This is a genomic window from Pseudomonas sp. 7SR1 (assembly GCF_900156465.1).
GTDB lineage: Bacteria > Pseudomonadota > Gammaproteobacteria > Pseudomonadales > Pseudomonadaceae > Aquipseudomonas.
The window spans coordinates 5,141,676-5,372,361 of sequence record NZ_LT707064.1; the positions used below are offsets into that span (position 1 = coordinate 5,141,676).

Sequence of the window (230,686 nt, forward strand, 5' to 3'; positions counted from 1 at the left end):
GGACCGCGACTTCAAGGCCACCACTTTCGAACCACCCCTGGGCAGTGGGCCTTATCGCATCACCCAGGTGCAGCCGGGCCGCCAACTGGTGTTCGAACGGGTGAAGGACTATTGGGGCAAGGACCTGCCGGTCAATCGCGGCAAGTACAACTACGACCGGATGGAAGTGGAGTTCTATCGTGACAGCGACGTGGCCTTCGAAGCCTTCAAGGCTGGAGAGTTCGATATCTACATCGAGCACCAGGCCAAGAATTGGGCCAACGGCTATGACTTCCCGGCGGTCAAGCGTGGCGACGTGATCAAGGCGCAGATTCCCCACCGGATCCCGACCCAGACCCAGGGCCTGTTCATGAATACCCGACGGGGCACCTTTGCCGACGCCAGGGTGCGTGAAGCACTGGGGTTGATGTTCGATTTCGAGTGGACCAACCGCACGCTGTTCAGCGGCGCCTACAAGCGCACCCTCAGTTACTACCCCAACAGCGAGTTCTCCGCCAGCGGCCTTCCGGTGGGGCACGAATGGCTGTTGCTCAAGCCCTACCGCGAACAACTGCCCCCCCGGCTGTTCACCGAACCGTTCAGCCTGCCTCAGACCGACGGTCGCGGCATCCCCCGGGACACCCTGCGCAGGGCCCTGGCGCTGCTCAAGGAAGCCGGCTGGACACTCAACGGCCAACGCCTGCTCAATGCCGACAGCCAGCCCCTGCGCTTTGAAATCCTGTTGGTCAATCCGAACCTGGAGCGCATCCTGCAGCCTTACGTGGGGAACCTTGCCAGCATCGGCATCCAGGCTCGCCTGCGCACAGTGGACCGTGCCCAGTACAAGCAGCGCCTGGACCAGTTCGACTTCGACATGATCCTCCTGACCCTGGGCCAGACCCTCAGCCCCGGCCTGGAGCAATGGCAGTATTTCCATTCCAGCCAGGCTTCGGTCAAAGGCAGTAAGAACTATGCCGGGATCGCCAACCCGGTGGTGGACCATCTGCTGGAAAAACTGCTGGCGGCCCGGACCCGGGACGAGCAGGTCGCCGCCGGCAAGGCCCTCGACCGGGTGCTGCTGTGGCAGCACTATTGCATTCCCAACTGGTATCTCAACTACCATCGCCTGGCCTACCATGACCGGTTCGCCTTCGTCACCACGCCGCCCTACACCCTGGGCCTGAGCGCGTGGTGGCTGAAATCTTCGGAGAAAGATCAATGAAGCCTTTGCGCGCCCTGCTCCTGCAGGCCGGTGGCCTGATGTTCGCCGGGCTGGCCTGCGCCGCCCCGCAGCACGCCTTGACCCTGTACAACGAACCGCCGAAATACCCGGCCGATTTCAAGCATTTCGACTACGTCAACCCCGACGCCCCCAAGGGCGGGATCTTCCGCCAGGGCGGATTTGGCGGCTTCGACAGCCTCAACCCGTTCATCAGCAAAGGCGTGCCGGCCGATGACATCGGCCTGATCTACGACACCCTGGCCAAGCAAGGCCTGGACGAACCCTTCACTGAGTACGGCCTGATCGCCGGGAAGATCGAGAAAGCCCCGGACAACGCCTGGGTACGCTTCTACCTGCGCCCCGAGGCCCGCTTCAATGACGGCCACCCGGTGCGTGCCGAAGACGTGGTCTTCAGCTTCCAGACCCTGACCAAAGACGGCGCGCCGATGTTCCGGGGCTACTACAACGACGTGGCCGAAGTGATCGCCGAAGACCCGCTCAAGGTGCTGTTCAAGTTCAAGCACACCAATAATCGCGAACTGCCGCTGATCCTCGGGCAATTGCCGGTATTGCCCAAGCATTGGTGGGCCGAACGCGACTTCAACAAGGGCAACCTGGAAATTCCCCTGGGCAGTGGCCCTTATCGGGTCGCCGAAGTGAAGGCCGGCCGTTCGATCCGCTATGAGCGGGTGAAGGACTACTGGGGCAAGGACCTGCCGGTCAACCGGGGCTTCTACAATTTCGATGTGCTGAGCACCGACTACTACCGCGACAACACCGTCGCGGTGGAGGCCCTGAAAGCCGGGCAGTTCGACTTCTGGCTGGAAATGACCGCCAAGAACTGGGCCAATGCCTACAACATCCCGGCCGTGACCGAAGGCCGGCTGATCAAGGAACAGATCCCCAACGGCAATCCCACCGGTATGCAAGGCTTTGTCTACAACCTGCGCCGCCCGGTGTTCCAGGATGTGCGAGTGCGCAAGGCCCTGAGCCTGCTGCTGGACTTCGAGTGGACCAACAAGCAGCTGTTCAACGGTGCCTATGCCCGCACCCGCAGCTATTTCGAGAACTCGGAAATGGCCGCCACCGGCCTGCCCAGCGAAGACGAACTGAAGATCCTCGAACCCCTGCGCGGCAAGATCCCCGAGCAGGTCTTCACCGAGGCGTTCCAGCCTTCGATGTGCGACGGCAGCGGCATGATCCGCGACCAGCAGCGCAAGGCCTACCAACTGCTGCAGGAAGCTGGCTGGCGCATCGTCGACGACAGGATGGTCGACGCCCAGGGCAAGCCGGTGGTGCTGGAATTCCTGCTGGCCCAGACCGAGTTCGAGCGGGTGCTGCTGCCGTTCAAGCGCAACCTGAGCGACCTGGGCATCGAACTGGTGATTCGCCGGGTGGATGTGTCCCAGTACATCAACCGCGTCCGCTCCCGGGATTTCGACCTGGTGGTGGGCAGCTTCCCCCAGTCCAGCTCGCCGGGCAACGAGCAGCGCGAGTTCTGGATGTCGGCCGCCGCCGACAAGCCCGGCAGCCGCAACACCATGGGCCTGAAGGACCCGGCGGTGGACCAGCTGGTGGAACAGTTGATCAACGCCGATTCACGCAAGAGCCTGGTGGCCCATGCCAGGGCGCTGGACCGGGTGCTGCAATGGGGCTACTACGTGATTCCCAACTGGCACATCAAGACCTGGCGCGTGGCCTACTGGAATCACATCGGCCATCCGAAGGTCACGCCGACCTATGACATCGGCACCACCACCTGGTGGGTCAAGCCGGACACCAAGCCTGCCGAAGAAGTGGAACACGTGATAGAAAAACAGAACAACGCTGCCTCGGCGAGCGTGGAGTAACCCGATGCTGGCTTATATCTTGCGGCGGCTGCTGCTGATCATTCCGACCCTGTTCGGCATCCTGCTCATCAACTTCGTCATCATCCAGGCCGCGCCCGGGGGGCCGGTGGAGCAGATGATCGCCAAGCTCGAAGGTTTCGAGGGCGCCACCAGCCGCATCGCCGGCGGCGGTGCCGAAGTGTCGGTGGCCGGCTCCAGCTACCGTGGCGCCCAGGGGCTGGACCCGGCGCTGATCAAGGAAATCGAGCGCATGTACGGCTTCGACAAGTCGGCCCCCGAACGCCTGTGGATCATGATCAAGAACTACGCGCGCCTGGACTTCGGCGACAGCTTCTTTCGCGACGCCAAGGTCATCGACCTGATCAAGGAGAAACTGCCGGTCTCCATCTCCCTCGGGCTATGGAGCACGCTGATCATGTACCTGGTCTCGATCCCCCTGGGGATCGCCAAGGCCACGCGACACGGCAGCCACTTCGATGTATGGACCAGTTCGGCGATCATCATCGGCTATGCGATCCCCTCGTTCCTGTTCGCCATCCTGCTGATCGTGGTGTTCGCCGGCGGCAGTTACTTCGACTGGTTCCCGCTGCGGGGGCTGACATCCAACAACTTCGACCAGTTGAGCATGGGTGGCAAGATCCTCGACTACTTCTGGCACCTGGCCTTGCCGGTGACCGCCCTGGTGATCGGCAACTTCGCCACCATGACCCTGCTGACCAAGAACAGTTTCCTGGACGAAATCAACAAGCAGTACGTGGTCACTGCCAAGGCCAAGGGCCTGACGCGCAATCGCGTGCTCTACGGTCATGTGTTCCGCAATGCCATGCTGCTGGTGATCGCCGGCTTCCCGTCGGCGTTCATCGGGATCTTCTTCACCGGTTCCTTGCTGGTGGAAGTGATCTTTTCCCTCGACGGCCTCGGCTTGATGAGCTTCGAGGCCGCGATCAACCGCGACTATCCGGTGGTCTTTGGCACGTTGTTCATCTTCACCCTGCTGGGGCTGGTGGTGAAGTTGATCGGCGACCTGACCTACACCTTTGTCGATCCGCGCATCGACTTCGAAAGCCGGGAGCATTGAGATGAACCTGTCCCCTCTCAATCGCCGTCGCTTCGAACTGTTCAAGGCCAACAAGCGTGGCTGGTGGTCGCTCTGGCTGTTCATGGCCCTGTTCGTCCTGAGCCTGGGCGCCGAGCTGATCGCCAACGACAAGCCGCTGGTGGTGCATTACGACGGTGGCTGGTACTTCCCGGCCCTCAAGCGCTACCCGGAAACCACCTTCGGCGGCGAGTTCCCGCTGGAGGCCAACTACAAGAGTCCCTACATCCGCGAGCTGCTGGCGGCCAAGGACGCCTGGGTGCTGTGGGCACCGATTCCGTTCAGCTACCAGAGCATCAACTACGACCTGAAGGTCCCGGCTCCTGCCCCTCCTTCGTCGGTCAACTGGCTGGGCACCGACGACCAGGGCCGCGACGTGCTGGCCCGAGTGATCTACGGTTTCCGGATCTCGGTGCTGTTCGCCCTGACCCTGACCCTGCTCAGTTCGATCATCGGCGTGATCGCCGGCGCCCTGCAGGGGTTCTACGGCGGCTGGGTCGACCTGGCCGGCCAGCGCTTCCTGGAAATCTGGTCCGGGCTGCCGGTGCTTTACCTGCTGATCATCCTGGCCAGCTTCGTCCAGCCCAATTTCTGGTGGTTGCTGGGGATCATGCTGCTGTTTTCCTGGATGAGCCTGGTGGATGTCGTGCGCGCCGAGTTCCTCCGTGGCCGCAACCTGGAATACGTGCGTGCCGCCCGGGCCCTGGGCATGCAGAACGGTGCGATCATGTTCCGCCATATCCTGCCCAATGCCATGGTCTCGACCATGACGTTCATGCCGTTCATCCTCACCGGCGCCATCGGCACCCTCACTGCCCTGGACTTCCTCGGTTTCGGCCTGCCGGCGGGCGCACCCTCCCTGGGCGAACTGGTGGCCCAGGGCAAATCCAACCTCCAGGCCCCCTGGCTGGGCATCAGTGCGTTCGCCGTGCTGGCGATCATGCTGAGCCTGCTGGTGTTCATCGGCGAGTCCGCTCGCGATGCCTTCGATCCGAGGAAGTGATATGAACCAGGACAACCTGATCGAAGTGCGCGACCTGGCGGTGGAATTCATCGCCGGCCACCACCATCAACGGGTGGTCGAAGGCGTCAGCTTCGACATCAAGCGCGGTGAAACCCTGGCCCTGGTAGGTGAAAGCGGCTCGGGCAAGTCGGTCACCGCCCATTCGATCCTGCGGTTGCTGCCCTACCCGCTGGCCCATCATCCCACCGGGACCATCCAGTACGCCGGGCAGGATCTGTTGAGCCTGAAAGAGAAGACCATCCGTCATATCCGTGGCAACCGGATCGCGATGATCTTCCAGGAACCGATGACGTCCCTCAACCCGTTGCACTCCATCGGCAAGCAGATCAACGAAGTGCTCGGCATCCACAAGGGCCTGACCGGCAAGGTGGCGACCCGCCGGACCCTCGAGCTGCTGGAGCTGGTGGGGATTCCCGAACCCCACAAGCGCCTCAAGGCCCTGCCTCACGAGCTGTCCGGCGGCCAGCGCCAGCGGGTGATGATCGCCATGGCCCTGGCCAACGAGCCGGAACTGCTGATCGCCGACGAACCGACTACCGCCCTGGACGTCACTGTCCAGCTCAAGATCCTCGACCTGCTCAAGCAATTGCAGGCACGATTGGGCATGTCGCTGCTGCTGATCAGCCACGATTTGAACCTGGTGCGAAGAATTGCGCATCGCGTATGTGTCATGCAGCGCGGTTGCATCGTCGAACAGGCATCGTGCGAAGAATTGTTCCGCGCACCGCAGCATCCGTACACTCGGGAACTGCTGGCCGCAGAGCCCAGCGGCAACCCGGCGGCCAACGTCGCCGGTCCGCCGTTGCTGCAGGTCGAGGACCTCAAGGTCTGGTTCCCGGTCAAGAAAGGCTTGTTCAAGCGGACCGTGGACTACATCAAGGCCGTGGACGGGATCCGCTTCAGCCTGCCCCAGGGCCAGACCCTGGGCATCGTGGGCGAAAGCGGTTCGGGCAAATCCACCCTGGGGCTGGCGATCCTGCGGTTGATCGCCAGCCAGGGCGGGATCCGGTTCGAGGGCAAGCAGCTCGACAGCCTGTCCCAACAACAGGTCCGGCCGCTGCGACGGGAGATGCAAGTGGTCTTCCAGGACCCGTTCGGCAGCCTGAGCCCGCGCATGTGTGTGGGCCAGATCGTCGGCGAAGGCCTGCGGATCCACAAGATCGGTACCGAAGCCGAGCAGGAACAGGCGATAATCGCCGCACTGGAGGAGGTAGGCCTGGACCCGGAAACCCGGAACCGCTACCCCCATGAATTTTCCGGAGGGCAGCGGCAGCGTATCGCCATTGCCCGGGCCCTGGTGCTCAAGCCGGCGTTGATTCTGCTGGACGAGCCGACGTCGGCCCTGGACCGCACCGTGCAACGCCAGGTGGTGGAGCTGTTGCGGTCGCTGCAAAGCAAGTACAACCTGACGTATCTGTTTATCAGCCATGATCTGGCTGTCGTCAAAGCGCTGAGCCACCAACTGATGGTGGTCAAGCATGGCCAAGTGGTCGAACAAGGTGATGCCCGCAGCCTATTCGCTGCGCCGCAACACCCCTATACACAGCAGTTGATGGAGGCCGCCTTCCTGGCCCCGACAACTGCCGAATAACCTGAAAGAGGAGCAACACATGGGTTTTCTCGCCGGTAAGCGCGTACTGATCGTCGGTGTCGCCAGCAAGCTGTCCATCGCATCCGGCATCGCCGCCGCCATGCATCGCGAGGGCGCTGAGCTTGCCTTCACTTATCAGAACGACAAACTCAAGGGTCGTGTCGAAGAGTTCGCGCAAGGCTGGGGTTCGAGCCCTGAGCTGTGCTTCCCATGCGACGTGGCCAGCGATGAAGAAATCGCCAAGGTCTTCGAGGAGCTGAGCAAGAAGTGGGACGGCCTGGACTGCATCGTGCACTCCGTGGGCTTCGCCCCAGGCGACCAGCTGGACGGCGACTTCACCGAAGCCACCACCCGCGAAGGTTTCCGCATTGCCCACGACATCAGTGCCTACAGCTTCGTCGCCCTGGCCAAGGCCGGCCGCGAAATGATGAAAGGCCGCAACGGCAGCCTGCTGACCCTGTCCTACCTGGGCGCCGAGCGCACCATGCCGAACTACAACGTCATGGGTATGGCCAAGGCTTCCCTGGAAGCCGGCGTGCGTTACCTGGCCGGTTCCCTGGGCCCGGAAGGCACCCGCGTCAACGCCGTTTCGGCCGGCCCGATCCGCACCCTCGCCGCTTCCGGCATCAAGAACTTCCGCAAGATGCTGGCCGCCAACGAAGCGCAGACCCCGCTGCGTCGCAACGTCACCATCGAAGAAGTCGGCAACGCCGGCGCCTTCCTGTGCTCGGACCTGGCGTCGGGCATCAGCGGTGAAATCATGTACGTGGACGGCGGCTTCAACACCACCGCCATGGGCAACATCGAAGAGTAATCTTCACCGCGCATGAAAAACGCCGCTCGTCCTGCAAAGGGCGAGCGGCGTTTTTCGTTCTGGCGACCCGCTGCGCCAGCGCGTGCGGCGTGCGGCGTGCGGCGTGCGGCGTGCGGCGTGCGGCGTGCGATGGCCATCATCGCGTCAATCAAAGATCACATTGCCATCAAATGGCCTTGCAAAACGACAATGGCCGACTAGATTCAGAATTGTCTTCCCAAGCGCAACCCGCCGCAGCGGGTCCCACCGAAAACGAGACTGCCTATCGACCCGAGAACCAGCCGACGACGCTTTTAAACATTGACACGGAATGAGTCAAAACACACAAGAGGGATGCTTGATGAAGCACAGCCGGTGGTATCGTGCGCTCTCGAAAAAAGGACCCGCCAAGCCGTTCTGGCTATCCTTGTTCTGCTTCTGTGGCCTGGTGATTGCCAGCTTCCTGTTGTTCGAACAACAGATCCAGGCATTCCTGACCCACCTGCAGTTGTACCTGCCCTCGACCTCCTCGCAAAAGCTCAACCTGGCCCTGTTGCTGATCGCCCTGCTGGCCCTGGACGTGGTGCTGCCGGTGCCTTCGAGCCTGGTGGCGCTGCTGGCCGTGGCAAGCCTGGGCAGCCTTGGCGGCTACCTGGTGATTTTCGTCGGCCTGTGCCTGGGGGCCGGCTTGGGGTATGCCTTGGGAGCCGGCTATTTCCGGCTGTTGTCCGGGCGACTGGGCCTGCACCAGCGCCAGCCGGGACAACTGGGGTACCGGTTGGGCACGCTGTCGCTGGTCTGCCTGCGGGGTGTGCCGGTGCTGGCGGAAACCTCGGTGGTGGCAGCGGGCATGCAGCGCTACCCGCTGCGTGCCTTCGTACCGGTGGTCGTGCTGGCCAATGCCGGCCTGGCCCTGGCCTACGCCGCCATCGGTAGGTTCCTTGTCGAACAGAACGCCCTCCTGGTGACAATCCTGGCCAGCATGGTCCTGCCCGGCTTGTTCATCGCCGGCTACAGCCTGCTCAAGACCTTTCGCAAGCGCGACGCGCAGCAGCCCCTGCACGGGCGCTTCGAGGTCAGCTACGACTATCCGGTGGTGTTCACCGATCACCTGTTCGATCCGTCCAATCCCTGTTTGCATCAGCAGCTCAGCGCCCGTCAAGACAAGCCGGTGAAGGTGCTGGTGTTCGCCGATGAACAGTTGCTGCGCAGCAATCCGGCACTGCAGGAACAGATCGATGCCTATTTTGTCCGCCATCCCGCGGACCTGCGCCTGCTGGCAGCGCCCATTGCGGTTCCGGCCGGTGAGTCGAGCAAGGATGCACAGGTGTTGCAGCAGCTCTACACCAACATGCTGCACCACGGGCTGGATCGGCATTGCCATGTGCTGGCACTGGGAGGCGGGGCAGTACTGGATGCGGTTGGGTATGCCTGCGCCACCTTCCACCGCGGCATTCGCCTGGTCCGCGTCCCCAGCACCGTCCTCGCCCAGAACGACGCCGGGATCGGCGTGAAGAACGGCATCAATGCCTTCGGCCAGAAAAACCTGCTGGGGGCGTTCTACCCCGCCACCGCCGTGATCAACGATTTCCAGTTGCTGGGCAGCCTGGGCCGGCGCGACCAGATCGCCGGGTTGGCCGAGGCGGTCAAGGTGGCGCTGATCAAGGACGCGGCGTTTTTCCAATGGATGGAGCAACAGGCCGACGCCCTCGCCCACTTCGATCACGAGGCCAGCCGGCACGCCATCCGCCGCTGTGCCGAGTTGCACCTGGCCCACATCACCAGCGCCGGCGATCCCTTCGAACGCGGTAACGGTCGCCCCTTGGACTATGGCCACTGGGCCGCCCACAAGCTGGAAAATCTCAGCCAGCATCGGTTGCGCCATGGCGAAGCGGTGGCGGTGGGCATCGCCCTGGATGGCCTCTACGCCAACTTGCTGGGCCTGCTGAGCGATGCCGACGCCGAACGTATCGTGGGCCTGCTGCTCAGGCTCGGCTTCAGCCTGAACCCACCGGAACTGAGCCTGAAGGATCCCCAAGGCCGCCCGCTGCTGTTGCTGGGCCTGGAAGAGTTCCGTCAGCACCTGGGCGGCGAGCTGTCCATTCCCATGCTCTGCCGCATCGGAGAATCGCTGGATGTGCATGAGATCGACGCCACGCGGATGGAGCAGGCGCTACGGCGGCTGTCCGGTCTCGCCGATCCGGTCCCGGCATTGAGCGAGGGTTGGGTACGATGAGCCAGGCATCGCCGGACCTGAAAACCTGGATGACCCTGGGCCGGGTTTCCAACCTGCCCACGGTGTGGACCAATACCCTGGCCGCCGCCCTGCTGGCCAGCAGCGCCGGGGCCCTGGCGCCACCGTCTGGGGCGGTGTGGGTCTTGCTGCTGGCGGCCTTGTCGATGCTGTACCTGGCCGGCATGTTGTTGAATGACTTGCTGGACGCCGACTGGGACCTGCGACACCACAACCCGCGCCCCATCACCCTCGGGCTGGTCAGCCGCCAGCAGGTCGGGCTCGCCTGCGCCCTGTTGCTGGGGCTGGCCGCCGTTGCCGTGCTGGGCCTGAGCCGGCTGATCGACCAGCCATACTGGTTGCTGGGCGGCGCCCTCCTGCTGCTGGCCTGTATCCTGGGCTACAACCTGCTGCACAAGAAATACGCCCACAGTGTCTGGCTGATGGGGGCCTGTCGCTCGGCACTCTACCTCACGGCGGCCGCCAGCCTGGCGGTGCCGCCGGAGCCCATCTGGCTCTGCGCCGTGTTGCTGGGGGTGTATATCAGCGGCCTGACTTACCTGGCCCGCCAGGAACACCGCAACCAGTTGCTCAGCCGCCTGCCGCTGATCCTGATGCTGAGCCCGCTGACCCTGGCGATCCACAACGATAATCCCTGGTTCTGGCCCGTGCTGCTGCTCTGGCTTGGCTGGCTGGGCTGGCATTACCGACGTCATCTGGCCGACCCTCGGCAACGGCGGGTCCGCACGTTCATCGGCGCCGGGCTGGCGGCCTTGCCACTGTTCGATGCCCTGGTACTGGCGGTGGCCGACCAGCCACTGGGCAGCCTGTCATGTGTCCTGGTGTTTTTGCTGCTTCCCCACTTCCAGCGCTGGATCAAACCGACATGAACAAGGACATTGCCGGGCCTTCATCGACGGCTCTTGAAATGCGCCGGGACAGTCTGGAGCAACAGCGCCAGACCTTGCTCCAGCACCTCGACGAGGCCGGCCTGCAGTGGTGGCACCAGGCACTGGAACAGCTTGCGCAACGCCCGGATGCCACGAGCGCGGCTCTGTTGAGCAGCCAGTGCAAGCGAGGCCTCAAGGAAGACATATGGACCCACGGTACCGGCTGGAGCCATGTGCAACTGGCGCGGGCGCTGTTGCTGGCCGAGGTCCTGGAGCGGCAACCCGCCACCGGCCAGTTGCCCTTGCTGCGCCAGTTGTTCCTGTGGGGCGACGATCAGGAAAAGATCGCCCTGCTCAAGGCCCTCGACTGGCTCGACAGCCAGGGGGTGTGCGTAGAGCTTGCGCTGCAAGCCGGGCGTACCAGCAACAGCCAGGTGTTCGCCGCCCTTGCCCTGGACACCCTCTATCCTTCGCGCCACTACGACGACCGGGCCTTCCATCAACTGGTACTCAAGGCACTGGGCATGGGGCTCGATGTACGTCGCCTGCTTGGCCTGAAGCAACGCCAGAGTGTCGCCCTCAATCAACTGGCCCTCGATTTGCTGGCCGAACAGCTCGCGGCCGGGCGTACGGTATCGGCCGGCCTGCCCCTGGCGATTGCCTTCGACTTGCTCAGCCCGGCGCAGCGCCAGCGCCTGGAAGGCCTGGCCCGACAGCAACGCTTGCCGCCGCAATGGCGTGAACACCTGACCGGCCCCTAGCGAACCTCCGTTCAACGATCCCCTGCTCTATTGATGAGGATGCATCATGCCTAAATATTTCGACCCGCATATCCATATGGTCAGCCGCACCACGGACGACTATCAGAACATGGCGGCTGCCGGCATAACCGGCGTCATCGAGCCCGCGTTCTGGCAAGGCCAGGCCAGGACCAGCGTCGGCAGCTTCATCGACTATTTCGACACGCTGTTGGGGTGGGAACGCTTTCGCGCCAGCATGTTCGGCATCCACCACTTCTGCACCATCGGCCTGAACCCCAAGGAGGCCAACGACCTCTCGGTGGCCAATGAGGTGCTGGAGATCCTGCCACGCTACCTGGTAAAGGACGGCGTGGTGGCGGTGGGCGAGATCGGCTATGACGACATTACCCCCGAAGAAGACCGTTTCCTGGCCGCCCAGTTGGAACTGGCCAAGCAGTTCAACCTGCCGGTGCTGGTCCATACCCCCCACCGGGACAAGATCGGCGGCACCAAGCGCACCCTGGCGGTGATTCGCGAGATCGGCATCGCCGAACACCTGGTGATCATCGACCACCTCAACGAGCTGACCTTGCCCCTGGTGCTGGACACGGACTGCTGGCGCGGCCATTCCATCTACCCCAACACCAAGATGTCGGAGCAGCGCATGGTCGCGTTGCTCCAGCAGTACGGCACGGAAAAGATGGTGGTCAACAGCGCCGCCGACTGGGGCATCAGCGACCCGCTCAAGGTGCCCAAGACCGGCGAGGCGATGCTCGCGGCCGGCTTCAGCGAGGCCCAGGTGGAACAGGTGCTGTTCCATAACCCGGTGGATTTCTTTGCCCAGAGCGGGCAACTGGACAAGACCCTGGTCGGTACCCCGCTGCCCATCGACCAGCGCAAGCAATGGCAGGACAACTCGACCCTGCGGGGCCAGGAACCGGTGGTCAAATGAAGATCGAGACCGGTTGGCATGCCGCGCAGATCGGTTATTGCAGCAACGTGCACCCCACACCGGACCTGGCCAGCCTGCGTGCGTCCATCGCGGAGCATTTCCAGGGCGTTCGCAGGCTGCGCGGGCTCGACGAACAGGACAGCGGCCTGTGGATCAGCGCCCTCGCCGCGCGAGAACTGCAGCAGGCGTCGGCGCGCCGGGACTTCCTCCACCTGCTGCGACACAACGGGTTGCGCCTGACCTCCCTCAACGGCTTTCCCTACGGCCAGTTTCATCAGGGCGCAGTGAAAGCCGAGGTCTACCAGCCCCACTGGGCCGATCCGCGGCGACTGGAATACAGCGTGAATCTGGCACGGATCCTCGCCCAGGCGCTGCCACCTGACTGTTCCCAAGGTGTCATCTCCACCGTGCCCCTGGGCTACGCCGCCCACTGGAACGGGAATTTGCAGCAGCGTGCCGAGCATCAGCTGCGCCAGCTCACGGCTTCCCTCGCCAGGCTCCACCTGGAGACGGGCAAGAAGATCGTGTTCTGCCTGGAGATGGAGCCGGACTGTGTGCTGGAAAACACCGGGCAGGCCATCGCCTTCTTCCATCGGCTGCAGGCCAGGGACCCCCACCACGACCATCTGGCGCTGTGTTTCGACGTGTGCCACCAGGCCGTGGTCTTCGAGGACTGCTACCAGTCTCTGGACCGGTTGCGTCAGGCCCGGGTGCCCGTCGGCAAGATCCAGCTGTCCAATGCCTTGATCTGTCGCCTGCCCCAGGCCCTCGATCGGCGCAAACAGGTGCTCGACGCCTTGGGGGGCTTCGCCGAAACCACCTATCTGCACCAGGTGAAGGCCCAGGATGAGCAAGCGCGTCTAAGGGCCTGGGCCGACCTGCCCATTGCCCTCGGCGATTGCGCAGACCCTCGGCAGCAGCAACATGCCGAACTGAGGATCCATTTCCACATCCCGCTGTTCAGCGAACACTTGCTGTTGCCGGAGCTCAGCGGCAGCCAGAACGCCCTGTCGCGAACCTTCGACTACCTTGCCGACCATGGGGATTTTCGTCCGGTCCTCGAGGTGGAGACCTACAGTTGGGGCGTGCTGCCTGCCCAACTGCGACCCACCACCGCCCAGGCCCAGCTCCAGGGCATCGCCAGGGAACTGCATTGGGTCGAAGAGCAATTGCGCCACCGGCAGTTGCTGCATTCCCAGGCCCGGGAGGTGTACGCCAATGCACGCTGAGCGCCCTCGTCAACCGCTGCTGCTGATCAATGTGGTAGGGCTGACGCCGGCGCTGCTCGGCGCGGCGACGCCGCACATCAATGCCCTGTTGCAGAAGGCCAGGATGGCCTACCTGCAACCGGTCTTCCCGGCCGTCACCTCTACGGTGCAGGCCTCGATCCTGACCGGGCAGGCACCGTCGGAGCACGGCATCGTCGGTAACGGCTGGTATTTTCGCGACCAGGCCGAAGTGCGGTTCTGGCTGCAACCCAACACCCTGGTCCAGGGCGAGAAAATCTGGCAGACGCTGCAGCGCCAGTTGCCCGGGTTTCGCTGCAGCCAGTTGTTCTGGTGGTACAACATGTACGCGCAGGTGGACGCCGCCATCACCCCCCGTCCGCACTACCCCGCCGACGGCCGCAAACTGTTCGGCCTGTACTCCTCGCCGGCGAGCCTGCATGAGCGGATCGAACAGCAGATCGGCCAGTTTCCGTTCCAAAGTTTCTGGGGGCCGGCGGCCGGCATCGCCTCGAGCCGCTGGATCGTCGATTGCGCCATCGCCGAATTCGGGATCAACCGGCCCGACCTGCAATTGATCTACCTGCCGCACCTGGACTACAGCCTGCAACGCCTCGGCCCCGACGATCCGTCCATCGTCGATGAAGTCCGCGCCATCGACCACGAAGTGGGTCGCCTGCTGGCGTTTGCCCAGGCACAAGGCGCGGCGGTGATGCTGCTCTCCGAATACGGGATCGAAGCCGTCCACCAGTCGGTGTCCATCAACCGCCTGTTGCGCTCGCAGGGCCTGTTGCAGGTGCGCCAGTCCCTGAGCTGGGAACTGCTCGACCCGGGCGCCAGCGCGGCCTTTGCCGTGGCCGATCACCAGGTCGCACACATCTACGTCAAGCAGCCTCGGGACATACCACGGGTCAAGGCATTGCTGCAGCGGCAAGCGGGCATCGAGCAGGTGCTCGATAAGGACGAGCAACGGACCTGGCATCTGCATCACCCGCGCAGCGGCGAGCTGGTCGCTGTCGCCTCGGCGGACTACTGGTTCGATTACTACTACTGGCTCGACGACCGCAAGGCACCGGATTTCGCCCGCACCGTGGACATCCATCGCAAGCCCGGCTACGACCCGCTGGAGCTGTTCATCGACCCCACCATTCGTTTTCCCAGGCTGAAGGTGGCGCGCCGCCTGTTGCAGAAAAAACTCGGATTTCGCTACTACATGGACCTGATTCCGCTGGACACCGGGCTGATTCGCGGCAGCCATGGCCGGCTGCCCACCAGCGAGGAAACCGGCCCGCTGCTCATCACCAATTGTGATCTGCCGTTACCCCAGCACCTTGCGGCCACGGCGGTGAAGCAACTGCTCCTGGAACACTTCCTGGGGCGCTCTCCTACCGACACGGCCAATGCCAAGGAGCTTCCATGCGGCGAGCCATTTCCATAACCGTTCTCAGTGCCCTGGCCGGTTTGGCCCAGGCACAGGACAACGACAGCTTTAATTGCAGCGACTTCCTCACCTACGGGACAGACGTTGACGCGACGCGTAAAGCGTTCAAACAAAGCCCCGAGGCCATGGCCTGGAACTGGTTCGTCTGCCTGAACCAATCCGACGCCCGGGGTTACAACCGTCAATGGGAGTCGTTCAAGCCCTCCGACCAGGTCTATCTGGCCAACGGCGCCAACCCCGGTTCGTACGACAGTCGCATGCGGCTGCCGGACGAGGTGATCAGGCAAGCCAACGCCCTGGGTCTGAACTCGAACCGAGTGCTGCACAACCTCAATGCCACCCAGCAGGTCGACGGCCTGAGTCTGGAAATGGGTGGTGCCGCCGTGCCTGACACACAAAAAGGTCACGTCGTGCGTTTTCAACTGCTGATGGGCCAGGACACCTACAACTACATCGTCAAGAACAATGTCTACAACATGAACGGTCAGGATGCCCTGTCGAGCAGCCTGAACTTTCCGGCTACAGCCTGGGAGTTGAAAGCCGCCTGGCTGTGGATCGGTGCGGACATGGCCTACAAGAAGAGGCTGGAAAGCGACGGCTACTATGTCGCCCAGGCCTATTACCCGGTGGGCACCGGCTACAGGGTCGGCTATGCGGCGTTGAGCGGCTTGCACGTGGTCAACAAGCTGACCTCCAGCTGGGTCTGGACCACCTTCGAAAACGTCAACAACTCCAAGTACACCGTGACCAAGGGCCAGCCATCGGCGCCGATGAAAAACCAAACCGGGCCGACATCGGCTGCGATACCGGTCAATACACAATTCCAGGCCAGTCAACCAGGACTCTCGAAGTACGAGCTGATCGGGGTGGAATACCAACGCATTACCCAGGTCCTGGCGAACTCGCAATTGGAATCGGCGTTCCAGGACACATCGTCCTGCCTGGCCTGCCACGACACCGCCGCCTACTCGAAGAACAGCGGTTATTTCAATTTCGCCATCCCGACCCAGGGCGGGCTCACCTACCCCACCACGCCGCTGTCGGAGAAGGACTTCACCGGCTACAACAAACTGGATTTTGTCTGGTCGCTCAAACGCGCCCAGTGGCAACGCTAAGGAGAGCACGACATGAGCGTACTGAATTTCCCCCGCATCTACCTCAACGGCGAGATGTTCTGGAACCCGCCAACGGCCAATAACAACGACAAGTTCCCGCTGTATGACGCGGTGAAGATGGACATCAATTGGCCGTTCGTGAAGCACTTCGGCATTGACCAGCACAACGCCCCCGACAGACTGATGCCATGGACCGTCTCCACGCAGTACATGGCTCACATGCCGACCTATGTGCAGCAGGTACCAGGCAATGTCGATCTGAACCATGACCCGTACATGCCGGCCGAATGGGATCTGTTCGGCGATAACGGTTGCGGCCTGGTGAACTACGGGAAAACAACGTCGACCGTCATCGGCGGCGAACTGCAGCCCAATACTTACATCGACCATGATCCGCTGGTGGGCGCGCCCTACCAGTTGCTCGGCAGCCCCCTGGGCAGCTCCACCCCCACTGCGGCGCGCTTCGTGGATATCAGTCCATGGCAGAACACGTTCACCGCATTGTATTTCGACAAACTGGTGCTGGGGGGTACGTCCTGCGGCCTGACCCTCAACCGCAAGTACCGGATGATGGACCGTTTCCTGAACTTCGGTTGGGGAGCCCTGGGTGGCCTGGTGAACGTCAGCACCACCTGGCAGACCTGCTTCCCCAAGGAGAACCTGGAATGGGTAATCGGCAAATCGTCCCTGCTGGCCAACCTCCAGCAGCAGATGGAGCAGCAAGGGGCACAGGGCCTGATGTTCCGCTTTTGCGTCTACCTGACCTGCTACGACAGGAACGGCATATTCAATGATTACCCGCAGAGCGTGAACACCCGCTCCAACGACCCGAACGTCATGGCGAAAGTGCGTGACCTGTACAACAAAGGCTTGAAAAACGTCAACGAGATTTTCTTCAACCCCGCCTACAGCCGCACCTCGGCAGTCCTGGGGCTGTGGTTCGCCAACGAATACCCCACCGCCCCTGCCGGGCTGCGCCTGGTGCCCGATCAGGAGGTGTCGATGAGCAAAGCACATTCCCAGGAGACCAAAAAAGTCAAGTTGGGGGTGATTTCGGCACAGATTAACGACTACACCCTGTCACTTGACCTGGGCAATACCTTTCCGAGCTATCCCGTGGATGACACGGCTGATATCCCCGTCCCGGAAAAATTCAATGCCGGTACCTACCACCTGGGCGCCGAAAAGGATGGAAAATTCAAGCCGGCGGTCATCTTGAGCTTCGCGCAATACCAGCAGGCTGCCTTCAACCAGCGCTCGGGTATCCTCGATATTCCCCTCGATGACTATACCAAGGGCATATTGGAATCCGGTCCGCTGATTCTGCGTCAGTTGGGCCTGTACAGCGCTCCCCAGACCGTCGCCGCCACCCAGCAGACATGGACCGCCGAAGTGATCGAGAGCGGCGGCTTCATCGACGTCGGTGACCGCAAGACGCTGAGCATCATGGTGCAGAAAAACGGCCAGCCGGCTGCCAACACCACGTTGTATGTGGCGGAGTACGGCAATCCCTACATGGTGACCACCAGCAACTATTACCTGGCGTTCAGTAACGCGGTCGACTTCACGCTGTTCTACGACAACCCGCCGGACCGCACCCAGAACACCGCCTGTCTGCCGCAGTTCACCGACGTGCCCCCGGTCGCACTCTATCGCAGCACCGGTAGCGGTCGCGGGCTGACCGACCTGCAGGACGTGTCTCAACCCGTAGGCAATCCGGTTGCTTATCAGAACTTTCTCAAGGTTTCCGGTACACCGATAGCCGTCGACCTGCGCCCCTGCCTGGTCTTTGAAAACCCCCAAACTGGCACCGGTACACTGCAGGACAATAAGGCCAGCGTCAGTTATTCCTACGCCATTATCACCACCAACGCCCAAGGCATCGCCCAGGTAGGCTGCCGGGCTGTGGCGCCGGGTTTCCCTACCTTGCGCTTCTTCGTGCAGGAGAATGGCAAAAAACCGGTCATTCCCTTCAGCTTTCCACTCACCCAGGCCTTCGTCGATTTCCTCGCGCCAATACGGGTGCTGCCCGTGGACATGCCGTTGCAACAGGAATTCGTCGACACCTGGAACGCCATCTACGAGGACACGGATGCCCCGGAACAACTGTGGAACACGTTCATCTATCCCAAGATCCTGCAAACCTTCTATTACCTGTACCCCATCATGAACAAGTTCATGCCGCTCAATTCCCGGACGCGCGTGGAGGGCGCCGTTGACCAATTGATCCTGCTGATCAGCAAGGATTACCAGGACCACAGCACCCTTGCGATGCCCATCACCCGGGACATGTCCCAGAGCCGTCGCGCCATATTGGAGCTGTGGGCCAAGCGTCTGGTGAAACTCAATTACCCCCCCAGGAAACTCAGCATGAGTGACTACAACGGCCTCTGACGAGTTCACCGAGGATCACCGGGTGGCGAACCCGCCACCCGGCACTTCACAGGAGTGTCGATATGAAAGCCAGCCTCTTGAGCCGACTGTTGTTACTGATCCTGTTGTTCAGTCCGGGGCTTTTTGCCCAACAGGACAGCAGCGCCGTGTACTTCACCATGGGGGTCCACAACAACGAGGGCTGCAACGAACAGAACGGCAACTGCATCGCCAGGCGCGCGCCGGGCGATCCTTCCGATCCATTCTTCCCCGCGTTCTGGATCAGCGACTGGACCATGTACCGGGTGATGCACAACTACGAGAAGAACCCGCCGCCCTATAGCGATCCGCCCAGCACCCTTGCCCCGGCGGACTACACCGTATCGCGAGGCACCAGCTATTACGACACGACGTACATTCCGGCCGATGGCGACGGCTTCGGTGCGATGATGGAGCACTACGAGAAATACTGCCTGCCGATCTTCCCGATCAAGAACAACAACTACACCTGCTCGTTCGTGTCCCTGGGCAACAAGGCGTACTTCCTGACCTACCCGCAGGACCGCCCCAGCGACATGCCGGCCTGCTGCATGTTTTCACCGATGAACCATCCGCCCCGGCAAGACTTCATCAAGCACTTGCCCTACAGCGCCGAGCGCAGCAAGCACCTCGATGGCAGCGTCCAGGCCTACGCCGTGGACGTTGACTCTCCCCAGGGCCCCATCCTTTTCGGTTACGCCTTCTACAGGAAAATGACCGGGCAGCCGCCCTATCGGCATCCGCAGTCATTCTATTTCTCCGGTGACGCCAAGGTCGCCGATGCGCCCATCGTCAGCCAGAACTACACCAACTTCCGCATCGCCAGGCCAGACCCGGCCCAGACCTGGGCCCAGGTGGCAGCGATGTGCCCGTCAAACCCGCCGCCCTGCCAGTTATTCGAGCCGCCAGCGTCCCGGAGCAACGGCCAGAAAGCCCAATGGAACAAGCTCATGCAGCGCAAACCCTGATCAAGGACGAAGCATTATCATGAACACTTCTCTTGGTTTTACCGCGATGCTACTGAGTGTCGTCAGCCTGCCTGCGCTCGCCCTGGCACCGTCCCAGCAGGACACGCCGAAGCCGACCACGACCCTCAATTGCCAGCCCCCCAACACCGCGCCTGCCGCCAATGCCAGCCAGGATCTGTTCGATCAATACAGCTGGCAGATGTTCATCGCCTTGAACTGGCCGGCACAGGACGGCCAGCGTGGCGACCCCAATTGCAACAAGCAACCCGGGGACCCCGGCTACACAGTCTGGCAGACCTACAAGAGCGTGGAAGAAATCTTCCTGCCCCAGGGTACCGACCCCGGCCCGTGGAACAGCCCGCAGCGGGCAAAGAGCCTGGCCATCATCAACATTGCCGCGCTGAAGAACAGCTCGCTGGTGAACGCCGTGGACCAGGCCGTCGGTGGCTGGCTGATCGACCAGGCAGGCAACCCCACCTACTACGATATCTCGGCCAACGAAACGTCCTATGACTACATCGTCGACAACCAGTACTACAACGCCGATGTGGTCTCCAAGGCCAGCAACATCGCCTTTCCCAACGGGGTCATCGAGGTCAAGTCGAGCTGGCGCATCCTCACGTCCAGCGACAACGCCAGCCGCTACCTGACCCAGTTTGCCCGCGTCGCGACGTTCGACGACCAGGGCCGCCGCACCGGTGTCACCGAGGCGTACCTGGGCCTGGTGGGGCTGCACATCATTACCAAGGCCAACGGGTACCCGCAGTGGATCTGGTCGACCTTCGAGCAGGTCGACAACGTACCGCCCAAGGCACTGGTGAACGGCAAGTGGATCGATCAACCGGCCGCAGGCACGGCCTATTCCTACTTCAACGCCGCGGCGCCCGTTACCAGCCTCAACCAGTCGCCCTGCGACTGGCAGACCCAGGGTACGCACCTGGTCTGCGTGCCCAAGGCCGGCACGACGTTCCAGACCCCGAACCCATTGAACCGGGTCACCCCGATTGCCGATGTGACCAACGGCGTCAACGCCAATTACCAGTCCGATCCTGGCCTGCAAAAAAGCGTGCTCAAGTACTACCAGCTCATCACTACCCAGCGCCCGCTGATGCCCGACAACCCCAGTAATCCCCTGGGCCAGCCGACACCGTCGCTTTCGGCCAACGTGACCATGGAAAGCTATATCCAGCCCAACAGCAGCTGCATGAATTGCCACTCCATGGCGACACCGGTCAGGAGCCCCTACAAATCCGATTTTTCCTATCTGTTCAAATTCGCCAGTTCGCCTGTCATCAAATCCATCAAGGACGAGGAATAGATCATGAGCATCCTGAACGGACCCCGACTGAATTTCTGGGGCGGCATCCGCACCGATGTCAGCCTGCCGAACAACTCTCCCACCATTCCCTACAACGGCAACGAGGAGTGGCCGCTGTTCGACCTGACCACTTCGACCCTGGCGCCAGGGGCCCAGTCCTATACCGACGAGCAGTTGAACGACATGATCAACGCCCCCAACGGCACCTACTACACCGCCGGCGGCTGGAATCACTACGGGCAGCACGTCGTCGACATGCAGAACGCCCTGATCAGTTCCCAAGGCGCGCCAGGCGGCATCAGCACCACCGGCGATCTGGTGGGCCAGCCGGTCTACCTGCTCGGTTCGGTGGACCCGGTGACCGGCCAAGGGCCGGTGTCTGGCCCGATGATGGTGGACCTGGATCCCTCCGGAACGACGACCACGCAGATCTTCGTTGGTGGCCTGCAGATCGGCGGCAACAGTGACATCCAACTGCTGATCCACAGCAATACCGTGTGCAGCAGTCTCGACGTGGCGGTTCGTGTACTGCTCCCCAAATCCATGGACGCACCGGGCTCCTTCCACGCCAGCGGCACCTTCCAGCTGACCTTTCCCTTGAGCAGCATCGTCAGTTGGAACCAGAACAGCGCCGGGTTGCGCTCGATCATCCAGGCGCCGGGGGCGACGGGCATCGTCCTGCGTTTCGTCATGTTCGAGATGTGCCCGACGATGACCACCGAACAACTGGACGCCGATTATGCCGCCGGCAAATACACACCCAACCCGAGCATCGGCCGGGTCATCGGCACATTGGCCCCGGCCTTCGCCGATGAGCCGCTGAACTGTCAGCCGGGCCGGCAACTGGTCAACCAGGCGACCGGGGGCACCGGCTACGCCGAACTGGGGGAGAAAAACGGTTACCTGAGCATCGACATGGTGAACGTCATCCCCAAGGAAACCTTCCGGGCTGTCCGGGACGACATCACCAGCCCCATAGGGCCCAACGCCGACTACGGCCCCGTCACCTTCACCGCCGGCACCACCACCCTGGCGACCCTTGAACCGACCAGCCGCTTCCTGTCCGACTACTACGTCTATGGCGGTATCGTCGACCTGCCCATGACCTTCGATCAGCAGCAGGCCGTGCAAACCAGCGCCCTGGCGATCAATGCGCCCGGCAAGGTCGCCACCACAACGCTGCAAGCCACCGAATCGACCTATCGGGTCTACGCCGACCAGCGCAACGTCTATCTGGATGACTACCCCAACGGACTGTCGATCACCCTGCAAGTCCGCTACCTGGGCGGCCCGGTGACCAGCACCACCGAAATCGGCCTGCAAGCGGGACCTTCTGCGGTGTATACCGATCCGCAATATTGGGACTTCCTCGACTTCCCCGCCTCGCTCACCTTGGACAGCGGCCAGTTGTCGGTCAGTTTTCCCGTCACCCTCAAACCGGACAGCGCCGCCCAGGCGGGCTTCGTCGCACTGACCTACACGGCCAACGGCAGTGCGGCCAGTGCCTACTTCACCAACATGCGCAAATACGCCCAGACCGATTTCGGCATCCCCACGGGCACCACCATCACCTGGCCGCTGATGTATCCCAACGTCCTGCGTTTCCATTACCTGGCCTTCCCCGCGATGTCGCGCTACGTCCCGTTGAACCAGCCCGACGCAATCATGGGCGCGAAGAATGCCATTCTCGCCCGGACCTCGGACGCCTACAAAGGCACCACATTGTTCATGCCCGTGGTGCGTTCCATGTCGCCCTGCCAGCGGGCGCTGCTGCGGGCCTACCTCACCGGGGAACCGTGGCAAGCGCCGCAGTGATCACGCCCCTTGCCCCATGGAGAGAGCCCCCATGCCCATCCAGATCCCGGCGCAGCCCAACGAAACCCTGCGCCCCAGCACCCTCATCGCCGAGGGCCTGCTGAACCCTCGCGGCGTCTGCGTGCAGGTCGATGGCAGCCTGCTGCTGGCCGAGGCCGGTTCCGGCCTGCCGCAGCAGACCTTCAGCGGTCGCATCACGCGCTGGCGTCCCGATCCCCATGTACCCGGTGCCTATCTGCCGCCGGAGGTCGTGGCAGACGGCTTGCGCGCCATGAACATGCAGGCGCGCATGTTGCGCGATGAAATCATGGGCCTGTCGGATATCGCCTGCGGCGAGGGACGCTGCCTGGCCAGCCAGACCGACTACGTCGACGGATCAAGGCTGCTGGACCTGCAATACACGCCGCCCGAACCGGTGTTTCACAGCCGCGGCAATCTGAACGCGCTGTGTTACCACCCCTCTCGCCACAGTTGGCTGGCCGTCAAACCCGATACCAACCAGTTGGTGGAGTTCGTCATCGGACAGGACGAACGCGTGTTGGTCCAGTTGCCCGAACTGGCGCAAGGCCAGGAAGCCGTACCGGTGACCCTGGTGTACGAACCGGCGACGGAGGCCGTGCTGATCAGCCTGTTTTCCGGCGAACTGCGAGGCGACCCAAGCCGCAGAGGCATCGACTTCGCCGACAAGGCCGGCCAGGTCATTCGGGTCCACCCCGACAGCGGGCAGATCGAACGGCTGATCAGCGGCTTGCAACTGCCCACGGGCGTGGCGCTCTGCCCGAGAGGGAACGTGTTGGTGCTGGAGCTCTGCGACAGCCTGCAGCAACCCCTGCTGCCCGACTGGAACGGCGAGGTCCGGCATGGTGGCTTCACCCGGTTCTCGGGCCGGCTGTTGAGCTGCAATCTGCAGACAGCCCAGGTCGATGTGCTGGCCCGGAATCTCGATACCCCGTCCAACCTGTGTGTGGTGCAGCACGCCGTGCTGGTAAGCGAAGGCATGGGCCTGATCGGAAGACCGTTGCCCACGCCAGACCATCAGATCGTCCCACTCAGTGGCAGGCTTCGCCGGGTATCGCTCTGATCGACCGCGCGGCGGGGCATTCCTGTCCCCGCCGCCGTCGATGCCCTGGAATGGAAAACGCTTCCAAGGCAGGCTCGTCTACCATCCCCGGCCGCTACCGTGAACAGGCAGCCAGGCTGCGGTCAGCCGGAACAGGATACGAATCGAGTCATGGCGCCCATCGCGTGAAGACGAAGTCATGGTTCTGCACGCGCGCCTGGTGACAGGCGAAGCAGGTCTGGTGCTGTGCTTCATCGGCGGGCTTGCCGTTGATGAAGCGACCGAACCCCCAGCCACCGGTCGATGCGTACTTGCTGGAGTCCTTGACCATGACCTGGACGGTGGTGGCCGCGCCGGGAATGGACGCCGGTTCGAACTCCGGCGACTGGACGTGTTTCCAGGCCAGCTTGACCAGCACCGTGCCGTCGGGGAATGGCAGCGTAGACGCCTGGTAGGCCTTGATCGCCAGGTCATTGCCCAATACGGCCCGGAGCTCGTCCAAGGGCGCGGCCTCCTGTGCCGGCGCCACGAGCGCCCATTGGCGGTAGCCGTCGGGCAGCTTGACGCCGTAGATGGGTGAGACATCGCCGCCGCCCGTGTCGCCCAAGGCGACGCCGGCGAAGGTGGCCATGGCGGCAGTCAGCAAGGTCAGGTATCGGATTTTCATCATCGATCTCCTTGTACCCCACTCACAGATGATCGGCATCGATCACCGCCTGGGCGAAAGCCTGCGGGGCCTCCTGCGGCAGGTTGTGGCCGATGCCACCGCTGATCAGGCGATACTCGTACTTGCCGGTGAAGCGCTTGGCATAGGCCTCGGCAGGCGGATGCGGTGCCCCGTTGGCATCGCCTTCGAGGGTGATGGTCGGCACGCCGATGGACGGGAACGTCGCCAGTTTCTTCTCCAGCGCATCGTAGCGGGCTTCGCCCTTGACCAGGCCCAGGCGCCAGCGATAGTTGAAAATGGTGATGGCGGCATGGTCGGGGTTCTGCAAAGCGGCGGCGCTTCGGTCGTAGGTGGCGTCATCGAAGTTCCACTTGGGCGAGGCCAGTTTCCAGATCAGCTTGGCGAAGTCATGGGTATTCTTCTCATAGCCCAGACGACCACGCTCCGTCGCGAAGTAGAACTGATACCACCACTGCAACTCGGCGGCCGGCGGCAGCGGCGCCTTGCCCGCCGCCTGGCTGCCGATCAGGTAACCACTGACGGCGACCAGCGCCTTCACCCGCTCCGGCCTTAGCGCCGCGACGATGTCGGCCGTGCGTGCGCCCCAGTCATAGCCGCCGAGCACCGCCTGCTTGATGTTCAGCGCGTCCATGAAGTCGATCAGATCCTTGGCGAGGGCAGCGGGTTGACCGTTACGCACGGTCCTGGCCGAAAGAAAACGCGTATCGCCATAACCCCGGGCATACGGAATCAGCACCCGATAGCCCTTCTCCGCCAGCGCCGGCGCCACGTCGGCGTAACTGTGGATGTCGTAGGGCCAGCCGTGCAGCAGGATCACCACCGGCCCGTCCGCAGGCCCGACTTCGGCATAGGAGACATCCAGCAGGCCCGCCTTGACATGCTTCAGGGGACCGAACGAAGTGTGGCTGCCCGGGGTAATGGCGCCGATGGTGCTGGCCGGTACTTCGGCGGCGCTCGCCTGCGCCGAGGCAGCGCCCAGTTGCAGCAAGGCAATCGCCAGGACAGACGGCGCGAGCAGACGCCGAAGGCGCGGTGAAAAGGTTGGGGTCGACAGAGTCGTGGCCATGGTGAATCTCCCGTGGGGACGGCAAGTAGCGGTTCGAAATGTGAGATCGGTTGGAAGCGGTTCGCCAACGGATTTACCCGAGGCAAGACGGCCCTGCGCTGTCTCGATGAGATCATTTGATGCCGGGGAGGTGTCTCGGATGTGTCACGGCGGCCCGTTTAAGCAACAGTCCGTATCGATGCGGGGTTTTGTTACATAGAGATACAAAAGCGATCGAGGCGCTTCCAGGGCTGTTGCAGCCCTGGGTATCGCACGGCAGGTCTATCGGTTAGCGCCGGCCTGCTCTCTCACACGGGCCAACACCACCTGCAGGGGGTGCAGCACCGTTGTGCCCTCCTGGCGCTTGACCTGGCTACGACAGGAATAACCATCGGCGACGACACGTCCCGTCTGGTTGAACCGTTGGATGAGCGGTTTCCAGGACTGTCCGTAGATCGTGTCCGAAGTCCTGGCATTGCGTGCTTCGTGGCCGTAGGTTCCGGACATGCCGCAGCAACCGCTGGCCGGGACGTGAAGGGTCAGCCCCACGCCTTCGAAAATCTTCTGCCACAACGTGACGCTGCCTGGCTCGTTGGTTTTTTCCGTGCAGTGAGGCAGGAACTGATACGGCTCATCGGCCTTCGTGACATCAAGCTGTGGCAGCACATCGGCAAGCCACTCCTGGGCGAGCAGCACCCGGGGCGCTAGGCCGGCCGCCGTCTTGGTGTACTCCTGTCGATAGACCAGGGTCATCGCCGGATCGAGGCCCACCAATGCAATCCGGTACTGCTGCAGGCTCGACAACGTCTGCCCGTTGAAGCGGGCGGCCTTCTCGAAAGCCTTGAGGAAACCCTGCACCTGCAGCGGCTTTCCATTGGGCGCATACGGTGCCAGGTAGACCTTGTAGCCGAGCCGAGCGATGAGCTCCACCCAGTCCACCAGCAACGGCGTTTCGAAAAAACGCGTGAAGGCATCCTGGACGAGAATCACGCTTTTGCCCCGCTGCGCCTCTGACAGCGCGGCCAGGCGTTCGGGAGTCGCCACTTCCACGCCCCAGTCGCGGCAAGCGGAGGCGAAGTCCACCAGGCTGAGCAGCGGACTGTCCACCATCCCGGCGGCCCGTTCGAGTACCCAGCGAACCGGCCGTGCGCCCATGACGAAATTGTAGAGGCGCGGCATCCTGGCGATATGGGGCACCGTATATTCCAGGGACCCGATCAGGTAGTCCTTGAGGGGGCGCAGATAGCGGCTGTGGTAGAGCTCGAGGAAACGCGAACGAAACTCCGGCACGTTCACCTTGACCGGGCATTGGCCCGCGCATGACTTGCAGGCCAGGCACCCGGCCATTGCCTCATAGACTTCGTGGGAAAAATCCCGCTGCCCCATTTTCTGCGCCAGGCTGTTGATAGCGCGACGGGCCATGCTCCAGGGGGCGGCGGCCCGCAGCCGGTCGCTCGCAGCCAGGACATCGACACCCTCCAGCTCCTGCCGCCTCAGCCATTCGCGTATCAACGATGCCCGGCCTTTCGGAGAATGGACTCGATTGCGCGTGGCTTTCCACGACGGGCACATGGCGTCATCGGGGTCGAAGTTGTAGCAGGCGCCGTTGCCGTTGCAATGCACCGCCGCGTCATAGCTTTTCCAGACGCGCTCATCGATGGTCCGATCCAGCTCGCCGCGCAACGTCACTTCGTCAACCCGAGTCAGGCGCGCGCCGGGAACCGTCGCCGGCGTGGCGATCTTGCCTGGGTTGAGTTGGTTGTTGGGGTCGAAAGCCGCCTTGAGCGCCTGCAAGGCCGGGTACAGGTCACCGAAATAGTCCGGCACATACTGCGACCTCAAGCCCTTGCCATGTTCGCCCCACAGCAACCCGCCATATTTCTGGGTCAGGGCCGCGACGGCATCGGAGACAGGCCGGACCAGGGCCGCCTGGGCAGGGTCCTTCATGTCCAGGATCGGGCGCACATGCAGCACGCCGGCATCGACGTGGCCGAACATTCCGTACTGCAAGCCATGGCTGTCCAGCAGGGCCCGAAACTCGAGGATGAAATCCGCGAGATTTTCGGGAGGCACAGCGGTGTCTTCGACAAACGGCTGCGGCCTGGCCTCGCCCTTGACGTTGCCCAACAGGCCCACCGCGCGCTTGCGCATCGCATAGACCCGCTTGAGCGCATCGGCACCGATGGCCAGCGTATGGCCCAGGCGCACCACCGAGGTATCGCGCTGCAAATGCTGCACGAATTCGTGGACCCGCTGCTGGAGCGCCTCTTCGTCGTCTGCGCTGAATTCAATGAGGTTGATCCCCAGCGTCGGCCTGGCGGGGTCTTCAGGGAAATACTCGGCGACGCCGTGCCAGACGATATCGTTCATCGCCAGCATCAGCACCTTGGAATCCACGGTCTCGATGGACAGCGGCTTCATCGCCATCAGTGCCTTGGCGTCTCGCAAGGCGTCCATGAATCCGGCATAGCGCACGTTCACCAGGATGGAATGCCTGGGGATGGGCAGGACGTTGAGTTTTGCCTCGACGATAAAGCCCAGGGAGCCTTCGGAACCGCAAAGCACGCTGTTGAGATTGAAGCGCCCGTCGGCTTCACGCAGGTGAGCCAGGTCATAGCCCGTCAGGCAGCGATTGAGTTTCGGAAAGGTGGTCTCGATCAGTTCGGCCTGGGTAGCGACGATGTCCAGGGCGCATTGGTAGACCTGCGCGACCCGATCGCCGCGACCGGCCAGCGCAGACAGTTGCGCCCCATCCATGGGCGAACTGGTGAAGCAGGCGCCCCCCAGCAACACCGTCGACAATTCAAGGACATGATCGCGGGTCTTGCCGTAGGTGCAACTGCCCTGGCCGCTGGCATCGGTATTGATCATGCCTCCGACGGTGGCGCGATTCGATGTCGAGAGCTCCGGCGCGAAGAACAACCCATGGGGCTTGAGCGCCGCATTCAACTGATCCTTGACCACGCCACTCTGCACCCTGACCCAACGCTCCTCGACGTTGATCTCCAGGATGCCGTTCAGATGACGGGACAGGTCCACCACCACCCCATCGGTCAGCGACTGGCCGTTGGTGCCCGTCCCTCCCCCGCGAGGCGTGAGCACCACCTGGCTGTGCTCGGCCTGGCCGGCCAACCGCGACAATAGCTGCACATCCTGCACGTCGAGGGGAAACACTGCCGCCTGGGGCAGGCGCTGGTAGATGGAATTGTCGGTGGCCAGGACCGTCCGGTCGCCAAGGTCGCGGGCGATCTCGCCGCGAAACCCCGCAGCCTGGAGCGCGTTCAAAAAAGCGTCATAAGTCGCTTCCTGGGCAGAGGAAGGCGCTAACCGGGCAATCATGTTGGGATTCCTGCAGGCTAAAAGCTAATCTATGCATTCTTATTACGCATGCTCAGGACAAGCCAAGCTGAACAGGCGCATGTGATTTCGCTGATTCTTGCGGCTATTGGTCCTTGAGACAAACGTAATTCCTGCTGGTTTTGCATGAGCGTTATGAATGAACCCGAGAAGATTGACGCCTTCGATGTCGCTGTTGATCGCCTTCGAAGCAGCCGCCCGTCATGGCAGCTTCACCAAGGCCGCCGACGAGCTGGCATTGACCCAGAGCGCTGTCAGTCGCCAGGTGCAGACCCTGGAGGCGCAACTTGAAATCGAATTGTTCAGGCGCGAGGGTCGGAAGATCGAATTGACGGCGGCCGGGGCCCTGTACCAGCACGAACTGACGGCGGCACTGGGTCGCATTCGAAGCGCTACATTGCAGGCCATTTCGTACAGCAGCAACGACGGCCCCCTGAACCTGGCGGTGCTGCCGACCCTGGGTTCGAAATGGCTGCTGCCACGCATGCATGAGTTCTATGCCCGGCATCCCGGGATACTGGTCCACATCCACTCCCGGATCATCCGCGAGGATGTCCAGGCATCCACCCAGGACATGAACGCGATCATCTGCGCCGGTCACGGCGAGTGGCCCGGCTACATCGCCCATGAACTGTTCCCGGAAAGACTGGTGGTGGTCGCCAGCCCCACGGCACTGCCCGAATATCGCACCCTGTCCCCCAAGGACATCACCGGACAGGTACTGTTGAACGTCGTATCGAGGCCCAGCGTCTGGCCGGACTGGTTCGACGCCCATGGCCTGGACCACCGGCACATGAGGTCCGGCCCCGGCTTCGAGCTCACGGCGCACCTGATCCAGGCGGTGTCCGCAGGCATCGGCATCGGCTTGATCCCCCACATCCTGGTGCAGGACGAATTGAAGCGCGGCGAACTGGTCGCCCTGTCCGAACCGATGGAAAGCGGGCGCAGCTACTTCCTCGCCTACCCGTCCCGCTACCAGCACCTGCCCTCGCTGAAGGCCTTCAGCCAGTGGCTGTTGTCACTACCGCTCCCCGATCAATGAGCCCTGGCGGTCGTGCAAAAAAAAATGGACCTCTTTTCAGAGGTCCATTTTTTTCACGGCCAGGTACGAGAAACGAGATTCACCTGGTCAGGGAATCTCAAGCGTCTCAGTTCCAGGGACGGTCTCCATGTTCGTCCTTGATGCGGGTCGGCAGGCCCATCACGTCCAGCGCCTTGAGGAAAGCCTCGGCGGGCAACTCCTCGACGTTGACCATGCGCTGCACGTCCCATTCGCCACGGGCAACCAGCAAGGCGGCAGCCACTGGCGGTACGCCGGCGGTATAGGAAATGCCCTGGCTATCGGTTTCCGCATAGGCTTCTTCGTGATCGGCCACGTTGTAGATGAACACTTCGCGCGGCTTGCCATCCTTGGTGCCCTTGACCAGGTCGCCGATGCAGGTCTTGCCGGTGTAGCCGGGCGCGAGGGAGCTCGGATCAGGCAGCACGGCCTTGACTACCTTGAGCGGCACGACCTCCAGCCCTTCGGCGGTCTTGACCGGTTGTTCCGAGAGCAGGCCGAGGTTCCTGAGCACGGTGAACACGTTGATGTAGTGCTCGCCGAAGCTCATCCAGAACCGCACGTTGGGCACGCCGAGGTTCTTGGACAGGGAATGCACTTCATCGTGACCGGTCAGGTAGAGATTCTGCGTCCCCACGACCGGCAGGTCGTCGGTACGCTTGACCTCGAACATGGTGTTGCTGGTCCACTCACTGTTCTGCCAGCTCCACACTTGTCCGGTGAATTCGCGGAAATTGATTTCCGGATCGAAATTGGTAGCGAAATACTTGCCATGGGAACCGGCATTGACGTCGAGAATATCGATCGAGTCGATCCGGTCGAAATACTGTTGTTGCGCCAGTGCCGCGTAGGCGTTGACCACACCCGGGTCGAAACCCACGCCGAGAATGGCCGTGATGTTCTTCTGCTGGCATTCTTCGAGGTGCTTCCACTCGTAGTTGCCGTACCAGGGCGGCGTCTCGCAGATCTTGCCCGGTTCTTCGTGAATGGCGGTGTCCAGGTAGGCCACGCCGGTATCGATGCAGGCGCGCAGCACCGACATGTTGAGAAAAGCGGAGCCGACGTTGATGACGATCTGCGATTCGGTCTCGCGGATCAGCGCCTTGGTCGCCTCGATGTCCAGGGCGTCCAGGGCGAAAGCCTTGATTTCAGCGGGTTGTTTGAGGCTACCCTTGGCCTTGACGCTGTCGATGATGGCCTGGCATTTGGAGATGTTGCGCGACGCGATAGCAATACGACCGAGTTCATCGTTGTGCTGCGCGCACTTGTGGGCCACCACCTTGGCGACACCTCCTGCACCAATGATAAGAACGTTCTTCTTCAATTTTCTCAATTCTCCTTTGCGCCAGTTACGAGAGGCTGGACAGATAGTCTTCGAACCCAAATTCACGAACCACCTCGACACTACCGTCGAGTTGTTTCACTACGATGGATGGCATTTTCAAACCGTTGAACCAGTTTTTCTTGACCATGGTGTAACCCGCCGCGTCGATGAACGACAGTCGATCGCCGATGGCCAGCGGACGATCGAATTGGTATTCGCCGAAGATGTCTCCGGCCAGGCACGACTTGCCGCATACCATGTAGGTGTGCTCGCCCTCGCTGGGCGCCAGCTTGGCGTTCAGGCGATAGATCAGCAGATCGAGCATGTGGGCTTCGATGGAGCTGTCCACCACGGCCAGGTGCTTGCCGTTGTAGAGGGTGTCGAGCACGGTGACTTCCAGCGAAGCGCTCTGGGTGATCGCCGCCTCGCCCGGTTCCAGGTAGACCTGCACTCCATACTTCTCGGAGAACGCCTTGAGGCGTGCGCAGAATGCGTCCAGGGCATAACCCTCGCCGGTGAAATGGATACCGCCGCCCAGGCTGACCCACTCGACCTTATGCAACAGATGACCGAAGCGTTCCTCGATAGTGCCCAGCATCTGGTCGAACAGGCCGAAATCGCCGTTCTCGCAGTTGTTGTGGAACATGAAGCCGCTGATCTGCTCGATCACCGCCTCGACCTTGACCGGGTCCCACTCGCCCAGGCGACTGAACGGACGGGCCGGGTCGGCCAGCAGGTAGTCGGAGCTGCTCACTTGCGGGTTGACCCGCAGGCCGCGCACCTTGCCTGCGCAAGCCTGGGCGTGACGCTGCAGCTGGCTGATGGAGTTGAAGATGATCTTGTCGCAATTCTCGATCATCTCCTCGACCTCGTCGTCGGCCCAGGCCACGCTGTAGGCATGGGTCTCGCCAGCGAATTTCTGGCGACCGAGCTTGAGCTCGTACAGCGACGAGGAGGTGGTGCCGTCCATGTACTGCTGCATCAGGTCGAACACCGACCAGGTGGCGAAGCACTTGAGCGCCAGCAGGGCCTTGGCCCCGGACTGCTCGCGCACGTAGGCAATCTTCTGCATGTTCGCCAGCAGTTTTTGCTTGTCGATGAGGTAGTACGGTGTCTTGATCATTTCGAGGCCCCCGGCAAGGCCAGCCAAAAAAGGATGCGCATTGTGCCTTCACTGGCCACAGATCGAAAGTGCAGCTTGCCGGATCGATTCGAAACACCCGCCAGGCGCCTGTCGCGCAAGCCCTCGCCAGAGCGCTCCCAGGCCCTGCGGGCGGTTTTTGGCAAAAAAATGCCACTCATCGAGTGGCCTTTACCGTGACACAAGCCAGAACGGTGATTCGTCCCTGGGCATTCACGCCGCCCTAGGTCTCGACGGCACTCATCCCCACGGGCGCCGTTTCCTGCCAGTCATCGGCCTGGCGCCCCAACTGCCAGCCCAGGTAGCCCCATAGCAGCGCGCACGCGGCGCCAATCACCGCCACCAGTGCGGCGCCCTGCCCCAGCATGTCCAGAAGGCTCTTGGCCCAGCCGCTCACGGCGTCGCCGCCACGATAGACCACGGTGTCGATGAAGTTCTTGGCCTTGTACTTGCTCTCGGCATCCAGGGGCGCGAAGAGCATTTCCCTCCCCGGCCGGACGAATGCGTACTCGCCGATCCGTCGCACGATCATCAACGTCGCCAGCAGCGCGAACCCGGGCGCCAGCGCCAGCCCCAGGAAGCCGACGCACATGATCAACGGCACGACCGCCAGCAACGTACGCACCCCCAGCCTGGGCGCGATACGCCCGCTGATGAACAACTGGGACACAAGTGCACCGGCCTGCACAATGATGTCGATGGTGCCGAAGACACGAACCTGCGCCTCACGATCCGGAAAATGCTCGTTCACCAGGCGCGCCTGTTCGAAATAGAGAAAGGTGCTGACCGTCGCCAGCAGCACCACGAACCCGGCGATCCCCAGCAGGTAAGGCGAGCGGAGCACGGCGCTCAGGCCGCTGAACGGATTGCCCCCCAAGGGCTGCCGGGGGCTCTGGGTCGGCGCGGCGCCTGGTCGCCCGGCCCCACCGGTCTCACGCCATCTCATCAGCGTCCGCTTCAGCACCAGCGTGGCGCCGAGCAACAGGGCCGCGATCAGCATCAACCCCGAAGCGCCCACCAGGCCGATGAGCGCCGCGCTCAGTGCCGGCCCCAGCAGGCCGCCGATGCTGGCCCCCGCCGCGATGAAAGCGAACAGGCGCTTGGCCTGGCCGCTGTCGAACACATCGGCCATCAGGCTCCAGGCCACGGATACGACGAACAGGTTGTAGACCGATATCCAGACGTAAAAGACCCGGGCCAGCCAGACGCTGTCCGGGGCGAACTGGAAGAACTCGACGAACAGCAAAAGGTTGATACCGAAGAAGCCATACACCCAGTCGATCAGGCGCAAGCGCGCAACCCGCGCGCTCAACCAGGCGAACAACGGAACGGCCGCCAGCATCACCAGGAAGGTCGCGGTGAACAGCCATTGCAGATTCTCCACACCGGCGGTGATCCCCATCGACTCACGGATCGGCCGCAGCATGAAATAACCGGCGAACAGGCAAAGGAACAGCAGGAAACCGCACAGCGCCGGACGCAGCTCATCGTCGCGGGCATTGATGGCGAGGCTCAGCCGGTGCAGATGTCGGTGCAGATAGTTTGGCGCACTCATGAAAGCTCCAAAGGTAACAGGCCAGAGAAACAGGCACGGGGCGTACTCCCCGTGCCCGGGGTCGCTTCACGGATAGCTGACCCCCGTGAGCCGCTCGGACAGCGTCCAGAGCCGGTCGGCGTCCGCCGTCCGCGTAGCCGCTGCCGGCACCTTGGCGAACCCCAGCGGACCGCGTTTTTCTTCATCGCCCACCGGACCGTAGTAGGCCCCGCCGACAGCCTCGCGGGCCGTGGCCGCATACAGCGTGGGCAAGGCTCCCTGCGCAGCGGAGTGGTATTTGTCCCGGTCCTCGGCCCAGCGCTGGCCGAACTCGCTGTTCAAGCCAGGGCCGCGCGCGATCAGTTCGGTGACCGCCACGCCGGGATGCGCCGCGATGCTGCGAATGCCCCAACCCTCGGCCTCGCTGCGCCGCTGCAAGGCAAAGGCCCAATGCAGGATGGCGAGTTTGGATTGCGCATAGGCCGCATAGGGCTGGTACGCCTGCTCGGACTGCAGGTCGTCGAAGTTCATCGCCCCGCGACCGGCGGCAATACTTGAAAGGCTCACCACCCGGGCGTCCTGGCTTTGCCGCAACAAGGGCACCAGCAGGCCGGTCAGGGCGAAGTGTCCCAGGTAGTTGGTTGCCAGCTGCATTTCAAAACCGTCGGCCGACGTACCTCGCTCGGGAGGCGCCATGATGGCGGCGTTATTGATCAACACATCGAGGCGCGGCAAGCGCTGATTGAGCTTTTGCGCCAGCTCGCGCACCGAGGACAGATTGGCCAGGTCCACGGACTCGAACTGCACCCTGGCGTCGGGCACCGCTTGCCGGATCCGCGCGATGGCCTCCGCGCCCCGCTCCGGGTTGCGCGCGGCGATGATGACTTCGGCACCGGCACGCGCGAGCGCCAGCGCATCCTCGTAGCCCATGCCGCTGGTGCCGCCGGTGACCAGGATGATCCGACCATCCTGGGAGGGCATGTCCTGCGTCGACCATTGCGGTTTCGGCGCGGCAGTATCAGCCGCTTCGATGCTCACCGCACCGAGCAACGTGACGCCGACGGTAAGCCCTCGGGCCAGTTTCACGAGTCGGCCCACAGGGCCCGTTGCAGATGTTGTCGTATTCCACATGATTGGAGATCTCTGTTCGAAGGATGAACTGCACCCGCACACGCTCACTGAAGCGTGCAGGCCTCGGTCAGTTGCAGGAAGCTGACCTGCTCTGTGCTGCCCTGGGTGTTCACGTAGGTCATATGGGCGCGCACGACCTCGCACGTTCGCGAGGGGGGTACCTCGATGCGAACGACCTTGGCGATATCCAGGGGCATGCCGTATTCATAGGCCGGGGCCCGCGTCTGTTCCTTGGCGAACAGTGACGGGCTGCCCAGGGGGACGACGGCCAGCAGACCGATGATGGAAACGGTTCGAATGTTCATGGTGCTCTCCACGACTGTCCTTTACCGGGATGGTGGTAGCACTCTAGGGAGTAGAGACTGACGTCAGGGTGACTGCTGACTGACAGGAAGATGTCAAACGCCGGGGTTCGCCGCAGCAGGCTCTTTACGAAGAGCCTCGAGCCTAAGGTCAGGCAAGGGGATAACGGCCGAGCAAGCGCAGTGGGCTGGCGTGCATGAGCATTACAGCGCGGTTTTCAACGCGGCATCAACGGGTATCAAGGCTTACAGCGCCTAGACCGAATCGTGGGGCAAGGCCTGGCTCATCAGGGAAAACCCGAAGGTATTGAAGCCGTCCTTGCTATGGGCGAACACGCGTCCACCGTGCATGGACGCCACCGCCCGCACGATGGAGAGGCCCAGGCCATGATGCGCATCGCTTCGCGCCCTGGCGGCGTCGGCGCGATAGAAACGCTCGAACAGATGTTCCAGGTGCACGGTGTCGATGGGATCGCCCGCGTTGGAAACGCTCACCTCTACCTGTATCCCCTGGCTCACCAGGTTCACCGTGATAGTGCTGGCCGGCACTGCGTAGCGCGCGGCGTTCTGCAACAGGTTGGCCAGGGAGCGGTGGAACAGCCGTCGGTCGATGCGCGCACGCATATCGCCCGTGACCACCACGTTCAACTGCCGGTCGAGCAGGACCGGCTCCAGGTACTCAACGGTCTTGCTCGCCTCCTCGTACAACGAGACATCGCTGAGCTCGGTCGCCCGCTGCCCGCTTTCGGCGCCGGCCAGGAACAACATGTCGTTGACCAGGGTGGCCATGCGCTCCAGCTCTTCGAGGTTGGACTGCAACAGATCCTGGAGCTCACCGACGTCGCGCCCGTGGGCCAGGGCGACCTGGGTCTGCCCGATCAGGTTGGTCAAAGGCGTGCGCAGTTCGTGGGCCACATTGGCGTTGAACCCTTCGAGCTGGCACCAGGCGGCTTCCTGGCGAGCCAGGGCACCGTTGAACGACACCGCCAGCTCCTGCAATTCGCCCGGCAATGCCTCGGTGTCCAGCCGCTGCTTCGAATCCCCCGGCGGCAGGCTGTTGGCCTGCCTGCTCAGGCGCCTCACCGGCCCCAGGCCGAAACGGGCGATCCAGTAGCCAAGCAGCGCCACCAGCACAACGCCCACGGCTGAAATCAGGATCAGGATCTTGGTGAAGTGTCCCAGGGTCTTCATGAACGGCGTCGAATCCAGCCCCACGATAAAGCGCAGTTCCGGACGGCTGCCCAGGGCGGGAATAGTCTTGACCAGCAACATCATCGGGCGAGCCCGATCCGGTATTTCCAGGGTGGAGAAGCCTTCCGGACGCTTCGACCAGTCCTGGCCATCCGGCATCTGCCCGCCGTAGCTGTAGGCCGGATTATCCACCACCACCCAGTAGCGCACCCGTTCATCGGCAGGCGTCAGGCCATCCAGCTTTTGTCGCAGGCCGACCCAGAACGCCGGCGAGTCGTATTTGGCGAGCACCGGATCGAGCACGGAATGGCGCAGGATCAGCTCGTTCTGCATCTGCTCGTTGAGCGACTGCTTCAACGAACAACGCAGCAGCGTTGCGCTGACCGAGGTGATCAGCATGGCGGCCAGGGCAAACATCAGGGCCAGCCGCCGGGCAATCGATCGCTTCATCATCGCTGTCCGACCTGCCGGCCATCGCTGTCGCGACTCTCCAGCACGTAGCCCATGCCACGGACAGTGTGCAGCAGCTTGCGCGGATACGGCGCGTCGACCTTGGCCCGGACGCGCTTGATCGCGACCTCGACCACATTGGCGTCACTGTCGAAGTTCATGTCCCAGACCTGCTCGGCAATCATCAGCTTCGACAGGATCTCGCCCTGATGCCGCGCCAACAGGCTCAGCAGGCAGAACTCCTTGGCCGTCAGGTCCAGGCGCAGCCCGCCCCTGGTCACCTTGCGCGCCTGCAGGTCGACCTCCAGGTCATCGATGCGCAGATGCGTCAGGTCGGCGGTGTCGCCGGCGCGACGCCGTATCAGGGCCTGGACCCGTGCCACCAGCTCGGCGAACGAAAAGGGTTTGCCCAGGTAATCGTCCGCCCCCTCTCGCAGGCCGCGCACCCGGTCATCCACCGTGCCCCGGGCCGACAGCATGATGACCGGGGTGTTCTTGTGCAGGCGCAAGCCTTGCAGCACGTCGTAGCCGTCCTTGCCGGGCAGCATCACATCGAGGATCACCACGTCGTAATCCAGCTCCAGCGCATAGTGCAGGCCATCGATGCCGTTGTTCGCCACATCGACGATATAGCCCAGTTCGCTCAAGCCACGATGCACATAGGAAGAAGTCTTTTCTTCGTCCTCGACGATGAGCAGGCGCATCAGGTACTCCTCTGGAAGCGGGACAGGCAGGCGACCACAGCCTGCATCAAGCCATTCCCCAGTCTAGATAACGAAAGTGTCCGGAGGCTGACCGCTTCCTGACATTCCTGTCAGAAAGGCTCGATGGCCGTATGGCTTGTCCCCCGCCTCAATCGTCGTTGAAAGGCGCATGCGGGTTTCGCTCTCCGGGCGGACCGGGCCGCTCAAGGGCGCGACAGGTCGAGGCGAAACCTTGCCCAGCCAGTTGCCCCTGCACAAAGGCAAAAGCCTCGTTCAGCGAGCCATGCAGCACCCCATCGTGCCCCAACCCGTCATAGAGCCGCCAGGAAACCTGGTTGCCGGCGGCACATAACGCCGCTGCGACCGCGTACTGGCGCAGCGGCGCAATCGTCCGGTCAGCCTGGCCAGTGGCGATCAGCACGGGGAATGGAATCGCTGCCTGTGGCATATCCGTCGTTGGCATGCGCAGCGCATCCAAGGCTTCGGGGGTGACGGTCAGAAGCTGTGACACGGAGTCGACCCGCAGCTCGCGTGATTTGAGGGCGATTTCACGGGTGCAGCCCCGCCGGGCAACCTCGAGCAGTTCAAGGCCTTTGGGCGTCAGCAGGTCTTCGATCCGCGGTGCGTTTTCCCGCAGGCCACCGGAGGCCAGCGACAAAAAGATCGTGTTGGATTGGCGCGCCGGCAACGCCACGGGACCGTCGGGAAAGGTGCTGTTCGGGGCCGTGAGCACCGCGCCGAGGATATTGAGCTGCGGCGCGTAGGTCTCGGCGAGTATCGCCGCGCCCAGCGCCGCGCCGCCGCCCTGGGACTGCCCGGCCAGGAACACGCGATCGGAAATCACCTGGGGGCCGATTGCCCGCGCCGCCCGGATGGCATCCAGGATCGAACGGCCTTCCGCCTGCCAGAACGTATAGGGATGGGGCCCCGGTCCGCCCAAGCCCTGATAGTCCGTCGCGACAACCGCGAAGCCACGCTCCAGCCAGCGATTGACATAGGCTGCGTCGCGCTCGCGCAATCCGGTCCAGGAAGGGGCGCAGCGGTCGGCGATTCCCAGCGTGCCGTGTGCCCAGGCCAACAGCGGCCAACCTTCGGACGGCGGTGCAACGTCCGGGAGGAACAGCACCCCGCTCACGGGGACCTGCCCCGAGTGCCAGCGTTGGTCGGTGGAGGTGTAGAGGATGCGCATCGCTTGCGAGGCGGCCGGCATCGTTTCCTGCAATGCCAGCGGCTCTTTTTTCAGAACGACACCGGGCAGCGCGGGCATTGCATCGGACCACCGATAGAACGGGGAAAGCGTCATGTCGCCTGCCGAAGGACCGGTCACAAGCCTGCCGTCGGTGGCGGCCGTCACCGCCAGGCTGGCCAGAAACACCGGCGCAAGCCGCGCGGCCATGGCGAAGGTTCGAAAAACCAGCATTGGACATTCACCTGACAATCAAGGAAAAGCCAGCGCCTCGCGCAACGCGGCGCCCTGGGTACGGATCACCTGTCGCACCACCGGTGCCACTTCATTGAAACGGATGAACCCGTGGGGCATGTTCGCAAGCACATCCAAGTGTGTCGCCACACCGCAGCGCCGCAGCTTGTCCGCGAGTTCCTGGTTCTCGTCGAGTAACGGGTCCAGCGCTCCGACCACCAGGCGCACGGGTGCAAGGCCCGCCAGGTCAGCCAGGATCGGCTGCACTCGCCAGTCGCGTTCGTCATGGGCCAGGTAGCTCGCCCAATAGGCACTCATGGTTTCGGCCGAAAGGTTCTGCCCGCCGTATCCGCCGAATCGTCGCCACGAATCGGAGGTGACGTTCCTGGAGTAGCTGCCGTAGAACAGGACCAGCTGTCGCAACGCGTCCACTCCCGCGTCGCGCAGGGCAATGGCGGCGCCCAGGGCCAGGTTGGCGCCGGCGGAATCCCCCGCCAGTACATACCCGCGTACCGGACAATCGGTGACAGCGTTCAGGCGGATGACCCGGCTCACGATGGAGACCACCTCGTTGAACGCCACAGGAAACCGGTATTCCGGCGACAGCGCATAATCGATGGACAGCACCGCCAGGCCGCTGTCGCGCACGAACTGGCGTAAAGGTGCGTCCCAGCCGTTGAGCGATCCATGCCGAAACCCTCCGCCGTGACAGTAGAACATCAGCGTCGGCGTCTCTTCGGCCTGCGGCCAATACAGCTTGCACGCCACCCGGCGACGGTTGACGCAGAACCCCAGCGTGCGCTCATAGGACAGCGGCACGCTGCCCTGGGTCGCCCAGGCGTTGATCCGCTCCAGTTGGGCCCGGACGCTTTGCACATCCCCGTGAACGACAGGAAGCAGGTCCAGTTCATGCAGGGTCGTCGCGACGGCAGCCAGATCGGGATGTACCTGGGGGTCAGCGGCCGCCGACGGGCTTGCACGGCTCATGGCGTGCCCCTTGGCACGGTGGCCTGCCGACCATCCGCGATGACGCAATGCCCGGGAGGATTGCCCCCCTGCAGGACCGCCATCGCGCACCGGGCAGCGATCAGATTGGTGCGATTGAGCCCTTCCACCGTGGAGGCCGCTACGTGCGGCGTCGCCACTACGTTGGCAAGCTGGATCAATTGTTCGCTGACGGCGGCAAGCGCCGGGTCCGACTCGCTTTCAAAAACATCGAGCCCCGCCCCCGCTATCAGGTCCTGTTGCAAGGCCAGCAACAAGTCCGCATCCCGCACCAACCCACCGCGTGCGGCATTGATCAGCACCGCGGAACGTTTCATCGACGCCAACGCCTGGCTGTCGATCATGCCCTGGGTCTGTGGGGTGAGCGGGGCGTGGAGCGTAATGAAATCGCTTTGCTTGAACAGGGTCTGCAGATCGACGAAACGACAACCCTGGCCGCTGCTTTCCAGTGCCTCATCCGGGTGAGGGATATGGATCAGGGTCGTGACGTCGAACCCGGACAGGCGCTGCACCACCGCCCTGCCGATCCGCCCCAGTCCCACCACTCCGACGGTCTTGCCGTACAGATCGCTTCCCAGGGGAATCGTCCAGTCGCCGCCGGCCAGGCCCGCCTGGCATTGCTTGAGCCTGCGACAGACGGCAAGCATCAGCCCCACGGTATGATCGGCGACACTGGCGTCGTTTCCGCCAGGTGCGATGGTCGCCACCTTTCCCGTGGCGACCACCGCCGCCGTATCGACACGCTCATACCCCACGCCTCGGCGAGCGATGACTTTCAGGCGCGGGAGTGAAGCCAACAGGTCGGCCGTCACGTTCGCATGCCCGACAATCCAGCCATCCGCTTCATTGAGCAGCTCGATCAATTGGCGTTCGTTCCAATGCCCCTCTGTTTGCCCGTGGGCAGGCTCGGCGATGACGACCTCGCAGTCGTTCGCCTGCAGGAAGGCGATGGCTGCGGGATCAAAAAAGCGTTGGGTGATCACTACTCTATGGCGAGGTTTCATCAGGGATTTCTCGATCGCTCAGTCGATGGTCAAAATGCGTAGTCCAGGTACACGCGCGCTTCCGATCCGCTGACCACGTTATCCGGCTGGGCGGATACGAGGGCGACAAAATCCTCGTTGATCCGATAGTCGATATAGATCACGCCCACTGAAAGTCCGGAGTATTCCTTTTCATCGAATCGGTAATAGACGCGATACTCCTTTTGCCGCTCGCGCACATCGGTGCGTTGGCCGCTGAGGGGATTGCCGGCGTCGAACTCGCCTTGCTTGTAGATGGCCATGGCCTTGAAGCCGTCCAGCGAAGCGCCGAACAACGAAAGGCCGGAGAGGTCGTATTCGGCACCGACCTGCCAGGTCCTTTCACCATCGTTATTGAAGTCATTGCCGGAGCGCGTCCAGGCATCCATCCTGCCGTCGACGTTGTCCGCATGATCGAAGTAGGCATAGCCCAATTGCCCGTTGCTCAACCGGGCTTTGGTTTCAGAAAAGGACACTCCCAGGCGTACCTTATCGAGCAGCAGCCCCAGGTTGATGTTCAGCCAACTGGCCTTGTCATCGTAGGCCGCCTGGCCTGCCGACCAGTCACGCTCCCATATTGGCCCGGCCTTTTCGAATCGATAGTACTGGGTGTCCAGCACGACCCCGGCGCGCTTGCCAAGCGGTGCCTGCAAGGTCAGGCCATAACGGGTATTTTCATTGAAGTCCCGTGACACACCGTGATCGTAGCTCAGCTCGATGGCCTTCAAATCGTATTTGACGCCGTAGGTGTACAGGTCCTTTATTTCCTCCCCCGTCTGGCTCAGCAAGTGCTCGAATTCTTCCCGGTCCCGGGGCGAGCTCCTGTTGATGTACGCAGCTTCGAACCCCAGCGTTCCCGGCAGTGGGCCAATCCCCATGTCGGTGAAATTCAGATGGGTACGGGCGCCCTGGTAGGAGCCTGGAACGATCCGCGTATCGAGGCTCACCAGGGTGCCGGCATCGAAGCGGCCTCGCCCGATCTGGGCGTCGGCATTCCATCCGTCCCCCACATGGCGCGCCTTCAGATAACCTTGCCCGAGCTTCGCGAAGCCGCCATTGGTTCCATCGGTGTCGTCGAACAGATCCCGGCCGTTGTCTTTCGAGTCGAGCATCGCCACAGCGTAGAGAGAGGCATCGAAGCCCACGATTCCGGTCCAATAGTTGGAGTTGTAATCAACGATCGCCCCGACTCCGGTCCCGCCCAGTTCATTGCCATCCGGAAATCCACCGAAACGGTCTTCGATCAAGTCGTTGGATATGCGCGTATTGATATAGACAGAACGAAGATAAGCGTTCAACTTGCCTTCATGCTGAAACCGGTCCGGATAACTGATGGCGGCTGCCAGGCAACTATCCGATATAACAACCATTGAACAAAAAGCCACAGCGACGGCGTTAATCGAGTTCATCGACCACCTCATCTATTATTTTTATTGTTGACGTGCGGGCGCGAGCAGCGCCCTTTTAACTTCGGTGCAGCGAACTGTGCAAACTGAAAGTTACTTAGATGATCGCCCGTGTAATGATGGCCGTTACTATCAATACAAGACTGCTGCCGATTGCCCAGAGCAAGCAATATCGTTGCATATCGCCCATATCACGCTTGATGATCCCGCTGATGAGATAAACCGCCGCGACCAGGGGGCTCAGTGCATGAACCGGTTGCCCCAGAACAGAGGCGCGGGCAATGTGCATCGGGGCGATCCCGTATTCGGCGCCGGCCGCCCCCAGTACCGGCAGGATGCCGAAGAAGAACGCGTCATTGGACAGCAGGAAGTTAAGCGGCAAGGCCAATAGCGCAGTCAGGATGCTGAAGTACTGGCCGCCCCCCTCGGGAATCATTTGCACGATTTTCTCGGACATCCCGTCGACCATTCCCGTGCCGGACAAGATGCCGGTAAAGACCCCGGAAGCGAATATCAACGCAATGACCGTCAGCACGCTTTCGGCGTGAGCTGCGATCCGGGCCTTCTGTTCGGCCAGTCGCGGGTAATTGATCAGCAATGCCAGGCAGAAGCCCACCATCATTACCAGCGGCAAGGGGGCCAACCCGGTACCCATGGCGTACATGAGCAAGGCGGTCAATGCCAGATTGATCCAGAACAGCCTGGGCCTTTGTGTCTCGGCCCGGACTTCAGGCAACGGCACCTGGTCCAGCGCCGGCCCGGCCTCCTTCTGCGCGGGTGTCCAGCCCAGGCGACGCCGCTCCCTATGGCCGATCCAGAACGCGACCAGGAAGGCATAGGCAAGCCCCACCAGCATGGCGGGCACCAGCCCGAGGAACATTTCCCCTACGTCGACGTGAAGCGCACTGGCGGCACGGGCGACCGGCCCACCCCAGGGAATCAGGTTCACCACGGTATTGGTCAACAGAAGCATCAACGCCAGGATGAGCGGATTCATCCCCAGGCGCAGATACAGAGGCAGGAACGCTGTCGTGACAATCAGAACAGTCGTCGCGCCATCGCCGTCGAACGAAATGACGGCGGCCAGCAAGGCCGTACCCAACACCACTCGAAGCGGATCGTTTCCGACATGACGCAGGATGCGTCGTACAGCGGGCTCGAAGAGCCCGGCGTCGAACATGATCGCGAAATACAGGATGGCGAACATCAACATCAGTGCGGTGGGCGCGACCTGTTTCACCCCATCCATCACCATTGCACCCAGCTGCGGCCCTGCCCCACTCGCCAATCCGAAAGCCACCGGAATCAGTACCAGCGCCGTAACCGCGGAGAGCCGCTTGCTTATGATCAACGCCATAAACGTAACGACCATTGCGAAACCTAGCCAAGCCATGCGTGCACCTTCTTATTTTTATAATGGAGTAGAAATCAATGTGAACAAGCAACTTCTTAACAAAATCTACATAGGCGGGAATACGCTGTAAATCTTGATTTTTTTTGTCAATGTCTGTCGTTTCCGAACTCATCCAAAAGTGCTGGAGGCCTCGTCTGATCAGGGATTGGCCGATCGTCGATCGAATCATCGGACTGTTCATCCGCGACTGCGAATGACCTCGTGAAATGAAAAAACGGATACGGGCGCAGGAAAAATGCCGCCGGGATGAACATTGACGAAATCGTCAAATAAACAGTAAATATGAACGCATATTTATCAACCTGAACGAATCCGTCATGCCAGACCAAGAAGACCTATACCTATCGGCGCAAGAGTCGGCAGCCATGCTCAGGGTCAGCCTCCCTACGCTGTACGCCTATGTCAGCCGCAAGAACATCCGCTCCATCAAGATCCCGGGTTCCCCGAAGCGTCGCTATTGGGCCGAAGACATCCAGCGCCTGGTCAAGCACCCGACGGGGGCGAAGCCTTCGGTGAAACGTTCGCCGCCTGCGGACAGCGCCATCACCCTCATCACCGATGATGGGCTTTTCTATCGAGGGCACGACGTCACCGAGCTGGCCGACCACGCAACGGTCGAAGAGGTTGCCGGCCTGATGTGGCAGGTGCCTTCGGCCTTCGGTGCTTCGCTGCCGCGTGTTCCGAAAGACAGCGGCAAGTTGCTGAAAATCTACGAACACCTGTCCGCGCCGGAAAAGGCCATCGCACTGTTTCCGCTGGTACAGCGAGAGAACCCCAAGGCCTTCGATCTTTCCACCGAAAGCTATGCCCGCACCGGCGCGGATGTGGTGAGGTGGTTCGCCGCCCTGGTGGTGGGCGCGACCGAGCCGAGCACGCAGCCGCTGCATGAATTCATCACCCAGGCTTGCGGTGTCCGGCCGGCACTCGCCGACCTGATTCGGCGTCTGCTGATTCTCAGCATCGATCACGAGCTGGACCACACCACCCATAGCGTTCGCGTCGCCGCCACGACAGGCGCCACGCCCTACTACGCCGTGATCGCGGGACTCGCGGCAGCCAGGGGCCACAAGATCGCGTATGGCAGGAATGAAGCGGCCAGCAGAATGATCGAGGAGATCTGCACGGCGACGGATCCCACCCAGCCCATTTTGCAACGCTACAGCCAGGACGGACGTATTCCGGGGTTCGGTCCGAATGTGCATTCCATCAACGATCCGCGGGCCAGCAACCTGATGCAGGCGTTGACCGAGGCATTCGCTGGCGACGGCGAGTTCGCCAAATTGCAGAAGGCTTTTTCGGTGGCTGCCGAGCTGGTGGCGTACCCACCGGAGTTCATTCTCCTGGTGAGCTTCATCGGCAGGAAGTTTGGGTTGCATGGGCAGGAAATCGCACTGGCAGGGGTCGGTCGGTTGATTGGCTGGATTGCCCATGCCAGCGAGCAATACAACCAACACCTCGATGCCCGCCCCCGCGCGCGGTACACCGGGACCCTGCCAGGAACCTCCCGACAGGGCCACGCCTGATCCCTGCATCCCGGCGAGGGCTCCCTGCCTGCCGGGCCTGTAGTTGCGTAAGGTTTGACGTACCGCCCGGAACTATCGGGCCATCGCCGCAAACAGGTCCTCGAACCGCGCCTGATGCTCAAGCCCGGCCACGAAATCCAATACCGTCGCCTGTGCCGATGCCTCGATATGGGGGGCTGCCATGCGCCTGAATTTGCGTTCGAAGTCGTGATCGGTCATGGGCGTCTCCACGGAGCCGGGCCCGGTGATCATCTCGCTGACGACGGTCTCGCCCGACCTCAGCGTGACGACGAGACGGTTGGCCAGATGCCGGGGAAACAGCGCCGTAAGCCCGGGATCTTCCACCACGATGATCTTGTCCATCAGGCCGATCACCGCTGGGTCATGGATCTTCTGCTCGGCATAGGAGCCGATGGTGATGTCGCCATCCATCAATGCCCGGGCGACGTTGTAGGGCAAGCTATGGTCGGCGGTCTCCCGGGTCCTGGGCAGCCACTTTTCCGGGGTATCGGCCAGCACCCGGCGGTTGAATTCCGAGGTTTCGATGGTGATGGCGGCGATCTCTTCAAGACCGGCGATACGCTTGCGTATATCGAGCGCCGCCCAGACGGCGGTATGCAGTTCACCGTTGGTTGGAAATGTCTTGGTCAGCGAGCGCCGTATGGCGTAGTCGCCGTTTTCAGGCGAACCGAAACGATCCAGGTCCAGCTCGAACGGCCCGCAAACCAGCTTGAAAAAGCCCATGTCGCCTTCAAAGACCGGCGACGGCCCGGTCATGCCATGGCGCGCCAGTTGAGCGGCAAAAATGGCGTTGCGTGACGCGTTGGCCGCCGAGCAGCCTTTCCAGTCCGATAATGTGCCGCTGCGGACCTGGCGCATAGCCAAATGGCCGCTCAGCGCGATATTGATCGCCTGTTCAGTCTGGTCCACGTCCAGCCTCATCAGGCTGGAGGCCGCAGCAGCCATGGCGACGTTGATGTAATTGACGTGGTCCCAGCCGCGCTTGTTCAGGCTGGCCGCATCCTGCAGCCGCATCTGGATTTCATACGCCAGCACGATGGCCGATATCAACCGGCCCCCACCCGCCCCCTCGGCTTGCGCCACGGCCAGGCAGGCCGGGATGTTGTCGCTGGGATGCCCGGGCTCCAGGCCCATGTATCCGTCGTTGTAATCCAGAAAGCGCACCATGGCGCCGTTCACGAACCCGGCGATTTCGGCCGTTGTCCGCAGGCTTGTGCCAAACACGCTGGAGGTCCCGCCGCGATGACACTCGGCATAACGGATGGCGGCATTGATGGGCGGCGCTCCATAGGCGCCCAGTATGCATGCCAGGCTGTCGATGAAACGCTGGCGCACAATCGCGACGATGGTGTCGGGCAGACGCTGTTGCGCAAACCCATGGGCGTAGCGCGCCAGTCGCCGGGCAATGGTCGAATCTTGCATACTCACCTCTTGTTCCAGTTCGAGCGCTCGGTTTCCAGGCTCTGTACGAGACGTCGCGCCGACTTTTCTCGTACATGCCTGGCGATCGATGACGGACGATTTCAGTTCATCACGACGTCGAGCAACCGCACGTACTGCTGACCCGCATGCATGTCACGCTCGACCATTCCGCCTTGCGGCGTAGCGCGGGGGAAGGAGATCTTGACCATTTCCAGATTGGGCACCGGGATGTATTTCACCCGTTCGGGATCGGTGCCATATAGCCGGGCAAACTGCTCCGGCGAGAGCGCGTCGCTACGGGAATAACGTTCAAAGTTCTCCCGGCCATTGAAGAAGATATCGAAGGTAATCCAGAACGGTCCGGCTTGTTTCGATCGAACATGACGGCAGACATCGCGCAACTTAACCACGATTCAACTCCTTCGCAGCTGGCGCCGCCTCGGAAAGGTCAATCCACTTGATACGTACCAGCTCCATTGGGTCCTCAAGCTGCACGACGTGATTGAGCTTGAATTCAAAAATCCGGCCGCGAGGGATATCCGCGGGCGTGAACGCGAATCCATAGGAAGGCAGTTCCTTGCCCATGACACTTGGATAATGAAAAAAGTACGGATTGCAGGCCTGCGCGATGGTATCTGCAAGTTGCTGGGTTGCAGCCGTGGCCACGAATAACATGCCGATCTCGGGAGGTGGCAAGGTTCCCGCGGGCGGCTTCATCCCGGTGACCGCATTCCAACCGTACATGCGCAGGGATATATGAAACTCACCCAACTCGTCGGCGGGAATGGACTGGCGGGTACGGGCATAGAGCGCTTCGAGCAGGCGATCGTGGAAACCATCGATGTCCTTGAGTACGTCCGGGTCCTGGATACCCACCAGCATGATGGTCTGATAGGCACCCGCGGCGGCGCCTTCCAGCTTCATGGTGTAGGGCATCGGCTCCCAGCGCGATCCTTCGACCCTGACGGCGCGTCCGTTCAGATCGGCATAACGTGCGTCTGCGACATTCAGGATGCCCCCCGGCTCCAGCAAGCGAAACGGATCGCTGTTTTCGTAGAGCATATGCGCGGAGACACTGTGGGGTGTGCACAGATTGTCCTGGCTGAGAGGTTCCACATTGAACCCGTCGGCATCCACGCTCAGCAGTATCCCGGAGCCCAGCGTCGGATTGACGGCGCACTGCACGCCACATTCGCCTGTCTTGCCGGCATGCCAGGACGGCCCCCAGGGCGCACCCTTCCAGATCGGATAGCAGGCAATGACGGCGGTGTCGGTGGATCGGCCGGCCAGTATGATGTCCGCGCCGCCATCAAGCGCCGCGAGGAACGGCTCGACCCCCAACGCGGCGACAATGTGCTCGCAGGCATCGACCGTTGCATCCTCCAGTTCACCGTGTGGCGCAAGAGGCTTGATCCGCCCTTGGGCATTCAGTCGCTTGATGGTGTCTTTCTCTTGCTCACAATAGATAAGAGCAACTTTCGGTGTCACCCCGAGTTCACCGGCAACTTCAATGACGATATCCCGCGTCCAGTTCAGATTGAGATCGCCACCGGCTTGCCCGGAAGTACCGATAATAATCGGCACGCCAGAGGATGCCTGGGCTTTCATCAATATACTCAGGTCGCGTTTTACCGAACCGCGATTATTCTTTGATTTGCCAAGTGCAAGATAAGCTGCGCCACTGTCGGTCGACCCCGCATCCGAAGCAATGACTTGCGCACCGGCCGCCAGCCCATAGGCAATTTCTTCTTCGCGCACACCTGCCCCCAAAGAACCACAGGGAACAATGACTTTTACGCAACCTTCGAATAGCCGCCCCATAGAAGCCTCTTTTGTATTTATTTGTGGGCCGATCATAAAGCCTGGAATCAGGCTGACAAGTGGACAGTTTTTATCCATATATCTTTACTGGTAAGTTGGGCATTCTTATTGTTCACAGCAAAGATCAATGACCGGTCATGAGGCATATGAGCATCAATCGCGAGCGTTCCTTACTGCCCGAAGACCTGCGTGTCTTCCTCACCGTTATCCGCAAGAACGGCTTCGGCCACGCGGCGCAGGAACTGGGTTATTCGCCTGCGTATGTGAGCAAGCGGATGGCGGTCCTGGAGACGACACTGGGGACCAGGCTGTTGCATCGCACGACCCGCCGGGTCGCGTTGACCGACGAAGGCGAACGTGTCCGCATCTGGGCCACGCGGTTTCTGGGGGACATGGAGGATTTCATCAGCGAGCTGACCGACGCCCGGCAGCAATTGCAGGGAAGCTTGCACATCTGCAGCTCCTTCGGCTTTGGCCGCAACCATGTCGCCCCTGCGATCCCCGCCCTTTCGCGAATGTACCCGCGCATGGAGATCCGCCTCGACGTGTTCGATCGCCTGGTGGACATCGTCAATGAAGGCTTCGACATGGAAATCAGCGTAGGCGACAACCTGCCCGACCAGCTCCTGCATAAAAAACTGGCCAGTCATCGCAGGGTGCTCTGTGCCGCCCCCGACTACCTCCAGCGCCGCGATGTCCCGACGTCTCTGGATGACCTGGCCGGGCACGACTGCCTGGTGCTCAAGGAACGTAACAACCCCTTCGGCATCTGGAACCTGACGAAGGATGGCGTCGAAACATCGATCCGGGTCAGCGGGCCACTTTCATCGAACAATGGCGAGATCGTGTCGCGCTGGGCCTTGAGTGGCGCAGGCATCATCCTGCGGTCGCTGTGGGACGTGAAACCCATGCTGGAGAGCGGGCAACTGGTGCAGGTGCTGCCCGACCATTTCCAGAGCGCCAATGTCTGGGCCACCTACCCGACACGGCTAAGCCAGTCGGCGAAGCTGAGGGTCTGCATCGAGTTCTTCGAGGCGCATTTCGACGATCTATCCCTGGTTTGAGCATCCGGCAGTCGCCGCCCGATGCCCGTGAAAAGACTCAGCCCAGCCAGGGATGGGCGGCGTGATACCGCGCTTCGAAATCCCGGATCTGCACCGCTCGCCGCAAGGTACTGCCGATGGCATCCAGGCCCAGCAGCAAGGCCTGTTTGCGCAGTTCGTCGATGGCGAAGCCGATACTCGACCCGTCGCTCAATCGAATCTGCTGGTTGGGCAAGTCGACGGTAAGCGTGGCGCTCGCCCCGTCGCTCACGACCCGCCCCAGCGCCTGCAACTGCGTTTGGCAGAGCTGTATCACGAGCACGCCATTGCGCAGGCAGTTGTCGTGGAAGATACCCGCGAAGCTCGTACCGATCAGGGCACGGATCCCCAGTTGCCTGAGTCCCCATACCGCATGCTCACGACTTGAACCACACCCGAAGTTGGGCCCGGTCACCAGGAAACGGGCACCGCTCCAGGCAGGCTGGTTGAGGACGAAGTCTGGATTGGGCTCGCCGGATTCCAGGAAACGCAGGTCGAAGAACACGCCTTTATCCAGTCCATTGCGGTCGATGCCCTTGAGGAACTGCTTGGGCATGATCACGTCGGTATCGACGTTAGAGGCAAGGATGGGGGCGGCCTTTCCGGTCACGCTGTCAAAGGGTTGCATGGTTCAGGCCTCCTCGGTCAACAGGCGTACGTCCGTCAGGCGGCCCCGGATAGCCGCGGCGGCGACCATCGCAGGACTCATGAGGTGAGTGCGAGCACCCGCTCCCTGGCGCCCCTCGAAATTGCGATTGGTACTGGATGCGCAGCGATCCCCCGGAGCGAGGACGTCATCGTTCATCGCAAGGCACATGGAGCACCCGGACTGACGCCACTCGAAACCGGCATCGAGGAAGACCCTGGCCAACCCTTCCCGCTCCGCCTGGGCACGCACCTGCGTCGAGCCGGGAACGATCATCGCTCGTACCGTCGCAGCGACTTTCCGGCCTTTCACCACGCGAGCGACGTCGCGCAAGTCTTCAATGCGCGCATTGGTGCACGAGCCGATGAACGCATGGCTGATCGTCACGTCACTCAACGCCATGCCCGGCTCCAGGCCCATGTAGGCCAGGGCGCGCTGCATGCCCTGGCGCAGGATCGGATCGGCGACGGCCTTGGGGTCTGGCACGGTCCCACCGACGGGCAACGCCTGGTCCGGACTGGTTCCCCAGGTCACCATCGGCTCCAGGGCGCTGACGTCCAACCGGACTTCATTGTCGAACACCGCGCCTTCATCGGTGAACAGTTCGCGCCACTTCTCTAGAGCGGCATCCCACAGCTCACCCTGAGGGACACGTGGCCTGCCCTTGAGATAGGCATGGACCTTCTCGTCGGGCGCCATGAATGCGCCCCTTGCCCCGGCCTCTACGGCCATGTTGCAGATGGTCATCCGCGCTTCCACGCTCAAGGCATCGATGACAGGGCCGACGAACTCGATGGCGTAACCGGTGGCTCCCGCCGCACCGACTTTCTCGATCAGGGCCATGATGACGTCCTTCGCGGTAACGCCCGCCCCCAACCGCCCGGTGACCATGACACGCAGGGTCTTGAGCCGCTTGTAGACCAGCGTCTGCGTCGCCAGAAGATGTTCGATCTCGGAAGTGCCGATACCGAAGCCGAAGGCCCCCAGGGCCCCGTAGGTGGTGGTATGGCTGTCGCCAGCGGCCACCACCATCCCCGGCAGGATGAAGCCCTGTTCCGGCGCCACCACATGCTCGATGCCCTGGCGTTTATCCAGCACGTCGAACAGCTCGATGCCGAAGTCGCGGCAGTTCTTTTCGAAATAGGAGACCTGCAAGGCACCGCCCGAATCGGGCATGGTGGCGATACGATCGGGGGCGGTCGGGTTGACATGGTCGACCACCGCCAGCGTCGCACCCGGACGCCACACACTGCGCCCGGCGTCACGAAGCCCGCTGAAGGCTTGCGGGCTTGTGTACTCGTTGGCCACTTGCCGGTCGACGTAGAGCAAGACATGCCCCTCATCGTCCAGGGTACAGACGGTATGGCTGTCGATATGTTTCTGATAAAGCGTGCGAGGGCCGGTCATGGTGGTGGGCTCTTCTGTCATGCGGGATCGGAGTTGATCCCCAGCATAGGCCCAATGAAATCCCCATCAATGGCCTCGCAGTAATGGTGCGGAACACGATTCGTGAATAATGGGCCGCGTCGATCTCGGAGCCGGCATGCCCACTCAGCCTGTTCTACTGGAGCGGTAACGGATTGGCCCATCGATGACAGCCCCCAGGAGCAAGGGTCCTTGGAGCGGCCACTGTCGTGGCCTGAGGCTTTTCTGTTGAATAGCCCCATGCTTAGCCCCGTCCATCCCTGGCGGGGCTTGAGCAACACATACTCGCTTTGGGTAGATTGCACCCGTGCACATTGCGGGCCGTATTCAAGCTTCAGGCAAAGGAAAGTCAGCCCCACGGGAAACGCGTTCCCAAGTGCGAAACTCGGTCTGCATGGCCGAGAGTTTACCCATTGCGACATCAACGGCCCGGTTCCCCAGCAACAGACGCTGGGGGGGCTGCGCCGCGGTGACCGCCGAGTAGATCGCCGCAGCCGCGCGAGCCGGGTCGCCTTCCTGCCGGCCTATGGAAGCGTCATAGGCGCGACGCGCCTGCCCGGCGGTGGCATCGTAATCGGCGATGGACTCGCTGACCTGGGTGGCCGAACCGGCCCATTCGGTGCGAAACGCACTGGGCTCGACCGTCATGACACCGATACCCAACGGCTCGACCTCGGCACGCAAGGTTTCCGACAACCCCTCCAGTGCGAACTTGCTCGCGCAGTAATAACCCACTGCTGGAAAGCCGGCCAGGCCCCCGATGGAGGTCAGGTTTACAATCATGCCTCGGCCTCGCTGGCGCATGCCGGGAAGTACGGCGTGGATCATGTTGGCGGAGCCAAAGAAATTGACCTCGAACAGCCGCCGCGCCGACTGCGGGTCAGTCTCCTCGACGGCGGCGAAATAGCCGATGCCGGCGTTGTTGACCAGCACATCCACCGATCCGAACAGGCGCTCGGCTTGCGCCACGACGGCCTTGGCCTGCTCGGCATCGGTGACATCCAGCGGCAGTATCAGGGCCTCGCCAAGGTCGGCAAGATCCCGTACCTGCTCGGCGTTGCGAGCGGTGACGATCACACGCTCGCCGCGTTCCAGCAGATGAGTTGCGATGAATCGGCCGAAACCGGTGGAACAACCGGTCACCAGCCACGAGTGCTGCTTGCTCATGGTCCGTATCTCCTGTGAATGGTCGGGTTTCAGGATCCAGCCGGATCGGGCTGCTGCCCGAAGGCGCGGATCTCGGGGACCTCGCTGCAGAGCGAGTCGAGCTCTTTCATGAAGGCCTTCACATAGGGCGTCTGCATATGGCCGTCGAAGTCGGCGGGCGAGCGCCAGTCTTCGTAGACGAACCAGCGCTCGGCGGAATCGGCGGCCCGGTAGATCTCGTAACGAACGCAGCCAGGTTCCTGCCGGGTGGGGCCGACCAACGCCAGGAGGCGTTGGCCCAGCACCTCGCCCTGCCCAGGCCGAGCGTTGAAGAAAGCCACATTGGTCAACATGCTCATGATGTTCTCCTGTATGACAGTGGATCGATCAACCCGCGGTGACGGTCATGCCGCCGTCGGCCATGACCACCGAACCGACGATGAAACTTGCGCGGTCCGAGGCGAGAAAAGCGACGACTTCAGCGATTTCCTCTGGCTGCGCGGCACGACCGATGGGCGCGGCCTCGCCATGCTGGGCCAGGAAACCCGGGCCGTCTTCGACCACGTCGTTGAGGATGTTGGTCACCACGTCGCCGACGCCCACCGCGTTGACACGAATGCCATGCTCGATCGCTTCCAGGGCCAGGGTGCGGGTCAGCTGGGCCAAGGCACCTTTCGAGGCGGTATAGGCGGCAATGGTCGGGAAGGCGAAATAGGAGGCATAGGACGCGATGTTGACGATGGCGCCAGCCTTGTTGGGCATCATTGCCTTGACCGCTTCGCGGCAATGCAGGAAGGCCGCAGTGGCGTTGACCGCCTGGATGCGCTCCCAGTCTTCACGGGTCATGTCGATGACCAGTTTGTTGATGATGATCCCGGCGTTATTGACCAGGATGTCCAGCCGGCCGAACTGCTCGACGGCCAGCCCGACCGCGCGCTCGGCCGCGCCATCTTCGGTAATGTCGGCCACCAGCGGCACCAGTCCGGGACGGGCCAGCGCCTCGACGGCGGGGTTTCGGTCCTCGGCGACGACCTTGGCGCCACGGGCATGCAGCAGTAACGCGATAGCCTTGCCGATGCCGCTGGCGGCACCGGTGACCAGCGCGACCTTGCCTTCGACTTCGTTGGGAAAATGCTGCTTGATATCGCTCATGATTGCTCTCCTGCGTTGCGAGCCGAGGAGACATTCATCGGCTCGGCGCCTGTGAGGCGCTGTCGTTATCGACGGCTTCACTGTCTCGCAACGGGCCGATCCAGGCTTTTGCAGGCTTGCCGAGGCTGTCGGGATCTTGCGCCGAGGTGAACGACGCAGCCTCGCGGCCATCGATCGCAGTGGCTTGTCGGAAAAATCCGGATAACATTCAAGAAAACGTTCGAGCGATTAGAAATGATTTCAGACCCAGGCACGCCAACCCTCGACCAGCTTCGGGTATTCCTGACCGTGGTGGACGTCGGCAGCTTCGCCGGTGCCGCCCGCAAGCTGCATCGGGCCACGTCGGTGGTGAGCTACTCCATCGCCAACCTGGAAATGCAGCTCGGCGTAAGCCTGTTCGACCGCAAGACCACCCGCAAACCCCAGTTGACCGATGCCGGGCGCACGGTACTGGCCGAGGCGCGCACCATCTACAACGGTATCGACGGCCTGCGGGCCAAGGTGCGTGGATTGCTCCATGGGCTGGAAGCCGAGGTGCATCTGGTCCTCGATGTGATGCTGCCCAGCGAGCGTGTGGTGGACGCGCTCAAGGCCTTTCGCGAGCGCTTCCCGACCGTGTCGCTGCACTTGCACGTCGAGGCCTTGTGCGCGGTGACGCAACGGGTGCTGGACCGCACGGCCACGTTGGGCGTGAGCGGCCCCTTGACCCATAACCTCGACGGCATCGAACGCATCGGCGTGGGCAAGGTGGCTTTGATTCCGGTCGCCGCTCCCGACCATCCCTTGGCCCAATCGGCCCCCCATGCGCCGGGTGCCGGGCGCGCCCATGTGCAATTGGTCCTCACCGACCGCTCCAGCCTGACCAAGGACCAGGAGTTCGCGGTCATCGGCACCCGCACCTGGCGACTGGCCGACCTGGGGGCCAAGCACACGCTGCTGCGCGAAGGCATCGGCTGGGGCAACATGCCCATCGACAGGGTGAGCGACGACCTGGCCAGCGGCCGGCTGGTGCACCTCGACCTGCCCGACTGCCAAGGCGGCGATTATGGCTTTGACGTCGTCTACCGCACCGACATGCCCCCGGGCCCCGCGGCCAGCTGGCTGATCGAGCGCTTCAAGGCACAGGCGACCGATCTCTGATCGTTCGAGAAAATCGAACCTGAACGTCGAAAGCAACTGGCTTTTCATGACGGTGGTGCCGTGAGACAAATGCTCCAGGCCTGCCGTCCGGCACGCCCCGCCTTCGCCTTGAGACGAGTGATGACCATGATGACTGCCGAGCGGCTGCTGCACCTGCATTTCGAGTTGTTTGTGGATGACCATGAGCGCTGGAAGAACCTGATCGCCGATGACCTGGTATGGGAGCTGCCGTTTGCCCCTGCCCTCGGCCATCCGGCGCGGCTCGAGGGGCGCGATCAGGTATTGGGCCATGTCGGCTGGTTCGTCGGCGCGGTGCAGGACTTTCTCTTTTACGACCTTCGTATCCAACCGAGTACGAACCCTCTGGAGGCCGTCGCGCAAGTCAAGGCCAAGGGAACGATCAAGCCCACCGGACGCCTTTATGAACAGGATTACGTGTTGTTCGTACGGGTGGAAAACGGCAAGCTGGCGTTCATCCGCGAATACTTCGACCCTGTACGGGCCGCCCTCGCCCTCGACGCCCCCATACCGGCCCTGGCGAACTGAGTCGACGGACACTCTTGCTCCGGCAGGCCATTGCTGCGTTACCCTATCGGTGCCGCCCTTGTCCGAGAGTGTCGCCCATGGAGCCTTTTGTGCACCCGCCTGAAGATACCGACCTGGCCGCCAGCGATGCCCAGCGCATCATGGCCGAGTCCATGCCGCAACATTTGCCGGGAACGGCGCAGGCACTGCCATCGCATCCGGCCATGCAGGATGTGGTGGTGCAGCTGTTCAGCCATCACAGCATCGTCGAGCCGATACTGGTGCCCGCCGTTGTGGAGCCGCTGCTGGTGTGGGTACTGGCGGGGCGGGCCAGGGTCGAGGAGCGCGCGCTCGGCGGCGCGTGGGAAGCCGCCCTCGTGGAGGCCGGCGACTTCTTCCTCACCAATACCCGCGATCCCTACGAAATGCGCTGGCAGACAGTGGAATGCGACACCTTCGAAGTGATGCACCTGTACCTGGGCCTGTCGCTGATCGATCAAGCTGCCCGCGATGTCCTGGGGGACCATCCCGATCCGGTGAGTTTCCTGGACATCTCCGGGGCCCGGGATGAGCGGGTGGACTTCATCCTCGATCAGTTGCGCATCGAACTCACCGAGCAACGCCAGCCCAGCCCGTTGTTCGTCCACAGCCTGGCCCAGGCCCTGGCCGTGCACCTGATCCGTCGATACCGCGATCCGCACGGCGACAACCGACGCAGCGGCGCCTTGCAAGCTTACAAGTTGCGTCGCGTCCTGGCGGTCATGAACGAGGGCCTGGCCGAAGACTTCAACCTCGCGCAACTGGCCCGGATCGCCGAATTGAGCGAGTACCACTTCAGCCGGGTCTTCAAGCGCGCGACGGGACTGTCGCCCTCGCAGTACTTCATCCGCCTGCGGATGAGTCGGGCCCGGCAACTGCTGCTCGAAACCGATCGCAGCATCATCGATATCGGGCTGGAGGTGGGCTATTGCAGCCCGAGCCATTTCTCCCAGGTCTTCCGGCGCGAGGTGGGGGTCACGCCCAGCACTTACCGCCAGGCATGAGCGGCCCTACAGGTTCTGCGGCTTGAAGCGCTCGCTCAGGTCGAGCATCGGGCCCGCTACGCGAAAACGACCCTGCCCATAGTAATGCAAGGTGGCCGGCTCGCTCACCGTGGCAGCGACGTGCCCCTTCACCACTTCCCAGATGAACAGACCGTACTCGTCGATCTGGCGATCATCGGCCAGGCGACATTCGAAACTGGCATAACATTCCTGGATCAACGGCGCCTGTACATGGTGGGCCGGCGCCGCGGTCAGCCCGTACGCCTCGAACTTGTCCAGCGAATGCCCCGAGCTGTTGCCCACCGCGACGACCGCATCGACCATGTCCGCGGTGGGCACGTTGATCACGCATTCGCGGCTGCGGCGGATCAGTTCGTAACTGTGGTTGCCGGCCCAGATGTAACAGCCGAAAAGCGCGGGACTGAATTGCATCATCATGTGCCAACCCATGGTCATGATGTTGGTTTCGCCCCGCCAGACGGATGTGACCAGCACGATGGGGCCGGTCTCGAGATGACGACGGGTCTCGACCACGGGAAAGTCGGTCTTTTCATAACGCTGCATGGCAATGTCCTCCGATGGAAACCGGAGGCCAGCTTCTCGCACTTGCGAGCGGCGGTCTGTCGGAAGACTGTCGAGGGTGTCGGGAAATTGCGCATGAAAAAACCGGGCGTCTGCCCGGTTCGATTCATTGCCGCCACGGACCTATCGACTGGCGTCGAGTACCAGCTTGCCACGTATGTGCCGCTCCTTGCTCTGGCGCAGCGCGTCTTCGGCCTGGGACAAGGGCAGCACCCGGACCTCGATCACCAGCTCACCGGATTCGAACAACGAGGCAATGTGCTGGAGCTGCGCACCGTCGGAGCGCGTGGCGAAATGCTTGCCGCAGGCCCCGGCGGCTTCGGCCAGGCCGGCGTCGGGCGGGCTCACCGGGGAGACCAATACACCGCCCGGCTTGAGCACCGACCAGGAACGCACCTGGGTATCGCCACCGACCAGATCCAGCACCACATCGACCCGGTCGACGACAGACTCGAATGGAGCCTGGTTGTAATCGATCACCTGCGCGGCACCCAGTGCTTGCAAGTAGTCATGGTTGTACGCCGAGGCGGTGGCGATAACGGTGGCGCCGGCCATACGCGCCATCTGCACCGCCATGCTGCCGACACCGCCCGCCGCGCCGTGGATCAGCACGCGCTGGCCGGCCTTGATCCGTGCATGCTCATGAAGGGCCTGCCAGGCAGTCAACGCGACCGCCGGAACACCACTGGCTTGCAACGCCGTCAGGCGATTGGGCCGATGCGCAAGACGCTCCGCGCTGGCGACCACCTCGGTGGCATACCCGCCAACGATATTGATGAAACCGAACACCTCGTCGCCGACAGCCAGGCCACTGACGTTTTCCCCTACTGCCGCGACGCGACCGGCCACCTCGACGCCTGGCGTATAGGGCAACTGCAGTGGAATGAACGCCTTCATGGCACCGGAAAGGACCTTCCAATCGACCGGGTTCACGCCGCTGCCGGCCACTTCGATCAACACCTCACCCTGGCCTGGAACCGGCGAGGCCAACTCCTCGAACGACAAACCTTCAACCGGGCCGTACTGTGCTACGCGAATCGCTTTCATCTCTCACCTCGTAAAAAAGGAAATGGCGAGCCGGCGGCAGGCCGGCCCAGGGTCAGGCGCGGCGCGCATCCAGGCTGAAGCGGCCGGCGCCAAAGGCAACTACCTGCAACAGGCCACCGGCCATGGCGATGTTCTTGAAGAAGTGGATGAACTGATTCTGGTCGCCAAGCTGGTTATGGAACGCCAGCGCGGTGGCGACGCTGAACAGGGCCAGACCGGCCGCGACCAGGCGTGTGCGGTAGCCCAGGATCAGGGCAACACCGCCGACCACTTCCACCAGGATGGCGATTGCCAGGGCCAGGCTCGGGAACGGTAGGCCGACCGATTCGATATAAGCGACCATGCCCGCCGATGCGCCGATCTTGGAGACGCCGGAGAGCAGGAAGATGGCGCTCAGCAAGATGCGCCCGGCGAATGCAGCGGATGAAGACAACGAGGCGGCAGGGCCGAAAGCGGTGTTGGTGACGGTGCTGGACGATACGTTGGGGTGAGTCATGGTGGTTTCCTCTTGAAGGGCTCACCACCTTGGTGAGCCGCAATGAGGTGAATTCTGCACGCAACTCACTTACCTAAAAAGCCAGCTAATTTCGATAAAATCGTTCTATTAAATAGAAAAGCCGAGCGTCGGTTGAAGTATTGGAAAATACCCATGAACCGGTTGCCCTTGCGGTTCGTTTCCAGTCGGAGCCGATTGTTCGTCGCCATTGAATTCACCTGGCAACTTCACACGGTTTATCTCCTGCTCCCAAACCAGAACAATGCCCTCCATCCCCGCCAGGCACGCCGCCCCGTCCAGAGCGGAGCCTGTGACTCATCAGCCCCGCAACTGCGCAAGGGACTCCCCATGACCATAGAGAATTCGTCGACGTTGCGCTCCGCCCTGGCCGCCGTGAACCTGCGGGCCGACCGCTTCGAACCTTATCTGTACGCCCTGCTGCGCACGGTATTCGCCATCGTCCTGTTCACCCACGGAGTGCCGAAGGCGCTGCGCACGTCCCACGGGTCGATGGCCGATCCCATGGCCGGGTCGATCAACCTCATCCAGAACGTCATGGGCCTGCCCTTCGCTGCGCAGCTCGCGTTTCTGGTCATGCTGTTGGAAACCGTTGGCGCCCTGATGCTGGCGGTGGGGCTCGCCACGAGGCTGGTGGCCCTGCTGATCGCAATCCAGATGCTTGCCATCAGCTATGCGCTCGGACCGACCTGGCCCTGGATAGACCGGGGCATCGAGTTTCCGGTATTGATGGGTTTCCTGGCGCTCTACATCGTTGCGCGTGGTGGCGGCGCGCACTCAGTGGACACACGCCTGGGGGCCGGCTGAGGTGGCGCGAGCGGCGTCGCGCTCCTCAGTCAGGCATTTCAAGGCCGGTGTGCAATCATGCGATCCACTTGCGATCACCGGTAAAGCAAATGGTCAGCCACCGCGTCGCGTCGGCCTGACCCAACCTGGCAGAGATCTGCTCACGGATCGCGTCCAGTTGCCCTACGGTTTGCAACCGGTAATCCGCCGGGAGCACGATGTGGATCTCGATAAAGCGCGCCCGCCCGTGCTTCTGGACATAGGACACGTAGTCCTCGAAGCCGTGTTCCACCGTGGCCGCGTCCATCACCTGGCGCACCGTATCGTCAAGGTGATCCGGTGCGATACCCAATACATCGCGCAAAGCCGGGCGCAGGATCTTGAAGGCCGGTGCCAGCATGCTCAGCGCCAGCAGGATCAGGATCAACGGGTCGACATACATCGCCCACTGCCCGTAACCCTGGGACTTGAGCAACAGAGCGACCAGGAAACTGACCAGCAGGCCCACCGAAAGCATCGCGTCGACCAGCCAACTGATGTTGTCGAACTGGATCAGCGATGACTTGAGCGTTCGATTGCGGTAGCGAACGTAGAAGAAATAGCCGAACTCGACGACGGTGAACACCGCGGCATAGATGATCACCATGCCCAGCTCGATTTCACGGCCACCGTTGATGATGCCGGACACGCCATTGAGGAAGGCATAGATGGCGATCAGCAGCAGGAAACTGCCTTCGATCAGCAGGACCATGGGCTCCAGATGCCAGAATCCGAACTGGAAGCGGTGGTTGCTTTCCTTGGCGATCAACCTGGCCGTGATCAGCATCAGTACCTTGATGAAGGTAGCGACCAACGAGAAAAAACCATCGAACAGGATGGATTGGGCGCCCGTTATGAAACCGGTGCAGATCCCGGCAATCGCCACGGCGAACATCAGGAAAGTGGATTGTTTGAGCAGCGACTGCTCACCTCGGTTACTCACGTAGCTTACCTCTGACAACATTCGAATCGATGCACAGCACGATCGATTTCCGGGCGACAGTCTACTTCATCGCGCTGGCAAGGAGCCTTTGAAGACGCCCACCTTCGGCATTTTAGGAATCGTCCTATGCCGGGCCGACACTCGAATCGAGGGCCGGAGGGCATGGCCGTCGCACGTGTCAGGCCCGCCAGCGCGTGCCCCATGCCAGGCTCCCGAGGCCACGCTTTCGGAATCGTCTGATACCCGTGCGGCTCGCGCCTCGCTAGGTTGGCTGGATGAAATTGAAGAACTACCTTCACCAGATCAACCCCCTCCTCTCCACTCCCAATGCCGCCCGACGCCTGCTGCGCATCTTTGGCGTGGTGCTGCTCGTGGGCATACTCAGTGGTGTCTACAGTTTTCTGCTGCTGACGTTCAATGCCGAGGTATCGCGCAGGCGCAGCCACATGAGCAGCGCCATCGCCGAGGCCCATACGTTCTTCACGACCCGTGGGGCATTGCTGGAGAGCCTGAGCCTGTCGGCCATCCGCAAGCCCGAGGGGGTGAAGCCACAGGTGTCGCCCGAGGAGATCCACCTGCTGCTGGGCAACGCACAAGGCAAGCAATGGAGCATCTGGTTGACCGAGCGGGTCAGGGACTACCTGACCAGCAGACAAGTGAACCTGCTCTATGTCAGCAGCGGCAACGATGTGCGAGTGAAGCGGCTTTACACGGCGACCCCTGCCGTGGGCGATTTTCCCTCGGCGATGCTGGACCGCTTGCAAGCGTTGAAAGGTGACAACAGGGCCTCGGTCAATGAGCTCTGGCTGACCAATCAGTCGAGCAGTCATTCGCAGCTGTACATGTTCATTCGTCTCGATCGGCGCGACCTCGACTCCGGCTGGCTGGGCTTGGAAATGGACGGTCGCGAGGTGTCCCACGCCCTGGACGACAGGAGCGCCGGGCAATTCATGATGTTCAATCCCGACGGCATGCTGGTATTCAGCAACAGCCAGCCGGCGCAACTCAGCCAGAACCTGTTGCAGGTGCAACGGCAGAATTTCTTCGGCTTCGTCGGCGATGCCTGGCTACCCGACCACCTGGTCATGCGCAAGCAGCTCAAGTCCTCCGACTGGCAGCTGGTGTACTCCATCGACTTGCGAGACGTCCTCCTGGCGCTATGGCCCCGCCTCGTGGGTGCCCTGCTGTTCTGCCTGTTCAGCATCAGCCTGGTGTGGATACTGATTCGCCGCCTCGAACATCGCTTCATCGCGCCGACCATCAGCCGCATCCAGGCCCTGGTGGAAAGCGAGCTGTTCAGCAGCGATGTGATCCAGACGGCCCCTGTGGCCCTGTGCGTGCTGCGCCGCGCCAATGGCCAGGTGGTCCTGGAGAACACCCTGTCGCAGCAGTGGCTGGGGCAAAGCGGCGAACGCGAGCGCCTGAGCCCTCGATGGATCTACCGGGCCTTCGACGCCATGGACCCGCAGGTCACCGACTACTTCGAGGCGGCCGACGGACGCCACCTGTACCTGAGTTGCGCCCCCACCCGCTACAAGGGCGAAGACGTGCTGCTTTGCGCGTTCAGCGATATCAGCACCCGCACGCAGATCGAAGAAGCCCTGGAGCAGGCACGACAGCTGGCCGACGCCGCCAATGAAGCCAAGACCCTGTTCCTGGCGACGATGAGCCATGAGATCCGCACCCCGTTGTACGGCGTGCTCGGGACACTGGAATTGCTGGCGCGAACCGAACTGGATGCCCAGCAGACCGACTACCTTCGCACCATCGAGAGCTCTTCGGCGACATTGCTGCAATTGATCTGCGATGTCCTGGACGTCTCCAAGATCGAGGCAGGGCAACTGGCCCTGGAGCTCACCGAGTTCAGCGTGCTGGACCTGATTCACGAGGCGACCCAGGGCTATGCGGCCGCGGCCCATGGCAAAGGGCTGGACTTGTATGCCGTCATCGATCCGAAGGTACCTGAGCGGGTCATCGGCGACGTCTCGAGAATCCGTCAGATCCTCTACAACCTGTTGAACAATGCAGTCAAATTCACCGATGCAGGCCGAATCGTACTGCGAGTCAAGCTGGCTGGGCGGGACGGTGAGCGGGTCAGCCTGTTCTGGCAGGTTTCCGACACGGGCAAGGGAATAACCCAGGAAGACCAGTCGCGCATTTTCGAACCCTTCTACCAGACCCGCGGCCACACCAACGTGATCGCCGGTACCGGGTTGGGCCTGCCCATCTGCCAGCGTCTCACGCATCTGATGAATGGCAGTATCCGCGTGGTCAGCGAGCCCGGGCTGGGCAGCAGTTTTTCCCTGACCCTCTCGCTCGAACAGCCCATGGCGCCCGCGCCGGCGAGCAGCGTCCCGCCTCTGCTGCCGAAAGTGGTCTTCGTGGTTTCCCCCATCCGTGAACTGGCCGAGACCATGAGTGGCTGGTTGCGTCGCTGGGGCGCACGTGCGCAACTCGATCGTCCTGCCCCGGGCGCTCCCACCCAGGGAGCAGTGCTGCTCGAGCTGCACCCGGGTTCCTTCGAACAACGCCTGGCCCCGCAATGGACCGGGTCGCTGGTGATGGCGACCGGCGACGGCTATAACGACCCCCAGCAGGCTGCCGACGGCTGGGTGGTGAACATCAATCACCTGAACGCGATCCACCAGGCCGTCAGCCGCGCCCAGGGCCTGTGCGCCATCGAACCGGCGCATGACATCTGGCCGCGGCACCTGAAAAAACTGCATCTGCATATCCTGGTGGTGGAAGACAACGTCATCAACCAGTTGATCCTGCATGACCAATTGCAGGAACTGGGTTGCACGGCGGAACTGGCCGGAAACGGTGAAGAAGCGTTGGCGATGTGGCGCCGGGGTCGGTTCGATGTCGTGCTGAGCGACGTCAACATGCCCCGCATAAACGGCTATGAACTGGCTCGCGAGCTACGCCGCCTTGGCTGCGAAGTACCGATCATCGGCGCTACCGCCAATGCCATGCGCGGCGAAGAAGCACTGTGCCTGGCCGCAGGCATGAACCACTGCCTGGTCAAGCCTTTCACCCTGCAGGCCCTGCATAACCAACTGGCGCCCTACGAAAGAACCCCCTCATGAAACCCATCAGCGTACTGGTCGTCGAAGACCACCCATTCCAGCAGGTGTATCTGCAGAACCTCTTCAGCGAGCTGGGGGATTTCGACCTGCAATTCGCCCAGGAAGGCAGCGCGGCGCTGGATTGCCTGAAAAAGCGTGATTTCGATCTGGTCCTGACCGATCTGTTGATGCCCGGCATGGACGGCATCCAGTTCATCCAGGGACTGGCCGCCTCCGGCGCCCGGCCCGCGCTGGCGATCATGAGTGTGGCGTCCAGACGAATGCTCACGAGCGCAAGCCTGGCCGCCCGTAACCTGGGCGTCAAAGTCATAGGGCTGATATCCAAGCCGGTCAAGCTCGCCGCACTGCGCAATCTCACCGATCAACTGGGCGGCCTGCGCCAGGCTGACCTGCCCCTTCCCGGCCCGCAGATCGACCACCTGGCCATCAGCAATGCACTGGAGAGCGGCGAGTTGCGCGCCTGGTTCCAACCCAAGAAGTCCCTGGCCAACGGGCGGATCGTGGCCGCCGAAGCGTTGGTGCGCTGGGTTCATCCCGAGCATGGGCTTCTGCTGCCCGGGGTTTTCCTGCCGGCACTCAAGGCGTTCGACCTGGAAGAATGCCTGCTCTGGCACATCCTGGAGCAAGCGATCGTCGCTCAGAACCAATGGTGCAGCCAGGGCTATGCCATCCCGGTGTCGATCAACCTGCCCACGCATCTGCTCAACAGCCCGGACCTGGCGGACCGGATCCTCGCGTTCGTCCTCGAGCACCAGGGTGTTCCGGCGATGATCTGCTTCGAGTTGATGGAGTGCTCCATGCCCGAAGACATCAGCAACTTCTACGCCGGTGCATGCCGGTTGCGCATGAAGGGGTTTGGCCTTTCCCAGGACGACTTCGGCCAGGGCTACAGCTCGTATATGAACCTGGTCTCGACACCGTTCACCGAGTTGAAGATCGATCGGGCGCTGGTGCACGGCTGTACCACCAATGAAGAACTGACCCAGGCCCTGACCAGCATCGTCGCGCTCGGCCGCCAGCTGGGCCTGACGGTCGTGGCCGAAGGGGTTGAAACGGCGCAGGAGCTGGCGCTATTGCGTAGAATCAACTGCACCCAGGTGCAGGGTTTCCTGATCTCCCATGCCGTGTCGTCCAGCGAGTTCCAGCAATTGCTGACTCAGGATGGGCCGGCCTTGGTCGACTGACGACTGGAAATCCATTTTCATTTTGTCCAAGGTCGCGCGGTGCGCAACGTTTCCAAGCGTCCTTCAAAGGTTGGCCCAATGACCCATTCCGATGATCTTCTACAGAAACTGACCAGCAGCTCCTTGAAGATGAACAAAGGGCTGATCGTGCTGGGCGGTCTGGCGTCGCTATTGATCGGTCTCAGTGCCTGGGGCTTGAACCGAATGATCGAGGAGCAGCGCGACACCGTTCGGTTTCACTTCGCCAGGCTGATGGAAAACATCGGCGAACAGGACGCCTTCCTCGATGCGATTGCCCGGCAAAGCGCCAAAGGCCTGCCGCTGGATACCGGGCAGTTCCGGATGTTTGTCGAAGAGCCGTTGCCGGATGAAGGCGATGGCATCTACAAAGGCCAGGAACTGTCTTTCTCCCTGCCCTTCAGCGTGAAGATCAACCCGGCCACCATCGAGCCGGAGGAACGCCACCGGGTCTTCGGCCTGGGTGCCCATTTGGCCAGCTACTACAGCGCCTTCTGGTCGGCGTCGTATTACCAGTCGCCGCAGGTGTTCCTGTTCAACATGCCGGACAACTTCGATATCGCCGTGCCCGCTGCCGGCCGCCTGCGCGGCGTCGGCCAGATCCAGGGCGGCACCTACCAGCAGGTCATGAACCAGATATTGCAACGGCTGCATGAGGACAACCCTCGGCCTGCGGACAGTCGCGTGCACTGGGTGCGCTACAGCGCCGAAACGGACAACAGCGCCCCGCCGACCGTCCTGGCCTACATCAACATCGACATGCCGGCCACCCAGCTGGGTATCCGGGGTGCCAGCCCCTGGGTGGTGGTGGCTTCGCTGCTGAACCTGAACCAGCTCAACGAGATCGAGCGCATCATGGAGTGGTCGATCTACGATCGCTTCAGCCTGGTAGCCCCCAACGGTGCCCTGCTGGTAGGCGCCGAAAAGCCTGGGCAAGACCTCAAGGACGGGCTCAACTTTCGTCTCGATGGCCTGGTGTTCAAGATTTCCAGCGACGGGCAACAGCCCTGGACAGCCGTCTATGTGGTCGGCTTCAAGAGCTTCATCGACTATGCCTGGTGGCCCTTGCTGGGCATGTTGACGCTGATGCTCGCGAGCATCGGCGGTGGCTGGGCTTTCAACCGGTGGTACAAGACTCGCGTGGTCTTGCCCGCCCATGAGGCCCACCAGAGCATCGCCGAAAGCGAGGCCTTCAGTCGCGCGATCATCGACAGCGCTCCCACCGGCCTGTGCGTGATACGTCGCAGCGATCACAAGATCCTCCTGCAGAACCAGCGTCTTCAACAGTGGCAGCCAAGTGACAAACTGATCGCCGCACTCGAGCAGAGGCAACTGCTCACCCGTGCAGGCCAGACGGAGCTGCAGATCGACGGTCGCCATCTGCAGGTGGGTTTCGTCGGGGCTCGCTATCACGGGCAGGAGGTCTGGATCTGCGCATTCAACGACGTGACCCGCCACATCGAGGATGCCGCGGCGCTGGAACAGGCACTGCACGCCGCCGATTCCGCCAATGCGGCAAAAACCCGTTTCCTGGCGACCATGAGCCATGAGATTCGCACGCCTTTATACGGCGTACTGGGCACGCTGGAACTCCTGGGCCTGACTGACCTGGCCCCCCGCCAGCAGGAATACCTGCGCACGATCCAGCGCTCGTCGGCCACCTTGTTCCAACTGATCAGCGACGTACTGGATGTATCGAAGATCGAAGCCGGGCAGATGACCATCGAGGCCCAGGACTTCTGCCCGCTGGAACTGACCGAAGAGACCCTGCGGGCCTACAGCGCTTTCGCCCAGGCCAAGGGCTTGCAGCTTTACGCCTGTATCGACCCCGCCGTTCCCGACCAGGTGCGGGGCGATCCGCTGCGGATCCGCCAGATCCTCAACAACCTGGTGAGCAACGCGATCAAGTTCACCGACAACGGACGCGTCGTACTGAGGTTGCGAGTCCTGGACAAGAATGCCGACGTCGCCAGCCTGCTGTGGCAGGTCAGCGACTCCGGCATCGGCATCTCCCAAGCGCAACAGGCCCAGCTGTTCGACCCTTTCTACCAGGTTCGCGATGCGTCCAGCGAAGCGGGCGCCGGCCTGGGCCTGGCGATCTGCCGATGGTTATGCGAACTGATGGCCGGCGAGCTGAAAGTGGTGAGCGAACCCGGGCTCGGCAGCAGTTTTTCATTGCAACTCAAGCTTGCCTGCGGCCAAGGCCATCTGGGCGACTGCCCGCAATTCGATCCGCACACCCCGCCCGTCTATGTACAGGCACCCACGCCTGAACTGGCGCAGCATGTCTGCAACTGGCTCGAACGACTAGGCCAGGAAACCCGTATCGTCAACCCGGAACAGCCGCCGTGCGCATCATCGCTGTTGCTCGATGTACTGCCCTCGTCCCAGGAGTCCTCCTGGACTGGCCCGCGGATAATCGCCAGGGCCGCCGGTCCCAACCCGCCGGAGTACACCCGCGCCGGTTGGACCGTGGATGCGTACGACATCCGGGCGATGGCATGGGCAATACGTTTCGCCCAGCAGGGCACCGACTCACGGACATTCCCATCGACCATGGAGCCGCCACGACACCTGGACCTGAACATCCTGGTGGCCGAGGACAACCCGATCAACCGGGCGATCATCAAGGAGCAACTGCAGGCGCTGGGCTGCTCGGTAGTCGCCACGGCGAATGGCGAGCAGGCCCTGCATCAATGGTTGCCCGGCTCATTCGACCTGGTGCTGACCGATGTGAACATGCCGGTAATGAACGGCTATGAACTGGCCCAGGCACTGCGCAGGAACGAGCCGGACCTGCCGATCATCGGCGTGACCGCCAATGCCCTGCGCGACGAGGGAGAGCGCTGCGCTGCGGTCGGCATGAATGCCTGGCTGGTAAAGCCGCTCAACCTGCACATGCTGCGAACACAGCTGTTGAAACACTGCAAGCTCGCCGAGCCGCTCCCCTTCAGCCCGGCACCGCCTGCGGCCGACACGGTGCACAATGCCGACCGGCCACAGCTGTCGCCGAAAATGCGGGACCTGTTCCTCAGCACGATGCAGCAGGATATCGACACGCTCAATGCCACGCTCCAAGGCAACGACACCGCCGCGGTAGCCCGGCAACTGCACAGCATGGCCGGGGCATTGGGCGCCGTGCAGGCGGCCGACCTGGCGCAAACCTGCATCGACCTGGAGAACCGGTTGGAGGGCCGGCACATGACACCTGACCTGGCCAGCGACATCGAGGCTATGCTTGGGCGATTGAGAGCGATGCTCGACGCACTGGCATGACGGTATGACTCAATAACGTATTAGGGATAGCCAACATGGCCACACTCAACGTCGTGATCGCGGATGATCACCCCATCGTATTGCTGGGCGTGCGTGAGCTGATAGAACGCGACGACCGCTTCCGGATCGTCGGTGAGGCGGTCTGTTCGAATGGACTGATAGAGCTTCTCAAACACCAGCCGGTCGACCTGGTGATCACGGACTTCAACATGCCGGCCGACTCACCCTACGGTGACGGACTCAAACTGGTGGAGTACCTGCGACGGCACTTCCCGGAGGTGAAAATCCTCCTGCTGACGATGATCTCCAACCCGCTGATCCTGACACGGCTCCATGAACTGGGCGTGGTCGGTGTCATCCAGAAGAACCAGTTACAGGACGACATCCAGCTTGCGCTCACGGCCATCGCCCAGGGACGCCCTTTCAAGAGTGCAAGGCCCCTGGCCCATAGCGTGAGGGAGCAGAACGTCGCGCTGGATGAACGGCTGTCGAGGCTATCGCCCAAGGAGTTCGAGATTCTGCGCCTGTTCGTCTCGGGGCTGAGCGTCACTGCCATCGCAAAAAGCCAGTCCAGGAGCGCGAAGACCGTCAGCACCCAGAAAATCGCCGCCATGCGTAAACTTGAAGTTTCCAGCGACCAGGATCTGCTGACGTATTGCCTGGAGAACAATATCTTCAGTTGAACAACTCTCTTCGCGCCTACTTGTCATTTCTATAACTTTCAACTTTCGCGCGCCCTCCTCCAACATTCATACATTGACGGTCTGTGCATGAGGCGCAGGCCCGTTCATCGCTCTAAACGCTCCGCCCATAATTAGCCCATTGACATCAATCAGAATTGTCTGATGGCCCGTACCCCGGCAAAAAACTAAATTGGCCCGGCGTTTAGAACGCAACTTATCTCCGACATATGGATATTTAAATGAAGAACATATCGCTGACACTGCTGACACTTTCAATGCTCGCCGCCGCGGGTCAATCGTTTGCAGCTGATCCGGTAACGCCCACCCTGGCCGGCAGTGGCACTATCAATTTCAGCGGCATCATCAACAACGACGCCTGCTCCATCGAAAGTGCCGGCCTGAATAAAACCATCTCGGTGCCCATGGGTGAAGTGTCCATCAAGGACATGGGCACAGCTGCAGCACCCATCGGCAGCGGCAAGCTGAGCGCGGAAAACTTCGACATGAAGATCAACTGCAACGCCGGCACCAAGGTTGCGATGATTTTCGAACCGACCAAAGGCGCGGGCTCGGGCATCGTGACCGGCACCAAGGTCCTCAAGCTGACTGACGGTGTAGGCGCAGCCAAGAACATCGGTATCGCCCTGCTGAACGCCAATGGCGACCAGATCGACCTGAGCTCCCCAACTGCCGCCAGAATCGAAAACACCCTGCAGGACGGCAGCGCGACCCTGAAGTTCTCCGCTGCCTACGTCACCACTGCCGATCCGAAGACCGCCGTGGCCGGTCGCGGCGACGCCACCCTGCCGTTCACCCTGCAATACGAGTAAGGGCCGGACGGGGCTGATACTGCGCGGGACTTCAGGGTCCCGCCTTTTCTCAATTTCAGGCATCCAGTCATGTTCAACCGACACTTCCTATCGTTGTGCGTGGGTTTGCACTGCGCACTGCTCGCAGCACAGGCAAGCGCCGGCATCTCGCTGAGCGCGACCCGCCTGGTGTTCGACGCCGAGCACAAAGAGGTCAGCATCAAGGTACGTAACAATGGTGACGACCTGCTGATTCAATCCTGGATCGACGGCGAGACCGAGAAAGCGCCAGTCCCTTTTGCCGTGACACCGCCGCTGGCAAGGATCATGGCCAAGGAACAGCAACTGCTGCGGATTATCTATGAGGGCACCGGCATGCCAACCGATAAGGAATCGGTGGTATGGCTCAATGTCCAGGAAATCCCCCAGGCCGCCAAGACGCCGAACACGTTGCAACTGGCGGTACGCCAGCGCATCAAGGTGTTCTTCCGCCCTGTCGGCCTTGCGTCAGAAGCGTATCTGGCGCCTGAACAACTGTCGTGGCGACTGGGCGAGCAGCAAGGTCATGCGACATTGACGATAAGCAACCCGAGTCTCTATCACGTTTCATTGTCGGAAGTGGCCGTTCGTTCAGGCTCCAGCACTGAACACCCGGTGGACTCCATGATGATTGCGCCCGGCGAGACCAAAACGCTCCCTCTTAAACAGGCCACACATTCGAACTATTCGAGCGTCAACTTTTCAAGCATCAACGATTACGGTGCGCAAGTTCGCTATGCAGCGACTTTCACCGGTGCATCGGCCGTCAATGGAAAAGCAGTGCAATAACGATCGCCGCACTCACAGCAGTTCCCGACGCTCTCCGATTTCAATAACGAACCTTAACTTCTGTCGTCCGTAGCGATATAGGGCTGGGCATGTCTTTATTCCCACGCAGCAACTCCAACTCCCCGACAAAAACGACGTCGTCCATTAACTTTGGTCTTAACGCGTTATACCTGGCGATGTTGGCAGGCCTGACCCAGCTCGCAGAAGCTGGCGACCCGGCAGTTCAAGAACCCCTTCAAGTCAGCCAGTTCAATACCTCATTCCTGCAAGGCGCAGCGTCCTCCGTGGACCTGGATCTGCTGCTCTCGGCCAACAGCGTTTTGCCAGGAAATTATCGGGTGGACGTCTACAGCAACGACGTGCTGGTCGGCCGTCGAGATATCGATTTTCGGCGCGTTGAGAAAAGCGCAAAAGTGGAAGCCTGCCTGACCCTGGAAACCTTGCAGCAACTGGGGATCAACCTGAGCCGGCCCGAAGTGGCGGACCGCCTCAAAAACGCTGCGCCGGACGCCTGCCATGATCTGCCGGCCTTGATCGACCAGGCGACCGTCAACTACGACCCCAGTCGCCTGCGACTGTCGATCAGCATTCCGCAGATCGCCATGCAACGAGGCATGCGTGGTTATGTCGACCCCGCGCTGTGGGACGCGGGAGTGCCCGTTGGGTTCATCAACTATCAGTTGAGCAGCAATCGCAACAGCACCGACAGCGCCACGACGATTTCCAACAACCTGGGTCTGCGCAACGGCATCAACCTCGGCGGCTGGAGGCTGCGCAACGAATCCAACTTCAACAGCCAGACTGGCCGGCCGAATACGTTCACCAGCAACCGTAGCTATGTGCAACATGACGTCACGGCCCTGAAGGGACAGTTCAGCGCGGGGGACATTTTTTCCGACTCGCAGTTGTTCGACAGCGTCCGCTACCGCGGGCTGATGCTGAGCTCCGACGAGGGCATGCGCGCCGACAGCGAACGTGGCTACGCACCGGTCATCAGAGGCGTTGCGCAAAGCAACGCCACCGTGGAGATTCGCCAGAACGATTACATCCTGTACAGCACCAACGTGCCGCCTGGTCCTTTCGAGATCAGCGATATCTACCCCAGCGGCTCCAACGGTGACCTCCAGGTGACGATCATCGAAGCGGACGGCCGCCGACGTGAAACCATCCAGGCCTTCTCCAGCCTGCCGATCATGGTGCGCCAGGGGCAGGTCAACTACAGCGTCTCGGCGGGCCAGTACAAGAGCAACACCGAAGGCCTGGCATCGCCGCAGATGCTCAGCAGTACCTTGGCCTACGGCCTGAGCAGCAACACGACCGGCATCGTCGGCGTACAGGCAACCGATAATTTCAGGGCCTTGTCCATGGGCCTGGGTCGCAATACGCCCTGGGGGGCCGTGTCGTTCGACCTGACCCATTCGTCCAGCCAGTCCCACGGCCAGACGACACAAGGCAACAGCCTGCGGATGCTGTACGCCAAGACTTTCAGTGGCACCAACACCAACTTCACCCTCGCTGCCTACCGTTACTCGACCGAGGGTTACCGCACGCTGACCGAACATATCGAGGATCAGAGCTACGCCGAACAGCGTCGCGGCAACTCCAAGACCCGCACGGACCTGACCGTGAGCCAGAGCCTGGGCCGCAACCAGCAGTTCGGAAGCCTTTACCTGAACGCTACCGACCAGCGTTACTGGGGACGAGGCGGATCCCAGAGTGTGTCCGCCGGCTACAGCAACAACTGGGGTGACCTGACCTACAACCTCGGCGTGATCCACACCCAGGACGTGGGAAGTTTCGGCCCCTCGAACAACGACACACAGATGAACCTGTCGCTGTCGTTTCCCCTCGGTTCCAAACCACGGGCACCCCGGGCGTATTTCTCGACCACCAGCCAGAAATCCGGCGACAGCACTCAACTGGGGGTGAACGGCTACCTATCGGAAAACAGCGACACCTATTATTCCGTACAGGCAGGCAACAGCAGCACCAGCGGCAATTCGGGATCGGCGAGCATCAGTACCCGACAGCCCTTCGTGGACATCAATGCGGGCTACAGCCAGGGTCGCGGCTACACCTCGCAGAACCTGAACCTCGCCGGTTCGGTGGTAGCCCACGCGGGAGGGATCAACCTCGGGCAGACCCTGGGTGAAACCTTTGCACTGGCCGAGGTGCCAGACGTACCCGGCGGCGTCAAGATCAGCAGTTTCAGCGGAACCAAAACCGGCCGCAACGGCTTTGCGGTCATCCCCAACACCCATCCCTACCGGGTGAACTGGATCAGCCTCGACACTCGTGATCTGGGCGCCGATGTCGAGATCGAGAATGCCACCCAACAAGTCGTGCCTCGACGCGGCGCCGCCGTACTGGTGCGCTACGCCTCGCAAACCGGTCGGCGGGTCCAGTTCGAACTGTTCGATGCCATGCACAAGCATCTGCCGTTCGGCACGGTGCTGGAAGACTCAAGCGGCAAGCAGATCGCGATGGCCGATCCTTCCGGCAAGGCCCTGGCCCTGGTGCAGGACCCGAGCGCCACGCTCACCATCAAATGGGCGGACAAGCAATGCCAGGCGAGTTACTCCCTGCCCGAGCGCGACAAGGCTCTGAACTACGAGCGGGTCAGGCTCGAATGCAGGCCCTGACGGTGCGCCTCATGGCGCCGTCAGCGTCACCAGCCAGGTGCCATCGAGCACGGGCTTTCCGGCCGCGTCCACCAGGGCGTAGCGCTGATTGTAATAAGGCTCGTCCGTGCCGCTGTCCGCGATCAGGCGTGCCGAGACGCCGGGTGTCTGGTTGCCCTGGCCGCCCATGTGTGTGACATCGAGAGTAGCGCCGCGGGCCGCACGCGGGCATTCGACGAGTTCGATCGCGACGCCGGGGTTCATGTCCGTTCGGCACCCTGGCTCGACGATGCTCCCGGTGAAACGGATAACGCCTTCGGTCAACGCCGGTTCGGCCTGGCACGCCCCGTTCAGGGCCACCCACAGCGACACGCCCATCACTACCTCTTTAACGCCCATAGCGACTGCTCCTTGGCTTGAGTCATCAAGGTCTATGTCGTCAGCGGCAGAGGGATCTTGAGTGTTGTGAAAGAGCTCGGGACCACCGTCCAAGCGATTCCGGCCCCAGCGCAGGCGTGTCCACCCGATCGGTTCGGTGCTGCGGACGTGGCGTATAGGAATCTTCCGATTCCAAAAGCCGGCGACGGATCTTATCGTCGAATTCCAATATCCCTGTCCCAGCCTCCGTCAACCTTCCGACTTCAAATCGATCCCCGCGCAGCGCCGCACCCACCCAGAGCAGGTCTTGAATGACACCAGGAAAAATCATAGTACCCATCGTTTTCCTCGCCTTGACGGGCCAGGGAGCAGAGGCAGCCTGTTCCTTTGTGAAAGGACACGGCCTGACCACCATGCAATTCGATTTTCCGCCGACGATATCGGTGCCCCGGGATGCCCCAAATGGAACGGTCCTTTATGAAACGCCAACAAAAACCTTGCAAGGCGTAAACAGTTCCTACACGTGCCCCTCGGGGTATACCTATGGCATCAAAAACAGCCTTGGGACAACGACACCCGGCAACAACATATTCCCGATAGGCAATACAGGCATCGCCTGGCAGTGGATACGCGTCGAAATCAACAACACCGCGGCACGCGGCTACCCCAACATTGATAACGGCCCCTCCGGCACCTGGGGGTGGAATGGTTCCCAGCACGCGCTACGCCTGATAAAGATCGCCGACACCCAGGGCGAGCTGCTGAAGCTTCCTTCGGGGATATATGGCTATTACTACTTCGACAGCATCACGCCCCTGGCGATGAGCGTGACCAGCAGCACCTCCATCGTTGCCCAATCCTGCGACACGCCAGACGTGACCGTGGACATGGGCAAACACAAGCTCAGTTCATTTGCGGAATATGGTTCGCAATCCGCCCCGGTCAGTTTCAATATAAGGGTCAACAACTGCCCCAAGGGCATCAACAAGATTACCTACACACTCGCCCCGACCCCGAACAGTCCCGCATGGAATGCCAGCCTGGGTATCGTCAACCTCAACAATACGTCCACCGCCAAGGGCCTGGGACTGCAACTGCTTGGCAACGACCAGCAACCATTGGAACTCAACAAAAGCTATGTCCTTGGCGAGTCCCCCGCCGCGGGCGGAACCTTCAGCATCCCCCTGACAGCGCGGTATTTGCGCGTCCTGCCCTCGGGAAGCAGCGGGATACTCGATCCTGGCCTGAGCGCAGGAACCGCGAATGCAGACGTCTGGTTCATCATGAATTACCTGTGACGGACGCCCGCTTTCGATGAGATGCCTGAGCCCCGCTCATCCGTGGCCAGCTGGATTGCCTGCCATGCCAGTTGTCCAGAAACCCTGGCGCATCAATGGTACTGGGCTAGAGTCAACGCTTTGCGATGCTCTAAAGGACTGGAAACATGGCCACCACCTACAGCGCCCCTGGGACGATGATCGTCGATATCGCGGGACATGCGGATAATGCCCAGGACGTGGTGATACAGCCCGATGGCTCGATTATGATCGCCGGCTTCAGCCAGTACAGCGACGACCTGGACGAGGGCATGGACTTTTCGCTCACCCGCCTTCTTGCCGACGGCAGTCTGGACAAGGACTACGGCAACGCCGGCCGACAGGTGATCCACAAGCAGATCCCTCTCGAAAAGACATACACGCTTCAGGTCCAGGCCGACGGTGCGGTGGTGACTGCCCACGAAGGGCATGACGATACCGCCATCGTCCAGCGCTGGGGGCCGGACGGCAAAGCCGACCTCACCTTCAACAGCAATGCCGCGGCCAGCCTGCCCAGCGGGTTTGGTTCAGCCCCCCTGGTACAGGCCAAGGCCGACGGGGGCGTGCTGGTCAGTGCGCTGGAAGGTCACACTCTGAAAGTGGCCCAGCTGAATGCCGACGGCACCCGGGACATGGCGTTTGGCACGCAAGGCACCTTGACGCTGCAAGCCGACGGCACGTTCGAGTTCATGCAAGGCCTGACCCCGATGGCAGATGGAGGCCTGCTGGTCCAGGGCGCGCCCGGCTTCCAGAACAGCTTGCTCAAGTACACGGCCGATGGGGAATTGGATACCGACTTTGGCGAGGGCGGCATCGCGTCGCTGTCCTTTCTCGGCAGCTACCGTGGCGACGTGGCCATACAGGACGACGGCAAGATCCTGGTGGCCAGCACCAGCACCTTCAAGGATTTTGCCGTGACCCGGCTCAACGCCGATGGCAGCCTGGACCTCAGTTTCGGCAACCAGGGGACGGTCAGCGTCGACCTGCCCGGCGACTCGGCCCTGGCCAGCGAAATCACTTTGCTGGACGATGGCAGGATCCTGCTGGCCGGACACGCCTACGCCAACCATGGCAGTGACTTTGCTGCGGTTCGCCTGAATGCCGATGGCAGCCTTGACACGACGTTCGGCAGCACGGATGGCACCGCCAGACTGGTGGGCTCCTCTGGCGAGGATAAGCTGCAAGGCCTGGAAACCGATGAGATCCTGCGTGGCCTGGCGGGAGACGATCTGCTGCAGGGCAATCTCGGCCGTGACCTGCTTTCCGGTGGCGCGGGAAGCGACGTATTGCGCTATGCCAGCGTGGCCGACAGCTTCCGCTGCGCCGACAGTAGCGGCAGCGATCGCCTGCTCGACTTCAATCCCGACGAAGACCGTATCGATCTCAGTGCCCTGGGCTTCACCGGCATCGGCAATGGATACGACGGGACGCTGGCGATCCGAAACAATGCCGACGACACACGCACTTACCTGAAGAGCTTCGAGGCCAATGGCGACGGACAACGTTTCGAACTGGTGATCGACGGCAACGTTTCCTCCCGGCTCAACGAGAGCAACCTGCTGTTCAGTGCGGCGGACAACAGCGCGCCGGCCAGCGCCGATACTGGCGCGAAGTCCGCTGAGGTGCCCCCGCCGGGGCATGTGGAACTGACGTTGATAGGCACAGGTCCGAACTTGCATACGGACGTGGTCTGATCGGGTCACGGGCCAACCGTAGCTGGCGCCACTGCTCGCCGGGCAAGGCGTGACACGGTTCGCCCTTCAGCCCCCACTCGCCCCTCTCCTGAGGCTTTGCGGTGCAATGGGTCGGCCAATCATGGGCTCATGTCCGGTTTCGTCCAGGTACGCCTTGGCGCGCCGCCCCTGTCTCGCGGCCCCTCAGGCAGCCGTTAAGTGGCAAAATCCCCTATCAAGAACTTTCCGGAGACCCCAATGCTTCGTGTGTTTGAACGAAGACTCGACCCCTTCCCACCCGATGAAGCCCCACCGCCCCCGGTCGGTCTGGTCCGTTTCCTGTGGGCCTGCACCCGAGGCGCTCGCGGCTATATCCTCGCTTTTGCACTGCTCAGCGCCGGCGTATCGATTTATGAAGCCTGGCTGTTTTCCTTCCTGGGCCAGGTCGTGGACCTGCTCTCGACCTGGCAGGCTGGCGGCGAGGCGCAAGCACAGGAAAGCCGGGTGCTGTGGGGTATCGGCATGGTCTTGCTCGCCAGCATCGCACTGGTGGCGCTGCGCACGATGGTGCAGCACCAGGTATTGGCGATCAATCTGCCGTTGCGGCTGCGCTGGGACTTCCATCGCCTCATGCTGCGCCAGAGCCTTTCGTTCTTTTCCGATGAATTCTCCGGCCGGGTGACCACCAAGGTGATGCAGACGGCACTCGCCGTGCGCGAGGTCCTGTTCACCGTCATTGAAATCGCCCCCGGGATCGGCGTGTACTTCATCGCGATCATCGCACTGGCGGGCGGCTTCGCCCTGAAACTGATATTGCCGTTCATTGCCTGGATCGTATTGTTCGGCCTGGCCATGCTGTACTTCGTGCCGCGCCTGGGGCAAGTCGGCCAGGAACAGGCCCATGCGCGCTCGTCGATGACCGGGCGCATCTCGGACGCCTACACCAACATCACCACGGTGAAGCTGTTCTCTCACTCCAAGCGTGAGGCGCATTTCGCCCGCGCCGCCATGGAAGATTTCAAGCTCACCGGCTTTCGCCAGATGCGCCTGGTCAGCCAGTTCGAGATCGTCAACCAGGCCCTGGTGGTCGCGTTGATCCTTGGCGCCGGCGGCTATGCCTTGTGGTTGTGGCACCAGGGCGAAGTCGGCACCGGGGCCGTGGCGGCGATCACCGCCATGGCGCTGCGCATCAACGGTATGTCGCACTGGATCATGTGGCAGATGACCTCGCTGTTCGAGAGCATCGGCACCGTGCAGGATGGCATGGAGACACTGACCCGCGGCCCCAAGGTGGTGGATGCGCCCGATGCCGGCGTGCTGGTCCCCAAGGGCGGCGCGGTGACGTTCGATAATGTCAGCTTCAACTACAACGGTGAGCGCCAGGTGCTCGATGGTCTGAGCCTGCATATCCGCCCGGGCGAAAAGATCGGCCTGGTGGGCCGTTCCGGTGCCGGCAAGTCGACGCTGATCAATCTGCTGCTGCGGTTCTACGACGTCGACAGCGGAGAGATCCGCATCGATGGCCAGAACATCGCCAGGGTGACGCAAGACAGCCTGCGCAGCGCCATCGGCATGGTCACCCAGGACACCTCCCTGCTGCACCGCTCCATCCGCGACAACATCGCCTACGGTCGCCCGGAGGCCACCGATGAACAGATCCGTGCGGCGGCAGCCAACGCCCAGGCCGATGGGTTCATCCGTCAACTGAGCGACCGGCAAGGCCATAGCGGCTATGACACCCTGGTGGGTGAACGCGGCATCAAGCTGTCGGGGGGCCAGCGCCAACGTATCGCGATCGCCCGGGTGATGCTCAAGAACGCACCGATCCTGTTGCTTGACGAGGCCACCAGTGCCCTGGATTCGGAAGTCGAAGTCGCCATCCAGGAGAGCCTCGATGAAATGATGGAGGGCAAGACCGTCATCGCCATCGCCCATCGACTCTCGACGATCGCGGCCATGGACCGGCTGATCGTCATGGATGAGGGGCGCATCATCGAACAAGGCACCCATGCCGAACTGCTGGCGAAAAACGGCACTTACGCACGGCTGTGGCACCACCAGAGCGGTGGATTCCTGGGTGAGGACCAGGGCGTGGCCGAGGCGGTGGAGTAACCGCGCCTGTCGCGGGCCGATTGCATCGACAAGCCAGGCCCGTGAAGCGATGAACCGCAACTTTGCGGCGCAGGCAGGAAGAAACGGACAGGCCGGCTCGGCGGGTGCGCATGAACGACAACGAATGCGCCCGGGCCGGCACCCGCTCCTGTCACCGCAGCCGTGCCTTCCAAACCGGAGGCCTGCCAAGTAATCTGAAGTTCTCCGATCGAAGACGTTGGCCCGCTCATGGCTTGCCCGCCCGATGACACCACCCGCCGCACTCGCGATACCGTCCTGCGCTATCACCTGGCCTGGAAACATCGGGACCTGGAGGCGATCATGGCGCTGTACCATCCCGATGTGCAGTACAACGACTTCTTCCAGAACCGCACCATGGGCCTGGCGCAATTGCGCGTGTATGTGACAGGCACCCTGCCCCGGCAGCCGGATGAATACCTGGAGCACACCGATCGCATCCGGGCCGACGGCAGCACAGCCTTCATCCAGTACCAGACCGCACTGCAGGGCAGCGGCCAGCGGGTGGTTTTCCGCTCCAGCGAAGCCATCACCGTGCGGGACGGGCTGATCTGGCGGGTCAATGAATACGCCTCGCTGGTGCATGAACACCCGCAAGCCAATGCCAACCGGGCGCCGGCCATCAGCAAGCTGGGGTTGTCGGCCCGGCAGTTGACCTACATGGCCCGGGACCTGGACGAGTACTTCCAGCGCCAGCAACCCTTCCTCGATCCGGAGCTGGACCTGCAGACGGTGGCGGCAGCGACGGGTTACAGCCGCAACCAGATGTCATACCTGCTCAACCAGGTGCTGGGCCAGAGTTTCTACCGCTACGTGAACCAGGCCCGGGTGCAGTATCTGCTGCGCCGCCTGGCCGAAGAAGGTGAAGCGATGCCCATGGATGACCTCGCTGCCGATGCCGGCTTCAACTCCACCTCATCCTTCTACAAGACCTTCCGCGCCCATACCGGCTGTACTCCCAAAGCCTGGCTGAAGCTGCATTGCACGCGTACCCGCAGATAAGACAGCCGAAGAAGTCGTTGCCTAAACTCGTGCCTGAATCGGTAAGCGGGGTATGGCATGGGCGACTGGCGCGGTGTGAGTTTGTGGATGGAGCAACTCGAGGAGCCACTGGAGCCGAGGCCGGCATTGGCCGAAGATCTCCAGGCAGACGTGGCTATCATCGGCGCGGGCTACACCGGACTCTGGACCGCCTACTACCTCAAGCGCCAGGCTCCCCACCTGAATATCGTGATCGTCGAAGCCCAGATCGCGGGCTTCGGTGCCTCCGGCCGCAACGGAGGCTGGTTGATGGGGAACCTGCAGGGTGAGGACCGCCTGCTGGGCGCACTCTCGCCGACGGCCCGGGCAGAAGGTTTCGAGCTGCTGCACGGCATACCGGATGAAGTGGCGCAGGTCTGCCAACGGGAAGCGATCGACTGTGACCTGCGCAAGGGCGGCGTACTGTATTGCGCGGCCCGCTACCCCGAACAAGAACGCCGCCTGCGCGAACAACTGGATGGCTATCGGGCCCTGGGCCTGGATGACGCGGACTATCGCTGGCTGGACCGCGAGGAGCTGGATGCCCAACTGAAAGTGGCCTCTGCCTACGGCGGCCTGTATTCGCCCCACTGCGCCACCGTCCAGCCAGCCAAGCTGGTTCGTGGATTGGCGCGAGCCGTGGAAAAGCTCGGGGTGCGGCTTTTCGAACAAAGCCCGGTATCGAGCTGGAAGCCCGGAGAACTGTCGACCGCCCAGGGGAAGGTCCGCGCCGACTGGATAGTGCCGGCACTGGAAGGTTACTCCAGTGAACTTGCGCCCTTGGGCAAGCACCTTGTCGCTGCGCAAAGCCTGATCGTCGCCACCGAGCCGCTGTCGCCAGACCTTTGGGCGCGAATTGGCCTCAGCCATGGGCAGGCTTTCAGCGAGAACAGCCGCCAAGTGACCTATGGCCAGCGTACCCGGGACAACCGCCTGGTATTCGGTGCCCGCGGCGGCTACCGCTTCGGCGGCAGACTGCGTCAGGACTTCAACCTCAGCGGTGCCGAACGCGACCTGCGCCGGCAACTGTTCGGTGACCTGTTCCCGGAACTGCGCCAGGTACGACTGACCCATGCCTGGGGAGGCAACCTGGGAATCGCCCGGCGTTTTCAGCCCCACATGCTGGTGGACCGCCGCCAGCAAGTGGCGCTCTCGGGCGGCTATGGCGGCGAAGGGGTCGGCGCCAGCAATCTGGGCGGACGCACCCTGGCCGAGCTGATCCTCGGTCGTGAAAGTGTGCTCACCCGCCAGCCATGGGTCCTGGCCGAGCGCTCCATTGCCTCGCTGCCGCGATGGGAGCCCGAGCCTCTGCGCTGGCTTGGCTACAACGCGATCATTCGCAGTTTTGTGCTGGAAGACCGGCTACTGGCCAACCTTGAAACCCCACGGTGGCGGCGAAAAATGGCTGAAGGCCTGGCGTCCACCATGGAAAGCCTGATGCACAGTAAGGAGCCCTTCGCATGACCATCGAACACTTCCCAGACACCGCAGCACTGCCCTTGGGCCAGGCCCATCCGGTCGCAGTGCCGTTGGGTGAACCGGTAGCCCACGTATCCAGCAACGCAGTGGAACGCACCGACGGCGTCGAGGCCGGGGTGTGGGAATGCACACCCGGCCGTTGGCGCCGGCAAATCGTGCAACAGGAGTTCTGCCACTTTATCCAGGGACGTTGCACCTTCACGCCGGATGAAGGCACGCCCATCGATATCCAGGCCGGCGACGCGTTGATGTTCCCCGCGAACACAACGGGCATCTGGGACGTACAAGAGACCGTTCGCAAAAGCTACGTACTGATTTTCTGACTGCCCCTTCCATAACGCTTAGAACAAAGGTTGAGGTATCTGTATGTTGAAAATGATCGCTCCATTGCTACTGGTCAGCGCCGCCGCACAAGCGGCGGATACCGTAAGGATCTACAACTGGAGCAGCTACATCGCCCCGGATACCTTGCAAGCGTTCACGGCCAGCACCGGACATCCCACTCAGTATGACCTGTACGACAGCAACGAAATGCTCGATGCCAAGTTGATGGCGGGGCACTCGGGCTACGACGTGGTGTTTCCGTCCAACCACTTCATGGCACACCAGATTACCGCGGGTGCGCTGAAGGTCCTGGATCGCAGCCGCTTACCCAACTGGAACAATCTCAACCCGACACTGATGAAGGCCCTGGAAGCCAACGACCCCGGCAACCGCCACGGTTTTCCCTACCTATGGGGCAGTACCGGCATCGGTTATAACGTCGACAAAGTCAAAGCCGTACTTGGCGACACGCCCGTGGATTCCTGGGACCTGGTGTTCAAGCCGCAAAACATGAAAAAGCTGGCGCAGTGCGGGGTGGCGTTCCTGGATAACGGGCCGGAAATCCTGCCGATCGCCTTGAATTACCTCGGCCTGCCGCACCACAGCCAGCAGAAAGCCGACTACGCCAAGGCCCAGGCCTTGCTGATGAGCGTGCGGCCTTACATCAGCTACTTCCACAGTTCCAAGTACACCGGCGACCTGGCCAATGGCGATGTCTGCGTGGTGGTGGGCTTTTCCGGTGACGTGATGCAGGCCGCTTCGCGCGCAGAGGAAGCTGGAAACGGCCAGAAGATTGCCTACGTGATTCCCAAGGAAGGCTCGCCCATGTGGTTCGACATGGTCGCCATGCCCGCCGATGCGCCGAACGAAGCAGCCGGATACGCTTTCTTGAATTACCTGCTGGACCCAAAAGTGATGGCCAACATCAGCAACCACGTGCACTACGCTAACGGTAACGCCGCAGCCGAGTCCCTGGTAACCCCGGCCATCAGGGAAAACCCGATGGTCTACCCGCCGCAAAGCGTGATGCAGAAACTCTTTGTACTCCAATCCGTACCGCTGCAGGTCGACCGCATGCGCACCCGCATCTGGAGCACGGTTAAAAACGGCGGTTAGTTCCGGGTCGGCAACCCAGGGACAACACTGCGACAGCGACAGGTCGGATGTTTCGGTCCGGCCTCCATTCGCGTACAGAGCCTAGTCCTGCGGAACATCGAGGGGGATATCGAGGATGAACGTTGCGCCGTGTCCGGCCCCCTCGCTGTGCACGGTCAAGCGGCCGCCCATTTCCTGCGCGGCGAGGGCGCAGCTGTGCAGGCCGAAACCATGGCCGTCCGGGCGCGTCGTGAAGCCATGGGAGAAGATCCGCGGCAGGTGCTCCGGCGCAATCCCATTGCCGTTGTCGGATACCGTGATACGCAAGGTCGGTCCCTCGGTGAGGCCGGCACTGAAGGTGATGCACGGCTTGCGATCGAGCACGCCGCCCAACGCCTGCCTGGCATTGCTGATCAGGTTCACCAGGATCAGCAATACCCGGTGTCGGTCCAGGGACAGCAGGGGCAGGTCGGCAATCTCCTTGACCACCGCCACCTCCTGGCGCGACCGTGACCCGGCACTCATGCGCAAGGCGTCGTCGATCAGCTGCGAGACAGGCACTGTCTCGACGATACTGACGGCAACGGCATAGGACTGCTGGGCAGCGACAATGGTTTTGATATGGTCGATGCCCTTGGTGAGCTGCCCCAGCTCCTCGATGATGCCCTGCTGCTCCACTGTCACCACGTCCGCCAACCTGATCAGGTACTCGGGCAGCAACTTTCCCTTTTGGTCCCGGGTGAGGAAATCGCCCAGGTCATCGATGTGTTCGTTCATCATCTGGGCCACCCTGGCCAATCCCTGGGCCTTGGAGGCGCGCATCTGGCTGCTGACCAGTTCCGCCGAAACGTTCACGCTGTTGAGGACATTGCCGACGTTGTGCAGCACCGTCGTGGCGATCTCGGCCATGCCTGCCTGGCGAGACTTCGCATTCAGTTCGGTCTGCACCTGGCTCATGCGCAGCGCCGCACGGACGCGGGCCTTGAGCTCCAGGGGCGAGAAAGGCTTGGCGATATAGTCGTCGGCACCACTCTCCAGGCCGGAGACGCAGGCCTCGGCGCCGCCGCGGGCAGTCAGCAGGATCACGGGGATATGGGCGAACCCGGCGCTGGCCTTGATCCTGGCCGTCAGGCCAAAGCCGTCGAGCTCCGGCATCATCACGTCCGAGAGCACCACATCGATCGGTCGGCGCTGCAGTATCGCCCAGGCCTGTTCGCCATTGGCCGCAGTGACGATGAGGTAGTCATCGCGCAACAGTTCATGGAGGTAGCCAAGCATTTCCGGGCTGTCATCCACCACCAGCACCCTGGACTGCAAGGCGCCCTCCGGACGTTGCCCATCACCTGCGCCTTGCGCTGAAGCCCGGGCGTCGCCACTGCCATGACGACCGTCGTCGAAAAGCAGGTGGCGCTGCTCGGACGTGACCGGGGTGGTGGGCGACGGCAGCTCCTGCATGGCGCTGGCTTCGCTCGACACGCTGTCAGACTCGGCCCCCCGCGCAAATCGGACAAAGAAGCAAGAACCCCGTCCTGGCTCACTGTCGACGCCCACCTCGCCTCCCATCAGCTCGGCGAGATCCTTGACCAGGGCGAGACCGATGCCTGTGCCGCTGTAATGCCGTGTGGCGGAATTATCGATCTGGGAAAAACGCTGGAACAGCAGTGGCAGCTTGTCCGGCGCAATGCCGATGCCCGAGTCATGCACCGCGAATTCGAATCGGTCGTCATCGAGAGCGCTTACCGCCAGATGCACGGTGCCGCCGGCGGGCGTGAACTTGATGGCATTGCTCACCAGATTGAGCAGGATTTTCTCCAGGTGTCGGGGGTCAAGGAACACCGTGCCGAGGGCAGGATCGATGTGACAGGTCAAGGTGCAGCCCTTGCCCTTGGCCACCATGGCGGCATCCTCGGCCAGCACCCCTACCATCCTGTTCAGGTCGATGGCCTCCGGACAACATTCGAACTTGCCCGCTTCGGCCTTGGAGAAATCGAGGATATCGTTCACTCGATTCATCAGGCGCAGCGCGTTGCGTTGGGCGCGCTCGATCTGCACACGCCAGTCCGCCGGCGGGCTGCTCGCCGCCGAGAGCTCTTCCAAGGGAGCGAGAATCAGGGTCAGGGGGGTGCGCAGTTCGTGGCTGACCGTGGCCACGAAATCGCTCTTCGCCTGGTTGGCCGTCTCGGCCTGGTTGCGCGCCTGAATCAGTTCGACGGCCTGGGCCTCCAGCAACTCGGTCTGCCGATGCAGGGTGTCGGTCCGCTCGGCGACCATTCTCTCCAGCGAGGCCTGGACCTGCTGTCGCTCGGCTTCGGCCTCGGCTTCCAGTACCCGAATGCGCAAGGCGTTCTCCTGGAATACCCGGACGGCGCGGGTCATGATCCCGATTTCATCGCCGCGTTCGGCGCTGGCGATCTCGGCATTCAGGTCACCGGCGGCCAGCCGGCGCATCACCGAGGCCAGGGCCACGATGGGCTGCGCGACGAACCGTGAGGTGCTCCAGGCGATAGCGCCGGCCAGCAGGATGGCGACGGTACCGGCGATGATTGTCGCAAGCATGCCGCGATCCTTGTGGACCTGGGCGTCCGACCGCGCCTGCCCGGCGAAGCGCGCAACCAGCAGGCCGGCGCTCCGTGCCTCGTTGCGAACCTGGTCGCGCGCATCGCTCAAGGCATTGCTCGCCTGGTGGAACCTGGCGAATGCCGCCCGGTAGCCGGCAATCTGGTCGCTGACCGTCAGCGGCGTCGCGTTGCCTTGCAGCCCCACGGAAGACGGGAGCACCCGCGAAAGACGGGAAAGTTCGTCCAGGATGAGGCCGACGGAACTGGCGACCTCGGCCGATGGCGACAGGCGAAACGACAAGGTCTGTGCCTCCAGGGTGGCAACACGCTCGGCGAAACGCTTGGACAACGCGGCTGCATTTTGCAGCAAGCCGGTGGCGGCCTGGATATCGCTGGCGTCGTGGGCAACCTGCTGGTCCGTTTCGCCCAGCATGGCTTCGAGGCGCCCGGTCGCCTCCCCGACGGCAGCGAGATGCCCCAAGGCCTCGCCTCCCCGGAGCCTGGGCGCATCGCCAAGCCGCTCGAGCGCCAGGCCGGCCGCGGCGACCGCCGCCGCCAGTTGCTCCAGTGCCTGTGCCTGCTGCGGCGTTCCCATCAGCTCACGCAATTGCTCGACCACCGGCGGGAGTGCGGCGCAGGCATTGCGCGCCGCCGTGGCGGCCGCCCCATCACCGGTCGCCAGCAGCCTGGCCACATTGGCGGTGATGATCCGTTCGCCGTTGCGCAGGATATCCAGGATGCGGTGCGAGTCTTCGATGTCGCTCATCCGTGCTGCGTGATCGGCGGCACGGGTCCCAAGGGTCTTCAGGCCGTCGGCGATACCCCGCTCGACGAGGATCGTCACCTCTCGCATCCGGCCGTAGTGGGCCGTCATGTTCTCCGTTTCGCCATCCATGGTCAGGGTGGCCGCCCGCAACGCCGCGATCGCCGTGGCGAGCCGCTCCAGACTGCCCTTGAGCGATTGCGCCTCAGCCACCGGAATGGCGCCGAGGGCGGCGATAGCCTTTGCCACCATGCCTTCGGCCTGGGACAGGCTTTCCTGGTCGCGAGTGGCGATGAAGTTTTCCACCCGCCCGGCGGCTCCGTTGACCGACGCCAGAATTTGCGCCGAATGGCTGGTCGAATCCACCGCCCGCACCATGCCTCGAAGGCCGTAGAGGTTCACCAGCGACACCGTCAGCATCAGGAACACCAGTGCGGCGACCGCCAGGCCGATCCTGACGGCGATGGGCCTGTCCGTGGCTGATTTGAATGTGAACATGGCGCCTCGCCTCCTCGCCCGCCCCTACTGCTTCGCGGCCTCCGGCAAAGGCGCTGGCGGCGCCGTCCTGTCGAGGGCCGCGTCGATCATCGCCGCAACGGAGGCCTGGCTATAGGAAGGGTTGGCGGCGCCGCCCACCGGCATGGTGGCGAGCCAGGTGTCCAGGTCCTTCGCATCGATACGGACCAGCGGCACCTCGACGAACTTCGGCACCTGCTTGCCCGCCAGGATCTGCTGGGCCACCCAGAAACCCACCTGGGAAACGCTCGGGGAAGCGGAGACCGAGACCGTCTCGTAGCCATTGGCATCGCGCTCCTGTTTCCACAGGGCGAGTTCGTCCTGGCGGTTGCCCATCACGATGATCGGCAAGGGCCGTCCCGCCGCCTTGAACGCCATGGCCGCTCCATAGCCGTCGCCCCCCTGGGTCGCGACGGCATCGATGTCGGGCAGCGACGGCAGCGCCAGCGCCACCTCCTTGCGTGCGACGGAAGCCGTCCAGTTGCCGTACACGGTCTTGGCGAATGTCAGGCCCGGATAGTCGCTGGCAGCCTTGTGAATGCCGTCGCTGATGTTCTTGTCGGTGGCATCACCGGCAATGCCGCGGATCTCCAGCAGCGTTCCGTTGCCCTTGAGACGCTGGGCGATGTAATCGATTTCCACGCGGCCCATGGCGGACCAGTCGTAGTCCACGGTATAGACGCAGCGTTCGGTGACCAGACTGGCCATGACCACCACCACGATGCCGGCGTTGCAGGCATCGCGGATCACCCCGTTGAGTGCCGTGTCGGACGCGGCCAGGATGACAATAGCGTTGACGCCCTGGACGATCATGTCCTGGATATGGGCCGCCTGCTCCGACGCCGAGTTGTTGGCGCTGACCACTGGCGCTTCCCGGATCAAGCCCTCCTTTTGCGCCTGGACCGCAACTTCCTGCCAGTTGCGCACCATCACCTTGCGGAAATCACTGCCCGCATAGGAGTTGCTGAAGGCAATGCTGTAGCTGGCGGTAGGGCCGCCGGCGATGCCAGCTTCGCCTGCCTGGGCTGGATGGGCGGCAAGCATCGCCAGCCCGGCCAGGCTACCGGCGAAGCGCCCCATGATCTCCTGGAACGGCTTAGTGTTCATGCGGTTCTCCATTACGCTTGGGATTCGTGCCCGAATCATCGAGGTGTTCGCTGATCGGGTCGCCGAGGGCAGTGTTGATACGGATGAAACGATCGAGTCCAGGCAATACCACCAACCGTTCGCTGGGGCGCCTGGAAAGGAAAATCGACGGGGTCAAACGGTCGCCCGATAAGGCGTCATGGGAAGAACCGAACACATACAGACTCCTTTCCCTGGTGGCTGATACCTGAAACCGATGGATTGCTGCAATGGCGATGAGCATAGCCCCAACACGCCCGCTTCGCCCGCAGCCGGGGAGGACTTCAGCCAACGGAGCGATACGCTCGTGACACCTGGGCGACTGAGGGGGCCTACCTTTCGGGCGGCCTGGGGAAAGCATCCGGCGGCCCGGTTGCCAATGGCTATCCAGGCGTTGTCGGCACCGGCATCCCCTCCATCCAGGAGATGCTCTATCATGAGCGAACGTTCATGTCATGCCTATCTGCCGACTCGCCGGGACACTGTATTCATGAGAGACCTGCCGCCGACCGCGACACTGCGCGCCTTTGAAGTCGCCACCCGACACACGACCTTTACCTCTGCCGCCAATGAGCTGCACGTCACGCAAAGCGCGGTCAGTCACCAGCTCAAGCATCTCGAAGCGCTATGGGGGTTGCCGTTGTTTGAGCGCGGCAAGTCATTGAGCCTCACCGCAGCGGGTGCCACGCTGGCGCCCATCGTGCGGGAGTTCTTCATGAGCCTCGAAGCAACCCTGGCCGATCTGCGGGAGCAAAAAGGCAGGGTCCGGCTCGAAGTCAGCACCACGTACTCCTTCGCCCTGAAATGGCTACTGCCCCGCTTGCCGGGACTTTCTCGCCAGCATCCCGAGTTGCTGGTGTCCCTGGACACCACGGACAAGATCATCCATTTCTCCAGTGCCCAGGCGGATGTCGCGATCCGGCTCGGCAAAGGCACTTACCCGGGCCTGTATTCGGAATTCCTGTTCGGCGAGCAGGTGTTTCCGGTGGCGAGCCCCGATCTGCTGCAGCGCTTCGGGACACCGCGCAGCCCTGCCGAGCTGTTGCACTACCCGCTGCTGACCCGTGATGGCGCCGAGCTGGTACCGAAATGGGAAGCCTGGTTCGAAAAGGTCGGGCTGGAATTCCTGCCGCTCAAGGAAAGCGTCCGGTTCGGGGACACCAACATGACGGTCGAGGCCGCTTTGCTCGGCCAGGGCGTCGCCCTGGTGCGCAGCGGACATGTTGAAAACGAAATGAGCGATGGCCGCCTGGTGCGGCTGTTCGATGTGCCGTTCCCCTCGCCACTGGCCTACTACTTCGTTTGCCCGAAAGGCACCGAATCGCAACCCCACATCATCAGCTTTCGCCAATGGCTGCTCGGTGAGGCGCTGAAATTCCAACGGGCCCATGGATGATGCATGAGAATTCATTCATGAAACGATGAGGAGACTTCGCTGTAGTTCCCGCAGACGGGCTGCCTAGAATGGTGCATGCCTATCCATATCACCTTGCTGGTTCTCTTCGCCGCGCTCCTGCATGCCAGCTGGAACGCGCTGCTGCGTGGCGGTGCCGACCGACTATGGTCGATGACGATCATGTGCGTCGCCATCGCTTCGGTCAGCCTGGTCTGCGCAGCGTGCATGGCGCCACCGGCGGCGGCCAGTTGGGGCTATGGGGTGCTGTCGGCACTGCTGCATATCGGCTACAACCTGTTTCTGGTGCGCAGCTATCGGGTTGGTGATCTGGGGCAGGTCTATCCGATCTCTCGAGGATCGTCCCCGGCGTTGATCACCCTGGGCGCCGCTGCCTTTGCCGGCGAAAGCATCGCCCCCGAGGCATTGCTGGGTATCGCCCTGGTATCGGGCGCAATCATTTCCCTGGCCTTGCGGGGGCGCAGCCTGTCGGTGCCCAGCCTTCCCTATGCGCTGGGAACGGGCTGTTTCATCGCGGCCTACAGCGTAACCGACGGCATCGGCACCCGTCTTTCCGGCGCGCCGCTCGCCTACACCGTGTGGATGTGTGCCCTGTGGGGCTTGCTGATGCCTGCGGTGTACATCGGCTTGCGTGGTGCCCGCAGCCTGTTCTCCATCAGGCCCGGCATGGGCGCCGCCCTGGTGGGCGGAGTGGTCTCCTTGCTGGCCTATGCAATAGTCATCTACGCCATGAACGAAGCCCCCATGGGCGCGGTATCGGCATTGCGCGAAACCAGCGTGCTGTTCGCCGCGCTGATCGGCTACGTGTTCCTTGGCGAGACGCTGACTGCCCGGCGGGTGCTGGCGTGCGCAGTGATCGTCAGCGGCATCCTCTTGATCGGCTGACACAACCGGTTTTCCTGACGCTATAGGAGGTACTTACGATGAACAACGTCTCCCAGGCACCGTTGATGCTGATAACCGGCGGCGGTCGTGGAGTGGGCGCCGCCACCGCGCGGCTGGCCGCCGCGCGGGGTTATGACGTCGCGATCAGCTATGTTGCCAACCAGGCTTCGGCACTGGCGGTGGTGGCGGATGTGCAGGCATTAGGGCGCCGGGCTCTGGCCGTGAGGGCCGACAGCGCGGACCCCGGCCAGGTGGCCGACTTGTTCACGGCCATCGACCGCTCGTTCGGCCGCCTCGATGTGCTGGTCAATAACGCCGGGGTCCTGTCCGTTCAGTCGCGCCTGGAGGATCTGGGCTTCGAGCGCATGCAGCGCATCTTCGCGGTCAACTCAATCGGCCCGATGCTCTGCGCCCAGCAGGCAGTGAAGCGCATGGCCTACCGGCACAATGGTGCGGGCGGCGTGGTGATCAATGTCTCCTCGGCATCGGCGCGCCTCGGCAGCCCCAACGAATATGTCGACTACGCGGCATCCAAGGGAGCCCTGGAAACCTTCACCATCGGGTTGGCCAAGGAGGTCGCCCGGGAAGGCATACGCGTCAACGGCATCCGCCCCGGGCACATCTACACCGAAATGCACGCCAGCGGCGGCGAGCCGGGACGTGTCGATCGCGTCAAGGACACGATTCCCATGGGCCGCGGTGGCCAGCCGGAGGAAGTGGCGCGGGCCATCCTGTGGTTGGCCAGCGCGGAGGCATCGTTCGTTACCGGTACGTTCCTGGATGTGACCGGGGGGAAATGAGCGGGTAGGCCGGATCCGTCCGTCCCGCCAGGGCACTACCCACCCCGGAATTCTCCGGCCGATTGACTGAGCGGCGCTGTCGGACGGGTCAGGTGGATTTGAACGGATCAGGCCCCTGGCGGTGGCAGATTAAAAGCTGCCCACTCCCCGGAACATCCATTGTTCGACGCGCCTCGAAGTGACGCCGTCCCTGAACCCATAACCTGATAGCCACCCTGGAGGAGATGGCTATGACGCACCCCCGTTTTTTTGGACAGACCGTACTGACCTGCACGTTCATCCTGGCAATGATTGGTTGGGGAATCGGTTTCTATGGGCCGCCGATCTACATGCAAGCGGTCATGGATCGCACGGGTTGGCCAATCGCCCAGGTCTCGACTGCCGTCACCCTGCACTTGCTCAGCGGTACGATTGTCATCGCCAACCTGCCGAAGCTTTACGCACGATTCACAATCCCCGGCATCACCCTGCTGGGCAGCATCGTCCTGGGCATCGGCGTGAATATCTGGGCTCATGCCAACCAGCCCTGGGTACTGTATGCCGGTGCCGTCTGCTCGGGTATGGGCTGGGTCACGTTGGGTGCCGTTGCCGTCAATACCCTGATCGCTCCCTGGTACGTCAAGGAAAGACCCAGGGCGTTGGGCAAGGCTTACAACGGCGCCAGCATGGGTGGCGTGATCTTTTCGCCGTTGTGGGTGCTGCTGATCGAACGTTTCGGCTTTGCCACGGCAGCGTGGATGATCAGCACCATCGCCGTACTGCTCGTCGGTGTCTTCGCCTTCCTGGTGTTCAACAAGAGCCCACAAAGCCTGGGGCAACATCCCGATAACGCAGACCGGCCGGAACCTGTATCGATCGATGCCAGTGCAACCCCTTGGACCCTCCTGCAGACGTTCAGGTCGGCCAGTTTCCGCAGTCTGGCAGTCGGCATGTCCCTGGGGCTTTTCGCCCAGATCGGCCTGATCGCGCACTTGTATTCGATCCTGGCGGGACGCATGGGAGCCCATGACGCCTCCTTCGCCATGGGTCTGGCCACCGCCAGTGCGATGGGCGGGCGATACGTCGCCGCACGCCTCATGAGCCGAGGCATGAACCGCCGCCAGTTGGCCTGCCTCGGCTATGCCATCCAGATGCTGGGCACGCTGCTGCTTGCAGTCCTGGACCTTTATCCCATGGTGGTCTGGATAGCCGTGGTACTCATCGGCTCGGGCATTGGCAATGCCACCTCCCTGCCCCCCTTGATCGCACAAACCGAATTCAGCCGCGAACAAACAGCCAGGGTGATCGCTCTGATGGTCGCGATCAGCCAGGCCACCTACGCCTTCGCCCCGGCATTTTTCGGCGTGCTGCGCTGCGCCTTCACCGATCCCGGTCACGCGATCCGAGCCGTGGTAACAGCCGCGGTCGTGGTGCAGGTGCTGGCCATTTTTTCGTTCTATCGGGGAGTATCCATTCGCCCTTTCAAGAAAGTCGTTTCCTGATCTGTCGCATTCGAAGATTCAAGTACGACAGGCTCTGGATCGCATTGACTGCTGCAAGGTCATACGGTCATGGCTAACAGAACGGAGTAATCGCCCTTATGACTTCGAACCTTGCAGCGCTTTATAACGCCTACATCGCCTGCCTGAATGCACAGGACTGGGAAAACCTGGGCCACTTCGTGCACCCGGATGTGGTTCACAACGCAAGGCCACTAGGCTTGCACGGCTATCGCAGCATGCTGGAAGCCGACTATCGGAACATTCCCGACTTGCGCTTTGAAATCCAACTGCTGGTGGTCGACCCACCCCGGCTGGCAGCTCGCCTGGCATTCAATTGCACGCCGACCGGAGAGTTCCTGGGCCTTGCGGTCAACGGGACACGGATCTGCTTCGCGGAAAACGTTTTCTACACGTTCGAGGACGGCAGGATCCGTGAGGTCTGGTCGGTCATCGACAAGGTCGCGATCGAAGCCCAGCTTCCATCGGCGTAGCGGATACTCAAGGCCGCAGGTCGGTTGAGCATCGACCTGAGCAACCACCTCGATTTCCCGAGCCCTAGATCATCGGTGAGCTGCTCACCACCCGCAGCGCCAGCCCCTCGAACGCATCCAGCGTGATGGTGAATTCGCCTTCGGGCGTCAGGTCGCCTTCGACCCGTTCATTGATGATGTCGACCACCGGCCCGGGTGCGATATTGGGCAGGTGCAGGGTCTCAGTGATCGGGGTCGAACCGAAGTTCAGCGCGGTGATCTGCGTCCCTTTTCCAGCCGGCAGTTCGTGAACCATGATCAGCAGTCCTGGGTGCTCGACGTCCGGAATCAGTATCTGGCGACTGGCGGCGATGTCATAGGCACGGCGCGCAGCGAGGATCCTGCGCAGCTGCGAGACGAACGAATCCGGATCTTTCAACTGGCCTGGCAAGCTGCCGTACAGGGTCTTCGGACGTGGCATCTGACCGGCCGACAGTGTCGCATCAGGGTTGAGGTCCACAAGGTCGTAGGCACCGCGGTGAATCCAACGCGTGTCGCCGTCGCCCATCAGATGCTCGACCTGTTCGGCGGGCAACGGCAACGCGCCCACCAGGTCCCAGCCAGACAATGCGAATACACCAGGCTGCATCGCGTTATACATCACCAGCAGCAGATGAACCTGGCGAATCTGCTGGATATCTGCCGTCGTAATGGTGTCGAGATCGCGAATTCCCAGCGCCGCCGTGATGATGCTCGCCGTGGTGCAGGACACACCGTTGGTGACGAACTTCAGATTGTAGGGCGCATGCTCTCCAGCGAGGCGTTCGTACATCTGCTCGCGGATGTGCTCACGCAGGATGTTGCCGGGGAAGGTCTGCCCCTGATAGAGGTAAGTATCGTGCGCGTGCAGGGTCCAGAAATGCACCAGTTCCAGGGTCAACTCATCATGATTCTGCAGCGCATGAATCAGCGAGCCCGGATCGATGCCGAAGGTGTGCATCTGGCGCAGCATCAATCGCAGGAACTCCGTGTCGCCTGTCAGCAAGGCATGCTGGTAGGCGGGTCGGGTGATGAAATCGTAGGACAGATCCGCCCCTCCGTGGGACATGGCGGCGATGTCGTCTACGGTCAGGTTCAGTTCCTGGAAACTGAATCCGCCGGCCTTGCGAATCGCTCCAGCGAGCAACTGGTTTGCGGTGATCGATAGCGGATGGCTTTCGGACCAGGCGGACCCCTCGAGCTTGCGCTCCACGCCGAGAAATCCGTTGGCGTCCAGACGCAGGATTTTCGCCCCCGAGACATCGATGGCATGCAGCGCGTCGCCGATGATCATCTGTTGAGCGGCAAAGGTCGGATCCAGCCAGTTCAGTGAAGGTTGCCCTTCCTTGAAGTAATGCAGATAGACCCAACGCCGGGGCTTGCCGTCGACCCCCATCACCACCGGGGTCGCACTCCAATCGGTTTCCTTGACGCCCGGTTCGAAGAAGATCACCCGTTGCAACTGTCCGACGATGTAATGCTTGTCTCGCAGAACGTCCACCTGCTGCGGGGTGAGGTTCTGCGCATCGCGTCCCTGGGCAATGTCGGGCAGCAGCGGCCAGTCCTCCTCACGGATTTCCACCATGTGGTAGAGCCCCGGGTAATCCTCATACGCCATCTCGGCCAGACGAAAATCCGCACCCTTACCGGTATGAGACGGGATGACATCCTCGATGACGACCGCATTGTGCGCGGCGGCCATCCGGGTCAATGCTTGCAACTGCGCCTCGGTGCCCAATTGCGGGTCGATGTCGAAACTGATGCGGTCAAAATTGCCGTCGATCGTAGGTGTGTAGTCAGTGCCCGAAAGGCCACCGGACCTTTTCAAAGGGCCATTGTGAATGCCCTGGATACCGATTTTCGACAGCGCATGCCATAAGGTCTCATCCCCCAGCGCTTCAAGCACAGTGCCATTTTCGCGGGTAACGATGGAAGCCGGATACGCGGTGAACCACACCGAAGCCAATGCCGAGGCGTCGCGAGGCCGGGTATGCGCATAAGGCTGCTGCCACAATCGACCCTGACCCGAGTAGAGCCTGGCGCGCTTCCTCGCTGCATTGAGCATCGATTGCTCGATCAGCCAGTCGACATGGTTTTTCTCAGCTGCCGTCATGGACACCATCACCTCCGTCAAGAAAACCGCAGGCGCCAGCTCTTCAACCGAGGCGCCGCTCGTTTCCATATGAGGCCGCTACGGGACATTCGTTGCATCGAATCAGGAGAAAGCCTGCCAGACGCAATCGGCCAGGTCGGAGCGAAGCTCGATCGGCTTGAAAGTGCGGGCTTCGGACAAAACACCAGGACGATGCCTTGCTGGGGGTGATTGCACTGCAACCTCCCATATCCCTTCGCAGCGGACGCGCAGCGTTCAGCTCGGCAGCTCTCGACGCGGCATCACTCTGCAACCAGCAGCCTCTTCACCTCGGCGACAATCGAGTCTATGTCGAATGGCTTGGGCAGCACCGCATCGAACAGGTCCGATCGCGTCATGCCCAGGTGCGCCTGGGCACCGCTCATCAAGATGATGGGCAGCCCATTGACGGACGGCAAGGCTCGCACGGCCGTGGCGAACTCAAGACCATCCATGACCGGCATCATGAAGTCAGTAATGATCAGGGCTGGACGTTCTCTTTCCAGCACTTCGAGTCCTTTTTGACCATTGCTGGCCGTTACCACCATGAAGCCCTCGTCCTCTAGCGCAAAACTGAGGATGTCAGCGATCAGATACTCGTCGTCGACGACCAGGATGGTGGTCATGTCAATTCAACCCGCTCAAAGACTTATGATATTGAACCAGGCAATGACTCAGCTGAGACTGAAGGTTCATTTCTCAAAGCCTTTTCAAGGAAAACATCTTGATCCCGGATGACCACCTCGAATCGCGACGGGTCATAAGAGCTGTCTCGTACCTTAAGAATGGAGAGCGTCCTTCTTAGTTCAGAGCGATCCTCGAGGAAGCGCATGAGCATCAGGTTGTCGACGATGCTGGACAGGTCCGAGTTCGGTGAGCTGACCTCGGAGCCGAATAGGTCACGCATCTCCCAGGAGGCGAACACCGTAACGCCCCTGGCCCTGAGCTCGTTCATGAGCGCGCTGTAGAAATCCGTAATCCGCGCGGGGTTGGTCGAAGTCCTTGTCATGCCGCTCAGGCTATCGATGAACAGGCGCTTGATACCCTTTTCCTTCACGATGTCCAGCAGTCGTGCGCCGAGTCCGTCCAGCAGGCCTTCGGTGGTGGGCTGCCAGGCAATGCTCAATGCTCCGCTTTTTTCCATGCCTTCGATATCGATACCCAGGGAGAGGCCTTTGAGGCGCAGTCGCTGCGGGCTTTCATAGAATCCAAAATGCAAGCCAGGGGCGTCTGCCGTCGACTGGGCGAGGAATTTGAGACCCAGCGTCGTCTTCCCGATCCCGGAAGGACCAATGACCAGGGACACACTGGAGCTGTACAAGCCTCCGCCCAATATGTCATCCAGAGAGTCGATCCCGCTGGCGATACGCGTCATGTTGGCACTGTCCGGGGCGGAAGGACGACTGTACAGGCTTTCCAGGCGCGGATAGACAACCAGGCCGTCATCGTTGATTTCACATTCGTGAAGACCGGTCAGCGCGCTGCTGCCGCGGGTCTTGCGCAGCTGGATACGCCGTACCGAGCGCGTCCCGAACAGCTCCTCTCCCATTTCGATGACACCATCGACCATCGTGTGCTCGGGGCTGCCGTCGTCAAGCCGTGAACTGGTAAGGAACAATACGGTGCAACCGGCAAAAGCGGCATGCCCCTGCAGCTCCGAGATGAATTTCTTGGTATCGATAGGCGAATCGGCCTTGGAACGCGCATTGAGCAGACCATCGACCACCATCACGGTCGCCTTTTGTCGGCTGATCTCGCGTCTGAGCAGCTTCACGACTTCATCCAGGCCTTCGTTTTCCAACGTATCGAATGCGCTGACAAACTGGATTTCGGCGCCGACCTTGGATGCGTCGAAAAAACTCAGCGTAGAAAGAAACTGGAAAAGTCGATCATGTGATTCGGCCAACAGCGTGGCGACTAAAACCCGGCCGCCACTGCGGGCGTGATGGAATCCAAGCTGGTTCGCCAGGATCGTCTTGCCTGACCCTGGGCGTCCCTGGATTATGTATGAAGCACCCGCGACCAACCCTCCCTGGAGCAGCGCGTCGAGTCCTTCGATTCCGCTTTCAAGGCGTTTTAGCTTTTCCACAATGCGACCCTGATCTGAAAAAACAGGCTGTTCAAGCCCAATGAAGGGGATGCTAACGCCATTTCCGCTTCGGAGCCATTCAGGTCGAGCGTAAAGTTGGATTGGGGATCGCTCGCCTTGAGCCGATACGCCCTCACGGACACCGCCTGGCCGATGCCCGCCGTTTCTTCAATCAGTGCTCAGAACAAGGCATCCAATAACCGGTAATAGCCGATTCCGGCCGCCAGATACAACCGCTGCAACCCGTGAAATGGAATTCGACGCAGCGGCATGACCGGGAACGGGAACGCCTGGGTCGCCCCCGACAGCTTCGCGGCCAGGTGCTTGCCTAACGCCGTGGACAGGGCGATGCCGCGACCGTTGTAACCAAGCAGGACGCACAGCCCCGGCGCCGGCTCATGGACATGCGGAAGAAAACTCTGGGTCAGCGCCACCCGACCACTCCACCGATACTCGACAGGCACCTGCGCCGCTTGCGGAAACAGCGCCGCCAGGGAACGCTCCAGGTGCGCCCAGTCGCGGGGCTGGGATGGCTCCGAAAACGGCCCACGTCCTCCCAGGAGCAAACGCCCCTGGGCATCCAGCTTGAAGTACAGCAGCAAGCGTCGAGAGTCCGAACAGACCTCGCCACCGGGCAGGATGCTCTTGCGGATCGCCGATGGCAGCGGACGGGTCGCAATGATGAAGCTGTTGGCTGCAACGACAGTCTGGCGCAAGCCGGGCCACAGGTCGTCGGTATAGCCATCCGTGGCCAATAGCACCCGTTGCGCACTGACCCTGGCCCCTTGCACGGTGGACAACGTCCAGCCCGACGGCTGTCGCTGCAACCGCGTGACACGGCTGTGGCCGTGGATCATCGCGCCCTGCCCCAATGCGGCCTTTGCCAGGCCACGGGCGTAACTCAGCGGATGCAAGCTGCCGGCCCGCGGATCAACCCAGCCACCCAGATAGTTGTCGGTACCGATGCGTTGGCTGACGGCAGTCCGGTCCAGCAGCTCCACCTGGACTCCACGGCGTTGCCACTGCCCGGCGCGCTGCTCGATGACTTTCATCGCGGCGGACGAACAAGCGGGTTGAATCCAGCCTTTCTGGGTCGCATCACAGTCGATTGCATACCGGCGGACCAACGAAAACACTTCGTCGGCGGCGCAACCGGCTACATCGAGCATCGCTTCGGCACGGGCCGCACCGAATTTGGCGTGCAATTGATCGGGATCGAACTTCAGCCCGGGAATCACCTGGCCGCCGTTGCGTCCCGAAGCCCCCCAGCCGGGCTCCCCGGCATCCAGCACACAGACATCGACCCCCGCCTCGGCCAATCGCAAGGCCGTGACCAAACCGGTGTAGCCGGCCCCCACGATGGCGATATCCACCTGTTTGTCTTCAGCCAGCGCCGGCGTTTGCACCGCCGGCGCAGCAGTCGCGGCCCAGAGCGAGGCCGGCAGTTGCGGTGCGAAAGGGGCATTCATGCCTGCACCTGCGCGCTGTGGTCGAGCAACCGGCGAAGAAAATCCTGGGTGCGTGGGTGGGTCGGGGTGCTCAATACTTCTCGGGCCGGCCCTGACTCGACGATCTTGCCGCCGTGAAGGAAGCAGACCTTGTCGGCCACGTCCCGAGCGAACGCCATTTCGTGTGTCACCACGATCATGGTCATGCCCTCGTTGGCCAGGTTGCGCATCACCGTCAACACCTCGCCCACCAGCTCTGGATCCAGGGCCGAGGTCGGTTCGTCGAAGAGAATCGCCTGGGGGTTCATCGCCAGTGCCCGGGCAATGGCGACACGTTGCTGCTGCCCACCGGACAGTTCGTCCGGGTAGGCATTCATCCGATGGGACAAGCCGACCTTATCCATCAGCGCCTCGGCATTTCTGCGGGCGACCTGAGGTTTTTCCTTCTTCACGTAGATGGGCCCCTCCATGACATTTTCCAGGGCCGTACGGTGCGGGAACAGGTTGAAACGCTGGAAAACCATCGCCACCCGGGTGCGAATGTCGTGGATGCTCCTGGCGTTGCGATCAACCCGTTCTTGGCTGACCAGAACGTCGCCCTGGTCATAACTCTCCAGGCCGTTGATACAACGCAGCAACGTAGACTTTCCCGACCCCGATGGGCCGATCAGGCACACCACTTCACCGCTCTTGACCTGCAAGTCGATGCCTTCGAGGACCGGCACGCTGCCGTAACGCTTGTGAATGCCCTTGATCTCGATCATGACGTTCTCCGGGTGCTGAAGCGTGCTTCCAGACGACGCAGCGCAAAGGACAGCGGCAGGCTCATCGCCAGGTAGAGCAATGCCACCAGGGTGTAGACCGTCATGTTCTCGAAGGTCGAAGAAGCGATCAATTGCCCCGCACGCGTCATCTCGGCCACGGTGATAGTGGAGACCAGCGACGAGTCCTTGAGCATCATGACCAGGGTGTTGCCGTAGGGCGGCAAGGCAATGCGCAATGCCTGGGGCAGCACCACTCGCCGCATCACCATCGCACCGCGCATGCCCAGGGATTCGGCCGCCTCGATCTGCCCTTGCTGGATCGCCTGGATACCGGCCCGGAAGTTCTCGGCCTGATACGCCGAATAAGCGATCCCCAGGCCAATGATGCCGGCCTGCATTGCAGTCAGCTGGATGCCGAATTCCGGCAGGACGAAATAGATATAGAACAGCTGCACAATGATCGGCAGCCCGCGGATGACGTTCACCACGCTGATGGCGAACAAGGCGATCGCCCTTATCCTGGAAACCATCATCAGGGCCAGGACCAACCCGATCAGCGAGCTGAGTACAAACGACCCGGCCGTCACCTGAAGAGTGACCACCGCCCCTTTGAGCAGGATTGGAAGGAAGTCCAAGGCATTCTGGAGAAACATAAGGCTACCCACGAAACAATGAGTGGACCCGCCCGCCGTTGCGGGCGGTCGACAAAACCGTCAGTTGAGCTTCCACTTCCTGATGATCTGGTCGAGGGAACCATCGGCCTTGATAGCGGCGATGCCTTTGTTGACCTGCGCAAGCTTCGCACTGTCTCCCTTGCGCATGATCAGGCAGACATCCCCCATCACCACGGGCTGATAGCTCTGGACCAGATGCACCTTGTTCTGCGTGCCTTGAGCCAACTGGTAGGCGACCACCGGACGATCGGCAAAGCCTGCCTTGATCCGACCAAGCGCCAGGTCGCGCATCAGGTCGGGAATCGAGTCGTAGCCACGCACTTCCTTGAAGACACCGCGCTTGTTCAGCTCATCGATGAACACCGTGCCGACCTGGGCGCCGACCACCTCACCGGCAAAATCCTCCATGCGGGTGTACGGGGTCTGGTCGTCGGCCTTGACGATCAGACCCTCGCCATAGCTGAAGACCGGGTCGGAATACTGCACCACCTTTTCCCGCGCCGGCGTGCGAAGCATGGCGGCGGAAATCAGGTCGATCTTGTTTGAAGTCAGGGAGGGAATCAGCGAAGCGAAGGTGGTCTGCTGGATCTCCACCTCGAAGCCGCCAGCCTTGGCCACTGCCTGCGCGGCGTCGACCATCATGCCCTGGATACTCTGGCTCTTGACGTCGAGGAAGGTGAAGGGAATACCCGTCGCGGTTGCGCCAACCTTGTAGACGGGTTCGGCGGCGACGCTGGCCGAAGCGATGCCGCAGGCCAGAGCGACAACGAGCGTGAGTGCACGAAAGCGAGTAAGCATGGCGTATCTCCCAATGGACGCTTTTATTTGTCTTAAGTCCGGTAAGGGTGCCCCAGGTGTATGGCAGGAGGCTCAAAATGAATATAAACGATTTACTTGAATCGTAAAGAGATTTATAAGTATCGAATATCGATACGCATGAAGCAAAAACAAGGAATTCCACATGAGCGAAACCCCTCACCCTCTGTTCAATCAGTCACTGGAGAAAGGCCTGGCGGTGCTGCGAGCCTTCAACGCATCCCGGCGCACGATGAATCTGGCGGATATCGCGCAAGCGGCGGATATCAATAAAAGCTCCGCGCAACGCATGATCCACACCCTTGAAGAGCTTGGTTACGTGCGCAAGCATCCGCAGACCAAACGCTTCCAGCTGACCCCGAAGGTCATGGAGATCGGCTACAACTACCTGGCCGCCGATACGCTGGTCGACGTGGCCAACCCGTTCCTTGCCGAGCTGGCCCAGGCTACCGGGGAGACGACCAACCTGACCGAACCCGACGGACTGGACATGGTGTACGTGGCACGCTTCGTGGCACCGAAATTCATCCCGATCCACATGCCCATCGGCAGCCGGATACCAATGTACTGCACCGGTTCCGGACGGGCCTTGCTGAGCGCCCTGCCCGACGACGAACTCACTGCCGTACTGCACGCCAGCGAGCGCAAACGCCATACCCAGTACACCCTGACCGCGGTCGACGACATCATCGAGCAGATCGAGACCACGCGGCGCAGAGGCTACGCCACGAACAAGGAAGAGTTGTTCCTGGGCGACATGTCCATCGCTGCGCCAATCATCGGCAGCCAGGGCCTGCCGGTAGCGGCCGTGCATGTGGTGGTGCCCAGCAGCCGCTGGACCATGGAGGAAGCCGAGCGCAAGCTGGCACCCGCGGTCATCGAATGTGCACGGGCGATTCGTTCGTCGATACGGACCCTTTAGCAGATTGCTCCAGTGGACAGACACCCTGTCCCTTGCACAAATCCAATTATTACCACCGTCGCTTAGAGGGTGGACTGCGCATACAGGATAGGGTGATTGAGCCCTGGGCTAGTTCAACTGGGAGCCCTTCCAACGAAACACGCCGGGGCAGGTAGCAGTATTTGAACGAGAACAGCACCAACGGTTTGATGGTGCAACTTACCTATCACTCCGGTTGCCGCCAAGGCTCGTGAGTGACTCACACAGAAACATCAAACCGAAGCCTTCAGATCCACCCCCAGCGCCCGGGCAAAGGCCTTGACCAAGGGGCTGCGTACAGTGTTGTGACGCAGTATCAGACTGAACGGCGTGACGATGTTGATCAGGTCTGGACATACTGCGCGAAACTCTCCCCGCGCCACCATCGATGCGGCGTAATGCTGGGGCAGGAACCCGAGGAAACGCCCCGTCTTGATCAGCAGCGCCACGGCTTCCACTTGGGTGGCTGAGGCGGAGAAGCTGTCGTAGTGCGCAAACTTCAGTTTGTCGCGATGAATCGCGTAGCGATGGTTGACGCATTCGTACTCCTTGAGCACATGTGCGCCAATGTCCTCGTCCGCCATGGAGAACAGCGGGTGGCCAAGTGCGCAATAGACCTGCGAACGTTCTTCATAGAGTTCGTAGTAATCGAACTCTTCGCGTTTTTGATAAATCGGTACGATTCCCGCTACCAACCGCCCTTCGACGACACCTCTTTCGACTTCATCGAGTTGTGAAGCATGAAGTTGAAACCGGACTTTGGGCGACTGTTCATTCATTTGCCTGAGCGCAGCAACTAACGGGGAGTTATCATCCGAGATAGTATTATCAATAACCCCCACACCAAGATCACCAACAAGTTCGTTCTGCGCTGAACTAAGTCGGTCACGGAAGTTGTCGACCGAGGCAAATAAGTCTATCGATGCCTGATACACCAGACGCCCTTCTTCCGTCAGGTGAAAGCCCTCGCGCCCACGCGTACAAAGGCGCATCCCGATACGGATTTCCAAGTCGGAAATCTGTTTGCTGATGGCTGCCAGCCCCACGTTCAGCTCATTTTGTGCGGCACTAAAGCCTCCCGCCTCGACCACCGCCTTGAACACTTTGAGCAATTTGAAGTCCAGCCCGCTGAGGGCCAACGGTGCCCTTTGCGGGGTTCTTGGCGGCGGGTTTCCGGAATTGGAAAGTGGGGTTTCCATAATGCTTATTTACCTCTGGCGCTCTATTCAACAACCTGTGCCCAACAACAAGAACAAGCTGGCCCAATAATAATGAACACAGAAAACCAAGCTTGGCAACCGCCAATAAATTCCGAACATCAGCGCCAAAACGCTGGTCGCGAAACATCAAAAGCTGACAGTTCGATCAGCGCTCGCACCGATGCAACTGCCCTCTTGAAAACTGCTCTGGCCTGACTTCGCTCGCTGATTTTCGTAGCGACGTCGTGGCCTGGAGTACCCGTTTCAGTTCGCGAAACCGACGAGGAAAACAACAATGTCTCAAACCACCGACCGACTCTGGGGAGCTCGCTTCAAATGCGGCCCTTCCGAAGCCTTGGCGGCCCTGTCCCGTTGCCCTGAGCGCTACTTCCGGCTCACCCCGTACGACCTCGCCGGCTCCAAGGCCCATGCCCGGGAATTGCAGCGCGCCGGACTGCTGAACGAGCAAGAAACCCTGACCATGCTCGACGCCCTGGAACGCATCGGCGCGGACTATCGCGCCGGCAGCATCGCCCCGACCCTGGATGATGAAGACGTCCACACCTTCATCGAGCGCCTGCTGACCGAACGGCTTGGCGCCTTGGGTGGCAAGCTGCGGGCCGGTCGTTCGCGCAACGACCAGACCGCCAACGATCTGCGGCTGTTCCTGCGTGACCACGTACGCACCGTGGCCGTTGAAGTGCTGGCCCTGCAGCAGGCGTTGGTGGAACAGGCCGAGCAACACATCGAAAGCATCTGCCCCGGCTTCACCCATCTGCAGCAGGCGCAACCGATCGTGTTTGCTCACCACCTGCTGGCCCACGCCCAGTCGATGCTGCGCGACGTACAACGGTTGGTGGACTGGGACGCACGGACGTCGCTGTCGCCACTCGGTGCGGCGGCCATGGCGGGCTCGGCGATCGCTCGCCTACCTCAGCAATCGGCAAAGGAAATGGGCTACAGCGGCGTTTGCGAAAACTCCATCGACGCCGTGGCCAGCCGCGATCACGTCGCCGAGTTCCTGTTCATCGCCAGCATGCTCGGCATCAATATCTCGCGCCTTGCCGAAGAGTTCTGCCTGTGGTCATCGCGGCAATTTCGCTGGGTCGCACTGGACGATGCCTACGCCACCGGCAGCTCGATCATGCCCCAGAAGAAGAATCCGGACATCGCCGAACTGGCGCGAGGCAAGGCCGGTCGCCTGATCGGCAACCTGACCGGCCTGCTCTCCACGCTCAAATCCCTGCCCCTGTCCTACAACCGCGACCTGAGCGAAGACAAGAACGGTGTGCTCGACAGCGTCGACACGCTGCTACTGGTATTGCCCGCCATGGCGGGAATGGTGGCGACCATGAAAGTCAATGTCGAGGAGTTGCGCCGCCAGGCACCGCTGGGCTTCACCCTCGCCACCGAAGTTGCCGATTGGCTGGCGGTGCGCGGCGTACCGTTCAAGGAAGCTCACGAAATCACCGGTGCTCTGGTCCAGGCGTGCGAGAAACACGACATCGAACTGTGGGAGGCCTCCCCCGCTCTGCTGGCGGAAGTCGATCCTCGCCTCACCCCGGAGGTACGCGAAAGCCTGACCCTCGAAGCCGCCATCGCTGCCCGCAATGGCTGGGGTGGGACCGCGCCACAACAGGTACGCGAACAGATCGGACGCTTGAAAGCCGCCCTCGCCACCCAGCAGCAATGGACCGAGGACTATCAGGGCTTGCGCCTCTGAGCAACACACCGGACCTGTGGGAGCGAGCTTGCTCCCACAGCGATAGCGCTGCAACCGAGTACGGAGAAACAACATGAGCCAGACACAGGCAGAACGACTCCAGGCGGAGCGCAAGCTGGCGGAAAACCAGTTCGACATCACCCAGTACGATCATGTGCCCCGGCGCTACTACGGGCGTATCTTCTTCGCCACGCTGATCGTCATCGCCCTTGTTGGCCTGGTGCGTGCCTTCGCCGAAGGCAAGATCGAATGGTCGTACATCGGCCAGTTCCTGACCTCCGAGGCGATCATGTGGGGCTTGCTCAACACCATCGTCATGGCGGTATTGGCCATGGCGCTGGGCATCGTGTTCGGCGTGATCACCGCGATCATGCGCATGTCGGCCAACCCGATCCTGCGCTATGTGGCCGTGACCTACACCTGGCTGTTTCGCGGCACGCCGTTGATCCTGCAACTGCTCCTGTGGTTCAACCTGGCGCTGATCTTCCCCACCATCGGCATTCCCGGCCTGTTCGAAATGGACACCGTGAGCCTGATGACTCCGTTCGCGGCGGCCTTGCTGGGCTTGAGCATCAACCAGGGTGCCTACACCGCCGAAGTGGTGCGCGCCGGCCTGCTGTCGGTGGACACCGGGCAATATGAGGCTGCCAAATCGATCGGCATGCCACGCCTGCAAGCGCTGCGCCGGATCATCCTGCCCCAGGCCATGCGGATCATTATTCCGCCGGTAGGCAACGAGTTCATCGGCATGGTGAAGATGACCTCGCTGGCGAGCGTGATCCAATACTCGGAATTGCTCTACAACGCCCAGAACATCTACTACGCCAACGCCCGCGTGATGGAGCTGCTGATCGTTGCCGGCATCTGGTACCTGGCCACCGTCACCGTCCTGTCCTTTGGTCAGAGTCGCCTGGAGCGTCGTTTCGCCCGCGGCGCCGGCAAGCGTTCCTGAGGAGTTCCACATGAGAAGCATCGTCAAGGCCGTGAGCCTGAATAAATATTACGACCAGTTCCACGCGCTCAAGGACATCGACATCGAAGTCGAGCAAGGCGAAGTGCTGTGCATCATCGGCCCGTCCGGATCGGGAAAAAGCACCTTGCTGCGCTGCGTCAACCAGTTGGAAAAAATCGACAAGGGCGGCCTGTGGGTCGACGGCGAACTGGTGGGCTACCGGATCGTCGGCAACAAGTTGCACGAACTCAACGAAACCCAGATCGCCCGCCAGCGGCTGTCCACCGGCATGGTGTTTCAACGGTTCAACCTGTTCCCTCACATGACCGTGTTGCAGAACATCATCGAAGGACCGTGCCAGGTACTCAAGCGCTCCCCCAAAGAAGCGAATGAGGAGGCCCTGGAATTGCTCGCCCGTGTCGGCCTGGCGGACAAATGCAACAGCTACCCGATCGAGCTTTCGGGCGGCCAGCAGCAACGTGTGGCCATCGCTCGTGCATTGGCCATGCGTCCCAAGCTGATGCTGTTCGATGAACCCACTTCGGCACTCGACCCGGAACTGGTCGGTGAGGTGCTGTCGGTGATGCGCGATCTTGCGCAGACCGGCATGACCATGATCGTCGTCACCCATGAACTGGGCTTCGCTCGCGAAGTTTCCAATCGCATGGTGTTCATGGACGACGGGCAGATCGTGGAGGCTGGAAGCCCCGAAGAAATACTAATAAGTCCACAGAACCCTCGCACCCAAAGCTTCATTTCTGCCGTTCGAACCTAAGCGTCCGTTGACGCTCACAACACTCATAAGAGAACGACCATGAAGAACTTCTTTATCCCCGCAGTACTCGCTGGCGTCATGGCTTGCGGCTTCACCTTCGCGGCCGAATTGCCGGCAAGCATCAAGGCCAAGGGCGAAATCGTCGTGGCGATCATGCCGAACTACCCGCCGATGGACTTCAAGGACCCGGCCACCAACACCCTCACCGGCTTTGACTATGACCTGGGCAACGCCCTGGCCGAGCGCCTGGGTGTGAAGATCAAGTGGCAGGAAACAGGCTTTGAACAAATGATCAACGCCCTGACCACCGACCGCGTCGACATGGTGCTGTCGGGCATGACCGACACCGCCGAACGCCAGGCCAGCGTGACCTTCATCGACTACTTCACCAGTGGTCCGCAGTTCTACACCTTGCAGAAAAACAAGGACACCAACGAAATTCTCGACCTGTGCGGCAAGAAAGTCGGCACCAGCCGCCGCACCACCTTTCCAGCGGAAATCGCCGAGTGGAGCAAGGCCAACTGTGAGGCCGCCGGCAAGCCGGGGATCAACGTGGTCGGCACCGAAGGCTCGGCCGATGCCCGGGCGCAACTGCGCCAGAGCCGCATCGATGCAGCCATGCAGGGCAGCGAAACCCTGCCTTACCTCAAGACCCAGGAAAAGGACATGTACAAGACCGTGGGCCTGCCGATCTCCGAGCAGTACACCGGCATGGGCGTGAGCAAGAAGAAACCTGAGCTCAGCGAAGCGGTGAAGGTCGCGCTGCAAAGCATGATCGATGACGGCAGCTACCAGGCGATCCTGAAGAAGTGGGATCTGGAACTGGGAGCGATCAAGACCGCGACCATCAACGCCGGGAAGTGATCGCACAGGCCATTTGATTCCGATGTGGCTGCGGGCTTGCTTGTGAGTGTTCCAACGTCAATGTTGCTTCACTCGACGCCATCGCGAGCAAGCCCCGCCACAAAGGGTCTGGTGTCTACGAATAAAGATGGAGCACTACCGATGCCCTCCTCACCCACCTGGCCCGCGCCGCACAAGGCTTGCCTGGCCCTGGCCTTCGACCTCGATGGCCCGACCGGTGATGCCATGCTCAACGGCTCGATCTGGCGTAAGCCCGAGTACTTCGGGTTCGGCGGCTATGGCCCTTACCGTGCACTACCGCGCCTGCTCGATGTGCTCGACGAATTCCGGATCCCGACGACATTCTTCGTCCCCGCCTGGGTCGTGGAGAACTGGCCGAGACAATGCCAGGCGATTGTCGAGCGTGGGCATGAGGTGGCTTATCACGGCTACAAACACGAATCCTTTTATGCCCTGACACTGGATCGGCAAAAGGAAGTCATGCAGATCTGCCGCGAGGTGTTCTGGAAACACCTGCACATCCGCGCAGAAGGCTTCCGCACGCCGTCCGGCGACTGGCGCGCCGAGACCCCGGCCATGCTGGTGGAAGCCGGGGTGATCTATTCCAGCAGCATGCGCGGCGACGACCGACCGTACCTGATGGAGGTAGCGGGTTTCGATACGCCGCTGGTGGAAATTCCAGGCCGATGGGAAATGGACGATTACGCGTCCCTCGCCTACACCCGCGCGCCGAACTTTCCTTCCGGGTTGGACCGTACGGCCAGTTACGCGCTGACCCTGGACAACTGGTGCCGCGAATATGACGGCGCGATGGACGAAGGGTTGTGCCTGACCACCCTCTTGCACCCGAAAATCATCGGTAAGCCGGGACGCCTCCTGCTGCTGGAAAAGCTTTTCGAACACATGCGTCGGCGCGATGACGTGTGGTTCGCCACCTGCCGCGACGTCGCCCACTTCTGGTTGAAGGAGCACCGCCATGGCTGATTCCATCTGGCCGGAAGGCTATCGCTGCGCTGTGGTACTGACCGTCGATTACAACGACATCCATGGCATCCTCACACAAGCCCCGGAAGTGGCCGGGCGTGACAAGACCTTATCGGTATGGCGCTACGGTACCCAACGCGGCGTGGCGCGCTTGCTCGGCCTGTTCAAGGAACTCGGGGTCTGCAGCAGTTGGTTCGTCCCCGGCATCATGGCCGAGGAAAACCCAGCGCTCATCCAGACGATCCAGGACGACGGTCATGAGATCGCCTGCGCCGGCTACCGTCATCAGGATTACGATGCGCTAGACCTGGACGCCCAGGGCGCCGATGTCGTCAGGGGCTGCGAGACCCTGGCCAGGCTGACCGGCAAGCGCCCGGTCGGCTTTCGAATCCCGGCAGGCAATGGTGCGCCGGGATTCATCGGCGCATTGAAGGACCAAGGCATCCGCTGGTCCTCGTCGTGGCGCGGCGACGACTTGCCATTCGCTCACCCGACTGCGCCCGGTGTCATTGAAGTGCCGCTGCATTATGAGCTGGAAGACGAGCCTTACTTCGCCTTCAACTTGAGCCCGGCGGTGCCACCGGGACAATCACGGATCGCCTCCTACAGCCACACCCTGGGCAACCTGCAAATGGATTTCGCCGGGTTTCACCGTTTTGGCCTGTGCTATGTACTTCGCCTGCACCCGGAAATCATCGCCACGCCGGGACGGATAGGCGTGTTGCGCGAGTTGATCGAGGGCATTCAACGGCACGACGACGTGTGGATCGCCACCGGCGCCGAGGTCGCGCAATGGTGGGCAAACAGCGCAGCGCCGGCGGCCGAGGATCATCCCGCCTCGGTATACGAGCGCCATTACCGGGATTACGTCTGATGAGCGAACGTTTGCAACGGTTGGCGCAATTCTGTGTCGATCTGCGGTTTGAAGATCTCTCGCCTGGGTTGATAGCCCAAACCAAGCGACACATTGTCGATACGTTCGGCGCAACCCTGGTCGGCGCCGAGAGTGAGATCGCCAAACAGGCACATAAAGTATTCGCCGGTGACGCGGGCGAGGTTCCGGTTTGGGGAACCGCTCTGCAGGTCGGCGCGGGCCCGGCGGCGATGTTGAACGGCATCGCCGCCCATGCGCTGGAGCTGGACGATACCGGTGGTTGCGATCACTCCGGGGCCGTCGTGCTGCCAGCGGCGATGGCGGCGGTTTCGCTGCGCGCACGGCCCGTGAGTGGTCGTGAATTCATCAGCGCCGTCGTGATCGGTTATGAGGTTGGCCGTCGAGTCCTCGAAGCCTGCGGCGGCTATAGTGCCCACAATGGCGCCGGCTGGCACTCCACCGCGACCTGCGGGGTGTTCGGCGCAGCCGCCGCCAGTGCGCGCATCCTGGGTCTGGATACCCGGCAAACCCTGGCCGCACTGGGCATTGCCGGCAGCTTCAGCGGTGGCCTGTGGGCCTTCATTCACGATGGCTCGCACAGCAAGAAACTGCACAGCGGGCGCGCCGCAGAAGGGGGTCTGCTGGCTGCGCGGTTCACCCAACAAGGCATCAGCGGGCCGACGCAGTTATTCGATGACGTCTGGGGCGGTTTTCTGAACACCCTTGCCCCAGCGACTTCAAGACCCGAAGCCCTCGATGCAGAGCTCGGCGTGAACTGGAAGCTCGCCCGCTGCTCGATCAAACCCTATGCCTCCTGTCGCGGCACCCATTCGGCCATCGACGCCCTCGGCCAGCTGTTGGAGCAGTTGAAGGTATCCGTTGACCAGGTCGAAAACCTGCACGTCGGGTTGAGCGGTTTTCTTCACGGCATGTGTGGCGGCCGGGATATCGCCCACCTCGCGGCCGCACAAATGAGCCTGCCGTATGCCCTCGCCGCGCGGTTGGTGCATGGGCATTGCCAACTGCACGCTTATGACGATCGGCAACGCAACGATCCTTTGGTGACTCAGTGCATGTCGCGCATCCAGCTTGAAGTGGACCCGCGACTGGATGAGGATGGCGAGCCTGTGGTGACCCTGCGGACCGTGGACGGTCGGCAGGCAAGCCTGTGTGTGGAAGTGCCCTTGGGAGCGCCGGGCAATCCACTTGCCGATGAGGCCCTGGATGAGAAGTTCTTCAGTTTGACGACGCGGGTAATGCCCCAGGAACGGGCTGCGGAACTACTGAAGCAACTGCGACGCATGGAAGACCTGGAATCGATACGTACGCTGGAACGGTGGCTGGGGTGATCAGGGTATCGACGGCTCGGGCGTCATCGCGGTGCACGCCAACAATCTGAATAAGGACATTTGCACCTCGTGGCCACTTACTCCCTCGTCATTCGACGCTTGATGATCGTTTCGCTGACCATTGTGGTGAGCCGCGCCATCACCAGCCCGTTGCTTACGCTGTTTCTGAGCAACAAGCTGGGCCTCAATCAACAAGATGTCGGCTTGCTGCTGGGCATCGCGGTGTTCATCGCCACCCTGCTGGCCTTGTACGGTGGCTACATCATCGACCGCCTGGAGAAGCGCCGGCTGCTGATCCTGGCGATGCTCTCCAGCGCCGTGGGTTTCGTCCTGCTGACCTTTGCCGAAAACCTTTACCTGACTACCTTGACCGTGGTGATCACCGAGACCGCGTCAGCCCTGTTTCTGATCGGCTCCAAAGCGATCCTCAGCGAAAACCTGCCCATCGGCCAGCGCGCCAAAGCGTTTTCCCTGCGCTACACCCTGACCAACATCGGCTACGCCACCGGTCCCATGCTCGGCGTGGTGATTGCGGGGGTCTACCCGATTGCGCCATTCCTGATCGCCGCAGGCATCGCGTTCTTCAGCGTCTTTCTGATGATGGGAATCCCCAGCGATGGAACGCCGACAGCGGCCCTTGGCCCACCGCCCAGCTTTCTCAAGACGTTGAAGACCCTGAAGAACGACCGCACGCTGATCATGTTCACCTGCGGCTGCCTGCTCAGCACCGTGGTGCACGGGCGCTTCACGCTCTATCTGTCGCAATACCTGCTGGTCACTCACGACGCCAAGCGTGCACTGGAGATCATGGCCGCCCTGCTCGCCTGCAACGCAATCACGGTGATTGTGCTGCAATACCAGATCGGCCGGTTCCTCGACCGCGAGAAGCTGCGCTACTGGATCGCTGCGGGCACCAGCCTGTTCATGCTTGGCCTGATCGGATTCAGCCTGGCGGACGACATGCTGAGTTGGTGCGTGGCGATGTTCATTTTCACGCTCGGTGAAATGATCATCTACCCGGCCGAATTTCTCTTCGTCGATACCCTGGCCCCGGAAGAACTGCGCGGCAGCTACTACGGCGCCCAGAACCTGGCCGCCCTGGGCGGCGCCCTGAGCCCGGTGATCTGCGGGTACCTGCTGATACAAACCCCGGCACCGACGATGTTCTATGCCTTGAGCGCCTTGACTGCGATGGGCGGGCTGCTGTGTTTCATGAGCGGGCGTCGGGTAGCGGCCGTGCAGAAGTGATTCATGGAACGGCATTCTTGCTGTAAGACGGCTCGGCGGCGTGAGCAACGCCAGGTTCCGGAACATCGGATCCATGACTGACGATCAGGGCAGCGACCAGTGATCAATAGTTTAGAAATCTCTGAACTATCTTTTTGTGCTTCCCTATTTTTTCCGCCAACCGCCCCTCCCTACTATTGATGGCAACAAAGGAGCCTTCCATAGAGATCCGGCCCGAAGATTGCCTTTCCTGATTGTCACTGCCGTTCGTTGTGCGTTTCGGTTAGCGCCGCAACGTCGCCGTGTCAATCATGCGAAGGAAACTTTGGAGCAGATCGATGAAGTTGGAAATATTCCGAACGTTGTGGGGCTACACCGCAAGCAAGGCACAAGCGCTCGACGAGTTGCTTGAAGCCGGGTTCGATGGCATGGAAGCCCGCCTGCCCATGACCGCCAGCGAACGTGCCGAGTTCGCAGCCTTTCTACGCATCAACAAAGTCAGTTATATCAGCACCGTCTTCAGCGCCTACGACGTTCTGCCGGAGCAGTCGGCAACTCCCGACGAACACCTTCTGGACCTCGACAAGAAACTCGGTTGGGCGGCTGAGTTGGCACCGCGCTTCATCAATCTGCTGGCTGGCAACGATCGCTGGCCCCTGGCACAGCAAGTCGACTTCTTTGGCCGCGCGATGGACCTCGCGCGCAAGCATGGCCAGGTGTGCGCCTTCGAAACCCATCGCGCTCGCTCGTTATTCAATCCCTGGGTCACCCTCGAGTTGATTCGTCAACTGCCGGACCTGCGCTTCACCAGCGACATCAGTCATTGGGTCGTCACCTGCGAGCGCCTGCTCAACGATTCGGAAGACGATCTCAGCACCTTCGTCGAACGCGTTCACCATATTCAAGCCCGAGTCGGATACGACCAGGGACCGCAAGTGCCCCACCCCGCCGCTCCCGAGTACAGCCAAGCGCTTGCCTTCCATCAACAACATTGGGAGGCCATCTGGCGATCCCAGGAAAAACGCGGGTATCAGGTCAGCACGCTGACACCGGAGTTCGGCGCCGACGGCTACCTGCATCACCTGCCCTTCACCAACGTGCCGGTGGCTGATCTGTGGTCGCTGAACGTGTGGATGGCAAACACCGAGCGCGAGCATTTTCGGCGTTTCGCCTGCACCTCAACCCGATAAGGAGCGCCCACTCATGCCTGACAAAACGCCAACGACTGCCAACTTCAGCCGCATTCCGGTGGTGGATATCGCCGGGCTGTACAGCGACGACCTCACCCAGCGACAGGCGGTGGCCGAAGAACTGGGTAACGCCGCCCGCGCAGTCGGTTTCCTGTACATCAAGAACCACGGCATCGAGTCGTCACTGATCGACGGCTTGCGTCAAGCGGCGAAGAACCTGTTTGCCCAATCGCTTGAATACAAAATGCAGCATTACATCGGCACTTCACGCAGCCACAAGGGTTTTGTGCCTGAAGGTGAAGAGGTCTATGCCAAAGGCAAACCCGATCACAAGGAAGCTTTCGATATCGGTTTCGAAGTGAGCGAAGACGATCCGCTGGTGATTGCCGGCACGCCACTGATCGGGGCCAACGAATGGCCGGACCTGCCAGGTTTCCGTCCCGCCGTCGAAGCCTACTACGCCGCGGTGTTTGCATTAGGTCGGCGCTTGTTCAAGGGGTTCGCGCTCGCTTTGGGCCTGGAGGAGGACTATTTCGAGGCAATGGTGACTCGCCCACCGTCGAAACTGCGGCTGATCCACTACCCATTTGACCTGGCGGCTCAAGACGCGCCCGGCATTGGTGCGCATACCGACTACGAATGCTTCACCATTTTGCTTGCCGACAAGCCAGGCCTCGAGGTGATGAACGATCAGGGGCAATGGATTGATGCGCCGCCCATGGACGGTACGTTTGTGGTCAACATCGGCGACATGCTGGAGGTCATGACCGCGGGCACATTCGTTGCTACGGCTCACCGAGTGCGAACCGTCAGCGAAGAGCGCTACTCGTTCCCACTCTTCTATGCCTGCGACTTCCATACGCAAATCAAGCCACTGCCGCAGTTTCTTGAAGGCGGTAAGGATTACGAGGAAATCACCATCGGTGAGCACATGTTTGGCCAAGCGTTGCAAACCTATCAATACCTGCGCCGCAAAGTCGAACGCGGCGAACTCAAACTGTATGAGCGCGCACGCAAGCCTTCGAGCTTCGGTCACTTGAAGAACCAGACGCAGGAAGCGTCCTGATGCCCCCCGACCGTTCCAAGACAACCCTGTTTCAAACCAGTCCAATCCTACTTTTTCGACGTGGAGTCACCGATGATGCGCAATCCAATGAATATTGCTGTCCGCTTGTCCCTGCTGGCCTTCGCGATCCTCGGTGCGGCAGGAGCCCACGCAGCCACGACGGTGACACCCGGCGTCCTCAAGGTCGGCATGGAAATCACCTATCCGCCCTTCGAATCTTACGACGAACAAAAGAATGTCGTCGGCTCCGACCCCGAACTGGCGCGATTACTCGCCAAACATCTGGACCTCAAGGCCGACTTCGTTGACACCAAATTTCCCAACCTGCTTCTGAGCCTGAACGCCGGTCACTATGACGCGATCATCTCGGGCATGTACATCACCCCCCAACGGCAGACTCAGGCGCAAACCATCCCATACGCCAAGACCGGCGCAGCGATCATGGTGCTCAAGGACAGCCCGCTGAAACCGAAAGTACCGCAAGACCTCTGCGGCCTGAAAGTCGGCCTGGAAAAAGGCACCACTTGGGTCACGCAATTCAACAAACTCTCGACCGATTACTGCGTCCCGAATAACAAGGGCGTGGTCATGGTCAGCGAATTCCCGTCCGCCCCTGAAGTGACCCAGGCGCTGCTCTCCGGCAACGTGCAGGCTCAGGTGGAGATCGACGGCGCCGCCGGCATGATCGCAGAACGCACCAAAGGCCGGGTTGTGATCAGCACCGATCACTCGATCTATCAACAGACGCTGGGGATCTACGTCAAAAAGGACAACGACGCGCTCTATCAGGCGCTGCTCAAGGCTTTTGACGCGACGAAAGCGTCGGGTGAATACGCCGCCCTGTTGAAGAAATACAACCTGGAAGAACCGACTAACTGACTCAATGCAGCCCTGTGGGAGCGAGGCCGCTCCCACAGTCGGCGGCGTTCGCTTGACTGCCCGGCATAGGTGAAGCCTCCGTCGACGCCAGCAGTTGGAGGTACACATGCAATTTGAATGGCCCTACTTCTTTTCTCTGTTTTCGGTCTCGGACTTCTGGAAAGCCTGCATTACGGTGGTGGAACTCAGCACGCTGGCCTGGTTCATCGGCATGCTGCTGGGCTTCCTGCTGGCGTCGGCCAAGCTTTCGGCCACGCGTTGGATCAGCGTGCCGGCGTCGGTTTATATCTGGTTCTTTCGCAGCGTGCCGCTGCTCGTACTGGTGGTGTTCGTCTATAACCTGCCGCAGATGTTCCCGGTCACCCGTGGCGTACTGTCCAACCCGTTCTATTCCGGCCTGTTCGCGCTGGTGGTGACCGAGGCGGCGTACATGTCGGAAATTCATCGGGGCGGCTTGATATCCGTTGCCAAAGGCCAGAAAGAAGCCGGCCGTGCACTGGGCATCGGCCTGATCGGTCTGCAGCGCCTGATCGTGATCCCGCAGGCGTTCCGCATTTCCCTGCCGACCCTGATCAATGAATACATCACAGTGGTGAAGCTGACCTCGCTGGTCTCGGTGATTTCCTTGACCGAACTGTTGACCGTGGGCCAGCGCCTTTACGCGCAAAACTTCCTGGTCATGGAAACCCTGTCGGCTGTGGCGGTGTATTACGTGCTGATCGTGACCGTGCTCGGCTGGCTGTTTCATTGGCTGGAGCAACACCTGGAGCTCAACAACCGCAAACCACAGACGCTGGATGACATCAGCCTGCGGCGTCTTCGCGCGGTACGGGCGGTGACCTCTCCGGCAGACGCTCGTACAGCGCCAGGGCCTGGTTCGGCACCCGCCCTGCAGCTGGTTGACATTCACAAGCGCTACGGCCAGCACGTCGTGCTCAAGGGCATCAACCTTGATGTCAACGTGGGCCAGGTGATCTCCATTATCGGTCCGTCGGGATCGGGGAAAACCTCACTGATTCGGACCATCAACGCCTTGGAAAACATCGACCAGGGCGAGATCATTCTATTCGGCGAAAGCTATATCAACGCCGGTGACAACACCAACACGCACCCAGTACGCCGTGGGATACAGCGCATCGGCATGGTGTTCCAGAGCTTCAACCTGTTTCCCCATCGCACCATTCTCGACAATGTCACCCTCGCCCCGCGTTATCACGGCCGCGACAAGTCCATCAGCGAGCAGCGCGCCTACGCTCTGCTGGACAAAGTAGGGTTGCTGGCTCACGCGCAAAAGTATCCGCATCAGTTGTCAGGCGGTCAGCAACAACGGGTGGCAATCGCCCGCGCATTGGCGATGGATCCCCACATCATGCTGTTCGATGAACCTACTTCAGCCCTTGACCCGGAACTGGTCGGCGATGTGCTCAAGGTGATCAGCGACCTGGCAAAAGAAGGCATGACCATGTTGATCGTGACCCATGAAATGGACTTCGCCATGTCAATTTCCGACAGGGTGGTTTTCATGGAGGACGGCCTGGTCAAACTGGATGCGGAGCCTGGGATGATCCGAGCTGACCAGTGCGGCGAGAGAATCAGGAAATTCATGAGGGTTTGAACTCGGTGTGATTGGCTCCTGGCACTCGAGATGGAAAATTCGTCAAGCACGCCGATTCCCACCCACGTTATGCGTTGCGAAGCTGCTGGCGAGTCATTCTGATGAGGACTCATCCGGATCTCGGATCATTGGCCCCGATGGCAAACCGTATGCGCACGCGACAACCACCTGCCTGATCTTCGATCATCCCGCAATCACACAGGGGATCTCTCATGGCCAAGACCGAGACCGATCCTGGCCCACCCGTTATCCGCGTAAAACTGCGACGCCAAGGCCTTTGCGCCGACACTGTCTGACAATATCGCTGCGACTTGATCAATGGTGAACCATGAAATATGCATCCTTCAGAACCGATCGCATCGATCTCTATTGGTCACATTGGCCGGATAATGTCACGCCTGGCGAGGAAATTGTCCGTGGGTTCGAGGCTGATCTGTTCCCGGCTTCGCATGCGTTGGGATTGGGTATCGTCACTTGGTCGCCACTCGGCGCAGGCATGCTGACCGGTAAGTACCGCAAGGGCGAGAAAGGACGCGCCGAGGGCCTCGGTGGCAAGGTGTTCCAGGCAGAGAATAGCGAGCAGCGCACACCGGTCCTCGACACGGTGATCGCCATCGCCAACGAACTGGGCGTCAGCCCCGGTCAGATCGCCATCGCCTGGTCCGGCACGCACGGGTCGTTGCCCATCATCGGCCCGCGCTCGGTTGAGCAGTTGGCCGACAACCTCGCAGCCCTGTCGGTTGAACTGTCAGCCGAGCAGATTCATCGGCTCGACACCGTTAGCAGTTTGTCTGCTTCGATGCCAGCAAGGACAGCGGCCCCTTGGGCTCGCGCAGCAGCGCAGATCGTGGCTTGAACGTGGGTGGGTGATGCAAGCCGACGACAAGAAAGCCAGACTCAACTGTATGCATCACCTGCCCTGCCCCCCTTATCGCCTGACATGTTCCTGTCAGCCTCCCGTCACCCTGACGTCAGATCGTTGCGCCTAAAGTAATGCCAGGATTGCTCCTGCGGCGCCATCGTGAACCTGCGGGAGCGAGCCTGCCCGCTCCCGCAGGAACCTGGCTTAACCAGAGATTCCGCCCCCTTGGTTGCTTTTTGCCGGAGCTCTTGTCATCAGCCGGAAGGAGAAACGCAAATGAACCACCCTGACGGGCACGACAGCGCACTTGATCAATTCATCTGGCCATCGCCAGACGGTATCCTGGACCGGAAGGACCTGTTGCTTCGCCTGCGCGCCGAACAGCGGTTCATGGCCGCACAGGACCCTGCATGCAGGCTCGATCAACAAGACTACCTGCTTTCCCTGATCGATTCGGTATCAGCACGGGCCGACGGTGCCGCGCAACGCTCAGGTTTCGATGCCAGGCGAATGCGTAGCGTCATCACCGAAGCGGCCATGAGAAGCCATTGGGGCAAGCCCTCAGGCGGTCGCCGAACCCAGGGCATCGCCGCACATTACGATGCGCAGACTTGCATGGCCGCGGTACTCGATGTCGAGCTGAGCGACGAGGGGCGCTTGATTGTGCATGACACGGTGTTTGTCGCTGACCTGGGCACTGTAGAAAAACCCGGTCGCCTACGCGCCCAGCTGGAAGGCGCATGCATGATGGGGGTCGCACTCGTGGCATCTTCTGAATTTGGTGTGACGGCGGCGGATCTGTGCCCGACGATCGCCCAACGCTCCCGCTGGCCACTCGTCTCATGGCTGCCAGGGCACATCGCGGTACATTTGATCAACCCAACGGGTGCGCTCCAGGCCTGCCAGCCCAGCCAGCTGAGCTATGTCCCCATCGTCCGGGCCTTGTGCGATGCGATTCGCAAAGCCTCGGACAAGCGTACCAGCGATTTGCCGCTCAAAAGCCAGTCGCTCGAAAGAGTGGGCGGACGTTAAATCCACTGACGGGCTTCAAATCAAACCCGGCACCAGGGCTTTCAGCGTCGCCGCCACACCAGTGGTGCACTGCCATTTGGCAATCCGATAGCCACGAAAGCAGGGTAGATTATCTCTTCCAGACAAGTGAGGTTGCGCGCCATGCCTTCAACTCCCTGTGTCCCGTCCAGCCTCCGTGGGCAACGCGGCGCGAACCTGTTCGTGGAAGTACTGCGCAGGGAAGGCGTTCGCCACGTCTTCGGCAATCCGGGAACAACGGAACTGCCTTTGCTCGATGCACTCTTGGGCGTCTGCGACATGCACTACGTGCTCGGCCTCCAGGAGGCCTGCGTCGTGGCGATGGCCGACGGTTATGCGCAGGCATCCGGCCGCCCCGGTTTCGTGAATCTCCATACAGCAGGAGGCCTTGGCAATGCAATGGGCGCCATCCTGAACGCAAAGATGGCGAATACGCCGCTGGTGATCACCGCGGGCCAACAGGATACCCGCCATGGCGTGACCGACCCGCTGCTTCATGGTGATCTGGTCAGCCTGGCCCGACCGAGCGTCAAATGGGCGGAGGAAATCCAGCACCCCGAGCATATCCCGATGCTGCTGCGTCGCGCTCTTCAGGACTGCCGCACGGGGCCGACCGGCCCGGTTTTCCTTTCGCTGCCGATCAACGTGATGGAGCAGCACACCGATGCCGATGCTGGCCAGCCGTCGCGAATCGAACGAGGTGTGGTGACCGCGGCGATTGACCCGTTGGCTGAGGACTTAGCGACGGTTGCTCCGGGCCGTCTGGCGATTATCGTCGGGGAGGAGGTCTTCCAGTCGAATGCGCAAGTGGAAGCGGTGAGACTCGCCGAAGCACTCGGCGCGCCGGTCTTCGGGCCATCCTGGCCCGGGCATATCCCCTTCCCCACCGCTCATCCTCAATGGCGCGGAGCCTTGTCGCCCAAAGCTGCCGATATCCGCGAAACGTTCGCTGACTTCGATGCGGTCTTGCTTCTCGGCGGTCATTCGCTGATCAGCTACCAATACTCGCAAGGCCCGGCGATTCCCCCTCATTGCCGTCTCATTCAATTGACCGGCGATGGCCACCAACTGGGTAGAGTGCATGGAACGACACTGGGATTGATAGGCGACATAAAGCTGTCGTTGCAGTTGTTGCTGCCGTTACTGGATCAGATGCTGGCCCCACACAGCCAGGCCATCGCGACGCTGCGAAATGTCGCCGCGCACGAGCGCAGTACCCGCCGAATCGAAGTGGCCGAGCGCGCGAAGCGCGAATTCCATACGCCCGTGACAACGCCTTTCGTTGCGGCCCATGAAGCTGTCCGGGCAATCGGCCCTGATGTGTGGATCGTCGACGAAGCGCCGGTCACCATCGCTCATGTGCGTGCTTGCCTGGATTCGCACTCGGCCCGCCAGTACCTGTTTACACGCAGCGCCATCCTTGGATGGGGCATGCCGGCGGCTGTCGGTACATCCCTTGGCCTGGACCGCGCCCCGGTGGTCTGCCTGGTCGGCGATGGCTCGGCGATGTACTCCCCCCAAGCGCTTTGGACAGCGGCACACGAGCGTTTGCCCGTCACCTTTGTGGTCATGAACAATGGCGAATACAACATCCTGAAAAACTACGCGCGTAGCCAGGCGCACTACCGAAGTGCCGGTACGAACCAGTTCATCGGCATGGACATCCGGGACCCGGCCATCGACTTCCAGGCCCTCGCCTCCTCCCTGGGGGTCGCTTCGCGCAGGGTCGAGCGCGCCGGCGATATCGCTGAAGCGGTCGAGGATGGCATTCGCTCAGGCCGTCCCAACCTCATCGAATTACCGATCATGGCTTGAAGCTAACGGCCGTTCACCTTTGGCGCGGCCCCATGAAAACTGCAGCCCTGCATCAGCGACCGCGATCGACATCATGGATGTTGAGCTTGCACCGGGCCTTCGCAGCTATCACCTTATCTATTCACGCCAGCCTTCCTCATGGGACGATCAAAAGCCCACGCCCTATCGTGTTCGGATAACCGTCAGCGTGTCCGTATGAATCGGGCCTTGTATTCCTTCGAAAACTGCTCACAAGCCTTGCCAAGCTCATCTGAGCTTTCATCGGTTGATCTTGATCAGGTTGAAGAGGTGCAATTATTCCCAATCTGTAGACGTTCGATCCACCAAGCTTCGTGGTTGCCTTGGTCAGCACAATAGCTGTAGCTTTGATCTTCAATAAGCGAGGATATGTCATTGGACGACTCTGAACATCTGAAACAACTGTGCGCTCGTTTCAACTCTGGAGAATGTCTGAGCTTTACGTTTTTCTGGGGGCACCAGCGTAGTAAAACTGGCGTCACGGCTTCGTGCTTCAGCCAATGGTTCGAGGCCGGGTTCATTGTCGACGGGCAACATTACCCGACAGCCGAACACTACATGATGGCCGAGAAAGCGGCCTTGTTCGACGATCAGGATATTCGTGCGCAGGTGCTCCAAACGCCTACTCCAAATGCCGCCAAAGCGCTTGGCCGCAACGTGCGCGGGTTCAATGATAAGGTTTGGCTGCAACACCGATACGACATCGTCGTTCGAGCGAACCAGGCCAAGTTCTCCCAGAATCCGCAGTTGAACGATTTTCTTCTACAAACCGGTTCGCGGGTTATTGTCGAAGCCAGCCCGGTTGATAACATCTGGGGTATAGGGCTCGCACAGGACAGCGCGGATGCGAACAATCCGAATCTGTGGAAAGGCTTGAATCTGCTGGGATTTGCGCTGATGCAGGTGCGGGACGGGACTGATATGCCTGCTCCAAGGTAGTGTCCTGACCTTGCTCACGAAAAGCGCAAAAGCCTTGGCGAACGACAGGGCTTATTGCATGCGACCTTATCAAGAAAGCGCGTCAACCAACAGAAGCTGAGTCGCCCGAATTTTTGTCGACACCTTCAGGCGGCTGCTTCTGGCCGTTTTCTGCCTGTCGCCACCGGCAGAAATCGGCCAGAAGCGGTCATTCTGATTCATCTAGAAAATCAGAGGCGATTCAGGCCGAGCTGTACCCGTCCTTTAACTACCTGCCCAGAAGTTCGCTTGAGGTAAGGACTAAATCGTGTTGCTGCCCTCAACGAATGTGCCGCCGACGTGCAACTGCTCAATGATTCTGAAGGCCAAGAGGCCATAGACTACTTCAGGTTTGGTGTCATTTCGGACGTACCGGATGTGCGTTACGACATGTGCGGTGCCGAAGCGTCGATTCGCCTCCGATGTTCCTTCGAGTACGCTTGCAACGATATCGGCCTCAATCAATGGCTCGTGATTACATGCCCCCTGCGGCGGTAGACACTCGCAGATCGGCTCATGCTGCTCACCAACTTCTAGGCGCAGTTGCAGGAGATTATGCCGAGGCCCGGTAATACGTGAAGCGGCAAGGTACTCTCCGAGGCGGACGAAATGCATGTAATTTGCCTCTACTGTTTGGTTAAAGGATGCACTCTAGCCCTTCTTGAGGGACTCAATCAGGCCTGTCGAATAGAGCTGAATCGGTCCTTCTTCTGTAGACGCTTTCAAAGGACCGCTCCTTGGCGGAATTCTGCCTGCAAGGCAGCAGCCGACCATAGTGGTCTGTTGGCAATGAAAGGGACCGGCAATGAAGGGGCCAGATTTATTTACTGGAAATACTGTCCACTTTTTTATGAGGTTCGCCACTCCTTGGCTTGGCGCGGTTGAACCGCCGACGTTGGGAACACCCGCTGTGCCTGTAAGTCTACCTGTAACCAATCATTGGTAAGGTACAGCGCAATGGATAAGACAATTACCGTGGATCAACTGGCGACCACTGACCTCAGATCAATCAACGAGATATGGCTCGGCGGGACTCATACCCAGCTATGCCTCTGGCGTGGCGCACAAGTCTTCACCCACGAAATGCTCAGCGAAGGCACCCACGATCAGAATGTCCAACGCCTGTGCCTGCAGTTGGTCAACCCTGACGATCAGGCCGCAGTGGCCCATGTTGAGCGGATCGCGCGCGAACGACTGACAAAGATGGGCAAGGAAGGCGAGTTTTATCCGGCTGAGGAAGCGGACACCCATCAATAGTCGCTCTGCAGCGGTGATAAAAAGAGGAATATCGGCCAGTCATTAAGGTCCTCAGTACGTCACTTGAGGATCTGGCGCTACACATCTCGGCGATATCCCTTATTGGGCCATTCGATCAGAGGCGAGAATCTCCGCAAGAAAATCGATGAACACATTGATGCGGCTGGAGCCGCGGTGATTGGGCAAATACAGCGCATTGATGCAGCTGCTCGCACTGCCCGGATTGACTTCGTAATGCTCCAGCAACCGTGTCAGTCGACCTGCGGCGACGTCATCGCGCACCAGCCAGTCGGCCAGCAGAGCCACCCCGCCGCCCGCGATTGCGGCCTCGCGCAAGATGTCGGCGTTGTTGCTTTGCAACCGGCCATGCACGTTGAGCTGAAGGGGTTGCTCGTCGCCCTGAAACGTCCAGTGATGATGCGATCCACCGTAATCGAAGCGCAGGCACTGGTGCCCCAGCAAGTCATTAGGATGACTCAGCGCCGCGTGACGGCCCAGGTAATCCGGGCTGGCGACGACCCAGCGCTGGAAGCCCCCTACCCGTTTGCTGACGATGTCCTCGCTGACCACCGACGAGCCGAGGCGCACGGACACATCGATCTGCTCGCTCAACAGGTCACCAACCTGATCGCTCAATGACACGCTGATTTCCAGTCCCGGATGACGGTCGAGCAGTCGGCCCAGATGTGGCGCGATGATTCGCCGGCCAAACTCGACGGGGACACTGATCCGCAGGCGCCCTTGCGCCTCGCTGCCGCGGTCGGCGACCACGGCATCGGCTTCATCGATGGCCTCCAGAATAGCCACGGCTTTTTCAAAATAGGCTTGCCCGGCGACGGTCACGCTGGTGTTGCGGGTCGTGCGGTTAAGCAGGCTGGCGCCCAGCTCGCTTTCCAGGCCCGCCACCTGGCGTGTCACCGAAGAGGTGGAGATTCCAAGTTTGCGCGCCGCAGAGGAATAACCGCCGCAACGCACGGTTTCAACAAACATCTTCAACGCCAGCAATTTGTCCATCAGCGGAGTCCGGTCGAAAGGGAACGGAGCTGATTGTGCATGACCGTTCGCCCGCCGTCTTGCAGGACTGTGCTTCGCCGCGCTCCTCGATGCCTGTTGGTCAGACATCTGCCTTGCGACTCATGAATATCACCAGGGCCAAGGCAGGCAGCAACGCGATCGCCACCGCAGAGAGGCTCCAGCCGAAATGCTCATAGAGCGGGCTGGCCACCAGCGATCCCAAGGCGCCGCCGACGAAGATGCTGGTCATGTACACGGCATTCAATCGAGCCCGGCTGTGCGGGTCGATGGAATACACCTCGCGTTGGCCCAGCACCATGTTCAGTTGCACGGCAAAATCCAGCAGCACCGCGCACACGACAAGCCAGATGTAACCACTGCCGGGCAGCGCTGCAATCAACAAGGAGACCGGAGCCAACAGCAGCGCAACGAGTGTCCCGCGACGGCCATGACCTGCATCGGCCAAGCGTCCGGCAATGGGCGCGGCCACGGCACCGACGGCGCCTACCAGCGCAAAGATCGCGATCTGCACCTGGCTGAAACCGTGGTGGCGCATCAGCTCGATGGGCGCCAGGGTCCAGAACAGGCTGAAGCTGGCGAACAACAATCCCTGATACAACGAACGTTGGCGCAGGACCGAATGGCGCCGGGCCAGCGCAAACACCGAGCCGATCAATGCGGCATAAGTCGCCCGATGCGTCGGTACGCGACGCGGCAGCGCAATGGCGGTGATCAGGGCGATAACAGCCATCAGCGCCGCCGCACTGAAGAAGACACCGCGCCAGCCGAACACGTCCACCAACAGGCTCGACAGCGGACGCGACAGCAGGATGCCCAGCAACAGGCCGCTCATGATGTTGCCCACCACCCGGCCTCGTGTTGCTTCCGGAGCCAGGTGTGCGGCCAGGGGCACCAGGATCTGCACCGCTACCGATGTGAGGCCGATCAGCAGCGACAAGACGAGGAATATCGACGGCGAGTGCGTCAGCCCGGCACACAACAGGGTAACGCCCGACGCGAGGGTGAGGCCCACCACCAGGCGCCGGTTCTCCGCAAGGTCAGCCAATGGCACCAGCAGCAATAAACCCAGGGCGTAGCCCAATTGCGTCAGCGACACGATCAGGCTCGCATTGGTGCTGGACAGGCCAATTTGCGGCGCGATCAATTCGACAATCGGCTGAGCGTAATAAAGATTGGCCACGACCGCGCCGCAGCAGAACGCCAGGAACGCGACCATCAGGCCGGAAAGTGAAGCGTGTTGTTCGGCCTTGGCCGTCGCGGCGGGATTGCCCATGAACATGATGACACCTCGGTAGGTTTGGGGAAGTGATCGTCAGGCTAAGGGCAGCGGTCTGCCCGGAGAACCCATTGATCGGGCAATGAAGTGATGCGCGACACGCAACGCCAGCGGTGTTGCGGTTGGCGCAACAGGCTTTTGCGTGATCCGCTGATACTCCGGCGCATGGGCCTTCTCTACCCTTGGGCACTCGGCGCAGGACTCTCCATCGGCGCCCTTTTCCGGTTGATCAAGGAGACGTCAATGACCTCGAATCCATCCTCAATGTCCAGCGCGCGTGCCTCAGGCTTGGGATGCCCATGATCGGCATTTCCATGAGGTCCAGACCGTTTTGGATCGGCGCCGCGGTCCTGGCTTCGATAGGTGCGATCGCTGCTACCCTGCTGATGTGGCGTCCGGCGATTGCACCTATCGAGCGGCCGCGAACCTTCGATTCGGCGCAGTTGCAACGCGGCGCGCGCGTCGTCGAAGCAGGCGACTGCGCGGTATGCCACACGAGACCCGGCGGCCCTTACCTGGCAGGGGGACTGCCGCTGGTGACGCCGTTTGGCACGCTCTACAGCACGAACATCACACCCGATCCGCAGACTGGCATTGGTCAGTGGTCGCTGCCGGCGTTCGAGCGGGCGATGCGTGAAGGGATCGCCCGCGATGGGCACTTCCTGTATCCGGCCTTCCCGTACGTGCATTACCGGCGCATGACGGCAGGCGATATAGAAGACGCCTATGCGTACTTGATGAGTGGCCCTGCCGTGCACGCTCCAGCCCGGCAAAACCGCATGAGCTTCCCGATGAACCTCCGGCCGCTAGTGGCGTTCTGGAATTTACTGTTCCTGCAGGGCGAGCCACTGACTCCCGTGGCGCAGCAATCCGATGCATGGAATCGCGGGCGCTACCTGGTCGAAGGCCCCGGCCACTGCGCAGGCTGTCATTCTCCGCTGAACCTGATCGGCGCCGAGACGTCCGGCGCAAGCCTGGCCGGCGGTACCGTGGATGGTTGGGAAGCGCCTTCGCTGCTGGGCATGGGCCGTCGTGCAAATGCCTGGCGCTACGATCAGTTGGTGAGCTACCTGCGAGGAGAAGTGGTGGACGGCCATGGAACTGCCGCCGGCCCGATGCGCCCGGTCAGTCTCGGCCTGGCGCGCTTGCCAGTCGGCGACGCACAGGCGATCGCCGAGTACCTGCTGAGCTTGCCCGCCAGAACGGTCACCACCGAGGTCCCAGCCGCAGATGCTAATGCCGGGGCCTCCGATCAGACCATTGGCGCCCTGCTGTTCGCCAGCGCCTGTGCCGGCTGCCATGGGCCAGCTGCACCGATGCGTGAAATCGACGAGCGTCCTTCGCTGGACCGTACGTCATCGTTGCAAGCCCCGAACCCGCGCAATTTCCTGAAAACCGTGTTCGAAGGCGTCCCGGCAACGCCGGGCATGCCGGGACCGATGATGCCGCCGTTTGCCGCCAGCCTCGACAACGATCAACTCATCGCACTCGCTTCGTACCTGCGCCGACAAGCCAGACCCGACCAACCCTGGACAGACCTTTCTTCAACCCTTGAAGCGATACGTCAGGAGACGAAATGACTCAAGTCACGCTTAACGTCAACGGCTCGGCCCGGACATTGGACCTCGAACCTGACATGCCGCTGCTCTACGCGCTGCGTAATCATCTGGGGCTCAACGGCGCCAAGTACGGGTGTGGCTTGGGGCAGTGTGGCGCCTGCACGGTCATCGTCGATGACAAGCCTGTATTTTCCTGCGTGACACCCTGCGCCGGACTTGAAGGCAAGCGGGTTCGAACGGTGGAAAGTCTTGGTACCGCCGAACAACCCGGTCCTTTGCAAAAGGCATTTATCGACAAACAGGCGGCCCAATGCGGCTATTGCATCGCCGGTATGTTGATGCGCGCGCAGTCACTGCTGGAGAGCAACCCGCAGCCGGATGAACAGACCATTCGTGAGTACATGGCCGGCAACCTGTGTCGATGCGGCACCCACTTGCGAATCATCGACGCGATCAGCCTTGCCGCCAGGCAAAACGGGAGCGCGCCATGACAGTGGTCAACGAGGTCAATCACAGCCGTCGCGCATTCTTGCGTGGGGGCGCCTTGCTGATGGCGTTTACCCTGGTACCGGTGCCGCGACGTGCGTGGGCGGACACCGAAGTCGACACGCTGGGCACGGTGGTATTGGCACCGGATCTGCCCGGCAGCCTGCGCACCAATCCCTATCTTGATGCCTGGATCCGCGTCGGTCATGAAGGCATCACCGTCTATACCGGCAAGGTTGAATTGGGCACTGGGGTCAAGACTGCCTTGCTGCAAATTGCCGCTGAACGCCTGGAGGTTTCTCCATCAGCGATCAACCTGCTCACCGCCGACACGGCGCTGACGCCCAACGAAGGTTACACCGCTGGCAGCCACAGTATTTTCGACAGCGGGACCGCGCTGTTCAACGCAGCGGCGCAGGTACGTGGGCTGCTGCTGGAGTCGGCTGGACGTAGCTGGGCGGTTGCGCCAGCACTGTTGACGACCCGGGAGGGCATCATTCACGGTCCCAACGGACAACGAATGGCCTACGCCGACGCTGTCAAAAACGTCGATCTGCACCGGTATGCACAGTCCGATTCGCCAGCACTGCCCGCGGCGCCATTCAAGTTGATCGGCCATTCGCTGCAACGGCTGGATATTCCGGCAAAAGTCAGTGGTGGCGCCGCGTTTGTCCAGGACATCCGCCTGCCGGGCATGCTGCACGCTCGGGTGATTCGCCCACCCCGCCCTGGCTGCACACTACAGGCCCTTGATGCAGCATCGATAGAGGCGCTGTCCGGGGTTGTGCAGGTGATTCGCGACGGCAATTATCTTGCGGTGGTCGCGCGGGATGAATGGCAAGCGATCAAAGCGATGCGCAGCGGATACGAAACGGCGCGCTGGAGCGGTGGCCAGGCAATCCCCGAATCCGCGGACATTCATGCATTACTCAAACGCCTTCCTTCACGCCCCTACCCGATCAGCCATGAAGGCACTGCCCAGGGTGCGACCGACAACAGCTATCAGGCCCGCGTGACCAAGCAATACCTGATGCATGGCTCCATTGGCCCGTCCTGCGCCGTGGCCTGGTTCAAGGACGGCACCCTCACCGTCTGGACCCACACCCAGGGCGTGTATCCCCTGCGGGCCGGGATCGCCGAAATGGTGCAGCTACCCCCCGAACGCGTTCGCTGTATCCACACCGAAGGGTCCGGTTGTTATGGCCATAACGGCGCGGACGATGCGGCAGCCGACGCGGCGTTGATTGCCATGCGCATACCCGGCACACCGGTCCGGGTCCAATGGATGCGCGAGCAGGAAAATCTCTGGGAGCCCTACAGCTCGGCGATGGTAACCGAAGTCAAAGCCAACCTGAACGCCCAAGGTCGGTTGCAGGACTGGAACTATGAACTGTGGACGACGCCGCACAACGAACGCATCGTCAACGCCGGCCGGCTGCTGCCGGCGCGATTGCTGGCTCGACCGTTCGCCTCCGCACCTTCGGTGCCCATCGCTCAACCTGAAGGCGATGGCGATCGCAACGCCGTGCCGCTGTACACGCTGGCCTCTACACGCATCAACATGAACTTTGTCACCCAGATGCCCTTTCGCACTTCGGCCATGCGTTCACTGGGTGCGCACATCAACATTTTTGCGATCGAAGCGTGCATGGATGAGCTTGCGTCCAGGGCCAGGGTCGATCCGATAGCCTTGCGCCTGGCTCATCTGGAAGATCCCCGGGCGCGGGCCGTGGTGGAGCGGGTTCGCGACGGCATTGGCTGGCAGCAAAAAAGCAATGAGCCTGGCGCAGGCATCGGCTTTGCCTTTGCCCGGTACAAAAACATCATGGGTTACTGCGCAATCGCGGTAAGACTGCAGGTACATCCGCTGACCGGTGAAATACAGATCGAGCATGTGGTCACGGCGGTGGACGTCGGACAGATCGTCAATCCCGATGGCCTGCGCAATCAGGTGGAGGGCGGGATCGTCCAGTCCACCAGTTGGACGCTGTATGAACAGGTCGCCTATGACGCCGGGGGTATACGCAGCTACGACTGGAGTGGTTACCCGATCCTGCGCTTTTCGCAGGTGCCCAGGAAGGTCGATGTTTATCTACTCGACCAACCGGGACAACCGTTTCTCGGCGCCGCCGAAATCGTCCAGGGTCCCATGGCCGCCGCCATCGGCAACGCCGTGGCGAACGCCACCGGCCGACGCTGGTTGAACCTGCCCCTGACCCGCTCGGAGCAGCCGTCCTGACCCGCATTGCGTTGCGTTTCACGCAATGCAGTGTTGGGCGTTCCTCGGATTATCAAGCGCCCGCCCGCCGATTAACTTAAAGCCATCCGGTGCCTGACCCAACGTCCGCCGCAACCCTGCTTTCTGTACCGCTATTGGAGAACACCCCATGACGCAGCACCTGTTCCAACCCATCGCATTGGGCCCCTACACACTCCCTCACCGCGTGGCGATGGCGCCTTTGACACGCTCTCGCGCCGGGCAACCGGGCGACGTGCCAACGGCCATGAACGCCGAGTATTACCGCCAGCGTGCGAGCGCCGCGTTGATCATTACCGAAGCAACGCAAATTTCCCGGCAAGGCCAAGGCTATGCCTGGACACCGGGCATCTACAACGCTGAACAGGTGCAAGCCTGGCGTGCAGTCAGCACCCAGGTGCATGAGAGCGGCGGCCTGATCTTCATGCAGCTCTGGCATGTGGGCCGCGTGTCCCACCCGAGCTTTCAGCCTGACAACGCGCGCCCGGTTGCCCCGAGCGCGTTACCCGTGCCGGGCAAGACGTTCATCGTCGACGCGGATGGCAACGGTGTCTGGAGCGATGTACCGGTGCCGCGTGCTCTGCAGGCTCCAGAGATCACCGACATCATCGACGACTACCGCCGCGCCGCGCGCAATGCACTGGACTCTGGAATGGACGGCGTGGAAATTCATGCGGGCAATGGTTATCTGCTGGACCAGTTCATCAACAGTAACAGTAACCAGCGCGAGGATGCTTACGGTGGAAGCCTGGAAAACCGTGCACGGCTGTTATTGGAAGTGGTCGCCGCCGTAGTCGACGAAGTGGGCGCAGAGCGCGTAGGCGTACGCTTGACGCCGATGGGACGGTTCATGGGCATGGGCGATGAGACACCGCAGGCGACATTCGGCTACATCGTGCGCTCGTTGAACCAATGGACGCTGGCCTATCTGCACCTCGTCGAGCCCGCCGTGGTTGGCACCGTCAAGGACGAGCACTTCGATCCGCGATGGGATGAAATCATCGGTCAATTACGTGCGGCATGGGACGGCGTGTTGATGATCGCCGGTGGCTACGATCCCAAGACGGCGGAACAGGCCTTGATCGACGGCCGCGCGGACATCATTGCGTTCGGCAGAGCCTTCCTGGCAAACCCGGATCTGCCCCGGCGAATTCGTGAAGGGTTACCGCTCAATGCACCAGACCCGAGCACCTTCTTCGGTGGCGATCAGCGTGGCTACGTGGATTATCCGACTCATCCCTGAGCTGGGCTTAACGCAGTTGACCGGTCCGAAAGGCGGCCGGCGCGGATTGTTTGGGATTATCACTCCACATAACGCAGCCAAAGATGAATCCGACCCGAGACCGCCTGAGCGACTGCAAAAATGCGTGCTTGTAGTTTTTCAACGCTCGTGTTGTAGAGCGCGCAAAAGTCTTTCGCAACGAGATTGGCCAGAGATAGATCAGGCGGCTCAGCACGAATGAAGCCGATGTAAGAGGCACCTACGCCCATTAGCTCATAGCCATGCGCTTCTGAAAAATGACGCGCAACCGCAAAATTTTTCGCAGGGTCTAAATCGGAAGTGAAATAGCCGTTGGGAAAAGCAGCGAGTGCCTGGTAAGACTCCTGAACGGGTACCAAAGCGCTGACATTGGCTGGTCGATTATCGATACAGGTTTTTCCTGATAACCAATCCACTCCTGCAGGGCCTGCTCATCAAGCGTCAAACCATGAGCACAAGCATCTTCGAAAGACGTAGCTGCTACCAGGTTCGTGAAATTGCGAAAGCAAATTGCGAACTCCGCTTTCGTGATCGAATAACCTACATATTCATCGTTCTCAAAACATTCTTGAGGCAGCCCCGCGATGTCCTCCTCGGTGGCGTCATCCATTCCTGAATTACTGCGAGCATGGCCCGACGTGTATCAAGCCTGGTGCAGATCATCGAGCGAGAACAGAGGTTTAAAGCCTGGGTGCGACTCAGCAATCTTACGACGAGCCTCGGTCAGATCGTCAAAGCTGGTAATCCCGCTCACACCGTACTCATCGCAGGTCCCTACAGACGGGTTCTCACGCATGCCATTACCGCGAAATTCGATATCCATAAAGCGTGGCTTGCTCCATGTTGTTACTGAATTGAGGGAGTAATCCTAAGCGCTCCCAGATCATCATAGAAACAAGCTACAACAGGACCCGTAGCATGCAACACACACTGCATGTGGCCGCTGCCAATTCCTGCCGCAAGTTCAATCAAAGCGCCACTGGCGTAGAGATACCAAAGCTGAACACTCATAGGACAACATCAGCCCTCTCATACATCGGGCAACCGCAAGCGATCTACTTCGTCAAAGAGATTACAAAAGACGTCCACCAGGGAAGGGTCGAACTGGGTACCGGCCTGATCGGTGATGAAACGCCTCGAGCGCTCGACATCCCAGGCCTGTTTGTAGGCTCGAGGCATTCTTATGGCGTCATACACATCGCATATCGACACAATCCTTGCCGATAACGGAATTTCCTTGCCCCGCAACCCCTTGGGATAGCCGGTACCGTCCCAACGTTCGTGATGCGCCAGGGCAATTTCCGCTGCGAGATCCGTCAAGGGAGAACCGTCCGGGTCATGCAGGATTTCATAACCGATGCGGGCATGTTCCTGCATGACTTCCCTTTCCTGCGGCGTCAACGCTCCCGGTTTCTGCAGAATCGCATCGGCAATGCCGATTTTCCCGATATCGTGCATCGGAGCCGCCATTTTCAGGAGTTCGCACCATTGAGAAGGCATGCCGATTGCCTTGGCCAACAAAGCGGAGGACTCGCCGATACGAACAATGTGTTGCCCCGTGTCATCATCGCGATAGCTGGCTGCTCGACTCAAGCTGCTGCTGATCGCCTTGTAGCTGGAAGCCAGTTGGACCGTGCGCAACTCGACTTTGCGCTCAAGCTCGGCATTGACATCGCGTAGCAGCTTCGCCGCCTGCGCCAGCTCCAGGCAATTGCGTACCCGCAGTAGCACCTCAGGCAGGTCAATGGGCTTGGAGATGAAGTCGTTGGCGCCTTTTTCCAGGCCTTTTCGTCTGTTCTGCTGGTCATTCAAGGCCGTTACGATGATGACCGGTGACTCGGTGCGGTCCCGCTTATTGAGACGATCGAGGATCTCAAAGCCGTCAGGCGCGGGCATATCCAGGTCCAGCAACACCAGGTCCCAGGCGTTCGAAAGCAGCCAATCCAGTCCTTGGGCCGAGTCGTTGAAGGTGGTGATGTTGCGCAGGCCCACGGCTCGCAGGCATGAATCCAGAAGCCGGAGGTTGGTGGGCACATCGTCGATAATGACGATCCTGCTTTCAGCATTTACTTTGGTGAACATGCATCTGCCCTCTTCGCAGCGAGCGTCAATACGAGGTGACGGATACTCTGGCTATCCAACGGAGAGGGCACGATGGCCTGGCACGCCAATCGGTCGACCGAAGCGTGATCATCGGCCGCACGAACCACGATGATCGACATCTGCGCCTCGCCGATCCTCGTGCGTAAACCGCGAAAAAAAGTATCCAGCACAGGCACACGGTCCGCGGTGGCGACGATCAATACGCTGACTGTCGTGGTTTCGAGCACGAGGCTGGCATCAGGCAACGTATCGACGCGTTGCAACTCGAAATCACCGGCCAACGCCTCCCGAACCACCTGGGCATCCCGGGGGTTGTCGCTCACCAACAGCACGCGTGGCAAGCCAATCGCTGACGCTGTGCAATCGCTTGCCGGCGCTGGAAAATCCGAAGAGCACATGTCGATCCAGAAGGTGGTTCCCACGCCGACCTGGCTTTCAAAGCCCATGGTGCCATGCATCAGGACCGCCAGGTCCCGGCACAACGCCAAGCCAATGCCGGTGCCCTGGATGGAAGAGTTCTCCTTACCCAAGCGCTGGAAGGGCCGGAAAAGCTCTTGCTGCACATCCGGGGAAATGCCCATCCCGGTATCCGTCACGTAAAGACGCAACCGGGCTCCCGTCTCGACAACCATGGCCCCCAGCGTGATATTGCCACCGGGTCGGTTGTACTTGATTGCGTTGGACAACAGATTGATCAGGACCTGCTTGAGGCGACGCTTGTCCGCCCAGACATGCCATGTATCCGGAGGAGCCTTGATGTGCAAGGTCTGGCCGTGCGCAGAGACCTGCTGCAAAACCATGTCAGCGCAGTTGGATAGCAGGCTTGCCACAGGCACCGGCTTGAGATCCAGCAGTGGCTTCTCAGCCTGCAGGCTGGAGAGATCAAGCAGATCGTCCACCAATTGCATGAGGTGTTCACTGGCCTTGATGATTTCCTGCAGGTTGGCTGTCTGTTGCGACGCGTCGTCAGGCGGTTGCATGAGCCCCAGTTGGGCAAACCCGTAGATGGCATTCAATGGGGTTCGCAACTCATGGCTCATGCTGGAGATGAACTTGGATTTGGCCGTACTGGCCGCCTCTGCCTCCAGGGTTTTCTCCCGCAGATCCAACTGAGTCTGCTTGAGCGTCGTGATGTCGACACACGCCACGACCACGACACTGGACTCATCGAGCCGCGAGGGCTCCAGAGTGCGGCCTCGGCAAAGGATCCAGATCAACTTGCCATGCACGTCCCTGATGCGGAATTCCGCTTCCGGCGCCACGCTGGCACTGCCCCTGGCCTCTTCCAGGAACTGCGTGAAGGTCTGCCGATCTTCAACGGGAATGTTCTGCAGCAGGGTCTCCATCGGCACTTCATTGGCGGCAAAACCGAAACGCTGGCACAAGGCACCCTTGAGGATGAAACGGTGCCGCTGGGGGTAATACTCCCACAGCCCTTCGGCGAAGCTCTCCATGACCAACTCAAGACGCTGCTGCGTGGCGTTGCGAACGGACTCTGCCTGGGCCAACTGCCTGCCCATTCCCAGTGCCTGGTTGGACATTGACCACAGTTCGGTGATATCGGAAGGGCTTGCCGCCGGTTGCCAGTGGCCCCGACCGATCTCCCGCATCATTTGGGAGACCCCTTGGACCGGTGTGCTCAATTGGCGGCTGAGATCACGCGTGCGCCACCACATGAAGGCAAAGAACAAGGTGTAGAACAGCACCAGCCCCGCGACCAACAGATAACCCACTTCGCGGTAATGACTGGCGAGCAGATTGGTTTCGTGCATGACTGCCGCTTCGTCCACCACCGCCAGCAGGAACCAGCCGGTGGAGGGAATCTCGTCCCAGGCGACCAGGTGAGGCCGTCCATTCAACGTCAGCGCAACGATACCTTGTGAATGGTCGGGCAAGTTCTTGTTGAGGCTGGCAAGGTCCGGATGACGAGCGAGGTTCAAATCCGGCGATTGCAAGCGCTCGCGATCGACAGGTTCTCCAGCGGGCTGGTTCTCGACGTGCAGGGAAAAATCACGTTGGCCTGCCTTGGGGACGGCCATGACATCGAGCTTGTCGTTGACCAGCATCAGGTAGCCATCCCACGGCATCTGCAACTGCTCGATTCGCTTCAAGATGCCGTCGACCGTGACATCGACGCCGGCCACGCCCTCAAGAAAGTCGCCTCTGTAGACCGGCGCGATGGCAGACATCATCCATCCCTGGCCGGCAGGGTCCAGGTAGACATCCGTCCAGACGACTTTTCTCTCCGGGTTGTGCTGGGCATCGGCCAGGTAATAAAAGTTGTACTGGGGGATGTCCATATCATGGGGATACTGTTCGAGCGTATTGAACCAGGGATAAATCCGGTTATAGCTGTCCCAACTATTGAAATAGATGCTGGCAATCAACGGATCCCCATCCTTCAACTGCTTCATCATGAAATCCTGGTTTGCCAGGAGAGAAACCTTGTAGAGATCCTGTTTTTGCGGCGCAGTGACATTCGAATAGAACGAGGCGGACGCTCCGTCGTTTACCGCGCTGTAACGGACACCGTCGGCACTCAATGAAAGCGATGCCGCCGTGAGATTCTGGTTTTCGGTGAGTTCATGCTCGGTGGACTTGGCATAAAGGCCGATCGCCTTGTGGATCTGCTCCAACTGTCCCTGCACCAACAATGCATTCTGCTGAACCGATACCTGGATGTCTCGTGTCGCACTCTGATGCAGATATTCGATCTGGGAATTGCGTATGGACTGGTTCGTGATGAAATAAGTCGTGATCAGCACGCCTTCCACCAGGACAAGTGGCAACAGGCTGGTACTGGCAAACGCCCGCCAGATCCATCTGCGAAGGCTGACCCTCTGTGTTGAAGCTGCTTGCATAGGCACGCTCGTTGCGTCGGCGGCACACACTGATATCATAATGACACCATTGTGGTCGCATCCCTGGTTTCTGTCCAACAGGACTCTCGTCCTTTCGTCTGCCTGCCCACCCCATCCGGCAAGTACACCAGCATCGATCAAAAGCCCGTGTGCAACCTTATGACCATAGTCGAACACCCGATTTTGGTCGCAAGACTTAAGCTATGCTCTAGATCGGATCACTAGAGGACGGGGCGAATGGACTCAGCCATGGCGATTGCAACACCGTCCACGCAGGATGCCGAGGATGTGGGGGTCCTGTTGCTGGATGCACAGGGGGCGCTGCTGATCATGGATGACAGCGCCAGCCAGCTGCTGGGCCTAAGCGAGAGCGTCGCCGCCCTGATGCCCTCGCCCGGGCTTTTTTCCCTCAGACCGCTGACATTTGACCAGCACCTGACCCATGCGCGACTCAAGGGGAACTGGTATTTCCAGAGTACGTCGGCCAACGGCGACACGCTGAGCGTGACCCTTGACTACAAGGCCCGACAATCCACCTATCTGGTGAAAGTCCGCCGCGCCGAACCCGTTCACGTTGCCGAACAGGATTACCGCCTGGCGTTCCATTCTGCCGGCACCGGCCTGGCGTTGTTGCGAATGAGCGGTGAGTGGATCGCCGCCAACCGAAGGCTATGCCAGATGCTTGGCTACACCGAAGAAGAACTTCGTGCCACCTCCTTCCAGCGTCTGACGCACCCGGACGACGCCGATATCAGCAAGGATGAATTGCAAAGGCTCATCCAGGGGCACCGCACCAGCCTGACCCTGGAAAAACGCTACATCCGTAAAGATGGCAGCACGCTGTGGGCACGCCTGACCCTGGGCATCGCCCGTAACGCTGATGCCCAAGCGCTTTACTTCGTATCGCAGCTGGAAGACATCAGTGAGCACCTCGCCTTGCGCCAGGCATTGTTCAATAACGAACAGAAGTACCTCTCGCTGGCCCAAAGCTCACAAAACATCATCCTTCGCTACAATCGGCTGGGACAGCAGATCTATGCCAATCCCGAGCTTGAACGCGCCCGAGGTTTTCCCAACACTCACATCACCGAACGCGTCTCGACGCCCAATCAGCTCGATGAGTACTTTCGCACGCAGGTAGAGCTCACGTTATCGACCGGCGTAGCGAACACGTTCCTGCTGGAAAACAAGGACACGCATTCCCGTCGATCCATGGATTTCCTGTGCAACCTGACCCCGGAGCATGACGAAACAGGGGAGCTGTGTGGGGTGCTGGTCACCGCCCAGGACATCAGCGCATTACGCCGCCAGGAACGCGCCGAGAATGCGCGCTCCGCCATTTTCCAGAAGATGGTCACCCACGACACGCTCCTTGAGGTGCTGCCCCTGCTCGGCGCCTACCTGGATATTCTGACCCCCGAGTTGCACAACGCCATGGCGTTCAAGGCTGTACCTGGCGACGATTCCGCTGGCACGCCTCCTACGGATACGTCCTCGATCGTAAGCTGCCTGGCCGACGATCTTGATCGACGTCCCGAGCTGTTCGGGCACCACCACTTCATTGCTGACTTGAAAAGCGATGCCCTGGGCCTCGCGTTCAGCCGGCCCGCCTTGAAGGCAGGCTATCGAGGTTGCTGGGTTGAGCCGGTGATCAACAAGACCGGCGGCACCATGGGCGTCATCCTGTTGTTCGTCGTTGGCGACATCCAACTGAGCGAGCAGGACCGCAAACATGCACGAATGGCCAGTCATATCGCTGCCATCGCCTGGGAGCGCTGCTCGGCCCACAGCCACCTGGCGCAGAGCGAACGCCGTTACCGCGAAGTCTTCGACCATTCGCAAGACATGCTTTGCCTGCTCGCCGTGGATGCCGAGCAGCAACTCAGTTGCCTGGAGGCCAATCCAAAGCTGTGCGAAATGCTCGGCAAAAATCATTCGGACATGATCGGCCAGTCGTTGGGCCAGTGCCTGGAAAAAGAAGCCGCAAGCATTGTCGAGGCGATCTGCCTGCACTGCATCGCCGTGGGAGCCCCCATCGAGCTGGATGCCCACCTGCCCTGCGGCCAGCGCTCACTCGTCGTCCACTTCAACCTGGTCCCCGTAGCCGATTCAAATGGGCGCTTGCATCGCCTGGTGTGCATCGCTCGCAACATTACCGACATCCTGGAGGCCCAGCGCAACGAACTGGCCCGGCAGCAGGAGATCGGCACGCTGGTCGAGAACTCTCCGGATGGTATTGCACGACTGAGTCGAACCGGAGAATTGCTGTTCGTCAATCCCGCCCTGGAAGCCTGGCTGGATCGCCCGCAAATCGACTTGCTGCGCAAGGATCTGCTCGAGATCCTGCCGAAGAACCTGCAAAGCCAGTTATTCCATGCAGCCGTGATCGAGGCCGTGGAAAAGGGCCAGCCCCTGGAGCATGAATTTGTGCTCACCGAGCAGCATCGACTGCAGCGCGTCTATCACATCAGTCTCGTACCCGAGCAGGACATCCAGGGAAAGATCGCCACCGTGCTGGCAGTCGTTCGCGACATATCGCAGTTGCGCCTGGCTGAAATGCGCCTGGCATCGCTCAACAAGCAACTGCGCCAGTTGATGTCCAGTCGGGAAAGTGCGCGGGAAGAGGAGCGCAAGCTCATTGCGCAGGAAATCCACGATGAGCTCGGACAACATCTGACGGCAATACGCATGGGCACTTCGCTGCTGCGCTTCCAGTACGGCGAGCAATTGCCCCAGCTCAGCGAACAAGTGGCACGCCTGCTGCAACTGATCGACCAAACGGTGCAGGTGGTCAGGAACATTTCCACCAGCCTGCGCCCCTCCATCCTCAACATGGGCATCGTCGCGTCATTGGAATGGCTGACCGACACGTTCAAGCAGCAATGGGGCATCGACTGCAACCTGCAGGTTCCTGCGCAAAAAATCCATCTGGACGATGCCAGCGCAACCGCTGCATTTCGGATCGCCCAGGAGTCGCTGACCAATATCGCCCGACACGCCGAAGCCACTCGGGTCGATATCACGTTCGAGCAAGGCGAGAACGGCTGGTCACTGGAGATCACCGACAACGGCAAAGGCTTCGAGCAACGCGAACAATCAACCCGGACCCTCGGCTTGCTGGGAATGCGCGAACGCGGCCTGACCCTGGGAGGCACTACCACCATATCCAGCAGCCCGGGCAGCGGTACCACTGTCCAACTGCGCGTACCTGATTCAAGGAGTCACGACTCATGATCCGTTTAATGGTGGCCGACGATCACACGATCATGCGCGAAGGCCTCAAGCAATTGTTCGCGCTGGTAAAGGACATCTGCGTGGTGGCGGAAGCGGAGAACGGAGCCCAGGTCCTGGAGCTGTTGCGCCATACCGAGATCGATGTGCTCCTGCTCGACATGACCATGCCCGGTTCGAGTGGCGAGGATCTGATCAGCCGTATCCATGCCCATTACCCCAAACTGCCGATGCTCATCCTGAGCATGCACAATGAAGCCCACATCGCCCAACGTGCCCTGCGTGCCGGCGCCTCGGGCTACATGACCAAGGACCGCGACCCGGAAGCGCTGTTGGCCGCGATCCGCAAGGTGAGCACCGGCGCACGTTACCTCGACCCACAACTGGCCGAGCAGATCGCACTGCAAAGCAGTGGCGTGACACCCGAGAACGCCTCGCAGAGCCTGACCTCGCGTGAGTTCCAGATCCTGCGCATGCTGGCCCAAGGACTGAGCGTCAACCAGATCGCCGAACAGCTGGTGATCAGCAACAAGACCGTCAGCACCCACAAGACTCGGCTGATGGAAAAGATGTGCTTTGCCACCAGCACCGACCTGGTGCGCTACGCCTTGAATGAAGGGCTGGTCTGAACACCTTGATCAGGGCTGATGGCCGCGGACGCCAAGGATGGCCGAAGCGATCTGTTCCAGGGGCAGCTCGCGCTCGACCGCGCCCAGCTTGAACGCCTCGCGCGGCATTCCATACACCACACAAGACTCTTCGTCCTGGCCCAGGGTCCTGGCGCCGGCATCGCGCATTTCCTTGAGGCCACGAGCGCCATCGTCCCCCATGCCTGTCATGATGATGCCCAGGGCGTTGCTACCTGCGCTGCGTGCGACCGAACGGAAGAGTACATCCACCGAAGGTCGATGCCGGCTGACGGGAGGCCCCTGGACAATATCCACCTGGTACTGGGCACCGCTGCGCTTGACCAGCATGTGAGTGCCTCCCGGCGCAATCAGCGCACGCCCGGGGATGATGCGGTCGCCCTGTACCGCCTCGCGGACCTCGATCTCGCAAACATGATCGAGGCGTTCGGCGAAGGCGGCGGTAAACTTCTCCGGCATGTGCTGCACCACGACAATGCCTGGACAGACCCGCGACAGCCCCTGGAGAACCTGTTCCAGGGCCTGGGTGCCGCCGGTGGAAGTACCGATGGCCACGATGCTTTCAGTCGTGCGCGCCATGGCCACGGCCCCAGGGGACAGGATAGCGTCAGCACTGAGCCGAGGCGGTACGTCGGCAGGCGTCCGTGCACCCACCCTGCGCCGCAGGTTGGCCTTCGCTGCGCCCCTGACGGCCTGGACCAGTTCATCCGCACTCTCAGTCAGGAACTGTCGCAGGTTGGACTGTGGCTTGGTGACGATACTGACTGCACCGGCCGCCAATGCCTGCAAGGTGGTCTTGGCGCCCTTCTCTGTGAGCGTCGAACAGATCACCACCGGCGTAGGCTTCTGCGCCATCAGCTTTTTCAGGAAGGTAATACCGTCCATTCGTGGCATCTCGACGTCCAATACGATGACATCAGGCCATTGCCTGTTCATCTTCTCCATGGCGTACACCGGATCGACGGCAACGTCGATAACCTGTATCCCGCTGGCCTGGTTCAAGGTCGCACTCAACACCTGGCGCACCACTGCGGAATCATCAATGATCAAGACCTTGATAGCCGTCATCTGAGATTACTCTTGGGCGATTCGAATACCTTGCGTACCGAGTCGGCATGATGGAGTTGGAGGCGTCCGCTGCCCACATCGAACACCAGGTGGCGATACCCTCGGCCACCTACGTGATAGGCCCGGCACTGCAATCCATGGTCCTGGATCAAGCGCCTGGCGGCATTGACGTTCTGCTGGCCGATCCCGGTAGCGTCACCGCGCTCTACTCCGGGAAACATGTCGGCCCCGCCGAAAAGACTCACTTCGAACTGCTCGGGCCGGGCCCCCGCCCGATGGATGCATTCGAGCAACAGCACCAAGGCATCCGTAGCGTAACGGCCGTTCAGGTGTCCGGCGCCGCGGCCGCCCCGACGAGGCAACATGAAATGACACATGCCGCCCAACAAGCGGTGCGGGTGCCAGAACACCAGGGCCACACAGGACCCCAGCACCGTACACAAGCGCATCTGGCGTCCTCCGAACGCCACGTCGCCGGGCTGCAGGAAATACTCGATCACCTGAACCATCTCAAGCGTCCGGCTTGCGGTAGATCGAGGGTTTGACCAGGTGCAATTCGTCGCTGATGCCATTCAGGCTTTCCGAGTGACTCACGATGAAATAACCCCCTGGCCGCAGATGCTTGCTCAAGCGCTTGACCACCTCGGACTTGGTCTGGTTATCGAAATAGATCATCACATTGCGCAGGAAGATCAAGTCGAACTGCCCCACCGAAGGCAGTGGGTTGTTCAAGTTGATCGACGTGAAGGTAATCCGTGACGCCAACGCGCGGTCGACCATGAAGATGCCATTGTTGCTGCCCACGCCCTTCAGGCAGTACTTGTTCAGCAGCGGCTCGGGAATACCGCGGATACCATCCAGTGGGTAGCGTCCGCTCCGGGCTTTTTCCAGTACCCGGCTGCTGATATCGGAAGCGAGGATCTCCCATGGCCGGGTGCCCAGACTGTCAGCCAGCACCATGGCCAGGGTGTAGGGTTCTTCCCCCGTGGAGCAGGCACCACTCCAGATGCGCACCGGGCCATTGCCACGCAGCTCGGCGAGCACCACGTTGCGCAGAAAATCGAAATGCTTGGGTTCTCGAAAAAAATAGGTCTCGTTGGTGGTCAGCAGGTCCACCGCCATTTGCAACTCGGCCTGGTCCTTCATCAGCAAACGGTAATAGCTGCCGTAGGTGGTCAAGTTGAAAAACTGCAGGCGCTTGGCCAAACGGCCGCTGACCAGCTGCTTCTTGGCAACGGACAGGCTGATTCCGGCAATCTCGTGAATCATCGCCCGAAACTGCTGGAACTCGTTGTCTGATAGGACGGCATTCATGCTTTCAACCCGCCTTCATCGATGCTCGAAGCAAGGAGTGCCGACCAGTCATTGCGACTGAGCAGATGCTCGATGTCCAGCAACAACACAAAACGATCACTGAGCTTGCCGACCCCCACTACGAATTCAGGACTAAGGCGTCCCTGGAGCGCCGGCGCCGGCTCGATCTGTTCGGCCGGGATCTCCAGCACTTCGCTGACGGCGTCCACGATGATGCCCACCAGGCCGGCGCCACTGCTGCCGTGGATCTCCAGCATGACGATGCAGGTGCGCGGATTTTCCAAGGTCTGGGCCCCGCCGAAACACAGGCCGAGATCCAGCACCGCAATGGCCGCCCCGCGCAGATTGATGATGCCGCGAACCTTCTGCGGCGCCATCGGCAACGGGGTGATCGGACCGTATTCGACAATCTCCCGGACGCATGGGGTACCGACCGCAAACATCTCCTGGCCGACGCTGAAGGTCAGGTACTGCTGGGCTGCCGTCCCTTGGGCCGATGGGCGCGACGCAGATATGGACATGGTTCACTCCTCGGGGCCCACCGCAGGCGGCAGCCCCCTCTCAAGACAACGTAGGCACGCCTGAGCACGACGGCTCAATGCAATTGGCTGGCGATCTCACGGACACACAGCACCTGGTCGATCTGAAGCACAGTCAGGAACGCCCCTCGTACCTTGACCATCCCTCGAATGAAGTCTTCACGGATCCGGTTTCCGATCGCCGGCGCGGCCTTGACGTCCGCCAGTTCGATTTCGATCACCTCGCTCACCGAGTCGACGACAATGCCCAGTACGTGGGGTTCGCCTTCCTGGGTCAGTTCCAGGATAACGATGCAGGTCCTGCTGCCTCGCTGCGTGGCGCCCTTGCTGAAGCGCGCCTGCAGATCGATCACCGGGACCACCGAACCGCGGAGATTGATCACCCCGCGGATGAAATCGGGCATCATCGGTACGCTCGTCACCTGGCCGTATTCGATGATCTCGCGCACGCACAAGGTATCGATTGCATAGACCTCCCTGGCGGACACGAACGTCAGCAATTGCAGGAGTTCGCTGTCGCACGGACTCTGCGGCACGTACTCGAAATGGCTCAAGGCTGCAGCGTCCATGTCTCAACTCCCGAAGCGAATGAAACCGCCTTCCTGGGCATGCTCGCTGCTTTGCAGGCCGCCCAGACCGGTAGCAGAGGCCCGTGGTACGGCAGACACCGCCACCCGCCCCTGCAAGGTGAAAAAGCCCATCAACTCCTGTAGCTGTTCGGCCTGGCTGCTCATTTCCTCGGCGGTGGCGGCCAGCTCTTCGGAGGCCGAGGCGTTTTGCTGAGTGATCTGGCTCATCTGCGACATGGCGGTATTGATCTGCTCGGAGCCGATGGATTGCTCTTCGGATGCCGCCGCGATCTCCTGGACCAGATCGGAGGTCTTGGTGATCGAGGGCACGATCTCATCCAGCAGGTTGCCGGCCCGTTCAGCCAGGGCAACACTGCTTTTGGCCACCTGGCCGATTTCCTGCGCCGCGACCTGGCTGCGTTCGGCGAGCTTGCGCACCTCAGCGGCGACAACCGCGAAGCCCTTGCCATGCTCGCCGGCACGGGCCGCTTCGATGGCCGCGTTGAGCGCCAGCAGATTGGTCTGATAGGCAATCGAATCGACGATCCCGATCTTCTCCGCGATGGTTTTCATGGCCGAGACGGTGTCCTTGACGGCCTGCCCACCCTCGCTCGCTTCCTTGCTCGCCTTGCCGGCCATGCCATCGGTCACTTTGGCGTTCTCGGTGTTCTGCGAGATCGACGCCGACATCTGTTCCATCGACGCTGACGTTTCTTCGACCGACGCCGCCTGCACCGAAGCCGATTGGCTGATGCTCTGGGCCGTGGCGGAGATCTCTTCCGAAGCGCTGGACAGCGAATCGGCGGAACTGCGAACCTCGCCAATGATCTGCGAGAGTTTGCTCACCGTTTCGTTGACCGCATTCTTCAGGTCTTGCAGGCTGCCCTGGTAATCACCCTTGACGCTGCGGGTCAGGTCACCACCGGACAGGGCCATCATGACCTCCATCGCCTCGCTGAGGGGCGCGACGATCGAGTCCAGCGTGCTGTTGATCCCCGCCACGATGCGGCGGAAATCCCCTTGGTGGCGAGTACTGTCCGCACGGGTATCGAGCCGACCGACTACCGCATTCTCGCTGAGCATCTGGGTGTCTTCGATCAGCGCCTGGATGTTGCTGCGCAGTTGCTCGATATTGTCGTTGATAAAGGCTTTTTTGCCGGGGAACTGGGCCAGGGGCGCCGACAGGTCGCCTTCGCCGAAAGAGCGTATGCAAGCCATGGCCTGTTTTTTCACGCTGATATGGCCATCGACCATGTCGTTGATGCCTTGGGCGATCTGACGGTAGGAGCCTTGGAATCGCTGTACGTCGATGTGCACATCGATGTCGCCTTTCTCATGCTCGTCCGACATGTGACGCATCTCTTCGATCAACGCCATGATGGTGCTGCGCAGATGTTCGACGGTGACGTTAATGAACGCCTTCTTGCCGGGGAAGGCTTGCAGGGGCGCCTGCAGATCGCCCTCGCTGATCGATTTGATGCAGGCCATGGCTTGCTTCTTGACGTTGATATGCCCGGCGACCATATCGTTGATGCCTTGGGCCATCAGCCCATAGCTGCCAGCGAAGCGTGCCGCATCGATCTGCACGTCGATGTCGCCTTTGTCGTGCTCCGCGGACATGCTGTTCATATCGCTGATCAACTGGTTCAAGGTCCCGCTCAGGCGGTCCATGGACCCCATCAGTCCGGTACGCTCAAGGCCGTTGCCACTGCCTTGCACATCCAGCTGCCCGGCCACGAACCGCTCCGCCAGCCGGCGTACATCGTCGGGCTCGCCACCCAATGTGTGAAGCAGCCGGCGCACCAGGAAGAAGCCGATCAAGCCGATGGCCAGCAAGGTAGCACCACCGACCAAGGCAATGCTGTAGATCGCCGTCTGTTCGGTCGATGCCGCAATCGCTGCATTTTTTTCCCCCAGGTCCAGGTTGTGCTGGCGGATATCGCCCAGGGCCGAAGTCACCTTTTCACGTGTCACGTCCAGGTCGAGCAGCAGACTACGGGCTTCAGGGGCCGCGCTCCTGAGGGCATTGTCGAAACGTTCCGCCCCCCGGTTGTATTCGTTGACTGTGCTGCGCAAGGCGCTGAGCAGCGTGGCGTCACGATCGTCGGAGACGAACTCTTTCTGGTACCGATCGAGTGCCTGGAGTACCGACTCCCTGTCACTTTGCTGGGAACCGCCGACAGGTCCGGACAGGCTCTGCCATTGGCGACTGTGGCTCTGCGCCAGGGCCAGGGCCACATGATCCAGCAACTGCAGGCTGGGCACAGTGTTGACTTGTGCATAGCTGGCGGTGCTCCTGACCCCACCCATCAGATAGAGACTGAGACTGACGAGGATCAGGATGCCCAACAGAGCTGAGGCGACCAGCAGCGAGATATTCTTTTTAACGGTCATGAGCTGTACTCCAGGGAACACTATTGAGTCAATTCAGGGCTGAGGGTCGTACCGTGCTTCTGCTGGCTGGCGACTTGCCCGAGTAGTTTGGGAATATCCAGGATCAACGCTACCGCTCCGTTCCCCAGGATGGTGAAGCCGCCCAGTCCGTGAGCTGTACCGAAAATCTTGCCCAGCGGCTTGATCACCGTCTGGAACTCCCCCAGCAATTGATCGACGACCAGGCCTACCCGCATCCCCGCGTAATGCACCACCACGATGTTTTCACGGCCATGGTTGGGCTCATCGATGGCGAACATCTCGCGCAGACGCAGCACCGGAAGCACCGCACCTCGCAGGTCGAGGAATTCCTGGTTGTCGCCGTCATCGGTCGACAGCTCGATGCACTCCTCGACCAGGTCCAGGGGCACGACGTAAGAAGCGTTGCCGACTCCGATCAGAAAACCATCGATGATGGCCAGGGTCAGCGGCAGGCGGATACGCACCGTGGTGCCCACGCCCTCTTCGCTTTCCAGATTGACCGAGCCGCGCAGCGCGACGATGTTCCGTTTGACGACATCCATCCCCACGCCGCGCCCGGACAGGTTGCTGACCTGATCGGCGGTGGAAAAGCCTGGCTCGAAAATCAGATTGAGAATGTCGCCGTCGGCCAGCTGTTGCCCTTCGGCAACCAGGCCGCGCTCCATCGCCTTGGCCAGGATGCGTTGCTTGTTCAGGCCGCCACCGTCGTCACTGACTTCAATGACGATGCTGTTGGCCTCGTGATAGGCGTTGAGGCGAACCGTACCCTGCTCTGGCTTGCCACGTTCACGACGCACATGGGAGGCTTCGATTCCATGGTCCATGGCGTTGCGCACCAGATGGGTCAGGGGATCGCCGATGCGCTCGACCACCGTCTTGTCCAGCTCGGTCTCGGCGCCAAAGACGTGCAAGGCGATGTCCTTGCCCAGCTCCTTGGAGACATCGCGCACCACCCGCTGGAAGCGGTTGAACGTGGCACCGATCTGCACCATTCGCAGGGTCAGGGCACAGTCGCGCACCTCCTCGACAAGGCGCGAGAGCGAGCTGGTCGCTTCAATCAACTCGCCGATGCCGCTCTGGATGGCCCCCAGGTTGGCGCCAGCGCCGGCGATGATCAGCTCGCCCACCAGGTTGATCAATTGATCCAGTTTGCCGGCGTCGACCCGAATCAGATTACCTTCGGCCGGACGGGCCTCTTTTGCCCCCCGGCTCTTGGTCGCGTCATCGCGCGCCATCTGGTCTGGCACCTCGGGGGCCACCGCAACGACCGTCGACTCGCCAGAAGACGAACTGGCCAGCCAGGCTTCACGGGTGACGGAACCGCAGGCGACGAAGGCCTCGACCATGGCATCGGGCTCAGCATCGAGACGGCCGATCAAGGCCCGGAAACCGGCCAGGTCGCCGTTGCATGGCAACACGCAGATCCGGCTGCCCTCGCGAACGAAGTCGAAGGCCCCTTCGATGGTGGCCTGGTCGGCATCACTGACGAACCCCAGCTCAAACCCCAGGTAACAGGTTTCCGGATCCATTGCCGCGATATCCGGCATGCCCTCGGTGATACACACGACAGCGCTGATTTGCCCGAAGCTGTTGAGGTAGCGCAGCAATGACAGCGGATCCATGCCGTTGCGCAAAACGTCGGGACACAGGCGAAGGGACACATGCCAACGCGCGACGCAAGCCGATTGCGGCGGTTCGACCGTTGCCAGGCACTGCACCGGTTCCGGACAGTGCTCCAGGTAGCGGTCGAGACGCTCGACCAATGCCGCTCCCTGCCGCTCGTGCTCTGCTGTCATGCCTTGCAGGTCGCCGTGGCTGGCAAGCAATTCAATGAGCGTGCACAAGTGGTCCCGCACTTCGAGGAACAACGCGCTGAGCGACTCGTCCACCCGCAGCTCATGTCCGCGGACCCGATCCAGTACGCTTTCCGCGACATGGGTAAAGGCCACGATCGGCGTGAAGCCAAACAGGCCGGCAGACCCTTTGATGGTGTGTGCGACGCGAAACAACGCGTTGATGGTGTCGGCATCATCCGGGGCCTGTTCGATCTGCAGCAGCGCGTCTTCCATCAGGAGCAGAAGCTCCTGGCTTTCGGCGATGAAGGTCTGTAGCACATCGTCCAGATTCATGGGCGAACTCATGGTTTCAACCTCTCTGCTGACGAGGCGTGGCCGACTCGTCGAAAAAGCTGTGCAACCCGCTCATATCCAGTGCATCAAGCACCGCTGTGCTGGGATTGCTCAGCAGCAGGCTGGAGCCGTGGCTCAGTGACGCCTGCTTGATCAGCACCAATAGCTGGAGTCCGGCGGTATCGATTTCGTCCACACCCCCAAGATCCATTTCGACTTCATGGGCCAAGGGAAACAGTTCCAGCAACAGGTCCTTGCGTTCAGCGGCGGTGTAGATGGTCAGGGGACCCTCGAGCACCAGGATCCGACGCAGACAAGCCGTGGTGTTTGTCATGACAACCTCCTTTCCAGGGACTCTGGCGGCGCTAAGGCATGATCAGTTTGGAGACGGCACCCAGCATCTGGGCCGGCTGGAAGGGCTTGACCATCCAAGCCTTGGCACCGACGGCCTGGCCCTGCTGTTTCATGGCCTCTGCGGTTTCGGTGGTCAGCATGATCACTGGCGTGAACTTGTAGGCCGGCAGCAGTTTGGCGGCCTTGATGAAACTCAGGCCGTCCATGTTCGGCATGTTCACGTCACTGACGATCAGGTGGATCTTGCGGCCGTCGAGCTTGGTCAGGGCGTCGCGACCGTCGACACCTTCGATGACCTCGTAACCTGCGCCCTTCAACGTGATGCTCACCACTTGGCGAATGGAAGCAGAGTCATCGACAATCAGGATGGTTTTGCTCATGGGAAACTCCCTAGAAAAAAGTGATCTCGGATGAAGGGCTGCTCACCACAGGCTTACCGTGATGGATCGCGTGTTGTTCAGGCATCGTGTAGGTGCTTGCCAATTGCTCGAGCCAGCTCTCGGCGATGATCGGGGCAGGTGTTCCGCCGGCAAGGGCCAGTTGCTGGCGTTCGGCGATATGCGCATGCAGTTTGCAAAGATCGTTGTTGACCAAAGAAAGCATCTGGCCGACCCGGTCCTGGAACTGCAGGGCGACCAGTACCCCCGATATCTCGGTCGCAACGTTTTCGCTTTGCTGCTGAAGACTGCTGCTGGTATCGACAATGGCCTGGGCGTTATGCCGAAAGTGCTCGATCACCTGGGACACCAGTTGCTCGGAGTGAGCCAGGGTGTGTGAATCCTGCTGCGCCTGATGCCGGGAAAGCTCGACGGTGCGAGAGATCGCAGCGTTGACGGTGTTCACCGTTTCACTGATTTTCTGCCCCGTCTCGCCGGATAGACTCGACAGTTTGCGCACTTCATCGGCCACCACCGCGAAGCCACGTCCGGCATCCCCCGCCCGCGCCGCTTCAATGGCGGCGTTGAGCGCCAGCAGATTGGTCTGCTGGGCAATATCCCCGACGAACTTGGCCATTTCCTGCAACTGCGAGGTGAAGTCAGAAAGGAGCAAGACCTCCTTGAGTTCCGACTCCTTGCGCAAAAGCGCGTCACGCAGGGCAACCATGATCGAATCCAGGTCCCGCTGACCGACTTCAAGGATATCCAGCAGACGTGCGCCCGAATTCTGGCCTGCGCCCTGGGACGCGGAAGCACTGATCTCCCCCGACAGCGTCGCGAAGCGGTGACTGAGCTTGAGGATCGACTCCTCGCTGAGGATGCGCGCCGCATCGATCTGGTGGCTCCAGATCGGCAGCACCTGCGCACAGACCTCACCCAATCCTTCATCGGGTGAAACGGCCAGCGGAAGGTGACCTGGCAGATCGCCTTGCTGGGCGTGCAAACGGGTACTCACTAAGCGCTTGTTCCACATGCCCATGAACAGCGAGCCCAGCAGGACAAAAGCGCAACTGACTGCGCTTGCAGGGGTGAGGTCCGCGCTGATCAGTATCGCGGCGCAACCGAGCGCTGCCGTCAAACCCGCAGGCAGCATCAAGATCAGGGGGGAAGAATCTACCTGTCCTTTCACCTTCATCTCTCCAGTTCAGTGCGGATCCGGCGGGATCCGGCGCAAGAACATCCAGCCTTGGGATGCCCGGTTCTGTTGGCCTGAAGAGATGATGGCCAAGTAATAGCAATGAAACTATCGGAGCATCCTGATTTACCACTAAGGATTGCGGTTGCGCCGTAGGAGAATTCCTACGCGCCCCGGACACTCCGGAAGAAAAAAACCAGCGACAAGCGCTGGCAAGGAAACCCAGGTTCGTACCGCGTTAGCCAAAGCGCGTCTCGCGGCCTTGCACCTTGGCGCCCCAGAGCGCTTCGAGGTTCTTCAAACCCCAGGTTTTCTCCGACTCGAAGCTGACTATCCTGTCCTGCCCACAGGCCAGATCAATGCATTCGGGCGGCAGCGGTGTGCGACTCGACGCCGAGAAGAAAACCTTCACCATGGGCGTGAGCAAACATTCGTGATGCTGTTCCATGACCACCGCCAACCTGTCGCTTTGGAGTCGTACCAACGCGCCCACCGGATAGATACCAATGCATTTGACGAAGGCGTGAAACACTTTCTGATCGAAGTGCCCTGTCCATCCGGCCATTTTCCGAATCGATTCAGCGGGGCACCAGCGATCTCGATAAGGTCGGTCAGACGTCACGGCATCATACACATCACAGACGGCTGCCATGCGCGCGAACAGGCTGATCTGGGTTCCGCATAATTTATGGGGGTAGCCGCTGCCGTCCACTTTCTCATGGTGATGCAGACAAACGTCCAGCACCCGGTCAGTGAAGTACCTACTTTGCCCCAGCATCCTGGCTCCAGCCTCAGGGTGGGTGCGCATCGTCGTGTGTTCGTTGTCATTCAAAGGAAGTGGCTTGGCCAGGATGGCCGCAGGTATCGCCATTTTGCCCACGTCATGCAGCAAGCCAGCCAGACCGGCCTCTTCTACCAGGAGCGGCGGTAGATCCAACTGGCGTGCCAGACCAATCATCAACCCGCAGACGGCTACGGAATGCATGTAGGTATATTCGTCGGCAGTTTTGAGGCGCACCAGACTGAGCAGTGCGTCAGGATGGCGTAACAGGGACTCGGATATCTCACCCACCATGTCCGTGACACGATCCAACTGAACGATCCGCCCCATCCGTAGCTCGCCGAACATCTCCATGACCGCGGCCTTGGAGCTGGAACAAAGTTCGGCCGCCCTTGACAACTCTTCGCTCATTGCCGCCCTCGGACGTGGGCAGACGGCTTGTGCGCAAGATCGGTCCGACGCACATGAGGGCTGCTGTCCGCCTTGCCCCGCTTGCGCATTGGTTTCAGCACACGCAGAAACCTGTACGTCCACCCCCTTGGACAGGTCGATCCATGCCCCAACGATGCCCGGAACAAGGATCTTTTCCAGTACCTCTTCATTCTGGATGAGAAAGCTATTGTTCCAGAACGGACGCTCCATACAGGAACCGGTTAGCTCCTGGACAAACATTCCTACGCAAAGATCGGCCACACCGATATGTTTCAGCACGATCCAGATCCCCTCTCTGTCCGCAACCGCCCTCCCTGAATTGTCCGAATGCGATGACCAAGCGTGATATGGCTTGGATAGGCATCAAGATGCCGCCCTGGCCCTTGAATGATAGCTATGAGCCACCAACCAAATAATCGGAGCAATCTTATTTAGGGCTAGGAATCACGGATGCGCCCGTAGGGATTTTCCTACGATAGTTTCGAAGTACTGCTGGGGAGGGCCCCTCTCAAATTGCGCGCTGAAAAGAGACCGAAGTCAGGTTTCATTAGACCACTACACTTGTCACCTGCCCGCGTTACGCGGACAGATGCACTAATCGCGTTTTGAGTCGGCCTTGACGCCAGCGCCCTCCCACATGAGTTACTTGAACAGAATCTGCAACGCTGGGAAAACGAAAACGAGCCAAAGTCCCGTCCATGGCAACCGGCTTAGATCGCCAGCCCGGCGATGCGACCCTCGACCAGTTGCAGATAATTGCCCAACATATCCAGCCCTTGCTGCGTCATCACTGACTCGGGGTGAAACTGCAGACCATAGATCGGCAGCTCACGATGTCGCAGCGCCATGATTTCGCCAGGCTGGCCGTTTTCATCCAGCGCATGGGCCGTAGCCACCAGTTCGCCGGGCAAAGCGCCGGCCACGAGCGAGTGATACCGCGCCACTTCCAGACAGTCAGGCAAACCGTCGAACAAGTCACGGCTGTCGTGACGGATGCGCGACACCTTGCCGTGCAGCACCTCTCGCGCCCTGCGTACCTCTCCGCCAAACGCAGCAGTGATGCATTGATGGCCCAGGCAGATACCCAGTATCGGCAAGCGGCCCGCAAAGTGTTTGATGGCGGCCAGCGAAATACCCGCCTCGGCAGGCGAACACGGCCCCGGCGAGACAATCAGCGACTGCGGTTGCAGTGCTTCCATTTCTGCCAGGGTGATCTGATCGTTGCGCCGCACCTCGACATCGGCACCGAGCATGCCCAGGTACTGCACGATGTTGTAGGTGAACGAATCGTAGTTATCGATCATTAAGTGCATAGGCCACCTCCTGACGTTGGGCCAGTGTTTGGCAGCGGCCCGCCGCAACCCGCATCAACTGGCTTTTCTCGATGGTTTCCTGCCACTCGCGTTCGGCGACTGAATCCTGCACAACGCCGGCGCCGGCTTGCACATAAAGTCGCGCATCCTTGAGCAGCCCGGTGCGAATGGTGATCGCCAGATCGGCGCGACCGTTCCAGTCCAGATAACCGATGGCACCGCCGTATACCCCGCGTGCATGCGGCTCAAGTTCGGCGATGATCTCAAGCGCACGCACCTTCGATGCGCCGCTGAGCGTGCCGGCCGGGAAAATGCTTTTGAACAGTTCCAGACCACTGACGTCGTCGGCTATCTGGCCGGTGACCGTCGAGACGATGTGCATGACGTGGGAGAAGTATTCCACTTTGAGCAACTGGCTTACCTGCACACTGCCTGTATTGGCCAACCGCCCGAGGTCGTTTCGCGACAGATCGACCAGCATCATGTGTTCGGCGATCTCCTTGGGATCGGCAAGCAGCTCTTCTCTGAGACGGTTGTCCTCGGCCACCACGCTGCCTCGCCGCCGAGTGCCGGCCATGGGCCGCGTCGTCACCGTTTGCTCCTGCTGGCGGAACAGCATTTCCGGAGAAGCGCCAACCACCTGGCAATCCCCCAGATTCAACAAGTACCGGTACGGTGTTTGCCCCAGATCCGACAGGGAGCGATACAGCGCCACGGCATCCTCCTCGAAAGGCAGGCTCATGCGCTGGGACAATACCACCTGCATTACATCGCCTGCGGCAATGTAGTCCTTGATCCGCGCCACCGCTTCGATGAACGCAGGTTGCGGGAAGGCAGATTCGGCGGCGGGAACAGTCACCTCGGCCACATGCGCGCAAGGTGCCGGTGCTACCAACAGGGGCCGCACATTGGCAACCAGACGATTGAGCCGATCCATGCCACTCTGATAGTCGCCCAACGTTTTCGAGCTTTCATGCACGATGCACCAGGCCAGCCGTTCGCGGTGGTCGAACACCACTACATCGGTGCTGATCAGTTGCAAGACGTCAGGGAGATGAAAACCGGAAGGCTTGCGGGGTACACGGCGCAGGCGTGGCTCAATCAGCCGGGTCGTTTCGAACCCGAAGTAGCCGAACAGCCCACCGCTGAACGGTGGCAGGCCGGGACAATCCGGTACGCGAAAGTGCTTTTGCAGCCGGGCCAGTTCCGCCAGTGGATCTTCGCAGTCAATCCGCGTCGACAATTGGTCGTTGCAGTAACGGCGCACGACACCTTCATCCAGTTCAATACGCTCATTGCACGGCAAGCCGATCACTGAATACGCCTGCTCGAACACACCGTCGTGCCAGTGCCCGGTTTCGAACAGATAATCCTGCCCGCAATTGGCTAGCGCCTGGTACAGCGAAAGCGCTTCGACGCCGACCGGCAACGGCAGGCTTTGCCACAGCGGTATATAGGTGTACCCGGCTTCACCGAACGCAAAAAAATCTTCCAGACTCAACATCCCTGTGTCTCCTGAGCATCACCCGGCGCTTATTTGAGCGGGGTAGCAGCAAACGCCGGAAGTTTCTCGATCTGTTCGGAATACGCAGCGAGCGCGGCATATTTTTCGACATCGACCAGATGCGGCACACGAAACTGCGTGAAACGCCAGGCGGCGGCTACCGTCACGTCAGCTTGGGATATCTGTTCCGTTGCCAGCCAGTGAGCATCGCGTTTGTTCGCTGCTGCTTGGTCCAGAAGTTCCAGCGCGGCACTCAGTTGTTCGGTAATACGGGTTTGCCAGGGTTCATAGTGAAACGCCTTCGGCTTGTTGTATTCATATTCGAGCGTCACCGCTTTCTCACACACGGCCAGGCCTAGTCCGATGAGCGACAGCACCTTGCGATACTGTTTCGGGTCTTTTGGCAGCAAACTGAGTTCCGGGCCGACCAGCGACTCCAGATAATCAATCACCATCGAAGAGTCCGTGATCATTTCACCGTCATCGAGAATCAACGTCGGTGCCTTGATGACGGGATTGATGGCGCGAAACTCTTCAGTGTCGCGAAATACCGAGATCTGCTTGTGTTCATGGCTCAAGTCCATCAGGCGCATCGAAATGGCCACGCGCCGAACATAAGGGGATCCCATCATGCCAACCAGTTTCATATCTTTCTCCTGAGTTGTTAGAACTTACCTGTCAGATTTTCGAGAACTCGACCCTTGCTCCGTAGAACAAAGAGGCGCGCTCTGAAACTGTTTCAACATCGCCTGTAGTAAGGAACGAGTTGCTACCGGGTTTAGCGCTGGAAAAACGCGGATTGCTTTGCAGATACTCCGTCAGATTTTCAGCGCACGCACGGGACTGGGACAGAATCCGCACCGAGCCCGGCAACTCTGCCCGCCACAGTGGCTCAACGAGGGCGTAATGGGTGCAGCCCAATATGCAAATCTGTGGAACTTGCGGGGTACTCACCAAGAGCGCATCGACGTGTTTACGTATTTCGACCCGCAACCGCTCTGTCGGCGCGTCTTGCTCAATCAGCAAGGCGAGACCGTTACAGACTTGTTGATACACCGCTGTAGCTGGATTCCGTTTGTTAATTTCCGTGGCAAAAATATTGGAGTCCACCGTATGCTGAGTGGCAAAAACCGCCACACTCTCGACAGCGGCATCTGCCGCCTCTTCGGCTACCGGTGTGACGACTCCAATCACCTCTCGATCCGGATAAAACGCTGGCAGCCATGACTGCTTCAAATTGCGCAGACTGGTGGCCACGGCGGTATTACAGGCGATCACGACCAATGAACAACCGTATTCGAAAAGCCGGGCAACAGCGGCCAGGGTGAGATCGTAAATATCACCCGATGCGTTGTTGCCATAAGGCGGGTTGCCATGATCTCCCAGATAGACAAAGTGTTCGTGTGGCAATGCAAACTCAAGAGTACGCATCACCGTCAATCCACCACTGCCGAAATCAAATACGCCAATCACATCGAACCTCGCTTGAATGCTGGGTAATGCCGGGTACTCACATTTATTTAAATAGTCGTGGCAATTGCAGTGGCGACGCCGATGTACAAAACGCCCGTCACCACACTCATCTGGCGCTTTGTCTTGAATATCTTCGCTGCGTGCCGGGCCAGGAGCATGTACATGGCGTACACCGATGTGGAAATGACAATGGCGGTCGCAATCAAGGCGATGCACTGCGGGACATAAGGCAAGTCTTTATTGACGAAGGTCGGGAACAAGATGATGTTCGTCAGAATGCCCTTGGGATTGGTAAATGAAACGATCACAGCTCCGGTGAACATTTGTAGCGGCGTGCGCTTGCTGGAAGTGGCCACGGCAACTTGTGTATGCGAGCGCAACGACTTCAGCGCCAGATAGAGTAAATAGACCACACCGATCCATTTGAGCCAGAACAGGATTCCGGGGTTTTTGCTGACCAGCAAACCCAGCCCCGACAGCACGATAAGGGCATGTCCCCCGCTCGCCAGGCCGAAACCGATGGCCCCAGGAAATGACTCCTTGAAACCGTGATCCAACGCCTGCGCCATGGAGAACGCGACATTCGGCCCCGGGAGGATTGCCGCTGAAAGAAAGACCACGCAAAACAAAATCCAGAGCTGAAAATCCATGTTGCACTCTCTCCGTGAGATCACCCTGACTGAAGGCGTTCGTCGGGGTCTTGATGCCCGTTTATCGGTGGATCAGACGGGGGTCCCTATCCACTTCGGCAGAAACGCCTTGATCCACGCTTCAACCGCTGAGTCATGCCGATGCCAGCCCGCGGTATGTTCGTGGGCTGGCTTGGAACCCGGGGCCTTGAGCCGTTCGGTGCCAAGGGACGACCAGCGATCGATCGTTTCGTAAGTGACTTCCGGGTGAAATTGCAGCGCGTAGGCGTTGTCGGCATAGCGGTAGGCCTGAACCGGAAAAGTCGTCCCCGCCGCCAGTTGCACGGCGCCCGTCGGCAAGTCGAAGCCTTCGCTATGCCACTGATAGACATGATCCGGAAAAGGAGCGCTGGCATCGGCGGTGATTTCGTGCGCCGCGGCGAGCGGAGTGATCGGGTAATAACCGGCTTCGATGCCGCCGTTGTCCAGGCCGTAGACCCGCGACCCCAAGTGGCGGGTCAGCATCTGCGCCCCCAGACAAAGCCCAAGAAACGGTTTGTCTTCTTTCAGGGGATGGGCCAGCCAGTCGATCTCTTCGCGGATGTAGGCATCGCTGTCATTGGCACTCATGGGACCGCCGAAAACCACCGCCCCGGCGTGTTCGCGCATGTCCTGCGGAAGCGGCTCGCCGAATCGCGGCTTGCGGATGTCAAGCTCGAATCCCAGTTGCTCCAACAGCTGGCCGACGCGGCCCGCCGTAGAATGTTCCTGATGCAAGATGATCAGGATCTTCCTTGATTGATCCATTGCACAATTCCATGTTGCGAAGGGTAGCCTGGTGGCTGACCGGTTCAGATCCCAATTCAGATCGACGCTTCGAAAGGAGGACTGCCGACCCACAGTTCTGCGAAATTCTGCGCCGCCGGACCAGGCCCGAGAATGCGATCGAGTTCGGCCGTCTGAAGTCGCCGATGAAAATCGGCGTTGTGGTCGAAACGATGAAACAACATGACCATCGCGTGGGAAAACTGCACATCCTTCCACACCTGCTTCAGGGCAATGTCGGAATAGGACAGCAGCAGGTCATCCTTGTCGTGTGCATAAAACCGCTCGAAAGCGCGAGCAAGAATGTTGGCATCGGACACCGCGAGATTAAGCCCCTTGGCGGCAGACGGCGGCACGATATGTGCGGCATCTCCGGCCAGAAACAGTCTGCCTTTCTGCATCTTTTCGGCAACGAAACTCCTCAGGTGGACAATGCTCTTCTCGATAACGGCGCCGCCGTTGACTTTCTCGGGTCGGCCTTCGATACGAGCTTGCAAGAGATCCCACATTTGCGCGCCAGACCAATTGTCGGCCTGTGCGTCAGGCGAACATTGCAGGTAGATTCTTGAAACGCTGGGCGAGCGCATGGTGAACAACGCGAGCCCGGACTCGTGGCTGGCGAAGATGACGTCCCTGGAAATGGGCGACATTTCAGCCAGCACCGCCAGCCAGGCGAACGGATAAGCGTGCGAGAAAAACTTGAGGGAATCAGCGATATATGGGCGACAAATACCGTGGAAACCGTCACAACCGACGATGAAGTCGCAATCGAGCACCTGTTGTACGCCGTTGAGTTTGAACGTCACTGAAGGTGTATTGGCGTCGGCATCATGAATCTGCACATCGGCAGCGTCGAATAATAGTGGATAGTCTGTTTTCAACCGCGCAGCAATCAGATCCTTGATGATTTCCTGTTGGCCGTAGATGGTGACGGTACGACCGGTGAGTGCTTCAAAATTCAGTTCGCGTGTCGCGCCCTCATAATGAAACTGCAACGTAGAATGCACCATGCCTTCAGACGCAATTCTCGAACCGACACCACTCTCAGTCAGAATCTTCACCGTTGCTGGCGTGATCTGACCTGCGCGACTACGGCCTTCTACATACTCTTTGGGACGACTCTCGACGATGACATTGTCGATACTCATAAGAGAAAGAAGTTGCCCCAACATCAATCCGGCCGGGCCTGCTCCTACGATTGCAACCTTTGTCCGCATGGGTTTGTCCCTCTGTGTAATAAGGTTTAAGACGACTCAGTGACAGTTGTTAGTTTTTTTGATGACTGCCAGTTTGCGCGCAGGCTTTCTTTCTGCTCATCTTTTCCGGGTAATGAGTTCACTCATGTACTGATTCAAGTCACGCAGATCGTTGATGCTCCAGGCGTGCGGAGCAATTTTCACGTTGTTTTCTCGCAAGGTTTTTGGAATCAGGCTTCCACTCGGGCGAAGAATGACCGATGAAACAATCACACCGGGATAATCATTGAGCCGCTTCTTGAAGGCGGACGTGGTCAGGTCAGGCGTCGGCGGATTGCTTTTTTTCGCCAACGGCCCTGTTCCTTTGATATCGGCGCCATGGCACACGGCGCATCGCTGTGTATAAAGATTCTTTCCATTGGCATTATCCGCATAGGATAACGACGACTGAAAAACAGATAAAAAACCAAGCAGAACAACAGGTAATATCTTCATTTGCATTTATTTTATTCAGACGAACAAACCTATCCGCTCTTTTCGAAATTCATGAGCGGCGCACAGTTGCTCACGACAAATACATGCCGTGGACAATTAATCAGTTCAGTTTGTTATCAGTTGGAAACGCGCAGGTCCACACTCGGAATGTGATTGCACCCGGACAGAGCAGAAATTGAAAGTGCGCGAGATTGCCCTGTAAAAAAGGCGCACGCAGGAGAGGATGAATGAAAGGCCGTGATATGAAACATGTCATTCCCTTGAATTGGTTTACTTATTCCAATGAGTACTATCCTTAGTCACGGATGCTAATTTCCCATTTGTTACAAGACATGTCAAGATTCAAAAACCACAATTTCATGTTGGTACGCCCTTTTTCTCGCAACCTTATGCAACGACAAGGTTAGTCATTGAACCAGGCGAAAGCCTGGACGATACGTCGAAGTACAGCGGTTGGAAAGCTCGCCGCTAGTGAATGTACCTCTCCAGACCAACCCACTGTCTCATAACCCCCATCGCCACACAGGCTCGCTTAAATGCTCGGCAAAAAAGCCCGACAGCGCCTTGATTTTTACCGGCCGGGTGCGGGCCGAGGGGGTGACGAAATACAGGCCGCCACGCGCCATGCTCCATTCCGGCAGCACCACGACCAAGCGTCCATCGGCCAGGTATTCGCTGGCTATGAATTCCGGCAGTTCGGCAATGGCCAATCCTTCAAGCAACACTGGCAATAACGCATCGGAGTTGGTCACTCTTAACGGGCCGCTGGGCACCACTCTTCTTCGGTGCCGTCTTTATGGGTGAACCGCCACACTTGGCTGCGGGCTCGATAGGCATAACTCAGGCATGTACGGGTCGCCAGTTCACGGGGGTGGCTGGGGTGGCCGTGGGCAGCTAGATACGCCGGTGAGGCAACCAGGTATTGGGTGACCGCGCACAGATGCCGCGCAACCAGGGACGAGTCCGGCATTACGGCAATCCGTAGTGCCGCATCGAAGCCCTCGGCGATCAGCTCTACCGAAGCGTCTGAAAGGTGTAGGTCAATCGACAGCTCGGGATTCAGAGTGTTCTCACTGATGCGCTTGCTCATGTCGCTTCGATGCGCAAATAAGTAGCGTTGCGCTGGGACAACCTGGTCGAGTAAGTGACGCACTATTTCCAGGGCCTGAACCGACAGCGGGACAATGTAAGGCGGTACATTTTGGTTCTGCTTACCTGGCTTTCGCATCGCTAACTGAAGTTGCTTTACGACCTCCGCTGGTATGACCCATAGCTACCTAGAGACATGCGCTTCTGCACGCCCACCCAGTAGTATCTGAAACGCCAGATTTTCCCGCCGCGGGCGGTCACGTTGAGCGCAAGCCCATCCGTGTCGCCTATTGTGTAGTCATTGCCAGTGATTCGGGCTTGCCGAACGCTCGTATCCGAGAGTGCCATAGCGAGCTCCTGAACAGAGTCAGGTCCGGATGCTCGTCTCGCTATCCAAGCTGCTCCAGCAAAAAACCGATTCAGTGCCCATCCAAATCCAAGATCCTCATTCGGGACTTAAATCGGGACTTAAAAGCACTGGATGGAGCTGGATTTCAGTGGTTTCCGCCAGAACGAAAAAAGGGCCTTTCGGCCCTTATTTCAATCACTTACAGAATTCAATGGAACTCTGTAGCGCAATATTTGGAGCGGGAAACGAGACTCGAACTCGCGACCCCGACCTTGGCAAGGTCGTGCTCTACCAACTGAGCTATTCCCGCGTCTTGGTGTGGCGCATTCTATAGATTCAGATTACGCCGTCAACCCTTTGATTCAAAAAAGTTTTATTTCGAGTCCACGTCGGTCCGCAGATGCGGCCAGGCGGCGCGCAGGTACTGGACCATCGACCACAGGGTCAAGCCCGCGGAAATCAGCAGCAGTGCATAGCCCAGCAACACCCAGAAACTGAAATCGGACGGGTTCGCCAGCAGGATCACCAGGGCCAGCATCTGGGCGGCGGTTTTCCATTTTCCGAGGTTCGATACCGCCACCTGGGCGCGGGCGCCCAGTTCGGCCATCCACTCCCGAAGTGCCGAAACGACGATCTCACGACCGATGATCACCGCCGCCGGCAAGGTCAGCCAGAGGTTGCCGTGTTCCTGCACCAGCAGCACCAGGGCCACCGCCACCATCAGCTTGTCGGCCACCGGGTCGAGGAAAGCACCGAACGGCGTGCTCTGCTGAAGCCGGCGTGCCAGGTAGCCATCCAGCCAGTCGGTGGCGGCGGCGATGGCGAATACCGAGGCGGACGCCACATAACTCCAGTGGTACGGCAAGTAGAACAGCAATATGAAGATCGGAATGAGCAGGACGCGTAGAACGGTAAGCAGGTTTGGGATATTCATCGGCACAACTGGCTGCGAGGTTGACGGGCATTCTACTCGCTATGCAGGTTTGCATAAATCGACTCAGCGAGCTTTTTACTGATACCGGGTGCTTTGGCTATCTCTTCGATGCTGGCACGAGACAGCTCCTGCAATCCACCGAAATGTTTCAACAGGTCGCGCCGCCGTGTCGGACCCACCCCTGCCACCCCCTCCAGGGTCGAGGTACGACGGGTCTTGCCACGCCGGGCACGATGACCGGTGATGGCGAAACGGTGGGCCTCGTCGCGAATCTGCTGGATCAGGTGCAGCGCCGGGGAATCCCCTTTCAGGGTGAACTCGTGGGCCGCATCGTTCAGGTACAGGGTCTCGAAACCGGCCTTGCGCGTAGCGCCCTTGGCCACGCCCAGCAGGATCAGGTCGGGCACCATGAGTTCATTGAGCACATCGCGGGCCATGGACAGCTGGCCCTTGCCACCATCCACCAGCAGGATGTCCGGAAGCTTGCCCTCCCCGTCCTTGAGCTTGCCGAAGCGGCGCATCAGCGCCTGGTGCATTGCCGCGTAGTCGTCGCCCGGTGTGACGCCCTCGATGTTGTAGCGCCGGTAATCGGACTTGATCGGGCCTTCCGGACCGAACACCACGCAAGACGCCACGGTGGCCTCGCCACTGGAATGGCTGATGTCATAGCACTCCAGCCGTTGCGGCGGCTCGTCCAGGTTGAGCACCTCGGCCAGGGCATCGAACCGCGCCGCAACGTGCTGGCGGTTGGCCAGGCGCGCCCCCAGGGCCTGCTCGGCGTTGGTCACGGCCAGTTGCTGCCAGCGCGCGCGAGTACCGCGCACGCGATGACTGATGGTCAGTTCGCGACCGCGCAGCGTATGGATGGCCTCGACCAGGGCCGGGAAATCCTCATGGACCACGTTGACGATCAATTCGCTGGGCAGGTCGCGTTCCGGACTGCTGACGTAATACTGGCCAAGAAAGGCCGACATGACCTCGGCCACGTCTTCCTCGATACCTACCTGGGGGAAGAAGTTCTTGCTGCCCAGTACCCGGCCGCCCCGCACGCTGATCAGATGGACGCACGCGCCGCCCGGGTTGATGAACGCAGCGATCACATCGACGTCGCCGCTGCCGCCCTCCATGCTCTGCTGGTCCTGTACACGGCGCAGCAGGCCGATCTGGTCCCGCAGTTCGGCGGCCTTTTCAAATTCCAGGTTGATCGCCGCCTCTTCCATCGCCGCCGACAACTCATCGGTCAGCGCATTGCTGCGCCCCTCCAGGAACATCACCGAGTGGCGCACGTCCTCGGCATAGACCTGGGGCTCCACGAGCCCGACACACGGTGCCTTGCAGCGCTTGATCTGGTATTGCAGGCAAGGCCGGGTACGGTTCTTGTAATAGCTGTCTTCACACTGGCGGACGAAAAACGTCTTCTGCAACAGGCTCAGGCTTTCACGGATCGCCCCGGCGCTGGGGTAAGGACCGAAATACCGGCCTTTGGCTTTCTTTGCGCCACGGTGAATGCTCAGCCGCGGAAACGCCCCATCGGACAGAAACACGTAGGGATAGGATTTATCGTCCCGCAGCAGAATATTGTAGGGCGGCCGCCATTCCTTGATCAGCGTCTGCTCGAGCAGCAACGCTTCGGTTTCGTTGGCAGTGATGGTGGTTTCGATTTGCGCGATGCGCCCCACCAGCGCGGAGGTCTTGGGGGCCAGGCCGGTCTTGCGGAAATAGCTGGCCAGGCGCTTCTTGAGATTCTTGGCCTTGCCGACATAAAGCAGGCGCGCATCGCTGTCGAACATGCGGTACACGCCTGGGCGGCCACTGCAGGTAGACAGGAAAGCGCTTGGATCAAACAGGTCGGTCATTATCAGGCGCTGGCATCGACCATGCCGTGGCGCACCGCCAGCAGCGTCAGCTCGACGTCGCTGCTGATCGAAAGCTTCTCGAAGATGCGGTAACGGTAAGTGTTGACGGTTTTAGGCGACAGACACAGTTTATCGGAGATGATCTGCACTTTCTGGCAGCCGACAATCATCAGGGCGATCTGGATCTCCCGCTCCGACAGTGCATCGAAGGGCGACTCATTCGTCGGTTGGAAAGACTTGATGGCCAATTGCTGAGCAATCTGCGGGCTGATGTAACGCTGACCGGCGAAGACCAGGCGGATGGCCTGGACCATCTCGTTCAGGCCGGCGCCCTTGGTGAGATAACCGGCCGCCCCTGCCTGCAGCAGGCGGGTCGGAAACGGATCTTCCTCGCACACGGTCACCGCGACGACCTTGATGTCCGGGTGGCTGCGCAGCAGTTTACGCGTGGCTTCGAGACCGCCGATGCCTGGCATCTTCACGTCCATCAGTACCACATCGGGCTTCAATTCACGTGCCTTGATCAGGGACTCTTCCCCGGATTCGGCCTGGCCGACCACCTGCAGACCGTCGATGTCAGCCAGCATTCGTGTAATGCCCGTACGAACGAGATCATGGTCATCGACCACTAACACCCTAATCAAGCAGACACCTCACGATTTGGTCTTATATGGGTTGCTTCACACCTTAGCAAAAAGCTTTCGGCAGACCTAGCGCAAATGGGGCATTTAAAAGTTACAACAGATCTTCAGGGACCCGGCGGCCGAAGCGTCAAGCATCGGCGTCTCGCTGCATCCTCAGGAAACATTCGTCTTCACCCACGACGCTCAGACCCAGGCGCTCATAAAGCCGGCGGGCTGGATTGTCCTTGAAAACCGTCAGGCGCAACGCCGGCCGACGCTCCACCCCCACCATGTCCCAAACCTGTCCGATCGCCCAGGTACCGGCGCCCTGTCCCCGAAATGCCTTGTCTATCTGCAACTCCCGGATATACAGCGCCCGGGCGTCGCGGCTCAGGCTGACAAAACCCAGCGCCTGCTCATCGCGACAGATGATCCAGTTCTGGCGAATGATCCAGGCCAGGTCGAACGCCTCATCCTGCCAAAGGAGGTCATGGCGCAGATAGTAAGGCAGCATGTTCACGCAGGTCAGCTGCCGGGCGAAGCCGATATCCCCGGCGCTAGCCGCACGCCACTGGAAACTCATGGGCACCTCATTCACAAAACTCTATTCAAGCACATCGACAGTAACGTGGAGCGGGTTAAAAAAGCTGTCTGACTCTACCCAACCCGAGCGATTCCATGCACCCGATAGAATTATCTTATTGAACGTGCGCACCACCCTCTAGTAAGCTCGGGACCATTCATCGGAGACAGACCATGCGCAACGCCCTCGTACCGCTTCAAACCGCCAGCGCCCCGCGCTCGGTTGCGGCTGCCCGGGTAGATGGCAGCCCTGCTCCGGTCAACTTCTATTTTGGGTATTGGTTTAGCCACTGGCGCGCCTGATACCCCTCCGGCGCCCACTTCAAACGGGTCGCCTTCCAGAGTTCATGAACCCCCGGTCGGCCTCCCGACCGGGGGTTTTGTTTTTCTGGGCCGAACATTTTTGCAACACCGACAACTTGAGGATTCAGCCATGAACTACGCCACTTATTACCGTTACGACACGTTTGCCGCCTGGCGATTTACCAGCCACCGCTCGGGACAGCCTGCCGCCTCCGATCGGTCACCTATCGGTGGCATGCCTGCATTGCCGGCCAATACGGCCAATTGTCGAACACCTCAATAGGACCGACGCGCGGGAACACGCCCGCTGCTGGTCCAGGAAGCCTTATCATGAATTCGTCCGTCTCCGCTCTGCCGCTGTCCACGCTCACCCCCGCCAACGAAGCCCTGACCCTGCGGTTGCCAAGCTCGTTGCAGCTCAAGCACCAACTGCCCCTCAGCCACGCGTTGAGCCAACAGGTCAACGACCACCGCCAGGCCATCCGCGCGATCCTGAACGGTGAGGATGCCCGGCTGCTGGTCATTGTCGGCCCATGCTCCATCCACGATCCGAAATCCGCCCTCGAATACGCCGCGAACCTGGCCCACCTCGCCCAGGAGGTACGCGACAGCATGCTGCTGGTGATGCGCGCCTACGTGGAAAAGCCCCGCACGACGGTGGGATGGAAAGGCCTGGCGTACGACCCTCATCTGGACGGCAGCGATGACATGGCGGCGGGCCTGACCCTGTCCCGCCAATTGATGCGCGAAGTGCTGCGACTCGGCCTGCCCGTCGCCACGGAACTGTTGCAACCCATGGCCGCCAGCTACTTCGACGACTTGCTCAGCTGGGCCGCCATCGGCGCTCGCACCACCGAATCCCAGATCCATCGGGAAATGGCCAGCGGCCTCGGTATGCCAGTAGGCTTCAAGAACGGTACGGACGGCGGGGTTGGCATCGCCTGCGACGCCATGCGCTCCGCCGCCCATCCTCATCGGCACTTCGGCGTCGACAGCCAGGGGCACCCGGCGATCATCCAGACCCAGGGCAACCCCGACACCCACCTGGTGCTGCGCGGCGGCCACCGTGGCCCCAACTTCGATCGCCAGAGCGTCGCGCAGATCCACAATGACCTGGACCGCCTCCGGATACCGGCCCGGATCATGGTGGACTGCAGCCATGCCAACAGCGGCAAGGATCCGTTGCGCCAGCCACAGGTGTTCAACGATGTGCTGGAGCAGAGGCTGCAAGGCAACCGTGCCCTGATGGGCATGATGCTGGAGAGCCATCTGTTCGAAGGCTGCCAACCCATCGGCCCGTCGATGCGCTACGGCGTATCGGTGACCGACGGCTGCCTGGGCTGGGACGCTACCGAGCGACTGCTGCGCGAAGCCCATCGCCAGTTGATTTCAGCCCGCTGAATGCTCGAGGGCGCCCTCCTCCTGGAGGGCGCCGCTGGAACGGACATCCACCAGTACCCCGGGAAAATGTTGGCTCACGTCATCCAGCCGCTCGACCTGATAACGAATGCGCACGGACCGGCCGAGCTGGCCCTGCCAATAGGCGGCGGGTACGTGGAAGGCAACCGGTTGACCAACCATGGCCGCGACCACTTCGCGCTCCTCCACATGGCTGTAGTTCCCATCGCATTGCAGCCAGATCCATTCGCCAACCTCGAAGTCGACCGCCTCGATGACTACGGTGACCCCATCGTCCAATGTATCGACATCCACATCACCCTCCTTCAAGCCCAGGATCCGCGGCGCCCTCAACGGTTGGCGAACCAGGGCGCCGATATGCAATGACAGGACCTCGGCGCGGCGCACCGAATGCCCACGCCTGACGACATAGGCCAGGTCCAGGTGATGCCCGGCATGGGGCGCGAACTGCGAGGCATCCAGCCAGAACGACATCTCTCGACCAACGGCATGGGCCTCGATATCCAGCACATCGCGCCAGAGTGCCGTGCCTCCCCGACGCCCCATCAGGATCAACCGGTCCCCGACCGCCATTCGCGGATAAGGCCGGATGACCACGCACGTACCCTCGGGCACACGGCCGGGGTCGAGACTGCCGCCCACCGCATCCACGGCGATGGGCGGCAAAAGCTGCAGGGGAGCGTCCCCGATCATCAGCTGCAAGGGTTCGGAATCCATGGGCGCGGGCAATCTCCTGCCGATGACCCGATAGGAAATCTCCAGGGAGCCGCTGTCCAGTTCAGCGATATGAGGGGCACGCACGACAAACGTGATGTCCCGATCGACCTGTCGCTCGGTGACGCAGCGGCGGACTTCGTGGCGATACGGCTCGCCATCGCAATCGAGACCGTGCCAGAGCAGCAGCACCTCGTCGCCGCACGTCATCATCGGATAGGGCTTGATGGTCACGACGGCCCTGCGCCAGGCAGGGTCGATCACTCCCGCCCTTGCAGCCGCCAGAATGGGGGCCCGCAATGTCCTGCGGGCACTGGGCCGGATTCGCCGGCCAGATAGATCAGTGGTCATGTGCAACTTCCAGTCCGTGGATAAAGGCGCTGCTCCTGCAAAGCGCCCGATGGGACCATTAAAGCGCGACCGCCCACGACGCACAGTCAGACGAGACGACAGGGAAAGTGGTCCCTTTGCACCCAAGACTGTAGCTGCTCGTGACCGAGCCTATCGGACGCATCCCGATACCAAACAGTCCGGCTCAACACGCTTCTGATCTTTCCCGCTTTATCTATTCCGTTTTCGACGGGCGATAACGGTTTCTTCCTACACCTCAGCGCAAGGGGCTGCATTAGAGTGGCGTCGTCAATTCAACATGAACCTCTTCGAAAAAGGTACGAACATGCAACGGAATGCAACCACACAATTTCCCATCCTGTTGGTCCATGGTTTGTTCGGGTTTGACAGGGTCGCAGGTGTTGAACTTTTCCATGGAGTCAAACAGACACTGCGCGCCGCCGGCGCACGGGTGTTCATTCCCTATCTATCGGCCACCCACGCCAACGAGGCACGCGGAGAAGAGCTGCTGGCCCAGATCGACCGCGTCCTGGCTGGCACCGGTGCCGCCAGGGTCAACCTGATCGGCCACGGCCAGGGTGCGCTGGCGGCCCGTTACGCCGCGGCTGTGGCCCCTGACAGGGTCGCCTCGGTGACATCGGTCAGCGGCCCCAATCATGGCTCCGAACTGGCCGATTTCCTGCGCAAGGCACTCACCCCTGGACGCTTGCCGGAACATGTGGCGAGCCGGGTCGCGACCCTGTTCGCCGATTTCATTTCGTTGCTCAGCGGCCAGGCGCAGCTTCCCCACGCCGCCATCGCGGCACTGGCGGCGCTCACCACCGAAGGCGTGGGCGCTTTCAACGACAAGTATCCCCAAGGTTTGCCAAAGAACTGGGGCAGCAAGGGACCGGACCTGGTCAATGGCGTGCGTTACTACTCCTGGAGCGGTACGTTGCAGGAGATTCCCAGCGACGGACACGACGCGACGGCCCCGCTCCAGGCGTTCTGCCGGGCCTTCTCCGAATACTTCATCACCGAAGCCGGGCAGAACGACGGCCTGGTCGGGCGTTTCAGCTCGCACCTGGGCAAGGTCATTCGCTCCGACTACCCCATGGACCATATGGAAGCCGTCCACCCCGGATCCGGGCGCGCGCGCAAGGGCGCGGACCCGACAGCTCTGTATGTGCAACATGCCGAACGCCTGCGCAAAGCCGGCCTTTGATCGTCAGGCCCAAGGTTTTGACGCAATTTTGACAACAACCCGCGAGTGAATCCGGTAGGCTCAACACCTTTGAAGACACCTGAAGGAATTTTCCAATGGCCAAAGCCACTGCCCGCCACATCCTGGTTTCCACCGAAGACAAGTGCAACGAACTGAAGGCCCAGATCGAAGCCGGCGCCGATTTCGCCGAAGTCGCCAAGGCCAACTCCTCCTGCCCTTCCAGCCGCCAGGGCGGCGACCTGGGTTCGTTCGGCCCGGGCCAGATGGTCAAGGAATTCGACACCGTGGTATTCAGTGCGCCGATCAACGTGGTGCAGGGTCCGGTCAAGACCCAGTTCGGCTACCACCTGCTGGAAGTCACCAGCCGCCAGGACTGATCCCGGTCCTTCGACGCAACGGCCCGCCCTATGTGGCAACGCCGCTCACTTGAAGAAGTGAGATGAGCCCTGTGGCGAGGGAGCATGCTCCCGCGCCACAGGACTGGCGATCAGTGCGCCGCTCGCGTACAAATCGTGCTCATCGATCACCCGGCTTTAAGGCTGACAATGCGACTGGCGTTCCCCTCACTGCTGTTGACTGCCGTATTCCTGCTCACAGGCGCCACCGGCGTGGATGCCGCACCACAACATGCCCTGACCGTCTATGGCGAGCCAGCCAGGTACCCCGAAGGCTTCAGTCACTTCGCCTACGTCAATCCCCAGGCTCCCAAGGGCGGTACCCTGCGCCGCTCGGCCATCGAGATCGGTCATTTCGACCACGTACTGCCGTATATCGACAAAGGCATCGGCGTCAGCCAGATTGACGGGATGCTGTATTCGCCGCTGGCCCAACGTTCGCTGGACGAGCCTTACACCGTCTATGGCCTGGTGGCGGAAAAAATGGAGCGCTCCGACGACGGGCTGTCACTGCGTTTCTATCTGAACCCCAAGGCCCGCTTCGCCGACGGCAAGCCCATCACCGCCCAGGACGTACGCTACAGCTTCGAACTGCTGACGACCCAGGGCAGCCTGCGCTACCGCACCCAGTTCGCGGCGGTCAAAGGCGTTGAGGTGGAAGCCGAACGTACCATTCGCTTCGACTTCAAGAACAACGAAAGCCGTACCCTGCCCCTGGACATCGCGACTCTGCCAGTCTTCCCGGAACATTGGTGGAAAACCCGCGATTTCGCGGGCGGTGGCGGCTACGAGGCACCGCTGGGCAGCGGCCCGTACCGGGTCGGCAAGATCGACTCGGGACGCAGCATCACCTTCGAGCGCAACGCCGACTGGTGGGGCAAGGACCTCCCGGTCAGCCGAGGCCTCTACAACTTCGATCATTTCAGCATCGAATATTTCGGCGACACCGATGTGGCCCGCCAGGTACTGCGCGGCGGCGCCTACGATTACAACCGGGAATTCTCCGCCACCGGTTTTTCCATCGGCTACGACAGCCCGGCGCTGCACGACGGACGCCTGCAGAAAGCCCACCTGGCCACCGAGGCTCCGCAGACGGCCCAGGGCTTCGTGTTCAACCTGCAAAAGCCGCAGTTCCAGGATCGCCGCGTGCGCCAGGCGCTGGCCATGCTCTGGGATTTCGAATGGAGCAACCGGCAGATGATGCGCAACCTGTACGTGCGCCAGCAGAGCTTCTTTTCCAATACCGATCTGGCCGCCCGGGAACTGCCCGACGCCGGCGAACGGGCGATCCTCGAGCCGTTGCGCGACAAAGTCCCCGACGAAGTCTTCACCCAGGTATTCCAGGCTCCCAGGACCGATGGCAGCGGCATCATCCGGGACAAGCAATTGCAAGCCCTGGCACTCCTGGAACAGGCCGGCTGGAAACCCGACGGCGACCGCCTGGTGAACGCCGAGGGCGAACCGCTGAGCTTCACCTTCCTGATCAGCCAGAACGGTATCGACCGCCTCCTGCTGCCCTATAAAAGAACCCTGGCGCAGATCGGCATCGACATGAGCATCCGGCGCATCGACCCTTCCCAATACATCAATCGCCTGATGAGCCGCGACTACGACATGATCGTCACCGGCTATCCCGTCAGTGCCTCACCAGGCATGGAGCTCTACAACTATTTCGGCTCGGCGTCGGCCAACGACCCGGGCGCCAACAATTACATGGCCCTGCAGAATCCCGCTGTCGACAGGCTGATCGACGGCCTGGTCAAGGCCACCACCAAGGATGACATGCTCCGTCATGCCCACGCCCTGGACCGGGTGCTGCAATGGAATTACTACTGGATCCCCAACTACTACCCGCCGGGCAGTTCCACCGTGTGGTGGAATCGCTTCGGCATTCCGAAAGTCCAGGCCAGCAACGATGAAGCCATCGAAAGCTGGTGGGAAATCAGTACCACGCCGCTGACCAACGAACAGATGACCGCCGAACGCATCAAGCGCGGCTCCCCCGGAGGACGGCACTGATGTGGGCCTATGTCGCGCGGCGCCTGCTGCTGATCATTCCAACCCTGGTGATCATCCTGCTGGTGAATTTCGTCATCGTGCAGGCCGCACCGGGCGGGCCGGTGGAACAGGCCATCGCCCAGCTGCAAGGCATTGGCGGCAGCGGTGTCGGCAGCTCGGGCAACGCCATGACCGGCAGCTCCCGGGCCAGTCGCGGGCTCGATCCGCAATTGATCAAGGACATCGAGAAACAGTACGGTTTCGACAAACCGGCCCACGAGCGCCTGTGGCTGATGCTCGGCAGCTATGCCCGGCTGGACTTCGGCAAGAGTTTTTTCCGCGGTGCCACGGTCACCGACCTGATCCTGGAAAAGATGCCGGTGACCATTTCCCTCGGGCTCTGGGCCACGCTGATCACTTACCTGGTGTCGATTCCCCTGGGGATCCGCAAAGCCGTTCACCACGGGTCCGCGTTCGATGTGTGGAGCAGCACGGCGATCATCATCGGCTACGCCATGCCGGCCTTCCTGTTCGCCATGTTCCTGATCGTGGTGTTCGCCGGCGGCACGTCGCTGAACTGGTTTCCGGTGCGCGGACTGGTGTCGGACAACTTCGATTCGTTGTCGACCCTGGGCAAGATCGCCGATTACTTCTGGCACCTGGTGCTGCCGGTCACGTCCCTGGTGATCGGCGGCTTCGCCACCCTGACGATCCTGACCAAGAATTCGTTCCTCAATGAGATCACCCGTCAATACGTGGTCACTGCAAGGGCCAAGGGCATGAGCGAGCGCCGGGTGTTGTATGGCCATGTCTTTCGCAATGCGATGCTGCTGGTGGTGTCGGGGATCCCCCAGGCATTCATCAGCGTGTTCTTTGCCGGCTCGCTGTTGATCGAGGTGATCTTTTCCCTCGATGGCCTGGGACGCATGAGTTATGAGGCCGCCGTGTCCCGGGATTACCCGGTGGTGTTCGGCTCGCTGTTCATCTTCACGCTGTTCGGCCTGCTCATCAAACTCATCGGCGACCTGTGCTACACCCTGGTGGACCCCCGTATCGATTTCGCCGCGAGGAACGCCTGATGTTCAAGCTTTCCCCGTTGGGTCGTCGACGTTTCGAGCGCTTCAAGAAAAACCGACGCGGCTGGTGGTCGCTGTGGCTGTTCATCGGTCTGTTCATCCTGACCCTGGGCGGCGAACTCATCGCCAATGACAAGCCCCTGGTGGTGAGCTACCAGAACTCCCTGTATTTCCCGGTATTCAAGCGCTACACCGAGCGGGAATTCGGCGGGCAGCTGCCGTTCCAGGCCGATTATCGCAGCGGCTACGTGCAGGACCTGATCCGCAAGGACGGCGGCTGGCTGCTGTTCCCACCGATTCCGTTCAGCGACGACACGCCCAACTACGAACTCAACCAACCGTCTCCGAGCCCACCCTCCTTCGTCAACTGGCTGGGTACCGACGACCAGGCCCGGGACGTACTGGCCCGGGTAATCTTCGGCGCGCGGGTGTCGATCCTCTTCGCCCTGGCCCTGACGGCCATCAGCGCGCTGATCGGCATCACCGCCGGTGCGCTGCAGGGTTACTACGGCGGCTGGGTGGACCTGCTGGGCCAACGCCTGCTGGAAGTCTGGTCCGGGCTGCCGGTGCTCTACCTGCTGATCATCCTGTCCGGCTTCGTGGAACCCAATTTCTGGTGGCTGCTGGGGATCATGGCGCTGTTTTCCTGGCTGGCCCTGGTGGACGTGGTCCGCGCCGAATTCCTGCGCGGGCGCAACCTCGAATACGTGAAAGCCGCCAGGGCCCTGGGCCTGACCGACCGCAAGGTGATCGTGCGGCACATCCTGCCCAACGCGATGAACGCCACCCTGAGCTACCTGCCCTTTATCCTGACCGGGGCGATTTCCACCCTCACGGCCCTGGACTTCCTCGGTTTCGGCATGCCGGCCGGCAGTGCGTCCCTGGGGGAACTGATTGCCCAGGGCAAGCAGAACCTGCAGGCACCGTGGCTGGGGCTGACGGCCTTCTTCACCCTGGCGCTGATTCTTTCCCTGTTGGTATTCATCGGCGAGGCGTTGCGCGATGCATTCGATCCTCGATCCTGATCCGCGGTCATGAAGCGAAATTCCGAAATGAGCGACAACCTGATCGAAATCCGCGACCTGAGCGTGGCCTTCAATGACAACACCGTGGTGCACAACCTGTGCCTGGATATCCGCCCGGGCGAGTGCCTGGCCCTGGTGGGTGAGTCAGGCTCCGGCAAATCGGTGACCGCTCATTCGATCCTGCAATTGCTGCCCCGGACCGGCACCCGCACCACCGGCAGCATCCGCTATCGCGGCCAGGAACTGGTGGGCGCCGAGGCCAGCACCCTGCGCGAGCTGCGCGGCAATCGGATCGCAATGATCTTCCAGGAACCGATGACCTCGTTGAACCCGTTGCACAGTGTCGAAAAGCAGATTGGCGAAACCCTGATGCTGCACAAGGGCCTGGGCGGCAAGGCTGCGCGACAGCGCATCCTTGAACTGCTGGCACTGGTGGGTATCCAGAACCCGCTCGAACGGCTCAAGGCCTACCCCCATCAACTGTCCGGCGGCCAGCGACAGCGGGTGATGATCGCCATGGCCCTGGCCTGCGAACCGGAGCTGTTGATCGCCGACGAACCGACCACCGCCCTGGACGTGACCGTACAGCGCAAGATCCTGCTGCTGCTCAAGTCCTTGCAGCAAAGGCTCGGCATGTCACTGCTGCTGATCAGCCACGACCTGAACCTGGTACGCAGCATTGCGCAACGTGTGTGTGTGATGAAGGCCGGGGAAATCGTCGAGCAGGCGCCCTGCGAAATCCTCTTTGACGCCCCGAAACATCCCTACAGTTGCGAGCTATTGCACGCCGAACCCGAAGGCGAGGCCCTGCCCCGGGACGAACGGGAAGATGTCTTGCAGGTCCGGGACCTGCGGGTGAGTTTCGCCCTGGGCGGTGGATTGTTCCGCCGCAAGGAATACTTGCGGGCCGTCGACGGCATCAGCCTGAATATCCAGCGGGGCAAGACCCTGGGCATCGTCGGGGAATCCGGTTCCGGCAAGTCGACCCTCGGCCAGGCGATCCTGCGGCTGATCGAATCCAACGGCAGCATCCGCTTCCAGGGCCAGGCCCTCGACCAGCTGTCGCAGAAGGACCTGCGGCCATGGCGCAAACAGATGCAGGTGGTGTTCCAGGATCCGTTCGGCAGCCTCAGTCCGAGGATGTCGGTGCAACAGATCATCAGCGAAGGCCTGGAGGTCCACTGCCCCTCCAGTGCCCAGGAATGCGAAGCCCGGGTGATCCAGGCCCTTCAGGAAGTCGGCCTCGATCCCCAGAGCCGTCATCGTTACCCTCACGAGTTCTCCGGCGGCCAGCGCCAGCGTATCGCTATTGCCCGGGCATTGGTGCTCAAGCCCGCCTTGATCCTGCTGGACGAGCCCACCTCGGCCCTGGACCGCACAGTGCAGAAGCAGGTGGTCGCCCTGCTCCGTCAGCTCCAGGAACGGCACGGCCTGACCTACCTGTTCATCAGCCATGACCTGGCGGTGGTGCGGGCCCTGGCCCACGACATGATCGTGATCAAGGACGGAAAAGTGGTCGAGTGCGGCGCCAGCCATGAAGTGTTCGAGTCACCGCGCCACCCCTACACCCAGGAACTGCTGGCGGCCGCTCTTCCCAGGTAAGGGCGATGCGGCCGTAACACTCAGCTATCGCGGCGCTGATCCAGTGCCTGGGCAAATTCGCCAATCGCCTCCACCACCTGCTGCGCCCCTTGGTGGATGTCGAGAATGACGGTGCCTGCCTGGTTCGCCAGCTTCACGCCCTGCTCGGCCTTGAGGGTGCTGGACTGCATGCTGGTCACCGCTTGCCTGGCCAGATCGCGGTTCTTGCCGACGACCTCGGTGATGGCGACGGTGGCCTGGCTCGTGCGCCGTGCAAGGTTGCGCACCTCATCGGCAACCACCGCGAAGCCACGTCCCTGCTCCCCGGCGCGCGCGGCTTCGATGGCCGCGTTGAGCGCCAGCAGGTTGGTCTGCTCGGCAATGCCCCGGATGGCATCGACGATGTTGCCGATCTCCTCGGACTGAGCGCTCAATGCGCTGATGCCCGTGGCCACCCGCTGGAGTTCATCGGCGATGCTTTGCACCACGGTCACCGTCTCTTGTACGACCGCCGTGCCACGCTGGGTGTGCTCATCGGTCTGCCGGGACGTCTCGAAGGCCAGTCGCGCCGCGTTCGATTCGGTCTGGCGCTGCTCCACTTCACGGGTGTGATCGGTGGCGAACTTGACTACCCCATACAATCTTCCCTGGGCATCGTAGAGTGGGTTGTAAGTCGCCTGCAGCCAGACCGTGGCGCCTCGCTTGTCGATGCGCTGGAACAGGCCTGTCACGTATTCGCCGCGATTCAAACCCGCCCAGAACCCACGATACGCGTCACTCTGGACTTCGCCGGGCTGGCAGAACAGACGATGGTGCTGGCCGAGGACCTCTTCCAGTCGATAGCCCATCACCTTCAGGAAATTCCCATTGGCATTCACCACGTGGCCACCGAGGTCGAATTCGATAACCGCCATGGAACGGTCCATCGCCTGCCTGAAGCTGGACTCGGTCTGGCTTCGAAGGACACGCTCGTTGACGTCGCGCGTCACGCCAATGATGCGCTCCAGCGCGCCTTGCTGATCCAGCACCGGAACATAAGTACCTTCCACCCACAGCCAATGCCCATCTCGGGCCAGATGCAAGGTTTGCACATCGACACGCTGGCCCTGCCCCAGTTGCCGCCACACGGCGGCGTATTCCTGGCTGCGCGCATAAGCGGGCTCGCAGAACATCCGGTGATGGCAGCCCTGGATATCCTCCAGGGCATAGCCCAGTATGCTCAGGAACAACGGATTGGCGCCGAGCACCTGTCCCGCCGGGTCGAGCTCGATGATCGCCATGGCCTGGTGGAAAGCGGCCCGTTCGGCCTCGAGAGTGGCCTGCCTGGCCTGGATCGGACGCAAGGTTTCCTGATGCTTGCGAGTGCGAATGAACATGGCGGTACCACTCCGGAAACGTAAGTGCCTGGCCGTAGCCAATTGAGGCGCGATGCCTTCTTGCTGGGAGGCACTATTAAGCCACTATTTTCCGAAAACTTGTACAAGTTTATTTCCATGTACAAGATTTTATGAAGCAGGAAAGCTTACTCCCGATTTTCAATGCCAGCCGATCCGCCAGCGTTGCTCGTCGCGCAGTTCTATCCAGTCAAATACCTCGACGCGCCCACTGTGAACCGCCTGGATCTCGACTTGGAGGGGTACCCCCGCTTCATCGACGATCAGTTGGGTCACCAGAAAATGCTTCTCTCGATTGACGGGCTTGCAGGCCGTCCATTTGGAAAGCTTCAGCTTACGGGGATTGAATGTGTTCACGGACGCTCCAGAAAAATCAGGAAACCAGCACAAAAGCATGTACACAAATTTATGTATGTACAAGTTATCCAAGAAAACACCGACGCAGCTTCGATCCTGGAATTTCCCCCGGCATAATGCGGCTCATGACGCCACCTCCGTGGACGCCGCCCATGCCTTCCCTCTGGAAATGCCCGATGAACCCCACCGAAAGCCTCAAGGATTACAAGCGCGTACGCACGCTGGCGATTCGTTCGCTATTCGAGATCATCGAGCAATCCAGCGAAGGCACGGTCATCGTCGACCGCGATGCGAACATCGTCTGGATGAACGAACGCTATGCCCGGCGCTTCGGCCTGAACTCGGCGCAGGAGGCCATCGGTCGGGCATGCGAGAGCGTGATCCCCGGCAGTCTGTTGCGGGAGGTGGTGCGTACCGGGCGGCCGATCCTGCTGGACATGCAGGACACCCCCAAGGAACCCCTGGTGGTGATGCGCCTGCCAATCCACGACAGCGCGGGCGCGGTGATCGGGGCCATCGGCTTTGCCTTGTTCGACGAGCTGCGCAGCCTGTCGCCCATGCTCAAGCGCTACCTGAGCATGCAGCAAGAGCTGGCGTCCACCCGCTCACTCTTGCGGGCACGGCAGACCAAATACAACTTCGCCCATTTCATCGGCACCAGCAGCGCTGGCCTGGAGGTCAAGCGCCGCGCCCGACGCAGCGCCAGCACCGAATCGCCAGTGCTGTTGCTGGGTGAAACCGGCACCGGCAAGGAATTGTTGGCCCAGGCCATCCACAGCGCCTCGCCGCGGGCGCACAAGGCCTTCGTCAGCATCAACAGTGCAGCGATTCCCGAAGCGCTGCTGGAGGCGGAGTTCTTCGGCACCGCTCCTGGCGCCTTCACTGGCGCCGACCGCAAGGGTCGGGCCGGTAAACTGCAGATCGCCCAGGGCGGTACGTTGTTTCTGGATGAAATCGGCGACATGCCGTTGCCGCTGCAAAGCAAACTGCTGCGAGTGCTCCAGGAAAAGGAGTACGAGCCGGTGGGTTCCAACGAAGTACTGCAAAGCGATGTGCGGGTGATCGCCGCCACGTCCATGGACCTGGAAGCCGCCATCAAGCGCGGCGAATTCCGCGCCGACCTGTATTACCGTCTCAACGTGCTGCCGATCCAGGTCCCGCCACTGCGTGAACGCCTGGACGACCTGCCGGCCCTGAGCGAAGCGATCCTCGAAGAACTGCGCAGCCAGCACGAACTGGCCCCCGCCGCACTCGACCTGCTGGGGCAGCACGCCTGGCCGGGCAACATCCGGGAACTGCGTAACGTGCTGGAGCGGGCGGCGCTGCTCAGCGACAACCTGCTGCTCAGTGCCAGCGACATCCGCGCAGCCATCGGGACCTTCATCCCGGTAACGCGCCCAGCGGATATGGGCTTCGAACCCCTGCCCCAGGAAACCTTCAGCCAGGCCCGGGCGCGCTTCGACCGGCATTTGATCGAAACCACCCTGGCGCAGTGCGGCGGCAAGGTGGTGGAAGCGGCCGAGCGGTTGGGCCTGGGGAGGTCGACGCTGTACAAGAAGATGGTGGCGTTGGGAATTGCAGAGTCTCAATAAAGAGACTCATATCTCTATAAATAGACAGCTCCTTGAGAAGCGCTTCGCGCTCATCGCGGGCAGGCTCGCTCCCACAGTGGACCGCACTTTTCCGACGAACACGGTCAACCTGTGGGAGCGAGCCTGCTCGCGATGAGGTCAACCCGGCTCACAAAAATCTCCAAACAGAGACAGAATTTGAAATCCGCTCAGCGAAATCTAATAATTTCCTTATATTTCAGTCAGTTACGCACCTGGCACAAAACTCGCTAAAGCCTCTCCCACAGTTTCATCACAACAATAACAATCCAGGAGACACACCATGAGTGTGATCATTGCCTTGGCAGCCCTCGCGCTGCTGATGGTTGCCGCCTACCGTGGCTACAGCGTTATCCTCTTTGCTCCCATCGCCGCCCTCGGTGCCGTCCTGCTCACCGATCCATCCGCCGTCGCCCCTGCGTTTACCGGGGTGTTCATGGAGAAAATGGTCGGCTTCATCAAACTGTATTTCCCCGTGTTCCTGCTCGGCGCCGTTTTCGGCAAGCTCATCGAGCTGTCGGGTTTCTCCCGTTCCATCGTGGCGGCGGCGATTCGATTGCTGGGCACGCGACAGGCAATGCTGGTGATCGTGCTGGTCTGCGCGCTGCTGACCTACGGTGGCGTGTCGCTGTTCGTGGTGGTTTTCGCGGTGTACCCGTTCGCCGCCGAGATGTTCCGCCAGAGCAATATTCCCAAGCGGCTGATCCCGGCCACCATCGCCTTGGGCGCGTTCTCCTTCACCATGGACGCACTGCCCGGCACGCCGCAGATCCAGAACATCATCCCCAGCACCTTCTTCAACACCACCGCCTGGGCCGCGCCATGGCTGGGGGTGATCGGTACGATCTTCGTGTTCAGCCTCGGCATGCTGTTCCTGCAGCGCCAGCGCAACAAGGCCCAGCGTGTGGGCGAAGGCTACGGGACCGAGCTGCGCAACGAGCCGGAAACCGCCGAGGACATCAAGCTGCCCAACCCGTGGATCGCCGTCTCGCCATTGCTGATGGTGGGCATCATGAACCTGCTGTTCACCCAGTGGATTCCCCAGTGGTACGGCAAGACCCACAGCCTGGCGCTGCCGGGCATGGCGGCACCGGTGACCAGCGACATCGCCAAGGTCACCGCGATCTGGGCGGTGCAGGCCGCGTTGCTGGTGGGCATCATCATGGTCTTGCTGTTCGGCTTCCACGCCATTCGCAGCAAGCTGGCCGAAGGCAGCAAGAGTGCCGTTGGCGGCGCATTGCTCGCGGCCATGAACACCGCCTCGGAATACGGTTTCGGCGCCGTCATCGCCTCGCTGCCCGGCTTCCTGGTGCTGGCCGACTGGCTCAAGAACATCCCCAACCCGCTGGTCAACGAAGCCGTGACCGTGACGCTGCTGGCGGGTATCACCGGTTCCGCGTCGGGTGGCATGAGCATCGCCCTGGCGGCCATGTCCGAGACCTTCATCAGCGCCGCCAATGCCGCCAACATTCCCCTGGAAGTGCTGCACCGGGTGGCATCCATGGCCAGCGGCGGCATGGACACCCTGCCCCACAATGGCGCGGTGATCACCCTGCTGGCGGTGACCGGCCTGACGCACCGTGAGGCCTACAAGGATATTTTCTGCATTACGCTGATCAAGACCCTCGCGGTGTTCTTCGTGATCGGCGTGTTCTACGCCACTGGTATTGTGTGAGGTCAACCATGACAACCCCTCTTTCGGGCAAGACCGCCCTGGTCACCGGCTCCACCAGCGGCATCGGCCTGGGCATTGCCTTGAGCCTGGCCAAGGCCGGCGCCAACCTCATCCTCAACGGTTTCGGCGATGCCTCGGCGGTGGTCGCTGAAGTCCGCAAGGCCGGCGTCAAGGTCGGCCATCATCCGGCGGATGTCAGCGACCCGGCCCAGATCGCCGACATGCTCGCCTACGCCGAGCGCGAGTTCGGCGGCGTGGACATCCTGGTGAACAACGCCGGTATCCAGCACGTGGCCGCCGTCGAAGATTTTCCCGTGGAACGCTGGGACTCGATCATCGCCATCAACCTCTCGTCGGTGTTCCATGCCACTCGCCTGAGCCTGCCCGGCATGCGCGCCAAGGGCTGGGGGCGGATCGTCAACATCGCCTCGGTCCATGGCCAGGTCGGCTCGGTGGGCAAGGCGGCGTATGTCGCGGCCAAGCATGGAGTGATCGGCCTGACCAAGGTGGTCGGCCTGGAAACCGCCACCAGCAACGTGACCTGCAACGCTATCTGCCCAGGCTGGGTGCTGACGCCCCTGGTGCAGAAGCAGATCGACGATCGCATTGCCTCGGGTATCGACCCGCAACAGGCCCAGCATGACTTGCTGGCCGAAAAGCAGCCGTCCCTGGAGTTCGTCACGCCGCCGCAACTGGGAGAACTGGTGCTGTTCCTCTGCAGCGAGGCCGGTAGCCAGGTGCGGGGGGCGGCGTGGAATATCGACGGTGGATGGTTGGCTCAGTAAGGTTATTTGCCCTTGTGTAGCGAGGCGATTATCCCCTCGCCGCAGAGCCGCCCTCTCACCACAGGATCGGTCGCTCTATAGTTTGTGTATGCATAAGAAAACAAGAGGCTCTCCCATGTCCGACATCCTCTGGCAACCCAGCCCCGAACGCATCGCCCAGTCGCGCATGAACGCCTTTCGTCTGTTCGTCAACGGACGGCATCACCTGCAACTCGACGATTATCCAGCCCTGCACGCCTGGAGCATCGATCAGCGCGAGGCCTTCTGGCAGGCCATCGTCGATTTCTTCGAGATCCACTTTCACCACCCGCCCACCGCCGTGCTGGTGGAAGGCCCGAAAATGCCCAGCGCCCGGTGGTTTCCTGGCGCGACGCTGAACTTCGCCGAACACCTGCTGCGCCGTCGGGACCCGAGCGTGGCCGTGGTGGCCATCGATGAGCGCGGCGACCAGGAGCGACTGACCTGGGCCGAACTCGCCGCTCACGTCGCCGGCCTGCAAAGAAGCCTGCAGGCTGCCGGTGTCTGCCAGGGAGACCGGGTCGCCGCCTGCATGCCCAACACCTGGCAGACCCTGGTGGGCATGCTCGCCACCACCAGCTTGGGGGCGATCTGGTCCTGCTCGTCACCGGACTTCGGTACCCAGGGCGTCATCGACCGCTTCGGCCAGATCGAGCCCAAGGTGCTCATCACCTGCGCCGGTTATCGCTACGCCGCAAAGACCATCGACCAGCGGCCCAAGGTCAACGAAATCCTCGAACGGCTGCCCTCGTTGCGGCAATTGATCGTGCTGCCCTATGCTACGCCGGACACCCGCGTCGCCGACTTCAGGACCCAGGCCAGCGTCGCGCTGTGGGACGATTTCTACCGGCCCGGCGGCGACCCGGTGTTCGTCAGCGTGCCGTTCGACCATCCGCTGTACATCCTCTACTCCAGCGGCACCACCGGCGTCCCCAAGTGCATCGTCCACGGCACCGGCGGCGTACTGTTGCAACACATGAAGGAGCATGGCCTGCATGTCGACCTCGGTCCCGAGGATCGCCTGTTCTACTACACCACCTGCGGCTGGATGATGTGGAACTGGCTGGTGTCCGCCCTCGCCGTCGGCAGCACGGTGGTGCTCTACGACGGCTCGCCGTTTCACCCCGGCCCCGAACGATTGCCGGACCTCATCGACCAGCAACGCATCAGCGTGTTCGGCACCAGCCCCAAGTTCCTGGCCGCGCTGGAGAACCAGGGCCTGGCCCCCCGGCGCAGCCACGACCTGGGCAGCCTGAAAACCATTCTCTCCACGGGCTCGGCACTGGCGCCTCACAGCTACGACTATGTGTACCGCGACTTCAAGACCGATGTCTGCCTGGCCTCGATGTCCGGCGGCACCGACATCGTGTCGTGCTTCGTCAATGGCAACCCGCTGGCACCGGTGCGCCGGGGCGAGATGCAGGGCAAGAGCCTGGGCATGGCGGTGCAGGTCTGGAACGAGACGGCAAGCCCCGTGATCGGAGAAAAAGGCGAGCTGGTGTGCACCCGGCATTTCCCGGCGATGCCCATCGGTCTGTGGAACGATCCCCGACAGGAAAAACTGCGGGCGTCCTACTTCGCCCAGTTTCCCGGCGTGTGGTCCCAGGGGGATTACGCCGAAGAACTGCCCCACGGTGGCTGGCTGATCCACGGGCGCTCGGACGCGGTGCTCAACCCTGGCGGCGTGCGCATCGGCACTGCGGAGATCTATCGGCAGGTGGAAAAAGTCGAGCAGGTACTGGACAGCGTTGCCATCGGCCAGCAATGGCAAGGCGACGTGCGGGTGGTGCTGTTCGTGCGCTTGCGCGACGGTGTCCAGCTCGATGAACCTCTGGAACAACGGATCCGCCAGGTCATCCGCGCCAACACCACGCCACGCCATGTCCCGGCGAAGATCCTGGCGGTCAGCGACATTCCCCGGACCATCAGCGGCAAGGTGGTCGAGCTGGCAGTGCGCAATGTGGTGCATGGCGAGGCGGTGAAGAACACCGATGCACTGGCCAATCCCGAGGCCCTTGAGCAGTTTCGTGACCGACCGGAGCTTGCGAGCTGATCGTCAGGGTCTCATCGCGAGCAAGCTCGCTTCCACAGGGGGGCTGCCAGTCACTGGAGATCCACTGTGGGAGCGAGCTTGCTCGCGACGAACGATAACCCGATCAATCCATAAGCCCCCATTCACCCGCCGCCGGATCAGCCGGTGGCGTGGAGCCCGACTCGGCATGCAATTTCAGACGCAACCGCAGATTGTTCGCCGAGTCGGCATTCTTCAAGGCTTCTTCCTCATCGATTGCCCCTTCGACCACCAGGTTGAACAGCGCCTGGTCGAACGTCTGCATCCCCAGTTCTTCCGACTTTTCCATGATGGCCTTGAGCTCCCCCAGTTCGTTGCGCCGGATCAGGTCGGCCACCGTGGGCGAACCCAGCATGACCTCCACCGCTGCCCGCCGTTGCCCGGCGCGGGTACGCACCAGGCGCTGGGAAACGAACGCCTGGAGGTTGTTGCCCAAGTCGTTCAATAACTGCGGCCGGCGCTCTTCCGGAAAGAAATTGATCACCCGGTCCAGGGCCTGGTTGGCGTTGTGGGCATGCAGCGTGGATATCACCAGGTGCCCGGTATCGGCGAAGGCCAGGGCATGTTCCATGGTTTCCCGGTCACGGATCTCGCCGATCAGCACCACGTCCGGTGCCTGGCGCAAGGTGTTCTTGAGGGCTGCGTGAAAGCTGCGGGTGTCGACACCGACTTCACGTTGATTGATGATCGACTTCTTGTGGCGATGGATATACTCCACCGGATCTTCGATCGTGATGATATGGCCGCTGCTGTTGCGATTGCGGTAATCGATCAAGGCCGCCAGGGACGTGGACTTGCCTGACCCCGTCGCACCGACGAACAGCATCAGGCCCTGCTTCTGCATGATGGTGTCCAGCAGCACACGGGGCAACTTCAGGTCTTCGAAGCGCGGGATATCCAGCTTGACGTTGCGTATCACCATCGACACGTCATTGCGCTGCTTGAAGATATTGACCCGGAACCGCCCGACACCGGCCAGGGAAATCGCCAGGTTCATTTCCAGTTCCCGATCGAACTCAAGGCGCTGTTCGGCGTCCATCAAAGACTCGGCGAGACTGGCGATATCGCCGACCTTGAATGGCTGGTTGCCTAATGGCTTGAGCACGCCCTCGAATTTGGCGCAAGGCGGCGCGCCGGTGGACAAGTAGAGATCGGAGCCATCCTGGCTCGCCAGGATTCGCAACAAGGGATCGATTTCCATGGACTGAAACTTCCGCGAGACATCAATGAGACAAGTTGACCCGAACCTGCAATCTTTCAGACCAACCCGCGCTTTCCTTTTTCAGAGAATAGTCGACGCGGCACCACACCCAGGGATTGCATGATGAACGCAACACCCGTCGGCAGCGGTACGCAGCATCTGCTCGCCCGGATGGACTGGGCCTCGACCCCGCTGGGCAGTACCCAGACCTGGCCCCGGAGCCTGTGCACCGCCGTGGACATCGTGCTCCACTCCCCCATGCCGATGAGCCTGTTGTGGGGGCCGCAACGGGTGCAGATCTACAACGATGCATTTTCCCGGCTGGCCGGTGACAAGCATCCCCAGGCCTTCGGCCAGCCGACCCATGCGGCATGGCCTGAACTGCGAAGCGTGACCGAACCGATTTACCACGGCGTGTCACAAGGCCGCACGCACACCTGCCGCGACCAGCATTGGCGCCTGCCCTTCGCCGGCCGCCTGTGCGACCTGTGGCTGGACATGACCTACAGCCCCGTACACGACGAAAGCGGCGCCGTGGCGGGAATCCTGGTGACTGCCATCGAGACCAGTGAGCGACGCCGCCTGGCTCTGGAATTCGAGCGGCGTTCGCAGGCCAGCCTCAAGGCCCAGCAGGAAAGCGAAGAGCGCCTGCAACTGGCGTTGGCCGCAGCCGACGCGCTGGGGACCTGGGACTGGGACATCAGCGAAGACCGCTTCATCGCCGACGCCCATTTTGCCCTGCTCCATGGTGTCGATCCGAACCTGGCGCGCCATCTGCCCATCAGCGCCTACCTCGAAGGCGTGCATCCCGAAGACCGGGCCATGGTGGCCCGCAGTATTAAGCACTGCATCACCCACGGCAGCGAATACGCCGAGGAGTACCGCCTGCTGCAGCCTGACGGCCAATTGCGCTGGGTATTCGTGCGCGGCCGTTGCTACAAGGACCGTCACGGCCGACCCAAGCGCTTCCTCGGCGCGGCCCTGGACCTGACCGAACGCAAGCGCACCGAACAGGCCCTGCGCCAGAGCCAGACCGAGTTGCAGCTGATCATCAATGCCATGCCGGTGCTCATCAGCTATGTGGACCACGAAGAGCGTTTCCGCCTGAACAACAGCGCATATCTGGATTGGTACGGCCTCACGCCCCAGGAGCTGTATGGCAAGACCATTCGCGAAGTACTCGGCGACGAGGCCTACGCCGCGCGTGCCGAACAGATTGCCGGCGCCCTGGCGGGCAAACCCTGCAGTTTCGCCGTGCAGACCTCCCACCGCGACGGCCGGCCGCGTCACGCGTTGATCAACTACCTGCCCCGTCATTGCGCGGACGGTGCGGTGAACGGGTTCTACATCTTTGTGATCGACGAGACCGAACGCAAGAAAACCGAGGAAGCCCTGCGGCACCTCAACGAAACGCTGGAAGAGCGGGTCATCGCCCGCACCCAGCAGCTGGCCGAAGCCAACCATCGCCTGCAAAACGAGATGTTCGAACGCGAACGTGCCGAAGAAGCCCTGCGCCACGCCCAGAAGATGGAAGCCGTGGGCCAACTCACCGGCGGCATCGCCCATGATTTCAACAATATGCTGACCGGCATCCTGGGCAGCCTCGACCTGATGCAGCGCTACATCGCCAATGGTCGCGCCGCCGAGATCGGTCGCTTTACCGAAGCGGCCATGTCCTCGGCCAACCGCGCGGCCGCCCTGACCCATCGACTGCTGGCCTTTTCCCGGCGCCAGTCCCTGGACCGAAAGCCGCTGAACCCCAACGACCTGGTGCGCTCGCTCGAAGACCTGCTCAGCCGTACCACCGGCGACCACATCGTGCTGAAACTGCAACTGGCCGCCGAGCTGTGGCCGATCAGCACCGATGCCAGCCAACTGGAAAACGCCCTGCTCAACCTGGTGATCAACGCCCGTGACGCCATGCCCGATGGCGGCGAACTGACCATCGAAACCGCCAACATCTACCTCGACGGCAGCGATATCAGCACCCTGGAACCGGTCAAGGCCGGGGACTATGTGATGATCGCCGTCAGCGACAACGGCAGCGGCATGACCCCTTCCGTCATGGCCAAGGCCTTCGACCCGTTCTTCACCACCAAACCCATCGGCCAGGGCACCGGCCTGGGATTGTCGATGATCTACGGCTTTGCCCAACAGTCGGGCGGGCACCTGAGCCTGGACAGTGTGCCAGGGCAAGGCACGCGGGTGCAGTTGTACCTGCCGCGACTGCACATCGCTCTCACCGAGCAACCCGCCCAGGCCGTGACCATCGACGCGCCCGCGGCGATGGCCGGGGAAACCGTGTTGCTGGTGGAAGACGAACCGGCGGTGAGAATGCTGGTGCTCGATCTGTTGAAAACCCTGGGTTACGCCGCGCTGGAAGCCGAGGATGCCAAGGTGGCCCTGCCACTGCTCGAATCGAACCAACGCATCGATCTGCTGGTCACCGACGTCGGCCTGCCTGGCATGAATGGTCGTCAGCTGGCGGAAATCGCCCGTCAGCACCGACCCGGGCTGAAAGTGCTGTTCATGACCGGTTATGCGCAGAAAGCCGCTGAACGCCAGGGGTTCCTGGATCAAGGCATGGACATGGTGGCCAAGCCCTTCACCCTTGACCTGCTGGCCAACAAGATTCGGACGATGATCAGCCGCAGCGGCTGACTTGAGGCATAATCGCCGCCCCACCAACCCTCAGGTCGCCGCTGCAATGAAAGCCCAAGCCCGCCATATCCTGGTGAAAACCGCCGAAGAGGCCGAACAGCTCAAGCAACGCATCGCCAAGGGCGAAGCCTTCGATGTGCTGGCCAAGAAGTATTCCACCTGCCCTTCGGGCAAACGCGGCGGCGACCTGGGTGAAGTGCGACCGGGACAGATGGTCGGGGTGATCGATGCGGTGATTTTCAAGAAGCCGCTGCGAGTGGTGCATGGGCCGATCAAGAGCAAGTTCGGCTATCACCTGGTGCAGGTTTTCTACCGGGATTGAAACTCGAACCTGCTCCTGTGGGAGCGAGCTTGCTCCCACAGGTACAGTGCGCCACTGGTTATTCTGGCATCAACGCCCCGGGCACCTGGATCACTCGGCTCGCCAACAGATGCCCCGCCTCCGCCGCCTCCGCCGCAGTCCCCCCCAGCAAGCGGCTCGCCAGGTAGGCGGCACTGAATGAGTCTCCCGCCGCCGTGGTGTCCACCACACGCTCGACCCGTTGAGCGGGAATCTCATAAGACTTGCCATCGCAACGAATCAGACACGCCTCGGCACCGCGCTTGAGCACCACTTCCGGCGTACCGAACTGCCCATAGGCGGCGAATACCGCGTCAGTGTCCGCATACCCGAACAGTGCCTGCTCGTCTTCCACCGTCAGCAGGGCCAGTTCCACATAGGGCAGGACGCTGCGATACGCCGCCCGCGCCGCCTCGATCGAAGCCCAGAGTCTTGGCCGGTAATTATTGTCGAACACCACCTGGGCCCCGCGTCGACGAGCTTCGACCAGGGTTTCGACGAGTTTGCCTCGCCCCTGCTCCCCGAGCACCGCCAGGGTGACGCCGCTGAAATACAGCACATCGTAATCCGGCAATGCCGCCAGGATCGGTGCGGCGGCCGGCGTGGTGAAGCAATCGCGCACCGCCGCTTCGTTGCGCCAGTAGAGGAATCGCCGCTCGCCCGCCGCATCGGTCTGGATGCAATACAGACCCGGCAGGCGTCCAGGCAAGCGCTGGACCCGTTGCAGGCCGATGTTTTCTTCGGCCCAGCGCTCACACATGGCATCGCTGAAACTGTCGTCGCCCAAGGCGGTGACGTAATCCACCGCGCCCCTGTCACCCATGGCGCGGGACAGGTACACCGCGGTGTTCAGAGTATCGCCGCCGAAGCTTTGCAGCAGGCTGCCGTCGGCGCGCTGTTGCAGTTCGATCATGCATTCGCCGATCAGGGCGATGCGGGGTCTGGGGTGGTTCATGGGTAATCCTGATGGTTCGGTGGTGTCTGCCAGGCCGCTATCGCGAGCAAGCTCGCTCCCACGATGGCTTGTTGTGAATACAAGCGCTGTGATCGCCTCGATCCCCTTGTTGGGAGCGAGCTTGCTCGCGACAGCCGCGACTCGATCTCAAGCCTTAGAAGCAAGTCTCCATGCTCTCGATCACCCGCAACTGGTCATCCACCAGGCACCCTACCCGCCATTTGTCGAACGTCAGGCACGGATGTGAAGTACCAAACGAAATGATGTCGCCCACACGCAGCTCAACCCCCGCCGCCACACTCATGAACGCATGTTGGTCCATCACCGCCGTCACCTTGCAACCGCTGACGTCGTCACCCGCCACCGCGTCCGACCCGGGCTTGTAGCGCTTGAGCGGCACCGGCAGCCCGGCATCGTAGGCCACGTCGCGCTTGCCCAGGGCAATCACCGCGAAACCCGGCTCCGGCAGCGATTGCACGTGGGCCCAGACCTCCAGGGCCGGACGCAGGCCTTCGTGCAGGTCGCTGCGCCGTTCCAGCACGCAACACTGCGCTTGCTTGTAGATGCCGTGGTCATGGGCCACATAGCTGCCGGGACGCAGCACACTGAGGAAACGGCCATGGGCATTGCGGGCTTCGAAGGATTCGGCGATCAGGTCGTACCAGGCCGACCCCGAAGCCGTGATGATGGGTTTGTCGATGGCGAACGCGCCGCTGTCCTGCAACTGCATCGCCAGGCCCACCAGGGACTCGGCGAATCCGCGGATGCCGCTGACGGCATGGTCGCCGTGAATCACGCCTTCGTAACCCTCGATACCGGTCAGCGCCAGCGCCGGTTGCGCCTGGATCGCCTCGGCCAGGGCCAGCACCTCGGCCTCGCTCCGGCAGCCGCAACGACCGCCCACGACGCCGTATTCGATCATCACGTTCAGCCGCGCACCGCGGGAAGCGAAGTACGCGCCCAGGTCCGCGACATTGTCGGGATGGTCCACCATGCAGTGGAATTCGAACGCCGGATCGGCCAGCAGGTCGGCAATCAGCGCCATGTTCGGCGTGCCCACCAACTGGTTCGCCATCAGCACCCGACGCACGCCATGGGCGTAGGCGGCACGGGTCTGTACGGCGGTGGCAAGCGTCATGCCCCAGGCACCGGCCTCGAGCTGGCGGCGAAACAGCCCGGGGGTCATGCTGGTCTTGCCGTGGGGCGCCAGTTCGGCACCGCTGCCGCTGACAAATGCCTGCATCCAGCGAATGTTGTGCTCCAGCGCCTCGCGATGCAGCACCAGTGCAGGCAGGCTGACATCACGCAGCAAGTGCTGGCCGACAGTGGCGGCACCTTTTTCGACGACAGCGTCATGGATGGCAGAAGACATGTTCGAACTCCTCACGCGGCCGCGATCAGCCGCGACGATCTATTCATTGATACGACGGGCCAGGTTGTTGGCGCTTTCGATCAGCACCCGGCGGTAGTCGGCGTAGTTGTTCCTGGCATCGGCCCGAGGGGCGACGATGCACAGGGTCGCGATGGCCACGCCGTCCGGGTCTTTGACCGGCGCGGCGAAGCAGTGGGTAAACGTGTCGGCGACACTGTCGAAGGAGAAGAAGCCATCGAGGCCGGCCTGGCGGATTTCCTTGAGGAACTGCTCCAGGGGCAGGCGCTCGCCATCCGGCAGGATGAAGTCGTCGGGATCGATCAGGTCGACGATCTGCTGGTCGCTCAGGTGCGCCAGCAGCAGACGGCCCGAGGCCGTCCAGGGAATGGGCGCGTTTTCGCCGATGTCCGATGAAATACGGAAATGCCGCTCGCCTTCCTTCATCAGCGCCACGGTGTATTTGCGCCCGTTGAGCAGGCACATCTGTGCGGTTTCCCGGGTCTGGCGGACGATCTCCTGCAAGGCGTGATCGGCCTCGCGGCTGAGATCGAAGTGCCGCAGGTGCGCCTGTCCGAGAAAATACAACTGGCGGCCCAGGTAAACGTGGCCTTCCTTGCCCACCGGTTCGAGGATGCGCCGCTCCAGCAGCGACGCCACCAGTTCGTAGACCGTGGACTTGGGGCTGCCGATGCCACTGGCAATGTCGTTGGGACGCAGCGGCTGGCCGATTTCCTTGAGGAAATCGAGTATATCGAACGCCCGATCCAGTCCTCGGGCCCGGCGCTTGATGGTGTCTTCGGTCATGTCTTCGGTTCCCAATCAGTTCGCCGCGAGTGTAACCAGACCACGGCCTGTCCACAGCTCTTGTGGCGAGGGATTTATCCCCTCGCCACAAGGACCTCATTTTTTCCTGTAGGCGATGCAATCGATCTCGACCTTGCAGTCGACCATCATGCTCGCCTGCACGCAGGCCCGGGCCGGGGCGTGCTCGGGGCTGAAGTATTCGCCGAACACCTTGTTGAAACTCCAGAAGTCACGCGGGTCATCCAACCACACACCGCAGCGCACCACATCCTTGAGCTCGTAACCGGCCTCTTCGAGGATGGCGATCAGGTTCTTCATGGTCTGGTGCGTCTGCTCGACGATCCCGCCGGCGACGATCTCGCCGTTCACCGCTGGCACCTGTCCGGACACATGCAGCCAGCCGTCGGCCTCGACGGCGCGGGCGAATGGCCGTGGCTGCCCGCCACCCGCGGTGCTGCCGGTCCCGTAGCGCTTGATGCTCATCAGTGGTTCTCCTTGCTTGTCTGAATCAAAAGATCAATGGATTAAAAACGGGTGTTCTTCAGAAATTCCGCCAGGCGCGGTGATTGCGGGCGCTCGAACAGCTCTTTCGGCGGGCCCTGTTCTTCGATGCGTCCCTGGTTCATGAATACGATCTTGTCGGAAACCTCGAAGGCGAAACGCATTTCGTGGGTCACCAGCAGCATGGTCATGCCGTCCTCGGCCAGGCCCTTGATCACGTTCAGCACTTCGCCCACCAGCTCCGGATCCAGTGCCGAGGTGACTTCGTCGAACAACATCAGGCTGGGGTTCATGGCGATCGCCCGAGCAATCGCCACACGCTGTTGCTGACCGCCGGACAACTGACCGGGAAAATGATTGCGCCGTTCCAGCAGGCCCACTCGGTCCAGCCACTTTTCGGCCAGGGCGACGGCTTCGTCCCTGGGCAGTTTTTTCACCTTGAGCAGACCCAGGGTGACGTTCTGCAATGCGCTCAGGTGAGGGAACAGATTGAACTGCTGGAACGCCATGCCGGTCATCGCGCGATGCCGGGCAATGACTTTCTCGGGGTGGCGCACCCGCTTGCCGTCGACTTCGTCATAGCCGATGGATTCGCCGTCGAGCACAATCTGCCCGCCCTGGAATTCTTCCAGCATGTTCACGCAGCGCAGCAGCGTGGTCTTGCCCGAACCGCTGGAGCCGATCAGCGTGACCACGTTGCCGCGCTGCATGCTCAGGTCCACGCCCTTGAGCACTTCCAGCGGGCCGTATTGCTTGCGCAGGCCGCGAATATCCAGCAATGGCTGGGAATGGGATGAGGTCGAAACGTCAGTCATGGCAAGGCCACCCGCTTTTCAATATGCCGACCGAGCAGCTCGATGGCGTAATTGATGATGAAAAAGAGAAAACCGGCGAACAGGTAAAACTCCAGGGTCATGAAAGTCCGGGCGATGATCTGCTGGGTGCTGAGCAGCAGCTCGGCCACACCGATCACCGACAACAGAGTCGAAGCCTTGACGATCTCGGTGGAAGAATTGACCCAGGTCGGCAATATCTGCCGCAGCGCCTGGGGCAACAGCACATAAGCCAGGGCCTGGTAGAACGTCAGGCCAATGGCCTGGCTCGCCTCCATCTGTCCACGGGGCAAGGCCTGCAAGGCACCGCGCACGATCTCGGCCACGTGGGAGCCGCAAAACAGCGTCAGGCCCAGGACTCCCGCCTGGAACGCACCGATCTGCCAGCCCAGGGCCGGGGCCATGTAGAAGCAGGCCAGCACCAGCACGAATACCGGCGTGCCACGGATCAGGTCGACGTAGAAACGAAACGGCGCGCGCATCCAGGCCCGGCCATAGGTCAGCACCAGGCCGGCAACCAGGCCGATCAAGGTGCCCAGCAAAATCGCCAGCACCGAACACTGTACGCTGGTCAGGAAACCGCTCCACAGGGTGTCCCGGGCGACCCACAACTCATGCAACCAACTGGGGGATTCGTACATGGAACACTCCTAACGGCGGATCGCCAGGCGCTGCTCGAAATAGCGCAGCACCATGGCAATGAGGTAACAGGCCGCGACATACAGGGCCGTGGTCACCAGCCAGGTTTCGATCACCCGGTAGCTCTCCACGTTGATCTTGCGCGCGTAATAGGTCAGCTCCGGCACGGCGATCGCCGCCGCCAGGGAGGTGTCCTTGAACAGCGAGATGAAGTTGTTCGACAAGGCCGGCAACACGTTGCGCAGCATCACCGGCACCGTGACATAGGCCTTCACCTGCCATTCGCCCAGGCCGATGGCCAGTCCCGCTTCGCGCTGGCCCTTGTGAATGCTCAGCAGCCCGCCGCGAAACACCTCCGTCAGGTAGGCCCCGGCATACAGCGACAGGGTGATGACGAACGACGGCAGCTTGTCCAGGCGCACCCCCAGGCTCGGCAAGGCGAAGTAGATCAACAGGATCAGCACCAGGATGGGCGTGTTGCGGATCACCGTGACATACACCGATGCCAGCACCCGCAGGACACGATGTTTGCTCAGCAGCGCGAACGCCATGGCCAGGCCGATCACGCAACCGATGGCGATCGACACCAGCGCCAGGGAAAGCCCCAGCCCGAGCCCCGCCAGCAAGGTGTCGAAATCGCGCCAGACGGCGGCAAAGTTCAACTGATAATTCATGGTCGGCAGTACCTTCGACGGGGCGCCTGGAAGTGGCGCCCCGGGCTCACAGGGTCATTTGTATTCAACAGGGAAGCCGATGGCCGGCGACGGCAGTTCCACGCCGAACCACTGCTTGAACGACGCGGCATAGGTGGGGAACTCCACACCGGTCATGGCTTCATGCAAGGTGGTGTTGACGAAGTTCAGCCAGTCCTGGTCGCCACGCTTGACCGCGCAGGCATAGGTCTGCGGGCTCCAGGCGTAGGCCGGGCTGCGATAACGGCCGGGGTTCTGCACCATCAGGTACTTGACCGAAGACTGGTCGGTGGCGGCGGCATCGGCGCGGCCGGAGTTCACCGCCTGGTACATCAGGTCGACACTGTCGTACTGATCGACCCTGGCCTTGGGCAGCGCCTGGTGCACCAGTTCCTCGGCATACACGTTCTGCAGCACGGCCACGGTGACGTCGTCGCCGGCCGCCTTCAGGTCCTCGATTTCCTTGTACTTGCTGTTGGCCGGCAGCAGCAGGCCGACGCCTTCGCGATAGTACGGCAAGGTGAAGGCCACCTGCTGGGCGCGGCTGGCGGTGACGGTGATGAACTGGCAGCTCATGTCGACCTTGTCGGTCAGCAGGTTGGGAATCCGCGCATCGGACGACTGCACCACGAACTCGACTTTCTCCGGATCATTGAACAGGCCCTTGGCGACCATTCGTGCGATATCGATATCGAAACCCTGCAACTTGCCATCCGCTCCCTGGAAGTGCCACGGCGCATTGGTACTGCCCGTGCCCACGATCAATTTCCCGCGTTGCAGCACGCTGTCCAGCTTGCTGTCAGCCGCCTGGGCGACACCCATGGCGGCCGTCGTGGCCGCGAAGAGAAAAACACACGCTTTGAACAAGGAAGGTCGGCATTGCATGGCAAGCACTCCAGGTGAGTTTATTCCGTTATAGCGGAACTTGGTATGTAACAACGGAATAGACAGCAGAAAGTGTGCCACAGGCTTGCAGTCACGCTTGATAAAAAATGGAAAGCGATTGAAATCAGGAGGTTGGAAGAACCGAGTGCCCGGGAACGCTCGCGGACCGCCGGCACGCTTGCTACCGTTGGCTACGGCGCCCGGGTACCAAGGCCCCAAACAGAGTATTTGCGATCCGTTTCGCACTGAAACAGAGCAGGCCACCTGTCGACTCTGACAGTAGCGATGCCCCGCCGGGTTCCTTATCGTTCCTGTCACCTCGGGGTAAAAGGGAGGCGGCCATGAGTTCGCTCATTACTCACGTAGCGTCACATCAGGACTACCGCAAGGCCCTCAGGACCTGGCGCCCGGTGATCTTCTATTTTGGCCATCCACACTGCTACGCCTGCGGCTGGGCCGAACCGGTGTTCTGCAAGGTGGCCGAGGCGTTCCAGGATCGAGCCATCATCTACAAATTGAGCACCCACGAGTCGCCCCGGCACCCGGAAGTCAGCGGAACACCGACCGTGCTTTTCTATAAGGATGGGAAGTTGTGCCTCAAACTCAAGGGCATCGGTGACCAGCCTTCGCTGATGCGCCACTTTGCCGAACACGTCGGCCGGACAAAACCGCGGCGCTCGTTTCCCCCGACGCGCCATGACGTGAATTGGCTGCGGCAGCGGTTTCAGAATTTGTGCACTGCAGGTCGAGGGCGAGCGCTGATGAAGATGCGGGTGACGTTTCGATAACGATAGGAGCGAGCCCGCGACGGCGGCGGGTCAGCCAATGGTGATGCCCACCGGCCTGACGCTATCGCGAACAAGCTCGCTCACACAATGGTTCGGCGGTGCGCCTGGTCTATTTGCGCTTGTAGCTCTTGCTGCCGCCCGGCGTAAGGCAATAAACCCCACCCCGAGGCCCGACGCAGTAGTGACCACTGCCGCACGGGCACCCGTCGGAGGACTTGAGCAGCGATTGCGGGCGAGCTTCGTTACGGATTCCCAGCATGACAGAGCAAGACTTTTTCGAGGCGCTGATGGAGCCGTCGTTGCACAGGAAGGTATCGCCATCACACCCGGCGATACCACCCTTGCGTCCGGAACACGGCGTATTGGCGGCGAAGGCTGATGCAGACAGGGACACCAGGAGAATCGCGATAGCGATGCGAAGCGGGCCGGACGTTCCGTGACAAAGGTTCATGACAGCATTCCTGGCTGATCGATGGCCCGATGATATCACGCCATCAATACTGCGCTACCGCCCGCCGAATCTCACCCTGGACAACATCCGCAGGTCACCCTCGCGGTAATAGTCATCACTCCAACTGTCATCCACCGCCAACGGCTTGACCTGCTTGAGCGCAAGTTTCTTGGCGAAATAACGGAAGCGGTAATGCTCGTAGAAACGCAGCAGCTCCAGTCCGTAGCGGTCGGCCAGGTCGGTATCGCCCTGGATGATGAGGTAGTTCTCATCGTTGCCACTGCTGGCCGCGGCGCTCAGGTTGTGACTGCCGCTGATGATGGTGGGCGTGTCGCTGGTGAAGTCGGTGACGACGGCCTTGGTGTGCACCAGCAGGTTGCCTTTCTGACCTTTCTTGTTTTCCTTGAGCCAGCCCTCCAGGCCGGTATTGAGCAGTGCCGTGGCAGCGAACTCAGCGGTGCGGTCGGCATGGAAACCGGTGATACGGCTGGTGGTGTTCTGCAGGCCATAACGCAAGATGTCGTCGTTGGGCTGGCCGAGCAAGGCATCGAGGATCCGATCGGGCAGGACAAAGGCGGTGACGAACAGCAGGTCCTTGCGCGCCGCCTCGATGATGTCGACGAAACGATCAAGGTCGCCCCCTCCCGTCCGTGGAGAGAAGCCGACGAACAGCGGCTCCCCGGGCTTCATGGGGTTGTTGCGGTTCAGCCACTCACGCGTGGCATCGACATCATCGGGGGCCTCCCAGATCTGTTCGAACACCTGGCGGTAGCTGTCGCTGACCCGTGGGTCGTCCAGCACATGCACGACATTCGCCTGGCGATAAACGCCGTTGGCGGTGAAGTTGGTGCTGCCGCACAACACGGCCTCCGGCTGCAACGCCCCGCGGTCATCGATCTTGCTCAGCACCATGAACTTGTCATGGAAGATGTTGTGGGTGACTCGCCCGCGCTTGTTGGCCGGCGGCAATCGTTCCAGGTTGGCTTCGTTACGCAGTGTGGTGTCGTCGCCCGGTTCGGCGTGGTACAGCACCCGCACCCGCGCGCCACGGGCAAACGCGGCATTGACCGCATCGACGATCACGGGCAACTCGTATTCGTAGATGGCCACATCCAGCGCCCAGGTGGCGTCCAGCGCCCGGTCGATGAAGCCGGTCAAGCGTCCCAGCAGGCCGTTCTCCAGCCAGCGACGCGGCGCGTCGGGCCAATCGTCGATGGACAGGTGCTTGTTGGCATCGATCAAGGCGTCCAGCTCGGGGAACTTGCGCTGGAAAGCCTGGCTGGCGGCCACCGCACGATTGAAGATGACCCGCTGGTTGGCGGGCATTGCGTCGTCGCTGGTGATGGTGACTTCCAGCGACTCCCCCAGTTGCGGTGCCTTGTAACTGCCATAGGCCAGGTGCACCCGATAATGAAGCGTCACCCCAGGGTTGACGGCGTAGTCGGCCCAGCGAAATTTCTGCAACGGGGCCTTGTCGCTGGGCGTGGCGTGGAACTGGGGAAAGGTATGGGCCGTGTCGGGAAAGGTCAGGCTGTTGAACAGGAACAGCCAGGGTTTGTCACCCTGCTGCTTCTCGATGGCGAAACCCAGCAAACCCTTGCGCCGTGATTCGGCCAGGTCCATGGCCAGTAGCACACCGTTGGTGCCGGCATAGGCCTTGACCCGGAAATCGTCCTGGGCATTGGTGACGAGTACGCGCATGGTTCACTCCTGTGAGGGGCTGCTTGAGCATAGTGCAGTGAAACGGGTCAGGTGGGCAGGTCATGGGAATCGAGGGGATGCCATCGCGAGCAAGCTCGCTCCCAGGGCCCGGGGTGTTCATTATTCATGTGTTCACAACAAAACCCGTGTAGGAGCGAGCTTGCTCGCGATGGGGCCCTGACAGTCACAGAACCTTTCAATCAGCCTCATCGATATGCCGATACTCAGCCTGCAACTGCCCCGCCAACTGCCGGGCCCGGCCCAGGCGGATCGGGCCGCGCTCGATGTCGATCAACAGGCACGGACAATCCAGGGGCGACAGCGACAGCCCCTCCTTCACGCGCCCATCGGTCATCACCAGCACCCGCTGTCGCTCCGCAGGGAAGCGCTTGCGCCGGGCCGTCAACCAGCGTCCGGCCTCGCTCAACGCAGCCAGCAACGGCGTACCGCCACCGGCGCCCAGGCCATCGAGCCAGTGGCGCAGACCCGCCGAGGCCTTGAGCCCTTGCACCTGCCAGTTCGGCTGCGTGCCACTGGCCGTCAACAGCGCCAGGCGGGCCCGCTGCCGGTAGGCGTCGTCGAACAATTGCGCCAACAAGCCTTTGCCGTCGCTCAAGGCCCGATGACGACGGGTCGAGGCCGAGGCATCCACGATCACCAGCCAGAGTTCGTGAGGCGCACGGTGACGCTCGTGCCAACGCAGGTCCTGGCGCAAGCGTGGACGCCCCTGGAGCAGGGTCCTTGGCCAATTCACCGCGCCGCCAGACGCCGTTTTGCTGCGGCCCTGGCGCCCCTGCTCCAGGTGCCCTGCCCGGGGTCCGGCATCCGCCCCCGCGCTGGCACGAGGGCGGATGCCTAGGGCTTTTTTGGCCACCCCGGCACGTCGCGTCGGGTACCGGTCGGCAGTGCCCGGGGCGGCAGATCCCCCCACTGGCCTTGGCCTCCCCGGGGTTCGGTTGCGCGCTCGCCAGGCGCAGGCGGCGGGGAAGGCGCAGCGGCCGGATCCGTCCGTTCGCGCCGACGATGACGCAAGGCAAATTCAGCGACCGCGTCGATGTCGTCGACGGCGATGGCCTGCGCGCCGCGCCAAGCGGCATGGGCACGGGCGGCACGCAGCCAGACCAGGTCGGCGCGCAGGCCATCGACCCCAGCGGCAAAACAGCGCTCGGTAATCAGCGCCAGGGACGCATCGTCCAGGGCAATGGCCGGCAACAGGTCGCGGGCCTGCTGGCAACGATCGCGCAGGTGCTGCTGGGCCTGCGACCACTCGGCGCAGAACGCCACCGGATCGCTGTCGAAATCCAGCCGCCGTCGAATGATCTGCCCACGCTCCGCCGGTGCGGTATGCCCGTGGAGCGCCACGTTCAGGCCGAAGCGATCGAGCAGTTGCGGGCGCAGTTCGCCCTCTTCCGGGTTCATGGTGCCGATCAGCACGAAACGCGCCGGATGCCGATGGGAAATGCCGTCGCGCTCGATCACGTTGGTACCGCTGGCGGCCACATCCAGCAGCAGGTCCACCAGATGGTCGGGCAGCAGGTTCACCTCATCGACGTACAACACACCACCGTCGGCCTTGGCCAGCACGCCGGGGGAAAACTGCGCCCGACCCTCGCCCAGGGCGGCGTCCAGATCGAGGGTGCCCACCAGTCGCTCTTCCGTGGCGCCCAGGGGCAAGGTGACGAACTGACCGCTGGCCAACAGGTCCGCCAGGCCCCGGGCCAGGGTGGACTTGGCCATGCCCCGCGGCCCTTCGATCAGCACGCCGCCAATCCTGGGATCGATGGCGGCCAGGCACAGCGCCAGCTTCAGGTCATCGGCGCCGACCACGGCGCAGAGGGGGAAATGGGGTTGGGTCATATCTGATTCTCAAGGGTGGTCGATCACGTCAATACGAACAGAGTACCTGGCCGGCTGGCTGGACAATCAGCCATCCTCCTCGATGTCCAACAGCAAATTCTCCAACGCTTCGCGATACTCCCCCGGGTCCTGCCACATCCCTCGCTGCTGGGCTTCGAGCATGCGCTCGGTCATGTCCCGCAGGGCATCGGGGTTGTGCTGGCGAATGAATGCCTGGGTGTGCGGATCGAGCAGGTAGGCATCGGCCAGCAATGCGTACTGGTGATCATCGATCAACTGCGTAGTGGCGTCGAAGGCGAACAGGTTGTCCACCGTCGCCGCCAGTTCGAACGCACCTTTGTAGCCGTGGCGCTTGACTCCGTCGATCCACTTCGGGTTGACGGCCCGGGAACGGATGACGCGGTTGAGCTCTTCTTTCAGGGTGCGGATCCTTGGCAGGTCCGGCTGGCTGTGATCGCCATGATAGCTGGCTGCGGTTTCGCCGCTGAGGGTCTCCACCGCCGCCAACATGCCGCCCTGGAACTGGTAGTAATCGTTGGAATCGAGCAGGTCGTGCTCGCGGTTGTCCTGGTTCTGCAGCACCGCTTGCACCTGGCTCAGGCGTCGGGAGAACTGCTCCCGGGCGGCGGTGCCTTCATCGCTGCCGCCATAAGCGTAGCCGCCCCAGTTCAGGTAAACCTCGGCCAGGTCTTCGCGACTCTGCCACAGGCGACCGTCCACGGCGCCCTGCACGCCGGCGCCATAGGCCCCGGGCTTGGCCCCGAAGATCCGCCAGCCGGCCTGGCGCGCTGCCACTTCCGGATCCAGGCCCGACGCTGACAGGGCTTCGCGTTCGCCACGGACCTTGGCCGCCAGGGGGTTCATGTCATCCGGCTCGTCGAGGGCGGCGACAGCCTGGACCGCGGCATCGAACAGGCGGATCAGGTTGGCGAACGCGTCGCGGAAGAAGCCAGACACCCGCAACGTCACATCGACACGCGGCCGGTCCAGCAGGCTCAACGGCAGGATCTCGAAATCATCAACCCGCTGGCTGCCTGTGGCCCACACCGGCCGCACGCCCATCAGGGCCATGGCCTGGGCAATGTCGTCGCCGCCGGTGCGCATGGTGGCGGTGCCCCACACCGACAGGCCGAGCTGGCGCAGGTGATCACCGTGATCCTGCAGGTGCCGCTCGAGAATCAGGTTGGCCGATTGGAAGCCGATCCGCCACGCCGTGGTGGTGGGCAGGTTACGCACGTCCACCGAGAAGAAATTGCGCCCGGTGGGCAGCACATCCAGGCGCCCGCGACTCGGCGCACCGCTTGGCCCGGCCGGCACGAAGCGCCCGCCGAGGGCATCGAGCAGACCGCGCATTTCCGCCGGACCGCAGGCATCCAGGCGCGGCGCCACGACCTCGCGCAGGTGCTCGACAATGCTGCTCACCGTCTCCCAGCCCGGCGCGTCCAACCCCTCGACCGCGCCGTCCAGGGCCCGTTCGATCAACTGCGCTGCGAACAGCTCCAGGCGTTCGCGGGTATCGCCGACGGTACGCCAGGCCTGGTCGCTGACCTGACACAATGCCTGCGGACGACCGCCGCCCCAAGGCTCGGCCAAGGCGCAATCCAGGGGGTCGAAGCCCAGCTCGAACGCCCTGGCCAGCGCCCGCAGCAGACTGGACTGCGCACCCTTGCCGTCGCCACGGGGAATGCGCAACAACGCCAGCAACGTGTCGATGCGCAGCCGCCCGGCAGGGGATTGACCGAAGACATGCAGCCCGTCGCGGATCTGCGATTCCTTCAAGTCGCACAGGTAGGTGTCCAGGCGCGGCAGCCAGATCGCGGCGTCGGCGTCGCTGTCCAGGGCCGCGTCAAGTTGCAGCTCGCGATCGATGTGGGTCTCGCGCACCAGGCCGAGAATGTCCCGCTGCAGCTCCCGGGCCCGACGCGGATCCAGCAGTTGCGCCTCGTAGTACTCGTCGGCCAGCAACTCCAGGTTACGCAACGGCCCGTAGGTTTCGGCCCGGGTCAGGGGCGGCATCAAATGATCGATGATCACCGCCTGGGTACGGCGCTTGGCCTGGGCGCCCTCGCCCGGATCATTGACGATGAACGGATAGATGTTCGGCAACGGTCCCAGCAGCGCGTCCGGCCAGCAATTCTCCGACAGCCCGACGCCCTTGCCGGGCAGCCACTCGAGGTTGCCGTGCTTGCCGACATGAATGACCGCATGGGCGCCATAGGCGTGGCGCAGCCAGAAATAGAACGCCAGGTAACCATGGGGCGGCACCAGGTCCGGGTCGTGGTACACCGCGCTCGGATCGACCTGATACCCCCGGGCCGGCTGGATGCCGACGAACGTCAGGCCCAGGCGCAGGCCGGCGATCATCAGTCGCCCCTGGCGAAACATCGGATCCTTGTCGGGGGTGCCCCAGCGCTCCAGCACGGCCTGGCGGTTGGACTCGGGCAACGCATCGAACATCGCCCGATAGGCATCGAGGGACAGGCTCTGGTGACACGGGCGCAGATCGAGGCTGTCCAGGTCGTTGCTGACCCCGCCGAGCAATTGCTGGATCAGCGCCGTGCCGCTGGCGGGCAATTGCGCTGGCAGCGGATAACCCTCGGCATGCAAGGCGCGCAGGATGTTCAGCGCCGCCGCTGGCGTGTCCAGGCCGACGCCGTTGCCGATGCGTCCATCCCGGGTCGGATAGTTGGCGAGAATCAGGGCTACACGTTTTTCCGCGTTGGGCAGACGCGCCAGGTCGGTCCAGCGCCGCGCCAGCTCGGCAACGAAATCCATGCGCTCGGGCACCGCCCGGTAGCAGACCACGTCGCTCTGGCTGAGCTCACTGCGCCAGGCCAGGTCCTTGAAACTGATGGGGCGACTGATGATCCGCCCGTCCAGCTCCGGCAAGGCAATGTGCATCGCCAGGTCCCGCGGGCCCAAGCCCTGCTCGCTGGCACGCCAGCCGGGCTCGTTGTCCTGGGCGCAGATCGCCTGGATCACCGGGACGTTGCGACGAAACGGGCGCAGGTGCGGTGCTTCGGGACTGGATTGGGCAAATCCCGTGGTGTTGAGGATCACCCCGGCCTCTGCCTCGTCGAGCCAGTCCTGCACCATGGCCAGGCAACCGGGCTCCTTGAGGCTCGCCACGGCCATCGGTAGCGGGTTGAGCCCCGCCGCTTGCAAACGCTGGCAGAACACATCGATGAACGCGGTATTCGCCGCTTGCAGATGGGAGCGATAGAACAGCACCGCCGCCACCGGTTGTCCGGCCTGCCAGTCGGCTCGCCAGTCAGCGAGGCTGGCCTGGTTGTGCGTGGGGTGATAGATCGCCGTGCGTGGCAGGGCCTGCGGTTCGCCCCATGGATAATCGCGACCGAACCATTGGCTGGCGAGGTTATGGAAAAGGTCCAGGGCATTGCCCAGTCCGCCCTGGCGCAAGAACTGCCAGAGACGGTCGCGGTCCTCGACGGGGACGTTGCTCAGGTCGCTGAGTTCCGGATCAGGACGATCGTCCCCCGGCACCAGGATCAGCTTCACCCCGCGTCCGGCCAATGCCATCAGCCGTTCGATGCCGTAGCGCCAATAGCCGATACCGCCGTGCAGCGACAGCAGGATGACCTTGGCGTGGCGTAGCACGTCTTCGAAGTACAGGTCCACCGAGGCGTGGTTCTGCACCTGCATCGGGTTGGCGAGGCGAAACTCGGGATAATCGCCTGGCAACTGCTTCGCCGCTTCGGCCAGCAGCGCCAGGCTGGAATCGCCACTGCACAGGATCACCAGCTCGGCGGGGGTCTGCCCCAGGTCGGCAATGTTGTCATCGGACACAAAACCGCCGGGCTGGGTCCTGAGCAGGTGCATGGGTCAGGCGCCGAGGGCGGCGCGCAACTGCGCTTCGAGCAGCCCGGCATCCAGGGCCTGGCCAATCAGGACCAGGCGAGTGATCCGCGCTTCATCCGCGCCCCACTGGCGATCGAAATGCTTGTCGAAGCGCGTACCGACGCCCTGGACCAACAGCCGCATCGGCTTGTTCGGAATCGCCGCGAAGCCTTTGACCCGCAGCACGCCGTGCTGGACCACCAGTTGGGTCAGGGCATCGAGCAACAGACTTTCGTCGGCCTGGGGCAGCTCGATGGAGATGGAGTCGAAGGCGTCATGATCGTGGTCGTCATCGTCGCCGTCGTGGTGATGGTCGTGATGGCTATGGCGACCGTCGATGTGCTCTTCGGAACCTGCGCCGAGGCCGATCAGCACATCCAGGGGCAGGCGTCCGCTGCTGGCTTCGATGACCTTGACTGCCGGCGGCAGCTCTTCGGCCACCTCCAGGCGGACCTTCGCCAGGTCGTCGGGGCTGATCAGGTCGGCCTTGTTGAGAATCACCAGGTCGGCGCTGGCCAGTTGATCGGCGAACAGTTCATGCAGCGGTGACTCGTGGTCCAGGTTCGGATCGAGTTTGCGCTGGGCGTCCACCTGGTCGGGGAAGGCGGCGAAGGTACCGGCGGCCACGGCCGGGCTGTCGACCACGGTGATCACCGCGTCGACGGTGCAGGCACTGCGGATTTCCGGCCATTGGAAGGCCTGGACCAACGGCTTGGGCAGGGCCAGGCCGGAGGTTTCGATCAGGATGTGATCGAGATCGCCACGCCGGGCCACCAGCTCGCGCATGACCGGGAAGAACTCTTCCTGGACCGTGCAGCACAGGCAACCGTTGGCCAGTTCGTAGACGCGGCCGTTGGCCTCTTCCTCGGTGCAACCGATGGAGCACTGCCTGAGGATCTCGCCGTCGATGCCCAGTTCGCCGAACTCGTTGACGATCACGGCGATACGACGCCCCTGGGCGTTGTCGAGCATGTGCCGCAGCAGGGTGGTCTTCCCCGAGCCGAGGAAACCGGTGACGATGGTGACGGGAAGCTTGGCCAGTGTTTTCATCGGATGCCCTTTGGCAAGGTGGCGGGCAAACGGGACGACAACCACTGGCACAGGCGTGCGCGGAAGATTTCGCCACCGGATCACCCCGCCCGGTTGTAGTGAGAATCTGTGTCGAGGCAGGTCTCCTGGCTGACGGTGGGCCAGTCATCCGACTGGCAATTGCTGCGCCTTCCCGCGCACCCCGGATAAAGGGCATGCACAGTGGCCATGCAGAAACATCACCGTTCACAGTTGCGGGGGCAGCCGCGGCTTGGACCGCGTTCCCTTCTTAGCTTCGGCGCAGGCCGAAGAACCTCGAAGGCGCAAGGCTACGCAGGGTGTGGGGACGGGTCAATCTCCGCAAGTAAGTTCTGCGGTGTCCTTACCGCCGCCATCGCGAGCAGGCTCGCTCCCATATTGGATCCCGCAGCCCCCCCTGTGGGGCGAGCTTGTTCGCGACGGACTGCGCAGCGGCCCCCTGTGCATTGACGGCCCCGCCTCACCCATGCTCTCCTGTGCGCCTAGTTACGGGTGCCCTTCACAGGGTGAAACGGGAAACCGGTGAATCGTGTGCTTTACTCCAAAGCCACGTCAGTCCGGTGCTGCCCCCGCAACGGTAAGCGAGCGAAGCGTCTGAACCACTGTGTCCGCGGACATGGGAAGGTGACGCTTGCAGGCCAGGCACGAGCCCGGCACCTCGCGAGCCCGGAGACCGGCCCATGACTCAAGCATCAACAAACCCGCGGTGGGCGGGCGCTGTTCGAACCTCGGCGGTCTTTCGCCCGGGGTCTCATTGCGCTCGCATCCCCCACGGAACAAAAACAGAGGGAAGCGCCATGTCGACCATCAGCAGCACCGCCCGCACCGCCAGCAGCACCACCACCCTGAGCCAACGCCTGAGCGCCGCGATCCTGGCTTCGATCCTGGGTGCGGGGCTGGTCTATTTCGCCGGCTTCTCTCACATCGAAGCGGTGCACAACGCCGCCCACGATACCCGCCACAGCGCTGCCTTCCCCTGCCACTGAGAACTGACGACATGATCAAGCGTATCGCGCAGACCGCCGGTTTCAGCGGCTTGCTGGCCGCCCTGCTGCTGACCCTGTTGCAGAGCTTGTGGGTATCGCCACTGATTCTCCAGGCGGAAACCTTCGAGAAGGCCCCGGCGTCCGAGGTTCATGAGCACACCGACGGCGTTGCCCACACTCACGATGCCGAGGCGTGGGAGCCGGAAGACGGCTGGCAGCGTGTGCTGTCCACCACTGGCGGTAACCTGGTGGTCGCCGTGGGTTTTGCCCTGATGCTCGCGGGCCTGTACACCTTGCGCGCACCGACTCGCACCTCCCAGGGCCTGCTCTGGGGCCTGGCCGGTTACGCCACTTTCGTCCTGGCACCGACCCTCGGCCTGCCCCCGGAGTTGCCCGGCACCGCGGCGGCCGACCTGACCCAGCGGCAGATGTGGTGGATCGGCACTGCGGCGTCCACGGCGGTGGGCATCGCCCTGATCGCCTTCGACAGGCATTGGCTGCTCAAGCTGTTGGGGGTCGCGACCTTGCTGGTGCCTCACCTCATCGGCGCGCCACAACCTGAAGTCCACTCGATGCTGGCGCCCGAAGCCCTGGAAAGCCAGTTCAAGATCGCCTCCCAGGTCACCAACATCGCCTTCTGGCTGGCCCTGGGCCTGATCAGCGCCTGGCTGTTTCGCCGTGACGGTCAAGCCCACCACGACGCATGAGCACCGGGTCGATACTGGTGATCGGCCTGGGCTGTCAGCGCGGTTGCCCGGCCAGCACGCTGCGGGCCTTGCTCGAAGAGACGTTGTTGGCCCACGGCATCGAACTTCACCAAGTGCGGGCCCTGGCCAGCATCGACCTCAAGCGTGACGAGCCCGGGCTGCTGGAACTGGCCGGGCAACTGGCACTGCCGCTGACGTGCTTGAGTGCCGAACAGTTGGCCGGTTACGAGCAGCGGCTCAGTCATCGCTCCGAGATCGCCTTCGAGCGAACCGGTTGCTACGGCATCGCCGAAAGCGCCGCCCTGGCCTTGGCCGACCAATTGGGCACGAAACCCGCAACCCTGCTGATCCCTCGTCAAACAGGCCCCATGAGCACGTTGGCATTGGCGGTCGTGGCGTAAATCCCGATAATCGCCGTCCAGGATCATGAGCGATCTTCATATGGGCGACGCTCACCCCACCTTCCACAGGAGCCGGTCATGACCGTGTACTTCATCGGCGCCGGCCCCGGCGATCCGGAACTGATCACCGTCAAGGGCCAGCGCTTGATCCGCAGTTGCCCGGTGATCATCTACGCCGGCTCCCTGGTGCCGAGCGCCGTGCTCGATGGCCATTGCGCCGAACAAGTGGTCAACAGTGCCGAACTGCACCTGGAACAGATCGTCGGGCTGATGGAAACCGCCCACCGCAAAGGTCAGGACGTGGCCCGGGTGCACTCCGGCGACCCAAGCCTGTACGGCGCCATCGGTGAGCAGATTCGCTGCCTGCGGGCACTTGGCATTCCATTCGAGATCATCCCGGGCGTGACCGCGACCTCAGCCTGCGCAGCCCTGCTGGGCAGCGAACTGACCTTGCCGGATATCTCCCAGAGCGTGATCCTCACCCGTTACGCCGATAAATCCCCGATGCCTGCTGGGGAAGAACTGGGCAATCTGGCACAGCACCGGGCGACCATGGCGATTCACCTGGGGGTCAATCACCTGGAAAAGATCGTCGACGAACTGCTGCCCCACTACGGCGGCGACTGCCCGATTGCGGTGATCCACCGGGCGACGTGGCCGGATCAGGATTGGGTGGTGGGGACGTTGGCGGATATCGCCGGGAAGGTCCAGGCCAAGGGTTTGCGCCGAACGGCGTTGATCCTGGTGGGACGGGTGCTGGGCAATGATGTGTTCAGCGAATCGTCGCTGTACCGCGCCGGGCATGCGCATCTCTACAGGCCTTGACGTAGCCAACCCAGATCCCACAGGGACGGGGGTACAGGCTGACGGCAGAAACTATTGTGGCGAGGGAGCTTGCTCCCCCGCCACACACAATCCGCGGCGAACACGTATTCAGTAGTAGGCGTTTTCTTTCTGCGTATGGTCGGTCACGTCGCGCACGCCCTTGAGCTCCGGGATGCGCTCGAGCAAAGTGCGCTCGATGCCTTCCTTGAGGGTCACGTCGGCCTGGCCGCAGCCCTGGCAGCCGCCACCGAACTGGAGCACGGCGATGCCGTCTTCCACCACATCGATCAGCGACACCTGGCCGCCGTGGCTGGCCAGCCCTGGGTTGATCTCGGTTTGCAGGTAGTAGTTGATGCGCTCATTGATGGGACTGTCGGCGTTGACCATCGGAACCTTGGCGTTCGGCGCCTTGATGGTCAGCTGGCCACCCATGCGGTCGGTGGCATAGTCCACCACCGCGTCGTCCAGGAACGCTTCGCTGAAGGAATCGATGTAGGCGGTGAAGCTCTTGAGCCCCAGCGCGGTGTCTTCGGGCTTTTCTTCACCTGGCTTGCAATAGGCGATACACGTCTCTGCGTACTGGGTGCCAGGCTGGGTGATGAAGATGCGGATCCCGATTCCCGGGGTGTTCTGCTTGGACAGCAGGTCGGCCAGGTAATCGTGGGCGGCATCGGTAATGGTTATGGCGGTCATGGGAACTCCTCGCAGGCTTGCCGGCAGTTTACGCCAATCAGGGCGCCGGACAAAGTCCCAGTATTTTTGTCGGGAAAGCACCCGGCGCCGCAAGGTCTGCCGCCGGGCGCGCCCATCAGAGGTTCTGGTAGCGATTCATATCCAGCACCCCCTCCTCCAGGGGCTCCGTTTCCTGGATATAACGACTCAGATCGTGGAAGTAGTACCAGAATTGCGGGTGACTGCGACGAATGCCCCAGCGCTCGACAATCCGCTCGAAAGCCTGGGGATCCTCGGCATGCTCCATGGCCTCGACGAACGCCGGCACTTGCCCGGCCGGGATGTTGAACATGAAGTTGGGGTAGCTGCTGAGCACGCCGGGGTACACCGTCAGGGTGTCCAGCCCAGGCTGGTAACGCATCGCTTCACCCAGCAGGAACGCCACATTGCTGTGGGCGCGGTTGCGCAGCAGGCTGTAGACCTCCCGCCGGCCACTGGCGGTCTCGATGCGCAGCATGGTCGCCTCGGGCAAGTGGTGGATCACGCCAAGCCCCGCTGCCGGCCTTGAAACCAGGCGACTGAGGGCCTGTTCGGCACTCTGCAGGTCCGGGTCGATGTTCGGACGCGAGCAATAGGCGCCGTCGCAACGATTGATCGGGTCGGGCCGCGCGTTCAGCTCTCCGTAACGGAGCAGCAATTGCCGGGCGAAATCCCGCTTGGGGTCACGCTCGTCAAGCTTGAGCGCGGTCGGCTTGTCGTTGTCGATGGCCTCGTAATCCAGCCACATCTTGAATTTGCCGCCGGACTGGTACCAGTCATCCAGGTAGCCTTCCCGCGAATCGGCAGGCATCAGGCGCAGGAAGTTCTGTTCCGCGCCGTTGCGGATCAGGTCGAAGTAGAGCCGGGTCTGGGCCTGGTGGGAAACATTGCCGAACACATCGAAATTGACCGCCAACTGATAATAGGTGCGCTCCAGCAACGGGAAATCGAACAGCCACAAGGTTTGCGGCACGTCGCCAATCAGGCCCTTGGTGACCGAGGCACTGTCGAAGTGGCGAAAAATGCTCAGCAAGGCGTTGTCATTGCCGGCCCACAGGTTCGACCAGCTCGGGGCCGGCACATCGGCGTAATTGTCCCGCCGCAAAGCTTCGTACTCGTTGCGCTTGTCGCGGTAATCGAGCCACAGGCTGAGGACGCTGCCCACGTCATCGTTCTGCCCTGGCATCGCCAGCAACGGCGTGGCCTGGCCGCGGTAGTTCGGGTCGGTGATGTAAAGGTCATGCTCAGGGGCCTGGAACAGGGCCCAGAAGTTGTCGCGAATCACATCCGTGGCAATCTGGCCCCGGCACACCGGGCCACGAATGAAGGTCCGGACGAAATACTCGGCACTGTCGAGCATGAACTGGTAGCGAGCCTGGGCCGGGATCGCCTCGAAGGTGGAGAACGGATTGGAACGGCGCTCCGGCCCGTAGCCCGGCAATGCCGTGACCTGCCAGTCGCCCTTGTAGAACAGGCTCTTGATCCGCGCCATCCTGGCCGCGCTCAACCCATAGGTGATGTGCGTCTTGTGCACGATCACCCCCTGCACCGGCCAGAGGCGGTAATAGAACCGGGTGCCGGGGTCGTCGTTCGGGCGTCGGGTGTTGATCAGGTCGATCGGCTGGCCGGACGGTGTGCGCGAACGCACCCACTGGAAGAAATGCCCCCGCTCGCCATCCTTGAAGTAGATGTGGGCCAGGAACCAGTGCTCGAACAGCCAGCGGGCAACCAGGCTTTCACGGGCGCCGGGGGCGTTGAGCAGGTTCTCCCATTGCAACACTTGCAGGGCTTCGGCGGCGCTTGGAGCCAGGGCTTGCTGGTCGACAGGCGCGCCGGAGGCCAGCCAACGCTGCAAGGTCTGGTATTGCTGGTCGGTCAGGCCCGTGACGGCCAGGGGCATGCCTTCCCTGGGGTGTGCCGCAGCGTATTGATCGAATTGCCCCGGCATGGGGCAACTGTTGTCCCGGTCGAGCCCCAGCACGATGTCTTGCGGCAGCTTGGCGTTGGGTTGCAACGGCGCGCCGTGCCCCAGCGCCAGCATCCGCGCCATCAATGCCGCCTGGCTGCCCTGGGCATCGAGCACCGAATAGAAGCCCTTGCGCTGCCAGGCGTGCGGACCGGAAGCGTCATAGAACAAGCGAGTGGGTACAGCGGCCTGGCGCCGCTCGCCGTCGTATACCGATAGCTTGCTGGCGCCACGGGTGGCGCCTTCGGCACTGCCCAGGTTCAGTTGGCAGGCGGAGTCATAGCAGGCGTGGCACGCCACGCATTTCTCGGTAAAGATCGGCTGGATGTCGCGCGTGTAGGAAAGCGCTGAAACGGAATCCTTGGCTACTGCGTGAAATGACAACAGCAGCAACAGACTGCCGAATAAGACGCGGTACGGCATGTCTCGGTCCCTGGGAAATGATCCGGCGATTCTACCGGGCCAGCACTCCGATGCAAACATGAGCGACATTCATGTAAAAGCCAGTCGAGATCAAATCCTGCACAGGTTTGATATCATCCCGGCCTTCGCAATGGCTTTTTTTCCAGGTAGTCCTATGTCCGATCGCAGCGCTCGCCTTTATCTTCTCCAGCAGGCCCTCAAGGAACGTATCCTGATCCTTGACGGTGGCATGGGCACGATGATCCAGAGCTACAAGCTGGAGGAACAGGACTACCGCGGCAAACGCTTCGCCGACTGGCCGAGCGACGTCAAGGGCAACAACGACCTGTTGGTGCTGACCCGCCCCGACGTCATCGGCTCCATCGAAAAAGCCTACCTGGATGCCGGCGCCGACATCCTGGAAACCAACACCTTCAACGCCACCCAGGTCTCCCAGGCCGACTACGGCATGCAGGGCCTGGCCTACGAGCTGAACCTGGAAGGTGCGCGCCTGGCCCGCCAGGTAGCCGATGCCAAGACCCTGGAAACCCCGGACAAGCCGCGCTTCGTTGCCGGCGTGCTGGGCCCCACCAGTCGTACCTGCTCGCTGTCGCCGGACGTGAACAACCCCGGTTACCGCAACGTGACCTTCGACGAACTGGTGGAGAACTACACCGAGGCCACCAAGGGCCTGATCGATGGCGGCGCCGACCTGATCCTGATCGAAACCATCTTCGACACGCTGAACGCCAAGGCTGCGATCTTCGCCGTGCAGGGCGTATTCGAGGAATTGGGCGTCGAACTGCCGATCATGATCTCCGGCACCATCACCGACGCCTCCGGCCGCACCCTCTCCGGCCAGACCACCGAAGCCTTCTGGAACTCCGTGGCCCACGCCAAGCCGATTTCCGTAGGCTTGAACTGTGCCCTGGGCGCCAGTGAACTGCGGCCGTACCTGGAAGAGCTGTCGAACAAGGCCAACACCCACGTCTCGGCTCACCCGAACGCCGGCCTGCCCAACGAGTTCGGCGAGTACGACGAACTGCCGGCCGAGACCGCCAAGGTCATCGAGGAGTTCGCCCAGAGCGGCTTCCTGAACATCGTCGGCGGTTGCTGCGGCACCACGCCGGCGCACATCGAAGCCATCGCCAAGGCCGTGGCCGGCTACGCGCCGCGGCAGATCCCGGAGATCCCCCGAGCGTGCCGCCTGTCGGGCCTGGAACCGTTCACCATCGATCGCAACTCGCTGTTCGTCAACGTCGGCGAGCGGACCAACATCACCGGTTCCGCCAAGTTCGCCCGGCTGATCCGCGAGGACAACTACACCGAAGCCCTGGAAGTGGCGCTGCAGCAGGTCGAGGCCGGCGCCCAGGTGATCGACATCAACATGGACGAGGGCATGCTCGATTCGAAGAAGGCCATGGTGACCTTCCTCAACCTGATCGCCGGTGAACCGGACATCTCCCGCGTGCCGATCATGATCGACTCCTCCAAATGGGAAGTGATCGAAGCCGGTCTCAAGTGCATCCAGGGCAAGGGCATCGTCAACTCCATCAGCATGAAGGAAGGCGTCGAGCAGTTCATTCATCACGCCAAGCTGTGCAAGCGCTACGGCGCCGCCGTGGTGGTGATGGCCTTCGACGAAGCCGGCCAGGCCGACACCGAGGCGCGCAAGAAGGAAATCTGCAAGCGCTCCTACGACATCCTGGTCAACGAAGTCGGCTTCCCGCCGGAAGACATCATCTTCGACCCGAACATCTTCGCCGTCGCCACCGGTATCGAAGAGCACAACAACTACGCCGTGGACTTCATCAATGCCTGCGCCTATGTCCGCGACGAACTGCCGTACGCGCTGACCTCCGGCGGGGTGTCCAACGTGTCGTTCTCGTTCCGGGGCAACAACCCGGTGCGCGAGGCGATCCACTCGGTGTTCCTGCTGTACGCGATCCGCGCGGGCCTGACCATGGGCATCGTCAACGCCGGCCAACTGGAAATCTACGACCAGATCCCGGTGGAACTGCGCGATGCGGTGGAAGACGTGATCCTCAACCGTACCCCGGAAGGCACCGACGCCCTGCTCGCCATCGCCGACAAGTACAAGGGCGACGGCAGCGTCAAGGAAGCGGAAACCGAGGAGTGGCGCAACTGGGACGTCAACAAGCGCCTGGAACACGCGCTGGTCAAGGGCATCACCACCCATATCGTCGAAGACACCGAAGAGTCACGCCTGTCCTTCGCCCGCCCGATCGAAGTGATCGAAGGTCCGTTGATGGCCGGCATGAACATCGTCGGCGACCTGTTCGGCGCCGGCAAGATGTTCCTGCCCCAGGTGGTCAAGTCCGCCCGGGTGATGAAACAGGCGGTGGCCCACCTGATCCCGTTCATCGAGGCGGAAAAAGGCGACAAGCCGGAAGCCAAGGGCAAGATCCTGATGGCGACGGTCAAGGGCGACGTCCATGATATCGGCAAGAACATCGTCGGCGTCGTGCTGGGTTGCAACGGCTATGACATCGTCGACCTGGGTGTGATGGTGCCTGCCGAGAAGATCCTGCAGGTGGCCCGGGACGAGAAATGCGACATCATCGGCCTGTCCGGCCTGATCACCCCTTCTCTGGATGAAATGGTGCATGTGGCGCGCGAGATGCAGCGCCAGGATTTCCACCTGCCGCTGATGATCGGTGGCGCAACGACCTCCAAGGCCCATACGGCCGTGAAGATCGAGCCCAAGTACAGCAACGATGCGGTGATCTACGTGACCGACGCGTCCCGCGCCGTGGGCGTGGCCACGCAGTTGCTGTCCAAGGAGCTCAAGCCCGCCTTCGTCGAGAAGGCCCGGCAGGATTACCAGGAGGTTCGCGAGCGCACCGCCAACCGCAGCGCCCGCACCGAACGCCTGAGCTATTCGGCGGCCGTGGCGAAGAAGCCACAGTTCGACTGGAGCAGCTACCAGCCGGTCAAGCCGACGTTCACCGGCACCCGGGTACTGGAGGATATCGACCTTGACGTGCTGGCCGAATACATCGACTGGACACCGTTCTTCATCTCCTGGGACCTGGCTGGCAAGTTCCCGCGCATCCTCACCGACGAAGTGGTCGGTGAAGCCGCCACCGCGCTGTACGCCGACGCCCAGGCGATGCTGCGCAAACTGATCGACGAAAAACTCATCAGCGCCCGCGCCGTGTTCGGCTTCTGGCCAGCCAACCAGGTGCATGACGACGACCTGGAGGTCTATGGCGAGGACGGCAAGCCGATGGCCCGCCTGCATCACCTGCGCCAGCAGATCATCAAGACCGACGGCAAGCCGAATTTTTCCCTGGCCGACTTCGTCGCCCCCAAGGACAGCGGCGTGACCGACTATGTCGGGGGCTTCATCACCACCGCCGGCATCGGCGCCGAGGAAGTGGCCAAGGCCTACCAGGATGCTGGCGACGACTACAACTCGATCATGGTCAAGGCCCTGGCCGACCGTCTGGCCGAGGCATGCGCCGAGTGGCTGCACCAACAGGTGCGCAAGGACTATTGGGGGTATGCCAAGGACGAGAACCTGGACAACGAAGCCCTCATCAAGGAGCAGTACACCGGCATCCGCCCTGCCCCTGGCTATCCGGCCTGCCCGGATCACACCGAGAAAGCCACCCTGTTCCGCCTGCTCGATCCCCAGGCCAGCGAAATGAAGGCCGGGCGCAGTGGTGTGTTCCTCACAGAACATTACGCCATGTTCCCGGCGGCCGCGGTCAGCGGTTGGTATTTCGCCCATCCCCAGGCGCAGTATTTTGCCGTGGGCAAGATCGACAAGGACCAGGTCCAGAGCTACACCGCCCGCAAGGGCCAGGAACTGAGCGTGACCGAGCGCTGGCTGGCGCCGAACCTGGGCTACGACAGCTAAGGCGGCGTAACTGACAGGATCGCGGCCTACGGCGCGGCAGGTCGCGATCTTTTGTCTATGCTTGTCCCAGACCCATGGCAGACGAGGGATTTATGGACGATCCAGTCGACAACAAGCCGCCCACCCTGTTGCAGATGGTACACAGCGTACTGGCTGCCGCTTTCGGGGTGCAGAGCGGCAAGAACCGCGCCCGGGATTTCACCCACGGCAAACCGAGCCACTTCGTGATCCTGGGCATCGCGTTCACGGTGGTCTTCGCGCTGACGCTGTTTGGCATAGTCAAGCTGGTGGTGCACCTGGCGGGGCTGTAGCGCTCTCCAACACAACACACGACCTTGTGGGAGCGAGCTTGCTCGCGATAGCGGTGGTTCAGTCGGATTGAGGTCGACTGGTACACCGTTATCGCGAGCAAGCTCGCTCCCACAGGTTTTTCATCGCCAGGGATCAACCGTTCACTGGTGACTGACCCAGAACACAGCGGTGCCCACCACCAGGATAATCAGGAACAGGATGGCCCAGGCATCAACGGTACTGTCGCTTTTCCTTGCTTTGGTCGGATTGCTCATTGCATCGCCTCTTGTCGGTTTTTTAGGTGATTGCATGGGGACTCGACCACAGTTAAGACGATGATTGCCCGCACGACAAATGTGGGTTAGCCAATAATCAATCTCATTAGTCGATTTGGTTCTTTACATATACTCAAACATCACTTTTGCGCATAACCCAAAACAGGTATCTTGCACCGGCTCCCCTAGGAGTGCGCGGCCGTGCGCGCAGAATTGCCGAGGCAGAACCCGATTCCAGCGAGCCAACACGCAGCTGTTTCTGATCGGCCCAAGCCTGAGACCGAGACTTATATGTACGTATATGACGAGTACGATCAGCGGATCATCGAGGACCGCGTCAAGCAGTTCCGTGATCAGACCCGACGCTATCTGGCAGGCGAGCTGAGCGAAGAAGAATTCCGCCCTCTGCGCTTGCAGAATGGCCTGTATATCCAGCGTTTCGCCCCCATGCTGCGCGTGGCGGTGCCTTATGGCCAACTGGCCTCGCGCCAGGTACGCAAACTGGCCCAGATCGCCCGTGACTACGACAAGGGCTACGCTCACATCAGCACCCGGCAGAACGTCCAATACAACTGGCCGGCCCTGGAAGACGTACCGGACATCCTGGCCGAGCTGGCGACCGTGCAGATGCATGCCATCCAGACCAGCGGCAACTGCCTGCGCAACGTCACCACCGACCAGTTCGCCGGCGTCGCGGCCGATGAGTTGATCGACCCGCGTCCGTGGTGCGAGATCGTGCGCCAGTGGACCACCTTCCACCCGGAATTCGCCTACCTGCCGCGCAAGTTCAAGATCGCCATCAACGGCTCGACCTCGGATCGCGCGGCCATCGAAGTCCACGACATCGGCCTGGAGGCGGTCTACAACGCCGAGGGCGAGCTGGGCTTCCGGGTACTGGTGGGCGGCGGGCTCGGCCGTACCCCGGTGGTGGGCTCGTTCATCAACGAGTTCCTTCCCTGGCAGGACCTGCTGAGCTATCTCGACGCCATCCTGCGGGTTTACAACCGCTACGGCCGTCGCGACAACAAATACAAGGCGCGGATCAAGATCCTGGTCAAGGCCCTTACCCCTGAAGTGTTCGCCGAGAAGGTCGAGGCCGAGATGGTCCACCTGCGCGGTGGCCAGACCACGCTGACCGAAGCCGAAGTGCATCGGGTCGCCCGGCATTTCGTCGACCCGCAGTACAAGACCCTGGCCAATCAGGACGCCGAACTGGCTGCGCTGGACAAGGAACACCCAGGCTTCGCCCGCTGGCGTACCCGCAACACCCTGGCCCACAAGAAGCCGGGTTACGTCGCGGTGACCTTGTCCCTGAAGCCGACCGGCGTCGCCCCCGGCGACATCACCGACAAGCAGCTCGATGCCGTGGCCGACCTGGCCGACCGCTACAGCTTCGGCCTGCTGCGCACCTCCCACGAGCAGAACATCATCCTGGCGGATGTCGAGCAAAGCCAGCTGTTCACCCTGTGGGGCGAATTGCGCAAGCAAGGTTTCGCCACGCCGAACATCGGCCTGCTGACCGACATGATCTGCTGCCCGGGGGGAGACTTCTGCTCCCTGGCCAACGCCAAGTCGATCCCGATCGCCGAATCGATCCAGCGTCGCTTCGACGACCTGGACTACCTGTTCGACATCGGCGAACTGGACCTGAACATTTCCGGCTGCATGAACGCCTGCGGTCACCACCACGTGGGCCATATCGGCATCCTGGGTGTGGACAAGAAAGGCGAGGAGTTCTATCAGGTCTCCCTGGGCGGCAGCGGTACCCGCGGGGCCAGCCTGGGCAAGATCCTCGGCCCGTCGTTTGCGCAGGATGACATGCCCGACGTGATCGAGAAGCTGATCGACGTGTACATCGAACAACGTACCGAAGACGAGCGGTTCATCGACACCTATCAACGTATCGGCATCGACCTCTTCAAGGAACGCGTCTATGCAGCGAATCATTAAGAACAACGAGGTCATCGACGAAACCTGGCACCTGTTGCCCAAGGACGCGACTCTCGATGGCATCTCCAACTGCGACGACCTGATCGTGCCCCTGGCCTTGTGGCGTGATCACGCTCGCGCCCTGCAGGCCCGTGACGGCGGCCTGGGTGTATGGCTGGACGCCGACGAGGAAGCGGAAGAAATCGGCGACGACGCCAATCAGTTCCAGGTCATCGCGCTGAATTTCCCTGCGTTCACCGATGGGCGCAGCTATTCCAACGCACGCCTGCTGCGCGACCGCTACGGCTTCAAGGGCGAGCTGCGAGCCATTGGCGACGTCCTGCGCGACCAGTTGTTCTACATGCGCCGCTGCGGTTTCGATGCCTTTGCCCTGCGGGCCGACAAAGACCCCTACGAAGCCCTAGAAAGCCTCAAGGACTTTTCGGTGACCTACCAGGCAGCGACTGACGAACCGTTGCCGCTGTTTCGTCGGCGCTGATAGCGTTCGATAAAAAAAGCCCTGACCCGGTACACCGGGTCAGGGCTTTTTCATTGTGGTCGCGATGAGCAGCAGCCCCGCGCAGGAGCGAGCCTGCCCCCACGACGATCGGCGGTAAGGGGAGTTACCAGAAACGCTGCTGGGTAAGACGGCTCCACCAGTTCAGCAGTACCCGGTCCACCGAGCCGCTGGCGGCCATGCCAATACGCTCCTGCAGGCTTTTGCGTTCGGCGTAGTGCAGATGATACAGCTCGGCGCTCTTGGCCCGTTCGGCCAGGTATTCGTCACTGGTCTTCAGTTCGTCCACCAGTTGCTTGTCCAACGCCGCGACACCCAGCCAGACCTCACCGGTAGCGACTTCATCGATGGCCAGTTGCGGGCGGTAGCTGGACACGAAGCGCTTGAACAGCTGGTGGGTGATGTCCAGGTCCTGCTGGAATTTTTCCCGGCCTTTCTCGGTGTTTTCGCCAAAGACCGTCAACGTGCGCTTGTATTCACCGGCGGTGAGGACCTCGAAGTCGATGTCATGTTTCTTCAGCAGGCGATTGACGTTCGGCAACTGGGCCACGACGCCAATGGAGCCAAGAATGGCGAAAGGCGCGCTGATGATCTTCTCGCCAATACAGGCCATCATGTAGCCGCCGCTGGCCGCGACCTTGTCGATGCACACCGTCAGCGGTATGCCGGCCTGGCGGATCCGGGCCAGTTGCGAAGAGGCCAAGCCGTAGCTGTGGACCATGCCGCCACCGCTCTCCAGGCGCAACACCACTTCGTCCTTGGGCGTCGCCAGGGTCAACAGCGCGGTGATCTCATGCCGCAGGCTCTCGGTGGCCGATGCCTTGATATCACCGTCGAAGTCCAGCACGAAGACCCGGGCCTTGGTGGCGGGCTTGTCCTTCTGTTTCTTCTTCGCCTTGTCAGCCTTGCCTTCGCTCTTGCGCAGGGCCTTGAGCTGATCCTTGTCCAGCAGCGTCTGCTCCAGGCGCTCACGCAACCCTTTGTAGAAATCGTTGAGTTTGCTCACCTGCAACTGACCGGCCGTCTTGCGCCGCCCCTTGCTGCGCAGGGCTGCAAAACTGGCCAATACCACCAGTATGGCGATCACCAGCGTCACAGTCTTGGCCAGGAAACCGGCGTATTCGATAAAAAACTCCACGATGACTCCTAATAGATTCAACCCACCGCTCGCAGGCGGATACCAGACGCTCCCAGCATACCCATGCACCCGCGTCGCTGCCAGCCGGGAAACCTATGGTTACCTTACACAAGACGAGGCTGGACAAGGCTGTAACGGGCATTTCAAACAAGCGTATGTTTTTTCATTGACAGCTCACCGCCATCCTCATAACCTCGCCAGACCTTCAACGTACCGGGATGACGCGGACGTGGGCAGCATCTACCTGATTCGACATGGCCAGGCCTCCTTTGGTGCGGACGACTACGACGTCCTCTCGCCCAATGGCGTACGCCAGGCCCAAGTGCTCGGCAGTCACCTGGCGGAACTCGGTGTCGTATTCGACCGTTGCCTCTCGGGCGACCTGCGTCGTCAGCAGGACACCGCCACGGGCGCGCTGGGCCGGATGTCCGCCGCCGGCTTGCCGGTTCCCGAGCTGGAAATCGACGCTGCGTTCAACGAGTTCGACGCCGACGCGGTGATTCGCGCCCTGCTGCCGGACATGCTCCCCCAGGAACCCGAAGCGCTCCACATCCTGCGCAACGCCCCACAGAACCGCGCCGAGTTCCAGCGCATCTTCGCCTTGATCGTCGAGCGCTGGCTCAGCGGCCGATACGACCCACCCGGGCTGGAAAGCTGGCTGGGGTTCGTGGAACGGGTCCAGGCCGGCCTGCACCGCCTCCTGGACCAGGCCGACAGCAGCCACAAGATCGCCGTGTTCACCTCCGGCGGCACCATCACCGCCCTGCTTCACCTGATCACCCGGATCCCTGCCCCGCAGGCCTTCGAATTGAATTGGCAAATCGTCAACACCTCGCTCAACCACCTGAAATTCAGGGGGCGCGAGGTCGCCCTGGCTTCCTTCAACAGTCATGCCCACCTGCAACTGTTGAGGACCCCGGACCTCATCACCTTTCGTTGAGGTCGAGTTACCGCAGACCCTTGCTGTATCCACCCGAATAAGGATCGAAACCATGACCTCCGTAGTCGACGCCGTACAAAAGATGAAAGCCAAGTTCAACGCCGAAGCCGCCAAAGGCCTGGACCTGGTGTTCGGTTTCAACATCACCGATGAAAACAAGCAGTACGCCCTCATCGTCAAGAACCAGACCTGTGAATTGCAGGAAGGTGAAAACGCCGATGCCAACTGCACACTAGTCATGGACAGCGAAACCCTCAAGGGCATCGTCAGCGGCGAAACCGACGGCATGCAGGCCTTCATGGGTGGCAAGCTGCGCGTCGAAGGCGACATGATGCTGTCGATGAAGCTATCCGAACTGTTCCCGGCCTGAGACCAGGCGCCCTCGCGGGCGCTGCCCGGCTGCCAACGAATCCCGCCCCCAGGCGGGATTCGTGTTTCTGCCTTCCCGAGTCTCCCAAGGCACACAACCTTGATCCTCGTCAGTTCACCCTCGCCCCTCAGCCGCTAACTTGACGCCTCCATCAAGGCCAGGGACGGCTCATCGGGAGCCTGTGCCCGTTCATCTCAAGGAAAGAGACCCATGCCCGCACTGAAGATCATTGTGCTGTCGACCGCGTTCAACGGCCTGACCCAACGCGCCTGGCTGGACCTGCGCGAGGCCGGTCATCGCCCCAGCGTGGTGCTGTTCAGCGATGACGCCACGGTATGCCGGCAAATCGAAGAGAGCCGCGCCGACCTGGTGATCTGCCCGTTTCTCAAGGACCGGGTGCCGGAACGGCTGTGGCGCAACGCCCGCCGTCCGGTGGTGATCATCCACCCTGGCATTGTCGGCGATCGCGGTGCCAGCGCCCTGGACTGGGCCATCATGCGGCAAGCCGAACGCTGGGGCGTGACGGCATTGCAGGCCGTGGAGGAAATGGACGCCGGACCGATCTGGGCCACCAGCGAGTTCAAGTTGCCCGAAGGCCTGCGCAAGTCCGAACTGTACAACGGCCTGGTGAGCGATGCGGCCATCCGTTGTATCCGAGAGGTCGTGGAAAAGTTCGGCAATGGTTTCGTCCCGGTGCCCCTGGACTACAACCGCCGTGACGTGGTCGGCCGCCTGCAACCGAACATGACCCAGGACGACCGGACCTTCAGCTGGCATGACAGCACCGCATTCATCAAACGCTGCATCGATGCCGCCGACGGTCAGCCAGGCGTGCTGGCAAGCCTGGCCGGTGGCCAGTTCTATCTCTACGACGCCCATCCGGATGTCCGCAGAGGCCTGCCTGGCGCGCTGCTGGCCGTGCGTGACGATGCGGTGCTGGTAGCCACCGGTGATGCGAGCCTGTGGATCGGCTCCCTGCGCCGCAAACCGCAGCCCGGCGAACAGAATTTCAAGCGACCGGCGCGCCATGTGCTGGCCGGGCAGTTGGACGACGTCCCGGTGCTGGACGGCTCGCTGGCCCGGCGACCCTTCAGCGACGAGGCCTACCAACCCATCCGTTATCGCGAATGCGGCCACGTAGGCGAGCTGACGTTCGAGTTCTACAACGGCGCGATGAGCACCGAACAATGCCGGCGGCTGATAGACGCTCTGCGCTGGGCCAAGTCCCGGGATACCCGGGTGCTGTTGATCCGGGGCGGACGCGGCAGCTTTTCCAACGGTGTGCACCTGAACGTGATCCAGGCCGCCGCCGACCCCGGCCTGGAGGCCTGGGCCAACATCCAGGCCATCGATGATGTCTGCCTGGAGTTGCTGAGCGCCCGGCAACTGGTGGTCAGCGGCCTGACGGGCAATGCCGGGGCTGGCGGCGTGATGCTGGCCCTGGCGGCCGATATCGTGTTGGCGCGCAGCGACATCGTGCTCAATCCCCACTACGCGACCATGGGCCTCTACGGCTCCGAATACTGGACCTACAGCCTGCCCCGGGCGGTCGGCCCGGACATGGCCTGGAAGCTGACCCAGGAGTGCCTGCCCATCAGCGCCCGGCAGGCGTTGCGTTATGGCATGGTCCAGGAAATCGGTCCGCGCTGCCCCGACGAGTTCGGCCTGTGGCTGTTGCAACGGGCCAACGGCGCCTGGCTCGATCCGGCGTATGAGGCCATCCGGGTCCGCAAGGCCGAACGGAGCTTGCCGGCGATCCAGGCGTGTCGTGACGGCGAGTTGAAGGAAATGCACCGCGACATGGTGGGCAATCGCCGCGGCTTCGCCGAGAAATGCCGGCATTTCGTGTTCAAGCGCAAGGCCTGCGGTACGCCTGAGCGCCTGGTCGCGCCATGGGCCCGGGCGACAGAGGCCGAAGCCGCCCGGTGACTGCCGGTATCGGGGAAGCGGGCCAGCTCTTACAATGCCCGCTTCCCCTGCATCGGCTTGAACATGGACATCGACCTCGCCCGTACCTTCCTGGAAATCGTCCGTCACGGCAGCCTCGCCGCCGCGGCGGACAAGTTGCATGTCACCCAGACGGCGATCACCGCCCGGGTCCAGAAGCTCGAAAGCCAGTTCGGCTGCGCGCTGTTCGTGCGCAATCGCGCCGGCGCACGCCTGACCCCCGACGGCGAGGCGTTCGTCGTCTACGCCAATCAACTGGTGCAGACCTGGGAGGCGGCTCGCCGGGACCTGCCGTTGCCCGAGGGCTATCGCAATGTGCTGCACCTTGGCGGCGAGGTCAGCCTGTGCAATCCGTTGATGCTCGGTTGGGCCCGGGAACTGCGCCAGAAGATCCCCGGACATGCCTTGCGCATGGACATCCGCGACGGTGAAAAACTGTTGCAGCAACTGGAACTGGGCCTGCTGGACGCGGCAGTGGTGTATCAGCCCGAGTACTGGCCACGGCTGCAGGTGGAACAGCTGCTGGAGGAAAAACTGATCCTGGTGCAATTGGCCAGTTGCCCCGAGCCCTACGTGTACATCGACTGGAGCAGCGACTTCCGACGCCAGCACGACACGGCCCTGCCGGACAAGGCCAAGGCCGCCGTCACCTTCAACCTCGGCCCCCTGGCCCTGCAATACATCCTGGAGAACGGCGGCAGCGGCTACTTCCGCACACGCGTGGTCCAGAGCTACCTGGACAGCGGCATCCTTGAGCGGGTCCCCAAGGCGCCGGAATTCAACTACCCCACCTACCTGGTCTATTCCCGGGATCGGGATTCGGCGGCGCTACAACAAGCGTTCGAAGTGCTGCGGGGCATCGTCAGGGCCGGCAGCGACTGGTCCCAGCGCTGGGATCCGCTGACCTGAAGCATTGCGGTGCAGACGTGGAAAGGGCCGCTACGCGGCCCTATGGAGTACAACCCTCGCCACCAGATTATGTCTTCAAGTGCCGCACGATTTCGTCCTTGATCATCAGTCGCTCCTTCTTGAGGATTTCCAGGTCTGTGTCAGGCATTCCCGCAGATGTCGGCTTCTCGGCCTCGACAACTTCGGCGTCGAGTCGGGAGTACTTTTCAATCAACGAATTCAACCTTGGATTCTCGCTGCGCTTCTGCTGGATCTCGTCTTTTGTGCAAGCAAGATCCTGGCACAAATCATGGGGCACCGGCATGGAACACCTCCTTTGGTGGTTCGGTGGCAAACGCCTTTGCGGCGCTCGTCGATTATCAGGATGGCCTCCACAAGCGGGTTCTGTCGACCGCCAATCCGACCGACGGTGACCGTTCGTCGTACCGTAGCGCTTTGCAATCAAACCTTTGGCCTCGCGTCGCTCTCCATTGAACAGTGACATCAAGATCACTTGTACAACCTGTTCGGAGACATACCTATGGACGGATTTACCCTGCGTCAACTCGGCCTGGCAGTTGCCCTGAGTACCAGCATGGGCATGGCATGGGCCGCGAGTTCCAATGACTTTGTCGACAACGCGGCGGCCGGTGGCATTGCGGAAATCGAGACCAGCAAGCTGGCACTGCAAAAAAGTGCCTCGGCGGACATCAAGGAGTTCGCCAACAAGATGATCGCCGACCACACCAAGGCCAACCAGGAGCTGATGTCGCTGGCCAAGAAACACGACATCGAGGTGCCGGACGAAACCACCCTCATGAAGAAGGCCAAGGCCAAGATCCTTGAAGTGCGCGATGAGTCCTTCGACGCCGCCTATGCCAACAACCAGGTCATGGCCCACGAAGAAACCATCGCCCTGTTCAAGAAAGAAGCCGAGACCGTGACCGACGACAAGAAAGCCGGTAACACCGAACTCAAGGCGTTCGCCCAGAAGATGCTGCCGGACCTGCAGCACCACCTGGAAATGGCCAAGAAACTCCAGGCCGCACACCCCAGCAAGTAGGCTTCCTAGCCGTGAATAAAGAAGGGTCGTCCTCGCATTGAGGGCGACCCTTTTTTTGCGCGGCTCGATCAGCCGCCGTCGGTGTCGATATCGGCGTCGGTGCTGTCGCCGGGTTTCGGCCGGTCAGGATCGGGCTTGAAACCCGGGCTGAAGGTGTTGTCGTTATCCTGGTGGCGTTTTTTCTGATCGACCTCTTCGGCGGCGCTCTGGGCCTGGTCCGCTCCAGCCGGGCTGACCGGGCTGGCGCCGGGCACCTGGGGATCGATGGCCGGATCATTGCGCGGCGACGGAGTCTGCGTCTGACCTTGTTGCTGAGAGTTTGCGCGATCGTCGTTCATGGACACCTCTTCATGGCAGAGGCCGGGTCGATGACCGGCCTTGTTCATTCGAAGGGAACGCAACGGCTTCGGTTCCATTTGTTTGTGCGGGCAGCATCAGCCGCCTAGCAGCGACCGGACCATCCGGGTCAACGCATCCGGCCCGTAGGGTTTGCTCAGCAGATGGGTATCGGGGCTCAGTTGATGGTTGCGCGAGATGATGTCCCGCGTGTGGCCTGACGTGAACAGCACGGGCACCGGCGGGGTCTGCACCTTGGCCCAGGCCGCGAGGTCGGAACTCTTGATCAGGCCTGGCATGACCACGTCGGTGAAGATCAGGTCCACCTTGACCCCCTCGAGCAGCAACTTCATGGCGGCATCGGCATTGGCGGCCGTGAGGGTTCGATAGCCGGACTGTTCCAGCAACTCCACCGATGCACTGCGCACCGCGTCATTGTCTTCCACCACCAGGATCGTCTCCTGCCTGCCGGGCTGCAGCGAGTAGTGGTGCGTCTGCTCGCCGGCTTCAGGCTGGTAGCTGCGAGGGAAATACATCTGCGCCCGCGTGCCCTTGCCCGGGTCGCTGGCGATCTCGATATGGCCACCGCTTTGCTTGACGAAGCCGAACACCATGCTCAGCCCCAACCCGGTGCCCTGACCATCGGTCTTGGTGGTAAAGAACGGCTCGAATACCTGGCTGAGGATCTCCGGTGGCATGCCGATGCCACTGTCGATCACCGACAATCGCACATAGTCCCCCGCGCCGATGCCTTTGCCGGCACAGGACGATTCGTCGAGCACGATGTTCTCGCCCAGTATCCGGATGGTGCCCTCGCCGTCCATGGCATCGCGGGCGTTGATCGCCAGGTTCAGCAAGGCGTTTTCCAGCTGGTTGCGGTCCACGTGAATGCACCAGGGTTCGTCGGGCAGTGTCACTTCGATCCGGATGATCTCGCCCAGGGCCCGTTGCAGCAATTCACCCAGGTCGTCGTAGATGCGCCGGGGGTTGTAGACCGCCGGTGACAAGGGCTGGCGACGGGCGAAGGCCAGCAGTTGCGCAGACAGCTTGGCGCCCCGCTCCACCGCCTCGATGGAGGCGCTGATCCTGCGCTGCACATTGTGATTGTCCGGCTCGTGGCGAGCCAGCAGGTGCAGGTTGCCGGCGATCACTTGCAGCAGGTTGTTGAAGTCATGGGCCACACCGCCGGTGAGTCCGCCAATGGCCTCCAGCTTCTGGGACTGGCGCAACTGCTCTTCAGCCGCCAGCCGCGCCTGGACCTCGTCGGCCACCCGCTGCTCCAGGTCACGCGTGAACCTGAGCAGGGACGCTTCGGCGGTCTTGCGTTCGTTGATGTCGATCAGCACGCCGGGAAAACGCAGGGGGGCGCCCGAGGCATCGAACTCGCATCGACCGCTGGCCTGCACCCACAGGTCGTCGCCTCCAGGGCCTCGTACCCGGTATTCGGCATTGAAAGGCGCTCCGGTGCGCAACGTCAGTTCGACCCGCTGGTTGAGCTCATCGAGGTCATCCGGGTGGATACGCTGCCGGGCAATATCGATGGGCAATGCTTCCAACGGCGTGTCTGGCGGATAGTTGAACGTACGGGCAAAACGCTCGTCGCCGGACAGGGTGTCGGCCTGGACGTCCCAGACAAACGAGCCCAGCAGCGGCCCGGCCGATAGGGCCAGCTGGATGCGTTCGTTGACCGCGCGGTAGCTGCGTTCCGCCTCCTGGCGGGCCCGCTCCGACAGGACCAGCTCGGTGGTTTCCACGACAATCGCCAGCACGCCGGCCGGGGCCTGGTCATCGTCCGGCACGGGGCTGTAGAACAGGTCCATCCACACGTCTTCGGGCTTGCCGTCACGCAGCAGGACCAGTTCCTTGCTGCGGTAGGACAGCGTGCCGCCGGCCAGGCAGACATCCAGTACGTGGCGATTGAACTCGGCCACTTCCGGCCAGCCCAGTTCCACCGCGCAGCCCAACAGGTAGGGATGACGCCCACCGGCGAATTCGGCATAGGCATCGTTATAGATCATGAAGCCCTGGCGTCCCCATAGCATGACCATCGGCAAGGGCGACGCCAGCAATATCTGCACAGCGCTGCGCAGGCTGGCGGACCACTGTTCGATAGGGCCCAGCTCGGTCCGGCTCCAATCGAACGCCCGGATACGCCGGGCCATTTCACCGTCCCACCCGGGACATCCATGAGGCTGGGATAAGAACTGCATGGGTCGACTCTGAACCTCGAATAGCTGCTGGGAATCGGCGTATCGCGAGCCCCTTGTGCTCAGAGCTTCGAGCACGAGGATGGCGTTTGGTTTCATGCCGGGGTGCCATCGCCGATTGGGGTAGCGAGGGAACTCAGCGAAAATCGCGGCTACGCACGTTGATGCCTGCCAGCAGCCCGGTCAAGTCGCTCAGGCGCCCGGCGATGAGGTGGCGGACCTCGCCGACACTTTCCCAGCGCCCATCGACCTTGAGCAACTGCGACCCCACCAGCACTTTGCGCTGGCGCTCCGCCAGGTCGCGCCAGACCACCACGTTGAGATTGCCGAATTCATCTTCCAGGGTGACGAAGGTCACGCCACTGGCCGTACCGGGACGCTGACGGCCGGTCACCAGGCCGGCGACGCTGACGTTGCGCCCATGCTCCACCTCCTGCAACTCCCGGGAGCTGCGACAGCGGCGGGCACGCAGTTCGGGGCGCAATAAAGCCAACGGATGAGGCCCCAGCGTGGTGCCGAGGGTCGCGTAGTCGGCGAACAGATTTTCCCCCACCGATGGCTTGGGCAGACTCACCGGCGGCTCTTCCTGGTTGGGCAAACCGGCAAACAGACCCAGTTGTTTCTGCACTCCGGCCACTTCCCAGCGAGCGCGATGACGATCACCGGCCAGGCCGCGCAAGGCTCCGGCGTCGGCCAGTTGTTCGAGGGCCCGGGTATCGAGTTGCGCGCGCTCGCCCAGATCGGCCACGTCACCGAAAGCCCGCTGTCGGCGAGCCGCTTCGATACGCCGGGCGTCCTCCTCACGAAAGCCCTTGATCTGGCGCAAGCCCATGCGGATCGCCGGTTGCCGACCTTCCAGAGGTTCCAGGCTGCAATCCCAATCACTGGCTCGCACGTCCACCGGACGGATCTGCAATTGATGGCGGCGGGCATCCTGCAGGATCTGGTCCGGACTGTAGAAACCCATGGGCCAGCTGTTGATCAGGGCGCAAGCGAATGCCGCCGGTTCGTGGCATTTGAGCCAACTGCTGGCGTAAGTCAGCAACGCGAAACTGGCGGCATGGGATTCGGGAAAGCCGTAATTGCCGAAGCCTTTGATCTGCTCGAAAATCTGCGCAGCGAATTCAGCGGTGTAACCGTTTTTCTTCATCCCGGCAGCCAGGCGTTCCCGGTGGGGCTCCAGGCCGCCGTGACGTTTCCAGGCGGCCATGGAGCGGCGCAACTGGTCCGCTTCGCCGGGGGTGTAGTCGGCCGCGACGATGGCGATCTGCATGACCTGTTCCTGGAACAACGGAATGCCCAGGGTGCGCCCAAGGACCGTCTTCAGTTCCGGTGAAGGGTAAGTAACGGGCTCTTCATCATTGCGGCGTTTGAGGTACGGATGAACCATCCCGCCCTGGATCGGACCGGGGCGCACGATCGCCACTTCGATCACCAGGTCGTAGAAATCCTTGGGCTTGAGCCGAGGCAACATGGCCATCTGCGCCCGTGACTCGATCTGGAACACGCCGATGGTGTCGGCGCGGCTGATCATGTCGAATGTAGCCTTATCGTCATGAGGCAGGCTGGCCAGGGTGTAGCGTTGCCCCCGATACCCCTCGATCAAGTCGAAACACCGCCGGATCGCACTGAGCATGCCCAGGGCCAGGATATCCACCTTGAGCAGCCCGACCGCGTCCAGGTCATCCTTGTCCCACTGGATGATGGTGCGCTCGGCCATGGCGGCGTTTTCCACCGGTACAAGGGTATCCAGGGGCTGTTCGGAAATCACGAAGCCGCCGGGGTGCTGGGACAGATGCCGGGGAAATCCGATCAGTTGCCGGGTCAGCCCCAATACCCGCTGCAGCACCGGACTGTCCGGGTCGAAACCGCCCTCGCGCAAGCGCTCCAGCGGCGGCGCTTCGTCGCTCCAGCGCCCGCAACAGTCGGCCAGGGCGTTGATCTGGTCCGGCGGCAGGCCCAGGGCCTTGGCGACGTCCCGTACCGCCCCCGCACCGTGGTAGCTGCTGACCACTGCCGTCAACGCCGCACGATGGCGACCGTAACGGCGAAACACGTATTGCAGCACTTCTTCACGACGCTCGTGCTCGAAATCGACATCGATGTCCGGCGGCTCATTGCGCTCCCGGGACAGGAATCGCTCGAACAGCAGGTTGGTCCGGCCGGGGTCGATTTCGGTGATGCCCAAGGCATAGCACACCGCCGAGTTGGCCGCCGAACCGCGCCCCTGACAGAGAATGTGCCGCTCCCGAGCGAAGCTGACGATGTCCTGCACGGTGAGGAAGTAGCTGTCGTAGCCCAGCTCGGCGATCAGCTCCAGCTCCGTCTCGATCTGCCGCCGGACCTTGTCATTCACGCCGCCCCCCCAGCGCTTGCGCATGCCCCGCTCGGTCAGCTCGCGCAACCAGGATGTCGGGTCATGGCCCTCGGGAACCAGTTCATGCGGGTATTGATAACGCAGTTGACCGAGGTCGAACGTGCAACGCCGGGCGATGTGGAGGGTTTCATCGAGCAAGGCGCGGGGATAGAGCCCGGCCAGATCCTTGCGGCTGCGCAAGTGGCGCTCACCGTTAGGGTGCAGGCGCTGCCCGGCCTCGGCCACCGTGACGTGGTAACGAATGGCGGTCATGGTGTCCTGCAAGGCCCGACGGCCACGCACGTGCATGTGCACGTCGCCCGTGGCGACAGCGGCGAGCCCGAGGCGCCCGGCCAGGGCCAGCAAGTCCGCCAGGCGCTGGCGGTCGTCCTGCCCGCAGTGCAACTGCACCGATAGCCACAAGCGACCGGCAAAGATCGACTGGAGCCAGCGGCCCTGGGCTTCGGCATCGTTGCCATCGGGGACCCACAAGGCCAGCAGCCCGGGCAAGGGTTCGTCGAAATCCTCGCGCACGATGCGATAGCGCCCCTTCTCGCTGCGGCGCCGGGCGCGGGTGATCAACCGGCACAAGGCCTGGTAGCCCTCCAGGTTCTCCACCAGCAACACCAGTTTCGGACCATGCTCCACCTGGATTTCGCTGCCGACGATCAGGTGCAGGTCCAGCTCTCTGGCCGCCTGCCAGGCACGGACGATGCCGGCCAGTGTGCATTCGTCGGTGATCGCCAGGGCCCGATAGCCCTGCTCCTTGGCCCGCCGACACAGCTCCAGGGCGCTGGAGGCGCCGCGCTGGAAACTGAAGTTGGACAGGCAATGCAGCTCGGCGTATTCGACAGTCATGCGAACCAGCCCTGCAGCCACAGCGGCCCGCCCTCGCCCACTGGTCGATAGGCCCAGCCTCGTTGCCCGGCACGGGTTTCGACGAGGTAGTAGTCGCGACGCACATCGGCACCGTCCCACCAACCGGACTCGATGCGTTCCGGCCCCATGAGGATGCGGGCCTGGCTCTCCGACAGCATCTGGCATTCGTCCAGCAACCAGCCGGGACGCTGCGCGCCCACGGGGCAGGCCTCGACGCGGGGCTGAGGACTCATCTGCCAGGCGCACTCGGGTCGATGATCGTCACGAAACCCCAGGCCCAGCACCGCCTCATCGCCCAGCCGCGCCCGCAGCCGCTCACGCAGCTGTTCCCAGGGCAGTGACTGCTGCGGTCGCTCGTCGAACAGTTCCAGGCGCTGGGGGACGAATGACGGCAGATCTTCGGCGCACAAGCGAAAGCCGCGCACCGGGGCCTGGACCTGCACCTGTTCCAATCGGCCACGGGCCAGCTCGAAAAGCATCGAAGGGTCCCGCTCGGCGCTGAGCAGGCCGACCTTGATCACCGTGTCCGCCAGCCCGGCGTGCTCCAGATGCAGGTCGAACCGCTGCACGCCGCTGTCGCGGCCACAGAGGAAAGCCGACAGGTCACCGGTCAATCGACGCAAGGGGAACAGCAACGCCTGATGGGACTGGACGTCATAGTTGAGCTCGATGCGCACGTCGAAGCGGTCCGGCGGCAAGTAGAACGACAGCGCCAGGGTACGACTGCCCACCAGGGCGTCGAGGTGCTTTAGCACCTGGGCGTCAAAGCGACGCGCCAGGGTGTGCCGGGGCAAGGCCTGGACTTGGCTCAGGCGACGCAGGCCCATACGCGACAAGGCCGTGGCGACATCGGGCGCCAGGCTGATGCGGTCCACCGGCATCTGCCCCAGGTATGCCTGCAAGGTCTCGCCATCGGGTACCACCAGGGCGTCATAGGCATTGGCCAGAACCCGAGCCGCCACCGGGTTCGGAGCCGCGACGATGCGATGCCGAAAGCCCAGTTCGGTCAGCTCGGCCCGCAACCGGGCCTCGAATACCGGCCAGGTCCCGAACAGGCCCAGGCTCGACTCGATCTCGAACAGCACCGTGCGCGGATAGTGCACGCTGACCTGGGAACTGAAACGGTAGGCCCAGGCTGCCAGGAACTGTTGCCAGTGTTCGATCTGTGCCGCGTCGTATTCGGCGGTGGCAAAGCCTTTGCTCAGGGCCTGGGCGGCGGTCATGCTCTGGCCGGGACGCAGGCCCAGGGCCCGGGCGGGCTCGTTGACCGCGCGCAGCACACGTCGCTGGGCGGGACCGCTCAGCAGGGCCAGGGGCTCCTCGGGATCGGGGCGCTGACGCAGCGCGGCGTCCAGCGCCAATTGTGGAAACAGGATACAGACCCAGCGCATCGCAACCTCAATGCTCTGTTGGTGAGTACGGGGTAAAGGCTATCGGCGCCGGACGGGCCAGCCCGCCGCGACACTTGAGCACGCGCAATTGCCCGGGCCGGGCATCGATGGCAATGCGCAGGGCCGCCGGGGACGGATTGACGGCTTCCTGGATCGAGCGCCAGGCGAACGCCAGGGTCTGGCCGGTTTCCGCCGCCACCTGCAAACGGCGCAGGGCCCGGTCATCGGCCTGGCGGGGCCAGCACAGGACCGCGCCACAACAGCCTGAGCGCAGGCACTGTTCGGTGGCCCACAGGGCATCGCGCTCATCGGCCCGGATCACCGATAACTGGCGCAGGTCGACTCCGGCATTCTGCCAGGCCTGGGGGTAAGGCACGAACGGCGGCGCCACCAGCACGATCCGCTCCCCTGCCGCCGACAGTCGGGCCAGGGTCGGCCATACCAGCTGCATCTCACCGACCCCCGGCGCGGCCAGGAGGATCTCCGTCAGCGCTGACTCCGGCCAGCCGCCACTGGGCAATGCCGCGTCCAGTTCGGCATGGCCGGTGGGCTGTGGACTGGCGGCCGGCGGCGCAGGCCGGCCCTTCCAGACCTGGCCGCCATTGAACAGCGTATCCAGCGCAACGACCGCGCCCATCAGCCTTGCCTCAAGAGGCCACAGAACACCCCTTCGATGGCCAGGTCCCGGTCGGCTTCGACAATGATCGGCTGATAGGCCGGGTTGCGTGGCAACAGACGCACCTGTTCGCCGACTCGCTCGAAGCGCTTGATGGTGACTTCACCGTCGAGCCGGGCTACCACGATTTGCCCGTTGGAGGCCTGGGGCGTGCGTTGTACCCCCACCAGGTCGCCGTCGAGAATGCCGTCCCCGATCATCGAGTCACCCTGGACCCGCAGCAGGTAATCGGGGGCCTTGGAAAATATCGCCGGGTCGAGCATCAGACGGTCATGGACTTCGGCATCGGCGCCGATGGGCAGGCCGGCAGCCACTCGTCCCAGCACCGGCACGTCCAGCAGTTCGGGACGCGGCGACTGGTTGAGCAACCGGATGCCCCGGGCCTGGTGTGGGTTGACTTCGATGAAACCGGCTTCGGTCAACGCCAGCACATGCTTGCGCGCCACGCTCCGGGAGGCGAAGCCGAAGGCCTCGCTGATTTCAGCGAGGCTGGGAGGCTGGCCCTGATCGGCGATACGGTCGCGGATGAACGTCAGGATGGCGGCGCGGCGAGGAGTGAGAGTCGTCATGGAGTACATTTGTACTCCTGCGGGATTTTCCTGACAAGCGCCGCCAGTCAGTTCACACCATCGACACCCGTGCCAACCTTCTGCGGGCCCCCTGCGAAAGCAGTGCCCCAGCGGCAGGACTCAAAGCCGGGCCTCGGCACCTTCGCTGCGAAACGCGCTGGGGCTCATGCCGGTCCAGCGCCGGAAGGCGCGGCGGAAGCTGCGCACATCGCTGTAACCGACTTCCTCGGTGATCCGCTCGATGGACAGTTCGGGATTGGCCAGCAGGTTCAGGGTCCGGCCGCGACGCACCTGTTCGAGCAAGGCCTCGAAGGTCAGGCTGTGTTCGGTCAGGCGCCGACGCAGGGTACGACTGCTCATGTTCAGGTCCCCAGCGATTTTCTCGATGTGACTGCCCCGGGTCAGGTCCCGGGCGATGGCCCGTTCCACGGCCTGGATCAGGTCGATCTTGCGGTGGACCTCGGTGGCCTCCTGCTCCAGCAAAGCCAGGGCCTGGCGCAAAGCCAACGGATGATGGTTGGGCAGGCGCACGTCCAGCCAGCGGACATCGATGAGCATGCGATTGTAGCGGCAACCGAAACGCACCTCCGGTCCCAGGATCCGCTGGTACTGCGTGGCATAGGACGGTGCGGCATGCATGAACTCCACGGCCTCGGGCTTGAAATCCGCTCCCGCCAGTGCCCGGCCATAGACCATCAGGCTGGCGAAGAACTCCTCGACCGCGAACACCTGGACCTCGGCGAAAGGCAACCGGCAGCTCGCCTCGACCATGATCCGGCCCGGGGCCTCTTCGACACTGGTCACCGCGATACCGCCGGTGGTGTGCTGGTAGCGCACCCCCAGGGCGAAGGCATCGCGCAGGGTTTCGCACAGCGACAGGACATGCCCCAGCAGGCCCAGGGTGCCCAACACATTGCGATCGCCGACCCAGAGGCCCAGCCCCTGGTCCGGCAATAGCTTGAGTGCCCGCTGGATCATGAGGGCGGCCTGGCGATAGGAAATACGCTGGGCAGGGTCCTGCAGATCGTCAAGGCCGAACCCCAGCCCGCGACACAGGCCGGCCGCATCGAAGCCTTTGTCCGTCACGACTTCGGCCAGGGTCTGCAACAGGAATGGCGATACCAGTGCCAATTCGTAGGTAGGGTCGATGACTTTCTGCATGGGCGGGGTCCGGAGCACGTTAGGAGGCGTTTTTGTAACCGGTTGTTTCATGAACGTTAGCATGAGCCGATGCAATGGGGGATACGAAATGTGGCCGCCCAAGTCCCCTGTGTGGCCGCCAATACCCTGCCCTCTCGATGACGAACGGCTTATTTCTATGGCTCGGACTTTCGGTGCACCCCAACAATAATAACGAGCTCGCCCATGAACCCGATCCGCACGCGATTCGCCTTGCAAATGACCCTGGGCCTGGCCTGCGCCA

Annotated in this window: 192 protein-coding genes, 1 tRNA gene, 6 pseudogenes and 2 riboswitches (2 of these 201 only partly in view); of the genes and pseudogenes, 96 read left to right on the plus strand and 103 right to left on the minus strand. The window is 61.7% G+C overall.

Annotation, left to right across the window (positions count from 1 at the left end; translation table 11 throughout):
* From BW992_RS22590 to BW992_RS22675, 18 genes are all read left to right on the plus strand, one after another.
* Positions 1 to 1,201, plus strand: the 3' portion of a protein-coding gene (locus tag BW992_RS22590; RefSeq protein WP_072430524.1) for an extracellular solute-binding protein. Its footprint begins 632 nt before the window's first position; 1,201 of the gene's 1,833 nt are visible here — the last part of the coding sequence; its start codon lies off the left edge, out of view; the stop codon is at positions 1,199 to 1,201.
* On the plus strand, positions 1,198 to 3,051 hold the full coding sequence (locus BW992_RS22595) for an extracellular solute-binding protein (protein ID WP_076407135.1): 1,854 nt from the start codon (positions 1,198 to 1,200) through the stop codon (positions 3,049 to 3,051). The genes BW992_RS22590 and BW992_RS22595 overlap by 4 nt, the downstream gene beginning before the upstream one ends.
* 4 nt (positions 3,052 to 3,055) lie before the next feature.
* Positions 3,056 to 4,129, plus strand: a complete 1,074-nt coding sequence (locus BW992_RS22600; RefSeq protein ID WP_072394771.1) for a microcin C ABC transporter permease YejB — start codon at positions 3,056 to 3,058, stop codon at positions 4,127 to 4,129.
* 1 nt (position 4,130) lies between these two features.
* A complete protein-coding gene (locus BW992_RS22605) occupies positions 4,131 to 5,150 on the plus strand; it encodes an ABC transporter permease (RefSeq protein ID WP_072394769.1) in 1,020 nt (339 codons plus the stop codon).
* Between the two features lies 1 nt (position 5,151).
* Positions 5,152 to 6,762: an ABC transporter ATP-binding protein gene (locus BW992_RS22610; protein ID WP_072394767.1), complete on the plus strand. Its 1,611-nt coding sequence runs from the start codon at positions 5,152 to 5,154 to the stop codon at positions 6,760 to 6,762.
* 19 nt (positions 6,763 to 6,781) lie between these two features.
* Complete coding sequence (fabI, locus tag BW992_RS22615) at positions 6,782 to 7,576, plus strand: enoyl-ACP reductase FabI (RefSeq protein ID WP_053153864.1); 795 nt, start codon at positions 6,782 to 6,784, stop codon at positions 7,574 to 7,576.
* 340 nt (positions 7,577 to 7,916) lie between these two features.
* Complete coding sequence (locus BW992_RS22620) at positions 7,917 to 9,791, plus strand: 3-dehydroquinate synthase (RefSeq protein ID WP_072394764.1); 1,875 nt, start codon at positions 7,917 to 7,919, stop codon at positions 9,789 to 9,791.
* Entirely contained in the window at positions 9,788 to 10,678 is an 891-nt protein-coding gene (locus BW992_RS22625; protein ID WP_072394763.1) for a UbiA family prenyltransferase, read from the plus strand. The genes BW992_RS22620 and BW992_RS22625 overlap by 4 nt, the downstream gene beginning before the upstream one ends.
* The gene (locus tag BW992_RS22630) at positions 10,675 to 11,439 is read left to right on the plus strand and encodes an EboA domain-containing protein (RefSeq protein ID WP_072394759.1); all 765 of its coding nucleotides are present in this window, start codon (positions 10,675 to 10,677) and stop codon (positions 11,437 to 11,439) included. Before BW992_RS22625 ends, BW992_RS22630 begins: the two co-directional genes overlap by 4 nt.
* Before the next feature lie 46 nt (positions 11,440 to 11,485).
* Positions 11,486 to 12,370, plus strand: coding sequence for a TatD family hydrolase (locus BW992_RS22635; RefSeq protein ID WP_072394757.1), 885 nt, complete (start codon positions 11,486 to 11,488; stop codon positions 12,368 to 12,370).
* Positions 12,367 to 13,599, plus strand: a complete 1,233-nt coding sequence (gene eboE, locus BW992_RS22640) for a metabolite traffic protein EboE (protein WP_072458418.1) — start codon at positions 12,367 to 12,369, stop codon at positions 13,597 to 13,599. The genes BW992_RS22635 and eboE overlap by 4 nt, the downstream gene beginning before the upstream one ends.
* Complete coding sequence (locus BW992_RS22645; protein ID WP_072430521.1) at positions 13,589 to 15,034, plus strand: alkaline phosphatase family protein; 1,446 nt, start codon at positions 13,589 to 13,591, stop codon at positions 15,032 to 15,034. Before eboE ends, BW992_RS22645 begins: the two co-directional genes overlap by 11 nt.
* On the plus strand, positions 15,013 to 16,152 hold the full coding sequence (locus BW992_RS22650) for a hypothetical protein (protein ID WP_072458420.1): 1,140 nt from the start codon (positions 15,013 to 15,015) through the stop codon (positions 16,150 to 16,152). Before BW992_RS22645 ends, BW992_RS22650 begins: the two co-directional genes overlap by 22 nt.
* 12 nt (positions 16,153 to 16,164) lie before the next feature.
* Positions 16,165 to 18,546: a hypothetical protein gene (locus BW992_RS22655; RefSeq protein WP_072394749.1), complete on the plus strand. Its 2,382-nt coding sequence runs from the start codon at positions 16,165 to 16,167 to the stop codon at positions 18,544 to 18,546.
* Between the two features lie 62 nt (positions 18,547 to 18,608).
* Positions 18,609 to 19,532 carry a hypothetical protein gene (locus BW992_RS22660; RefSeq protein WP_072430519.1) on the plus strand — a complete coding sequence of 308 codons (924 nt, stop codon included), beginning with the start codon at positions 18,609 to 18,611 and terminating at the stop codon, positions 19,530 to 19,532.
* 19 nt (positions 19,533 to 19,551) lie between these two features.
* Entirely contained in the window at positions 19,552 to 20,850 is a 1,299-nt protein-coding gene (locus BW992_RS22665) for a hypothetical protein (protein ID WP_076407136.1), read from the plus strand.
* Between the two features lie 3 nt (positions 20,851 to 20,853).
* On the plus strand, positions 20,854 to 22,665 hold the full coding sequence (locus BW992_RS22670; RefSeq protein WP_072394743.1) for a hypothetical protein: 1,812 nt from the start codon (positions 20,854 to 20,856) through the stop codon (positions 22,663 to 22,665).
* A 31-nt stretch (positions 22,666 to 22,696) separates the two neighbouring features.
* A complete protein-coding gene (locus tag BW992_RS22675; RefSeq protein ID WP_072430518.1) occupies positions 22,697 to 23,746 on the plus strand; it encodes a hypothetical protein in 1,050 nt (349 codons plus the stop codon).
* 148 nt (positions 23,747 to 23,894) lie between these two features.
* Here the strand turns inward: BW992_RS22675 and BW992_RS22680 are convergent, their stop codons facing one another.
* From BW992_RS22680 to ydiJ, 3 genes are all read right to left on the minus strand, one after another.
* Entirely contained in the window at positions 23,895 to 24,392 is a 498-nt protein-coding gene (locus BW992_RS22680) for a cytochrome P460 family protein (protein ID WP_072394740.1), read from the minus strand.
* Positions 24,393 to 24,414: 22 nt separating this feature from the next.
* Positions 24,415 to 25,479, minus strand: coding sequence for an alpha/beta fold hydrolase (locus tag BW992_RS22685; protein ID WP_076407137.1), 1,065 nt, complete (start codon positions 25,477 to 25,479; stop codon positions 24,415 to 24,417).
* 261 nt (positions 25,480 to 25,740) lie between these two features.
* Positions 25,741 to 28,797 carry a D-2-hydroxyglutarate dehydrogenase YdiJ gene (gene ydiJ / locus BW992_RS22690; RefSeq protein ID WP_076407138.1) on the minus strand — a complete coding sequence of 1,019 codons (3,057 nt, stop codon included), beginning with the start codon at positions 28,795 to 28,797 and terminating at the stop codon, positions 25,741 to 25,743.
* Between the two features lie 157 nt (positions 28,798 to 28,954).
* On the opposite strand from ydiJ, the gene BW992_RS22695 reads away from it, so the two are divergent.
* Positions 28,955 to 29,857: a LysR substrate-binding domain-containing protein gene (locus BW992_RS22695; protein WP_072394734.1), complete on the plus strand. Its 903-nt coding sequence runs from the start codon at positions 28,955 to 28,957 to the stop codon at positions 29,855 to 29,857.
* Between the two features lie 106 nt (positions 29,858 to 29,963).
* On the opposite strand, the gene BW992_RS22700 is transcribed toward BW992_RS22695, so the two are convergent.
* The 12 genes from BW992_RS22700 to BW992_RS22755 all read right to left on the minus strand — a co-directional run bounded on the left by BW992_RS22700 (position 29,964) and on the right by BW992_RS22755 (position 43,862).
* A complete protein-coding gene (locus tag BW992_RS22700; RefSeq protein WP_076407139.1) occupies positions 29,964 to 31,199 on the minus strand; it encodes a saccharopine dehydrogenase family protein in 1,236 nt (411 codons plus the stop codon).
* A gap of 25 nt (positions 31,200 to 31,224) precedes the next feature.
* Complete coding sequence (locus BW992_RS22705) at positions 31,225 to 32,322, minus strand: carboxynorspermidine decarboxylase (RefSeq protein ID WP_072394730.1); 1,098 nt, start codon at positions 32,320 to 32,322, stop codon at positions 31,225 to 31,227.
* 241 nt (positions 32,323 to 32,563) lie between these two features.
* On the minus strand, positions 32,564 to 33,895 hold the full coding sequence (locus tag BW992_RS22710) for an NTP/NDP exchange transporter (RefSeq protein ID WP_072430515.1): 1,332 nt from the start codon (positions 33,893 to 33,895) through the stop codon (positions 32,564 to 32,566).
* A gap of 66 nt (positions 33,896 to 33,961) precedes the next feature.
* Positions 33,962 to 35,005 (minus strand): SDR family oxidoreductase, encoded by a 1,044-nt coding sequence (locus tag BW992_RS22715; RefSeq protein WP_076407140.1) that lies wholly within the window; start codon positions 35,003 to 35,005, stop codon positions 33,962 to 33,964.
* 44 nt (positions 35,006 to 35,049) lie between these two features.
* Complete coding sequence (locus BW992_RS22720) at positions 35,050 to 35,310, minus strand: DUF2790 domain-containing protein (protein ID WP_072394724.1); 261 nt, start codon at positions 35,308 to 35,310, stop codon at positions 35,050 to 35,052.
* 252 nt (positions 35,311 to 35,562) lie between these two features.
* Positions 35,563 to 36,948 (minus strand): heavy metal sensor histidine kinase, encoded by a 1,386-nt coding sequence (locus tag BW992_RS22725; RefSeq protein ID WP_072394721.1) that lies wholly within the window; start codon positions 36,946 to 36,948, stop codon positions 35,563 to 35,565.
* Positions 36,948 to 37,652 carry a heavy metal response regulator transcription factor gene (locus BW992_RS22730; protein WP_072430513.1) on the minus strand — a complete coding sequence of 235 codons (705 nt, stop codon included), beginning with the start codon at positions 37,650 to 37,652 and terminating at the stop codon, positions 36,948 to 36,950. Before BW992_RS22730 ends, BW992_RS22725 begins: the two co-directional genes overlap by 1 nt.
* A gap of 148 nt (positions 37,653 to 37,800) precedes the next feature.
* The gene (locus BW992_RS22735) at positions 37,801 to 39,072 is read right to left on the minus strand and encodes an alpha/beta fold hydrolase (RefSeq protein WP_083526329.1); all 1,272 of its coding nucleotides are present in this window, start codon (positions 39,070 to 39,072) and stop codon (positions 37,801 to 37,803) included.
* 18 nt (positions 39,073 to 39,090) lie between these two features.
* Complete coding sequence (locus tag BW992_RS22740; protein ID WP_072430512.1) at positions 39,091 to 40,059, minus strand: alpha/beta hydrolase fold domain-containing protein; 969 nt, start codon at positions 40,057 to 40,059, stop codon at positions 39,091 to 39,093.
* Positions 40,056 to 41,081, minus strand: coding sequence for a phosphoglycerate dehydrogenase (locus BW992_RS22745; protein WP_076407141.1), 1,026 nt, complete (start codon positions 41,079 to 41,081; stop codon positions 40,056 to 40,058). Before BW992_RS22745 ends, BW992_RS22740 begins: the two co-directional genes overlap by 4 nt.
* A 29-nt stretch (positions 41,082 to 41,110) precedes the next feature.
* Positions 41,111 to 42,397 carry an OprD family outer membrane porin gene (locus BW992_RS22750; RefSeq protein WP_231991082.1) on the minus strand — a complete coding sequence of 429 codons (1,287 nt, stop codon included), beginning with the start codon at positions 42,395 to 42,397 and terminating at the stop codon, positions 41,111 to 41,113.
* Positions 42,398 to 42,602: 205 nt separating this feature from the next.
* A complete protein-coding gene (locus tag BW992_RS22755) occupies positions 42,603 to 43,862 on the minus strand; it encodes a CitMHS family transporter (protein WP_442961957.1) in 1,260 nt (419 codons plus the stop codon).
* Between the two features lie 374 nt (positions 43,863 to 44,236).
* Here BW992_RS22755 and BW992_RS22760 point away from each other — a divergent pair, with 374 nt between their 5' ends.
* Entirely contained in the window at positions 44,237 to 45,442 is a 1,206-nt protein-coding gene (locus BW992_RS22760; protein WP_072394709.1) for a citrate synthase, read from the plus strand.
* 72 nt (positions 45,443 to 45,514) lie between these two features.
* On the opposite strand, the gene BW992_RS22765 is transcribed toward BW992_RS22760, so the two are convergent.
* The 3 genes from BW992_RS22765 to BW992_RS22775 form a co-directional block, all read right to left on the minus strand.
* Positions 45,515 to 46,885, minus strand: coding sequence for an MmgE/PrpD family protein (locus tag BW992_RS22765; protein WP_076407144.1), 1,371 nt, complete (start codon positions 46,883 to 46,885; stop codon positions 45,515 to 45,517).
* 101 nt (positions 46,886 to 46,986) lie between these two features.
* Positions 46,987 to 47,295: a DUF4387 domain-containing protein gene (locus BW992_RS22770; RefSeq protein WP_076407145.1), complete on the minus strand. Its 309-nt coding sequence runs from the start codon at positions 47,293 to 47,295 to the stop codon at positions 46,987 to 46,989.
* Positions 47,288 to 48,784, minus strand: coding sequence for an acyclic terpene utilization AtuA family protein (locus tag BW992_RS22775; RefSeq protein ID WP_231991083.1), 1,497 nt, complete (start codon positions 48,782 to 48,784; stop codon positions 47,288 to 47,290). The genes BW992_RS22770 and BW992_RS22775 overlap by 8 nt, the downstream gene beginning before the upstream one ends.
* Before the next feature lie 68 nt (positions 48,785 to 48,852).
* Here BW992_RS22775 and BW992_RS22780 point away from each other — a divergent pair, with 68 nt between their 5' ends.
* The gene (locus BW992_RS22780; RefSeq protein ID WP_076407146.1) at positions 48,853 to 49,770 is read left to right on the plus strand and encodes a LysR substrate-binding domain-containing protein; all 918 of its coding nucleotides are present in this window, start codon (positions 48,853 to 48,855) and stop codon (positions 49,768 to 49,770) included.
* A 37-nt stretch (positions 49,771 to 49,807) separates the two neighbouring features.
* Here the strand turns inward: BW992_RS22780 and leuD are convergent, their stop codons facing one another.
* The 5 genes from leuD to BW992_RS22805 all read right to left on the minus strand — a co-directional run bounded on the left by leuD (position 49,808) and on the right by BW992_RS22805 (position 54,157).
* A complete protein-coding gene (leuD, locus tag BW992_RS22785; protein WP_076407147.1) occupies positions 49,808 to 50,416 on the minus strand; it encodes a 3-isopropylmalate dehydratase small subunit in 609 nt (202 codons plus the stop codon).
* Between the two features lie 3 nt (positions 50,417 to 50,419).
* On the minus strand, positions 50,420 to 51,841 hold the full coding sequence (leuC, locus tag BW992_RS22790; protein ID WP_076407148.1) for a 3-isopropylmalate dehydratase large subunit: 1,422 nt from the start codon (positions 51,839 to 51,841) through the stop codon (positions 50,420 to 50,422).
* 345 nt (positions 51,842 to 52,186) lie between these two features.
* Positions 52,187 to 53,026, minus strand: coding sequence for an oxidoreductase (locus BW992_RS22795; RefSeq protein WP_072394688.1), 840 nt, complete (start codon positions 53,024 to 53,026; stop codon positions 52,187 to 52,189).
* 29 nt (positions 53,027 to 53,055) lie between these two features.
* Positions 53,056 to 53,364: a putative quinol monooxygenase gene (locus BW992_RS22800; RefSeq protein WP_076407149.1), complete on the minus strand. Its 309-nt coding sequence runs from the start codon at positions 53,362 to 53,364 to the stop codon at positions 53,056 to 53,058.
* A gap of 28 nt (positions 53,365 to 53,392) precedes the next feature.
* A complete protein-coding gene (locus tag BW992_RS22805; protein WP_072394685.1) occupies positions 53,393 to 54,157 on the minus strand; it encodes an SDR family NAD(P)-dependent oxidoreductase in 765 nt (254 codons plus the stop codon).
* 234 nt (positions 54,158 to 54,391) lie between these two features.
* Between BW992_RS22805 and BW992_RS22810 the strand changes: the two genes are divergently transcribed.
* The 3 genes from BW992_RS22810 (at position 54,392) to BW992_RS22820 (ending at position 56,865) form a co-directional block, all read left to right on the plus strand.
* Positions 54,392 to 55,297, plus strand: coding sequence for a LysR family transcriptional regulator (locus BW992_RS22810; RefSeq protein WP_076407150.1), 906 nt, complete (start codon positions 54,392 to 54,394; stop codon positions 55,295 to 55,297).
* Between the two features lie 120 nt (positions 55,298 to 55,417).
* Positions 55,418 to 55,843: a nuclear transport factor 2 family protein gene (locus tag BW992_RS22815; RefSeq protein WP_231991084.1), complete on the plus strand. Its 426-nt coding sequence runs from the start codon at positions 55,418 to 55,420 to the stop codon at positions 55,841 to 55,843.
* 152 nt (positions 55,844 to 55,995) lie between these two features.
* Complete coding sequence (locus tag BW992_RS22820) at positions 55,996 to 56,865, plus strand: helix-turn-helix domain-containing protein (RefSeq protein ID WP_053155345.1); 870 nt, start codon at positions 55,996 to 55,998, stop codon at positions 56,863 to 56,865.
* A gap of 6 nt (positions 56,866 to 56,871) precedes the next feature.
* Here BW992_RS22820 and BW992_RS22825 read toward each other — a convergent pair whose 3' ends face one another.
* From BW992_RS22825 to BW992_RS22835, 3 genes are all read right to left on the minus strand, one after another.
* A complete protein-coding gene (locus BW992_RS22825; protein WP_076407151.1) occupies positions 56,872 to 57,429 on the minus strand; it encodes a flavin reductase family protein in 558 nt (185 codons plus the stop codon).
* 141 nt (positions 57,430 to 57,570) lie between these two features.
* Positions 57,571 to 58,494 (minus strand): NADP-dependent oxidoreductase, encoded by a 924-nt coding sequence (locus BW992_RS22830; RefSeq protein ID WP_076407152.1) that lies wholly within the window; start codon positions 58,492 to 58,494, stop codon positions 57,571 to 57,573.
* Between the two features lie 52 nt (positions 58,495 to 58,546).
* The gene (locus BW992_RS22835) at positions 58,547 to 58,990 is read right to left on the minus strand and encodes a DoxX family protein (RefSeq protein ID WP_082339813.1); all 444 of its coding nucleotides are present in this window, start codon (positions 58,988 to 58,990) and stop codon (positions 58,547 to 58,549) included.
* Between the two features lie 348 nt (positions 58,991 to 59,338).
* Here BW992_RS22835 and BW992_RS22840 point away from each other — a divergent pair, with 348 nt between their 5' ends.
* On the plus strand, positions 59,339 to 59,815 hold the full coding sequence (locus BW992_RS22840; RefSeq protein ID WP_076407153.1) for a DoxX family protein: 477 nt from the start codon (positions 59,339 to 59,341) through the stop codon (positions 59,813 to 59,815).
* A 55-nt stretch (positions 59,816 to 59,870) separates the two neighbouring features.
* Here BW992_RS22840 and BW992_RS22845 read toward each other — a convergent pair whose 3' ends face one another.
* Positions 59,871 to 60,776, minus strand: a complete 906-nt coding sequence (locus tag BW992_RS22845) for a cation diffusion facilitator family transporter (RefSeq protein ID WP_053155351.1) — start codon at positions 60,774 to 60,776, stop codon at positions 59,871 to 59,873.
* Positions 60,777 to 61,051: 275 nt separating this feature from the next.
* On the opposite strand from BW992_RS22845, the gene BW992_RS22850 reads away from it, so the two are divergent.
* The 7 genes from BW992_RS22850 to BW992_RS22880 all read left to right on the plus strand — a co-directional run bounded on the left by BW992_RS22850 (position 61,052) and on the right by BW992_RS22880 (position 73,305).
* Positions 61,052 to 63,865: an ATP-binding protein gene (locus BW992_RS22850; protein ID WP_053154005.1), complete on the plus strand. Its 2,814-nt coding sequence runs from the start codon at positions 61,052 to 61,054 to the stop codon at positions 63,863 to 63,865.
* Positions 63,862 to 65,049: an EAL domain-containing response regulator gene (locus BW992_RS22855; protein ID WP_053154008.1), complete on the plus strand. Its 1,188-nt coding sequence runs from the start codon at positions 63,862 to 63,864 to the stop codon at positions 65,047 to 65,049. The genes BW992_RS22850 and BW992_RS22855 overlap by 4 nt, the downstream gene beginning before the upstream one ends.
* 78 nt (positions 65,050 to 65,127) lie before the next feature.
* A complete protein-coding gene (locus BW992_RS22860; RefSeq protein WP_076407154.1) occupies positions 65,128 to 68,343 on the plus strand; it encodes a hybrid sensor histidine kinase/response regulator in 3,216 nt (1,071 codons plus the stop codon).
* A gap of 35 nt (positions 68,344 to 68,378) precedes the next feature.
* Complete coding sequence (locus BW992_RS22865) at positions 68,379 to 69,026, plus strand: response regulator (protein ID WP_053154013.1); 648 nt, start codon at positions 68,379 to 68,381, stop codon at positions 69,024 to 69,026.
* 239 nt (positions 69,027 to 69,265) lie between these two features.
* The gene (locus tag BW992_RS22870) at positions 69,266 to 69,856 is read left to right on the plus strand and encodes a fimbrial protein (protein WP_053154017.1); all 591 of its coding nucleotides are present in this window, start codon (positions 69,266 to 69,268) and stop codon (positions 69,854 to 69,856) included.
* A gap of 69 nt (positions 69,857 to 69,925) precedes the next feature.
* A complete protein-coding gene (locus tag BW992_RS22875; RefSeq protein ID WP_053154020.1) occupies positions 69,926 to 70,663 on the plus strand; it encodes a fimbrial biogenesis chaperone in 738 nt (245 codons plus the stop codon).
* Between the two features lie 176 nt (positions 70,664 to 70,839).
* Positions 70,840 to 73,305 (plus strand): fimbria/pilus outer membrane usher protein, encoded by a 2,466-nt coding sequence (locus tag BW992_RS22880; protein ID WP_083714606.1) that lies wholly within the window; start codon positions 70,840 to 70,842, stop codon positions 73,303 to 73,305.
* Between the two features lie 9 nt (positions 73,306 to 73,314).
* Here the strand turns inward: BW992_RS22880 and BW992_RS22885 are convergent, their stop codons facing one another.
* Positions 73,315 to 73,683 carry a hypothetical protein gene (locus BW992_RS22885; protein WP_053154022.1) on the minus strand — a complete coding sequence of 123 codons (369 nt, stop codon included), beginning with the start codon at positions 73,681 to 73,683 and terminating at the stop codon, positions 73,315 to 73,317.
* Between the two features lie 290 nt (positions 73,684 to 73,973).
* Here BW992_RS22885 and BW992_RS22890 point away from each other — a divergent pair, with 290 nt between their 5' ends.
* The 7 genes from BW992_RS22890 (at position 73,974) to BW992_RS22920 (ending at position 82,720) form a co-directional block, all read left to right on the plus strand.
* On the plus strand, positions 73,974 to 74,960 hold the full coding sequence (locus BW992_RS22890; RefSeq protein WP_083526331.1) for a fimbrial protein: 987 nt from the start codon (positions 73,974 to 73,976) through the stop codon (positions 74,958 to 74,960).
* 146 nt (positions 74,961 to 75,106) lie between these two features.
* Complete coding sequence (locus BW992_RS22895) at positions 75,107 to 76,672, plus strand: M10 family metallopeptidase C-terminal domain-containing protein (protein WP_076407155.1); 1,566 nt, start codon at positions 75,107 to 75,109, stop codon at positions 76,670 to 76,672.
* A 237-nt stretch (positions 76,673 to 76,909) separates the two neighbouring features.
* Positions 76,910 to 78,763, plus strand: coding sequence for an ABC transporter ATP-binding protein (locus BW992_RS22900; RefSeq protein ID WP_072430498.1), 1,854 nt, complete (start codon positions 76,910 to 76,912; stop codon positions 78,761 to 78,763).
* 228 nt (positions 78,764 to 78,991) lie between these two features.
* A complete protein-coding gene (locus BW992_RS22905) occupies positions 78,992 to 79,783 on the plus strand; it encodes an AraC family transcriptional regulator (protein WP_072394665.1) in 792 nt (263 codons plus the stop codon).
* Positions 79,784 to 79,840: 57 nt separating this feature from the next.
* Positions 79,841 to 81,265, plus strand: coding sequence for an NAD(P)/FAD-dependent oxidoreductase (locus BW992_RS22910; RefSeq protein ID WP_072394662.1), 1,425 nt, complete (start codon positions 79,841 to 79,843; stop codon positions 81,263 to 81,265).
* Positions 81,262 to 81,603, plus strand: coding sequence for a cupin domain-containing protein (locus BW992_RS22915; RefSeq protein WP_072394659.1), 342 nt, complete (start codon positions 81,262 to 81,264; stop codon positions 81,601 to 81,603). Before BW992_RS22910 ends, BW992_RS22915 begins: the two co-directional genes overlap by 4 nt.
* A 43-nt stretch (positions 81,604 to 81,646) precedes the next feature.
* The gene (locus BW992_RS22920) at positions 81,647 to 82,720 is read left to right on the plus strand and encodes a polyamine ABC transporter substrate-binding protein (protein ID WP_076407156.1); all 1,074 of its coding nucleotides are present in this window, start codon (positions 81,647 to 81,649) and stop codon (positions 82,718 to 82,720) included.
* Positions 82,721 to 82,801: 81 nt separating this feature from the next.
* Here the strand turns inward: BW992_RS22920 and BW992_RS27630 are convergent, their stop codons facing one another.
* From BW992_RS27630 to BW992_RS22935, 5 genes and pseudogenes are all read right to left on the minus strand, one after another.
* Positions 82,802 to 83,656, minus strand: a complete 855-nt coding sequence (locus BW992_RS27630; protein WP_372239201.1) for a sensor histidine kinase — start codon at positions 83,654 to 83,656, stop codon at positions 82,802 to 82,804.
* Positions 83,657 to 84,262 (minus strand): annotated as a pseudogene (locus tag BW992_RS27635) (ATP-binding response regulator); the annotation flags it as partial. It abuts the gene before it with no gap.
* Positions 84,260 to 86,518, minus strand: a pseudogene (locus tag BW992_RS27640) (ATP-binding protein); the annotation flags it as partial. The pseudogenes BW992_RS27640 and BW992_RS27635, both read right to left, overlap by 3 nt.
* A gap of 24 nt (positions 86,519 to 86,542) precedes the next feature.
* Positions 86,543 to 87,643 (minus strand): ABC transporter substrate-binding protein, encoded by a 1,101-nt coding sequence (locus BW992_RS22930; protein ID WP_072394650.1) that lies wholly within the window; start codon positions 87,641 to 87,643, stop codon positions 86,543 to 86,545.
* Complete coding sequence (locus BW992_RS22935) at positions 87,633 to 87,905, minus strand: hypothetical protein (RefSeq protein ID WP_143148671.1); 273 nt, start codon at positions 87,903 to 87,905, stop codon at positions 87,633 to 87,635. Before BW992_RS22935 ends, BW992_RS22930 begins: the two co-directional genes overlap by 11 nt.
* A 246-nt stretch (positions 87,906 to 88,151) precedes the next feature.
* On the opposite strand from BW992_RS22935, the gene gcvA reads away from it, so the two are divergent.
* The 5 genes from gcvA (at position 88,152) to BW992_RS22960 (ending at position 92,732) form a co-directional block, all read left to right on the plus strand.
* Positions 88,152 to 89,057, plus strand: coding sequence for a transcriptional regulator GcvA (gcvA, locus tag BW992_RS22940; RefSeq protein ID WP_076407378.1), 906 nt, complete (start codon positions 88,152 to 88,154; stop codon positions 89,055 to 89,057).
* 75 nt (positions 89,058 to 89,132) lie between these two features.
* Positions 89,133 to 89,960 carry a DMT family transporter gene (locus BW992_RS22945; RefSeq protein ID WP_076407158.1) on the plus strand — a complete coding sequence of 276 codons (828 nt, stop codon included), beginning with the start codon at positions 89,133 to 89,135 and terminating at the stop codon, positions 89,958 to 89,960.
* A gap of 38 nt (positions 89,961 to 89,998) precedes the next feature.
* Positions 89,999 to 90,760 carry an SDR family oxidoreductase gene (locus tag BW992_RS22950; protein ID WP_076407159.1) on the plus strand — a complete coding sequence of 254 codons (762 nt, stop codon included), beginning with the start codon at positions 89,999 to 90,001 and terminating at the stop codon, positions 90,758 to 90,760.
* 230 nt (positions 90,761 to 90,990) lie between these two features.
* Entirely contained in the window at positions 90,991 to 92,241 is a 1,251-nt protein-coding gene (locus BW992_RS22955) for an MFS transporter (RefSeq protein WP_076407160.1), read from the plus strand.
* A 98-nt stretch (positions 92,242 to 92,339) separates the two neighbouring features.
* On the plus strand, positions 92,340 to 92,732 hold the full coding sequence (locus BW992_RS22960; RefSeq protein WP_072394622.1) for an ester cyclase: 393 nt from the start codon (positions 92,340 to 92,342) through the stop codon (positions 92,730 to 92,732).
* Positions 92,733 to 92,796: 64 nt separating this feature from the next.
* On the opposite strand, the gene treS is transcribed toward BW992_RS22960, so the two are convergent.
* From treS to BW992_RS22995, 7 genes are all read right to left on the minus strand, one after another.
* Positions 92,797 to 94,863 (minus strand): maltose alpha-D-glucosyltransferase, encoded by a 2,067-nt coding sequence (treS, locus tag BW992_RS22965; protein WP_076407379.1) that lies wholly within the window; start codon positions 94,861 to 94,863, stop codon positions 92,797 to 92,799.
* A gap of 281 nt (positions 94,864 to 95,144) precedes the next feature.
* Positions 95,145 to 95,507 carry a response regulator gene (locus tag BW992_RS22970; protein ID WP_072394619.1) on the minus strand — a complete coding sequence of 121 codons (363 nt, stop codon included), beginning with the start codon at positions 95,505 to 95,507 and terminating at the stop codon, positions 95,145 to 95,147.
* 23 nt (positions 95,508 to 95,530) lie between these two features.
* Positions 95,531 to 96,970, minus strand: a complete 1,440-nt coding sequence (locus BW992_RS22975) for an ATPase domain-containing protein (RefSeq protein ID WP_072394616.1) — start codon at positions 96,968 to 96,970, stop codon at positions 95,531 to 95,533.
* A gap of 179 nt (positions 96,971 to 97,149) precedes the next feature.
* A complete protein-coding gene (locus BW992_RS22980; RefSeq protein WP_076407161.1) occupies positions 97,150 to 98,439 on the minus strand; it encodes an NAD(P)/FAD-dependent oxidoreductase in 1,290 nt (429 codons plus the stop codon).
* A complete protein-coding gene (locus BW992_RS22985) occupies positions 98,436 to 99,182 on the minus strand; it encodes an amino acid ABC transporter ATP-binding protein (protein WP_072394610.1) in 747 nt (248 codons plus the stop codon). Before BW992_RS22985 ends, BW992_RS22980 begins: the two co-directional genes overlap by 4 nt.
* Positions 99,179 to 99,835, minus strand: a complete 657-nt coding sequence (locus BW992_RS22990) for an amino acid ABC transporter permease (RefSeq protein ID WP_076407162.1) — start codon at positions 99,833 to 99,835, stop codon at positions 99,179 to 99,181. Before BW992_RS22990 ends, BW992_RS22985 begins: the two co-directional genes overlap by 4 nt.
* Before the next feature lie 60 nt (positions 99,836 to 99,895).
* The gene (locus tag BW992_RS22995) at positions 99,896 to 100,654 is read right to left on the minus strand and encodes an ABC transporter substrate-binding protein (RefSeq protein ID WP_076407163.1); all 759 of its coding nucleotides are present in this window, start codon (positions 100,652 to 100,654) and stop codon (positions 99,896 to 99,898) included.
* A gap of 163 nt (positions 100,655 to 100,817) precedes the next feature.
* Here BW992_RS22995 and BW992_RS23000 point away from each other — a divergent pair, with 163 nt between their 5' ends.
* Positions 100,818 to 101,594, plus strand: a complete 777-nt coding sequence (locus tag BW992_RS23000) for an IclR family transcriptional regulator (protein ID WP_072458453.1) — start codon at positions 100,818 to 100,820, stop codon at positions 101,592 to 101,594.
* A 251-nt stretch (positions 101,595 to 101,845) separates the two neighbouring features.
* On the opposite strand, the gene BW992_RS23005 is transcribed toward BW992_RS23000, so the two are convergent.
* Complete coding sequence (locus tag BW992_RS23005) at positions 101,846 to 102,811, minus strand: LysR family transcriptional regulator (RefSeq protein WP_076407164.1); 966 nt, start codon at positions 102,809 to 102,811, stop codon at positions 101,846 to 101,848.
* Positions 102,812 to 103,106: 295 nt separating this feature from the next.
* Between BW992_RS23005 and argH the strand changes: the two genes are divergently transcribed.
* The 16 genes and pseudogenes from argH to BW992_RS23085 all read left to right on the plus strand — a co-directional run bounded on the left by argH (position 103,107) and on the right by BW992_RS23085 (position 120,993).
* On the plus strand, positions 103,107 to 104,534 hold the full coding sequence (argH, locus tag BW992_RS23010) for an argininosuccinate lyase (RefSeq protein WP_072430484.1): 1,428 nt from the start codon (positions 103,107 to 103,109) through the stop codon (positions 104,532 to 104,534).
* Positions 104,535 to 104,607: 73 nt separating this feature from the next.
* A complete protein-coding gene (locus tag BW992_RS23015; RefSeq protein ID WP_060742901.1) occupies positions 104,608 to 105,486 on the plus strand; it encodes an amino acid ABC transporter permease in 879 nt (292 codons plus the stop codon).
* Between the two features lie 10 nt (positions 105,487 to 105,496).
* On the plus strand, positions 105,497 to 106,261 hold the full coding sequence (locus tag BW992_RS23020; protein ID WP_076407165.1) for an amino acid ABC transporter ATP-binding protein: 765 nt from the start codon (positions 105,497 to 105,499) through the stop codon (positions 106,259 to 106,261).
* Positions 106,262 to 106,300: 39 nt separating this feature from the next.
* Entirely contained in the window at positions 106,301 to 107,125 is an 825-nt protein-coding gene (locus BW992_RS23025) for an ABC transporter substrate-binding protein (protein ID WP_072430483.1), read from the plus strand.
* Positions 107,126 to 107,266: 141 nt separating this feature from the next.
* The gene (locus tag BW992_RS23030) at positions 107,267 to 108,109 is read left to right on the plus strand and encodes a polysaccharide deacetylase family protein (RefSeq protein ID WP_076407166.1); all 843 of its coding nucleotides are present in this window, start codon (positions 107,267 to 107,269) and stop codon (positions 108,107 to 108,109) included.
* A complete protein-coding gene (locus BW992_RS23035) occupies positions 108,102 to 108,983 on the plus strand; it encodes a polysaccharide deacetylase family protein (RefSeq protein ID WP_076407167.1) in 882 nt (293 codons plus the stop codon). The genes BW992_RS23030 and BW992_RS23035 overlap by 8 nt, the downstream gene beginning before the upstream one ends.
* Positions 108,983 to 110,332, plus strand: a complete 1,350-nt coding sequence (locus tag BW992_RS23040; protein ID WP_072394576.1) for an MmgE/PrpD family protein — start codon at positions 108,983 to 108,985, stop codon at positions 110,330 to 110,332. The genes BW992_RS23035 and BW992_RS23040 overlap by 1 nt, the downstream gene beginning before the upstream one ends.
* A gap of 69 nt (positions 110,333 to 110,401) precedes the next feature.
* Positions 110,402 to 111,580, plus strand: coding sequence for an MFS transporter (locus tag BW992_RS23045; protein WP_072394573.1), 1,179 nt, complete (start codon positions 110,402 to 110,404; stop codon positions 111,578 to 111,580).
* Between the two features lie 317 nt (positions 111,581 to 111,897).
* Positions 111,898 to 112,749 (plus strand): sugar phosphate isomerase/epimerase family protein, encoded by an 852-nt coding sequence (locus tag BW992_RS23050; RefSeq protein ID WP_076407168.1) that lies wholly within the window; start codon positions 111,898 to 111,900, stop codon positions 112,747 to 112,749.
* A 13-nt stretch (positions 112,750 to 112,762) separates the two neighbouring features.
* Positions 112,763 to 113,815 carry an isopenicillin N synthase family dioxygenase gene (locus tag BW992_RS23055; protein ID WP_076407169.1) on the plus strand — a complete coding sequence of 351 codons (1,053 nt, stop codon included), beginning with the start codon at positions 112,763 to 112,765 and terminating at the stop codon, positions 113,813 to 113,815.
* Positions 113,816 to 113,890: 75 nt separating this feature from the next.
* Positions 113,891 to 114,694: an ABC transporter substrate-binding protein gene (locus BW992_RS23060; RefSeq protein ID WP_076407380.1), complete on the plus strand. Its 804-nt coding sequence runs from the start codon at positions 113,891 to 113,893 to the stop codon at positions 114,692 to 114,694.
* A 106-nt stretch (positions 114,695 to 114,800) separates the two neighbouring features.
* Positions 114,801 to 116,309, plus strand: a complete 1,509-nt coding sequence (locus tag BW992_RS27375; protein WP_076407170.1) for an amino acid ABC transporter permease/ATP-binding protein — start codon at positions 114,801 to 114,803, stop codon at positions 116,307 to 116,309.
* 346 nt (positions 116,310 to 116,655) lie between these two features.
* A pseudogene (locus BW992_RS23070) lies at positions 116,656 to 117,165 on the plus strand (aldo/keto reductase); the annotation flags it as partial.
* 282 nt (positions 117,166 to 117,447) lie between these two features.
* Positions 117,448 to 118,203 carry an aldehyde dehydrogenase gene (locus tag BW992_RS23075; protein ID WP_072430479.1) on the plus strand — a complete coding sequence of 252 codons (756 nt, stop codon included), beginning with the start codon at positions 117,448 to 117,450 and terminating at the stop codon, positions 118,201 to 118,203.
* Positions 118,204 to 118,404: 201 nt separating this feature from the next.
* A complete protein-coding gene (locus BW992_RS23080; protein WP_231991085.1) occupies positions 118,405 to 120,036 on the plus strand; it encodes a thiamine pyrophosphate-dependent enzyme in 1,632 nt (543 codons plus the stop codon).
* Positions 120,037 to 120,429: 393 nt separating this feature from the next.
* On the plus strand, positions 120,430 to 120,993 hold the full coding sequence (locus BW992_RS23085; RefSeq protein WP_072394810.1) for an NADAR family protein: 564 nt from the start codon (positions 120,430 to 120,432) through the stop codon (positions 120,991 to 120,993).
* Between the two features lie 279 nt (positions 120,994 to 121,272).
* Here the strand turns inward: BW992_RS23085 and BW992_RS23090 are convergent, their stop codons facing one another.
* On the minus strand, positions 121,273 to 121,626 hold the full coding sequence (locus BW992_RS23090; protein WP_072458461.1) for a hypothetical protein: 354 nt from the start codon (positions 121,624 to 121,626) through the stop codon (positions 121,273 to 121,275).
* A 342-nt stretch (positions 121,627 to 121,968) separates the two neighbouring features.
* Here BW992_RS23090 and BW992_RS23095 point away from each other — a divergent pair, with 342 nt between their 5' ends.
* A complete protein-coding gene (locus BW992_RS23095) occupies positions 121,969 to 122,268 on the plus strand; it encodes a hypothetical protein (protein ID WP_072394550.1) in 300 nt (99 codons plus the stop codon).
* Positions 122,269 to 122,367: 99 nt separating this feature from the next.
* On the opposite strand, the gene BW992_RS23100 is transcribed toward BW992_RS23095, so the two are convergent.
* Positions 122,368 to 123,282, minus strand: coding sequence for a LysR family transcriptional regulator (locus tag BW992_RS23100; protein ID WP_072430475.1), 915 nt, complete (start codon positions 123,280 to 123,282; stop codon positions 122,368 to 122,370).
* Positions 123,283 to 123,382: 100 nt separating this feature from the next.
* Complete coding sequence (locus BW992_RS23105; protein WP_076407173.1) at positions 123,383 to 124,582, minus strand: MFS transporter; 1,200 nt, start codon at positions 124,580 to 124,582, stop codon at positions 123,383 to 123,385.
* Positions 124,583 to 124,878: 296 nt separating this feature from the next.
* Between BW992_RS23105 and BW992_RS23110 the strand changes: the two genes are divergently transcribed.
* The 4 genes from BW992_RS23110 to BW992_RS23125 all read left to right on the plus strand — a co-directional run bounded on the left by BW992_RS23110 (position 124,879) and on the right by BW992_RS23125 (position 130,124).
* Positions 124,879 to 126,159 (plus strand): c-type cytochrome, encoded by a 1,281-nt coding sequence (locus BW992_RS23110; RefSeq protein WP_372239200.1) that lies wholly within the window; start codon positions 124,879 to 124,881, stop codon positions 126,157 to 126,159.
* Positions 126,156 to 126,629: a (2Fe-2S)-binding protein gene (locus BW992_RS23115; RefSeq protein WP_072394541.1), complete on the plus strand. Its 474-nt coding sequence runs from the start codon at positions 126,156 to 126,158 to the stop codon at positions 126,627 to 126,629. Before BW992_RS23110 ends, BW992_RS23115 begins: the two co-directional genes overlap by 4 nt.
* A complete protein-coding gene (locus BW992_RS23120) occupies positions 126,626 to 128,863 on the plus strand; it encodes a xanthine dehydrogenase family protein molybdopterin-binding subunit (RefSeq protein ID WP_072430473.1) in 2,238 nt (745 codons plus the stop codon). Before BW992_RS23115 ends, BW992_RS23120 begins: the two co-directional genes overlap by 4 nt.
* A 148-nt stretch (positions 128,864 to 129,011) precedes the next feature.
* A complete protein-coding gene (locus BW992_RS23125) occupies positions 129,012 to 130,124 on the plus strand; it encodes an alkene reductase (protein ID WP_076407174.1) in 1,113 nt (370 codons plus the stop codon).
* Positions 130,125 to 130,183: 59 nt separating this feature from the next.
* Here BW992_RS23125 and BW992_RS27290 read toward each other — a convergent pair whose 3' ends face one another.
* The 4 genes from BW992_RS27290 to BW992_RS23140 all read right to left on the minus strand — a co-directional run bounded on the left by BW992_RS27290 (position 130,184) and on the right by BW992_RS23140 (position 135,283).
* Positions 130,184 to 130,558: a DUF4253 domain-containing protein gene (locus tag BW992_RS27290; protein WP_231991086.1), complete on the minus strand. Its 375-nt coding sequence runs from the start codon at positions 130,556 to 130,558 to the stop codon at positions 130,184 to 130,186.
* Between the two features lie 227 nt (positions 130,559 to 130,785).
* Positions 130,786 to 130,965 carry a hypothetical protein gene (locus tag BW992_RS27295; RefSeq protein ID WP_231991087.1) on the minus strand — a complete coding sequence of 60 codons (180 nt, stop codon included), beginning with the start codon at positions 130,963 to 130,965 and terminating at the stop codon, positions 130,786 to 130,788.
* Between the two features lie 206 nt (positions 130,966 to 131,171).
* A complete protein-coding gene (locus tag BW992_RS23135; RefSeq protein ID WP_072394533.1) occupies positions 131,172 to 132,224 on the minus strand; it encodes an HD domain-containing phosphohydrolase in 1,053 nt (350 codons plus the stop codon).
* On the minus strand, positions 132,209 to 135,283 hold the full coding sequence (locus BW992_RS23140; RefSeq protein WP_231991088.1) for a sensor histidine kinase: 3,075 nt from the start codon (positions 135,281 to 135,283) through the stop codon (positions 132,209 to 132,211). The genes BW992_RS23135 and BW992_RS23140 overlap by 16 nt, the downstream gene beginning before the upstream one ends.
* Before the next feature lie 72 nt (positions 135,284 to 135,355).
* Here BW992_RS23140 and BW992_RS23145 point away from each other — a divergent pair, with 72 nt between their 5' ends.
* Complete coding sequence (locus BW992_RS23145; RefSeq protein WP_231991089.1) at positions 135,356 to 138,340, plus strand: sensor histidine kinase; 2,985 nt, start codon at positions 135,356 to 135,358, stop codon at positions 138,338 to 138,340.
* The gene (locus BW992_RS23150) at positions 138,337 to 138,966 is read left to right on the plus strand and encodes a response regulator (protein WP_072394525.1); all 630 of its coding nucleotides are present in this window, start codon (positions 138,337 to 138,339) and stop codon (positions 138,964 to 138,966) included. The genes BW992_RS23145 and BW992_RS23150 overlap by 4 nt, the downstream gene beginning before the upstream one ends.
* Positions 138,967 to 138,975: 9 nt before the next feature.
* On the opposite strand, the gene BW992_RS23155 is transcribed toward BW992_RS23150, so the two are convergent.
* The 25 genes and pseudogenes from BW992_RS23155 to BW992_RS23285 all read right to left on the minus strand — a co-directional run bounded on the left by BW992_RS23155 (position 138,976) and on the right by BW992_RS23285 (position 163,026).
* Positions 138,976 to 140,052: a protein-glutamate methylesterase/protein-glutamine glutaminase gene (locus BW992_RS23155; protein ID WP_072394524.1), complete on the minus strand. Its 1,077-nt coding sequence runs from the start codon at positions 140,050 to 140,052 to the stop codon at positions 138,976 to 138,978.
* Positions 140,049 to 140,561: a chemotaxis protein CheD gene (locus tag BW992_RS23160; RefSeq protein WP_072394523.1), complete on the minus strand. Its 513-nt coding sequence runs from the start codon at positions 140,559 to 140,561 to the stop codon at positions 140,049 to 140,051. The genes BW992_RS23155 and BW992_RS23160 overlap by 4 nt, the downstream gene beginning before the upstream one ends.
* A 1-nt stretch (position 140,562) precedes the next feature.
* Positions 140,563 to 141,366: a CheR family methyltransferase gene (locus tag BW992_RS23165; RefSeq protein WP_072394520.1), complete on the minus strand. Its 804-nt coding sequence runs from the start codon at positions 141,364 to 141,366 to the stop codon at positions 140,563 to 140,565.
* Positions 141,363 to 141,887, minus strand: coding sequence for a chemotaxis protein CheW (locus BW992_RS23170; RefSeq protein ID WP_072458468.1), 525 nt, complete (start codon positions 141,885 to 141,887; stop codon positions 141,363 to 141,365). Before BW992_RS23170 ends, BW992_RS23165 begins: the two co-directional genes overlap by 4 nt.
* Positions 141,888 to 141,961: 74 nt before the next feature.
* Complete coding sequence (locus tag BW992_RS23175; RefSeq protein WP_072394515.1) at positions 141,962 to 142,474, minus strand: chemotaxis protein CheW; 513 nt, start codon at positions 142,472 to 142,474, stop codon at positions 141,962 to 141,964.
* 3 nt (positions 142,475 to 142,477) lie between these two features.
* Complete coding sequence (locus tag BW992_RS23180; RefSeq protein ID WP_442961966.1) at positions 142,478 to 144,154, minus strand: methyl-accepting chemotaxis protein; 1,677 nt, start codon at positions 144,152 to 144,154, stop codon at positions 142,478 to 142,480.
* A gap of 734 nt (positions 144,155 to 144,888) precedes the next feature.
* Complete coding sequence (locus tag BW992_RS23185; protein WP_072394511.1) at positions 144,889 to 147,018, minus strand: chemotaxis protein CheA; 2,130 nt, start codon at positions 147,016 to 147,018, stop codon at positions 144,889 to 144,891.
* Between the two features lie 16 nt (positions 147,019 to 147,034).
* The gene (locus BW992_RS23190; RefSeq protein WP_072394509.1) at positions 147,035 to 147,352 is read right to left on the minus strand and encodes an STAS domain-containing protein; all 318 of its coding nucleotides are present in this window, start codon (positions 147,350 to 147,352) and stop codon (positions 147,035 to 147,037) included.
* Positions 147,353 to 147,383: 31 nt separating this feature from the next.
* Positions 147,384 to 147,752: a response regulator gene (locus tag BW992_RS23195; protein ID WP_072394506.1), complete on the minus strand. Its 369-nt coding sequence runs from the start codon at positions 147,750 to 147,752 to the stop codon at positions 147,384 to 147,386.
* Positions 147,753 to 147,762: 10 nt separating this feature from the next.
* Positions 147,763 to 148,365, minus strand: a pseudogene (locus tag BW992_RS27645) (methyl-accepting chemotaxis protein); the annotation flags it as partial.
* Between the two features lie 817 nt (positions 148,366 to 149,182).
* Positions 149,183 to 150,436, minus strand: coding sequence for an HD-GYP domain-containing protein (locus BW992_RS23205; protein ID WP_076407177.1), 1,254 nt, complete (start codon positions 150,434 to 150,436; stop codon positions 149,183 to 149,185).
* A gap of 431 nt (positions 150,437 to 150,867) precedes the next feature.
* A complete protein-coding gene (locus BW992_RS23210; protein ID WP_072394803.1) occupies positions 150,868 to 151,470 on the minus strand; it encodes an anthranilate synthase component II in 603 nt (200 codons plus the stop codon).
* Positions 151,451 to 152,974 carry an anthranilate synthase component I family protein gene (locus tag BW992_RS23215; protein ID WP_072394500.1) on the minus strand — a complete coding sequence of 508 codons (1,524 nt, stop codon included), beginning with the start codon at positions 152,972 to 152,974 and terminating at the stop codon, positions 151,451 to 151,453. The genes BW992_RS23210 and BW992_RS23215 overlap by 20 nt, the downstream gene beginning before the upstream one ends.
* Positions 152,975 to 153,003: 29 nt before the next feature.
* Complete coding sequence (locus tag BW992_RS23220; RefSeq protein ID WP_076407178.1) at positions 153,004 to 153,621, minus strand: glutathione S-transferase family protein; 618 nt, start codon at positions 153,619 to 153,621, stop codon at positions 153,004 to 153,006.
* A 31-nt stretch (positions 153,622 to 153,652) separates the two neighbouring features.
* On the minus strand, positions 153,653 to 154,447 hold the full coding sequence (locus tag BW992_RS23225) for a glutamate racemase (RefSeq protein WP_072430465.1): 795 nt from the start codon (positions 154,445 to 154,447) through the stop codon (positions 153,653 to 153,655).
* Between the two features lie 47 nt (positions 154,448 to 154,494).
* Positions 154,495 to 155,097: a LysE family translocator gene (locus BW992_RS23230; protein ID WP_072394494.1), complete on the minus strand. Its 603-nt coding sequence runs from the start codon at positions 155,095 to 155,097 to the stop codon at positions 154,495 to 154,497.
* A gap of 72 nt (positions 155,098 to 155,169) precedes the next feature.
* Positions 155,170 to 155,883, minus strand: a complete 714-nt coding sequence (locus BW992_RS23235) for a glutamine amidotransferase (RefSeq protein ID WP_072394491.1) — start codon at positions 155,881 to 155,883, stop codon at positions 155,170 to 155,172.
* Between the two features lie 56 nt (positions 155,884 to 155,939).
* Positions 155,940 to 157,118, minus strand: a complete 1,179-nt coding sequence (locus tag BW992_RS23240) for a 4-hydroxybenzoate 3-monooxygenase (protein WP_072430463.1) — start codon at positions 157,116 to 157,118, stop codon at positions 155,940 to 155,942.
* A 96-nt stretch (positions 157,119 to 157,214) separates the two neighbouring features.
* Positions 157,215 to 157,592: a c-type cytochrome gene (locus BW992_RS23245; protein ID WP_072394801.1), complete on the minus strand. Its 378-nt coding sequence runs from the start codon at positions 157,590 to 157,592 to the stop codon at positions 157,215 to 157,217.
* A gap of 503 nt (positions 157,593 to 158,095) precedes the next feature.
* Positions 158,096 to 159,029, minus strand: a pseudogene (locus BW992_RS27650) (LysR substrate-binding domain-containing protein).
* A 235-nt stretch (positions 159,030 to 159,264) separates the two neighbouring features.
* Positions 159,265 to 159,340: transfer RNA gene (locus tag BW992_RS23265), tRNA-Gly, on the minus strand.
* Between the two features lie 63 nt (positions 159,341 to 159,403).
* On the minus strand, positions 159,404 to 159,964 hold the full coding sequence (gene pgsA, locus BW992_RS23270) for a CDP-diacylglycerol--glycerol-3-phosphate 3-phosphatidyltransferase (RefSeq protein ID WP_072394481.1): 561 nt from the start codon (positions 159,962 to 159,964) through the stop codon (positions 159,404 to 159,406).
* A gap of 32 nt (positions 159,965 to 159,996) precedes the next feature.
* Positions 159,997 to 161,820: an excinuclease ABC subunit UvrC gene (uvrC, locus tag BW992_RS23275; RefSeq protein WP_072394477.1), complete on the minus strand. Its 1,824-nt coding sequence runs from the start codon at positions 161,818 to 161,820 to the stop codon at positions 159,997 to 159,999.
* Between the two features lie 2 nt (positions 161,821 to 161,822).
* A complete protein-coding gene (gacA, locus tag BW992_RS23280; RefSeq protein WP_024781217.1) occupies positions 161,823 to 162,464 on the minus strand; it encodes a response regulator transcription factor GacA in 642 nt (213 codons plus the stop codon).
* 127 nt (positions 162,465 to 162,591) lie between these two features.
* Positions 162,592 to 163,026 (minus strand): GNAT family N-acetyltransferase, encoded by a 435-nt coding sequence (locus tag BW992_RS23285; RefSeq protein WP_072394474.1) that lies wholly within the window; start codon positions 163,024 to 163,026, stop codon positions 162,592 to 162,594.
* A gap of 632 nt (positions 163,027 to 163,658) precedes the next feature.
* On the opposite strand from BW992_RS23285, the gene BW992_RS23290 reads away from it, so the two are divergent.
* The gene (locus BW992_RS23290; RefSeq protein WP_076407179.1) at positions 163,659 to 164,729 is read left to right on the plus strand and encodes a 3-deoxy-7-phosphoheptulonate synthase; all 1,071 of its coding nucleotides are present in this window, start codon (positions 163,659 to 163,661) and stop codon (positions 164,727 to 164,729) included.
* Here BW992_RS23290 and BW992_RS23295 read toward each other — a convergent pair.
* Positions 164,718 to 165,812 (minus strand): hypothetical protein, encoded by a 1,095-nt coding sequence (locus tag BW992_RS23295; protein WP_231991090.1) that lies wholly within the window; start codon positions 165,810 to 165,812, stop codon positions 164,718 to 164,720. The two genes, BW992_RS23290 and BW992_RS23295, sit on opposite strands and share 12 nt — an antisense overlap.
* A 325-nt stretch (positions 165,813 to 166,137) precedes the next feature.
* Here BW992_RS23295 and BW992_RS23300 point away from each other — a divergent pair, with 325 nt between their 5' ends.
* The 6 genes from BW992_RS23300 to BW992_RS23325 all read left to right on the plus strand — a co-directional run bounded on the left by BW992_RS23300 (position 166,138) and on the right by BW992_RS23325 (position 173,112).
* Positions 166,138 to 167,016: an esterase/lipase family protein gene (locus BW992_RS23300; protein ID WP_076407382.1), complete on the plus strand. Its 879-nt coding sequence runs from the start codon at positions 166,138 to 166,140 to the stop codon at positions 167,014 to 167,016.
* 95 nt (positions 167,017 to 167,111) lie between these two features.
* Entirely contained in the window at positions 167,112 to 167,393 is a 282-nt protein-coding gene (locus BW992_RS23305; RefSeq protein ID WP_003200262.1) for a peptidylprolyl isomerase, read from the plus strand.
* A 168-nt stretch (positions 167,394 to 167,561) separates the two neighbouring features.
* Positions 167,562 to 169,430, plus strand: coding sequence for an extracellular solute-binding protein (locus tag BW992_RS23310; protein ID WP_072394463.1), 1,869 nt, complete (start codon positions 167,562 to 167,564; stop codon positions 169,428 to 169,430).
* Complete coding sequence (locus BW992_RS23315; protein ID WP_072394460.1) at positions 169,430 to 170,488, plus strand: microcin C ABC transporter permease YejB; 1,059 nt, start codon at positions 169,430 to 169,432, stop codon at positions 170,486 to 170,488. Before BW992_RS23310 ends, BW992_RS23315 begins: the two co-directional genes overlap by 1 nt.
* The gene (locus BW992_RS23320; RefSeq protein ID WP_072394457.1) at positions 170,488 to 171,510 is read left to right on the plus strand and encodes an ABC transporter permease; all 1,023 of its coding nucleotides are present in this window, start codon (positions 170,488 to 170,490) and stop codon (positions 171,508 to 171,510) included. The genes BW992_RS23315 and BW992_RS23320 overlap by 1 nt, the downstream gene beginning before the upstream one ends.
* A gap of 27 nt (positions 171,511 to 171,537) precedes the next feature.
* Positions 171,538 to 173,112 (plus strand): ABC transporter ATP-binding protein, encoded by a 1,575-nt coding sequence (locus BW992_RS23325; RefSeq protein WP_076407181.1) that lies wholly within the window; start codon positions 171,538 to 171,540, stop codon positions 173,110 to 173,112.
* 20 nt (positions 173,113 to 173,132) lie between these two features.
* Here the strand turns inward: BW992_RS23325 and BW992_RS27310 are convergent, their stop codons facing one another.
* From BW992_RS27310 to BW992_RS23335, 3 genes and pseudogenes are all read right to left on the minus strand, one after another.
* On the minus strand, positions 173,133 to 173,690 hold the full coding sequence (locus BW992_RS27310) for a methyl-accepting chemotaxis protein (RefSeq protein WP_231991146.1): 558 nt from the start codon (positions 173,688 to 173,690) through the stop codon (positions 173,133 to 173,135).
* A gap of 45 nt (positions 173,691 to 173,735) precedes the next feature.
* A pseudogene (locus tag BW992_RS27315) lies at positions 173,736 to 174,467 on the minus strand (PAS domain-containing protein); the annotation flags it as partial.
* 159 nt (positions 174,468 to 174,626) lie between these two features.
* A complete protein-coding gene (locus tag BW992_RS23335) occupies positions 174,627 to 174,842 on the minus strand; it encodes a TIGR02450 family Trp-rich protein (protein ID WP_072394449.1) in 216 nt (71 codons plus the stop codon).
* A 176-nt stretch (positions 174,843 to 175,018) separates the two neighbouring features.
* Here BW992_RS23335 and BW992_RS23340 point away from each other — a divergent pair, with 176 nt between their 5' ends.
* From BW992_RS23340 to BW992_RS23355, 4 genes are all read left to right on the plus strand, one after another.
* Entirely contained in the window at positions 175,019 to 176,434 is a 1,416-nt protein-coding gene (locus BW992_RS23340) for a sigma-54 interaction domain-containing protein (protein ID WP_076407183.1), read from the plus strand.
* A 301-nt stretch (positions 176,435 to 176,735) separates the two neighbouring features.
* The gene (locus BW992_RS23345) at positions 176,736 to 178,127 is read left to right on the plus strand and encodes a GntP family permease (protein WP_072394443.1); all 1,392 of its coding nucleotides are present in this window, start codon (positions 176,736 to 176,738) and stop codon (positions 178,125 to 178,127) included.
* Positions 178,128 to 178,135: 8 nt separating this feature from the next.
* Entirely contained in the window at positions 178,136 to 178,912 is a 777-nt protein-coding gene (gene hbdH, locus BW992_RS23350) for a 3-hydroxybutyrate dehydrogenase (RefSeq protein ID WP_072394440.1), read from the plus strand.
* Between the two features lie 115 nt (positions 178,913 to 179,027).
* On the plus strand, positions 179,028 to 180,983 hold the full coding sequence (locus BW992_RS23355; protein ID WP_076407184.1) for an acetoacetate--CoA ligase: 1,956 nt from the start codon (positions 179,028 to 179,030) through the stop codon (positions 180,981 to 180,983).
* A 103-nt stretch (positions 180,984 to 181,086) separates the two neighbouring features.
* Here BW992_RS23355 and BW992_RS23360 read toward each other — a convergent pair whose 3' ends face one another.
* Positions 181,087 to 182,202, minus strand: a complete 1,116-nt coding sequence (locus tag BW992_RS23360) for a PilT/PilU family type 4a pilus ATPase (RefSeq protein WP_076407185.1) — start codon at positions 182,200 to 182,202, stop codon at positions 181,087 to 181,089.
* Between the two features lie 123 nt (positions 182,203 to 182,325).
* On the opposite strand from BW992_RS23360, the gene BW992_RS23365 reads away from it, so the two are divergent.
* Together BW992_RS23365 and BW992_RS23370 are read left to right on the plus strand one after the other, a co-directional pair.
* Positions 182,326 to 184,863: a hybrid sensor histidine kinase/response regulator gene (locus BW992_RS23365; RefSeq protein ID WP_076407186.1), complete on the plus strand. Its 2,538-nt coding sequence runs from the start codon at positions 182,326 to 182,328 to the stop codon at positions 184,861 to 184,863.
* Between the two features lie 46 nt (positions 184,864 to 184,909).
* The gene (locus BW992_RS23370) at positions 184,910 to 185,185 is read left to right on the plus strand and encodes a peptidylprolyl isomerase (RefSeq protein ID WP_003182808.1); all 276 of its coding nucleotides are present in this window, start codon (positions 184,910 to 184,912) and stop codon (positions 185,183 to 185,185) included.
* 58 nt (positions 185,186 to 185,243) lie between these two features.
* Here the strand turns inward: BW992_RS23370 and BW992_RS23375 are convergent, their stop codons facing one another.
* From BW992_RS23375 to BW992_RS23410, 8 genes are all read right to left on the minus strand, one after another.
* The gene (locus BW992_RS23375; RefSeq protein WP_072430455.1) at positions 185,244 to 186,158 is read right to left on the minus strand and encodes a sugar kinase; all 915 of its coding nucleotides are present in this window, start codon (positions 186,156 to 186,158) and stop codon (positions 185,244 to 185,246) included.
* 154 nt (positions 186,159 to 186,312) lie between these two features.
* The gene (locus BW992_RS23380; RefSeq protein WP_076407187.1) at positions 186,313 to 187,530 is read right to left on the minus strand and encodes an amino acid deaminase; all 1,218 of its coding nucleotides are present in this window, start codon (positions 187,528 to 187,530) and stop codon (positions 186,313 to 186,315) included.
* Between the two features lie 39 nt (positions 187,531 to 187,569).
* On the minus strand, positions 187,570 to 188,334 hold the full coding sequence (locus BW992_RS23385; RefSeq protein WP_072394421.1) for an IclR family transcriptional regulator: 765 nt from the start codon (positions 188,332 to 188,334) through the stop codon (positions 187,570 to 187,572).
* 96 nt (positions 188,335 to 188,430) lie between these two features.
* Positions 188,431 to 188,817, minus strand: a complete 387-nt coding sequence (locus BW992_RS23390) for a RidA family protein (RefSeq protein ID WP_072394418.1) — start codon at positions 188,815 to 188,817, stop codon at positions 188,431 to 188,433.
* 41 nt (positions 188,818 to 188,858) lie between these two features.
* On the minus strand, positions 188,859 to 189,650 hold the full coding sequence (locus BW992_RS23395; protein ID WP_072394415.1) for an amino acid ABC transporter ATP-binding protein: 792 nt from the start codon (positions 189,648 to 189,650) through the stop codon (positions 188,859 to 188,861).
* Positions 189,647 to 190,309, minus strand: coding sequence for an amino acid ABC transporter permease (locus tag BW992_RS23400; RefSeq protein WP_072458480.1), 663 nt, complete (start codon positions 190,307 to 190,309; stop codon positions 189,647 to 189,649). Before BW992_RS23400 ends, BW992_RS23395 begins: the two co-directional genes overlap by 4 nt.
* Before the next feature lie 9 nt (positions 190,310 to 190,318).
* Positions 190,319 to 190,981 (minus strand): amino acid ABC transporter permease, encoded by a 663-nt coding sequence (locus BW992_RS23405; RefSeq protein WP_072394409.1) that lies wholly within the window; start codon positions 190,979 to 190,981, stop codon positions 190,319 to 190,321.
* Between the two features lie 54 nt (positions 190,982 to 191,035).
* On the minus strand, positions 191,036 to 191,884 hold the full coding sequence (locus BW992_RS23410) for a transporter substrate-binding domain-containing protein (protein WP_072394406.1): 849 nt from the start codon (positions 191,882 to 191,884) through the stop codon (positions 191,036 to 191,038).
* A gap of 341 nt (positions 191,885 to 192,225) precedes the next feature.
* Here BW992_RS23410 and BW992_RS23415 point away from each other — a divergent pair, with 341 nt between their 5' ends.
* Positions 192,226 to 192,672, plus strand: a complete 447-nt coding sequence (locus BW992_RS23415) for a thioredoxin family protein (protein WP_072394403.1) — start codon at positions 192,226 to 192,228, stop codon at positions 192,670 to 192,672.
* 109 nt (positions 192,673 to 192,781) lie between these two features.
* Here the strand turns inward: BW992_RS23415 and BW992_RS23420 are convergent, their stop codons facing one another.
* The 6 genes from BW992_RS23420 to cobW all read right to left on the minus strand — a co-directional run bounded on the left by BW992_RS23420 (position 192,782) and on the right by cobW (position 201,589).
* Entirely contained in the window at positions 192,782 to 193,123 is a 342-nt protein-coding gene (locus BW992_RS23420) for a hypothetical protein (protein ID WP_076407188.1), read from the minus strand.
* Between the two features lie 54 nt (positions 193,124 to 193,177).
* Complete coding sequence (locus BW992_RS23425; RefSeq protein WP_076407189.1) at positions 193,178 to 194,824, minus strand: phospholipase D-like domain-containing protein; 1,647 nt, start codon at positions 194,822 to 194,824, stop codon at positions 193,178 to 193,180.
* Between the two features lie 196 nt (positions 194,825 to 195,020).
* Positions 195,021 to 195,578 (minus strand): vWA domain-containing protein, encoded by a 558-nt coding sequence (locus BW992_RS23430; protein WP_076407190.1) that lies wholly within the window; start codon positions 195,576 to 195,578, stop codon positions 195,021 to 195,023.
* Positions 195,579 to 195,679: 101 nt separating this feature from the next.
* A complete protein-coding gene (locus BW992_RS23435; protein WP_072430448.1) occupies positions 195,680 to 196,681 on the minus strand; it encodes an ATP-binding protein in 1,002 nt (333 codons plus the stop codon).
* A 66-nt stretch (positions 196,682 to 196,747) separates the two neighbouring features.
* Positions 196,748 to 200,521 carry a cobaltochelatase subunit CobN gene (gene cobN / locus BW992_RS23440; RefSeq protein ID WP_076407191.1) on the minus strand — a complete coding sequence of 1,258 codons (3,774 nt, stop codon included), beginning with the start codon at positions 200,519 to 200,521 and terminating at the stop codon, positions 196,748 to 196,750.
* Positions 200,522 to 200,524: 3 nt separating this feature from the next.
* The gene (cobW, locus tag BW992_RS23445) at positions 200,525 to 201,589 is read right to left on the minus strand and encodes a cobalamin biosynthesis protein CobW (protein ID WP_076407192.1); all 1,065 of its coding nucleotides are present in this window, start codon (positions 201,587 to 201,589) and stop codon (positions 200,525 to 200,527) included.
* Between the two features lie 98 nt (positions 201,590 to 201,687).
* Positions 201,688 to 201,901: riboswitch (cobalamin riboswitch) on the minus strand.
* A gap of 179 nt (positions 201,902 to 202,080) precedes the next feature.
* Positions 202,081 to 202,303, plus strand: a riboswitch (cobalamin riboswitch).
* 101 nt (positions 202,304 to 202,404) lie between these two features.
* Between cobW and BW992_RS23450 the strand changes: the two genes are divergently transcribed.
* The 4 genes from BW992_RS23450 to cobM all read left to right on the plus strand — a co-directional run bounded on the left by BW992_RS23450 (position 202,405) and on the right by cobM (position 204,526).
* The gene (locus tag BW992_RS23450; RefSeq protein WP_014338677.1) at positions 202,405 to 202,593 is read left to right on the plus strand and encodes a CbtB domain-containing protein; all 189 of its coding nucleotides are present in this window, start codon (positions 202,405 to 202,407) and stop codon (positions 202,591 to 202,593) included.
* 11 nt (positions 202,594 to 202,604) lie between these two features.
* Entirely contained in the window at positions 202,605 to 203,300 is a 696-nt protein-coding gene (locus BW992_RS23455; RefSeq protein ID WP_076407193.1) for a CbtA family protein, read from the plus strand.
* Positions 203,297 to 203,701 carry a cobalamin biosynthesis protein gene (locus BW992_RS23460; protein ID WP_072394379.1) on the plus strand — a complete coding sequence of 135 codons (405 nt, stop codon included), beginning with the start codon at positions 203,297 to 203,299 and terminating at the stop codon, positions 203,699 to 203,701. Before BW992_RS23455 ends, BW992_RS23460 begins: the two co-directional genes overlap by 4 nt.
* Before the next feature lie 78 nt (positions 203,702 to 203,779).
* Positions 203,780 to 204,526, plus strand: a complete 747-nt coding sequence (gene cobM, locus BW992_RS23465; protein ID WP_072394375.1) for a precorrin-4 C(11)-methyltransferase — start codon at positions 203,780 to 203,782, stop codon at positions 204,524 to 204,526.
* A gap of 108 nt (positions 204,527 to 204,634) precedes the next feature.
* Here cobM and nfuA read toward each other — a convergent pair whose 3' ends face one another.
* Both nfuA and BW992_RS23475 read right to left on the minus strand, forming a co-directional pair.
* Positions 204,635 to 205,219 carry a Fe-S biogenesis protein NfuA gene (nfuA, locus tag BW992_RS23470; protein ID WP_024781251.1) on the minus strand — a complete coding sequence of 195 codons (585 nt, stop codon included), beginning with the start codon at positions 205,217 to 205,219 and terminating at the stop codon, positions 204,635 to 204,637.
* Positions 205,220 to 205,334: 115 nt separating this feature from the next.
* The gene (locus BW992_RS23475; protein WP_076407194.1) at positions 205,335 to 207,626 is read right to left on the minus strand and encodes a fatty acid cis/trans isomerase; all 2,292 of its coding nucleotides are present in this window, start codon (positions 207,624 to 207,626) and stop codon (positions 205,335 to 205,337) included.
* 154 nt (positions 207,627 to 207,780) lie between these two features.
* Here BW992_RS23475 and metH point away from each other — a divergent pair, with 154 nt between their 5' ends.
* From metH to BW992_RS23495, 4 genes are all read left to right on the plus strand, one after another.
* Entirely contained in the window at positions 207,781 to 211,491 is a 3,711-nt protein-coding gene (gene metH / locus BW992_RS23480) for a methionine synthase (protein WP_072394369.1), read from the plus strand.
* Between the two features lie 92 nt (positions 211,492 to 211,583).
* A complete protein-coding gene (locus BW992_RS23485) occupies positions 211,584 to 211,802 on the plus strand; it encodes a DUF2970 domain-containing protein (protein WP_072394366.1) in 219 nt (72 codons plus the stop codon).
* A gap of 546 nt (positions 211,803 to 212,348) precedes the next feature.
* Complete coding sequence (locus BW992_RS23490) at positions 212,349 to 214,007, plus strand: nitrite/sulfite reductase (RefSeq protein ID WP_076407195.1); 1,659 nt, start codon at positions 212,349 to 212,351, stop codon at positions 214,005 to 214,007.
* Positions 213,991 to 214,485 carry a DUF934 domain-containing protein gene (locus BW992_RS23495; protein ID WP_053154313.1) on the plus strand — a complete coding sequence of 165 codons (495 nt, stop codon included), beginning with the start codon at positions 213,991 to 213,993 and terminating at the stop codon, positions 214,483 to 214,485. Before BW992_RS23490 ends, BW992_RS23495 begins: the two co-directional genes overlap by 17 nt.
* A 124-nt stretch (positions 214,486 to 214,609) precedes the next feature.
* Here BW992_RS23495 and sohB read toward each other — a convergent pair whose 3' ends face one another.
* A complete protein-coding gene (gene sohB / locus BW992_RS23500; protein ID WP_072394361.1) occupies positions 214,610 to 215,641 on the minus strand; it encodes a protease SohB in 1,032 nt (343 codons plus the stop codon).
* A gap of 229 nt (positions 215,642 to 215,870) precedes the next feature.
* Here sohB and BW992_RS23505 point away from each other — a divergent pair, with 229 nt between their 5' ends.
* The 4 genes from BW992_RS23505 (at position 215,871) to BW992_RS23520 (ending at position 219,807) form a co-directional block, all read left to right on the plus strand.
* The gene (locus tag BW992_RS23505) at positions 215,871 to 216,581 is read left to right on the plus strand and encodes a histidine phosphatase family protein (protein ID WP_072394357.1); all 711 of its coding nucleotides are present in this window, start codon (positions 215,871 to 215,873) and stop codon (positions 216,579 to 216,581) included.
* A gap of 52 nt (positions 216,582 to 216,633) precedes the next feature.
* Complete coding sequence (locus tag BW992_RS23510; RefSeq protein ID WP_072394353.1) at positions 216,634 to 216,951, plus strand: SCP2 sterol-binding domain-containing protein; 318 nt, start codon at positions 216,634 to 216,636, stop codon at positions 216,949 to 216,951.
* Between the two features lie 210 nt (positions 216,952 to 217,161).
* Positions 217,162 to 218,880 carry a hydrogenase maturation protein gene (locus BW992_RS23515; protein WP_072394350.1) on the plus strand — a complete coding sequence of 573 codons (1,719 nt, stop codon included), beginning with the start codon at positions 217,162 to 217,164 and terminating at the stop codon, positions 218,878 to 218,880.
* A gap of 63 nt (positions 218,881 to 218,943) precedes the next feature.
* Entirely contained in the window at positions 218,944 to 219,807 is an 864-nt protein-coding gene (locus BW992_RS23520) for a LysR family transcriptional regulator (protein ID WP_072458488.1), read from the plus strand.
* Between the two features lie 67 nt (positions 219,808 to 219,874).
* On the opposite strand, the gene BW992_RS23525 is transcribed toward BW992_RS23520, so the two are convergent.
* The gene (locus tag BW992_RS23525; protein WP_072394344.1) at positions 219,875 to 220,111 is read right to left on the minus strand and encodes a YdcH family protein; all 237 of its coding nucleotides are present in this window, start codon (positions 220,109 to 220,111) and stop codon (positions 219,875 to 219,877) included.
* Positions 220,112 to 220,327: 216 nt separating this feature from the next.
* Here BW992_RS23525 and BW992_RS23530 point away from each other — a divergent pair, with 216 nt between their 5' ends.
* Positions 220,328 to 220,849 carry a DUF4142 domain-containing protein gene (locus BW992_RS23530; protein ID WP_072394341.1) on the plus strand — a complete coding sequence of 174 codons (522 nt, stop codon included), beginning with the start codon at positions 220,328 to 220,330 and terminating at the stop codon, positions 220,847 to 220,849.
* 68 nt (positions 220,850 to 220,917) lie between these two features.
* Here the strand turns inward: BW992_RS23530 and BW992_RS23535 are convergent, their stop codons facing one another.
* The 7 genes from BW992_RS23535 to BW992_RS23565 form a co-directional block, all read right to left on the minus strand.
* Positions 220,918 to 221,187 (minus strand): hypothetical protein, encoded by a 270-nt coding sequence (locus BW992_RS23535; RefSeq protein ID WP_072394797.1) that lies wholly within the window; start codon positions 221,185 to 221,187, stop codon positions 220,918 to 220,920.
* A gap of 96 nt (positions 221,188 to 221,283) precedes the next feature.
* Positions 221,284 to 223,395: an ATP-binding protein gene (locus BW992_RS23540; RefSeq protein ID WP_076407196.1), complete on the minus strand. Its 2,112-nt coding sequence runs from the start codon at positions 223,393 to 223,395 to the stop codon at positions 221,284 to 221,286.
* Positions 223,396 to 223,528: 133 nt separating this feature from the next.
* Positions 223,529 to 226,627 carry an error-prone DNA polymerase gene (locus BW992_RS23545; RefSeq protein WP_165887607.1) on the minus strand — a complete coding sequence of 1,033 codons (3,099 nt, stop codon included), beginning with the start codon at positions 226,625 to 226,627 and terminating at the stop codon, positions 223,529 to 223,531.
* Positions 226,603 to 228,018, minus strand: a complete 1,416-nt coding sequence (locus BW992_RS23550) for a Y-family DNA polymerase (protein ID WP_072394331.1) — start codon at positions 228,016 to 228,018, stop codon at positions 226,603 to 226,605. The genes BW992_RS23545 and BW992_RS23550 overlap by 25 nt, the downstream gene beginning before the upstream one ends.
* 7 nt (positions 228,019 to 228,025) lie before the next feature.
* On the minus strand, positions 228,026 to 228,655 hold the full coding sequence (imuA, locus tag BW992_RS23555; protein ID WP_072394329.1) for a translesion DNA synthesis-associated protein ImuA: 630 nt from the start codon (positions 228,653 to 228,655) through the stop codon (positions 228,026 to 228,028).
* Positions 228,655 to 229,272 (minus strand): transcriptional repressor LexA, encoded by a 618-nt coding sequence (gene lexA, locus BW992_RS23560; protein WP_072394326.1) that lies wholly within the window; start codon positions 229,270 to 229,272, stop codon positions 228,655 to 228,657. Before lexA ends, imuA begins: the two co-directional genes overlap by 1 nt.
* A 111-nt stretch (positions 229,273 to 229,383) precedes the next feature.
* A complete protein-coding gene (locus BW992_RS23565) occupies positions 229,384 to 230,424 on the minus strand; it encodes an AraC family transcriptional regulator (RefSeq protein WP_072394323.1) in 1,041 nt (346 codons plus the stop codon).
* Between the two features lie 204 nt (positions 230,425 to 230,628).
* On the opposite strand from BW992_RS23565, the gene BW992_RS23570 reads away from it, so the two are divergent.
* On the plus strand, positions 230,629 to 230,686 hold the beginning of the coding sequence (locus BW992_RS23570) for a SphA family protein (RefSeq protein WP_072394320.1). The gene runs 887 nt beyond the window's last position; 58 of the gene's 945 nt are visible here — the first part of the coding sequence; the start codon lies at positions 230,629 to 230,631; the stop codon falls past the right edge of the window.

What these genes read in the sequence shown, in the direction of transcription:
- BW992_RS22595 (WP_076407135.1), top strand. Translation starts at nt 1,198, where the DNA reads ATGAAGCCTTTGCGCGCCCTGCTCCTGCAGGCCGGTGGCCTGATGTTC.
- BW992_RS22600 (WP_072394771.1), top strand. Translation starts at nt 3,056, where the DNA reads ATGCTGGCTTATATCTTGCGGCGGCTGCTGCTGATCATTCCGACCCTG.
- BW992_RS22605 (WP_072394769.1), top strand. Translation starts at nt 4,131, where the DNA reads ATGAACCTGTCCCCTCTCAATCGCCGTCGCTTCGAACTGTTCAAGGCC.
- BW992_RS22610 (WP_072394767.1), top strand. Translation starts at nt 5,152, where the DNA reads ATGAACCAGGACAACCTGATCGAAGTGCGCGACCTGGCGGTGGAATTC.
- fabI (WP_053153864.1), top strand. Translation starts at nt 6,782, where the DNA reads ATGGGTTTTCTCGCCGGTAAGCGCGTACTGATCGTCGGTGTCGCCAGC.
- BW992_RS22620 (WP_072394764.1), top strand. Translation starts at nt 7,917, where the DNA reads ATGAAGCACAGCCGGTGGTATCGTGCGCTCTCGAAAAAAGGACCCGCC.
- BW992_RS22625 (WP_072394763.1), top strand. Translation starts at nt 9,788, where the DNA reads ATGAGCCAGGCATCGCCGGACCTGAAAACCTGGATGACCCTGGGCCGG.
- BW992_RS22630 (WP_072394759.1), top strand. Translation starts at nt 10,675, where the DNA reads ATGAACAAGGACATTGCCGGGCCTTCATCGACGGCTCTTGAAATGCGC.
- BW992_RS22635 (WP_072394757.1), top strand. Translation starts at nt 11,486, where the DNA reads ATGCCTAAATATTTCGACCCGCATATCCATATGGTCAGCCGCACCACG.
- eboE (WP_072458418.1), top strand. Translation starts at nt 12,367, where the DNA reads ATGAAGATCGAGACCGGTTGGCATGCCGCGCAGATCGGTTATTGCAGC.
- BW992_RS22645 (WP_072430521.1), top strand. Translation starts at nt 13,589, where the DNA reads ATGCACGCTGAGCGCCCTCGTCAACCGCTGCTGCTGATCAATGTGGTA.
- BW992_RS22650 (WP_072458420.1), top strand. Translation starts at nt 15,013, where the DNA reads ATGCGGCGAGCCATTTCCATAACCGTTCTCAGTGCCCTGGCCGGTTTG.
- BW992_RS22655 (WP_072394749.1), top strand. Translation starts at nt 16,165, where the DNA reads ATGAGCGTACTGAATTTCCCCCGCATCTACCTCAACGGCGAGATGTTC.
- BW992_RS22660 (WP_072430519.1), top strand. Translation starts at nt 18,609, where the DNA reads ATGAAAGCCAGCCTCTTGAGCCGACTGTTGTTACTGATCCTGTTGTTC.
- BW992_RS22665 (WP_076407136.1), top strand. Translation starts at nt 19,552, where the DNA reads ATGAACACTTCTCTTGGTTTTACCGCGATGCTACTGAGTGTCGTCAGC.
- BW992_RS22670 (WP_072394743.1), top strand. Translation starts at nt 20,854, where the DNA reads ATGAGCATCCTGAACGGACCCCGACTGAATTTCTGGGGCGGCATCCGC.
- BW992_RS22675 (WP_072430518.1), top strand. Translation starts at nt 22,697, where the DNA reads ATGCCCATCCAGATCCCGGCGCAGCCCAACGAAACCCTGCGCCCCAGC.
- BW992_RS22680 (WP_072394740.1), bottom strand. Translation starts at nt 24,392, where the DNA reads ATGAAAATCCGATACCTGACCTTGCTGACTGCCGCCATGGCCACCTTC.
- BW992_RS22685 (WP_076407137.1), bottom strand. Translation starts at nt 25,479, where the DNA reads ATGGCCACGACTCTGTCGACCCCAACCTTTTCACCGCGCCTTCGGCGT.
- ydiJ (WP_076407138.1), bottom strand. Translation starts at nt 28,797, where the DNA reads ATGATTGCCCGGTTAGCGCCTTCCTCTGCCCAGGAAGCGACTTATGAC.
- BW992_RS22695 (WP_072394734.1), top strand. Translation starts at nt 28,955, where the DNA reads ATGAACCCGAGAAGATTGACGCCTTCGATGTCGCTGTTGATCGCCTTC.
- BW992_RS22705 (WP_072394730.1), bottom strand. Translation starts at nt 32,322, where the DNA reads ATGATCAAGACACCGTACTACCTCATCGACAAGCAAAAACTGCTGGCG.
- BW992_RS22710 (WP_072430515.1), bottom strand. Translation starts at nt 33,895, where the DNA reads ATGAGTGCGCCAAACTATCTGCACCGACATCTGCACCGGCTGAGCCTC.
- BW992_RS22715 (WP_076407140.1), bottom strand. Translation starts at nt 35,005, where the DNA reads ATGTGGAATACGACAACATCTGCAACGGGCCCTGTGGGCCGACTCGTG.
- BW992_RS22720 (WP_072394724.1), bottom strand. Translation starts at nt 35,310, where the DNA reads ATGAACATTCGAACCGTTTCCATCATCGGTCTGCTGGCCGTCGTCCCC.
- BW992_RS22725 (WP_072394721.1), bottom strand. Translation starts at nt 36,948, where the DNA reads ATGAAGCGATCGATTGCCCGGCGGCTGGCCCTGATGTTTGCCCTGGCC.
- BW992_RS22730 (WP_072430513.1), bottom strand. Translation starts at nt 37,652, where the DNA reads ATGCGCCTGCTCATCGTCGAGGACGAAGAAAAGACTTCTTCCTATGTG.
- BW992_RS22735 (WP_083526329.1), bottom strand. Translation starts at nt 39,072, where the DNA reads ATGCTGGTTTTTCGAACCTTCGCCATGGCCGCGCGGCTTGCGCCGGTG.
- BW992_RS22740 (WP_072430512.1), bottom strand. Translation starts at nt 40,059, where the DNA reads ATGAGCCGTGCAAGCCCGTCGGCGGCCGCTGACCCCCAGGTACATCCC.
- BW992_RS22745 (WP_076407141.1), bottom strand. Translation starts at nt 41,081, where the DNA reads ATGAAACCTCGCCATAGAGTAGTGATCACCCAACGCTTTTTTGATCCC.
- BW992_RS22755 (WP_442961957.1), bottom strand. Translation starts at nt 43,862, where the DNA reads ATGGCGTTGATCATAAGCAAGCGGCTCTCCGCGGTTACGGCGCTGGTA.
- BW992_RS22760 (WP_072394709.1), top strand. Translation starts at nt 44,237, where the DNA reads ATGCCAGACCAAGAAGACCTATACCTATCGGCGCAAGAGTCGGCAGCC.
- BW992_RS22765 (WP_076407144.1), bottom strand. Translation starts at nt 46,885, where the DNA reads ATGCAAGATTCGACCATTGCCCGGCGACTGGCGCGCTACGCCCATGGG.
- BW992_RS22775 (WP_231991083.1), bottom strand. Translation starts at nt 48,784, where the DNA reads ATGGATAAAAACTGTCCACTTGTCAGCCTGATTCCAGGCTTTATGATC.
- BW992_RS22780 (WP_076407146.1), top strand. Translation starts at nt 48,853, where the DNA reads ATGAGCATCAATCGCGAGCGTTCCTTACTGCCCGAAGACCTGCGTGTC.
- leuD (WP_076407147.1), bottom strand. Translation starts at nt 50,416, where the DNA reads ATGCAACCCTTTGACAGCGTGACCGGAAAGGCCGCCCCCATCCTTGCC.
- leuC (WP_076407148.1), bottom strand. Translation starts at nt 51,841, where the DNA reads ATGACCGGCCCTCGCACGCTTTATCAGAAACATATCGACAGCCATACC.
- BW992_RS22795 (WP_072394688.1), bottom strand. Translation starts at nt 53,026, where the DNA reads ATGAGCAAGCAGCACTCGTGGCTGGTGACCGGTTGTTCCACCGGTTTC.
- BW992_RS22800 (WP_076407149.1), bottom strand. Translation starts at nt 53,364, where the DNA reads ATGAGCATGTTGACCAATGTGGCTTTCTTCAACGCTCGGCCTGGGCAG.
- BW992_RS22805 (WP_072394685.1), bottom strand. Translation starts at nt 54,157, where the DNA reads ATGAGCGATATCAAGCAGCATTTTCCCAACGAAGTCGAAGGCAAGGTC.
- BW992_RS22810 (WP_076407150.1), top strand. Translation starts at nt 54,392, where the DNA reads ATGATTTCAGACCCAGGCACGCCAACCCTCGACCAGCTTCGGGTATTC.
- BW992_RS22815 (WP_231991084.1), top strand. Translation starts at nt 55,418, where the DNA reads ATGACCATGATGACTGCCGAGCGGCTGCTGCACCTGCATTTCGAGTTG.
- BW992_RS22820 (WP_053155345.1), top strand. Translation starts at nt 55,996, where the DNA reads ATGCCGCAACATTTGCCGGGAACGGCGCAGGCACTGCCATCGCATCCG.
- BW992_RS22825 (WP_076407151.1), bottom strand. Translation starts at nt 57,429, where the DNA reads ATGCAGCGTTATGAAAAGACCGACTTTCCCGTGGTCGAGACCCGTCGT.
- BW992_RS22830 (WP_076407152.1), bottom strand. Translation starts at nt 58,494, where the DNA reads ATGAAAGCGATTCGCGTAGCACAGTACGGCCCGGTTGAAGGTTTGTCG.
- BW992_RS22835 (WP_082339813.1), bottom strand. Translation starts at nt 58,990, where the DNA reads ATGACTCACCCCAACGTATCGTCCAGCACCGTCACCAACACCGCTTTC.
- BW992_RS22840 (WP_076407153.1), top strand. Translation starts at nt 59,339, where the DNA reads ATGACCATAGAGAATTCGTCGACGTTGCGCTCCGCCCTGGCCGCCGTG.
- BW992_RS22850 (WP_053154005.1), top strand. Translation starts at nt 61,052, where the DNA reads ATGAAATTGAAGAACTACCTTCACCAGATCAACCCCCTCCTCTCCACT.
- BW992_RS22855 (WP_053154008.1), top strand. Translation starts at nt 63,862, where the DNA reads ATGAAACCCATCAGCGTACTGGTCGTCGAAGACCACCCATTCCAGCAG.
- BW992_RS22860 (WP_076407154.1), top strand. Translation starts at nt 65,128, where the DNA reads ATGACCCATTCCGATGATCTTCTACAGAAACTGACCAGCAGCTCCTTG.
- BW992_RS22865 (WP_053154013.1), top strand. Translation starts at nt 68,379, where the DNA reads ATGGCCACACTCAACGTCGTGATCGCGGATGATCACCCCATCGTATTG.
- BW992_RS22870 (WP_053154017.1), top strand. Translation starts at nt 69,266, where the DNA reads ATGAAGAACATATCGCTGACACTGCTGACACTTTCAATGCTCGCCGCC.
- BW992_RS22875 (WP_053154020.1), top strand. Translation starts at nt 69,926, where the DNA reads ATGTTCAACCGACACTTCCTATCGTTGTGCGTGGGTTTGCACTGCGCA.
- BW992_RS22880 (WP_083714606.1), top strand. Translation starts at nt 70,840, where the DNA reads ATGTTGGCAGGCCTGACCCAGCTCGCAGAAGCTGGCGACCCGGCAGTT.
- BW992_RS22885 (WP_053154022.1), bottom strand. Translation starts at nt 73,683, where the DNA reads ATGGGCGTTAAAGAGGTAGTGATGGGCGTGTCGCTGTGGGTGGCCCTG.
- BW992_RS22890 (WP_083526331.1), top strand. Translation starts at nt 73,974, where the DNA reads ATGACACCAGGAAAAATCATAGTACCCATCGTTTTCCTCGCCTTGACG.
- BW992_RS22895 (WP_076407155.1), top strand. Translation starts at nt 75,107, where the DNA reads ATGGCCACCACCTACAGCGCCCCTGGGACGATGATCGTCGATATCGCG.
- BW992_RS22900 (WP_072430498.1), top strand. Translation starts at nt 76,910, where the DNA reads ATGCTTCGTGTGTTTGAACGAAGACTCGACCCCTTCCCACCCGATGAA.
- BW992_RS22905 (WP_072394665.1), top strand. Translation starts at nt 78,992, where the DNA reads ATGGCTTGCCCGCCCGATGACACCACCCGCCGCACTCGCGATACCGTC.
- BW992_RS22910 (WP_072394662.1), top strand. Translation starts at nt 79,841, where the DNA reads ATGGGCGACTGGCGCGGTGTGAGTTTGTGGATGGAGCAACTCGAGGAG.
- BW992_RS22915 (WP_072394659.1), top strand. Translation starts at nt 81,262, where the DNA reads ATGACCATCGAACACTTCCCAGACACCGCAGCACTGCCCTTGGGCCAG.
- BW992_RS22920 (WP_076407156.1), top strand. Translation starts at nt 81,647, where the DNA reads ATGTTGAAAATGATCGCTCCATTGCTACTGGTCAGCGCCGCCGCACAA.
- BW992_RS27630 (WP_372239201.1), bottom strand. Translation starts at nt 83,656, where the DNA reads ATGAGCCAGGTGCAGACCGAACTGAATGCGAAGTCTCGCCAGGCAGGC.
- BW992_RS22930 (WP_072394650.1), bottom strand. Translation starts at nt 87,643, where the DNA reads ATGAACACTAAGCCGTTCCAGGAGATCATGGGGCGCTTCGCCGGTAGC.
- BW992_RS22935 (WP_143148671.1), bottom strand. Translation starts at nt 87,905, where the DNA reads ATGCTCATCGCCATTGCAGCAATCCATCGGTTTCAGGTATCAGCCACC.
- gcvA (WP_076407378.1), top strand. Translation starts at nt 88,152, where the DNA reads ATGAGAGACCTGCCGCCGACCGCGACACTGCGCGCCTTTGAAGTCGCC.
- BW992_RS22945 (WP_076407158.1), top strand. Translation starts at nt 89,133, where the DNA reads ATGCCTATCCATATCACCTTGCTGGTTCTCTTCGCCGCGCTCCTGCAT.
- BW992_RS22950 (WP_076407159.1), top strand. Translation starts at nt 89,999, where the DNA reads ATGAACAACGTCTCCCAGGCACCGTTGATGCTGATAACCGGCGGCGGT.
- BW992_RS22955 (WP_076407160.1), top strand. Translation starts at nt 90,991, where the DNA reads ATGACGCACCCCCGTTTTTTTGGACAGACCGTACTGACCTGCACGTTC.
- BW992_RS22960 (WP_072394622.1), top strand. Translation starts at nt 92,340, where the DNA reads ATGACTTCGAACCTTGCAGCGCTTTATAACGCCTACATCGCCTGCCTG.
- treS (WP_076407379.1), bottom strand. Translation starts at nt 94,863, where the DNA reads ATGACGGCAGCTGAGAAAAACCATGTCGACTGGCTGATCGAGCAATCG.
- BW992_RS22970 (WP_072394619.1), bottom strand. Translation starts at nt 95,507, where the DNA reads ATGACCACCATCCTGGTCGTCGACGACGAGTATCTGATCGCTGACATC.
- BW992_RS22980 (WP_076407161.1), bottom strand. Translation starts at nt 98,439, where the DNA reads ATGAATGCCCCTTTCGCACCGCAACTGCCGGCCTCGCTCTGGGCCGCG.
- BW992_RS22985 (WP_072394610.1), bottom strand. Translation starts at nt 99,182, where the DNA reads ATGATCGAGATCAAGGGCATTCACAAGCGTTACGGCAGCGTGCCGGTC.
- BW992_RS22990 (WP_076407162.1), bottom strand. Translation starts at nt 99,835, where the DNA reads ATGTTTCTCCAGAATGCCTTGGACTTCCTTCCAATCCTGCTCAAAGGG.
- BW992_RS22995 (WP_076407163.1), bottom strand. Translation starts at nt 100,654, where the DNA reads ATGCTTACTCGCTTTCGTGCACTCACGCTCGTTGTCGCTCTGGCCTGC.
- BW992_RS23000 (WP_072458453.1), top strand. Translation starts at nt 100,818, where the DNA reads ATGAGCGAAACCCCTCACCCTCTGTTCAATCAGTCACTGGAGAAAGGC.
- BW992_RS23005 (WP_076407164.1), bottom strand. Translation starts at nt 102,811, where the DNA reads ATGGAAACCCCACTTTCCAATTCCGGAAACCCGCCGCCAAGAACCCCG.
- argH (WP_072430484.1), top strand. Translation starts at nt 103,107, where the DNA reads ATGTCTCAAACCACCGACCGACTCTGGGGAGCTCGCTTCAAATGCGGC.
- BW992_RS23015 (WP_060742901.1), top strand. Translation starts at nt 104,608, where the DNA reads ATGAGCCAGACACAGGCAGAACGACTCCAGGCGGAGCGCAAGCTGGCG.
- BW992_RS23020 (WP_076407165.1), top strand. Translation starts at nt 105,497, where the DNA reads ATGAGAAGCATCGTCAAGGCCGTGAGCCTGAATAAATATTACGACCAG.
- BW992_RS23025 (WP_072430483.1), top strand. Translation starts at nt 106,301, where the DNA reads ATGAAGAACTTCTTTATCCCCGCAGTACTCGCTGGCGTCATGGCTTGC.
- BW992_RS23030 (WP_076407166.1), top strand. Translation starts at nt 107,267, where the DNA reads ATGCCCTCCTCACCCACCTGGCCCGCGCCGCACAAGGCTTGCCTGGCC.
- BW992_RS23035 (WP_076407167.1), top strand. Translation starts at nt 108,102, where the DNA reads ATGGCTGATTCCATCTGGCCGGAAGGCTATCGCTGCGCTGTGGTACTG.
- BW992_RS23040 (WP_072394576.1), top strand. Translation starts at nt 108,983, where the DNA reads ATGAGCGAACGTTTGCAACGGTTGGCGCAATTCTGTGTCGATCTGCGG.
- BW992_RS23050 (WP_076407168.1), top strand. Translation starts at nt 111,898, where the DNA reads ATGAAGTTGGAAATATTCCGAACGTTGTGGGGCTACACCGCAAGCAAG.
- BW992_RS23055 (WP_076407169.1), top strand. Translation starts at nt 112,763, where the DNA reads ATGCCTGACAAAACGCCAACGACTGCCAACTTCAGCCGCATTCCGGTG.
- BW992_RS23060 (WP_076407380.1), top strand. Translation starts at nt 113,891, where the DNA reads ATGCGCAATCCAATGAATATTGCTGTCCGCTTGTCCCTGCTGGCCTTC.
- BW992_RS27375 (WP_076407170.1), top strand. Translation starts at nt 114,801, where the DNA reads ATGCAATTTGAATGGCCCTACTTCTTTTCTCTGTTTTCGGTCTCGGAC.
- BW992_RS23075 (WP_072430479.1), top strand. Translation starts at nt 117,448, where the DNA reads ATGAACCACCCTGACGGGCACGACAGCGCACTTGATCAATTCATCTGG.
- BW992_RS23090 (WP_072458461.1), bottom strand. Translation starts at nt 121,626, where the DNA reads ATGCATTTCGTCCGCCTCGGAGAGTACCTTGCCGCTTCACGTATTACC.
- BW992_RS23095 (WP_072394550.1), top strand. Translation starts at nt 121,969, where the DNA reads ATGGATAAGACAATTACCGTGGATCAACTGGCGACCACTGACCTCAGA.
- BW992_RS23100 (WP_072430475.1), bottom strand. Translation starts at nt 123,282, where the DNA reads ATGGACAAATTGCTGGCGTTGAAGATGTTTGTTGAAACCGTGCGTTGC.
- BW992_RS23105 (WP_076407173.1), bottom strand. Translation starts at nt 124,582, where the DNA reads ATGTTCATGGGCAATCCCGCCGCGACGGCCAAGGCCGAACAACACGCT.
- BW992_RS23110 (WP_372239200.1), top strand. Translation starts at nt 124,879, where the DNA reads ATGATCGGCATTTCCATGAGGTCCAGACCGTTTTGGATCGGCGCCGCG.
- BW992_RS23115 (WP_072394541.1), top strand. Translation starts at nt 126,156, where the DNA reads ATGACTCAAGTCACGCTTAACGTCAACGGCTCGGCCCGGACATTGGAC.
- BW992_RS23120 (WP_072430473.1), top strand. Translation starts at nt 126,626, where the DNA reads ATGACAGTGGTCAACGAGGTCAATCACAGCCGTCGCGCATTCTTGCGT.
- BW992_RS23125 (WP_076407174.1), top strand. Translation starts at nt 129,012, where the DNA reads ATGACGCAGCACCTGTTCCAACCCATCGCATTGGGCCCCTACACACTC.
- BW992_RS27295 (WP_231991087.1), bottom strand. Translation starts at nt 130,965, where the DNA reads ATGGATATCGAATTTCGCGGTAATGGCATGCGTGAGAACCCGTCTGTA.
- BW992_RS23135 (WP_072394533.1), bottom strand. Translation starts at nt 132,224, where the DNA reads ATGTTCACCAAAGTAAATGCTGAAAGCAGGATCGTCATTATCGACGAT.
- BW992_RS23145 (WP_231991089.1), top strand. Translation starts at nt 135,356, where the DNA reads ATGGCGATTGCAACACCGTCCACGCAGGATGCCGAGGATGTGGGGGTC.
- BW992_RS23150 (WP_072394525.1), top strand. Translation starts at nt 138,337, where the DNA reads ATGATCCGTTTAATGGTGGCCGACGATCACACGATCATGCGCGAAGGC.
- BW992_RS23155 (WP_072394524.1), bottom strand. Translation starts at nt 140,052, where the DNA reads ATGACGGCTATCAAGGTCTTGATCATTGATGATTCCGCAGTGGTGCGC.
- BW992_RS23160 (WP_072394523.1), bottom strand. Translation starts at nt 140,561, where the DNA reads ATGGTTCAGGTGATCGAGTATTTCCTGCAGCCCGGCGACGTGGCGTTC.
- BW992_RS23165 (WP_072394520.1), bottom strand. Translation starts at nt 141,366, where the DNA reads ATGAATGCCGTCCTATCAGACAACGAGTTCCAGCAGTTTCGGGCGATG.
- BW992_RS23170 (WP_072458468.1), bottom strand. Translation starts at nt 141,887, where the DNA reads ATGTCCATATCTGCGTCGCGCCCATCGGCCCAAGGGACGGCAGCCCAG.
- BW992_RS23175 (WP_072394515.1), bottom strand. Translation starts at nt 142,474, where the DNA reads ATGGACGCTGCAGCCTTGAGCCATTTCGAGTACGTGCCGCAGAGTCCG.
- BW992_RS23180 (WP_442961966.1), bottom strand. Translation starts at nt 144,154, where the DNA reads ATGGGGTCCATGGACCGCCTGAGCGGGACCTTGAACCAGTTGATCAGC.
- BW992_RS23185 (WP_072394511.1), bottom strand. Translation starts at nt 147,018, where the DNA reads ATGAATCTGGACGATGTGCTACAGACCTTCATCGCCGAAAGCCAGGAG.
- BW992_RS23190 (WP_072394509.1), bottom strand. Translation starts at nt 147,352, where the DNA reads ATGACAAACACCACGGCTTGTCTGCGTCGGATCCTGGTGCTCGAGGGT.
- BW992_RS23195 (WP_072394506.1), bottom strand. Translation starts at nt 147,752, where the DNA reads ATGAGCAAAACCATCCTGATTGTCGATGACTCTGCTTCCATTCGCCAA.
- BW992_RS23210 (WP_072394803.1), bottom strand. Translation starts at nt 151,470, where the DNA reads ATGCACTTAATGATCGATAACTACGATTCGTTCACCTACAACATCGTG.
- BW992_RS23215 (WP_072394500.1), bottom strand. Translation starts at nt 152,974, where the DNA reads ATGTTGAGTCTGGAAGATTTTTTTGCGTTCGGTGAAGCCGGGTACACC.
- BW992_RS23220 (WP_076407178.1), bottom strand. Translation starts at nt 153,621, where the DNA reads ATGAAACTGGTTGGCATGATGGGATCCCCTTATGTTCGGCGCGTGGCC.
- BW992_RS23230 (WP_072394494.1), bottom strand. Translation starts at nt 155,097, where the DNA reads ATGGATTTTCAGCTCTGGATTTTGTTTTGCGTGGTCTTTCTTTCAGCG.
- BW992_RS23235 (WP_072394491.1), bottom strand. Translation starts at nt 155,883, where the DNA reads ATGGATCAATCAAGGAAGATCCTGATCATCTTGCATCAGGAACATTCT.
- BW992_RS23240 (WP_072430463.1), bottom strand. Translation starts at nt 157,118, where the DNA reads ATGCGGACAAAGGTTGCAATCGTAGGAGCAGGCCCGGCCGGATTGATG.
- BW992_RS23245 (WP_072394801.1), bottom strand. Translation starts at nt 157,592, where the DNA reads ATGAAGATATTACCTGTTGTTCTGCTTGGTTTTTTATCTGTTTTTCAG.
- pgsA (WP_072394481.1), bottom strand. Translation starts at nt 159,964, where the DNA reads ATGAATATCCCAAACCTGCTTACCGTTCTACGCGTCCTGCTCATTCCG.
- uvrC (WP_072394477.1), bottom strand. Translation starts at nt 161,820, where the DNA reads ATGACCGACCTGTTTGATCCAAGCGCTTTCCTGTCTACCTGCAGTGGC.
- BW992_RS23285 (WP_072394474.1), bottom strand. Translation starts at nt 163,026, where the DNA reads ATGAGTTTCCAGTGGCGTGCGGCTAGCGCCGGGGATATCGGCTTCGCC.
- BW992_RS23290 (WP_076407179.1), top strand. Translation starts at nt 163,659, where the DNA reads ATGAATTCGTCCGTCTCCGCTCTGCCGCTGTCCACGCTCACCCCCGCC.
- BW992_RS23295 (WP_231991090.1), bottom strand. Translation starts at nt 165,812, where the DNA reads ATGACCACTGATCTATCTGGCCGGCGAATCCGGCCCAGTGCCCGCAGG.
- BW992_RS23300 (WP_076407382.1), top strand. Translation starts at nt 166,138, where the DNA reads ATGCAACGGAATGCAACCACACAATTTCCCATCCTGTTGGTCCATGGT.
- BW992_RS23305 (WP_003200262.1), top strand. Translation starts at nt 167,112, where the DNA reads ATGGCCAAAGCCACTGCCCGCCACATCCTGGTTTCCACCGAAGACAAG.
- BW992_RS23310 (WP_072394463.1), top strand. Translation starts at nt 167,562, where the DNA reads ATGCGACTGGCGTTCCCCTCACTGCTGTTGACTGCCGTATTCCTGCTC.
- BW992_RS23315 (WP_072394460.1), top strand. Translation starts at nt 169,430, where the DNA reads ATGTGGGCCTATGTCGCGCGGCGCCTGCTGCTGATCATTCCAACCCTG.
- BW992_RS23320 (WP_072394457.1), top strand. Translation starts at nt 170,488, where the DNA reads ATGTTCAAGCTTTCCCCGTTGGGTCGTCGACGTTTCGAGCGCTTCAAG.
- BW992_RS23325 (WP_076407181.1), top strand. Translation starts at nt 171,538, where the DNA reads ATGAGCGACAACCTGATCGAAATCCGCGACCTGAGCGTGGCCTTCAAT.
- BW992_RS23340 (WP_076407183.1), top strand. Translation starts at nt 175,019, where the DNA reads ATGAACCCCACCGAAAGCCTCAAGGATTACAAGCGCGTACGCACGCTG.
- BW992_RS23345 (WP_072394443.1), top strand. Translation starts at nt 176,736, where the DNA reads ATGAGTGTGATCATTGCCTTGGCAGCCCTCGCGCTGCTGATGGTTGCC.
- hbdH (WP_072394440.1), top strand. Translation starts at nt 178,136, where the DNA reads ATGACAACCCCTCTTTCGGGCAAGACCGCCCTGGTCACCGGCTCCACC.
- BW992_RS23355 (WP_076407184.1), top strand. Translation starts at nt 179,028, where the DNA reads ATGTCCGACATCCTCTGGCAACCCAGCCCCGAACGCATCGCCCAGTCG.
- BW992_RS23360 (WP_076407185.1), bottom strand. Translation starts at nt 182,202, where the DNA reads ATGGAAATCGATCCCTTGTTGCGAATCCTGGCGAGCCAGGATGGCTCC.
- BW992_RS23365 (WP_076407186.1), top strand. Translation starts at nt 182,326, where the DNA reads ATGAACGCAACACCCGTCGGCAGCGGTACGCAGCATCTGCTCGCCCGG.
- BW992_RS23370 (WP_003182808.1), top strand. Translation starts at nt 184,910, where the DNA reads ATGAAAGCCCAAGCCCGCCATATCCTGGTGAAAACCGCCGAAGAGGCC.
- BW992_RS23375 (WP_072430455.1), bottom strand. Translation starts at nt 186,158, where the DNA reads ATGAACCACCCCAGACCCCGCATCGCCCTGATCGGCGAATGCATGATC.
- BW992_RS23380 (WP_076407187.1), bottom strand. Translation starts at nt 187,530, where the DNA reads ATGTCTTCTGCCATCCATGACGCTGTCGTCGAAAAAGGTGCCGCCACT.
- BW992_RS23385 (WP_072394421.1), bottom strand. Translation starts at nt 188,334, where the DNA reads ATGACCGAAGACACCATCAAGCGCCGGGCCCGAGGACTGGATCGGGCG.
- BW992_RS23390 (WP_072394418.1), bottom strand. Translation starts at nt 188,817, where the DNA reads ATGAGCATCAAGCGCTACGGGACCGGCAGCACCGCGGGTGGCGGGCAG.
- BW992_RS23395 (WP_072394415.1), bottom strand. Translation starts at nt 189,650, where the DNA reads ATGACTGACGTTTCGACCTCATCCCATTCCCAGCCATTGCTGGATATT.
- BW992_RS23400 (WP_072458480.1), bottom strand. Translation starts at nt 190,309, where the DNA reads ATGTACGAATCCCCCAGTTGGTTGCATGAGTTGTGGGTCGCCCGGGAC.
- BW992_RS23405 (WP_072394409.1), bottom strand. Translation starts at nt 190,981, where the DNA reads ATGAATTATCAGTTGAACTTTGCCGCCGTCTGGCGCGATTTCGACACC.
- BW992_RS23410 (WP_072394406.1), bottom strand. Translation starts at nt 191,884, where the DNA reads ATGCAATGCCGACCTTCCTTGTTCAAAGCGTGTGTTTTTCTCTTCGCG.
- BW992_RS23415 (WP_072394403.1), top strand. Translation starts at nt 192,226, where the DNA reads ATGAGTTCGCTCATTACTCACGTAGCGTCACATCAGGACTACCGCAAG.
- BW992_RS23420 (WP_076407188.1), bottom strand. Translation starts at nt 193,123, where the DNA reads ATGAACCTTTGTCACGGAACGTCCGGCCCGCTTCGCATCGCTATCGCG.
- BW992_RS23425 (WP_076407189.1), bottom strand. Translation starts at nt 194,824, where the DNA reads ATGCGCGTACTCGTCACCAATGCCCAGGACGATTTCCGGGTCAAGGCC.
- BW992_RS23435 (WP_072430448.1), bottom strand. Translation starts at nt 196,681, where the DNA reads ATGACCCAACCCCATTTCCCCCTCTGCGCCGTGGTCGGCGCCGATGAC.
- cobN (WP_076407191.1), bottom strand. Translation starts at nt 200,521, where the DNA reads ATGCACCTGCTCAGGACCCAGCCCGGCGGTTTTGTGTCCGATGACAAC.
- cobW (WP_076407192.1), bottom strand. Translation starts at nt 201,589, where the DNA reads ATGAAAACACTGGCCAAGCTTCCCGTCACCATCGTCACCGGTTTCCTC.
- BW992_RS23450 (WP_014338677.1), top strand. Translation starts at nt 202,405, where the DNA reads ATGTCGACCATCAGCAGCACCGCCCGCACCGCCAGCAGCACCACCACC.
- BW992_RS23455 (WP_076407193.1), top strand. Translation starts at nt 202,605, where the DNA reads ATGATCAAGCGTATCGCGCAGACCGCCGGTTTCAGCGGCTTGCTGGCC.
- BW992_RS23460 (WP_072394379.1), top strand. Translation starts at nt 203,297, where the DNA reads ATGAGCACCGGGTCGATACTGGTGATCGGCCTGGGCTGTCAGCGCGGT.
- cobM (WP_072394375.1), top strand. Translation starts at nt 203,780, where the DNA reads ATGACCGTGTACTTCATCGGCGCCGGCCCCGGCGATCCGGAACTGATC.
- nfuA (WP_024781251.1), bottom strand. Translation starts at nt 205,219, where the DNA reads ATGACCGCCATAACCATTACCGATGCCGCCCACGATTACCTGGCCGAC.
- BW992_RS23475 (WP_076407194.1), bottom strand. Translation starts at nt 207,626, where the DNA reads ATGCCGTACCGCGTCTTATTCGGCAGTCTGTTGCTGCTGTTGTCATTT.
- metH (WP_072394369.1), top strand. Translation starts at nt 207,781, where the DNA reads ATGTCCGATCGCAGCGCTCGCCTTTATCTTCTCCAGCAGGCCCTCAAG.
- BW992_RS23485 (WP_072394366.1), top strand. Translation starts at nt 211,584, where the DNA reads ATGGACGATCCAGTCGACAACAAGCCGCCCACCCTGTTGCAGATGGTA.
- BW992_RS23490 (WP_076407195.1), top strand. Translation starts at nt 212,349, where the DNA reads ATGTACGTATATGACGAGTACGATCAGCGGATCATCGAGGACCGCGTC.
- BW992_RS23495 (WP_053154313.1), top strand. Translation starts at nt 213,991, where the DNA reads ATGCAGCGAATCATTAAGAACAACGAGGTCATCGACGAAACCTGGCAC.
- BW992_RS23510 (WP_072394353.1), top strand. Translation starts at nt 216,634, where the DNA reads ATGACCTCCGTAGTCGACGCCGTACAAAAGATGAAAGCCAAGTTCAAC.
- BW992_RS23515 (WP_072394350.1), top strand. Translation starts at nt 217,162, where the DNA reads ATGCCCGCACTGAAGATCATTGTGCTGTCGACCGCGTTCAACGGCCTG.
- BW992_RS23520 (WP_072458488.1), top strand. Translation starts at nt 218,944, where the DNA reads ATGGACATCGACCTCGCCCGTACCTTCCTGGAAATCGTCCGTCACGGC.
- BW992_RS23525 (WP_072394344.1), bottom strand. Translation starts at nt 220,111, where the DNA reads ATGCCGGTGCCCCATGATTTGTGCCAGGATCTTGCTTGCACAAAAGAC.
- BW992_RS23530 (WP_072394341.1), top strand. Translation starts at nt 220,328, where the DNA reads ATGGACGGATTTACCCTGCGTCAACTCGGCCTGGCAGTTGCCCTGAGT.
- BW992_RS23535 (WP_072394797.1), bottom strand. Translation starts at nt 221,187, where the DNA reads ATGAACGACGATCGCGCAAACTCTCAGCAACAAGGTCAGACGCAGACT.
- BW992_RS23540 (WP_076407196.1), bottom strand. Translation starts at nt 223,395, where the DNA reads ATGCAGTTCTTATCCCAGCCTCATGGATGTCCCGGGTGGGACGGTGAA.
- BW992_RS23550 (WP_072394331.1), bottom strand. Translation starts at nt 228,018, where the DNA reads ATGCGCTGGGTCTGTATCCTGTTTCCACAATTGGCGCTGGACGCCGCG.
- imuA (WP_072394329.1), bottom strand. Translation starts at nt 228,655, where the DNA reads ATGGGCGCGGTCGTTGCGCTGGATACGCTGTTCAATGGCGGCCAGGTC.
- lexA (WP_072394326.1), bottom strand. Translation starts at nt 229,272, where the DNA reads ATGTACTCCATGACGACTCTCACTCCTCGCCGCGCCGCCATCCTGACG.
- BW992_RS23565 (WP_072394323.1), bottom strand. Translation starts at nt 230,424, where the DNA reads ATGCAGAAAGTCATCGACCCTACCTACGAATTGGCACTGGTATCGCCA.